General features: G+C 38.9%; 193 protein-coding genes and 2 tRNA genes (1 of these 195 cut by a window edge). 80 read left to right on the top strand and 115 right to left on the bottom strand.

The features are described from left to right. Positions 1–1173 carry the 5' end (the start) of a hypothetical protein gene (locus H1R81_RS00975; protein WP_181838801.1) on the bottom strand. The gene continues 1305 nt to the left of window position 1, outside the view, so only the first 1173 of its 2478 coding nucleotides appear in the window; its start codon is at positions 1171–1173; its stop codon lies beyond the left edge, outside the window. 688 nt (positions 1174–1861) lie between these two features. Here H1R81_RS00975 and H1R81_RS00970 point away from each other — a divergent pair. Next, on the top strand, positions 1862–2098 hold the full coding sequence (locus H1R81_RS00970) for a hypothetical protein (RefSeq protein WP_181838800.1): 237 nt from the start codon (positions 1862–1864) through the stop codon (positions 2096–2098). Positions 2099–2530: 432 nt separating this feature from the next. On the opposite strand, the gene H1R81_RS00965 is transcribed toward H1R81_RS00970, so the two are convergent. The 6 genes from H1R81_RS00965 to H1R81_RS00940 form a co-directional block, all read right to left on the bottom strand. Beyond that, complete coding sequence (locus H1R81_RS00965) at positions 2531–3052, bottom strand: DinB family protein (RefSeq protein WP_229251034.1); 522 nt, start codon at positions 3050–3052, stop codon at positions 2531–2533. Positions 3053–3120: 68 nt separating this feature from the next. Then, entirely contained in the window at positions 3121–4044 is a 924-nt protein-coding gene (locus H1R81_RS00960; RefSeq protein ID WP_181838799.1) for a GlxA family transcriptional regulator, read from the bottom strand. 81 nt (positions 4045–4125) lie between these two features. Continuing rightward, positions 4126–4821, bottom strand: coding sequence for a LytTR family DNA-binding domain-containing protein (locus H1R81_RS00955; protein ID WP_181838798.1), 696 nt, complete (start codon positions 4819–4821; stop codon positions 4126–4128). Further along, positions 4811–5872 (bottom strand): sensor histidine kinase, encoded by a 1062-nt coding sequence (locus H1R81_RS00950; RefSeq protein WP_181838797.1) that lies wholly within the window; start codon positions 5870–5872, stop codon positions 4811–4813. Before H1R81_RS00950 ends, H1R81_RS00955 begins: the two co-directional genes overlap by 11 nt. A gap of 1 nt (position 5873) precedes the next feature. Then, positions 5874–6653 (bottom strand): ABC transporter permease, encoded by a 780-nt coding sequence (locus H1R81_RS00945; RefSeq protein WP_181838796.1) that lies wholly within the window; start codon positions 6651–6653, stop codon positions 5874–5876. A 2-nt stretch (positions 6654–6655) separates the two neighbouring features. Then, entirely contained in the window at positions 6656–7561 is a 906-nt protein-coding gene (locus tag H1R81_RS00940; protein WP_181838795.1) for an ABC transporter ATP-binding protein, read from the bottom strand. Between the two features lie 278 nt (positions 7562–7839). Between H1R81_RS00940 and H1R81_RS00935 the strand changes: the two genes are divergently transcribed. Next, positions 7840–8352, top strand: coding sequence for a hypothetical protein (locus H1R81_RS00935; protein WP_181838794.1), 513 nt, complete (start codon positions 7840–7842; stop codon positions 8350–8352). 57 nt (positions 8353–8409) lie between these two features. Further along, complete coding sequence (locus tag H1R81_RS00930) at positions 8410–8829, top strand: lipocalin family protein (RefSeq protein WP_181838793.1); 420 nt, start codon at positions 8410–8412, stop codon at positions 8827–8829. 132 nt (positions 8830–8961) lie between these two features. Here H1R81_RS00930 and H1R81_RS00925 read toward each other — a convergent pair whose 3' ends face one another. Together H1R81_RS00925 and H1R81_RS00920 are read right to left on the bottom strand one after the other, a co-directional pair. Next, the gene (locus H1R81_RS00925; protein WP_181838792.1) at positions 8962–10089 is read right to left on the bottom strand and encodes a YncE family protein; all 1128 of its coding nucleotides are present in this window, start codon (positions 10087–10089) and stop codon (positions 8962–8964) included. Positions 10090–10117: 28 nt separating this feature from the next. After that, on the bottom strand, positions 10118–12247 hold the full coding sequence (locus H1R81_RS00920) for a PQQ-binding-like beta-propeller repeat protein (RefSeq protein WP_181838791.1): 2130 nt from the start codon (positions 12245–12247) through the stop codon (positions 10118–10120). Between the two features lie 562 nt (positions 12248–12809). Between H1R81_RS00920 and H1R81_RS00915 the strand changes: the two genes are divergently transcribed. The 3 genes from H1R81_RS00915 (at position 12810) to H1R81_RS00905 (ending at position 16283) form a co-directional block, all read left to right on the top strand. After that, on the top strand, positions 12810–13667 hold the full coding sequence (locus H1R81_RS00915; RefSeq protein ID WP_181838790.1) for an ROK family protein: 858 nt from the start codon (positions 12810–12812) through the stop codon (positions 13665–13667). Between the two features lie 122 nt (positions 13668–13789). Beyond that, complete coding sequence (locus H1R81_RS00910; RefSeq protein ID WP_181838789.1) at positions 13790–15043, top strand: MFS transporter; 1254 nt, start codon at positions 13790–13792, stop codon at positions 15041–15043. 76 nt (positions 15044–15119) lie between these two features. Next, complete coding sequence (locus H1R81_RS00905) at positions 15120–16283, top strand: DNA-binding transcriptional regulator (protein ID WP_181838788.1); 1164 nt, start codon at positions 15120–15122, stop codon at positions 16281–16283. Between the two features lie 4 nt (positions 16284–16287). Here the strand turns inward: H1R81_RS00905 and H1R81_RS00900 are convergent, their stop codons facing one another. Genes H1R81_RS00900 through H1R81_RS00890 form a run of 3 tightly spaced genes read right to left on the bottom strand, consistent with a single transcriptional unit; the run spans position 16288 to position 22220 of the window. Then, positions 16288–17187 carry a dihydrodipicolinate synthase family protein gene (locus H1R81_RS00900; RefSeq protein WP_181838787.1) on the bottom strand — a complete coding sequence of 300 codons (900 nt, stop codon included), beginning with the start codon at positions 17185–17187 and terminating at the stop codon, positions 16288–16290. 4 nt (positions 17188–17191) lie between these two features. Then, positions 17192–19540 carry a hypothetical protein gene (locus tag H1R81_RS00895; protein ID WP_181838786.1) on the bottom strand — a complete coding sequence of 783 codons (2349 nt, stop codon included), beginning with the start codon at positions 19538–19540 and terminating at the stop codon, positions 17192–17194. Positions 19541–19544: 4 nt separating this feature from the next. Next, positions 19545–22220 carry a glycosyl hydrolase 2 galactose-binding domain-containing protein gene (locus tag H1R81_RS00890; protein ID WP_181838785.1) on the bottom strand — a complete coding sequence of 892 codons (2676 nt, stop codon included), beginning with the start codon at positions 22218–22220 and terminating at the stop codon, positions 19545–19547. A gap of 318 nt (positions 22221–22538) precedes the next feature. On the opposite strand from H1R81_RS00890, the gene H1R81_RS00885 reads away from it, so the two are divergent. Both H1R81_RS00885 and H1R81_RS00880 read left to right on the top strand, forming a co-directional pair. After that, positions 22539–23849 (top strand): photosystem II biosynthesis protein, encoded by a 1311-nt coding sequence (locus tag H1R81_RS00885; RefSeq protein ID WP_181838784.1) that lies wholly within the window; start codon positions 22539–22541, stop codon positions 23847–23849. A 124-nt stretch (positions 23850–23973) separates the two neighbouring features. Further along, positions 23974–24372, top strand: a complete 399-nt coding sequence (locus tag H1R81_RS00880) for a hypothetical protein (protein ID WP_181838783.1) — start codon at positions 23974–23976, stop codon at positions 24370–24372. On the opposite strand, the gene H1R81_RS00875 is transcribed toward H1R81_RS00880, so the two are convergent. The 8 genes from H1R81_RS00875 to H1R81_RS00840 all read right to left on the bottom strand — a co-directional run bounded on the left by H1R81_RS00875 (position 24369) and on the right by H1R81_RS00840 (position 35878). After that, positions 24369–25229: a glycerophosphodiester phosphodiesterase family protein gene (locus H1R81_RS00875; protein ID WP_181838782.1), complete on the bottom strand. Its 861-nt coding sequence runs from the start codon at positions 25227–25229 to the stop codon at positions 24369–24371. The genes H1R81_RS00880 and H1R81_RS00875 overlap by 4 nt on opposite strands. An 8-nt stretch (positions 25230–25237) precedes the next feature. Then, a complete protein-coding gene (locus H1R81_RS00870) occupies positions 25238–25438 on the bottom strand; it encodes a hypothetical protein (protein ID WP_181838781.1) in 201 nt (66 codons plus the stop codon). A 139-nt stretch (positions 25439–25577) separates the two neighbouring features. Further along, positions 25578–26933, bottom strand: coding sequence for a PhoPQ-activated pathogenicity-related family protein (locus H1R81_RS00865; protein WP_181838780.1), 1356 nt, complete (start codon positions 26931–26933; stop codon positions 25578–25580). 43 nt (positions 26934–26976) lie between these two features. Further along, the gene (locus tag H1R81_RS00860; RefSeq protein ID WP_181838779.1) at positions 26977–28266 is read right to left on the bottom strand and encodes a hypothetical protein; all 1290 of its coding nucleotides are present in this window, start codon (positions 28264–28266) and stop codon (positions 26977–26979) included. A gap of 443 nt (positions 28267–28709) precedes the next feature. Then, positions 28710–30068 carry a metallophosphoesterase family protein gene (locus H1R81_RS00855; protein WP_181838778.1) on the bottom strand — a complete coding sequence of 453 codons (1359 nt, stop codon included), beginning with the start codon at positions 30066–30068 and terminating at the stop codon, positions 28710–28712. 86 nt (positions 30069–30154) lie between these two features. Continuing rightward, complete coding sequence (locus H1R81_RS00850) at positions 30155–31795, bottom strand: SusD/RagB family nutrient-binding outer membrane lipoprotein (protein WP_181838777.1); 1641 nt, start codon at positions 31793–31795, stop codon at positions 30155–30157. Positions 31796–31816: 21 nt separating this feature from the next. Beyond that, complete coding sequence (locus H1R81_RS00845; protein ID WP_181838776.1) at positions 31817–35203, bottom strand: SusC/RagA family TonB-linked outer membrane protein; 3387 nt, start codon at positions 35201–35203, stop codon at positions 31817–31819. A gap of 135 nt (positions 35204–35338) precedes the next feature. Further along, entirely contained in the window at positions 35339–35878 is a 540-nt protein-coding gene (locus H1R81_RS00840) for an RNA polymerase sigma factor (protein ID WP_181838775.1), read from the bottom strand. Between the two features lie 473 nt (positions 35879–36351). On the opposite strand from H1R81_RS00840, the gene H1R81_RS00835 reads away from it, so the two are divergent. Further along, on the top strand, positions 36352–37512 hold the full coding sequence (locus tag H1R81_RS00835; protein ID WP_181838774.1) for a P1 family peptidase: 1161 nt from the start codon (positions 36352–36354) through the stop codon (positions 37510–37512). Between the two features lie 101 nt (positions 37513–37613). On the opposite strand, the gene H1R81_RS00830 is transcribed toward H1R81_RS00835, so the two are convergent. After that, entirely contained in the window at positions 37614–38492 is an 879-nt protein-coding gene (locus H1R81_RS00830) for an alpha/beta hydrolase (RefSeq protein WP_181838773.1), read from the bottom strand. 213 nt (positions 38493–38705) lie between these two features. Between H1R81_RS00830 and H1R81_RS00825 the strand changes: the two genes are divergently transcribed. From H1R81_RS00825 to H1R81_RS00800, 6 genes are all read left to right on the top strand, one after another. Further along, positions 38706–41114, top strand: coding sequence for a GH92 family glycosyl hydrolase (locus H1R81_RS00825; RefSeq protein WP_181838772.1), 2409 nt, complete (start codon positions 38706–38708; stop codon positions 41112–41114). 94 nt (positions 41115–41208) lie between these two features. Next, positions 41209–43509 carry a regulator gene (locus H1R81_RS00820; protein WP_229251033.1) on the top strand — a complete coding sequence of 767 codons (2301 nt, stop codon included), beginning with the start codon at positions 41209–41211 and terminating at the stop codon, positions 43507–43509. A 15-nt stretch (positions 43510–43524) separates the two neighbouring features. Further along, positions 43525–44583 carry a polysaccharide deacetylase family protein gene (locus tag H1R81_RS00815; RefSeq protein WP_181838771.1) on the top strand — a complete coding sequence of 353 codons (1059 nt, stop codon included), beginning with the start codon at positions 43525–43527 and terminating at the stop codon, positions 44581–44583. An 18-nt stretch (positions 44584–44601) separates the two neighbouring features. Then, positions 44602–45780, top strand: a complete 1179-nt coding sequence (locus H1R81_RS00810; protein WP_181838770.1) for an exo-alpha-sialidase — start codon at positions 44602–44604, stop codon at positions 45778–45780. Between the two features lie 40 nt (positions 45781–45820). After that, entirely contained in the window at positions 45821–48043 is a 2223-nt protein-coding gene (locus tag H1R81_RS00805; protein ID WP_181838769.1) for a hypothetical protein, read from the top strand. Between the two features lie 26 nt (positions 48044–48069). Then, the gene (locus H1R81_RS00800) at positions 48070–49422 is read left to right on the top strand and encodes a DUF3748 domain-containing protein (RefSeq protein WP_181838768.1); all 1353 of its coding nucleotides are present in this window, start codon (positions 48070–48072) and stop codon (positions 49420–49422) included. Here the strand turns inward: H1R81_RS00800 and H1R81_RS00795 are convergent. From H1R81_RS00795 to H1R81_RS00780, 4 genes are all read right to left on the bottom strand, one after another. Next, a complete protein-coding gene (locus H1R81_RS00795; protein WP_181838767.1) occupies positions 49406–51868 on the bottom strand; it encodes an AsmA-like C-terminal region-containing protein in 2463 nt (820 codons plus the stop codon). The genes H1R81_RS00800 and H1R81_RS00795 overlap by 17 nt on opposite strands. Positions 51869–52096: 228 nt before the next feature. After that, positions 52097–53107: an LLM class flavin-dependent oxidoreductase gene (locus H1R81_RS00790; RefSeq protein WP_181838766.1), complete on the bottom strand. Its 1011-nt coding sequence runs from the start codon at positions 53105–53107 to the stop codon at positions 52097–52099. Positions 53108–53264: 157 nt separating this feature from the next. Then, positions 53265–54224 (bottom strand): dihydrodipicolinate synthase family protein, encoded by a 960-nt coding sequence (locus tag H1R81_RS00785; protein ID WP_181838765.1) that lies wholly within the window; start codon positions 54222–54224, stop codon positions 53265–53267. Positions 54225–54254: 30 nt separating this feature from the next. Beyond that, entirely contained in the window at positions 54255–55808 is a 1554-nt protein-coding gene (locus H1R81_RS00780; protein WP_181838764.1) for a sodium:solute symporter, read from the bottom strand. A gap of 207 nt (positions 55809–56015) precedes the next feature. On the opposite strand from H1R81_RS00780, the gene H1R81_RS00775 reads away from it, so the two are divergent. Further along, positions 56016–56900, top strand: a complete 885-nt coding sequence (locus H1R81_RS00775) for an AraC family transcriptional regulator (protein WP_181838763.1) — start codon at positions 56016–56018, stop codon at positions 56898–56900. A gap of 248 nt (positions 56901–57148) precedes the next feature. On the opposite strand, the gene H1R81_RS00770 is transcribed toward H1R81_RS00775, so the two are convergent. The 14 genes from H1R81_RS00770 to H1R81_RS00705 all read right to left on the bottom strand — a co-directional run bounded on the left by H1R81_RS00770 (position 57149) and on the right by H1R81_RS00705 (position 70629). Beyond that, on the bottom strand, positions 57149–57844 hold the full coding sequence (locus H1R81_RS00770) for a sulfite exporter TauE/SafE family protein (RefSeq protein ID WP_181838762.1): 696 nt from the start codon (positions 57842–57844) through the stop codon (positions 57149–57151). A gap of 1 nt (position 57845) precedes the next feature. Then, the gene (locus H1R81_RS00765; protein WP_181838761.1) at positions 57846–58283 is read right to left on the bottom strand and encodes a FixH family protein; all 438 of its coding nucleotides are present in this window, start codon (positions 58281–58283) and stop codon (positions 57846–57848) included. Between the two features lie 144 nt (positions 58284–58427). Then, complete coding sequence (ccoG, locus tag H1R81_RS00760; protein WP_181838760.1) at positions 58428–59843, bottom strand: cytochrome c oxidase accessory protein CcoG; 1416 nt, start codon at positions 59841–59843, stop codon at positions 58428–58430. A 69-nt stretch (positions 59844–59912) separates the two neighbouring features. Further along, positions 59913–60725 (bottom strand): cbb3-type cytochrome c oxidase N-terminal domain-containing protein, encoded by an 813-nt coding sequence (locus H1R81_RS00755; protein ID WP_181838759.1) that lies wholly within the window; start codon positions 60723–60725, stop codon positions 59913–59915. A 54-nt stretch (positions 60726–60779) separates the two neighbouring features. Then, positions 60780–60938, bottom strand: coding sequence for a CcoQ/FixQ family Cbb3-type cytochrome c oxidase assembly chaperone (locus H1R81_RS00750; RefSeq protein WP_181838758.1), 159 nt, complete (start codon positions 60936–60938; stop codon positions 60780–60782). Between the two features lie 36 nt (positions 60939–60974). Continuing rightward, entirely contained in the window at positions 60975–63116 is a 2142-nt protein-coding gene (gene ccoN / locus H1R81_RS00745; protein ID WP_181838757.1) for a cytochrome-c oxidase, cbb3-type subunit I, read from the bottom strand. Positions 63117–63241: 125 nt separating this feature from the next. Then, the gene (locus tag H1R81_RS00740) at positions 63242–63634 is read right to left on the bottom strand and encodes a hypothetical protein (protein WP_181838756.1); all 393 of its coding nucleotides are present in this window, start codon (positions 63632–63634) and stop codon (positions 63242–63244) included. Between the two features lie 29 nt (positions 63635–63663). Further along, positions 63664–64527: a universal stress protein gene (locus tag H1R81_RS00735; protein WP_181838755.1), complete on the bottom strand. Its 864-nt coding sequence runs from the start codon at positions 64525–64527 to the stop codon at positions 63664–63666. A 160-nt stretch (positions 64528–64687) separates the two neighbouring features. Continuing rightward, complete coding sequence (locus H1R81_RS00730) at positions 64688–65533, bottom strand: hypothetical protein (protein ID WP_181838754.1); 846 nt, start codon at positions 65531–65533, stop codon at positions 64688–64690. 62 nt (positions 65534–65595) lie between these two features. Continuing rightward, positions 65596–65763 (bottom strand): cbb3-type cytochrome oxidase assembly protein CcoS, encoded by a 168-nt coding sequence (gene ccoS / locus H1R81_RS00725; RefSeq protein ID WP_181838753.1) that lies wholly within the window; start codon positions 65761–65763, stop codon positions 65596–65598. A 2-nt stretch (positions 65764–65765) separates the two neighbouring features. Next, the gene (locus H1R81_RS00720; protein WP_181838752.1) at positions 65766–68171 is read right to left on the bottom strand and encodes a heavy metal translocating P-type ATPase metal-binding domain-containing protein; all 2406 of its coding nucleotides are present in this window, start codon (positions 68169–68171) and stop codon (positions 65766–65768) included. 19 nt (positions 68172–68190) lie between these two features. Next, positions 68191–68937: an acyl-CoA desaturase gene (locus H1R81_RS00715; protein ID WP_181838751.1), complete on the bottom strand. Its 747-nt coding sequence runs from the start codon at positions 68935–68937 to the stop codon at positions 68191–68193. A 507-nt stretch (positions 68938–69444) separates the two neighbouring features. Then, positions 69445–69792 (bottom strand): hypothetical protein, encoded by a 348-nt coding sequence (locus tag H1R81_RS00710; protein WP_181838750.1) that lies wholly within the window; start codon positions 69790–69792, stop codon positions 69445–69447. Between the two features lie 18 nt (positions 69793–69810). Further along, positions 69811–70629, bottom strand: a complete 819-nt coding sequence (locus H1R81_RS00705; protein WP_181838749.1) for a universal stress protein — start codon at positions 70627–70629, stop codon at positions 69811–69813. Between the two features lie 160 nt (positions 70630–70789). Between H1R81_RS00705 and H1R81_RS00700 the strand changes: the two genes are divergently transcribed. From H1R81_RS00700 to hemN, 3 genes are all read left to right on the top strand, one after another. Next, the gene (locus H1R81_RS00700) at positions 70790–72025 is read left to right on the top strand and encodes a PAS domain-containing sensor histidine kinase (RefSeq protein ID WP_181838748.1); all 1236 of its coding nucleotides are present in this window, start codon (positions 70790–70792) and stop codon (positions 72023–72025) included. A gap of 15 nt (positions 72026–72040) precedes the next feature. After that, on the top strand, positions 72041–73081 hold the full coding sequence (locus tag H1R81_RS00695) for a response regulator (protein ID WP_181838747.1): 1041 nt from the start codon (positions 72041–72043) through the stop codon (positions 73079–73081). Positions 73082–73146: 65 nt separating this feature from the next. Then, positions 73147–74496 carry an oxygen-independent coproporphyrinogen III oxidase gene (gene hemN, locus H1R81_RS00690; protein WP_181838746.1) on the top strand — a complete coding sequence of 450 codons (1350 nt, stop codon included), beginning with the start codon at positions 73147–73149 and terminating at the stop codon, positions 74494–74496. 88 nt (positions 74497–74584) lie between these two features. Here hemN and H1R81_RS00685 read toward each other — a convergent pair whose 3' ends face one another. From H1R81_RS00685 to H1R81_RS00650, 8 genes are all read right to left on the bottom strand, one after another. Further along, positions 74585–76807 carry a T9SS type A sorting domain-containing protein gene (locus H1R81_RS00685; protein WP_181838745.1) on the bottom strand — a complete coding sequence of 741 codons (2223 nt, stop codon included), beginning with the start codon at positions 76805–76807 and terminating at the stop codon, positions 74585–74587. Between the two features lie 207 nt (positions 76808–77014). Further along, positions 77015–77380, bottom strand: coding sequence for a Rid family detoxifying hydrolase (locus H1R81_RS00680; protein WP_181838744.1), 366 nt, complete (start codon positions 77378–77380; stop codon positions 77015–77017). Positions 77381–77397: 17 nt separating this feature from the next. Beyond that, positions 77398–78225 carry a S1 RNA-binding domain-containing protein gene (locus H1R81_RS00675; protein ID WP_181838743.1) on the bottom strand — a complete coding sequence of 276 codons (828 nt, stop codon included), beginning with the start codon at positions 78223–78225 and terminating at the stop codon, positions 77398–77400. Between the two features lie 167 nt (positions 78226–78392). Then, on the bottom strand, positions 78393–79088 hold the full coding sequence (locus H1R81_RS00670; protein ID WP_181838742.1) for a hypothetical protein: 696 nt from the start codon (positions 79086–79088) through the stop codon (positions 78393–78395). 3 nt (positions 79089–79091) lie between these two features. Next, on the bottom strand, positions 79092–79376 hold the full coding sequence (locus H1R81_RS00665; RefSeq protein ID WP_181838741.1) for a PH domain-containing protein: 285 nt from the start codon (positions 79374–79376) through the stop codon (positions 79092–79094). Positions 79377–79416: 40 nt separating this feature from the next. Next, positions 79417–80049 (bottom strand): 16S rRNA (guanine(527)-N(7))-methyltransferase RsmG, encoded by a 633-nt coding sequence (gene rsmG, locus H1R81_RS00660; protein WP_181838740.1) that lies wholly within the window; start codon positions 80047–80049, stop codon positions 79417–79419. 29 nt (positions 80050–80078) lie between these two features. Then, positions 80079–81224, bottom strand: a complete 1146-nt coding sequence (locus tag H1R81_RS00655) for a glycosyltransferase (protein ID WP_229251032.1) — start codon at positions 81222–81224, stop codon at positions 80079–80081. A 208-nt stretch (positions 81225–81432) separates the two neighbouring features. Next, positions 81433–83319 carry a putative porin gene (locus tag H1R81_RS00650; RefSeq protein WP_181838738.1) on the bottom strand — a complete coding sequence of 629 codons (1887 nt, stop codon included), beginning with the start codon at positions 83317–83319 and terminating at the stop codon, positions 81433–81435. A gap of 172 nt (positions 83320–83491) precedes the next feature. Here H1R81_RS00650 and H1R81_RS00645 point away from each other — a divergent pair, with 172 nt between their 5' ends. From H1R81_RS00645 to H1R81_RS00635, 3 genes are all read left to right on the top strand, one after another. Beyond that, entirely contained in the window at positions 83492–84595 is a 1104-nt protein-coding gene (locus H1R81_RS00645) for a VWA domain-containing protein (protein ID WP_181838737.1), read from the top strand. A 79-nt stretch (positions 84596–84674) separates the two neighbouring features. Further along, positions 84675–85334, top strand: a complete 660-nt coding sequence (nth, locus tag H1R81_RS00640; protein ID WP_181838736.1) for an endonuclease III — start codon at positions 84675–84677, stop codon at positions 85332–85334. Positions 85335–85362: 28 nt separating this feature from the next. Continuing rightward, complete coding sequence (locus H1R81_RS00635) at positions 85363–85842, top strand: MOSC domain-containing protein (RefSeq protein WP_181838735.1); 480 nt, start codon at positions 85363–85365, stop codon at positions 85840–85842. Positions 85843–85846: 4 nt separating this feature from the next. Here the strand turns inward: H1R81_RS00635 and H1R81_RS00630 are convergent, their stop codons facing one another. The 3 genes from H1R81_RS00630 to H1R81_RS00620 all read right to left on the bottom strand — a co-directional run bounded on the left by H1R81_RS00630 (position 85847) and on the right by H1R81_RS00620 (position 87622). Continuing rightward, positions 85847–86185 (bottom strand): translation initiation factor, encoded by a 339-nt coding sequence (locus H1R81_RS00630; RefSeq protein ID WP_181838734.1) that lies wholly within the window; start codon positions 86183–86185, stop codon positions 85847–85849. Then, positions 86182–87051 (bottom strand): diacylglycerol kinase family protein, encoded by an 870-nt coding sequence (locus H1R81_RS27700; RefSeq protein ID WP_181838733.1) that lies wholly within the window; start codon positions 87049–87051, stop codon positions 86182–86184. The genes H1R81_RS00630 and H1R81_RS27700 overlap by 4 nt, the downstream gene beginning before the upstream one ends. A 115-nt stretch (positions 87052–87166) precedes the next feature. After that, on the bottom strand, positions 87167–87622 hold the full coding sequence (locus H1R81_RS00620; protein ID WP_181838732.1) for a hypothetical protein: 456 nt from the start codon (positions 87620–87622) through the stop codon (positions 87167–87169). Positions 87623–87796: 174 nt separating this feature from the next. Between H1R81_RS00620 and H1R81_RS00615 the strand changes: the two genes are divergently transcribed. Further along, complete coding sequence (locus H1R81_RS00615; protein WP_181838731.1) at positions 87797–88228, top strand: DUF4440 domain-containing protein; 432 nt, start codon at positions 87797–87799, stop codon at positions 88226–88228. On the opposite strand, the gene H1R81_RS00610 is transcribed toward H1R81_RS00615, so the two are convergent. Together H1R81_RS00610 and H1R81_RS00605 are read right to left on the bottom strand one after the other, a co-directional pair. Further along, positions 88229–88579 (bottom strand): LytTR family DNA-binding domain-containing protein, encoded by a 351-nt coding sequence (locus tag H1R81_RS00610; protein WP_181838730.1) that lies wholly within the window; start codon positions 88577–88579, stop codon positions 88229–88231. A 98-nt stretch (positions 88580–88677) separates the two neighbouring features. Further along, positions 88678–91257, bottom strand: coding sequence for a penicillin-binding protein 1A (locus H1R81_RS00605; protein WP_181838729.1), 2580 nt, complete (start codon positions 91255–91257; stop codon positions 88678–88680). Positions 91258–91456: 199 nt separating this feature from the next. Between H1R81_RS00605 and H1R81_RS00600 the strand changes: the two genes are divergently transcribed. The 7 genes from H1R81_RS00600 (at position 91457) to H1R81_RS00570 (ending at position 102815) form a co-directional block, all read left to right on the top strand. After that, positions 91457–91885, top strand: coding sequence for a hypothetical protein (locus tag H1R81_RS00600; protein ID WP_181838728.1), 429 nt, complete (start codon positions 91457–91459; stop codon positions 91883–91885). A gap of 300 nt (positions 91886–92185) precedes the next feature. Next, positions 92186–93934, top strand: a complete 1749-nt coding sequence (locus H1R81_RS00595; protein WP_181838727.1) for a sensor histidine kinase — start codon at positions 92186–92188, stop codon at positions 93932–93934. 371 nt (positions 93935–94305) lie between these two features. Beyond that, entirely contained in the window at positions 94306–94950 is a 645-nt protein-coding gene (locus tag H1R81_RS00590) for a response regulator transcription factor (RefSeq protein WP_181838726.1), read from the top strand. A gap of 348 nt (positions 94951–95298) precedes the next feature. Continuing rightward, positions 95299–98517, top strand: a complete 3219-nt coding sequence (locus H1R81_RS00585; protein WP_181838725.1) for a TonB-dependent receptor — start codon at positions 95299–95301, stop codon at positions 98515–98517. A 33-nt stretch (positions 98518–98550) separates the two neighbouring features. Beyond that, positions 98551–100269 (top strand): RagB/SusD family nutrient uptake outer membrane protein, encoded by a 1719-nt coding sequence (locus H1R81_RS00580; RefSeq protein WP_181838724.1) that lies wholly within the window; start codon positions 98551–98553, stop codon positions 100267–100269. A 253-nt stretch (positions 100270–100522) separates the two neighbouring features. After that, complete coding sequence (locus H1R81_RS00575) at positions 100523–101437, top strand: ABC transporter ATP-binding protein (protein ID WP_181838723.1); 915 nt, start codon at positions 100523–100525, stop codon at positions 101435–101437. A gap of 40 nt (positions 101438–101477) precedes the next feature. Then, entirely contained in the window at positions 101478–102815 is a 1338-nt protein-coding gene (locus H1R81_RS00570) for an ABC transporter permease (RefSeq protein WP_181838722.1), read from the top strand. A gap of 59 nt (positions 102816–102874) precedes the next feature. On the opposite strand, the gene H1R81_RS00565 is transcribed toward H1R81_RS00570, so the two are convergent. Further along, complete coding sequence (locus H1R81_RS00565) at positions 102875–103501, bottom strand: peptidoglycan DD-metalloendopeptidase family protein (RefSeq protein ID WP_181838721.1); 627 nt, start codon at positions 103499–103501, stop codon at positions 102875–102877. A 152-nt stretch (positions 103502–103653) separates the two neighbouring features. On the opposite strand from H1R81_RS00565, the gene H1R81_RS00560 reads away from it, so the two are divergent. After that, a complete protein-coding gene (locus H1R81_RS00560) occupies positions 103654–105438 on the top strand; it encodes an ABC transporter ATP-binding protein (protein WP_181838720.1) in 1785 nt (594 codons plus the stop codon). 1 nt (position 105439) lies between these two features. Here the strand turns inward: H1R81_RS00560 and H1R81_RS00555 are convergent, their stop codons facing one another. The 6 genes from H1R81_RS00555 to H1R81_RS00530 form a co-directional block, all read right to left on the bottom strand. Beyond that, positions 105440–107254 carry a M56 family metallopeptidase gene (locus H1R81_RS00555; protein ID WP_181838719.1) on the bottom strand — a complete coding sequence of 605 codons (1815 nt, stop codon included), beginning with the start codon at positions 107252–107254 and terminating at the stop codon, positions 105440–105442. Then, positions 107254–107655 (bottom strand): energy transducer TonB, encoded by a 402-nt coding sequence (locus H1R81_RS00550; RefSeq protein ID WP_181838718.1) that lies wholly within the window; start codon positions 107653–107655, stop codon positions 107254–107256. Before H1R81_RS00550 ends, H1R81_RS00555 begins: the two co-directional genes overlap by 1 nt. Positions 107656–107685: 30 nt before the next feature. Next, positions 107686–109293, bottom strand: a complete 1608-nt coding sequence (locus H1R81_RS00545) for a M56 family metallopeptidase (protein ID WP_181838717.1) — start codon at positions 109291–109293, stop codon at positions 107686–107688. Positions 109294–109381: 88 nt separating this feature from the next. Beyond that, entirely contained in the window at positions 109382–109753 is a 372-nt protein-coding gene (locus H1R81_RS00540) for a BlaI/MecI/CopY family transcriptional regulator (protein ID WP_116981083.1), read from the bottom strand. Positions 109754–109909: 156 nt separating this feature from the next. Further along, positions 109910–110422, bottom strand: a complete 513-nt coding sequence (locus H1R81_RS00535; RefSeq protein WP_181838716.1) for a photosynthetic reaction center cytochrome c subunit family protein — start codon at positions 110420–110422, stop codon at positions 109910–109912. A 79-nt stretch (positions 110423–110501) separates the two neighbouring features. Then, entirely contained in the window at positions 110502–111383 is an 882-nt protein-coding gene (locus tag H1R81_RS00530; protein WP_181838715.1) for a dienelactone hydrolase family protein, read from the bottom strand. Between the two features lie 1320 nt (positions 111384–112703). On the opposite strand from H1R81_RS00530, the gene H1R81_RS00525 reads away from it, so the two are divergent. From H1R81_RS00525 to H1R81_RS00480, 10 genes are all read left to right on the top strand, one after another. Then, positions 112704–114182: a peptide MFS transporter gene (locus tag H1R81_RS00525; RefSeq protein WP_181838714.1), complete on the top strand. Its 1479-nt coding sequence runs from the start codon at positions 112704–112706 to the stop codon at positions 114180–114182. A gap of 101 nt (positions 114183–114283) precedes the next feature. Continuing rightward, the gene (locus H1R81_RS00520; protein WP_181838713.1) at positions 114284–115060 is read left to right on the top strand and encodes a PASTA domain-containing protein; all 777 of its coding nucleotides are present in this window, start codon (positions 114284–114286) and stop codon (positions 115058–115060) included. A 45-nt stretch (positions 115061–115105) separates the two neighbouring features. Continuing rightward, a complete protein-coding gene (locus H1R81_RS00515; protein ID WP_181838712.1) occupies positions 115106–116926 on the top strand; it encodes a T9SS type A sorting domain-containing protein in 1821 nt (606 codons plus the stop codon). 40 nt (positions 116927–116966) lie between these two features. Beyond that, positions 116967–117278: a rhodanese-like domain-containing protein gene (locus H1R81_RS00510; protein ID WP_181838711.1), complete on the top strand. Its 312-nt coding sequence runs from the start codon at positions 116967–116969 to the stop codon at positions 117276–117278. A 4-nt stretch (positions 117279–117282) separates the two neighbouring features. After that, complete coding sequence (locus H1R81_RS00505; protein ID WP_181838710.1) at positions 117283–117753, top strand: NADH-quinone oxidoreductase subunit A; 471 nt, start codon at positions 117283–117285, stop codon at positions 117751–117753. Beyond that, positions 117750–118259, top strand: a complete 510-nt coding sequence (locus H1R81_RS00500) for an NADH-quinone oxidoreductase subunit B (RefSeq protein WP_181838709.1) — start codon at positions 117750–117752, stop codon at positions 118257–118259. The genes H1R81_RS00505 and H1R81_RS00500 overlap by 4 nt, the downstream gene beginning before the upstream one ends. Before the next feature lie 141 nt (positions 118260–118400). Next, entirely contained in the window at positions 118401–119561 is a 1161-nt protein-coding gene (locus tag H1R81_RS00495) for a hypothetical protein (protein WP_181838708.1), read from the top strand. 81 nt (positions 119562–119642) lie between these two features. Beyond that, positions 119643–120731 carry a Gfo/Idh/MocA family protein gene (locus tag H1R81_RS00490; RefSeq protein ID WP_181838707.1) on the top strand — a complete coding sequence of 363 codons (1089 nt, stop codon included), beginning with the start codon at positions 119643–119645 and terminating at the stop codon, positions 120729–120731. A gap of 246 nt (positions 120732–120977) precedes the next feature. Then, positions 120978–123194, top strand: coding sequence for a TonB-dependent receptor (locus tag H1R81_RS00485; protein ID WP_181838706.1), 2217 nt, complete (start codon positions 120978–120980; stop codon positions 123192–123194). Between the two features lie 95 nt (positions 123195–123289). Further along, a complete protein-coding gene (locus tag H1R81_RS00480) occupies positions 123290–124165 on the top strand; it encodes a family 16 glycosylhydrolase (RefSeq protein WP_181838705.1) in 876 nt (291 codons plus the stop codon). A gap of 163 nt (positions 124166–124328) precedes the next feature. Here the strand turns inward: H1R81_RS00480 and rodA are convergent, their stop codons facing one another. Both rodA and H1R81_RS00470 read right to left on the bottom strand, forming a co-directional pair. Next, the gene (gene rodA, locus H1R81_RS00475; protein WP_181838704.1) at positions 124329–125603 is read right to left on the bottom strand and encodes a rod shape-determining protein RodA; all 1275 of its coding nucleotides are present in this window, start codon (positions 125601–125603) and stop codon (positions 124329–124331) included. A gap of 1 nt (position 125604) precedes the next feature. Continuing rightward, positions 125605–127584 (bottom strand): penicillin-binding transpeptidase domain-containing protein, encoded by a 1980-nt coding sequence (locus tag H1R81_RS00470; RefSeq protein ID WP_181838703.1) that lies wholly within the window; start codon positions 127582–127584, stop codon positions 125605–125607. A gap of 210 nt (positions 127585–127794) precedes the next feature. Here H1R81_RS00470 and tsaE point away from each other — a divergent pair, with 210 nt between their 5' ends. The 3 genes from tsaE to H1R81_RS00455 all read left to right on the top strand — a co-directional run bounded on the left by tsaE (position 127795) and on the right by H1R81_RS00455 (position 130011). Then, positions 127795–128199 carry a tRNA (adenosine(37)-N6)-threonylcarbamoyltransferase complex ATPase subunit type 1 TsaE gene (gene tsaE / locus H1R81_RS00465; protein ID WP_181838702.1) on the top strand — a complete coding sequence of 135 codons (405 nt, stop codon included), beginning with the start codon at positions 127795–127797 and terminating at the stop codon, positions 128197–128199. A 37-nt stretch (positions 128200–128236) separates the two neighbouring features. Further along, entirely contained in the window at positions 128237–129457 is a 1221-nt protein-coding gene (locus tag H1R81_RS00460; RefSeq protein ID WP_181838701.1) for an alanine dehydrogenase, read from the top strand. A 149-nt stretch (positions 129458–129606) separates the two neighbouring features. Continuing rightward, complete coding sequence (locus H1R81_RS00455; RefSeq protein ID WP_181838700.1) at positions 129607–130011, top strand: hypothetical protein; 405 nt, start codon at positions 129607–129609, stop codon at positions 130009–130011. A gap of 5 nt (positions 130012–130016) precedes the next feature. Here the strand turns inward: H1R81_RS00455 and panC are convergent, their stop codons facing one another. From panC to xerD, 8 genes are all read right to left on the bottom strand, one after another. Further along, positions 130017–130859, bottom strand: coding sequence for a pantoate--beta-alanine ligase (gene panC / locus H1R81_RS00450; RefSeq protein WP_181838699.1), 843 nt, complete (start codon positions 130857–130859; stop codon positions 130017–130019). Between the two features lie 68 nt (positions 130860–130927). Continuing rightward, the gene (locus tag H1R81_RS00445) at positions 130928–131329 is read right to left on the bottom strand and encodes a response regulator (protein WP_181838698.1); all 402 of its coding nucleotides are present in this window, start codon (positions 131327–131329) and stop codon (positions 130928–130930) included. Next, positions 131304–134849, bottom strand: coding sequence for a PAS domain S-box protein (locus tag H1R81_RS00440; RefSeq protein WP_181838697.1), 3546 nt, complete (start codon positions 134847–134849; stop codon positions 131304–131306). The genes H1R81_RS00445 and H1R81_RS00440 overlap by 26 nt, the downstream gene beginning before the upstream one ends. Further along, the gene (locus H1R81_RS00435; protein WP_181838696.1) at positions 134850–135287 is read right to left on the bottom strand and encodes a response regulator; all 438 of its coding nucleotides are present in this window, start codon (positions 135285–135287) and stop codon (positions 134850–134852) included. It lies immediately after the preceding gene. Positions 135288–135329: 42 nt separating this feature from the next. Beyond that, the gene (locus H1R81_RS00430; protein ID WP_181838695.1) at positions 135330–138041 is read right to left on the bottom strand and encodes a PAS domain-containing sensor histidine kinase; all 2712 of its coding nucleotides are present in this window, start codon (positions 138039–138041) and stop codon (positions 135330–135332) included. A 317-nt stretch (positions 138042–138358) separates the two neighbouring features. Next, the gene (locus H1R81_RS00425) at positions 138359–139105 is read right to left on the bottom strand and encodes a hypothetical protein (protein WP_181838694.1); all 747 of its coding nucleotides are present in this window, start codon (positions 139103–139105) and stop codon (positions 138359–138361) included. Continuing rightward, entirely contained in the window at positions 139074–140039 is a 966-nt protein-coding gene (locus H1R81_RS00420) for a 1-phosphofructokinase family hexose kinase (RefSeq protein WP_181838693.1), read from the bottom strand. Before H1R81_RS00420 ends, H1R81_RS00425 begins: the two co-directional genes overlap by 32 nt. 16 nt (positions 140040–140055) lie before the next feature. After that, on the bottom strand, positions 140056–140982 hold the full coding sequence (gene xerD / locus H1R81_RS00415) for a site-specific tyrosine recombinase XerD (RefSeq protein WP_181838692.1): 927 nt from the start codon (positions 140980–140982) through the stop codon (positions 140056–140058). An 83-nt stretch (positions 140983–141065) separates the two neighbouring features. On the opposite strand from xerD, the gene aroQ reads away from it, so the two are divergent. Continuing rightward, positions 141066–141491, top strand: coding sequence for a type II 3-dehydroquinate dehydratase (aroQ, locus tag H1R81_RS00410; protein ID WP_181838691.1), 426 nt, complete (start codon positions 141066–141068; stop codon positions 141489–141491). A gap of 18 nt (positions 141492–141509) precedes the next feature. Here the strand turns inward: aroQ and H1R81_RS00405 are convergent, their stop codons facing one another. Next, the gene (locus tag H1R81_RS00405; RefSeq protein ID WP_181838690.1) at positions 141510–141860 is read right to left on the bottom strand and encodes a LytTR family DNA-binding domain-containing protein; all 351 of its coding nucleotides are present in this window, start codon (positions 141858–141860) and stop codon (positions 141510–141512) included. 343 nt (positions 141861–142203) lie between these two features. Between H1R81_RS00405 and H1R81_RS00400 the strand changes: the two genes are divergently transcribed. The 3 genes from H1R81_RS00400 to H1R81_RS27695 all read left to right on the top strand — a co-directional run bounded on the left by H1R81_RS00400 (position 142204) and on the right by H1R81_RS27695 (position 147942). Then, positions 142204–143316 carry an efflux RND transporter periplasmic adaptor subunit gene (locus tag H1R81_RS00400; protein WP_181838689.1) on the top strand — a complete coding sequence of 371 codons (1113 nt, stop codon included), beginning with the start codon at positions 142204–142206 and terminating at the stop codon, positions 143314–143316. Positions 143317–143367: 51 nt separating this feature from the next. Then, entirely contained in the window at positions 143368–146472 is a 3105-nt protein-coding gene (locus H1R81_RS00395) for an efflux RND transporter permease subunit (RefSeq protein ID WP_181838688.1), read from the top strand. A 174-nt stretch (positions 146473–146646) separates the two neighbouring features. Beyond that, positions 146647–147942 (top strand): TolC family protein, encoded by a 1296-nt coding sequence (locus H1R81_RS27695; protein ID WP_181838687.1) that lies wholly within the window; start codon positions 146647–146649, stop codon positions 147940–147942. A gap of 69 nt (positions 147943–148011) precedes the next feature. On the opposite strand, the gene H1R81_RS00385 is transcribed toward H1R81_RS27695, so the two are convergent. Further along, complete coding sequence (locus H1R81_RS00385; RefSeq protein WP_181838686.1) at positions 148012–149334, bottom strand: Gfo/Idh/MocA family oxidoreductase; 1323 nt, start codon at positions 149332–149334, stop codon at positions 148012–148014. Between the two features lie 173 nt (positions 149335–149507). Between H1R81_RS00385 and H1R81_RS00380 the strand changes: the two genes are divergently transcribed. The 4 genes from H1R81_RS00380 (at position 149508) to H1R81_RS00365 (ending at position 152445) form a co-directional block, all read left to right on the top strand. Further along, the gene (locus H1R81_RS00380; protein ID WP_181838685.1) at positions 149508–150653 is read left to right on the top strand and encodes a redoxin family protein; all 1146 of its coding nucleotides are present in this window, start codon (positions 149508–149510) and stop codon (positions 150651–150653) included. A gap of 5 nt (positions 150654–150658) precedes the next feature. Further along, on the top strand, positions 150659–151144 hold the full coding sequence (locus H1R81_RS00375; protein ID WP_181838684.1) for a LuxR C-terminal-related transcriptional regulator: 486 nt from the start codon (positions 150659–150661) through the stop codon (positions 151142–151144). 113 nt (positions 151145–151257) lie between these two features. Then, the gene (locus H1R81_RS00370) at positions 151258–151785 is read left to right on the top strand and encodes a DUF4199 domain-containing protein (protein ID WP_181838683.1); all 528 of its coding nucleotides are present in this window, start codon (positions 151258–151260) and stop codon (positions 151783–151785) included. An 87-nt stretch (positions 151786–151872) separates the two neighbouring features. Then, entirely contained in the window at positions 151873–152445 is a 573-nt protein-coding gene (locus H1R81_RS00365; RefSeq protein WP_181838682.1) for a dihydrofolate reductase family protein, read from the top strand. A 58-nt stretch (positions 152446–152503) separates the two neighbouring features. Here H1R81_RS00365 and H1R81_RS00360 read toward each other — a convergent pair whose 3' ends face one another. The 8 genes from H1R81_RS00360 to H1R81_RS00325 form a co-directional block, all read right to left on the bottom strand. Next, complete coding sequence (locus tag H1R81_RS00360; protein WP_181838681.1) at positions 152504–153490, bottom strand: MBOAT family protein; 987 nt, start codon at positions 153488–153490, stop codon at positions 152504–152506. After that, complete coding sequence (locus H1R81_RS00355) at positions 153491–153910, bottom strand: hypothetical protein (protein WP_181838680.1); 420 nt, start codon at positions 153908–153910, stop codon at positions 153491–153493. 175 nt (positions 153911–154085) lie between these two features. After that, positions 154086–155063: a formylglycine-generating enzyme family protein gene (locus tag H1R81_RS00350; protein WP_181838679.1), complete on the bottom strand. Its 978-nt coding sequence runs from the start codon at positions 155061–155063 to the stop codon at positions 154086–154088. A 65-nt stretch (positions 155064–155128) separates the two neighbouring features. After that, complete coding sequence (locus H1R81_RS00345; protein ID WP_181838678.1) at positions 155129–157588, bottom strand: bifunctional UDP-N-acetylmuramoyl-tripeptide:D-alanyl-D-alanine ligase/alanine racemase; 2460 nt, start codon at positions 157586–157588, stop codon at positions 155129–155131. Positions 157589–157636: 48 nt separating this feature from the next. Further along, the gene (locus H1R81_RS00340) at positions 157637–158074 is read right to left on the bottom strand and encodes a hypothetical protein (protein WP_181838677.1); all 438 of its coding nucleotides are present in this window, start codon (positions 158072–158074) and stop codon (positions 157637–157639) included. A gap of 93 nt (positions 158075–158167) precedes the next feature. Continuing rightward, the gene (gene coaD / locus H1R81_RS00335) at positions 158168–158623 is read right to left on the bottom strand and encodes a pantetheine-phosphate adenylyltransferase (RefSeq protein WP_181838676.1); all 456 of its coding nucleotides are present in this window, start codon (positions 158621–158623) and stop codon (positions 158168–158170) included. 46 nt (positions 158624–158669) lie between these two features. Beyond that, complete coding sequence (locus H1R81_RS00330; protein WP_181838675.1) at positions 158670–159548, bottom strand: DUF3822 family protein; 879 nt, start codon at positions 159546–159548, stop codon at positions 158670–158672. 89 nt (positions 159549–159637) lie between these two features. Beyond that, positions 159638–160063: an NUDIX domain-containing protein gene (locus H1R81_RS00325; RefSeq protein WP_181838674.1), complete on the bottom strand. Its 426-nt coding sequence runs from the start codon at positions 160061–160063 to the stop codon at positions 159638–159640. A 306-nt stretch (positions 160064–160369) separates the two neighbouring features. Between H1R81_RS00325 and ligA the strand changes: the two genes are divergently transcribed. Beyond that, a complete protein-coding gene (gene ligA, locus H1R81_RS00320) occupies positions 160370–162448 on the top strand; it encodes an NAD-dependent DNA ligase LigA (RefSeq protein WP_181838673.1) in 2079 nt (692 codons plus the stop codon). Here ligA and H1R81_RS00315 read toward each other — a convergent pair. From H1R81_RS00315 to H1R81_RS00305, 3 genes are all read right to left on the bottom strand, one after another. Continuing rightward, positions 162445–163368, bottom strand: coding sequence for an arginase family protein (locus H1R81_RS00315; protein WP_181838672.1), 924 nt, complete (start codon positions 163366–163368; stop codon positions 162445–162447). The two genes, ligA and H1R81_RS00315, sit on opposite strands and share 4 nt — an antisense overlap. 21 nt (positions 163369–163389) lie before the next feature. Next, positions 163390–164343, bottom strand: a complete 954-nt coding sequence (locus H1R81_RS00310; protein WP_181838671.1) for a nitrilase family protein — start codon at positions 164341–164343, stop codon at positions 163390–163392. A gap of 148 nt (positions 164344–164491) precedes the next feature. Continuing rightward, positions 164492–166405: a M1 family metallopeptidase gene (locus tag H1R81_RS00305; RefSeq protein ID WP_181838670.1), complete on the bottom strand. Its 1914-nt coding sequence runs from the start codon at positions 166403–166405 to the stop codon at positions 164492–164494. Between the two features lie 288 nt (positions 166406–166693). Between H1R81_RS00305 and H1R81_RS00300 the strand changes: the two genes are divergently transcribed. The 4 genes from H1R81_RS00300 (at position 166694) to H1R81_RS00285 (ending at position 169490) form a co-directional block, all read left to right on the top strand. Further along, positions 166694–167329: a polysaccharide deacetylase family protein gene (locus H1R81_RS00300; RefSeq protein WP_181839965.1), complete on the top strand. Its 636-nt coding sequence runs from the start codon at positions 166694–166696 to the stop codon at positions 167327–167329. A 72-nt stretch (positions 167330–167401) separates the two neighbouring features. After that, the gene (locus H1R81_RS00295; RefSeq protein WP_181838669.1) at positions 167402–167941 is read left to right on the top strand and encodes a hypothetical protein; all 540 of its coding nucleotides are present in this window, start codon (positions 167402–167404) and stop codon (positions 167939–167941) included. A 4-nt stretch (positions 167942–167945) separates the two neighbouring features. Further along, on the top strand, positions 167946–168956 hold the full coding sequence (locus tag H1R81_RS00290) for a glycosyltransferase (RefSeq protein ID WP_181838668.1): 1011 nt from the start codon (positions 167946–167948) through the stop codon (positions 168954–168956). A 123-nt stretch (positions 168957–169079) separates the two neighbouring features. Beyond that, positions 169080–169490 (top strand): globin domain-containing protein, encoded by a 411-nt coding sequence (locus H1R81_RS00285; RefSeq protein ID WP_181838667.1) that lies wholly within the window; start codon positions 169080–169082, stop codon positions 169488–169490. Here H1R81_RS00285 and corA read toward each other — a convergent pair. The 7 genes from corA to dusB form a co-directional block, all read right to left on the bottom strand. After that, on the bottom strand, positions 169487–170569 hold the full coding sequence (gene corA, locus H1R81_RS00280) for a magnesium/cobalt transporter CorA (RefSeq protein WP_181838666.1): 1083 nt from the start codon (positions 170567–170569) through the stop codon (positions 169487–169489). The genes H1R81_RS00285 and corA overlap by 4 nt on opposite strands. Before the next feature lie 12 nt (positions 170570–170581). Further along, positions 170582–172003: an ATP-dependent RecD-like DNA helicase gene (locus tag H1R81_RS00275; protein WP_181838665.1), complete on the bottom strand. Its 1422-nt coding sequence runs from the start codon at positions 172001–172003 to the stop codon at positions 170582–170584. Between the two features lie 142 nt (positions 172004–172145). Next, complete coding sequence (gene frr, locus H1R81_RS00270; RefSeq protein WP_181838664.1) at positions 172146–172706, bottom strand: ribosome recycling factor; 561 nt, start codon at positions 172704–172706, stop codon at positions 172146–172148. Positions 172707–172880: 174 nt separating this feature from the next. Then, the gene (gene pyrH, locus H1R81_RS00265; protein ID WP_181838663.1) at positions 172881–173597 is read right to left on the bottom strand and encodes a UMP kinase; all 717 of its coding nucleotides are present in this window, start codon (positions 173595–173597) and stop codon (positions 172881–172883) included. Positions 173598–173684: 87 nt separating this feature from the next. Next, a complete protein-coding gene (locus H1R81_RS00260) occupies positions 173685–174185 on the bottom strand; it encodes an acetyl-CoA carboxylase biotin carboxyl carrier protein subunit (protein ID WP_181838662.1) in 501 nt (166 codons plus the stop codon). A gap of 11 nt (positions 174186–174196) precedes the next feature. After that, complete coding sequence (locus H1R81_RS00255; RefSeq protein WP_310588039.1) at positions 174197–175090, bottom strand: EamA family transporter; 894 nt, start codon at positions 175088–175090, stop codon at positions 174197–174199. Between the two features lie 18 nt (positions 175091–175108). Beyond that, complete coding sequence (dusB, locus tag H1R81_RS00250; protein WP_181838661.1) at positions 175109–176137, bottom strand: tRNA dihydrouridine synthase DusB; 1029 nt, start codon at positions 176135–176137, stop codon at positions 175109–175111. Between the two features lie 102 nt (positions 176138–176239). On the opposite strand from dusB, the gene H1R81_RS00245 reads away from it, so the two are divergent. From H1R81_RS00245 to H1R81_RS00235, 3 genes are all read left to right on the top strand, one after another. Beyond that, the gene (locus H1R81_RS00245; RefSeq protein WP_181838660.1) at positions 176240–177190 is read left to right on the top strand and encodes a CPBP family intramembrane glutamic endopeptidase; all 951 of its coding nucleotides are present in this window, start codon (positions 176240–176242) and stop codon (positions 177188–177190) included. Positions 177191–177194: 4 nt separating this feature from the next. Beyond that, positions 177195–177332, top strand: coding sequence for a hypothetical protein (locus tag H1R81_RS00240; protein WP_181838659.1), 138 nt, complete (start codon positions 177195–177197; stop codon positions 177330–177332). Positions 177333–177465: 133 nt separating this feature from the next. Further along, positions 177466–178395 carry a serine kinase gene (locus tag H1R81_RS00235; RefSeq protein ID WP_181838658.1) on the top strand — a complete coding sequence of 310 codons (930 nt, stop codon included), beginning with the start codon at positions 177466–177468 and terminating at the stop codon, positions 178393–178395. Between the two features lie 219 nt (positions 178396–178614). Here the strand turns inward: H1R81_RS00235 and H1R81_RS00230 are convergent, their stop codons facing one another. Further along, complete coding sequence (locus tag H1R81_RS00230; protein ID WP_181838657.1) at positions 178615–178899, bottom strand: PqqD family peptide modification chaperone; 285 nt, start codon at positions 178897–178899, stop codon at positions 178615–178617. 400 nt (positions 178900–179299) lie between these two features. Here H1R81_RS00230 and H1R81_RS00225 point away from each other — a divergent pair, with 400 nt between their 5' ends. From H1R81_RS00225 to tsaB, 5 genes are all read left to right on the top strand, one after another. Then, positions 179300–179449 (top strand): hypothetical protein, encoded by a 150-nt coding sequence (locus H1R81_RS00225; RefSeq protein ID WP_181838656.1) that lies wholly within the window; start codon positions 179300–179302, stop codon positions 179447–179449. Between the two features lie 183 nt (positions 179450–179632). After that, positions 179633–180043, top strand: a complete 411-nt coding sequence (locus tag H1R81_RS27745) for a nucleotidyltransferase family protein (protein ID WP_220275148.1) — start codon at positions 179633–179635, stop codon at positions 180041–180043. 30 nt (positions 180044–180073) lie between these two features. Beyond that, positions 180074–180748: a nucleotidyltransferase family protein gene (locus tag H1R81_RS27740; RefSeq protein WP_181838654.1), complete on the top strand. Its 675-nt coding sequence runs from the start codon at positions 180074–180076 to the stop codon at positions 180746–180748. Positions 180749–180884: 136 nt separating this feature from the next. Continuing rightward, complete coding sequence (locus tag H1R81_RS00210) at positions 180885–182132, top strand: ABC transporter permease (RefSeq protein WP_181838653.1); 1248 nt, start codon at positions 180885–180887, stop codon at positions 182130–182132. A gap of 70 nt (positions 182133–182202) precedes the next feature. Continuing rightward, positions 182203–182907, top strand: coding sequence for a tRNA (adenosine(37)-N6)-threonylcarbamoyltransferase complex dimerization subunit type 1 TsaB (gene tsaB / locus H1R81_RS00205; RefSeq protein ID WP_181838652.1), 705 nt, complete (start codon positions 182203–182205; stop codon positions 182905–182907). A gap of 161 nt (positions 182908–183068) precedes the next feature. On the opposite strand, the gene H1R81_RS00200 is transcribed toward tsaB, so the two are convergent. Next, positions 183069–184721, bottom strand: a complete 1653-nt coding sequence (locus H1R81_RS00200) for a S41 family peptidase (RefSeq protein ID WP_181838651.1) — start codon at positions 184719–184721, stop codon at positions 183069–183071. A gap of 121 nt (positions 184722–184842) precedes the next feature. Beyond that, on the bottom strand, positions 184843–185358 hold the full coding sequence (locus tag H1R81_RS00195; RefSeq protein ID WP_181838650.1) for a phosphoglycerate mutase family protein: 516 nt from the start codon (positions 185356–185358) through the stop codon (positions 184843–184845). 226 nt (positions 185359–185584) lie between these two features. Here H1R81_RS00195 and gyrB point away from each other — a divergent pair, with 226 nt between their 5' ends. Further along, positions 185585–187558: a DNA topoisomerase (ATP-hydrolyzing) subunit B gene (gene gyrB, locus H1R81_RS00190; RefSeq protein WP_181838649.1), complete on the top strand. Its 1974-nt coding sequence runs from the start codon at positions 185585–185587 to the stop codon at positions 187556–187558. Between the two features lie 79 nt (positions 187559–187637). On the opposite strand, the gene galK is transcribed toward gyrB, so the two are convergent. The 13 genes from galK to H1R81_RS00125 form a co-directional block, all read right to left on the bottom strand. Then, complete coding sequence (galK, locus tag H1R81_RS00185) at positions 187638–188798, bottom strand: galactokinase (protein ID WP_181838648.1); 1161 nt, start codon at positions 188796–188798, stop codon at positions 187638–187640. Positions 188799–188801: 3 nt separating this feature from the next. Further along, a complete protein-coding gene (ppk1, locus tag H1R81_RS00180; RefSeq protein WP_181838647.1) occupies positions 188802–191117 on the bottom strand; it encodes a polyphosphate kinase 1 in 2316 nt (771 codons plus the stop codon). Between the two features lie 91 nt (positions 191118–191208). Beyond that, entirely contained in the window at positions 191209–191619 is a 411-nt protein-coding gene (locus H1R81_RS00175; protein ID WP_181838646.1) for a LytTR family DNA-binding domain-containing protein, read from the bottom strand. A 182-nt stretch (positions 191620–191801) separates the two neighbouring features. Beyond that, entirely contained in the window at positions 191802–192518 is a 717-nt protein-coding gene (locus tag H1R81_RS00170) for a hypothetical protein (protein ID WP_181838645.1), read from the bottom strand. Then, positions 192515–193006 (bottom strand): hypothetical protein, encoded by a 492-nt coding sequence (locus H1R81_RS00165; protein ID WP_181838644.1) that lies wholly within the window; start codon positions 193004–193006, stop codon positions 192515–192517. The genes H1R81_RS00170 and H1R81_RS00165 overlap by 4 nt, the downstream gene beginning before the upstream one ends. A gap of 120 nt (positions 193007–193126) precedes the next feature. Continuing rightward, positions 193127–193762 (bottom strand): response regulator transcription factor, encoded by a 636-nt coding sequence (locus H1R81_RS00160; protein WP_181838643.1) that lies wholly within the window; start codon positions 193760–193762, stop codon positions 193127–193129. Between the two features lie 119 nt (positions 193763–193881). After that, positions 193882–194955: a sensor histidine kinase gene (locus H1R81_RS00155; protein WP_181838642.1), complete on the bottom strand. Its 1074-nt coding sequence runs from the start codon at positions 194953–194955 to the stop codon at positions 193882–193884. 137 nt (positions 194956–195092) lie between these two features. Continuing rightward, entirely contained in the window at positions 195093–196685 is a 1593-nt protein-coding gene (odhB, locus tag H1R81_RS00150; protein WP_181838641.1) for a 2-oxoglutarate dehydrogenase complex dihydrolipoyllysine-residue succinyltransferase, read from the bottom strand. Positions 196686–196744: 59 nt separating this feature from the next. Further along, the gene (locus tag H1R81_RS00145) at positions 196745–199555 is read right to left on the bottom strand and encodes a 2-oxoglutarate dehydrogenase E1 component (protein WP_181838640.1); all 2811 of its coding nucleotides are present in this window, start codon (positions 199553–199555) and stop codon (positions 196745–196747) included. 840 nt (positions 199556–200395) lie between these two features. Next, positions 200396–201292 (bottom strand): PorP/SprF family type IX secretion system membrane protein, encoded by an 897-nt coding sequence (locus H1R81_RS00140; protein ID WP_181838639.1) that lies wholly within the window; start codon positions 201290–201292, stop codon positions 200396–200398. Positions 201293–201340: 48 nt separating this feature from the next. Then, complete coding sequence (rbsK, locus tag H1R81_RS00135) at positions 201341–202261, bottom strand: ribokinase (protein WP_181838638.1); 921 nt, start codon at positions 202259–202261, stop codon at positions 201341–201343. Between the two features lie 32 nt (positions 202262–202293). Further along, positions 202294–203289: a GRP family sugar transporter gene (locus H1R81_RS00130; protein WP_181838637.1), complete on the bottom strand. Its 996-nt coding sequence runs from the start codon at positions 203287–203289 to the stop codon at positions 202294–202296. Between the two features lie 36 nt (positions 203290–203325). Then, positions 203326–204309: a nucleoside hydrolase gene (locus H1R81_RS00125; RefSeq protein ID WP_181838636.1), complete on the bottom strand. Its 984-nt coding sequence runs from the start codon at positions 204307–204309 to the stop codon at positions 203326–203328. Between the two features lie 410 nt (positions 204310–204719). On the opposite strand from H1R81_RS00125, the gene H1R81_RS00120 reads away from it, so the two are divergent. Both H1R81_RS00120 and H1R81_RS00115 read left to right on the top strand, forming a co-directional pair. Further along, positions 204720–205907: an alpha/beta hydrolase gene (locus H1R81_RS00120; protein WP_229251030.1), complete on the top strand. Its 1188-nt coding sequence runs from the start codon at positions 204720–204722 to the stop codon at positions 205905–205907. Between the two features lie 76 nt (positions 205908–205983). Further along, positions 205984–207360, top strand: coding sequence for a glycoside hydrolase family 30 beta sandwich domain-containing protein (locus tag H1R81_RS00115; RefSeq protein WP_181838635.1), 1377 nt, complete (start codon positions 205984–205986; stop codon positions 207358–207360). Positions 207361–207677: 317 nt separating this feature from the next. Here H1R81_RS00115 and H1R81_RS00110 read toward each other — a convergent pair whose 3' ends face one another. Then, the gene (locus tag H1R81_RS00110) at positions 207678–209189 is read right to left on the bottom strand and encodes a sulfatase (protein ID WP_181838634.1); all 1512 of its coding nucleotides are present in this window, start codon (positions 209187–209189) and stop codon (positions 207678–207680) included. 257 nt (positions 209190–209446) lie between these two features. Between H1R81_RS00110 and H1R81_RS00105 the strand changes: the two genes are divergently transcribed. The 4 genes from H1R81_RS00105 (at position 209447) to H1R81_RS00090 (ending at position 213460) form a co-directional block, all read left to right on the top strand. After that, positions 209447–209878, top strand: coding sequence for a hypothetical protein (locus tag H1R81_RS00105; RefSeq protein ID WP_181838633.1), 432 nt, complete (start codon positions 209447–209449; stop codon positions 209876–209878). A gap of 37 nt (positions 209879–209915) precedes the next feature. After that, positions 209916–211943: a glycoside hydrolase family 127 protein gene (locus H1R81_RS00100; protein WP_181838632.1), complete on the top strand. Its 2028-nt coding sequence runs from the start codon at positions 209916–209918 to the stop codon at positions 211941–211943. Positions 211944–212042: 99 nt separating this feature from the next. Further along, positions 212043–212660, top strand: coding sequence for a hypothetical protein (locus H1R81_RS00095; RefSeq protein WP_181838631.1), 618 nt, complete (start codon positions 212043–212045; stop codon positions 212658–212660). A 197-nt stretch (positions 212661–212857) separates the two neighbouring features. Then, positions 212858–213460, top strand: a complete 603-nt coding sequence (locus tag H1R81_RS00090) for a histidine kinase (RefSeq protein ID WP_181838630.1) — start codon at positions 212858–212860, stop codon at positions 213458–213460. A 39-nt stretch (positions 213461–213499) separates the two neighbouring features. Here the strand turns inward: H1R81_RS00090 and H1R81_RS00085 are convergent, their stop codons facing one another. From H1R81_RS00085 to H1R81_RS00075, 3 genes are read right to left on the bottom strand one after another with little or no spacing between them, the layout of a single operon-like run. After that, on the bottom strand, positions 213500–215083 hold the full coding sequence (locus H1R81_RS00085) for a ThuA domain-containing protein (RefSeq protein WP_181838629.1): 1584 nt from the start codon (positions 215081–215083) through the stop codon (positions 213500–213502). 50 nt (positions 215084–215133) lie between these two features. After that, complete coding sequence (gene miaA, locus H1R81_RS00080; RefSeq protein WP_181838628.1) at positions 215134–216069, bottom strand: tRNA (adenosine(37)-N6)-dimethylallyltransferase MiaA; 936 nt, start codon at positions 216067–216069, stop codon at positions 215134–215136. Then, positions 216070–216948: a hypothetical protein gene (locus H1R81_RS00075; protein WP_181838627.1), complete on the bottom strand. Its 879-nt coding sequence runs from the start codon at positions 216946–216948 to the stop codon at positions 216070–216072. 107 nt (positions 216949–217055) lie between these two features. Between H1R81_RS00075 and H1R81_RS00070 the strand changes: the two genes are divergently transcribed. Beyond that, positions 217056–217757 (top strand): hypothetical protein, encoded by a 702-nt coding sequence (locus H1R81_RS00070; RefSeq protein ID WP_181838626.1) that lies wholly within the window; start codon positions 217056–217058, stop codon positions 217755–217757. Positions 217758–217828: 71 nt separating this feature from the next. On the opposite strand, the gene H1R81_RS00065 is transcribed toward H1R81_RS00070, so the two are convergent. The 3 genes from H1R81_RS00065 to H1R81_RS00055 all read right to left on the bottom strand — a co-directional run bounded on the left by H1R81_RS00065 (position 217829) and on the right by H1R81_RS00055 (position 221393). Continuing rightward, complete coding sequence (locus tag H1R81_RS00065) at positions 217829–220609, bottom strand: glycoside hydrolase family 2 protein (RefSeq protein ID WP_181838625.1); 2781 nt, start codon at positions 220607–220609, stop codon at positions 217829–217831. Between the two features lie 65 nt (positions 220610–220674). Then, positions 220675–221250 carry a helix-turn-helix domain-containing protein gene (locus H1R81_RS00060; protein WP_181838624.1) on the bottom strand — a complete coding sequence of 192 codons (576 nt, stop codon included), beginning with the start codon at positions 221248–221250 and terminating at the stop codon, positions 220675–220677. Beyond that, positions 221232–221393 (bottom strand): hypothetical protein, encoded by a 162-nt coding sequence (locus tag H1R81_RS00055; protein ID WP_181838623.1) that lies wholly within the window; start codon positions 221391–221393, stop codon positions 221232–221234. The genes H1R81_RS00060 and H1R81_RS00055 overlap by 19 nt, the downstream gene beginning before the upstream one ends. Positions 221394–221905: 512 nt before the next feature. On the opposite strand from H1R81_RS00055, the gene H1R81_RS00050 reads away from it, so the two are divergent. From H1R81_RS00050 to H1R81_RS00040, 3 genes are all read left to right on the top strand, one after another. Further along, positions 221906–224350, top strand: a complete 2445-nt coding sequence (locus tag H1R81_RS00050; RefSeq protein WP_181838622.1) for a TonB-dependent receptor domain-containing protein — start codon at positions 221906–221908, stop codon at positions 224348–224350. Positions 224351–224529: 179 nt separating this feature from the next. After that, complete coding sequence (locus H1R81_RS00045; RefSeq protein ID WP_181838621.1) at positions 224530–225036, top strand: hypothetical protein; 507 nt, start codon at positions 224530–224532, stop codon at positions 225034–225036. A 67-nt stretch (positions 225037–225103) separates the two neighbouring features. Continuing rightward, complete coding sequence (locus tag H1R81_RS00040; protein ID WP_181838620.1) at positions 225104–225511, top strand: MaoC family dehydratase; 408 nt, start codon at positions 225104–225106, stop codon at positions 225509–225511. Between the two features lie 59 nt (positions 225512–225570). Here H1R81_RS00040 and H1R81_RS00035 read toward each other — a convergent pair whose 3' ends face one another. Both H1R81_RS00035 and H1R81_RS00030 read right to left on the bottom strand, forming a co-directional pair. Further along, positions 225571–225747: a histone H1 gene (locus H1R81_RS00035; protein ID WP_130023089.1), complete on the bottom strand. Its 177-nt coding sequence runs from the start codon at positions 225745–225747 to the stop codon at positions 225571–225573. A 233-nt stretch (positions 225748–225980) separates the two neighbouring features. Then, a complete protein-coding gene (locus tag H1R81_RS00030) occupies positions 225981–227243 on the bottom strand; it encodes a pyridoxal phosphate-dependent aminotransferase family protein (RefSeq protein WP_181838619.1) in 1263 nt (420 codons plus the stop codon). Between the two features lie 242 nt (positions 227244–227485). Here H1R81_RS00030 and accC point away from each other — a divergent pair, with 242 nt between their 5' ends. From accC to H1R81_RS00010, 4 genes are all read left to right on the top strand, one after another. After that, positions 227486–228994, top strand: a complete 1509-nt coding sequence (accC, locus tag H1R81_RS00025) for an acetyl-CoA carboxylase biotin carboxylase subunit (protein ID WP_181838618.1) — start codon at positions 227486–227488, stop codon at positions 228992–228994. A gap of 18 nt (positions 228995–229012) precedes the next feature. Continuing rightward, on the top strand, positions 229013–229759 hold the full coding sequence (locus H1R81_RS00020; RefSeq protein ID WP_181838617.1) for an energy transducer TonB: 747 nt from the start codon (positions 229013–229015) through the stop codon (positions 229757–229759). 88 nt (positions 229760–229847) lie between these two features. Next, positions 229848–229935: transfer RNA gene (locus tag H1R81_RS00015), tRNA-Ser, on the top strand. 89 nt (positions 229936–230024) lie between these two features. After that, positions 230025–230098: transfer RNA gene (locus H1R81_RS00010), tRNA-Pro, on the top strand. A gap of 239 nt (positions 230099–230337) precedes the next feature. On the opposite strand, the gene H1R81_RS00005 is transcribed toward H1R81_RS00010, so the two are convergent. Further along, on the bottom strand, positions 230338–230686 hold a 349-nt coding region (locus H1R81_RS00005; protein WP_181838616.1), incomplete at its 5' end, for a transposase.

Here is a 230686-nt window from a genome sequence, read left to right as displayed (position 1 = left end):
TGTCTGTTGCAACTTGTTGAAAATATCGTTAATGACCGCTTTTGTGTTGGCTACTTCATGAATACTATAAATATTCGGAACCAGAATTGTGAAACGTATATAGTTATTGCGGCTATCTTCATCTATAACATTCTGTAAGGTAGCCTCAATGAAAGATTTGAGAATAGTTGAATAAGCCTGGTTTTTCAGGTCATCTAAACTCAAGGAACGCACTCTTTCACCCTGAATCGACTGAAAATCCATAAACCGAAGAATCTCTCCGTGTTTATGAGCAAGTTTCAGATTTGAAAGCTGGTGAAACTGACTGGTGAGTGTACTGTTGAGTTCATTTTTCTGTACCAGATACTTCAATTCATCATCATTGTGAATAAATTTATCCTTCAGGCTGAAGTTAGAAAGTTTCTTTTTCAGGAAGAATATGGATTTTATGAAATCGGTGTTCGGTTCATGCTGAATAAAATCATGATTGCTTTCAGTCATTCCTTTAAAGTCTTTCACCATTTCAAACAAGTTTTTAGACTTTGTTTTCCTTTGATAATGATGCCCAATTGGCTGATAACTACTTACTTTCAATTGTGAAGACTCAGAGCCAAAGTCAAGACCGAAATGGTGGAAACAACTGCCGTGTGCTAAATAAAAGTGTAATTCACTCTGATATTCTTTATGGCTGGATTCAAACACAAACTGGCATCTGATCCAATCATTTTCTATTGATTCCTCTGGCACATGGTCTATATATGACCCAATAATATTAAATTCGGAAGCATTATCGAAGCAGGTATATTTTATTTGACCTGCAACAAAAGTGCTATGTTCCTGCGTTGCTTTTTTTTGGGTTTTTACCTGATTCTTAACCGGATTCTTCCAGTCGTTTTCCTCCTCTGAATCTTCTTTCGTTATAACTGAATCAACTGATGTTGATAATCTTATAATGAATCGAGAATCGGTTTCATCGAAAGATACTGAAAAATGAATATGATGAATTGGAATATCGCTGGCATGGCTGATAAGAGCCTGCATGGATTTGCTTTTATCGATTGAAAGAATTGTAAAAGGATTATCCATTTGTGGAAGTTCTATTACAAAAGACTCACATTCCTGTGATATTCTGTTCTTTAAATCGAGATAATTAGTTCGTCTTCTGTTAATTATCAGCGGAAGAATATATTTCATACAAAAGGGGTTATGACAATCTGATTAGTAAACGTAAATATCCGCTATAGGCAATTGATTTAAATTGAGGCGAACTTCCGATGATTCGTAAAAATATAGAATTTTAGCAAAGTCAGCCAATTTATTGAGATGGAAAGAATAGTTTTAATACGTTTTATTTCATAATGCTGTAATTACAAGCAATAACGAAAAACTTAAAGGATATTATAAAAAAGCCTGCTAATTATTTTGCTTCATTGTACCAAAATTTGCTTTGCCCCTGATTAAAATTAAGATTTATTCTGACTAAAGCTAATCAGGACAACATTTTTCTTTATAAGAAAATAAAAAATAGGCTTACACCTCTAAATACTACTGAATTAATTATTCAATGTTTGTAAAGTAATACAAAACTGTAATCTCTTATTTATTTCAACTATTACGATTGGTCCTGCAATGATAAACGATAAATTTATCTCAGGGAAAAACTATTTTTAAAGCCCAAAAAACAATTGCAACTTAAGCACACTTTGGAGTGAAATTTGCTGTAAATCAAGAAATATGGACCCAAAATAAGCAGAAATAGCCATTACCTTATGCTTTAAATCTGTTTTTAACGAGTAATTAAACCTTTATTTACAGCCAAACTCTTCTGACTTATGTATGGTAAGCCACTAAAACCTTTAATATAACTAAAAATAACTTTTGCGTGAGAACTACTATCCAAACCTCCAATCAGTCGTCTACTGACTTGACCCATGATCTACTCAAAGAGATAAGCCGGGTAAAAGATTTATTGAATCTTTATCATTCCTTACCGAACAACGTTGGGATTATTGCTTCCCAACGATTAAAAATCCATTTAGCTCATGCTGAAAAAGCTATTCAGGACAATGATATAATACAAATGTTACAGATGTATGGAATTTTGAAAGAATGTCAGTAGTGATAAATGCTGTGGATTGTTTAAACAAATCTATCTGTAATAATCGAAGCACTTAGTATTTGGCTTGATTTTGACGAAACCATTGTAGAATGTCTCTAATTGCTAATAGGTCAACTAAATTCTGATGTCATTGAGGTTGTAGAAAAATTTCAATTGGCAGGAGTTAAAGTAAAATTCAACCCGTGCTGTGTTGAATTTAATAATGGTATTTTTGAGAAATTCTTAGATCTCTTGAAAGAGGAATGAATTGTTTTGAAAGAATATTCCCTTCAAAGCTATACTCTACCATTTATTTTAAAACACATTTTATTGACGAAAGAAATGTTTTTTGATGATAAAGCAACAAATAGGCTTCTCTCGTTTTGTATGCAAACAAGCGAACCCATGGTTGACTGGTATTTTTGGGAAGATTATTTTTGAAAAGGGGATGGATTAGTTAACCAATCCCTCATATCTCTCCCTGATTATATTCAGGTGCCAACGTTGATGACCTGCAATAATGAAACCTATAGCCAATACAGAATATATTCCTTTAAAAGACAATCCGGTTCTCAATAGCATTTCATCTGTAAATGAATTATAAAGTGCTATGAAAGATGCCCGATTAGTTTTTAATTCATCTATCAGGTTTTCTAAAGTACGTTGGTTAGCATTGGTGTTTCTGCCATATTCTTCTTCATCAAAAGAAGGCATTCTTGAGGTTTCGCCTCTTGCAAAACACAAGGCCCGATAGGCAAAGATTCGTTCGGTATCTATCATATGTTGCAGAATATCCTTAATGGTCCATTTGCCCGGTTCATATACCTTATCACCTATGGTTTCCCATTGCTCTACAGGTAGATTATTCAATTCTTCTGCACTGATGTCTAAGGCTTTCTTTAATTCCACGTCATCCGCCAGATTAATATATCTGTCGAAATACTCTGGCATAGGATAAATGTCCGATTTTTTCATTAGCTTGATTAATTGATGAGTACTTGTTTATATCTGCAAACACATAAGTATAATTAGCTTTTCCGTAATTATAATTCTTTCAGTAATCTTATTATCTGTCTTTCGCTTTTCAATCCGCATTGATTGGCAATCTGACTTCTGGTTATATCCGGTTTTTTTATCAAGGCTTTTATTTTTTCTTTCCTGATCAAAGTCGTAAAATCATTGACTGAAATCCCTGTTTCTTTCTTAAAGACTCTTGTAAAATTCCGTGTACTCATACAAGCTATATCAGCCAAATCGGGTAAAGAAGATTTCCTGTGAATATTTTCCTTCAACCAGTCCTGCACCCTATGTACGCCTGAATGTATATGGTTACGATATTGCAGAAAAATACTCTGCTGAGATTGATTCCCATGTCTCCGTATATAAATAACTAATTCACGCGCTACTTTATACGAAAAGAAATCATCTTCTAACTGGCTCACTATATGCAAGGCCAAATCAATACCAGAGGTTACACCAGCACTTGTTAATATTCCTCCATCTTCCATAAAAAGAATATTCTCCACCACTTCTGTCTTGGGAAACAATGCCTGAAGCTGTGCTGTTCGCTTCCAATGTGTAGTACATTTCCGATTATTGAGCAATCCTGCCAAGGCTAAAACAAATGCACCTGTACAAACCGAACATAATATTACTTTCTGACTATACGCCATTTTGAGCCAATCAAATATTTCATATTTAGCCTTAAATTCATCTGATAATATATAAGAAGTTTCAGCCCCAGGGATAATCAGATAATCTCCTGCTTTAAAACTTACTTCATGTAAATCTTTTACCTTGCCTATAGGTAGTAAAGTTGAGGTTTTAATAGTATTTTCAAATGAACAATAATCAATTTCAATATCTGAGCCATAGCATTTGGCTTCGTAGAATACCTGATCGGCCCCTGCCAGATCAAGCAGTTGGATTTCTGGTAAAATCAGAAAAACGATTTTTGTGGTCGCCATTCATTATTCATTTGATGCTACAAAATTAGAAGAATTAATAAAATTGAAACAGACAAGATGCTGACATTTTAAGCCAACAATCTATTTTGTGGACTGGTTGATAATTTCATAAAATCCCTGTCGATAGCTATCCGAAATCGGAATGAGTATATTATTAATACGTATGCGATCTTTCTCTATCGAGTCAATTTTATCAATTGCCACCATAAACGATTTATGTACCCGACATACAATGGTAGTTGGAATTTCCTGTTCAAAGTCAGTAAAGGTCTGGAGTGTCATAATTTTCTTGGTGTGAGTGTGTATCCGCCTGTAATCTCCCTTTCCCTCAATAAATAGCATTTCATCAAATAATACTTTCTCTAACCTATATTCTGTTTTGACGAAAATAAATTTCTTGGGTTGTTGTATTTCTGTTTTAACAAAAAAATCCTGCACCCGGCCTACTGCCTGTACAAAGCGCTCGAATGTAAAGGGTTTCAGCAGATAATCATTTACTTTTAAATCAAACCCCTTTATAGCATATTCATGGTAGGCTGTTGTAAGTATAACCTGACTTTTAATATGAGCCGTTTCTAATAATTTAATCCCCGAAAAATCGCCTAAGTTTATATCTAAAAAAAGTAAATCAACCGACTGGGTTTTGAGAAAAACAAGGGCATCAATTGCATTGTCGAACATCATTACTAAATTCAGAAAAGGCAGCTTCTGTACATAGTTATGCAAGCGTTCTGCGGCTAATGGTTCGTCCTCTACAATTATACAGCTAATTTTCATGAATGCCAATCGCTAATTTTACACTATAAATATCAGCGTTTTTGCTGATTAATAATACATGATTCAACGGATAAAGTAGTTCCAGCCGTCGTTTTATTAATTCATTTCCCAAACCTCCAAATTCTTGTTGCATTTCTGATTTAGAATATTTATTCTCACATTCAAATATCAACTGTTCTTTTTCAACAGCCACCTCTATTCTGATAACATTTTCATTTTTTCTGTTATCGGCATGTTTAAAGGCATTTTCAACAAAAGGTAGTAGAATCATGGGTGAGACCAACACATTCACGGTATCACCTATTATTGTGAACTCGACAAAATTCGGATTGGCAGTTCTGATTTTCTGCAGGTCAATGTACTTCTCAATATAAGCTAATTCGTTAGCCAAAAGTATTTTTTCACCCTTTGTTTCGTATAGCATATACCGCATAATATCGGATAGTTTATTCAGATACAAAGATGCCTTTTCAGCATTCTTGGTGATGAGTACATCAATATTATTGAGCGTATTAAATAAAAAATGCGGGCTTGTCTGAGATTTTATCAAGGCAAGCTCCATTTCAAAATTTTTGCGCATGAGCTCTTCTTTCCATCTTAATTCGGCATACCACCTTATGAATCCCTTTGTTAGCAAGCCCATCCCACCATTCAATAAAGAGATAATGGAAATTACAATCAGAATAGTTATGACCGCATAAATATTTTCACCGAATACTCCGGGGCCGATTCCATAATAGTGAAGAACAGATATAACAGTACTGCTCAATAAACCAATAAATATAGAGGCAGAAATGCCAGATACAAATAAAAGAAATATATTACGCTGGAGTAAAAACTTATCAAAAAGAAAGCTATAAAAGGTATAAAAACCTAATATAGCTGGTAATAATGCAAAACAAGCAAAAAAAGTTTCGAATCGATAATCGAAGAAAAGTGGTTGCGCTTTCAGTTTTGTTCCTATCTGTAATAATAAAAGAATAATAAAAAGCAGGAATAAGTACAAAAACCAGTACCCAATATGCAACGAAACTACAACCATCTTTTTCATATTACCCCTTTTCTTTCTTATTAAGATATAAAAAATAGCCTAACAATGTAGCTCCAGCGAAATACCCAACTGCCCAGTAATGAAAATTAACTCCGGCCGGTACCATCTGTGGTTGTTTTGCCGAAAACATATTATAAGGACAATAAGTGTAGGGTACTATATAACCATATTTCCATTGCACGGCAATTAATGAGGCTAAAAGCAGGCCTATTCCGAAACTTAAAGGCACCAAAAAGTTTTTAAACTGCAGGCTGACCAAATATTGTAAAGCTACAATGGGCAGACAATCTACAAAATATAATCCTGCCATTTTCAAAATAGACTCAAATGGCACTGAACGCTCATAGAAGTCGGTACTGCCGTTAATAATAGCAGGTATCAGGGCAGATAGGTACATACCAATATGAAAGAGTATAAAAAACTGAAGGAGCATGACAATAATTACAGCGAATTTGCTCCAGAAAATTACCGATAAACTCTGCGGAGTTGTATTGAGTTGTTTCCATGTGTTATTTCTGAACTCAATCTGGGTAATAAGGCTGGTGGCTAAGGCCACTCCTAATGGCAAAAGCAGAATTGCCATAAACTGCCAGCTACGGCTTGTTAGTATGTCCCAGAACTGAGGACTTTTAGCTTCTGCCAAGAAATCTTTTGGATAGAAAATGCCTCTTGAAAGAAAAATAAGTGGGATAAAAAAACTACCGACAAATACCAGCCAGAAAGCCAATGTGCCTTTCTTTTTAAGCCATTCACTCTGGAAACTATGTATAAAGCTAATCATAATCAATTGTTGGTTAAATTCATAAAAATACTTTCGAGGTCATTTTCAATAGCTCTGATGCCATAAACTTCAATGCTATTGGCAACTAAATTCTGGTTGATCTGAGCAATTGTATGCTTTGATAACTGCGAAACCACAATACGCTCTTTCTCAATCTGCGCTGCAATTTTTTGTTGGTGCATCAATTGGAGTGCGGTTGCATTATCGTTGGTATCGAAATAAATAGTAGAAGCCTGATGCTGGCGATTCATTAAATCAGTAAGGGAGCTTTCAAAAAGCATTTTGCCTTTGTTAATGATACCTACATCAGTTACCAATTTTTCTATCTCGCCTAATAAATGGCTTGAAATAATGATAGTTATGCCATGCTGCTGATTTAATCGCTTTAATAGTTCTCTGATTTCTACAATACCGCTTGGGTCGAGTCCGTTAGTTGGTTCATCTAAAATCAATAGCGACGGATTGTGCAGTAATGCTACGGCAATCCCCAATCTTTGCTTCATTCCCAACGAAAACTGGCTGGCTTTTTTATTTTTCGTATGAGCTAACCCTACCAATTCCAGTACTTCGCCAATACGGTTATCAGGTGACTGGTAAATCTTTTGCCATACTTTCAGATTATTTATGGCCGTCAGATGCCCATAAATTGAAGGGCTTTCAATCAGAGAACCGATTTTATTGAGGATTTCAATTCGATGACTGTCAAAAGGTTTTCCGAAAATTTCAATTTTGCCTTTCTGTTTTTTCAGCAATCCTAAAATAAGGCGGAGGGTAGTGGTTTTCCCGGCACCATTGGGACCCAGAAAACCATAAATACTTCCCTCTCGCACATTCAAATTAATATTATCTAATACATATTCCTGATTAGAAAATTGATGGGATACATTACTTACCTGAATAGTTGTCATAATAGCTTTTTTATTTAATTCAAAAATAAAGACAAGCCATTCCCGAAGAAACTATAATAGGTCAACAGGTTCTATTTATCGGTTAAATGGGCAATATATCGGGTAAAAGTCCTGTAACAAGAAATGGTATTTTTGAATATTATAATCATGCTACTCTATTAAAGGCTGGTCACTGATTCAAATAATGTTAATCTTTCTTAAAAATTTCAGATTCGTTCCAACCATTTTTATATTCACGGCATCATAGTACCAAATAAACTATCAATCTATACATTTGTATGAAAAAGTTGATACTTGGCTGTAGCCTTTTCTCTCTACTAACTCTAAACGCTTGTAAAACTTCCGATCAGGATGTTCCTTCCCCAAACATGGTCAAAGCAGAATCCATTTTAGATTTCGACTGTCTTCGTAATTCTGCTAATGTATCTTTGAAAATAGCTGACGTAAAAAAAGAAATTTATGGAGAATGGCAATTAAAAGGTATGATTACAATGGTGCCACCGTCAGATGAAGTACCGAATGTAAAACTCATCATTTCAGAAAAAGCCGATGGTAAACAATTAGCCGAAATCTATGAAAATGACAAGTTGACAAAAATTATGACCTATGATTTAATACAGTCTGAATACGAACAAATATTTATGGTTGGAATAAATCCTGACAAGGAAAAATTTGATGATGGTTCTTATAATTTTATCAGAGGAAGTATCAGAATCTGTACGGGTGAATTAATGATTGATAATGGTATGGCGTTTGATGCCCCTGCTTATCTTTTCAGAAAGAATAAGTAATACTTGAAATCTGCTATCTATACAATTCTATATAATTTTTAAGAATCTGATATTACTATGTTGAGAAAAATACAATTCTTTATCTGGGCTACTTTATTAATAGCTTGTCAGGACAAAAAGAATATTAATCCTGCCGCTGATATTACAGGCAAATGGAGATTGATTTCTTATTGTTATCCATCAGGCGGGCTTTCTTCCGGATGCCAGCCGGTAATAGTGCCAGATAGTAAGGGTGTATATATTGAGTTCTCTTCAAAGGGTGCGTTTAATGAAACCTACAAAAACACAATACCTGCAGATTATGCGTTTATGGGGTGTGGGTCTGGGAGTTATGAGATTAGCGATAAAAATATTAGAATCAGAGCCATGTGTATGTCTTCTACGGAAGGGAAGTTAGTAGAAATCAGCTCTTTGAGTAATAAAAAACTTATACTAAAACCCTATACAGTTGGAGAATATGTTTTTGTAAAAGAGTAGACTTTCAGCCAAAATGTAATATCTCCAAATAGTTTTCGCTATCAGATGAACAAATGACTATAACTTGGGCTATCTCCCCACGGTTTTTGGCTGAAAGCTAAAGCTCTGTTTCAGTTCAATTCGATCACACAATCATTGACTCACCTTACCCATACCAAACTGATCTCCGGTTTTAATGGGTTTCTTACCATTGAAATGGATTTCTACCATTTTTTCACTTTGAACACTGTTATAATTCTGGTCTTCAAGACTTGCTATAATTTTGCGGGTTTTTACATCAATAATATCTCCTGTGGCAGAGAAAGCGTGTTTGCCATCTAAACTAAAACTAATCCAACCTGGCATATCTTTTACTATAATCGTGTTTACCTGTCTTGGAGGCATAACAGTATTATCAAAGATATGTAAACGGTTATTGGCTCCATCGCATATCCATATTTCTTTTTCATCGGGTGTTAAAGCAATCCCATGTGTCGGACAACCGTGCCGTTTTACTTCACCTTTATTAAAACCCTGAACTTCTATACGGTGTAATTTCTTACCGGTTTTTATATCTCCTATTTCAAACCCCAATAAACCATTGATATTTACATAGGCTAAAGTCTCTGCTCCATTAATCGTAAACGGACGAACCTCTGCATTGAATGGGCCTATCTGTTTGGCAATTGTATGTGTTTTAGCATCAGCAACCGTCAGGTATGGAGATTTTAACCCAGCGAGATACACATAATTACCTGATAAGCCATAAAGTGTATTGTGAGAGCCCGAATTGGTAACAATTTTTGTAATAATATCTCCTGTCCTGGCATCAATCACATTCCAGAATTCTCTTTCAAGCGATGGGAGATATATCGTTTTACCATCTGGTGAAACGGCCATTCTATCTGCGCCACCCTCAAATGATTTTTCCCATACCTGTTTTTCAGTTGTCAGGTCAATACATTGCAAACCTTCCAGCGTGCTGATGTAAATGCAATTGGTAGCCAGACTTACGCATACTCCTTTTACATTTGAAGGTGTTCCGTTCGGATGAAAACCAGAGGTTGGGATATACTTTACAAATTTGTATTTATTATCCATATCAAAAACCTGAATACCATGCCCACCATATCCTAAATAATCGCGCACACCAGGAGTAGCGACATACAGATACCGTTTAATTTTAGGGGTTTGACGGGTTTCTTCTACTGCAGGTTTCCACGCAGCTATCAGTACCATAACAAACAATACTGGCATAAGACTTTTGATGATACGTTTCATTGAATGTAAAATATAAAAGGTTGAATATTTAAGGCAAAGCAAAGGCAATATAGCGATCGCCTGATTTACTTCTCAGTTTACCTCCGCCGCAGGCAATAACTATATATTGTTTTCCATTTACAGCATAGACACTGGGTGAAGCGTATCCCGCAGCAGGTAATTTAAACTGCCAGACTATCTTACCTGTTTTGCGGTCAAAAGCCCTGAACTGCTCATCTTTTGAGGCAGCAATAAACAACAGACCTCCAGCCGTCACTGCCGCACTTCCATAATTATCTGTTCCAGTTGGTGAGATTCCTTTAGCTGTTAGTTCAGGATATTCTCCTAAAGGCACCTGCCACTGGCGTTTGCCTGTATTCATGTTTATAGCCGTAAGTGTCCCCCATGGCGGTGTGCTTACCGGGTAACCATTGGTGTCATACCAACGGTTATAACCTGTATGTGTATAAGCAACAGTTGATAGTTTTGATTTACCATCGGATTGTGTCGAGGTATTTTTACCTCCTAAAAAATCTATAATAGCTTGCTTATCCTGTGCTTTTATCTGAGTAAAAGCTGGCATCATGCCTCTACCTTTTACCATAATCTGTAGAATAGCAGTATTGTTATATTTAGCTGTTATATTAAGTAAGCCAGGTATGGTTCCATCATGATTACCCTCCCGGTCAGCACCATGACACGATGCACAATAAGTCTGATACAATTGTTTACCTGTCACCAAAGCTTTACTGGATTTGTAATTTGGGGCATCTATTAATGAACTAAACACAGGATTCTCTTTGGCAGGCACATACATTATAGAATTTTCATCGACGGCTGCTCCACCCCATTGCGCCCCACCATCGCTACCCGGAAAAAAGAGAGTACGCTCTCTACCCAAAGGTATAAACGGCCCTCCGGTTTTAGATTTTTTCAGTATCTCAATAATTTCCGCTTTATTAGAAGCAAAAGGATTTACGTCGTTTACAGTAAAACTCTGTCTGGTAAAAGGTTCTGGCATTAAAGGAATAGGTTGAGTTAAAGCAGCTTTCTCTCCCGGAATATCAGAAGCCGGAAAAGGCCGTTCTTCAATCGGGAATACAGGTTTGCCTGTTATTCTGTTAAAAACAAAAGTAAAGCCCTGTTTAGTTACTACAGATACTACATCAATCTTCTTTCCGTTTTGTGTAATAGTAAATAAATTAGGAGGCGCAGGAATATCTCTGTCCCATATATCATGATGCACTGTCTGAAAATGCCAGAGACGTTTACCTGTAGCAGCATCAAGGGCCAGCAGACAGTTGGCAAAAAGGTTATCTCCTTTACGGTTTCCTCCATAAAAATCAAAAGCCGCTGAGCCTGTAGGAACATACACTATCCCTCTTTGCCGGTCAATTGCCATACCCATCCAGCTATTTGCCCCTCCTGTATTCTGATAGTTCTGTTTCTCCCACGTGGTGTACCCATACTCGCCCGGTTTGGGAATTGTGTGAAAAACCCATATTTTTTTTCCGGTTTTTACATCATAAGCGCGAATATCGCCTAAAAGTGCCGATGCACTCTCTGAAACCCTTGTACCGACAATCAGCACATTCTTGAAAATAGTGGCCGGGGTGTTGCCTACTACGTATTCATCAGCCCCCGGACGAGTGATGCCATCTTTAAGATTTATCTTTCCGTTTGTTCCAAAACTCGTAACAGGTTTGCCGTCTTTGGCATTAAGCGCATACATCAAAGCTCCATAAGCAAAAAAAATCCGTGCTTCATTTCCATCTGTCCAATAGGTGACGCCCCTGCTCGTCATGTTAAAAGTGTCGTCATTCAATCGGGTTTTCCATATTTCTTTACCTGTTGCGGCATCTAAGGCAAATGCCTGTGAACCAGCCGAAACCCCATATAAGACTCCTCTAACAATAACAGGATTACATTGCATTTGAGTCGTATTCTTTACAGTATCAGCACCCCCTGAAGCATATTCCCATGCTGGTTTAAGGTCAGCAACATTATCTGTATTGATTTGTGTGAGGGCTGAAAAATGATTTTTGTCAGGTCCTCCATTGTATTCTGACCAGTCAGTATCAGGCAGATTCACATTTGTAGCACTTAAAATAATACAAGTGACGCTCACCAAGGCTATAAAGGGCTTTAGAGAAAAACGAAGTTGTTGGCCAGGTCTCATATTTAATTGGGGTAATGAAATACCGAACATGGTGAACGGTTGTCGAAACAGCCTTCAAACCATACGGTTGTTTTTAGATGAATAGAGTTCTCAAAATTAGTAAAAATTCAATCTGAAAGACAGTAAATAAATTCATTTAAATTAAGGAAAGAGTCTGTTTAGCAGTTTTTTGTAACTATTATAGCCTTAAAATATATTGATACTTAAAGAAATAATAGTGCCTTTTATCTTCAAGGTCTGGCATTTCAAGAGAAAGGATATTTTATAGTCTAATTATTCAATGAACAATTTGATAATTACATCAATAAACCTTTAGTCCACAATCAACAAAAATTTAAAATTCCCTGCTACACAATGGTATCTTTTCAGCCATTAACAGTATTGTAATTGTGAGTAGAAAAAAGCAATTCAATAGAGGGGAGTCGAATCAGAACACCCTTATGACTGCATTTTTTTGAGTAGAAATTAATCAATTACGCCATACAAAAACTATAATCTGTTGGACACGAACTTTATTGAAATATAAAGCCTGCTGACCAATAGGCAAACAAATCTAAATACTATGAATATAGGGGTTGACTTGGGAGGAACTAAAATTAAAGCGGGTGTCGAACTAAATGGCACTGTCATTAAGCAGGAAACTATTTTGCTGAAACAAAAAGATTCTCTATCATCTACACTACAACAATTAATCGAATTAATCAGGCCTTTAATGGCTTATTCAGTAAGTAGTATCGGTATTGGTGTGCCATCGGTAGTAGATACCGAAAAAGGTATTGTATATGATGTGGCCAATATCCCATCATGGGAACGAGTAGAATTGAAAGATATTCTACAAGAGCAGTTTGGGATTCCGGTTTTTGTCAATAATGATGTAAACTGCTTTGCTTTGGGAGAGTATCGTTTTGGAGTAGCTAAAGGCTTTCATTCAGTGGTAGGCGTAACAACAGGGACGGGATTAGGCTCTGGTATTATCATCGATGACGAATTATATGTGGGCAACAATTGTGGTGCAGGAGAGATTGGACTACTGCCCTATCTTGATAAAAACTTTGAGTATTATGCCAGTAATAATTTCTTTGAGGCAATTCATGGCATTACAGCCTTAGAAGCCAACCACGCTGCCATTGCCGGTGATAAACATGCCATAGCTCTGTGGCAAAAATTCGGTATTCACTTAGGCGCGGCCTTAAAAGCCATTCTATATGTGTATGACCCCGAGGCCATTGTATTGGGCGGTTCGTTAGCTAAAGCATACCCGTTTTTTGAAACTGGTATGTACCAGGAATTAAACGATTTCTCTTTTCCACAATCATTGAAAAGGCTTAAAATATTTCAGTCGAAAGATGAAAATATTGCACTCTTAGGAGCCGCTGCCTTAATTCCTCAGGAATTAAAAAATTATGCACTAAAAGATTAAAGAATTAAATCCGCACTATGTAAATCTTGTATTTGGGACTCTTGTCTATGTTGCAGAATTTTTGATTTTCCCGGCAAATCTGCTACCTTTAAAAACCTTAACCAAACAAACTCTGGCATTGTATGAAAAGCAATACTTTTATAGTTATTCTTATACTGTTTATCTTCTTTGTTATTTCTTTTCTGAGTAATATTCTCGGGCCAATTATCCCGGATATATCCAATAGTTTCAACCTAAGCCTTGGGTGGGCAGGTTTTCTGCCTTTTGCTTTTTTTGTTTCTTATGCAGTTGCCTCAATTCCATCTGGTATATTAGTTGAAAAGTATCGTGAGAAAAGGGTTTTATTATGGGCTTTTGGTTTAGCCTTTATTGGAGCTTTGTTATTTGCTATTACACCTACTTTTACTGTTGCCTTGATTTCATTATTTATTATTGGGTTAGGCATGGCCATGCTACAAGTAGTAATTAATCCTTTATTGAGAGTAGCTGGCGGAGAAGAGAACTTTGCGTTTAATTCGGTAATGGGGCAGCTGTTTTTTGGTGGTGCATCGTTCTTAAGCCCTATGCTATATAGCTATTTTGTGGCGAGTGTACATACTGATCCGAATCCGAATTTCATTATCTCCACATTAAATGGTTTAGTACCTGCCAACTTAAAGTGGGTATCTGTTTACTGGACATTTGCGATAATTGCCTTGTTGATGGTAGTTATTATATGGTTTGTTCGTTTCCCGGAAGTAGTTCTGAAAGATGATGAAAGAATTGATACTGGCAAGGCTTTTTCTGACTTATCAGGCAATAAATATGTTTGGTTATTCTTCTTAGGCATTTTCTGCTATGTGGGTACAGAGCAAGGTCTTGCTAACTGGATTTCGAAGTTTCTACAAATCTATCATAATGTTGACCCAGCTACGTTAGGTGCCTCTGTTATCTCCTATTTCTGGGGATTACTTACAATTGGTTGTTTCCTGGGCCTGGTATTATTGAAGTTTTTCGATAGTCGTCGGGTATTGATGATGTTTACAATCGGGGCTATTATTTCTCTTTTATCAGGTTTATTCGGGCCACTTAATATTGCATTGATTGCTTTCCCAGCGGCCGGATTTTTTGCTTCGGTTATGTGGTCAATCGTAGTTTCATTGGCACTTAATTCTGTTCCTTATCATCATGGCACATTCTCCGGTATTTTATGTACAGGTATCGCCGGAGGTGCTGTCGTACCGTTGATTATTGGCGGATTAGGTGAATTGTTTGAATTGCGTTTTGCTATGCTATTTTTACTGCTTACTTTAGGGTATATATTGAGTATAGGTATCTGGGCGAAACCTTTGGTAAACAATGCTACAGTAAATAGCTGGAAGGATTTGTTGAAATAGTGTGTGCATAATAAATACGAACTTAGAAGCAAGAAATGCTATGCCTTCGTTATAACAGAATAGCAGATGCTTAGATATGTATAAAATTATTCTTTTGATTGATTTTGCGGAAGAGTATAGTAAGGCTCTTTTGAAAGGTATTGCCAAATACTCGAAAGAACATGGCCCATGGATTTTCTGCAGGATGCCCTTGTTTCAGCGTGAAACGATTGGGATGGAGGGTATTCTTGAATGGGCTTTGGAATGGGGTGCCGACGGGATTATCGGGCAGTTGTATAATGACCCTGCCGTTGAGAAATTTGTAGAAGCGGGTATCCCTGTGATTGCTCAGGATTTTAAAGAAAGATTCAGGGATATTCCGAATATTACAGGTGCGCACAAAGAAGCCGGAGAAATGGGTGCAGAGTATTTTTTACGGAAAGGCTTCAAAAACTTTGCTTTTTATGGTTTCAGAGATATTGTTTGGTCTCGAGAACGTGCAGAGGGTTTTGAGGAACGTATTACCAAAGCAGGATACAAAGTGAATTATTTTGAGCATGCAATGGCTCGTTCGACAGAAATCTGGTATTATAAACCCAGTTCACTGAGCCAATGGCTTAAATCATTGCCAAAACCCATTGCTCTGATGGCTTGTGATGATAATCAAGGGCAACATATTACAGAAGCGTGTCGACATTCACAAATCCGTATTCCGGAAGAAGTGGCGGTGTTAGGTGTGGATAATGACGAAATGATTTGTGAGTTTTCTGACCCTCCTCTATCAAGCATCGGGCAAGATGCCGAAAAAGGGGGTTATGATGCTGCCAGATTGCTCGAACAGATGATTAAATATGGCACATCTGATTACTATGATATTGTTGTCAAACCTACTCAAGTTGTAACCAGGCATTCTACTGATATATATGCGACTAACGATGATTATATTGCTGCATCGCTTAAATATATCCATCAGAACATTGATAAGAACTTACAAGTAGATGATGTAGTAAAGCAAGTACCGCTTTCGAGACGTGCTCTGGAGAAACGCTTTCAGTACATTACCGGGCTACCTATCTACAAATATATTTTCAATCTACGTATTGAAAAGCTTACTCAAAAGCTGCGTGAAACAGATATGACAGTATTTGAGATTGCACTGGATATGGGTTTGACAGATAGCAAGAATATCGCGCGCCAGTTCAGACAGGTAAAAGGGTGTACACCTATTGAGTACCGGAACAGGTATCTGGCAGGTAAATAAAGTTCTATAATGACTCCTCCAGAGCAATTACCTTTTCTATCAATCTTTCTGAAATTCCTTCATGAATGGCATCAAACGGCAAAAGAGAGGCTCTTATATTCGGGGTTTTATAAATTCTCTGACGATGTAACAAGCGTTTGAAAAAATGAATGGAAATATCGAGGTGCTGGTTGGAAAAGGCTAATACCGGTAACAACTGATAAAATAACTGTTCGGCTTTTGTCAATTCACAGGCTTTAAAATGCTGATAAATAGCACAGTAAGTTTTGTGCATACCAGTAGGCATAAAAGCATGAATACCTCTTTTTAAACCCTCAATCATCTGGGTAACGGCCCACCCCCCACTCAAATGCAATCTTCCCTCTGTTAAAGATAATAACCGACTGTATTTTACTCCTGCCGGAACGGTTTCTACTTTCAGGCAACGAAAAGCTTCTACTTTATGAAAGAGTTCCAGAATCAAATCATCAGGTAAGCCATAGCCATTGGCACTCCAGTCCTGGAGCATAATGGTTTCTACGCCAAGATCAGCTAATTCATAAAACTCGCTTTTAAATTGTTCTTCATTCTCAAAGGGTATCTGAAACAGGATATTCCTGCAACCCATTGCCAGATACTTTTTTACTATATATTTGCGTCTATCCTTATCCGGCTCACCTGCTCCTGCAAATACCAGTACTTCCCCTGCCACTTCTTCTGTTACGGCTGCTACCATCTGCAAACGTTCTGCTATGCTCAGAGCTGCTACTTCTGAGGCTAAAGCAGGTACTAAAAACCCTGCTACTCCTGCTTGTATAGCATACTGCACATTCGTTCTGAGGGATGGCAAGTCAACATTCCCTTGAGTATCAAACGGAGTATTCAGCACTGTAACAATGCCAGATAAGGGGAAGAGTTGTTTCATGGCTTTATTGTTTCAATAACCATACATCAGAAACTTTTGAATGCTTACGCCAGTTCAGATGTGATTCCTCCGGCTCATCAAAGGTAACTTTTATTTGTCCATCCGTACTCAAATTCAATGGAACTATCCACTCTTTGAAAGTCTCATTTTCACGGTTATAGAGAATAGGGCTTAATCGCTTGCCATCTACCCTTAAAAGTGCTTCACCCATACCTGCAACTCTGATAATATAACGGGCATCTGCCTGTAAGTTATCATAAATTAATTCAGGATTATTCTGAAAAGTCTGGGTCGATAATCTTGCCCGGCTGAAACCATTCTCCCACCAAGCAATATCAGTGGCATCGTCCACGATGGATATCACTCTTGGTCCTTTGCTGATGCTTGATACATCATCATAAAAACTTCCTGCGCCAGGGTTCTCCCATGTACTGATAATTTTTAATCTTGCCATTACTTTAGCATTACTATCAGCCACTATTGGTTTAAGTTTTTTAAACTCATCTTCTAACCACCAACGGTTATTAAGCGGATAGTCGACAAAATCGAGCAAGCAACCACGCTCATAACCTCTCGCTTTGTGTTTAGGTACGCTTGTTTGTAATCCGATAGAATTATAAAGGGTCTGACATAATTGTTCAATTTTCTTTCTTAACTCATAACCGACTGGCATTTTCTCGGCTTTCTCTAAAACCTCCCAGGCTGATGTCATAGCCTTATCAGCACTCAGTTGAGGAGCTTTTGCTATAATGCTATTGGCTTGTTTTTCCAATTCTTGCTCATAGATTAATCTCCGGCGCGTATAGGTGTCATAGTAGGCTCTTAGTAACAGAATCTGCCAGCGCCAATTTTCATTCAACTGAGGTGAGGCCTTTGCTTCTATGCTTTTCCAGAAGGCAAAGGTAGCTTCTACACCTCCATTTTGTGCCAATGGGCCTTTCCAGTTGTTTTCAAGAGCCGCAATGCCATCAGCTATATTGTCTGCCAAATCTTTTCCAAAGAAAAAGTTACTGTAATCAACCAGTATTTCTCTTACATCAGTTTGGGTATCCCATGCCCGCATACTCCAGACTATCTTGTTAATATCATCATGACAGCCATCAGAATATGACACAAACCCATCAGTAAAAGGTGCATAAGTCTGGTGAATTGCTGCGAATTCATAAGGACGAGGGTTACAGGCTTCTCTTCCTAAAGTAAGGGCATAAGCCTGATCCCATTGGCGAACAGGAAACTCACATCTGACATTATGTGTAAGGTCAGGGTATTCTCTATGCTGATAATTCTTAGGCAAACGGTATCGGGTTTCAGCCATCGGAGGGCTGCCGGGACCGGATACTACGCCCTGCAACCATGTAGGTTGGTTTTCTTTGAGGTATTGATAGAAATAATCTACCTGCTCAACACTAAAACCCTGCAACGAAAGCCAGATTTTACCATTTGGGTGATATTTCACCAGACGATCATGCAATTCTTTCAAAAAAGGTAAAACTTCTCTTGGATGGTTATCGCCAGGGTCTCCACCCGGCACAAAAATATGGTCAAGACGCGGGCATTTTTTATAGAGGTCTTCATGCAGGTTTAATTCTGCTTTACGTTTCCGGGTATCCGTTAGCTCAAATGTAACGGGTGTCCATACCCAGTAATCCTGGTCATAAGCCTGACAAATCTCACTGATTTTCACGCGCATTTCGGCAGACGAAATTTTGAAATGCGGACTTGGATTTTCGTCTTCATGAAACGGAATACCTTCTACTGCATTGGAGCCGAAAATAGCCAGTTCTCTTATATACTGGTCGAATTGTGCCACCGTCCAGGCATCATACGAATTGGCTGTATGACGATACCCCAACTGATGCCCTCTGATGGCATACTCTGGTGAAGTAGCTATATTGGTTTTAGTATTCAACTGAATAGCCTTAGGCAATAAAGTAGCTTTGCGCAATACCCAACCTGCCCCGAATAATACGCCTCTTGCATCTGCTCCTATTATCCATAAAATACCACCTTTATCGGTGAGTTCTGATACAATCCTATATCCCTCTGCCTTAAACTCAGGCTCTGTTTTGTCTGTGCCGACCGGGATAGATTTACCTGCCAAATCTTTGTCGCCTGATAATACAAGGGCAATGGTGTACTCATTGCTTTTCGGTTGTCCTGTTGTAGATTTTAAAACAATAGAGGTTCGCTTCTGTATTTCTTCTGTCAGCATCTTCACCGTAGTTTCCTTTACAGGCGAAGGAATGGTATTAGAAGCAATAATATTAGCACTCTTTATAGTTATGGGTTGTGCTATGACTGCTACAAAACAGAACAATAACAGAGTAACGAGATGAATAGATTTTCTTAGCATTGGTTTATAAAGTAATCGATTTTAATAGATTATAGCCTTGTATTCTGATAACCGGCTTGCCACTTTTCAGGTCTTTCTTGAAGTATCTTACCTTGATTTTTTTCATGTCATTAGGAGGAATAGATATATAATTATCAGACCAGAATACCGGAGTAATGGCATCGCCATTTGCGCCATCGGCCAGTTCTGCTTCAATAAAGAAAGCCAGTTTATCGGAGGTATTTTTTAATATTAAACTTAGTTCATATTCATCTTTACCGATTTCCTTAATATTCTTTTCTGCTTTAATAGAAACTTTAGGCAAGGTATTCAAGCCACTAAAATCTGCATATTGTTTCTGAGGCGTGTAAAACCAGAAGTACTTAGACCAATCTAACTGGTCTTTTTGAGAAGACAGCCAATAGAAATTATCCGCAATCAAGTCGCCCTTAGCATTTTTTAATGTAAGCGATAAGAAATAGACCTCATTTTTTCCTTTTAATACAGGCACACTCAACCATTTTTTTGTCGTATTTTTTTTTAGTGCCTGGCTTTCTGTTTTTTCAAATATTTGCTTTGAGTTTTTATCGTAAAGCTTTATTTCTGCTTTTAGTCCTGATAGTGGCTGGCGTGTATCATTACTTAAATGAATGGCGTGGTTGTGGTAGTCATAAATGATGTTTACAGGTTGGGCCGCTTTTTTCGTACCATAATAAGCACCTGTCGGCATCAGGTAATAATCATATAGCTGCCAGTAAAACTCCGGCCAGGGCGAATTAAGCATCCATTGCACAACGCCAGTTGCCATAGGCCTGTTAATCACAAATGCTTCGAACATGGGGCGGATAGCCTCATAGTTCATCAGTTGTGATTTCAGAGCCAGTTCTTCCAGATTTTTTGGGGTTCCATAACGCTTGTTCATTGCATTGAGATAAACACCCATCGTATTGAAATCCTTACGACCTGAATGGTAATTCCAGACCTTATTGTCAGGTGGCCATAAGTCCGCTTCAGGAATCATTTTTTTGATGCTGCTGACAGGAGGTATCTGTGGCCCCGGCCCTGTTTCGCTATTAAAACCAAATGCTCCGCCTAATTTTTTATCTTCATACCAATACACGGGCGGCACATATTCATAAGGACCGTTCATTTTCATTCCCGATTTTCCGGTCAGCTCACTATTGAAATCTCCGGAGGAAATGAGAAACGGACGCGTGGGGTCATATTGTTTCAAAGTAGCCAGATACCGTTTTTCAAGAGAAGGTTTTGGCATGGCATCGCTTCCACCCGCCCATGTAAAGATGCTTGGGTGGTTGCGTAGCCACTTCACCTGATCTCTTAAATAATTCGATAGTAAGGACTCTTCTTCAGGTGTGAGTTTAACGGCATACAAATCTACTCCCTCATTAATCGGAAGGTTTTCGTCACCGGGTTTTATTTTTAGTTCCATTCCCAGATAATCAGGCCACTCCCACTGGCAGCTCCATCCGATCATGAGCAGGATTCCGTTTTCATCGCACAAATCATAGATATGATGGTTGTTACCCCATACCCCTTCAAATCTTAATGAATTAAGGTTCATTTCTTTTACATATCTAATCTGCGCTGCATCTTTTTCTGGCATATAACGGAGAAACAAATCATCTACCCACCCTGCGCTTTTGATTAACACCTCTCTGCCATTCACTTTATACCCTCTCACTCCCTTATCATTCAGATAAGTTTCAATTTTGCGGATACCAAATCGGGTGCTTTGTTTATCTGATAGACTCCCATTTTCTCTTACCTCAAGATTCAACGTGTACATTTCAGGGTTACCTAAACCATTTGGCCACCACAAACGTGGATTTTTAATCAATAGTTGTTTTGTATCAGCAGGTGTAAACTTTACTTCTTTACGCTCATGTGGTGCTAAAGTAAAGGATTTCGTGAATGTAAGGTTTTCAATTGTTCCTTTTAGTTCTACTGTTTTTGAAACATCACTATGGTTGGCCAGTTCTGTACTTATGGTCAGCCATGCCCGGGTCAGATCCTTTGGGTCAAGGTCAGGTGCAATAAAGGTTCCAACCATAATGGGAACCTTTCCTGAACGTTTTATCCGGATGTCACGATAGATACCCATGTAGTGGTCAGGCGGTGTGGGTGCCCAGTCAACAAAGCCCATATAAAAGTTGCGTACCTGTGGTGGAAACACCTCTACCAGCAATACATTCTCACCGCTTTTAGCGGCTTCGGTAATATCAATTTCAAACTGACGGAAAGCACCAAACAGGGTGTCCTGAGTAGCCACCTTTACCCCATTCAACCAGAAATCAGCACGATAGTTTATGCCGTCAATCAGCAAAGTCAGGTGCTCGTCTTTTATATTTAAATTTTCGATTTCGAATGTATTTCTAAACCACCAGGAGTTTTCAAATGGAGCACGGGGGATATTCTCGAGGTTTTTGCCCATAAACGGGTCTTTATATATGCCCGCTTCTACCAATGCCCCCAATACTGTGGTCGGCACGGTAGCCTTCACCCATTTTTCAGGGTTAATAAGTTGTATTGAAAGGGTTCTGGCATCTGCATTAACTTCTTTTGTAGAAGCAATTGTCCAGTTATTGCTCAAGGTCATTTCTTCCACTTTTACTTTTGAGCCGCAACTAATCAGAAAAAAACTACTGAGCAGACCTAAAAGTAAACACCATCTTTGATTCATATTTTTTGTGCTTGATTTATTGTTTTTAATGTAAGTTTATCGAGATTCAAACAATAAAGATTCTTTAATAAATGTCAGTTTGTCTGGTAAAAACACGACAATGCCCTATCTCTAAGCATAAGGATATTCCAATAATTTTAAGGAGACGGCCAGTCTATAATTATTTCGTAAAGATTCATAAACATACTCTTATTATTACTCTCAAAAATATATTCTGGACTATTGCCAAGCAAAATTTATGAGGTTTAATAGTCTTTTTAATCCTATGTGAAGTATAGTAATAAATTCTATAAGACCCTAATTATAATTCCTAAACAAATGAAAAACAGACAATTATATCTGAGTATACTGGTAGTAGCTCTGTCGCTCGGCACAGCATGGGCTATTCGCGGTCAGTTCGGGCATGAACATGGTGCCGCCTGGGCAGGTGGTATCGGATGCCTGAGCCTATTATTAGTAGCTAAAAGGGAAGACTGGTATGCCAGATTTTTCAGTATTACAATGGCCGGAGCATTAGGTTGGGGGCTTGGAGGTATTATGAGTTATGGAATAGTGGTGGGGTATGGCCGTGCAGATGATTTTGTGAATGCTTACTATGGGCTAATGATGTTGTTTGTAATTGGTGGTTTATATGGGTATGTTGGTGGAGGTTTGTTTGGGCTGGCACTGTCGAATACTGCTAAAAACCCGGTTAAATGGGCTAATCTAATTGTAGAAATGGTAGCAGGGGCCATTCTCTTCTATTATTTTATCATTACTGAGTTCGAATGGTTTATGACTCCCCCACGCTCTGAAGCCTGGGCGGCCTGTTTTGGCGCAGCAGTGGCCATGACCTGGTTTATGGTAAGGCATCAGCGAAATTCGGCTCTACGAGTAGCCGTATTCTCGGGCCTGGGTGGCGGTTTTGGTTTTGCATTTGGCAACTTCCTGCAGGTATTAGGGAGCGTGTCGGGTATCAAATTCAACTTCTGGAATGTAATGGAATATACTTTAGGTTTCTTCGGCGGTTTGGGTATGTCTTATGGCACACTCACTTCCTCATGGGAAGCATCAGAAAGTTCTCAGAAGAAAACTTCACAGTTATTTCCGTTACTAATGGTGGTCTTGCTTATTCCGTTTACTGTCTGGCAGCAAAACTTTGATACCAAGAGAATCTATGATATGCTAACCAAGATTAATGTTTTAGATGGCAGCCCTTTATTTGGCCTTACTGAATGGGGTGGCCTGGTTTTGATTCTACTCCTGACCATTATCTGGTTCTATAAATATTATATCAGTCAGCCAAATACTTTAACTTATAGCTATAAAGAAGTACACACATTTTTTGTAGGCCATTTAAGTTTATATATTGTTTTTAGTTATATCATTACAGGGGCCTTTATCAGTATTTATCGGCCGGAACAATACCTTTATACGCTTAATCTGATTGTAATTCTACTCTTAATTAATAAAACCCGACCTTCTTTTGCCAGCCATGATATTGGACTAAAGAAATGGTCTTTTAATATGGCAGCGGTTGCTATACTTATTGCGTTTTTGGCGATAATTGCTATTAATGCCCATGATGAGCTGAAAGGAGCTCAGAAAAGGTTCGGAGTTGAGGTTGTAGAAGAACAAGCGACCAGATAATTAATTTTAGTTTCTGCCGATCAAGAACAGGTAGAACCGGGTTTGTTTATAATCAGGCTGAAACCTGACGGTAGTCATAATCTATCATTAATAAAATCAGGTACTTTGTTAAAAGTACCTGATAATGAAATCTCTTCTTGGCTCTATTGCTTCTATACTCTTATTATTTAATGGTTTCGGTGCCTTGTATGGGGGCTGGAACCTGATTACTCACCCTGATGGCAGTAGCTTAGGTATGTCGGCTGATTTACTCGCTCACAGCCCCTTCTCTGATTTTCTGATTCCGGGTATTGTGTTATTTATCAGTAACGGAGCAGCCAGTATTGCCGCCTTTGCTGGTTTTCTGGTTAAACCTCGAAAACTGGCCTGGTTAATCTGGGCGCAAGGTGTTATTCTGCTTGTCTGGCTTTTAGTTCAGATTGTTATGATAGAAACCCTGCACCCACTCCAGTTTATTTTAGGGGCAGTAGGTATAGCCCTTATCTGGACAGGGCGAAATTTAGCCGATAAAAACAATCGTTAATTACCCTCTAAAAGTGTTTGATAAACCTTTCTGACATGATCTGTCTGAATCAGGTCAACGCCCATTTCAGCGGCTTTTTTGTAGTTGGCAGGCATATCTAAAAGGCCTAATACATCAGAAAAAACCTTTATATTATGTTTATGTATTTCAGTTACTAATTCCTTATTCAGGATTGTCCACCGAACATCAAAGGCATAGGGTTTTAGCCGTTCTACTTTATCTTCTATCTCTTGTGGTTTATTCAATGAAGGCATTAGCTTAGCTTTAGGATATACTTTTTTCAATGCCAGCAGAAAATTATCAGAACCGTAGAAAACGGCATTTTTCAGTAATTTATCTGCTTTGAGTTCTCTTACCAAAGGCTCTGGTGCTACATCTTTACAATCAACATAGAGATTTGTCTGGTGTTTGTGGGTTTTATTCCATTCTGCTACTAATCGGGTAGTTTCCTGTAAGGTTGGTATGCGTTCTGCTATAAACTTTTCATGATGACCCTTGCCTGCCGATAACTCTTTGAGTTCGGCCAGTGTAAAATTCTTCATCGGGCCTTCACCATTAGTTGTGCGGTTGAGCGAACCATCATGTAAAATAGCCAATTGCCCGTCTTTTGTTGTACGAACATCAATTTCTATATAATCTACCCCCATTGCTAATACTGTTTTAAACGTAGCAAGGGTGTTTTCGGGTGCTATGATTGAACTACCTCTATGAGCTGATATACTCAAATTATACTTTTCTTTTAAAGACTTCAAGGAATCTGCCCCCGTTTGTTTGGATTTGTTTAAAGTATGATTGGGGATAAAAGCACTTGCGTAAATAGTAATACTGATAAGCAGTAAAAACGTGAGAGATTTCATGGGTTGGTTTACTGGTCTTGTTCAGACACTGTATTTTTTTTCAGATGGGCTTCTGTTAAAAGCTGGTTAAAGTAATTTTCAAGAATGTTTGAGTATTCCGGCGACATTTCAGTTTCTCCTATACCAGCCAATAACTCTTCCAATTCGTCGCTGGAGAGTTTATTATCGATGAGTCTTTCTATTAAATAATCAGGACGTGAGCGTTCCATGTTTATTATAGGTTGAGTACTGAATATGCTTTTTTTTTAATTAATAGCGTTTTACCACAGAGTTCTGTACGGAGTTTCACAGCGTGAAAATATATATTATGACCTGCCTCTGTGAAACTCCGTGTTTTAATTATATTAATTACAAAACCTTATTGCCATCTGTCACAAATACTCTTGTGCTTACAGTGTAAGTGCCCCCATTAGGGTCTTTGTATTTTAAGTCTACGTAAAAAGCGGCATAGCCTTTTGTCGGATGCGGTATTGTAACCTTTACTACAGGGTCTTTAGTTAGTTTATGATTATAGCTTAACCATAAATTATTTCTAAAATCACGGTCTGATGAGGTGGTGTGCCAGATTGTAGCACCGACTAAATCAGTTTGCTGAGCATTGATAGCCAGTTCAACACCTTCTTTGGTACTGGTTGTTGTCCAGGTATTAGCCGGATACTCCTTATTCTGTAATGTTAAACCAAAGAATGCTGTCAGTGATTCAAATGCCTGTTTGCCACCAGCTAAATCATGCCCTGCATTCGGGGTGTAGTGTATCATATTTTTGCCCGGAATCTGGTCGTAATAATGTTTGATGGCATCGACGGTCCAATATTCGTCATTAGTACCAATAAAGATAATTTTCGGGATCGTCATTTTAGCTCTATACGAAAAAGGATCTATCATGGTTGTAAGCACACGCCCTTCTTTTGTATCGGTACTTTGCGGAATACCCAATTTAGTATAATCTTCAATCTGAATGCTGTATTCGCCATATGTTTTAAACTGGTAGTCGAGTGTAGCTGGCATATTAAGCATATCAATTACCATTGGCCCGATAGCTACTACACGTTTATCGTCTATGGCACTCGATAACCAGGTTGTCCAGCCACGTTTCGATGCACCTGAAATCACAAATCTGTTTACAATAAAATTATTGTTTTTCTTTGCAAATTCCTGTACAGCATCCATAGCTCTTACGGCCGACTTCACCATAGGAAATAGCAGAGGCCATGAGTAATCATTATCTTTTTTAAAGTTATGAAGTGTGTACGAAATAAGGGCGTCTTCTGTCAGATCGCCATATAAAGGCTGATTAGGTACTTGTTTAATCAGGGCAACAATGGCTTTTGTTTTTGCGGCCATACCTGCCAGCGAGGGCCAAAGTTTATCGTCTTTACTCCAGTTTGGTTGTTCGTCTTTGTTTGACCCCCCGGTTACGAATAACAGCGCGCCATCATACTGTTTATTATCAGGCACGAAGACAGTCAGTTGGTGTCTCCAGGTATATTGTCTCCATTTCTGCGATGTCAATACAAGATTATACATCGTTACATTATCTTTGGTTAATGAGTCTTTTATTTCCCATTTATAAGATTTATCGCCATTATTAATATAGCTTTTAAGGGCGGTTTCCGGGGTGATGGAATTTTGTGCGAAAATACAAACCGATGTAATAACAAAGGCTGTGCAAAGTGCAAGAAATCTGACTGAAGTACTTTTCATAGACAACGTTTTTAATCTGTTAATAAATAGATGAGGAAATAAACTATTGTGGTTTTGGACTATCTTTTACCAGTTTAAGGGCCTGGTCGATATAAATCTCTCCTGTCATCTCTCCTAAACTGGTTCGGCTGACATACTCGTATCTTTTGAAACTATTGAAATCTACTTTAGTGAGCATATAGCCAAAGGCATCGTTGGTAAGCCCGAACAGAAAAGGTAATCTGGTATTCATATTACGTTTGACATAATAGCCTATATTGGGCAATGCTTCACCGGGTATGGTCAGAATCTGTGCGGGGCCTATATTCAACAGATTTAATTGCGTGCTTACTACGTTCTCTTTACTTACCTGATGTTTTAAAGGCGAGTTTTTCAGAATGTACCTCATAATTTCTGAATCGACCGGGAAGTCGATTTTACGCGCTACACAATAGATGTCGGGATTTTGTAAGACAGGAGCTTTATCTATTATGCGTAGTGCTTCATCGGCTAATAATTCTCCGATTCTGATACATTCTTCCCATGTATTGGCTTCTTTTTGTCCGGCACCTTCTTTGACATATTCGAGACGGGTATCTGCTGTAACCATCCCTCCCTGTGCACCATTCATAAACAAAGCTATCCCTCCTGCTTTTGATTCGATGCGGTCATAGAGCGGGCCGCAAAGGTCAGGGCTTAAAATACCCCGCCCGGATCCTAACACTTCAGGGTGAACAGCATAGTTTACCAACGTGGCAATTGGTTTGCCTTGTTTGCTGCCGGTAGTAGCAATGGCCTGAATAACACCACAGCGAGGGTCGTATAAAGCAGGTGCATAATAATTATAGGCAATTTTACCTTTGGCCTCTTCAACAGCTATTTTCAGAGAGGCAGGTTCCAGTTTACTGATGGCTTCATTGACAGCATCAGCAATCTGCTGCACGCACCAGTCGAGGTATTTTAAATCGGCAGAAGATTTTCCGGTAGCATCGGGAAAAGCATAGGCATCAGGCCCGCTATGGGTATGGGTAGCTCCAATGAGAATATTTTCAGGTGGAATGCCTTTGATTAAAGCCCTTGATTTATTGCCAAGGATAGATGTCCACCCCAGATTATCTACATTTACGATGGCAATCCGTGTGCCTCCTTTTTCAAAAACCATTGCTCTGGCAAAAAGGTCTCCTTTCTTCTCGGTAGTAGGTTTCGGAGTTCCGATTCCGCCGGATGCAGGTAATAATGGATTCGGGGTAATAATTCTTAGGGCAGCCCCAACTTTCAGGTTTTGGGTGTATCCGATGGAAAGATTAAAAAGGCAGTAAATAAAGAGGGTAATTACAAAGGAATACTTTTTCATTTGTGTCATAGGTAGTTTAAATGCCCGGTTTGCGCTTGTATGGGCTAAATATCATACAATTATCTGAATTGCTTGTATTCCTTTATACTAATTGTTTAGGGGAATGGGCTATTGGCAGGAAAAGATTTTTTGGAAGGTACTAATACAATGAGTTAATCTAAGTGGGTCTATTTCGGCTAAAGCCAGAATTTGATTTTTTTCATCAAACCACGACCTAAAGGCCGTGGCAATTGATTAAAACTATTTCTATTAAATGAATTATTCTTAATGATAATAACTCATAAAATTGTAATGACCTTGGTGTCTATTGAATTGCCATGACCTTCAGGTCGTGGATTGGAAGAGCCTAAGCTATATCAGGCTTTAGCTAAATTGAGATACTTATCTGGCCAAAACCTATTGGATTTGGACTTTATGATTTTCCTAAATAAATCCAAACAAAATCAATTCTTCTCAGGTGTCTTAGGAATTTTGTTCACCAGAAGATTCGCCTTGCCCGCCTGTTTCTGTAGTTCAAAGGCATCATACAATTCTCCGGTAGCCGTAAAAGCCTTATACGATAAAACATTTCCCTTTACCGTCAGCAACTGAAATAACTGTGTATTACTTGCTTTGCGGCTCATCCAGGGGTCATCAGAAATATCATACATCTTTGGCCCTGATACTGAAACCACATATACTGTACCTGATGATTGATTTTTGTTTCCCTGAACGTTTACAGTATTGCTTACGATTCCACGGCCATAGGCGTGGTCGTGTCCTTGTAGTACAATATCAACTTTATGTTTATCAATGATGGGCTTGAATCGCTTACGCAGTTCTATATTATCGCGGTTGGGCTTGGTTGAATAAAATGGATAATGAAGTGTAATAGCGGTCCATTTACGAGGATTATGAGTCAATACCGAATCTAACCATCTGGCTTGTGCTGAAGCATAATGTTCTGACTCATCAATTTCTTCGGCGTTCAGCGAAATCACTTTTAAATCAGAATAGTTTACTTCATAACAGGTTTCTTCCAATCCTTTCGGGCCGTTAGTCGGTAATGTAAACTGTGGTCTCCACTGAGGTGACAATTTGCCTTTGCCATATTCATGATTGCCCGGTGTCATAACACTTGGAATAGTAGCATGAATGTAAGAACCTGCATGGAACCATTCACCCCACTCTACATCGTGGTCGTTACGATTAATGAGGTCTCCGGCATGAAGCATAAACGTTACTTCAGGCATGGTTTTGTAGGCCTCTCTGATAACTCTTGACCATAGCGATTTCACATCGTTTTGTGCGTCGCCGAAATACAGTAATGAAATCGGACGATTAAGGTCTTTTGAAGGCATACGAAACTGAAACCATTCGCTCCAGTGTTTGTCATAACCTACCCTATATACATATAAGCCACCCGGCTCTAAATTTTCTATTACACCAGAATGATACCAGGCTTTTACCTCTGGTTCTTCCTGATACTTAACTTTCAGGTATTCTGAGGCTGCATAAATGGTACGCACATTTTTCAGAAACTGGGTGCCATCTGTGGCTATTGCTACCTGTATTTCTCCTTTGGTAATAGTGGTATCTGTACGCCAGTTCACGCCTATGGAGGTTTCGGGCGTTGCTGTCAGATTTAGTATGATACGGTCTGGTGAAGCTGTTGGAAACAGAACTTTTACGTCCATGTGCAACGACACAGCATGATCGTGCGGATGTGAATGACTATCTGATTGAGAAAAAGCTGTGTGGAAACTACTACTACAAATAAAAAAACAAAGAATCTTGTATATTTTTTTTCTGATAAAATTCATAATTCAGGGATTTGTGTCTCTAAATAAATTAGAGGCGGCTACTATGCACCGCCCCTAATCTTTTCTTCAAAACAATCTACTACTTTTTACCAAGGTTTTCCGGTTCCTTGAATTACCCAAGGTTTCGACCAAGCACTGTTCTTTCCGTCAGCCTGAGAGAAATTCGTTACTTCAAGTTTGTCTAAGGCAGCGTTTGTATTTGCTTTATTAATATTCAATTCGTCCTGCATGTAATAGAATCTAACCGGCAGCGCCTGACGTTTTGCTGCTGGTCCGGCTTTTAGTGCAGGCAAGCCTGTTCTTCTGAAATCAAACCATGCCTCTGTTGCGGCTGTCCAGCTTGCTATCCATTTTTGCTCTATTACCTGTTTTAATGTACCTTCATACGCAACACCTGGTGTAGCTAAATAGGCATCGGCTTTGCTGCCAACCGTCCAGGTATTCAACGACGCCTTTACCCCTGCTTCGTAACGCGTTTTTGCATCGCCCGCTGCCCAACCCTTCAAAGCTGCTTCGGCTAAAATAAAGTTTACTTCCGCGGCCGAAATTAAACGTGCTTTTAACAATGAGCCTGTTGCTGCTTTGTAAATATCGTTCAGAAACGAAACATGAGGATTGAAAGATGTCTGGCCAGGCGTTGGGTTCAGGTTATATGCCGACGGTAAAGCTGAGAAACTGGTAGGAATACCTACATACTCAGGGTCGGTATCAACTACAGTGTTACCCACTTTATCTGGTGATAAATATCTTTTACCCCCTTCAATTTTGTCTGTACCTGCAGGAAGCGAGGCATCAACTACCAAAGGAATCTCTACTTTATTTGCCCATATTGGTAAGCGTGGGTCTTTTAATGCTTGCAAAGCCTCTACAAAAGTCCCTGCCATTTTAATACGACGATAGTTGCTACCGCTTGCGTCATATACGGCATTGGCAGGCCATGAAGTTCCATCGCTTGTGCCAGGGAAACTCATCGTAGCATCTTCAGAGTTAACTGTCATGATCGGGTATTGTGCGGCATTAGCTACAATTTTCTCGATACCAGCTTTAGCAACATCAGCTTTTTTGGCTGAAATACGCATATAATAGCGTAATGCTAAGGAGTTGGCCATTTTTCTCCATTTTGCCGGATCGCCACCAAAATATACATCCACGTTATCAACAATACTTGAGTATTCAGCTTTTGATTTCGACAAGAGGGTATTTGCTTTTTCAAGATCGGCCAGGATACCTGTATAGATAACCTCCTGGCTATCAAACGCAGGAAGAATATCTTCAGTTTTGCCTAACTCACCTTTTAAAGCGGTTGTATAGGGTGCATCTCCCCAAAGGTCTGTAATAAGACCGAACATGAACGATTTCATAACCAAAGATACCCCCTGATGAAACTCCAGGTTCAGGGCTACGGCTCTGTCGTACACCAATTGATTGTTACGCAGAATATCGTAGTAACTACTCCAACTCTGGTTGCCGCCCCAGTCATAATCATTATGACCAGACGACCACGCATCTTTCTGTGTATGTTGTACTACACCTGCTATATCCTGATAGCCAAGATTTACGTAGGCTTTTGCCGCTTCTGTCAATACTGTTGGCAATACGAGGTTAGGATTCACGAGTTCAGGCTGTATCCCGTTCGGGTTATTATTCACTTCCGTCAGGTCTTTACAAGAGAAAAGTCCCGTAAACAGAAAGACTAATGCGATAATTTTTTTATAATTCCTTTTCATTGATTTCAATGTTTAAGATTTTTAGAATGTTAAACCAAGTTTAAATCCAACAGGAATCACCCAAGGAGTAACGTTATATCTTTCGATACCTTGTTTGAACTGAGTACCTGCCTGAGTACCTGCCTGTGGCTGGAAAGCCATTTCTGGGTCGATACCGATTTTTGCGGCTGTCCAAACCATGATGTTACGGCTATATACCGAGAAGTTGGCACTTTGCATACCTAATCTTTTTACGAAAGAACCTGGTATTTCATAGCCTAATGAAATCTCTCTTAGCTTGATATATGATGCATCAAACAAAGCAGCTCTTGTGAAATCCCAAGGATAGTTATCGCCGTAAGGGATAATTTTGGTGCCAGCACCGCCTAAGTTTTCTGTATAACCGATGATTTGTCCGTTTTCGTTATACTGAGCAATTACACCCGGATTAAACACACCATACATATATGTATTGCCGCCGTATTCGAAAGGATAGCCACCATATGCAGCAGTAGGACCACCCACAATATTGAATTTATTTCCGGTTACTCTTACCAAATCGTTGTCGATCAGATAGTTGCGAAGTGCGTCTCCTGTTAAACCATTCGGGTTAATCAGGTTATCGAGGAAGCGTTGCGATTTCAGATCGGACTCACCATAACGATAGGTCTGAGAAACGAAATCACCGCCTTGTCTCCAGTCGAATGTAGCATTCAGGCTGAAATTCTTATACGTTAAAGAAGCCTGGAAGCCCAAGATAAAATCAGGGTTGAAGTTGCCGATTTTATTACGTGTGTTGCTGGCACTAACTGCCTGCCAAGAACCATTTTCATCCAATATCGGATAGCCATAGTAAGGTGAATTAGGGTCTTTAACTGTTACTAATTCTGCATCATAAATATCGCCTATGGTTTCGCCGACGTAAGTCCAGGCACCACCTTTTGCATCGGTCCATAATGTATAGAAATCAAGACCCGGGCTCAACTCTTTGATAACTGTTCTGTTTCTGTAGAAGTTAGCGGTCAGATCAAGTCTCCAGCCGTTTTTCTCAAATGGTGTACCACCCACTGTAATTTCTGTTCCTTTGCTTACCAACAATCCGGCGTTGATGTTTTTAGAAGTAAATCCGGTTGATGGAGGTAATTTGGTTGGGATAATCTGGTTTCTGTTTTCAACCATGTAGTAAGTACCAGAAACTCTCAATTTATTTTTGAACATTGTTAAATCAGCCCCAACTTCATAAGAAGTAGAAATTTCAGGTTTCAAATCCGGTAATAGAATCGTACCTGATTTTGACAAACGGGTTAGTCCTCCCCATGCTTCGTTATTCGCCAAGGTGTTGATTAACGCATAAGGGTTGGTATCATTACCTACCTGTGCTACACCTGCTCTTAGTTTCAGCATATTAAGGTTCGGCGATGAAGTAGCAAACATTTCGTTTACGAGCACGCTTAATGAAGCTGAAGGGTAGAAGTAAGAACGATTGGCCGCTGGCAAAGTACTTGACCAGTCGTTTCTGGCTGTGAGGTCTAAGAATACCATGTCTTTATACCCTAAGTTTGCCATTCCATAGGCACTATAAACCACTTTTCTTGAAAGTGTACTGATATACTCAAGGTTAGCAGGTGCAATATTCTGTAATGTAAATAAACCCGGAATAATCAACCCTGTACCGTTGCGGCTTCTATTGGTTACATCACTATATTGTGTGTTACGCGCATTAGCTCCTGCAGATACAGAAACAGAGAAATCTTTCAGATTTTTGTTATAAGTAGCCAATACATCCGCATTGCTTTCAAAGCGTTTCAGGTTGATGATCCCATAAGCACCCCGAGGTTCTGCCGTATAACTGTTACCCACCTTGGTTTCACGTTTTTCACCATAAGTATCTACAGAGTATCTACCCATCAGACTTAGCTCTGGTGTAATCTGATAGTCGGCTTTGATATTACCAAACAAACGATTTCTTTCAAAAGCGTTTCTAACTTCATAAGCCAGGAACCACGGGTTGTTGTAGTTTTTGGCTGATTGCGATAATTGTTGGAGACCTTCCTGACCCGGAACCCAGTAGTTTCTTAATTCATTGATATCGATATGTGGTGATACTGCGTAAGCCCATTGTAATGGGTTAGCACCTCTTTCACCAGCCGGGCGGTTATTAGAGTTGTTGCGGCTTAAATCAATATTTGTACTTACTCTTAACTTATTGCTTAGCTTCAATGAAGTAGCAACAGCCAATGAGTTTTTAAACAAATCAGAACCAGGAATAATACCACGGTTGGTCATGTTTGAGTAAGCCACACGGTAGTTTACAAAATCATTGCTGTTTGCAATAGAGAGACCATTGGTAGTAGTGATACCTGTCTGAACAAAATCTCTGACGTTGTTAGGGTGAGAAATCAATTCTGTCGGGATCTGTTTGCCACTGGCATCTTTAGGGCTGTTCCATTGAATCGCTTTATAGCCTTTATCCAATTCAGGGCCTACGCCACCTGCTGAACCTTCATCAATAATCAGCGTACCACCCGGATACGGGTTGTTGTCAGGAGTGAACGGAAGGATACCTGTAGCAAATTTTGAGTGCATATCCAGAAAACGGTAGGGATTATCAAAAACTGTATTGGTGGTCAGGTTTACAGTCATTTTCTTTGATTTCGAACCATTTTTGGTCGTGATGATTACTACCCCGTTACCGGCTCTTGAACCATACAGGGCAGCCGCACTTGGCCCTTTCAGAATAGAGATACTTTCAACGTTTTCAGGGTTTAAATCTGAAATAGCATTCCCATAGTCAACACGGTTATCACCACCAATCTGGCTAATGTTGTTTAACGTATTAATAATCGGTACACCGTCTATTACAAACAATGGCTGGTTATCGTTACTCAATGATTTAGCACCACGGATAACCATACTTACTGACGAACCCGTTGACCCTGTTGAATTAATAGCCACACCGGCAACTTTACCAGACATGGCATTCAATACGTTTTCATTTGAGATACGGCTCAGGTCTTTGCCATCTACCTTGCCGACTGAGTACCCTAATGATTTTTCTTCACGTTTGATACCCAAGGCTGTTACTACTACTTCTTTCAGGCTTTCTGCACTTAAATCCATTGCCAAATCAATAGTGCTTCTGTTGCCAACCGGAACTTCGGTTGCTTCATAGCCCACAAAAGAAAAAACCAAAACCGGATTGCTGCCACTTACCTCGAGCGAGTAATTACCGGTAGCATTGGTACTTGTTCCTTTTTGAGTACCTTTCAATAAAATGTTTACGCCGGGCATGGCTGCACCATCCTCTTTGGAGGTTACTTTACCTGTTATAGTCCGGGTTTGTGCCCAAACCGTAGGAGCAGCTCCTAACAGGATTCCGAAAAAAACCAGCCCCCTAAGCATGCTTCGGAGAGTAAAGTTTAACTTCATAATATGTGTTTTTAAAGTGAAGATTGAATTGTAACTCAAGTTTTTCTTTGAATTTTACTGAATTACTCTTTAAGTGGTAAAATGTACTACTGGGTTTATATAATGATTATATAAAATTTAAATTAAGGAAGATTTTCAGAGAGCTAAAGCCATATCTACACTGCCGCGCAGGTATTGTTTTGCCTTAACCAGCTGATTTTTAACGGTATTTTTGGAGATTCGCATCATTTCAGCAATTTCCTGATAAGATTTACCATCTTCTACATTTAGCTTTAATATCATCTTACGTTTTGCCGGAAGGCTATTCATGGCATTGCGTAGCAAAACTATTTTTGCCTCCTCGGCATCTGAATTGCTATGGTGGTCGTCTTCCATCATTTGTAGATACTGATGCTGAAGCGTCTGATTTCTTTCCATTTTTTTCAGGTAATCGAAAGCCAGATTACGCAAACATGTAAAGATGTAAGAGTTGAAGTTCAGTTCAGGGTTAATCTGTTCTCTGCGGTTCCAGATTTTAATAAAAACTTCATGCAGCATATTCTCCGCTTCCTCCTCATCTTTCACAATAGCCATTGAAAATCGGATACCCGGTTCTTTGTAGTGGTTGTATAATTTAGTAAAAGCCGAACTGTCTCCCTTGGCGACTTTCATAATTATGTGGTCGAGTGCTTCCATGAGTAAGCTGAATTAAGGATAGGTGTTAAAATTATATTGATAAAAAGAGTGTTCGGGTTAACGTAAATAAGTACAAAATATTCCTACTATAATACTAAATCAATTCAACCATAATTTTTTCATTGCATTAAATGCGAAACTTCTAAAAGGCTATAAAACACAATGATTATTTATAAAGAGACACGTTAAAATTGGTAGTTGAAACTCCGTTTCTGGCTTTAATAAACTAAGGCTGAATAATTATGATATAAATATACAAGGATTTTCATAGACCATATTCGCATATTACGTAAAATAATCCTCAAAATACGCACAGCCTTTAATAATTAACTTTTAGCTAAAACTGGAGGGTATTTTAATAATAGTTTAATAAAATTAAAGTCTTCCTGACCTGGGTTTTCACTTTTTTTCCGGGCTAAAAACATTTCCTTTATCTTTAATACAGAATCTAAAAAACTGTCTCTCAACGAACTATGAAAAAACTGTTTTTACCTCCTTTATTAATCTCTATACTCTCTTTACAACTACTGGCTCAGAAACCCCGGGCCAGAGATTTAGGCATACCATTTGATGGAACAACTGGCACCAATAATGCCATTACCGATGTATCTGGAGTTGAGGTAGGCTACAAAACATTAATCAGCGGCTCGGGAGAATTAAAGGTAGGCAAAGGCCCCGTAAGAACCGGAGTAACTGTGATACTACCCAAAGGCAAAACGGATGCGAGTTATCCGGCTGCCTGGTTTTCGCTCAATGGCGATGGTGAACTGACTGGCCTACCTTATATTGATGATTTCGGCACAGGGTATGGTGCCATTGGCATTACCAATACCAATAGCGTGGGAATTGTGAAAGATGCCATCGGTGAATGGAGTTTCAAAAAGTTCTCAACAGGGGATTTCGTCGACTTCTCTTTCGGACTTCCAACCGTTGGCGAAACCTGGGATGGTGTATTGAACGACATCAATGGTCTTCATATAAAAAAAGAACACGTATTTGAAGCCTTAGACAAAGCCAAGGGTGGAAAAATAGACGAAGGCAATGTAGGTGGTGGTACTGGTATGGCGCTCTATAGTTTTAAAGGTGGTAGCGGAACAGCCTCAAGAGTATTTAAAATTGATTCTGTGGAATATACTTTGGGCGTATTTGTACAGGCTAACTTTGGCCGTAGAGATGAACTTACAATTGCTGGTGTACCTGTAGGTAAAGAAATTCAGGATCTACAGCCCATTGTCAATCGGGAGAAACGGAAGGATGGGTCTATCATAGCTATTGTCGGAACTGATGCACCACTCTTGCCCAATCAATTGAAACTGATAGCCAAAAGAGTGACGCATGGTATTGCCCGCACAGGTACTTTCTCGCATAATGGTTCAGGTGAAATTTTCCTGGCTTTTTCTACAGCCTCGCCTATATATAATAAGGATAAAACCGAGACCTGGAAAGCACTACCCAAGTGGGAACTTGACCCTGCTTTTAAAGCAACAGTCGAAGCCACAGAAGAAGCCATCATCAATGCCCTGGTAGCTGCTGAAGATATGGAGGGTATCAATGGCAATAAATATTTCAGTATTCCGCATGATAGGCTGAAGGGTGTTATGAAAAAGTATAATAGACTGGAGGAGAAGAAATAAACAAAGACCCCTGAGAAACTCTGTGTTACTCGGTGGTAAATAAAATTTTTAATCACGGAGGTACTCGGAGTTTTGCATGGAGTTACACCGAGGAATTTAATCTATTTAGCAGGATAAACTTTCTGCAACCAAACGCCTAATCTGGTATAAATACTAAACAGGCTTTTCCGCATTTCATGTGTTTCACCCGGGTATAATTCCAATTGTGATTGAATGCCCAATAATTGCAATTTTTTATACAACTCCTTTGATTGATTCACATTTACCAATTCATCACTTTCCCCATGAAAGATGATGGTGGGTACACCTGTTTCCTTTTTCAGATGATAAATCGGACTGGCCTCAATCGCGATGGCCGCCTGTGGATTAGCATTACCCAGAAACTGATTGATAATAGCACTGGCCGAAGGATTATCTCTAAAAACCTTATCTGTCAGATCAGTAGGGCCCACTATATCTATGACAGTTCTTACCTGTTTCTGGGCATCATGTTTATAAGTATATAATAAAGATAAATGTGCCCCGGCGCTAACACCCAATAAAGCAAATTCTTTTCCATTATAGCCATAAGCATTAGCTTTGGCCGTCAGGAAAGCGATGGCATTTTTTATGTCTTCAATTTGGGCAGGGAAGCGGTTGTTTCCCTCTCTGAGCAAACGATAATTAATAGTGGCCACACCATAGCCTTTTGCTGTAAGTGTGCTAATCAGTATTTCAGGAAAATCGTTCTTACTCCCCCACTTCCACGAACCCCCGTGTACATAAACTATCAACTTTGTATCAGTGGTATTATTCCTGGGCAAATAAAGGTCAAGCAGATTGCCATTTCCTTCGGCTGGCCCATATTTCAGATTCAGATATCGGGTGTAAGAAGTATCCTGCCTGAAAAAATTCTCAAAGTTTTTGCCGCATACCAATGTAGAACCTAAAACTACCACAGCAAGACTCAAAAGGGTTTGATGAATCAATTTAATAATCATAGCTAAAATTTCAAATTAGAAAAGAATCAATAGTAAAAGGATCTTTAAGAATTAAATAAAAAGCAATTCAAATTAAATCACCCACCATTTAATCACCTCTTACAAACTCAAAAAAAGCCGAAAATATTGTTTTTTTTTGTTCAGCCAATAGTCTTGAATCGCTGGATTGAAGTAATTATTCTATATTAATCAACCTTAGCATTGTTGCTTTGTATGAACACCAGCCTATATACATATTCAAGCCTAAAAAAAACATACCACCTGTGGTTATCAATTATTTTAATTGCTATTACACTATTAATTCAATCCTGCATCTGTGATAATGATAAAGAAACCGTAGACTACGTAGACCCTTTTATAGGCACGGATTATTTCGGGCATACGTTCCCGGGAGCCGTTGTACCATTTGGAATGATACAGCTTAGCCCCGACCACGATACAAAAGGCTGGACATATAGCAGTGGCTATAGTTATGCCGATAGCTCTATTATGGGGTTCAGTCATACGCATTTCAGTGGGGTTGGTATGACTTCCGGTGGAGATATTCTGCTTATGCCAACTGTAGCTGATAAAATACAGACAAATCCTGGTTCTAAAGAAAATCCGGACTCCGGTTATCGTTCAAGATATGACAAGGCTGACGAAAGTGCCACGCCCGGGTATTATAGCGTGTTGCTGAAAGATGACCATATCAAAGCCGAGCTTACAACCACGAGGCGTGTTGGTATGCACCGTTACACCTTTCCGAAAGCCCGACGCTCCAATATTCTTTTAGACTTAGGGCATGAAATTGGCAACAATGAAAAGAGTGGCTACTCAATGCTTAAAATTGCAGGAGATTCGACTATTGAAGGCTATAAAGATGCTAACGGAACAATGGTTTATTTTGTGGCTAAATTCAGTAAGCCATTTGACTATTATGGAACCTGGGACTCGGAATATAAGACCCCTGAGTCGGCAGAGGGTTTCTGGCCTTATAAAGATGAAGAGAAAGGATTGAATGTAGGTGCTTTTGTCAGTTATGCCACCAAAGAAGATGAACAGATATTAGTTAAAGTAGCGATTTCTTTTGTAAGTATTGAGGGAGCGAAAAAGAACTTACAGGAAGAATTGCCAGGCTGGGATTTTGATAAAGTAAAAGACAATGCACGCAAGGCATGGAACGAAGAATTAAAAAGAGTTCAGATTACTACTGATAACGAAGCACAAAAGCAGATTTTTTATACGGCGGTTTACAGAAGCCTTCTGGCACAATACATAGGGCAGGATACTGATGGGCAATATATGGGTATGGATAACAAAGTGCATACAGCCAAAGGATACAATTTTACTCCAAACTTTTCTTGTTGGGATACTTACCGAAGCCAACACCCTTTGCTGACGATTATCGCCCCGAATCATGTCAACGACCTTGTTAAATCTATTTCAGCTAAAACTACAGAATATGGATGGTTACCCGCTCAGCACTTCAGGAATGTTTTCGGACAAGGTATGGTTGGAGACCATCTTGTGCCTGTGATTGTTGATGCTTATATAAAAGGATACAGAGACTGGGATATTGAGGGCTTATACAATGCCATGAAACGCAAAGCTTCAGAGCTTCCAACAGCTCCCTTGCCTGCGTCAGCAGGACGTTCGGGCTTGACAGACTATCTGAACTTAGGCTATGCACCCTGCGATGTTGTTACTGAGTCTGTACCCAATACTTTAGAATTAGCTTATAATGACTGGTGTATTGCCCGCCTGGCGGAGGCGTTAGGCAAAAAAGACGATGCCGCCCTATTTTACAAACGAGCCCGGAACTACAGAAATGTTTTTGATTCAACCGCTATGTTCATGCGTCCACGTCTGAAAAACGGTACATGGCTACCTGAAAAAGGAAATCATGAACAAGATACTGTTTTTGTGGGCAATCATCGCTATTATCAATATTTCGATCCTCTTTTAGTGGGTCGTCGCCCTATGCGTCACTATACAGAATCAAACGCCTGGCAATACCTGTGGTCGGTTCAGCATGATGCCCAAGGTCTGGTAAATCTTTTAGGTGGAGAAGAAGCCTTCCATAAACGATTGGATACTTTTTTTGAAATGGACGCCTCTATTAGTGAACCCAAGTATGTAGGCGTGGTAGGTACTATCGGGCAATATGTGCATGGCAACCAACCCTCACACCATGTCGCCTATCTATATAACTATGCTTCTGCCCCCTGGAAAACCCAGATGCGTACCCGCCAAATTATACAGAAGTTTTATCGTACTGGTGCCGGTGGACTTTGTGGTAATGAAGATATGGGTTCGTTATCATCATGGTTTGTATTGAGTAGCATGGGTATCTATCCCGTTACACCGGGCAGTAGCCAGTATGCCATCGGTAGTCCTCTGTTTGAAGAAGTAGAAATCAAAGTAAAAGACAATCAGACGTTCCGTATTATTGCCAGAAATAACAACCCTAAAAATATATATATTCAATCGGCCACTATAAATGGCAAGCCATTCAATCGTTGTTATATTGACCAATCGGAGATTATGGCAGGAGGAGAATTGGTTTTTGAAATGGGAGCAACGCCAAATAAAGCCTGGGGTGTAGGGAAATCGGCTTTGCCTTATTCATTGAGTGAATAACGATTGATGAATGAATAATATGGTGATTTTATATTCAATAATGCTGGGTTACGCGGTAGTTAAACATTAATTTTATAAGCTTGCAATTAAGAATATGATACAAATTTCTCTGAATAATCTTTGTAAAAAAACTATCCTTTACTTTATTATAAGTATAGGAATGGCTTTTTTTATGTATGCGTGTAAATCATCAGAGAAACAAAATACCGAAACAAGCTACAAAGACGAACCATTCTGGCAAGAGTACCATGAAGCGTATCCGGTAAGTACTATTGCCGAAGAAAATGAGGTAAGAAATATATCTATTGATAAAGCACAGAATGTATGGATAGCTACAGCTTCGGGAATCTTTATGAAAAAGCCGGATGAAAACAGATGGACAGTTATCCAGTCTGAAGAAGACAAAGGCCCGGCGTATTGGGTAGAAACCGATGCTGAATCAAATGTATGGATTGGCACATGGAATGGCATCTATCGGTACAAAAATGCACAGTTAGAAAAAATCTCAGGTGTGAAAGCTCCCATTTCGGCTATCTGTATTGCTAAAGAAGGGGTATATGCTTTAGGGCCAAATGGCATCTGGTTATTTGATGGTAAAGTATTTAAAACACCTCAATCGAGTAAAAAAGGTTATCAATTGCCTCGTTCTATCAGAGATGTTATTTCAGATAATCAGGGAGGGCTATGGATTGCAAGCGATGTGGGTCTCTACCATACGTCTGCCAGAGAAACCAGGTATTACCGCAATAAAGAAGAGGTAATCAGCGGCTATATAAAGGGTATAGCTTTAGACAGCAATGAGCACCTATGGGCTGGCGGTTTAGGCGGAGTTAGTATCATTCAGCATGAAACGAAAGTCAGAGAAATCACACCACGCCAAGGCTTGCCTACCGTTTTTGTGACTTGTGTGGACAATGCACCGGACGGCACAATGTGGGTTGGAACTGAACAAGGATTGATACGCTACAAACCATATAGTGATAAATTTGATAGTACCTACTCTATGCTTTTCAGCCGGAGATGGCTATTAGACGACCATGTAAACGATATAGCATTTGATGCCAGTGGTAATGCCTGGGTGGCTACAGAGAAAGGTGTGAGTGCTATTAAAAGAAAGCAAATGACGCTGGCACAAAAAAATGATTTCTTTATGGACGTGCTGATGAAAAGACATATCCGTGATCCCTGGATTGCAGGTCAATGCCATTTACAGATACCAGGTGATACTACCTCATGGCAACCGGAAGATGATGACAATGACGGTGAATATACTGGCAATTATCTTGCAATGGAAGCATTCAGATATGCTGCTACCAGAAACCAGGAAGCCAGAGAAAATGCACGTAAGGCATTTGGTTTCTTGAAACTTTTACAGGAAGTAACCGATACAGAAGGTTTTTTTGCCCGCACGATTGTCCCCTCATTATGGAGTTCTGTACATGATGGCAACCGTACTTTTACCCCACATCAGTTAGCAGAGGAACTTGTGAAAGAACCCCGTTTCAAACCTGTAGAAGTGCGCTGGCGAAAATCAAAAGACGGTAAATGGCTCTGGAAAGGCGATACCAGCAGTGACGAAATGTGCGGGCATATGTTTGGCTATTTCTTTTATTATGAGCTCGTAGCCGATGAGGCCGAAAAGGTTATTATCAGAAGGCACGTAGCTCGAATCGTTGACTACTTAATTAAACATAATTTCAATTTTATCGATATTGATGGCAAGCCAACCCGTTGGTCGGTGTGGTCGCCTGATCAGTTGAACCGCGACCCTGAATGGGCCCCAGACAAAGCACAGAACTCAATGGAAATGCTGGCTTTTCTGAAATTTGCTCATTACATCACTCAAGATGAAAAATATCAGCAGTACTACCTGAAGTTAATTAATGAAGCGCATTATCTGGAGAATATGGCAGAAGTACCCAACCAGAACAGGGCCTGGTTTATATATTTCGATACCATTCTACAGGCTTACCTCTACCCTATTCTGCTGAAAAGCGAAACAGACCCTGAACGTTTGGCTTTCTACAAAAAACATATGGACGAGTGGTTTGAAAGACGTAAAGCCGACCATAATCCACTCATTAATTTTATCTATTGTTATTCACGTAATAAACAAACCGAAGTTGCCAACTCTGTCGATTTTCTAAAAGATACCCCTCTTGATCTGGTAGACTGGCATATAGACCATACCAAACGGGAAGATATACAACTTGTACACAGTATCGTCTTAGATGAATTGCAGGTATCAAAACTTCCTCCTGCCAGCATCAGGAAAACCGTTCGGTGGGATAAAAACCCTTGGGATGCGAAAGGAGGAGACCCGCAGGTTGAAAGAGAGCCGGTTTTCTGGCTATTGCCCTACTGGATGGGAAGGTATTTACATATGATTCAATAAACAAACCTTATAATTATGTTAAAGTTTAGCTTACAATTATTATGCTGTTTTCTGTTTGCATCGGGCATAGTTGCCCAAGGGCAGCAAACCTACGCCGAGAAGTTAGGTTTTCCGAAAGGCAAGAAAGTAGTTATATTTCATGTTGATGATTGCGGTATGTCTTACTCATCCAATCAGGGAGCTATTAAATCAATCGAAAAAGGAGTAGCTACTTCATGTAGTATTATGATGCCTTGTGGCTGGGCGCCCAGTTTTATTAAAAATTATATTCAGAAAAGTAACCCTAATTTAGATGCGGGGCTTCATCTCACACTTACCTCAGAATGGAAAGATTATCGCTGGGCTCCGGTAGCCGGCTTTCAGCAAGCACCCGGTCTGGTAGATGAAGAAGCCTGTATGTGGCACACAGTAGAACAGGTGATAAAACATGCCTCTGCCGATGAAGTAGAAAAAGAAATCAGAGCCCAGGTAGAAAGAGCTTTGAAAATCGGTCTGAAACCTACACATCTTGATTCCCATATGGGTACGCTCTTTGCCAGTCAGGCTTTTTTAGAAAGGTACATCAAAGTAGGTGTTGAATATGGGATTCCGGTAATGTTTCCGGGGGGTAATAATAAATTGTTGATTGAATGCCAGAATGCGCCACTAATCAAAAGTCTGAAAGCTAAAGGTCAATGGAAAGAAGGTATGCAGCTACCTGTACCACCGATGCTTAAACAAACCAAATCGGTTGGTGAAATGATCTGGAAGGCAGGCTTGCCAGTATTAGATGACCTGCATACTATTAGTGGTGACTGGAAACCTGAAGGTGAAGTTGCGCCTTATGAATGGGGTAAATACAAAGCACAGAAATTTATTGAAACCCTTAAAAATATGCAGCCTGGCGTAGCCATGATGATTGTGCATAGTAGTGATATAACCGATGAATTTAAACACATCAGTGCATCAGGAGGCTCAAGACTTGCCGATATGCTGGCAATGACTAACCCTGAATTAAAGGCCTATATTGACTCTGAAGGTATTATTCTGACTACTTTCCGTGAATTGATGGAGAGACGTAAGAATGTGAAATAATTTTTTCCATAAATTTTAATGAAAAAACCAATCTCATTTATTCTATTTATATTCCTTACAGCTCAGCAACTATGGGCACAAAGCCCTGCCATTATCAATTCCACACTGATTTTCCCGACACAGGAAAAGCACGTGCATGGGAGCAGTATTGTTAATTTACCAAATGGAGATTTTCTTACGGTCTGGTTTCAGGGAAGTGGTGAACGTACTGCCGACGATGTAAGAATCATGGGGGCAAGATTAAAGAAAGGAGAAAAAGTATGGAGTGAACCGTTCCTGATGGCTGATACACCCAATATTCCCGACTGTAACCCTGTTCTGTTTCTTAATCAGGAAAATAAACTCTTTTTAGTCTGGATTGCCGTGCAAGCCAATAAATGGGAGCAGTCAATTCTGCGCTTTAAAACATCGGTTGATTATACGCAAAGTGGTGCACCAATCTGGAACTGGCAGGACAATATTTTATTAAAACCGGGTGATGCTTTTGCCAAAGAAGTTTCTACAAAGCTCAGAAGCCTGCCCGACACTCATCATGGCTGGGCAGGTTATGCCCCAGAATATGATGAAATGATTATTAATGCCAGTAATGATGCCACCAAACGCAGTATTGGATGGATGACGAGAATTAAACCATTATTGATGCCCAACGGCCGTATTGTCCTCCCTTTATATTCAGATGGCTTTAATCTATCAATGATGGCTATTTCTGAGGATAATGGTACAACCTGGCGGCCAGGTCTACCTTTGGTAGGCCGAGGACCCATACAACCTACGGTAGTACAAAAGAAAAACGGAAATCTGGTAGCTTATATGCGTGACAGTGGTGATAGTCCTCCACGGGTTCATTATAGCGAATCGACTGATAAGGGTGAAAGCTGGTCAGCCTCTGTTAAAATGGATATTCCTAATACAGCCAGTGTAGAGCTATTGGTGATGAATGATGGCCGATGGGCATTCTTAGGCAATGATATTTACGATGGCCGATACCAGTTAAGTTTGTATTTGTCAGACGATGAGGGTAAAACATGGAAATGGAAAATCAGGTTGGAAGACCATGACCCGAAGAAAGGTGGGTTTTCGTATCCATCTCTGATTCAGACTAAAGATGGACTTTTACACATGACCTATTCGTATCATTTAGAAAAAGACAAAAAATCGATTAAATATGCTGTGGTTGACCCACAGAAAATCAGATAGTCCTGTTAACGCACACATTAATCAATTACTTTACATACTTATGAAGTTATCTTCTTACATTTTCGTTGGATTATCGTTGATTGGAGTTGCCTCCCATGCACAAAAGCCGACACTCAAAACACAACCCGTGTATCATGATAAACCCTTCTTACAGGATTATAGCATAAAGTATTATGTTAAATCGAATAATACCCGATTAATTGAAGCGGCCAGTGACAGAAATGGTGCTATCAAAATCTTTTCATCTGAAGGGCTTCTGCAACCCCACGACGGCCAATTCTTATACCCTGGTGCCATTGTTCCAGACAAGACCTACCGCACCATCGGCGATAAAAAAATACAGGGTCTTGGAAGTTATCAGAATCAGTTTGTATTACTTGATGATAAAACCGTTTTAAGCAATGCCTGGGCTGGTAAACTATTCAGCAAGCACGATTTATCGGGGGCTAAAATCTTTACAGGTGGCAAAGACTTTGCATTTCTGGTATCAGATGGTAAAGCTTTACAATTGATTAAAGATGCCAATACGCTTTGGAAAGGGTCTTTAGAGAATGATGAAGTAATCAGCATTCGCTACCAGGCCGGGTCTGATATTTTCTGGATTTTAGGAAAAAAATCTTTGTCTACCCTATCGGGTTCAAAACTCACCAAAGTTTTTGAGGGTACAGGCTTTACGGCATTTGATACCGACGACAAAAAACTTATTATCGGTTCAAACGATGGTATTATTACGCTCGATGCCGCTACTAAAAAACAAATTGGCAGCAAAAATCAGAAATTGCCTGCAACAGAAATCACAGCCGTAAAAGCCATTGGTGATAAATTCTGGTTCGGGTCAGTCAATGGGGCATTTGCACTACGAGCCGATGGAAAATTTGATTACTATAATGGCGAGCGCTGGCTACCGGGCAATGTGGTAACTAACATATCAGAAGGGCCTGAAAACTCGGTATTGATACTTACTTCGGAGGGTTTAGGACAGATTTGCTTCAAGAAAATGACCCTACATGATAAAGCTATGTTCTACGATAAACAAGTTCGTAGCCGCCATATCCGTAATGGTTTCAATGCTTCTCTTAGCCGTATGGAAAAGGGGAATCTTGCTACGGGTTATTTGTCTGACTCTGACAATGATGGTTTGTGGACATCAATGTATTTAGGGGGTGAGATATTCAGATATGCTGTTACTAAGAATCCTGAGGCATTGCAAAATTGCGCTGAGTCTTTAGACGCAATGGAGCGATTATATACGATTAATCCCATTCCTGGTTTCCCGTCACGCTCTTTTGAAAGAAAAGGATATATCAACCAATTGTCTGACCCGGATCGCTGGCAACACTCTCCCGACCCTGAATGGGACTGGAAAGCAACAACCAGTAGCGATGAAGTAATCGGGCATATTTTTGCTTTTGGTGCCATGGCTGAATTAATACAGGAACCAACTATTAAAAAACGTGCGGTTTTTCTGATAGATACTTTAATGAGTCATATCATCAAAAACAATATGTATATGATTGATTACAACGGCAAACCTACGCAATGGGGTCGTTGGAACCCTGAATATGTAAATGCTTTCCCGATTAATGTGGGTGATAGAAAACTCAATTCATCGAATATTGTGGCCATGCTTCAAACGGCCTACCATTTCACCAAAAAGGAGAAATACAAACAAAAGGCGTTTGAATTGATGAAAAAACATGGCTACTACGAAAATCTGATGCGCCCGATGAGTATCATTGGCAGAGCAGCAGAAGATGCCGACGACCATAGCAAGCATATGTCAGATGGTTGGAATCACTCTGATGATGAAATGTATTTTGTTGGTTACTGGGGTTTGTATCGTTATGCCTTTAATGATACTCTGAAAGCGGCTTATAAAAGAGCCATTATAGACCACTGGCAGGCCGAACGACCTGAAAAAGAAGGTGCATGGAATATCTTTACGGCATTGACAGGCACAAAAGATTTTGATCTGAACGAAGCCGCCTGGTATCTGAGAGAATATCCATTAGATTTAGTAGATTGGGTTATCATCAATAGCAACCGCAAAGATATTGAGAAAATAGCCCCTAATTTCCGCAATCAGACTATTAAAGAGGTTTTACCGCCTGATGAGAGTCCGATTCAACGCCATAATGGCAATACGTTTAATCTTGACCGCAAAGGTGGCAATGGCACATCTGAACACAGTGCCGGAGACATCTGGATTTTACCTTACTGGTTGGGCAGGTACTTAGGCGTGATTAGTGCACCGGAGAAGTAATTCAATGAAATTTGAAGAATACACCCATGAAATATTTACTTTTAAGCCTTATTTTTTCATTACCGGCTTGCAGCACAAAACAGGATTATATGACAGAGAAGCAGATTACCAACGACACAACCTACCATCATGATTTAGATAATAATGATAATTTCTCACCTGATAATGAGTGGCTGGTCTATGATACCCGGACTGATGAAGGAGGCATTGCGGCATCTGGCCGTATTGAAAAAGTAAATATTTCAACGGGTGAAAAGAAAGTTGTTTACGAAATTCCGAACAATCAGGCGTGGGGGCCGGGTGCGGGGGCAGTAAGTTACTCTCCCATTGAAAATGCAGTCGTTTTTATTCATGGCTTACCAAGTGTTACAGAAGCCAATCCTTACCAGCAATGGCGGCGCACGGGCGTAATTATTAATGAAAATCTGGCTGGCAAACGTATCTTTATGGATGCCCGCGACATTACCCCACCCTATACCAAAGGTGCGTTACGCGGAGGCACACACCGCCACGAATGGAGCGGAGACGGCCAGTGGATCGGCTATACTTATAACGATGCCGAGATGAAAGCCCTTGAAGACTCAACAGGAGAGAAACATAATCTGCGCACCATAGGCGTTTCCAAAAAAATCAATCCTGTAGTATTAGAAAAAGATGCTAATGGAGAAAACATATCGGGCGAATGGTATAGCGTGTTAGTGGTGAGAGTAACCCCAACACCCACAGCCGGCTCAGATGAAATCAGCCATGCGGCAGGTGATAGTTGGGTAGGAACAAAAGGATATACTAAACCTGACGGCACCAGACAAATGGCACGGGCTTTTATAGGAACAATAAAAGATAAAAACGGTAAAAATGTAGATGAAGTTTTTATTGTAGATATTCCTGAGGAGATTGATGTAGCAGGTGAATCAGGGCCATTAGAAGGTACTGCTACTACAATGCCAATGCCGCCTAAAGGTACTGTTCAGCGCAGGCTTACATATACAGCTGACGGTGGTCAGCCTGGATGCGTGGGGATAGTACGAAGCTCACCTGATGGACAATCTTTAGCTTTTTTAGCAAAAGATAATAAAGGTATTTTGCAAATCTTTACGATTAACCCGGAAGGCAAAAACCTGACACAAGTTACTTATCATACAAGCAAGTTAGAAGGATTTTTTCGTTGGCATCCATCAGGAAGAACAATTTATTATGTCTGGAATGGAAGCATTATGAGTTGTGAGACTAGCCATGAGGCATTTGAAAAACGCTTCAGAATATTAACCCGACCTACTGTGCCGTCACCATCAAACCTTGTAATTTCGCATGATGGCAAAACCATTGCCTTTAACAGGCTGATTGGTGAAGTAAAGCAGATTTTTATCGGAAAGCTCTGAAAGGTATCTTTCGGGCTTTCTTTTTCATTACATATTTGATATTTACTTTGCCGTTTTCATCTACTGCCCGCAAAAAAATATTTGAACCGATACTATCAGGATCATAATCTCTGAATTGATACGTTGAATCTCTTTTACGAAGATTACTCAAAGGAATCTGAATATTAAGGTCGGTTTTATCGCCCAGACTGTAAATACCATCTAAAAAGAAGGTCATGACATTGCTTTCTATCTGCATTTTTTTTACTTCTACCTCTTTACCTTTAATCACAAATTCATGCACAATAGGCGCAAACTGTACGTGTTCTAACGGCCGTTTTCTGAATATCAGTTTTTTCATTTTCAGAAAAGGATCAAAGTCTATAATCTCGGCGTCTCTTAAATCGACTTTCAATATGCCATCAACTGAGTTCTGTACCAGCGATACATCATTTTTTAACTCTGCGCTGAATCTAAATGTACTATTGAGTTTTCCCTGAAGATTTCTGTCAGTAATGGTATATTGGCCGAAATTATTAAAGGACGAAAAAACAGATTTCACATCGGTATTCATCAACCTGGCATTAACATTTAACTGGATTGGTCTTCCCGAACGCAACTGATTTACATCTCCTGCAATCTGAAATGTACCGCCAAAAGCATTCATTGAAAAATTATGTAAATGTATCTTGTCTGTACTGAGGGTCATGCGTCCTTTAAGATTCTGTGCTGTTAACCGGTTATACCTGAATCTTTCGGCTTCCAATGTGGCGTCTACTTTAATATTATCAATTGCTTTGTCGAGCAAAGCAGAAAGTGTAAATTTTGAATTTCCGCTTCTTTTAGGCCTTGCATGGTCAAGATTCAGTAGTACTTTCAGCCAGTTTAATTCCCAATCAGGAATTTTTATATTTACAGTTGCCTTCAGAGGACTATTATCAGTATAAAGATAGGGAATAAGGCCGGCAATATGGCCATTGATGTAAAGCCTATTGATACCATCAAATAGCTGAATACTGGGTATCCGAACCTCCTCGCCTGTAAAAGCCATATCTGCTCTTATCTGCTCAATCTTAACATTTTGTGGCAGATACGTAACAGCGATATCCTGCAAGGAAACATTGCCATACAACAAGCCGTTGAGTTTTCTGGTTTCAGAATTAAAAAACGATTTGATATTACCTTTGTAGGTAAGTTTCATAATGGCCTTGCCCTTATTAACCTTGTAGCGTTCAGGGTCCAACAAATCGTTCAGAGAAGCAGGGCTGGCATCTAAGGTACAATCAATATCGGCCAAGGCATTGTCCAAATCGTTTACCACTATTTTTCCATGAATCGGAATAGTTTCAAACAATCCCTGTATATTATTGCCTACAATACGGGTATTTTTATCGCCCGTCAGTTGTGTACTATCTACATGGTTAGTAAAAGTACCCTGAGTACTCAGGTCTTTCAATAACCCAACTCTGAGTCTATACTGAAATGCCCGGGCATCAAAGTTAATATCCACTTTGGGTATGCGCTCTCCAAACTTTCCATTCAGATGCACCTGTGCCGTTACAACCGGATCAATCTTTACCCTGGTCAGCACGTCTGATAAATGTTGGGTTAGCAGTTTCCGGGCACTGGCCAACCGAATTTCTTTAACGATAAAATCCAGTTTGATACTTTTTACATCTTCATTAAAATCAAACGCTCCTGATAATTGTATTTTATCCTGGGTTGCTACAATCAGTTCAGACGGTTTGACTATGAGCATTTTTTCCTTTTCGTTATAAGCAACAGCAATATTCAGATTGGTTTCCTGGTTGGTTAAAAAGCCTCCTTTATCAGGGTTAAAAATTAATCCTTTAAAAAACACATCACCTTTGGCTTTAACCTGCCATAAAGCATCTGCATAACTAACTTTATTGTTTAACTGATGAAAATCTGCTGCATAGAATTTCTCTTTCAATGAATCGGCATACTGAACCTGAAAATCTGTAAAAGAAACATCTTCAAGATTTTTCAATACACCAGTATCTGCTTTTTTTGAAGTTACTGTTGAGTCTTTTCCGCGAGAATTAAAAATAGAAAGATTAGTAAAACCGTCTTTACGTTTGAAGATATTCAGTTTGCCATTAGCAAATTTCAGGCTATGTATCAACACTTTGCCTGTAAACAAAGCCTGTGTTTCTAATGTAACATTGATTGAAGCGGCATCAACCAGATAAGTCTGATGCTGACTGAAGTATTTATCCTTGAGCTTTACCCCCATTAATGAAAAAGTAAAACCCACCCCATTCTGAAAAGGTGTAAACTTAAAATCCTTAACTTCTAAATTTCCATCAATTCTTTCGTTCACTAATTCTTTTAATCGTGTAAAAAGGCTTCCCTGATTATAATATATCCAGAATCCTACCCCTGCCAGGAGCAAAAGAAAACTACCAGAAATAATTAATGCTACTCTGAAGAATTTAGAATTCATAACAGGAAATTTAACGAATGTGTGAATCTGGGTAATTCACAGGCAAAAGCACGTTTATTAATTGAATTTAACTACGAATTTTGGTTTGATTATTACCATTTATCATTTTTAATTAAAAACTAATTTAAAATCAAGTATTCATTAAACGAACACTTATAACGCTTTTTACCTGCCTTTATTTTAAGACAGCCAAACCCATTGCAACCCCTACCCAATACACGAAAAAAACTATGCCAGTGGTTTTAACTCAAAGGCTTCAGCCAGTAATTCGAAAGAACGTTTACGGTTCAGCGAATTATTTGCCATCGTTGCTACAATGACTTCGTCTACGTCAAAATCGTTGGTAAGAGCTATTAATTTTTCTTTTACCTCCTCTTTTGTACCCGATATTACCCTACCCCTATTCCGATGAATCCGCTCCTGCTCAGCCAGTGAAAACTGGTATTTCTGAATAAATGCTTCGTCGCCAAAATTATCGAACCTCCCTTGTTCAAACTGTACCAATACATAGTCTAAAAACTTGCGCATTTTCCGGGCTTCTTCTTCAGTTTCGGCACATAATACAGAAATTGACATAAGCGCATGAGGCTTTAAGAATTGCGTTGAAGCTTCAAAATTCTTTCTATAAGTTTCTACGATATCAGGTTGGGCAAATCCATTGATAAATCGGGCAATGGCTAAGCCCATACCAAACTTTGCTGCAATCTTACTACTACCTCCGCTCGAGCTCAGTATCCACTGGGTAGGAATGGTAGGAGATTGCGGAATAGCCAGAATAGGCCCATATTTAGTGGCGGCTGTATCTCTGAAAAAATGTTGCAGGTATTCTAATTGCTGAAGATAACTTTCTTCGCTGAAATCATTGGATGGATTCAACAAAGCGGCTGTAATTCTGTCTCCACCCGGTGCTCTGCCAATTCCTAAATCAATTCGTCCGGGAAAAAGCGTTTCTAACATTCTGAAATTTTCGGCTACTTTCAAAGCACTATGGTTGGGTAGCATAATACCCCCAGACCCTATTCTGATACGTTTGGTTTCATCGGCTAATTTCACCATCAGTACCTCTGGTGTAGAGCCAGCAATAAAAGAAGAATTATGATGCTCGGATACCCAAAAACGACTGTATCCTAATTTTTCAGCTAATTTTACAGTAGCAATTGTTTCTTCTACAGCTTGAATTGCTGTTTTTCCGTGGGTTACTATAGATTGGTCAAGTATGCCTAATTTCAGTTTACTCATTTTACGTTCTGTATTTTGCTTAGTAACACAAATCCGGCTTAATTAGTTACCTGTTCAGTACTATACTAAAATATAGTAATAAAAAATCTCCGGAAGGTATCTACCGGAGATTCGACTAAGAAACAAAACTTATATAAAAGAGGAAGGTGATACAAAACTATGAAACCAAAACTGGTGAATGCCGATAAACAGGTTTAACTCCTAATTCATCATGTAAATTGTCTATTGTAACCATCAGTTCATCCATTCTGGTTTTCAGGTCATCTGTTAATGGTTCAACTTTTCTACGTGTATATGTCGAAATGGGGAAACCTCTTTTCATTAAACTATATTTGGCAATAGTCGGGTAGGCTGAATGTACAATCTCCATTGAATCATTGAAAAACTGTTGCACTTTTTGCGATTCGGCAGAATTATCATTAAAATGCTCACAAATCCAGACGATTAATTCAGGGTAAATATTTCCCTGAATACATGATAACCCTGATGCACCTGCTTTTAATGATGAAGTGGCATTAACCATATAAGCATCATACAAACCAAAGTTATAACCTTGTGCTACTGCAAGCCTACGTTCCACCTCTGCCGAATCCAGACAGGTATCTTTATGATAGATCAATCTTTTAGACGGTAATAGTTTTGCTAATACATCGGCATTAATCAATCTTTTATAAGGAACGGGGCATTCATAAAATCCTAATGGAATACCGGGTGTCAGGTGCATGAGTTCTTCCATTCGCTCAATAAACACAGCATCAGATTCATCAGCCTGAGCAATCTGGCTTGAGATTACAATGACTGCCTGGACACCTGTATCATAAATTCGTTTCACAAAATCTGCCTGTTCGGCTATTGTTCCACCTAATGTACCAGTGGATACTACCGGAATTTGCCCTGCTGCCCGGTCAACTACCTGTCTGGTGATAGCCACACGCTCTTCATTGCTTAATTCATACATTTCGCTCGACAGACAGTTGGCAAACAATCCGGCCGAACCCGCCTGCATATAGTAATCTGTTAAAACAGATAGCCCTGCGTAATCAATAGCCCCATTGTCTGTAAAGGGTGTGAGCATAACAGGTATAAAACCCTGTGGTAATGAATTGGTGGAAGCCATAATTTTATATTTTATAGGTTCTGAGGATTCTTATTTTGTTTTTAATCTGGTTAATAACACTCCTGTCAGGAAAATACTTAGTGTACCTATTACCATAATCATATTCTGATGGAAAGGGCTACGCAAAGCGGCATATTCATCGGGTATCTGCTTCGAGAAAGTCATCCAGCATATAACGAGAATGCCAATTATTGTTGCAATGACGGCTTCTGCATTTTTTGCTTTTCTGGCAATCATACCCAAGAGGAATAAGCCTAACATACCTCCTGCAAAGATTCCGGAGAGCATCCACCAGATATCCAGGACACTCTTGACCCCGATCATGGCTACACCTGTAAACATACCCAGTAAACCAAACACGGTAGTTGCAATGTATAAGAGGCGTAATGTTTGCTTTGAGGTTAGTCCTGATTTGATATAACGTTGGTAAATGTCTACCGAAAAAACTGTGGCGGAGGCATTCATGCCAGAACTGATAGTACTCATGGCAGCAGACATAATAGCGGCCACAATAAGCCCAACCAAACCTGCCGGAATCTTATTGACCATGAAATGCGGCATTACCTTATCGCCAATATCGGCAGCGGTGAGTGTTGATGCCAGCTGATTGATAGCATCAAGGCTGCCCCCGGGTAATCGCTCAGTAGCCACCTGCATTCGTACTTCGTTCAATAATTCGGGATTGGTTTGATAATAGGCGTAAAGGCATGAGCCAATTACAAAAAATATCAAAGAAACCGGCAAATAAAGGTAGACACAAAGCCAGATTGAACGGGTAGCTTCTTTGACAGAAGTAGTAGTATGGTACCTCTGCACGTAATTCTGGTCCATGCCGAAATTATTAAGGTTCATAAAGAAACCATATAATAATACTACCCAGAATGTGGATTGAGTAAAGTCGGGAATAAGGCTGCCCAGGCTGAATTTATCGTCTGCCTGACCGATTTCTATGATACGACTGATGCCCCCGGGCATACCCTGCACAACGAGTATCAGTATAATTAAAGCACCGAGAGTTTTTATTACCCCCTGTACCACTTCCGTCCAGATGACGGCCTCCATGCCTCCCAATACGGTATATATAATGATACATATACCCACAACAATCATGATGCTTTCCATCGAATAGCCTGTCAATGCTTGCAAGCTCAGGGCGATGCCGAAGAAAATGGAACCCATACGAGCCAATTGCGTGAGCAGAAAGCAGACTACGGCATAGGTTCTTGCCCAGGCTCCAAAGCGATGCTCAAGGTGTGTATAGGCCGATACCTCGCCGGTGTTCCGGTAAAAAGGCACAAAGTAACGAGACGCCACCCAAGCTGCCAGAGGCATTGAAAGACTGAACACAAACGAATTCCAGTTGCTGCCAAATGCTTTACCTGGTACTCCTAAAAAGGTATTACTGCTCAGGAAAGTAGCATAAATAGACAACCCGATTGCCCAGCCTGGAATCTTACCCGAAGCTGTGGTAAACTGGTCGGCGTTTTTGTTCTTTCTCGAAAAATAAACTCCTATTATTACCATTCCGGCCAGATAGGCAAAAATGATAGATAAATCAATAACAGGGAGTGTCGTTAAGTTCATGTGTCAGGTTTCAAAAGATTCAATAGGACAAATAAGCTGTTGGGGAGTATTATGCTAAAAACATACATTACTTTTCGGTAGAATGTGTATTTTTTATAATCCGGCAAACATTTTATTTAACTTTACAAAGATAGAGGATAAAAATGCAAGCTTTTTATAGACAATTTTCCAATCATTGTACGATATTATCATAAATATTTTTCATTCATGAAACCGCATTTTCATAAAGTACCAGGCAGTACAGGGCAGTCGTTTAGTATCAGACATGATATTAAACCGAATTTTGGTACAATATGGCATTATCATCCCGAATTAGAATTACACTATGTTCTGAAAGGCGAAGGCGTACGCTTTATAGGGGATAATGTAAGCAATTTTACTTCAGGAGAAGTATTGCTTTTGGGTGAGAATTTACCTCATACCTGGCGTTGTAATCAAGAGTACTTTCAGGGAAATTCAGACTTGCAAATTGAGGCCATAGTGATGCAATTCCGTACTGATTGTTTAGGTAATGAGTTTCTGAATCTCAATGAATCCTACGCTATCAGAAAATTGTATGAAAAAGCAAAAAAGGGTTTAATTATTAAAGGCGAAACAGCCCAACAATTAAAAAACCTTATGCATTCGGCACTTATAGCAAGCCCACTACAACGTTTGATTATCCTGCTGTCTATTCTGGATGTACTGACTGAATCTGATGAAATGGAGATGATTACTGATGTTAATGCCTTCTATCAATCAAACGAAATGGAGACCGTACGACTGAATAATGTTTGCAGTTATACTTTAGCCAATTATGCCAAAGACATCAGGTTAGAAGACATTGCAGCTATTGCGAATCTAAGCACGACTTCTTTCTGCCGATATTTTAAATTAATGACTCACAAAACCTATAATGATTTTCTAACCGAAATACGGGTGAGCCATGCGTGCAGAGCCTTAGTTGAAAATAAGTTAAGTATTGAAATTGTCTGCTTTGAAAGCGGCTTTAATAATCTATCTAATTTTTACCGACATTTTAAGCATGTGAAGGGGGTAACACCTTTAGAGTATAAGAGGCAGTATTTGACCAGTAGTACTCCTAACCCTTAAAGGGGAAATCTGAATTAAGACTTCTAAAACCATGCATCAAAATATTCATTAAATTGTATAGACGTATATGTATTGATTTAGAATTAGGGGATAATCCTCTGGCTATTGCCGGATAGGCAAAAAAATTTAATTTACCTCCGGCTAAAACTGAAGGCAATTGAATCTATAATCCTGTGGGAAGTTTGGGAGTATGTCGAAATAACTATCGGGAGAAGTTTGAACCTAAGTCTAAAAGTGTGAAATTCGTTTCACTTTCCGTGACAAACTGTTATACCATTGACATCACGTTCAGAAAATTGATTGGCTGGTAAATTAATCCCTTTAAAGATAAGCCAGAAAGCTAAAATAATATAAGAGAAGGTATAAACAACTTTCGGTTGAAATCTAATCAGTTTGCGGATACTATTGCCTAAAAAAGCAAAGCCTAACATCATCGGTAATGTGCCCAAACCGAATAAAGCCATGAATAAGGCACTTTCCCATGCCTCACTCATCAGAAAAGCGCCACTTAATGCGGCATAAACTAATCCACAAGGTAAAAGGCCATTCAGCACGCCAAAAACGAGTTGCGCGAATAGCGTATGTTTTTTGTAGAAAACAGATAATGCCGATTTAATGAAACTGGTGAATCGGCTTGTATAAGGCAATACATCTAACGATTGTCGCCATCGGGCAGGTAAAATGAAAGCCAGTAATATTAAACTTCCAACAATAATAAAAAGCACTTTCTGAGAAGTAAACAGGGCAATCTGCTCTCCTACTAACCCAATCAAAAGCCCTAACAAACTATAAGTAAAAATCCGGCCAAGATTATAGATTATCCGGCCCAAAATATATCTCCCTCTTTTGCTTTTATCAGCCGGCAGGAGCATAGAAACAGGCCCGCACATACCCATGCAGTGCAAACTACCCGCCAAACCTATCATAAAAGCTGAGTATAACATCTTAAAGCACGATTTTTTCTTCTTTCAAATAAGCCTTTCCGGCATTTTCCCATTCAATTTTTATTACCCATAAGCCTTTAGTCAGTTGGTTTACAGGTATCTCCTGGGTCCTGTTTTGCTGTAAGACCAGCTCTATGGTAAAATCTTTTTTAGCATCAGAAGGCCGATAAAATTGTACCTTACCTCTTGCGTCCTTCTGGTCTTCCGGGAAAACCACACTTATTTGTTGTTTTTCGCCCGCATAGGTTACTATTACAGATTGAATTAATTGCGCTGCATTTTGTTGCTTTTCAATTTCTGCCTGATAGGCTATTTCTTTTTTGTAATAATCGTTGCTAACTAAAGAAATATCCTTTTGTTTCACGCAGAGTGTTACGAGTGTAATCATAAAGATGACAAACAGCCCGTAAAATATCCCGATTTTATGCCCGAAGTTCATGTTCTTAAATATTTATGTCTTGAACTGTAATTTAACTGATTAAATGCTTTAAATGAACATTCTTCTGATTGGAACCGTCTGATTCAGGCCACAATAAATTAATGAGTTTAAATGACTGCAATCAGCTAAATCACAGTAAAAAAATCATTCCCTAAATCCTAAAAAGGTTGTCTTAATTGTCTCCAGTTTATCTTCACCTTGCCACACTTCAATTTTGAGGTTTGTTTTTATTTTTTTAATGGCGGCTTTATCCATTTCCAGAAAAAATACTACATCAGCTTTTCCTCCTTTCAAAACTTTTATTTTCTTTTTTCCATCAATCAAGCGGATAATGCCGTGATTATCAGCTACTTTCAGAGACACCTCCATATCCTGATTGCTTTTGTTTACAATCTGGGCATTGTACAGGTTACTGATCTGATTATTGGGCTGCTCCTGATACATTTGTCCTGGCACACGCATAACAGTTGTTTCTATGGCAGAACGGCTCAACAATAAAAATGCCTCAACGCCTATTAATAATAATAAAACCACAGAATAAGCATAGGCTCTTGGCGAAAGTTTAAACGGCACACGTTTCTCTATGCTTTCTACAGAACCAAATTTTATCAGACCAGTTGGCTTGTTGATTTTAATCATAACATCGTCACAGGCGTCAATACAGGCGGTACAATTGGTGCATTCGAGTTGTGAGCCATTGCGTATATCAATTCCTGTGGGGCATACCTGTACACATAATTTACAATCTATACAATCTCCTTTGGGTGCCGAAATGACTGCGGGTTCATGCTTATTTATTTTGCCTCGTGGTTCGCCCCTTACCCAGTCATAAATGATATTAATGGTATTACGGCCCATCAATACACCTTGTAAGCGGCCATACGGGCAGATAGAAGTACATACCTGCTCACGAAGCACAGTAAAAACATAATAGAAAATACCTGTAAAAGCTACTAATCCGATAAAGCCTGGCAGGTGTTCGGCAGGTGAATGGGTAATGATTTTTTTCGTTGCCTCAATACCTATGAGATAAGCCATAGTAGTATGGGCAATCAGAATAGAAATAAGAAGAAACACCAACCTTTTACCCCCTTTCTTTACTATTTTCCGGGCTGTCCAGGGAGCATTATTGAGTGCTATCTGTTGTTTGCGGTCTCCTTCAATCCAGTATTCAATCTTACGGAAAACCATTTCCATAAATACTGTTTGCGGACAAGCCCAGCCACACCAGAACCGTCCATACACCACTGTAAACAGCGTAATGAAAATAAAGAACGTAATAAGCCCTAAACTAAAAATAACAGAGTCTTGTGGTAAAAATAGCTGACCAAATAAAACGAACTTTCGTTCGAATATATTTATCATTAAGAGCGGGTGTCCGTTAATTTTAATGAATGGTCCTAAAAAGAATAACCCTAAAAAAATGATGGTAGCAATGATACGATAATTATGATAGCGCCCACCTGGTTTTTTCGGGTACACCCATATCCTCTTTCCTTCACTGTCTACCGTGGCTATACTGTCACGATAGGCTTCATCTATAAAATCTAAATTACTCACTTGGCTCTGCTTTTAGGTTCTTCTTATTTCTATCTGACTTGCCTCTGATCAGCAGTCAACGAGATGGTTTTATAATTTTGCTACAGGCTTGATAGCAGTTGAGTCTGCACTTACTGTAGATTTTTCTCCTTGCGGAGCTTTGGCATTAGCAGGGTTTGACCCCTGGATTGACAAAATATAATTGCTTACACTTTGAATTTCATTAGGTTTCAGTGTTGCCTGCCAGGCAATCATGCCCTTTTCAGGTACACCATACTTCACAGTTTTGAAAATATCATTAATACTTCCACCATGAAGCCAGTACTCATCTGTCAGGTTAGGCCCTACTCCGCCTTCTCCGGCTTGCCCGTGACACGCAGCACATTTACCTACAAAAATATCTTTCCCGTTACTCAGCGTCTTATTGTCGTCCACTAATAGTTTCACTGTTTTTTCATCAATAGTATTAGCCATTTTTGACTGATACAATTCTACTTCTTTTTTACCCTCTTCCATTGCTATCTGGTATTCTTCTTCCTGCAAAGGGGTAATATTCCATACATGGTATAAACCCAGATAAATGACTGAAAACACAATAGTTGCGTAAAACATTTTTACCCACCAGGGTGGTAAGTGGTTGTCTAATTCCTGAATACCATCATAATTATGGTTCATCAAGATAGTTTCCTCTTTCTCAACCGGAATTGTTGTTCCGGCCTCTTTCTGCCACCATTTTTTAAAGCTGAAACCCTCTACCGTTCTACCCTCTTTTTCAGCTATAATTTTATGAATGACATTGTACATATTCAGCACCACAAATAGCAGTATGATAGCTGTTAAAATCAATATAATAAGTATCAGTAGCTGAATGAGTTCATCGCCTGATTTGATAAATGTTCCCATAAATGAATAAGTTTTTAAAAATTTCTTGAAAGCGTTCTATCAGACCCTAAGATTCTACTCATCTAATGGCAAGTTCTCAATATGTTGTTGTTTCTTTTTATCAAATCTGAACACATGCCAACCCAAACCTAAAAAGAAGAAAAAGAAAACCAGGAGTGAGAAAATCGGGTAAATACTTACCCCGTCCATTTGCTCGAAATAGTGTTTAAACATGGTTGTAAGTTTTATTGAAAGTAGGCCTTTACAGGCCTACTTTGTAGTTTTAATATCAGTTCCTAATCGTTGCAAGTAAGCAATCAAGGCTATGATTTCTTTATCGCTACTTGTCTTGATTTTTGCATCTGCCAGACTTCTGGTAATCTCCTGAGCCTGTTTTTCTGCCTCTGCTACTGCTATGTCTTCGTAGCCTTCAGGATATGGTACACCCAATGTACGCATCGCTTTAATTTTGGCCGGGAGTAACTCTTTATCGTAATTATTTTCTAATAACCAGGGATAAGGAGGCATAATTGAGCCAGGAGACATGGTAGTAGGATCCATCATGTGGTTGTAATGCCAGCTATCAGGATACTTCTTACCTACCCGATGCAAATCAGGCCCTGTTCGTTTTGAACCCCATAAAAACGGGTGGTCATAGACAAATTCTCCGGCTTTTGAGTATTCGCCATAACGTTCAGTTTCAGAACGGAACGGACGGATCATCTGTGAGTGGCAACCTACACATCCCTCTTTTATATATAAATCACGACCGGTCAGCTCAAGAGGGGTGTAAGGTTTTACAGCATCAATCGTCGGAATATTAGATTCAATGAGTGCAGTAGGTACAAATTCTATTACACCGCCTATCACCACGGCTATGAGTGCCAAACCTGTAAAAATCACAGGCTTACGTTCTAGAACCGAGTGCCATGTTCCACCTGTTACTTTTACGTGTTTTTCAAGTGCAGGTGCTTCGGCATACTCTGCAGGAACAAATGAACCCTGATTAGCCGTTTTAATAAGGTTATATATCATGATTAAGGTGCCTATCAGGTACATTGTACCCCCCACTGCTCTTAGCATATACAAAGGTACGATCTGCGTAACTGTTTCAAGGAAGTTCGGATAAGCCAGAAAACCATCTTGTGTAAACTCTTTCCACATTAAACTTTGCGTAAAACCAGCCCAGTACATTGGCAAAGCATAGAAGATAATCCCTAATGTACCCAACCAGAAGTGCGTATTTGTGAGACCTTTAGAGTAAAGTCTGGTCTGATACATACGTGGTATCAGGTAGTATAAGATACCAAATATCATGAATCCGTTCCAGCCTAAAGCCCCTACGTGTACGTGAGCGATTGTCCAGTCTGTAAAATGTGAGATGGCATTAACGTTTTTCAAAGAGAGCATCGGGCCTTCAAAGGTTGCCATACCGTAAGCAGTTACAGCTACTACGAAGAATTTCAGCACCGGGTCTTCGCGTACTTTGTCCCAGGCACCACGCAAAGTTAAAAGGCCATTCAGCATGCCTCCCCATGAGGGTGCAATTAACATAATAGAGAATACTGTACCTAAACTTTGCGCCCAGTCGGGTAATGAGCTGTAAAGCAAATGGTGTGGCCCAGCCCAGATATAAATGAATATGAGCGACCAGAAGTGTATAATTGATAACTTATATGAATATACGGGTCGATTAGCTGCTTTTGGCAAAAAGTAATACATCAGCCCCAGATAAGGAGTAGTTAGAAAGAAGGCCACGGCATTGTGCCCATACCACCATTGCACCAGAGCATCCTGCACACCTGCATAGAGGGAGTAGCTTTTTGTTAAGGAAACGGGTAATTCAAAAGAGTTAACAATATGTAGCAAAGCTACTGTAACCACCGTACCGATATAAAACCAGATTGCCACATACATATGGCGTTCACGGCGTTTAATAATTGTTCCAAACATATTAATGGCAAATACTACCCAAACCAACGCAATGGCAATATCGATAGGCCATTCGAGTTCGGCATATTCTTTACTTGTGGTAATGCCTAAAGGTAAGGTAATTGCAGCAGCAAGTATAATTAATTGCCACCCCCAGAAGTGAATCCAGGAGAGAGTTTTATTAAACATGGGAGTTTTGAGGAGCCTCGGCAGGGAATAGTAAATACCTGCAAACATGGCATTGCCCACGAAAGCAAAAATAATGGCATTGGTATGTAAAGGTCTTAAACGCCCGAATGTTACATGTGGGCTTTCAAAATTGGCTCCAGGCCAGAAAAGCTGGACAGCGAGGGTTAGTCCGGCTAACATACCAACTAAACCAAAAATGACTGTTACAATCAGAAAGGCTTTGACGATTTTATTATCGTATTCAAATCGTTCTAATGTCCCGACTGATTCAGGCTGCGTAATATACTGCATAAGAAAATGAGTTTTAAAAACTTTGATGGCGTAAAATTACTGTCGGTCAATTGCGCAAAACATGAGCATAGTTTGCTGGAAATATGACATTCGTCATAATTTCTCAGGCAGACGTAATGCTATTATTAATCAATTCCGATAGTTTCTGAATTAGCGATAAATGTTCTGAATTTCGTCTTGACAGATCGATAGTCCTGCTCAAAATAATCCATCTCTTCTTTCAGATACTGATGGTCCAGCCTTTGCTCTTTGTCTAAGATTCTATCATGTAGCACACCCTCTGCCAGGCCTTTCTCTACGCTGCTTAATTCGCCTTTTAATTGCTTGATTAATCTCTGGAAATGATGAAACTGATTGATAAACCAGTTTTGCTCAGTTTTTGCGGCGTTATCTTCCAGGCTGGCTATCTCCTCTATTACACTCAAAAAGAAATCAGTTTCCTGCTGCATCAACTCTAATTCATTTCGCCATATCCTATACTGAAAATGTGTACGGTTCAATTGTGAAAACTTGTTCATTGCTTATAATTTTAGATTGACAAAATCAGTTAAAAAGTAACTACTTCGTGCTCAGGTACTTCAATATTTGCCTCATCATAAATACTTAGTAAAGGAATAGTAGCATTGAAGGCAAACGTGCGTGTAAGTGAGCGATTAAACAATACATCGAAAAACGAATGGTGGCGAGTAAGCATTACCAACATATCAGCTTCATGCGTGCTTAAAAAATCCACAATTCCTTCTTCTACATTTTCTGCATGAATCTGATAATCGACGATATTGATACCTTTGAAATAATCGTGGTATTCAAATTTCATTAAACCATCTAATTCGGTTTGGGATTTCCCGTCTTTAATGACTGTCAGTAAAGTAAGAGTCGCATTTTTTTGCAATAAGAGCTGCTTTAGCCCATCAAACTCTTTGAAAGAATTAATGGGTTGATAATCTACTGCCAATACAATATTCTTTACAGGTGTAGCCTCAGCTTTTACGGGAACTATAAGTGAATTAGCATCAACATTTCTTACTACGTCAGTGGCGGTACTTCCAAACAGGATGTCACTCCCCCTGCCTGTGGCACCAACTACTACAAAATCATAATCATGACTTTGATTAAGAATCTGTATAGCACTTGCAGGGGAACCCGAAACCAGTTCGACCTTGAAAGTATGGATTTGCCTGGTATCCAGTTTCTTTATTACGATGAGATATTCTGCTATCTCTTTTTTAGCAACTTTAAACATTTCATCAATAAGAGCGTAGGCTATTTCGGGTGACCCACCTGCCGGGAAAGTATCATACGCATGCATGAGTGTAAACTCGCATGGGGTATCGCCCAATAATTTGATTGAATATTGTATGGCATTTTCAGATGCCTTTGAGAAGTCGGTTGTCAGGAGTACCTTTTTCATATTGAGGAGTGGTTTAATTTTCAATACAAAATTAAGCTACTCATCATAAGCAATTTATGAGAAGGCATACATGAAAACATGATATATATCAGAAAAAAAAGACAGGTAATACCTGTCTTTTTCCGACTTTACGAACCTAAATATTTCTACCTAAGAAATGTCAGTTTTTTAATAAATGATGCCCGATAATGGGTTGATTAAACTCTTCGCAAGCTCTGTTTTTCAAACGATTGGCAAAACATGGCACAAGCAGGCTTTGAACTTCATCTATTCTGAATCGTACTATAACTCCCTTGCTATTATTCAGCATATCATTATTCAGATAAACAATCAATTGATTATTATCTAAACCGATCTGGCGTGTATAGATTTTCCAGTCATTCACTAAATTCCATTTTTGTTTTTTCACTTTGCTTTCAATCAGCGTAAAAAACTTCTCCTGAGATTTATTATCCTGCAAAAGTATATCTCCCTCCTGTAAAAATCGTTTCCCTCTCAAATCATATATCTCCCAATCCTGGTTCTCCAGGCAATAAGTCTTTTCATCTTTACAATTTCCTTCATGTAAGTAAAACCCTAATAAATCGTTTTGCAGATGAGTTACTCTTGTAGCTTTGTAGTAATAATGATACGATTGAAAATCATAACACTCTTTATCACCCTCGCAATTGCCAAAGTAGGTCATACCCGACAGCCAGTCATTCAGGAACTCCTGTGTTTTGGTATCTAACATACCGCTAATCTGTGCATGAGAGGTCTTCCAGGTACAATCTAACTCTTCGTCCCGCTGCACTAAGCCTATATTCTTTACCATTATTGAGGCTTTATTGTTAATAAACTTTTCATTCGCAGGTATTTTAGAGAAATCAACCTGTGCCTGACAGTTACGAGCCACAAAAAAAAGGATTACTAATACAATAAGACCTACCAAAGCTCCGGTTTCAAGTACAAAACTGATAGATTTCTGAATATAGTTATAGATGTTCTTATGGAATTTTGACTTCATAGCATTCGATTGATTGAATGTACAAAGCTATACTACTTTATCTATTTAAAATCTATTGCAACTCATGAAACCTTATGATTTTCGGCAGGTTTTTCATCGTCAAACAAAATCCTTACAGATGGGGTAAAAGTATCGTCAAACTGGCCGTCATTAGTGGCCCAGAAGAAAGAAGCTAAGAAACCTGCAGCTACCAAAAGAGCCGCTACTACTAAAAGAATAATGACTGCCATAGCTAAATCAATTTTTTAAGTTTGGCAAAAAGGTAAGTTGTACCTACTGCAAATAATACCACTGATAACGAACTCAAAGGCATAAAAATAGCGGCCATTACAGGCGATAACTGCCCCGATACAGCCCAGCCTATACCTATAAAATTATAGACTAAAGATAATATGAAGCTCGCTTTTACGATATTAAGGGCTGTTTTACTGAATCGTAGGAAATCTGTCAGGCGGCTGAAATTTGATGCATCCAGGATAGCATCACAGGCAGGCGAGAATGCCTGTACGTCTTCGCTCAGGGCAATACCTACATTGCTTTGGCGCAAAGCCCCTGCATCATTCAGCCCATCACCAATCATCAGTACATGATGCCCCGCTTCCTGCTCTTTCTTAATGAAATTCAGTTTATCCTGTGGTTTCTGATTAAACAATAATCTGTTTTCATGAAAGTAGCGATTCAGGCGATTCTTTTCTTCATCATTATCGCCTGATAACAGAGCCATTTTAAAACCGGCCTGCAATTGTTCTAAAACATCTTTCCAGTTTTTGCGATACTCTGATTTTATGGTAAAATATCCTTTATATTCCCGGTTTATTTCAACATTTACCTGACTGGCAATCGTACCTGTTGCAGGTAGTCCGATAAACTCAGCATTTCCTAATCTGATGAAATTCCCATCTATTACTCCTTCAATCCCCATTCCTTTTATTTCATTAAAATAGCTTATATTACCTTTACCTATTCCTAAGTGTTGGTATATCATTTTGCTTAGGGGGTGCATTGATTGTGCCGCCAACTGGCCTATCCAACTTTTTTCCTGTTCATTCAGATATCCGTCTGCAAAATGTAACTGCCCGTTTTTGTTTTCGGTGAGAGTTCCGGTTTTATCAAATACAACTTCATCTATCTCAGTCATTAACTGGACTACCATCTGATTTTTCACAAAAAATTTATTTCTACCAAAAATACCCATTGCCGTGTTCATGGTAAAAGGCATAGAGAGTGTAAGTGCACAAGGGCAGGCTACCATTAATACAGCGGTTACGCTTGTCCAGACCAAGTCAGGTTGATGAAAATACCAGTATATACCTGTTACTGAAGCAATCAGAAGGGTGGTATAAGTAAAGTATTTACTGAAAGCATTGGCTAAATCTATGGCAGGTGTTTTTTTCTCTTTCTTGAAGGCATCGTTGTTCCACAATTCTGTCAGATAGCTCTGTGAAACTTGTTTCTGTACTGTGAGATGCACTTTTTCGCCGATCAGCCTGCCTCCAGCATATATCAACTCTCCCTTTTCTTTTTTGATTGGTTCCGATTCGCCGGTTACGAAGCTGTAATCAATATAGGCTCTATCTGATAGCAGCAAAGAATCAGCTGGAATCAGCTCCTGATGATGTATGTCTATGATGTCACCTTTTTGTAATTCAGAAACATTTTTGAAAGCATTTTTTACTTTTACGGCTAAAGGGAAATACGATTTATAGTTACGCTCAAAAGACAGATAATTGTAAGTAACCTGCTGCACCCATTTACCTGTTAATAAGAAGAAAACCAATCCAGCGAGGCTATCCCAATACCCTGCTGAATGATTCACAAAAGTTTCAAAGCTACTTCTGACAAACAGAGCAGTAATGCCTAAAGCTATCGGAATATCTACACTAAGTATCGTAGTCTTATTGCGCAGGTTTTCTTTAATAGAAATGATAGCGCCTTTGAGGTAATCAGAAGCTCCGAAAAAAAAGACCGGTAGTGACAGCAAAAAGTTAAGATATAAGAAAAACCGCTGATAGGTGGCATCTACTATATTATTGAGGTCTAATTTAAAATACTCAGGAAAACTCAGGAGCATGACATTACCCATGCAAAACCCTACTACGCCTATCTGAAGTATGAGGCGTCTTTGAACTTTGTTTTGTTTAGGCTGATGCTCAACACTTTGCAGGTTAATGAGCGGTTCATACCCTAAAGTAGCCAAGAGTTCTACAATAATCTGTAAATTTACTTTGCTTGGGTCATAACTTAGTGATAATTCTTTTCTGAGGAAATTAAGCCTTGCCGTAAAGATGCCTGTCTGAATCTTATTGAAGTTTTCGAGCAACCACACGCATGAACTACAGTGAATTGCGGGAATAAACAAGGTCACTTTATTAATGCCTACACTCTGAAAGTCGAGCAACTGGGTTTGTATTTTTTCATCAGCCAGATAATCAAACCTGCCATTAAAACTGGCGGCTTTCAGGCTAATACCTGCATTCTGGTTCAGGTCGTAGTATGAACAGAGGTTATTGTCTTGCAGAATCTCATAAACAGTCTTACAGCCATGACAACAAAAGTGTTTATCATCCAGCACAATCGGGCTGTCGGCACAATCGTCTCCGCAGTGGTAGCATGCTATTCTGGTATCATTGAGTGTCATAGCTGTAGTATTCAGGAGGTTACATATAGTTCAAATCGTTATTTAGTTTGAGCTTTATAATGTGTAGTTTATTGAGCAATAAAATGATTGGGTACGTAGGGTCAAACTCATGCCATTTAATGCCGAAATTTGCCCTACCCCCCAATTTATGATGGTTGTTGTGATAAGATTCTCCCATCATCAGGAAATCGAACGGGAGCAGGTTTTTTGCTGTATCGTTTACTTTAAAGTTGGTATAACCATATTTATGTGCAAACCAGTTGATGATCACCCCATGTACTGGTCCCATCAGGTAATGAATCGGCAATAGGAGATATTCCCACGCATTAGTAGCAAAATAGATATAAAACAAAGTATAAAGCACACCCCATGCTACCCTTACTGTCCACTTATCACCCAGGCGTTCCATAAACATCCAGTTGGGTACGCCCTTTTTAAACTTCGGCTCTATATTGGCCTTATCGTTCAGTATATCATTATAATAATTCTTCGTTTTCCACATCATATGAAAGAGGTTATCAGAATAACTCGGTGAGTGTGGGTCTTTTTCAGTATCAGCATACGCATGGTGTAACCGGTGCATGATACCGTAGGCTTTAGGGCTTAAAAATGATGAGCCTTGTGTGATGAAAGTGAAAACATAAAAAAATTTCTCCCATCCTTTCGACATTGTGAACATCTGGTGAGCCGCATAGCGGTGCAGGAAGAAAGTCTGTGAAAATAAGGATAAGTACCAGTGAGCCAGAAAAAAGATTAAAATTGCCATTAAGAACGTGTGTTAATTGAAAACCCAAAATTAGGGTTTAACTAAAGGCTCAATTATGATTAAACTCCAACTGAAAAACTGATATTTATCATATTTCAGGAATTACTGGTAAATGATACGGTTATAAGGAGTAATCACTTGCGGTTATTCTAACAAGTTCATTCCTAAGAGCTCTGGCTATCCGGGCTTATTTTAAGATATATCCACGCTGGATAGTATAAGATTCTGAATACCAGGAAAGCCAATCACTGAAACCCATAAAAATGAATCTTAAAACTTGCATTAATCAAAAAAAAGACCGACTATGACTACCCTGAATAAAACGAGATCAATTTTATTCTAACCAACCAGACCGGATTATTAAAAAAACTATGTTTTATATGCTGTACCCTGAATTATAGCTGTAGATGCTTAAGGTAAAATTATCACAACAAAAGTTCTTTAGAGTAACTTAGAGGCGTGCTAATCAATTAAAAGCGTTGCATGAGTATTTATTTAATAGAATACTCATGCAATTGCCCCGAAGATATTCATCCCCGTTCGGTTCTGTCTCTCAAGCGTCCAGTCGTTGGTGAAAGAGGTATGTATCCAAGAATTACCAACTTTTCTGAAAACTGCTACCTGCAGACCCAATTCTTCCCAGAAATAAGTTTCGATTTCATGAATAGTCATCGTAGGTGAAATGATAAATATTGATGGTTTTTTCACATTTGCAATCTCCCCTAATGTATTAAAACTATCATTACTTACTTCATTGCCTTTACAATACAGCTCAATTTTAAGGAAAGGATAAACTTCGTTGAACGCTCTTCCTAATTGACTAACGGTCATTTCTTTATCAACGACAATTTTCATAAATAATAGTTTTTTAATTTAATGAATAGCCAATACAGGTACTTCTGCATCAAACACCAAGCGACGGGTGTTACCCTGTAAGAAAACTCTCTCAAAAAAAGTATGATGCTGCGGAAATGTGATCAGCAATTGTGCTTTTCTTTTTTTCACAAAAGCATTCATTTCATCCACTTGCCTGGTGCCAATTATTGTCTGAAAAGTATGAGGCACATTTTTCAATAATTCTCTAAGCCCTAAAACCGCATCTTTTGTCTCTTCACTATTAGCTTCTGCTTCGTTTTTAGCTACATATAGCACATCTACGATCGCACCTAAATCCCTGAGGAAATAAATGCTTTTCTCAAAAACGATCGCATCAATGGGCTTCTTCAGGTCAATAGCCATTACGGCGTTTTCAATATAAGTGAGTTTATATCCGGGTGGTAGTATTAGCATAGGAACTTTCAGTTTACCTAACATTTCAGTAGCAATACTTCCAAAATATCCTGCCCCCAAAGGAGCATCCCCTACACTACTCATTATTATCAAATCCACATTATATTCAGCTATTGCTTCCTTTATAGTATCCATCACAAAGCCATGTCTATTACACAAGATAATTTCAAGAGGCTGTTCACTTTTTTCAAGAATCCGTCTTTTCAGATAGTTTAATTTCTTTGTACTAATCTTTTTTACTTCATCAATCGGATACCCATAGTTATCATCGTAAGTATTTAAAAACCGATACGAATGAAATAGTATCAGACGGGCTTGTTGTTTAATAGCGATTTGAGTAGCGATATATATTGCCTTGTTGGCAGCTTTTGAAAAATCGGTGGCTAATAAAATGGTTTTCATATATATAGTTTTTCAATACAACAAAATTCAGAATTTCATCTCCTAATGAATATGAGCATTATCATATTAGAATATGATAATTCAATTAATTTTGTCAATACTATTTCAGAAACCTGATTTTTGTCATATTTTTAGGTGCTAAAACTTCTCTCCTTTGCTGATGAAAAAGAAAACTGGCAGCCCGCCAACAATAGAGGAAATGGATATATTACACCAATCAGAGGCGATTTTTCTCTTTGCTACTGAAGGGATTTTGATAGCAGACAAACAAGGCAAAATTGTACGTGTAAACCCCAGCGGTGCTGAGATGTTTGGGTATGAGCCTGAAGAACTGGCTGATCTGATGATAGAAGATTTAATTCCGAATCGCTTTCGTCAGATGCATACTGCCCACAGAATGAATTTCAATGAGCATCCGCATGCAAGGTCTATGGGGAGTGGTATGGATTTATATGCCAAGCGTAAAGATGGCTCTGAGTTTCCGGTAGAAATCAGCCTGAGTCCTTATCAAAACAGCAAAGGAGCCTATGTAATTGCCTTTGTGATTGACATTTCGATCAGGAAGATTGCTGAAAACAAGCTGGTAAGTTATAAAAATGAACTGGAAGTTGAAGTAGAAGAGCGCACATTGGTACTGAAAGAGGCAATTCAGAAATTAGAGAAAACCAAAGATGAATTAGACAGAGCCTTGAAACGTGAACAAGAAGTAAATCTGATGAAATCAAGGTTTATTACCATTGCTTCACATGAGTTTCGTACACCTCTGGCAACAGTTCTTTCTTCCCTGTCGCTGGTTGAAAAATATGGAGATTTAGATGAAAACGAAAAGCGGGACAAGCATATTCACCGGATCAAATCATCAGTAAGAAATCTGACAGAAATACTTAACGATTTTTTATCGCTCAATAAACTTGAAGAAGGGAAGGTTGTGGTAACTCCCGAGTCTTTTGCCATTAATGAACTGGTAGACGAAATAGGTCAGCAGATGCAGGGGATTGCTAAAAAAGGGCAAAGAATTGATTGTATTTGTGAAGCCCTGAACGACTCATATGAAGTAAGACTTGATGCCAAGCTTATTAAAAACATTGTCATTAATCTTATTTCTAATGCAATCAAGTTTTCGCCGGAAAATTCCTCTATTCAGATAAAAGGGCTATTGACAGACAGCCAAGTAATTATCAGTATAAAAGATGAAGGCATTGGCATACCTGAGGCTGAAAAAAAACACGTTTTCGAAAGATTTTACCGTATGAGTAATGCTGAGGCCATTCAGGGAACAGGCTTAGGGCTAAGTATTGTGAATCAATACGTATTACTTCTGAAAGGTAAAATCGATTTTACAAGTGAGGTAAACAAAGGCACAGAATTTATTATTACACTACCACGATACTTATAAGTAGCGCACCATATTATGAAAAAAATCCTCTTGATTGAAGATAATGCAGAAATCAGAGAAAATACCTCTGAAATTTTAGAATTAGACGGTTATGAAGTTCTGTTAGCTGAAAACGGAAAAGTAGGCGTAGATTTAGCTTTAAAAGAAATACCTGACCTGATTATCTGTGATATAATGATGCCAGTATTAGATGGATACGGTGTTTTGCACCTTCTTTCAAAACAGGAAAAAACAGCGACTATTCCATTTATTTTTTTATCTGCTAAAGCAGAACGTACTGATCTCAGAAAAGGAATGGATATGGGAGCTGATGATTATATTACAAAACCCTTTGATGATGTTGAATTATTAAGTGCTATTGAAAGCCGCCTCCGCAAAAAAGAAGTATCAAAAAAGCACTACTCGCAGGATATTGCCGGGCTTGACCAGTTAATTGCAGATGCCAATGGTGAACAGGAACTAAAAAAACTGACAGAAAACAGGGAGGTCAGATATTTTAAGAAAAAAACTGAGATTTATAGAGAGGGGGATTTTCCGTTATATCTGTATTATATACAAAAAGGGAAAATAAAAGCATTTAAAACTAATGATGACGGGAAGGAATTTATAGTTAATCTCTATAACGCCGGAGATTTTGTAGGGTATGTAGACCTGATTCAGGAAACTAACTTTACAGACACTACCGAAACATTAGAAGAAACAGAAATCTGTCTGATTCCTAAAAAAGATTTTTACGTACTTCTGCATCAGAATCCACAGGTGGCTCAGAAATTCATTCAGCTACTTTCCAAAAATATCAAAGCCAATGAAGAGAACCTGCTGAAATTGGCCTATAACTCTGTAAGAAAAAGGGTATCTGAAGCATTACTTCGTTTCTATCAGGACAATCTATCTTCCATGAAAATAAGCAGAGAAGACTTAGCAAGTGCCGCAGGTACTTCTCTCGAAACAGCAATCCGTACATTATCAGATTTCAGAGATGAAAAATTAATAGAAGTAGAGTCGGGAAGAATTACTATTTTAAATATTGAAAAACTAAAAAGGCTAAGAAATTAGCAAATATGATTTTCATCATATTTCTTTTTTTATCTCAATACTACTTTTGAATAAAAAAAGAGGAGATGACACAATCAGCACTTATTGAGAAGTATAATACTTCTGCACCAAGATATACCAGTTATCCAACAGTACCGTATTGGGATAATGATAACTTTACAGAAGCTCAATGGAAAGAAAGTTTCATTAAGACCTATAAAAACCAAAAGAAACTAAGTCTTTATATTCATCTCCCCTTTTGCGAGAGTCTTTGCACATTCTGCGCCTGCCATAAACGTATCACAGTTAACCATCAATTTGAAGTACCTTATATAGAAGCCGTACTCAGAGAATGGCAGATGTACAGAAATTTATTAAGAGAAGCCCCTGTGATTGAAGAAATACATTTAGGAGGTGGTACACCCAGTTTCTTCTCGCCCGAAAACCTCAAAGAATTAATAGAGGGCATTTTGTCTGGCTCAAAGGTAAGCGCAACTCATGAGTTTAGTTTTGAAGGTCATCCTAATAACACCACAGAGGCGCATTTAAGGACACTCTACAATTTAGGATTTCGCAGGGTAAGTTTCGGTGTTCAGGACTATGACCACACAGTACAGGTAGCTATCAACAGGCTTCAGCCCTTTGAAAACGTAAAAAAAGTAACTGAACTGGCACGTGAGATTGGCTATACTTCTATCAGCCATGATTTAGTTTTCGGATTGCCATTTCAGAATACAGAACAATTTGAAAAAACCATCAGAAAGACTATAGAATTGTCTCCTGACAGGCTTTCTCTTTATTCTTATGCGCATGTACCCTGGCTAAAAGGAAACGGACAGCGCGGCTTTGATGAGAATAACTTACCCAGTGCTGAAGCCAAAAGACAATTATATGAGTTAGGCAGAACGATATTCGAGGAAAACGGCTATACAGAAATAGGTATGGATCACTTTGCCATTCCTTCGGATACACTCTTCAAAGCAAGCCAGAATGGTACACTCAACCGAAATTTTATGGGCTATACCAACTCGCAGTCTAAGTGTATGCTTGGGTTAGGGGTATCGGCTATTAGTGATTCCTGGACGGCTTTATCTCAGAATACAAAGAGTTTAGATGAATACATAGACCTTACCAAAAATCATATCTTCCCTATTCTGCGAGGGCATATACAATCAGAAGAAGATATGATATGGAGAAACTATATACAGAATCTGATGTGCCGATTTGAGACTGATTTCTCGTTGAATGACCTCAGTCAGCAACAAATAAAGCAATTGCTGGCCCTACAGGAAGATGGCATTATTCAGTTCAAAGATAATATGGTAAAGGTTACAGCAGATGGACGTGCATTTATCAGAAACGTATGTATTGTTTTCGACAAGTACATTCGCCAGACAGGCAGTGTGATACAAAATACTTTTTCAAAGGCTATTTGATAAGTATTTTAATTTAGCAAAAGTTGTGAAAATAAAAGAAGCGTCTCTTTGAGACGCTTCTTTATTATTTATGTATTCATTGTTTCAATTAATACTTATATACTCTCTTCGAGATTTGCTGAGAACCTGTACGGATGCTGATGGTATAAGTTCCTTCTGAGAAGTTGCTCAGATCAAAGCGGTATTCTGTCTGATTTGAGTTCAATTTGGATTTGATAACTTCTCTGTTCATTCTATCAATAATTGTTACAACACCTGCCTGATTCTGCATGCTTTCAGGTAGTGTAACGCGTACTGCATCAGCAGTAGGGTTTGGATAAACCACCCAGGCATCATTTGTAATATGGTCAGCGCCGCCTACAAGACCATTTGCAGCAGCAGGTGTAGATACTACTACTACATTAGAATAGTCTGAACTACCTTTTGGATTGACAGCTCTTACACGATACCAGTATTTAGTATTGGCAGCTACCGTATTATCAACATAAGAGATAACATTCATAGCAGTAGTTGTTACTTTACCCCAGTTTGTACCATCAGTAGAGCGTTCAATTTCAAATCCTGCTTCTTTGTTTGAATCATCACCCCATGTCAAAGTTACAGCACTTGTGGTGGCAGTAGCTTTTAAAGCATAAGGTTTGTTCGGAACAGCAGTATAGAATGAAGTAACACTTGTCCAGTCTGTGTAAGGAGAAGACCCGTGTACGTTGACGGCTCTGATACGGAAGAAGTAAGTAACACCTTCATCAAACGGAATGCTGGTAGCCGATGTATAATTTTTTAATAAGTTAGCCGTAAGCAGATTCTGAGTGAAGTTTACGTCTGTTGCACGGTCTAATACAAAGTAATCTTCATCATCAGATGCATCTGTCCAGTGTACTACTAAAATATCATTACCCAAGCTGTCTTTTGTTGATACAACCTGCAAATCAGTTGGTGTGCTTGGTGGACCTAAAGTAGTAGCCGATGCTATATTTGAATAGGCTGATTGCCCGAAAGTATTAGCCGACAATAATTTGTACCAGTATTTTGTTTTAGGTTTACCAGTGGTATCACTGTAAGTATATTGTTCAGGAGAAAGAATAGCTATCTGCACAAAACCGTCGGTTGCACTTACTGATGAACGATAGATTTCTGTAGACAATGGCACATCGTATTCACCAAAAATCTGATTCGACCAGTTCAGGTCAATTCTATAAGGTGAAATGGTTTTGGCTGCTAAATCATAAGGTGCAGGCGGTGGTACTCTTTTCTTTGTAGAAGCCTTAAGCACATTTGAAGGTTCGCTACGGCCTCCTTTATTTACTGCAAGAACTCTGTAATAAAATGTCTGTCCTTCACTCACGTTTTCATCTTCAAAGAAATTGATATACGGAAACCAGCTATCTGTCAGGTCATACCAACCATTACCGTCAGATGAGCGTTGAATAACAAAAGCAGTCTGATTGGTTGAATTGATTGTCCATTCAAGACGAATTTTATTCAGGGTAGTCCAGGGAGATATCAATTCTGAAGGTGCCTGTGGGCGATAAGGCAATGTTTCAAACTGTCTTGATGCAACCACAGTTGAAAGACCGCTCACATTATATGCAGCTATTTGATATACATGATAGGAAGCGTCAGGTAAAGTATTATCAATATAGGTACGCTGACCAGTACCAGGCATCGCCGGCAAAGTTACAACAGGCACCCAGGGGCCTCCGTTGGTAGAACGTGAAATATAGAACCCTTGCTCGTTGGTTGAATTGTCATTAAAATACAATTTTGCTGTTGTCTGTGTTGTTTCGTTGTCAAGAATAACAACATTTGAAGGGGCAGTAGGAACAGTTGGATTAGTTGATATAGTGACGATATCGCTCCAGCATGAATACAGGTCAGCAATGTTATCAGTCGGGCCTGTAATACTAACAGTACAGCCAGAAAATGTTGTTGGCCCTGCACTGGTTTTTACGGCTCTAACCGCAATCTTATAGGTTGTACCTGGTGTTAAACCTGGAAGTGTTCCACTTGCAATTGCACTTAAATTAGGCCCTGCGTTATTAACACTATAAGTTGCACCGCCATCACTTGAAACGGCAATCTGGAATCCTGTTTCCTGAGAAACACCAGAAGAATTATCATTCCAAAACAAATTGATCTGGGTTCCAACTCCGCCTATAGATTGTCCGTCAAGACCCGTTGGTTTTGGTAATGGTGCAACCATTGCGGTGGAAGTAGGCGCGGTTTCTTTTGAGATTTCTCTCTCTTTAGCCTCAACATTCCAAAAAGCACTCATCAACAATAATAGAGATAGAAAATAATTTTTTCTCATAGCTAAACTATTTAGTTTTAGTTACAAATGGGAGGAATTTCTTTTTTTGTAAATATATAAGATTTTCTTTATTAAAGATACATTCTTAACAATGAAAATTATTTTACGGTAAGGATTTATTTTATTTGGAAGAATAATCCTTTTTGCAAACACCTGATAATCAAGTTCAAGACTTTCATATTAAATTTTCTGGTATGAGATTAAAATTTAGTTAACGGCAATTACTGAAATTTCAACGTTTACATCTTTAGGTAGCCGCGCTACCTGAACTGTTTCTCTTGCCGGGGGGTCTGAGGGAAAATAGCTCCCGTACACTTCGTTTATAAGGGCAAAATCATCCATATTTTTTAGAAAAATACTTGATTTCACAATGTTTGGATAATCCATTCCAGCCTCTGCTAATATATGCCCGATGTTCTCCATAATTTTCTTTGCCTCAGCCTTTATATCACCAGAAGCAGCCAGTTCCAAGGCTATCTGCCCCGATACATAGAGTGTGTTTCCTGCCAGCACTGCCTGGCTATATGGACCTATGGCAGCAGGTGCTTTTTCTGTAAAGATAATTTGTTTCATATTTGCTTTTTTTGTTGTCAGATTAAATAAATACCGTCATCTTCAATTCGAATCAAACGCTGTTTATATAAGCCTCCGATGGCCTTTTTAAAGGTTTTTTTACTCATTTCTAACTGGTACATCACATAATTGGCATCACTTTTATCTGTAATATCCAGAAAGCCCTCGTTAGCTTTAAGCTTCTCTAATATTTTATGTGCATTGGGCTCAATATTGGCATACCCCTGCTTTTGCAGGCTCACATCAATCCGGTTATCTTCTCTGATAAGCTTAATATACCCCTTTGTCCGGCTACCTAACTTTATGCGTTGAAAAATCTCGTTTTCATAAATCAAGCCCTTAAACTTATTATTAATAACTACATTGAGTCCTAAATTTGTTTCTTCGAAAATCAACAGATCTACCTCATCGCCCTCTTTGAGATCAATATTTTCTTTTTCAAAAAACCTGTTCACTTTGCATGAGCCCACAAGCCGGTCAGTTTCTTCATCAAGATACACATATACCGCACACCAATCGCCAGTTGCCAATTTTTTATTCTGTTCTTTAAATGGCACAAACAGGTCTTTTTCCAGCCCCCAATCCAAAAAAGCCCCAACGCCCGTAACGGCCATTACCTGTAAGTAGGCAAACTGATTGAGTTCAACTTTAGGCTCAAGAGTTGTAGCAATAATACGATCTTCTGAATCTCTGTAAATAAACACTTCAATATCATTGCCAACTATTAAATCATCGGGGATGTACTTCTTAGGGAGCAAAACATCATTACCTTCCTTATCGCCTAAGTACATTCCTACGCTTGTTCCACGAAGTACCCTTAAAATATTTTTAACACCTAAATCCATTAGTTTTTTTGATTATCCTGGAATGTAATTATTGATTTCGCTGATGAGTTAATAATTTTTTAAAGAAACTACCCATATAAATAAGCTACCTTAATAGGGTTTTGTCTTTCAGTCATATAGAATCAGTATTATCACCCAAATCAGGCAAATAGAAGTTCAGGACTATATTACACAATGAAGTAGTACGGATTTCCGACTTCATCATATACCAGATTGCTGAGTATGCCCAAATTGAGTGTCCCCTCTTCAGAAAAAACCTGGCCGGCAAATATCATCTCTATCTCTTCAGCGCATACTTTTCTGTAAATCGGTTTCATTGTTCCACCAAATTCTCCCGCAATTACTGCAGGGTTCCATTGGAATCTGGATCTGACCAATGTTCCTCTGGGAGCCATTATAGGTGGCGGCAATTCTCTGTCTCTTAAATCAACATCAGCGGGGTGGTCAAGCCCTAATGAATGACCAAATTCGTGTGCAGCAGTGGTGGATTCACCTAAATTATCACTAATAAGCCAGTGGCCTACATTACCGCCCAATGTATTACCCATAAATGAGCGTTTCAGGAAATTATCCTGCTCGATTCTGATATAATTATTCCGGTAATCGGTATTGCTCTGTACCAGATTAAATACTTCATCTACCGATACTGTAGCAGACTCTATGTCAAATCTGACAGAATAGGGAGATTGATTACCATTAGCTTCCCTTATCAGGATTCTGCCTTGTGCTTCATTGTACTGGTTATTGATTTCATCCACAATTTTACCTGCCAGATCTGGTGTTGCAAAACTTCCATAAAACCAGAGTTTTGCTGAAACAACCACCTCATTAAGGTCGGATCTGATGAAGGCTACAGCAGACATATCTTAATGAAAAGCGCGCTCAAGTATCAGTTCTTTTACTTTCCGGGCATCTCCTTTTGTAAAATTCTTAATCACAATTTCATGCTCTCTTGCCCTGGCTTTGATGCGTATGGTTGAGAAAAATATACCTGAATCAATTTCTACACCCGCAATGTCGTTATAAAAAACAAAGTTTTCAGAGCTACTAAAAATTTTTCTTGCCCTGAAGGTAACGCCTTTTTCGCTGAAAATGACTTCATCCGGCATAACAGGATTTTTAAGTGTACTTGCTGAAAATCGTTCGTTCATTGTATTGGTTATTTATGGGTTAGTCAAACATCTATGTGCATCAGAACGGCACATACACTACCTTTTTAGTTTCAAAAAACTCCTCTTCAAAGTAACCTGAAAGATTGTAGAGCTTATACTTTTTGCCAAACTCCTGCAATTCTTCATCCAGATCTCCACCTTTCAGATACAGGATTCCATTTCTCAGCTCATTAAACTGATTTCGTGTAACTTTATGTTGCACCCAACCATAAAACGGTTTAAGTCTGGTTACGGCTCTACTCACTATAAAATCAAAATCGCTTGCTACATTTTCTGCTCTTTCATGCTGAGCCGTCAGGTTTTTTAAACCTATTGCCTGAGCTACTTCTGTTACTACTTTAATTTTCTTGCCAATTGAATCTACCAGATGAAAATGACACTCAGGAAACATGACTGCTAATGGAATACCCGGAAAACCTCCACCAGTACCCACATCTAAAATCTCTGTACCATGTTTAAAGTTAAGCACTTTAGCTATACCTAAAGAGTGCAGCACGTGTTTTTCGTAGAGATTCTCAATATCCTGCCTTGAAATGACATTAATCTGGTTATTCCAGAAACTGTAAAGTTCCTGCAATTGTTCAAATTGCTCACGTTGCTTATCGGTGAGTTTCGGAAAATATTTTGTCAGTATATCTATATTAGCGGACATAATCAGCACACAAAAGAGTAAAATTTATCTTATCTCCACTTAATTTTTTTAGGGTTTGAGAAAATGGTAATCAAACCAAAAATTAAATAATAGCAAGCATACAGAAAATCGTAATAAGGGATTCTGAATGAGCGTATGGTATAATTTAATTTCTTATTGGCATTTGCCAGTATTATCCATCTGATAAACAACCAACCAAGAAATACACCTGTAACTAACCGCATCCAGTCATTATAAGGATAAAAATCCTGTAAATTATTATCGTCAAGCCATTCTGTCGGAATTCTTGACCATTCAGGAGCTTCAAACCAATCAGGTTTAATAAAGAACGTTGGTAATAATATAAACCAGCATAATAGCTGGCTTGTTGCAAGACTACCTAACAAAAACTTATCTCGGAACTTATACCGCTTGCCCACTGAAAGGTGGCGACGCTTCTGGGTAATCCATTCACCCCAGGTTTTCTTAGGCTCGGATACCATATGTGCTTCTTCACCGATACAAATGGCCACATTGCTTTTGTTGGAGACTTCATTCACAAATAAATCGTCGTCACCTCCTAATAATCCATGATGGCTCGAAAAACCATTGCTTACCCAGAATAAATCCCGGCGATACATCAGATTGCGGCCAACACCCATGTATGGAATATTGGCTTTTGCAAAAGACATATATTGTAATGCGGTCTGAAAAGTTTCGTAACGAATCAGGGAATTAAGACGTGAATCCTCAAAACTATAAGGCGAAAAACCCAGAACAATGTCTTTATCTTTATCAAGCTGAGCCACCATCGTATCAATCCAGTATTCGCTGGTTGGGCGACAATCGGCATCGGTCAACAAAATAATGTCTTTAGTAGCTTTTTTGATACCCATCGTTACAGCAAATTTCTTGGCTGTAAAGTGGGCGGGTAATGACTCAATTCTGACAAAATTAACTTTTGAATAACCTCCCTCATTAAATAAGAGATAATCGTAAGTACCATCATGTGAGCGATCGTCTGCGACAACTATCTCAAAGTCAGGATATTGTTGTGCCTCTAAAACAGGCAACAATTCTTTCAGATTTTCAAGTTCGTTCCAGGCTGCAATAACAACCGAAACTCCGGGCTTCTGACTCGAAATGGTATCACGTTCGGCATCCTGATGCGATAATAACCCTGGAAAAATACCCAAAATGAAAATGAGTTGAACAAAGACAGCAGTAAAAAAAAGAATCGGTAGTAAATAGTGCCAAAACACCATGTATCAAGAGTTTAGGTTTAAAAGTGTGCAAAGATACAAATTCTTTATTTGAACAATTTCTACAAACCTAAATAATTAAATTGATAAAATTACGTTAGGAGATATTTTGCCATTATTTTAATGAAAATTTTATTATTTTTTAATCAAACAATGGCCAGTTGGCTCCCAGGAAGAATGTACGACGCAAACCAGGATATACCGAACTCACAAAATATCCACTGGCTGGAAAGCCCTGATTAATATGGGCAAATTTCAGAAAAAACCTCACTTTACTGATTTTCATATTAGTAAATACATCTACTACGGGGTACCCCCAGGCCTTTTTATCGTTCTGCAAATAAAATTGTCTGGTAAGCGGCATATAATTATCTGCATAATAGGCAGAACGATAGTAGATTTCGGCTCCTGCATTAATGTGCAATCTCTTAGCATAGGTAAATTCGTAAGCAATTGTAGTGTTGTTTGTAATAGCTGGCATTCTGATAATATCTTTCTCGGAATTTCCGGCAATATACACCTGATTGGCTAAAAGAAATTTTTTCCAGCGGTACTCAATCCCTAAACCAGCCCGGAAAATACTTATCGGAACAGACGATTGCTGTACCTGTGCCTTTGTGTCGTAATAAATATAATTATCAATGAGCGAATAATGTGCTTCCGGTAAAAACCTGAACCTGCCTGACTGAATGGTGGTAGAGGCATATATATTATTGGAAAACTGATTTTTAAGGCTGCTATTCCAGTTATAAGCATCACTCATAAAATGTTCATCTAATATATATGCTGGTGTAGAAAGTTGGGTAAAACCTGCGTTTAGCCAAGGACTTATATACTCTGCCTTAAGTTTATAATTCAGATTAGTACCTATTTCAAACTCTGCATAGGCCCTTTTGAGGCTATCGGGAAAATAATAATTAGCCCATGCCCCGGCCAGAACTTCATTCTGAAATCTTAGTCTGAAATCGTCACCGAAATCAGATGTCAGATTATAAAAGCGATGACGCAGATGAAGCCTGTAGGCAAAACCTCTGTAAATACCTTTTATACCGAATTTATTTTCAATCAACCGATACCTTAGAGCTAAAGAAAGTGAGTCGGGAATGAGATTCAGGAGAGCGGTATCTTTTGGTGTTTGTATGCCATAATAATTTATACCTTCTGCGGTAGTATCAGCCTTAAAACGATTGTCATGGTAGTAGTCAATACGTCTTTGATAATCAAGAATATGATAGACCTGAAAGCCATTCGATAACTGATACTGCTGGTAAATATGAAATTCGTTGCGCCAGTCCCGCGAAGAAGCATTACTTAATCTTGACAGGAAATTCTTATAATTACCAAGATCAGTTGTTTCTACAAACTTAGCCCCATCATCTAAAGGTTTTATCCCCCCCTGCTCAACAGGTGCATGGTTGAAGTGATTGTAAGTACCTAAAATAGTGTACTTCCCATCTTTGGATTCATAATTAGAGGATGTTATTAATGCCCAGCTATCCACCAATCTTTCTTCTCTGGTTTGCGGAGCACCATATTGTTTAGCCGAGGTTAATCTTCTTACGTCAAAAGTGATATTCCAGCGGGGTTTAATATTCTGCGAATGGGTAAAATCAAGGTATAACATTCCTCCACCAGACTGCACATAGTACATATTGGTATAAGGCGATTTAGTATTATAATATTTGGATTTTCTGGCATCAAAAGCATAAAACCCATAAGTTGTGAAACCTAATTGCTTACTTACTTCTTCGTTTGGCTGAAAAAACAGGGGTTTTACAGCGGTGCCTATCAAACCTAAGTCCTGATACAACCAGCCACTTTTAAGATTTCTGTCGAACAGGTGAAACCCATCTAAGGTAGAATCAGGGTTATAGTAAGTTTTGCGGTTATTCAGAATGTCGTCTTCAAGAATATAACGGGTAGTTTTGAGTCCGTAAACTTGTTTGGTAGAATCATCAAGAATTTGAGCGTGGCATAAACCGAAAAGAAAAGACAATAAAAGAGTGAAAAATATTTTTTTTATGCTCATGATCCGCCAATTACTATAAAAACGTTGCAATTTACGGCAAATCTTCGGATTTTAGACAAGCCAGCTCTTAATAGTTCTTAAAAAGTATGTATTGTTTATAAGACCAAACTTTAAGCGAACAAAAAGCGTTAATATTAACAGAGAGATAATAAATGCTAAATCACTGATTGTCATGTTTGGTTTTCGTTTTTCAGAATTTAAGCCCGAAATGAAGGGCAACACCCGATTTGAGCAATTGCTCAATATTTTTCAGCAATTATTGTTGATTACAGCCGGAGACGTAGGTCAGGCACTAAGCTATATGAGCGACCTTGATCGCCAGTATCAGCTCACTGACGATAATTATGGTATGGCTGACTTTATAGAAGATTTGAAAAGAAAGGGTTATATAACCGAAGAAAATCAGGAAGGGCAGCAATATCGCATCACGGCTAAAAGTGAGCAGAGCATCAGAAAACAATCTTTAGAGGAAATCTTTGGTAAACTGAAACGTACAAAGTCGAGCGGTAGCCATCATACACCTTATACCGGGGTTGGTGATGAATTAAGCAGTGATGTACGTGCCTTTCAGTTTGGTGATTCTTTAGAACAGATTTCTATGACAGAATCATTGAAAAATGCTCAGATTAATAGTGGGATTGATGATTTTATGCTATTAGAAAGTGATTTGGAGGTAGTTGATCGTGAATCAAAAATACAGACTTCAACCGTATTGATGATTGATATTTCTCACTCCATGATTCTATATGGTGAAGACCGTATTACTCCTGCCAAAAAAGTGGCTTTAGCTCTGGCAGAATTAATACGTACCAAATATCCGAAAGATACGCTTGATATTCTGGTTTTTGGTAACGATGCCTGGCAAATTCAACTCAAAGATATACCTTATCTGGAAGTTGGGCCTTACCATACCAATACGGTGGCCGGATTAGAACTGGCAATGGACTTATTGCGCCGTAGGAAAACTAAAAACAAGCAAGTGTTTATGATTACTGATGGTAAGCCAACCTGTTTGAAAGAGGGTATCAAATATTATAAAAACAGCTTTGGTCTCGACCGCAAAATTGTAAATAAAACCCTGACGATTGCTGCACAGGCGCGCCGCTTAGAGATTCCGATTACAACCTTCATGATTGCCTCAGACCCTTATCTGAAACAATTTGTGCAGCAGTTTACGCAGGTAAATAATGGGCGTGCTTATTATAGTAATCTTAATGGTTTAGGGGGATTTGTGCTGGAAGATTTCCAACGTAACAGACGTAAGAATATCAAGTAGGTGACTCCTGAAGTACAGTTTTGCTTTCAACCATTAGTTTTTGCTAATTTGGGAGATGCTTTAAAATTTACCACAGACAATGAATAAAAAAGATCGCTATAAAGCTTTAGTTACTTATTTTACCGAACATTATCCTCAAGCCGAAACCGAACTTCATTATACTAATCCCTATGAATTATTAGTGGCTGTGATACTTTCAGCCCAATGCACAGATAAACGGGTAAATCTTATAACACCTAAATTATTTGAGCGTTATCCCACTGCTGAAAGTCTGGCCGACTCGACAGCCGATGAAGTATTTGAATATATAAGGAGTGTAAGTTACCCTAACAACAAAAGCAAACATCTGGTGGGCATGGCTCGTATTTTAGTGAGTGATTTTCAATCAGAAGTACCAAACACTATAGAAGAACTGCAAAAAATGCCTGGTGTGGGTCGAAAAACCGCCAATGTGATTGTATCAGTTATTTATAACCAACCTGCAATGGCTGTTGATACGCACGTGTTCCGTGTTTCGCATCGTTTAGGCTTAGTTCCTAAAACAGCTAAAAATCCATTTCTGGTAGAAAAAGAATTAATAAAGTATCTGCCTAAAGATAAAATTTCAGTGGCACACCATTGGCTCATTCTGCACGGCAGATATATTTGCACCGCCCGTACGCCCAAATGCCCTGAGTGTGAACTAAAAAGTTTCTGCCTTGCCTACGAAACCAAAGATTTTAAAACACCTTCCCTCTGAAATAGTTATTAATGAAAAAGTTGAATTAATGGAGATTAAACAATTAATGAAAAACTTTGCCTTTAATGGTAAGGTAGAGTGGTTGAGCTATAGACCAGGCCCTACTTCAAGAGGGTCAATAAAGATTGTGGATATTATTGACGTGACCGAGCAAAAAGGTATAGTTGGGGATCGTTACAGAGGTACTGCACGCAACAGACAAGTAACCCTTATTCAGGCCGAGCATATTGAAGCTATGGCTAAAATGCTTCATCAAGAAAGTATTGACCCTGCTTTGTTGCGGCGCAATATTGTAGTTTCCGGCATCAATTTATTGGCTTTTCATGATACTATTTTTCAGATTGGTGAAGTAGTATTGAAAGGAACCGGCTATTGCCACCCGTGTAGCCGTATGGAAGAAAACTTAGGTTCTGGCGGATACAATGCCATGCGCGGACACGGAGGTATCACGTGCATGGTAATGAAAGGTGGTAAAATAAGAATTGGCGATGAAGTATCTTCAGTTTAAAGGTTTATCCTCCGGCTTTCTTAGTTTTATAACCTTCTTTCAATAAAAAGACCAGTATTTTATCGCGATGATCTCCCTGTATCAGTATTTCGCCGTCTTTGGCTGTGCCGCCACTTCCACAAAGGTTCTGAAGTTTTTTTCTTAGATTCTGTAAATCCTCATCTTTTGCAATCATGCCATCTATCCTACTCACAACTTTATTGCCCCCTTTTCTATCGAGCCATATTTTCAGGCTTTGCTGCTGTGGCGTCAGCGTTTCAATCTCTTCTTCTTCGCCAAAGTTAAATTCAAAATCTGGGTTGGTCGAATATACCACTCCCTCCCGGTGTTTCTTATTTTTCATATTATTATATGCAAGCTTTTTTCTTTAATACTTATGGTCAATTCATCAGTATCTAATCTTAATGGTTCTCCATCATAATGAATCAACAGATTTTCCTGACCTTTTATCTTAAATTTTGCTCCACGATATGCTTCCGCGTAAGATGACTCATGAATGGTTTTATTGAATAATTTAGTAACAATGCCCGGAATCACCCACACAGGCAAAGGATTCAGCAAGGTACAATCAATAAAGCCATCATCTATTTTTGCTATCGGTGTAATGTAAGCATTATTACCGAATTGCCGGGCATTACCAAAAGTAATACTGAATACTTTATAATCAATTCCTCCGAAATTGCATGGCAAGGGTTGATAAGCCCAGAACTCCTGAAAACCGGCTTTTACGTAGTTCAGCAAACCACGCCCTTTCATTCTTGAAAAAACATCGGCACAATGGGCATCAAAACCTACGCCTGCAGTACAGAAAAAAGGAATATCGTTTACAAAACAAGCATCAATAGGCTTTATGATTGCTTTGTTCAATCTCTCAATTACTTTTTCAGGTTTCATCGGAATCCCCAATTCCCTTGCCAGACCATTGCCAGAGCCCAAAGGCATGATACCTAAAGCAGTTTTACTGCCAATCAATGCCTTGGCTGTTTCATTCACCGTACCATCGCCCCCCATTGCTACAATATAAGGCACTTGTTTTTCAGAAGCTTCATACGCCAGTTCGGTGGCATGTCCGGCAGCTTTGGTTGGAATAATTTTGGCCTGATATTTTTTCTTATCTAATTGATTCTCAATGAGACTGATAATTGCCTGATGGTTTTTCTTTCTACCTGAAAAAGGATTAACTACAAACCAGATTTCTTGCTTGTTCACAAATATTGAAATAAACTACAACTGAATAATTCTCCAAAAATAGTTGATTGAAATAAACTTTCTGAATACAAGGCAGGAAAATAACAGACTATTTTATTGAGAAGATAAGGCTTGATTACCAGGTTCTTGAAGGATCAAAACGGGAATAGTGAAACCTGAGTGTATCAGCCTGGGCAGGGGTATTATATAAAAAATCGCTCATAACAAGGCCAGTAAGACTGCCATCCTGACCAGGGATTATTTCTATTTTTACTAACTTAATACCCATATTTACTTCAAAATAGATTTTACCTTTTTTGTCAATTTCATTGCTGGTCCGGCCAAAAGAATAGGTATTTTCCAGTTTTTTATCCTTAAAAACATGGAAATAATTAGTACTTCCATTAGGTTCTATCTGAACCAGTTGTTCGTACCCAAGTTCATCAGCAAGGGTAATTCGGGAAGGGCTCAAAATTTTTTCCAGTTTCCATACGCCGAATGAAGTAACGACCAGAGGTGCATTTCGTCCATAATAGGGCTTTTCACACGAAATCAATACCAGGCAGAATAAGAAGGAAACAACTCTCTTCATGTTTGTATCTTTTAAAAATGTGATTCTTTTCTGATATTTGGTTAAAACTGACAAAAGAAATTTCTAAAACCCGAAAATTACCATACATTTATTATCAGAAAATAAGTTCAATCCAAAATTACAAAATCAAAGATACCACAAATCAGAATTGATACACTTTCATTAAACAATAATATGAGAACCGTAGTCATTACTCTATTTTGCCTTTCATTTTTTACTCAGGTTTTTGCCCAGAATTCTAAAGACCGTCAGGAGGTATTAAAAGTTCTGAACCGCCAGAATGAAAACTGGAACAAAGGAGATATCAAGGCATTTATGGAGGATTACTGGAAATCTGATTCGCTGATGTTTATAGGCAAAACCGGAGTGATTTACGGTTGGAAAGCCACTTTAGAGAGGTATCTGAAAACATACCCTGATGTTGCTACTATGGGTACGCTTAAATTTGATATTCAGAAAACCGATTTTCATTCCCCTTCCACTTGTTGGGTATTAGGAAAATGGCACTTAACTCGTCCTGAAATAGGAGATGCTGGAGGATTCTTTACACTTGTATTAAAAAAGATTGGTGGCAAATGGCTCATAGTCTCTGACCACACAAGCTGATTAGCTTGCTCTCAAGTATTTAGACATAGTATCTAAAAAAACCTCTTTCCTGCGGCGTGAAAGACTCAGATGGTGTGCATCCTGTACTTTTACCAATAATCCTTCATGAATCTGATACCCTGTTACATATTTCAGATTAACCATATATGATTTATGTGTACGAAAGAAGTTGTAATTAATGAATCGCTTTTCCAATTCTTTCAGTGTTTTTGAAACGATGAATCTTTCGCCATCTTGAAGAAAAATTTCTGTGTAATTTACATCTGCTTTCAAAAAAAGTACTTCCGCAGGATTTACCTTCTTTTTCCCTGCTAATTTAATTGTTCCGGTTATGTATAGTTTTGTGTCCATTTGAATGGGAGTTTACGTTCTTCAAAAGCATTGACTCCCATTCATCAATAATAGTTGTAATGATTAACTATTTTTTAATAAAATTTTTGCAGATATATTTAGCGGTTATTTTTTGTGGTATCTCTTGCTGGTTGCTCTCTTGGAGGGAAGGTAATTACCTCTTGTTGAACAGTATTAGACGAATCTAAGGATATTGCCGTTGTATCCGCAGCCATAATTCCTCCGATGTCTCCACCACACCCCTGATACGTTTTCCTGATAGGTACACCCGGTTTAGGAAATGGTCCTGATTTATACCCCAATGTTTTATCTGTATATACACTTTGCATAAACTTGCCAAAAATCGGTAAAGCTGAACGAGACCCCTCTCCCATTCTGGTGCGGAAGTGAATACTTCGGTCGTCGCCCCCGACCCATACACCACAGACTAAATCTTTAGTAAAACCCATATACCAGGCATCTGAATAATTGGAGGTGGTACCTGTTTTCCCTCCTGCTTGCCCACCATTGCCAAATAAGGCACTAGCATATTCCCACAGACCCTGCGAAGTACCTCCAGCCTCTTCTACCCCTCCACGCAACATATACTGCATCAAAAAGGCAGATTCCGGGCTAATAGCCTGTCTCTTTTTAGTTTCGGCTTCATAGATAATTTTTCCCTGCACATCTTCGATCTTTGATACCAACACCGGTTCTACGTGCTCTCCACCATTGGCAAATACAGCATATGCTCCTATTAATTCATAAAGAGATACATCAGACGACCCCAACCCTATTGATAATACCGGGTCAAGAGGTGTGGTAATTCCTAATTTACGGGCATATTCAACCGTGACTCGTGGTTTTACCTCATCAGACAATTGTGCCGCGATAGAATTGATAGAACGAGCCATAGCCCGACGGAGTGTCATGCTTGCATAGGTAAAAACCCCATCGGCATTTTTGGGTTCCCATACTTTGGCCTGACCGTTTTCCATCCATTCTTTCTTAAATGGTTCATCGGTGCGTCTATCGCAAGGCGAGAGATTCAATGGTCCATCAATAGCAGCACAATATAAAATGGGCTTAAAAGTTGACCCCGGCTGACGGCGTCCCTGCCGCACGTGGTCATATTTAAAATATTCATGATCTATCCCTCCTACCCAGGCTTTGATATATCCGTTGTAAGGATCCATAGCCATCATGCCTGTTTGCAGAATTTTTTTGTAATGGATAATGGAATCAATCGGGCTCATCAGCATTTCCTGCGATGAAGCCCCATCTTTACCCCATACGAATACTCTGGTCATTTTCTTTTTCTCATACATATAATAATGTATAGAATCGGTGTTATTCTTAAACTTCTGAACCAATCGCTTATAGACAGATGTCCGTTTAGCTACCGTATCAATGTAGCCTATTATTTCCTGTCCGTTCTCATATATCCATGGGTTTCTGCCTTTCCATTCCTGGTCAAAAATCTTTTGCAGGCGCCGCATATGGCTCGATACAGCCTTATCGGCATAATCCTGCATTTTGTAGTCGATTGTAGTATAGATTTTTAATCCATCTTTATAAAGGTCTATATCTACCTCATTGGTTTCTGCCCATTTTTCAATAAAACGAGCCAAAGCGGTTTTGAAATAAGTGCCTTTATTATCTTCGTCAACTTCTGTATTGACATCCAGTTTTATTTCAGTTTTACTTAATTCATCTGCTTGTTGTTGTGAAAGGTCTCCATTATTAGCCATCAGTTGTAAAACCGTATTACGGCGTTTAAGAGCATTCTTAGGGTTTCTGATGGGGTTATACAAGGTTGTTCCTTTTTGCAAGCCTACCAATACAGCAGCTTCTTCAGCGGTCAGTTTATCTGGCTCTTTGCTGAAATACGTTTGAGAAGCCGTTCGGATACCATAAGCATTATTGCCATAATCTACTGTATTGAGATACATCGTCAGAATCTCTCCTTTTGTGAAACGTTGCTCCAGACGGATGGCGGTAAGCCATTCTTTGGTTTTATAAACAATCGTACTTATTACTGGTATATAATACAGTAAACCGCGCATTTCGCTGCGCCGTGTATTATACAGGTTTTTAGCTAATTGCTGAGAAATGGTGCTTCCACCACCACGGTCTCCACCGGTAAAGATGCCGACAGCTACACCTGCCATCGACCGCAGATCTATACCCGAATGTTCAAAAAAACGTTTGTCTTCAGTAGAAATAAGTGCCTTAAATAACCAGGGAGACATTTGGGCACTATCAATCGTTTGTCGGTTTTCGGTGAAGAACTTACCTAACTCTACTCCGTCATTGGAATAGATTGTAGAAGATTGCGCAATTTTAGGATTGGTTAACTGCTCGATGCTGGGCATACCACCGCAAAGCCATAAAAAATTGGTTTCGATACAGAACCAATAAAAGAAAATAAAAATAAAAACCCTTATCGCAACCCTGTAAATGCCCCTGATAAAAGGGAAATAATGTCCGTCTGTATCAAATTTAGAGCGAAAGGTACTGGTTATTTTATCGATGATCTTGTAGAAAGATATAAATATGAGTTCTACCCTTTTTACTCCGAATAACTTTGTTAAAATCAGGTATATCCGGTCTAAAAACCACCCCCATGATTCGCTTATCTTATTAGTAGCGTTTTTTAAAATTTGCTTGATAGAACCTGTTCTGTTATTTTCTTCCATAAATAAAGATTTCGCCGAAAACCCAACAAATAACTTGATTCTAAGCCAAATAATCAAAAAAGTTGAAAGGTTTTTTAGCGCATCAACCATTTGCTAAAAAACTTAGCCCAAATATTAAATAAAACTTCAAAAATTTGCAGTGAAGTAGTATCTTTAAGTTAAAACTTTTACTCACGTTCCCAAACTCTGTACTTTAATTATGGATTTTATACCTGCCGACAAACCCTTAGAAAAAGAGATACTTCCTCTATTTACTAAAACTATCCCTTTCCAGCTACCTGTTGAATGGAAAGAATTTATTGTTAAAGTAACTCCCTGGGTTATGGTTTTGTTAGTGCCTCTGCATATTTTTGTCATAGGTCTTTCTGCATTTGCCAGTCTTTTTACCGCTTTTTTTGACCACCCGTTGTGGTCAGTTGGTATGCTTGTTTCTGCCGCAGGCTTAATTTGTAGTTTACTTTCTATCAAAGGCTTGTTCGACCGCAAACGAGAAGGTTGGGTATGGGCATATTATGCCTTTTTGCTTTTTTTATTAAGCGATATTCTTTACTTAAGATTCATTGACGCAATCATCACCTTTCTTATATCCGGCTATTTTCTTTTCCAGATCAGAGAATATTATAAATAACCGAAATACATGCTTTTAAGGATGCATCTCTTAATTTCAAGAAGGGGGTTAAAATTTCAACCTCCTTCTTGAAATTAATTTACTCTGATTTCAACTACTTATAAATCATTTCTGCCAAAATCATACTTCCTGTTTCTATCTAATACTGGTTTTAAGAAAAATATTTCATTAAACCCCAATATCCGGACAATCAGACTTTTATTTTTTACTGAATTTTCGGTAACTTAGTCAATGATTCTATAGAATTATGGCTTATCGGCAGGAAATTCCTTAGAAACACTCTATTCAACTTCTTAACGTATGAACAGCCTTTATTACCTTAAAGCAATTGCTTTGAGCCTGGTTTTATCTTTTTTCTGTTTTTACGGCTATGGGCAACCTACTGATGAAAAAGAGCATAAAGACATTGTCAGTATAAAAAAAGCAATTGAAGAAAATATTAAAAGTCCTGCTCAGTTAGGGCTATTGTACAAACGTCTGGGAGATACTTATCAGAGTCTTTATGGTTTTAATATCTATAGCCTGGAGGCTTATCAGACGAGTCTGGGCTATTTTAAAGAGGCTGGCGATTCTGCTAATTATTACAGTGCCAAAATGGATGTTGGCTGGATGTATTATTTTGATAATTACACCCGGAAATATGCCATTGAAAACTATGAATCAGCTTTAGGCTATTATAAAAGAACCCACCAGTTACAAAAAGAAATTCATACAGAATTAGCGATTATTGATGCTAAAAAACACCAACCACCGTTCGACTACTCGCTTATCAGGCAATTATTAATTATTGAAAAGCGATGCAAGGCCAATAATTTTTTCTTCGACCTTGGCTATGCCCATAATTTGCTTGCTATTTGTTATATAAATCATAAACATCTGATTCTTGCCAGAAAATATCTTGATTTGAGCCAGAAATATGCAATAAAGGCAAACATTAACTGGATGATTTCTGTCAATAATTTCTTCCTGGGACGGATAGAGGCACTTTCAGACAATTATGAGACTGCTATTGAGTATTATCTTAATGCTTATGAAAGTAGCGGGAAAGCCAAAGATGTTGCTTATGCCAAAGACATCTGCAATCATCTTTCGATAGCCTACACTAAAACCGGAGACTATCAGAAAGCCAACGAGTTTTATCAGCAGACACTTTTGTATTCGAATCAATATTATGAGTCAGAGCAGACTATGACTATACGATTAGAAGAACTTAATAGTCAGTATAAAAATCTTCAATTACAAAATCAGCTGACCGAACAGGAAAACCGCCAGGCACGTTTACAGAATATATTATTAATAGTGTTTATTATCTTCCTGATTCTGGCTGTCATAGCTCTTTATATTGGTCGAAAACAGCAGAATACTATTACCCGGCAAAAAGACATTATTCTTACTCAGAAAATTAAAAACCTTGAACTGAAATCTTTAGAAGCCTTGATTCAGGGACAAGAAAACGAACGCGCACGTATTGCACGTGATCTGCACGATAGTTTAGGGATCCAGCTAACACAAATCAAGTTCTTTGTTGAATCCCGTCATAAACCTTTTACAACCAAAGAGAGAGCTACTCTGAATCAGATTATTGATGATGCCTGTAAGGAAATCCGGCTTATTTCACATAATTTACACCCGACTGCGCTTTCAAAATATGGGCTTGAAATTGCCCTTGAAGACCTGATAAATAAGTTACCCAGCACTAAAAAAATAAAAATATGTCTTGAAAAATATGGGTCACTACCCCGATTAAGTCAAGAAGCTATTGCTTTGATATACAGGGTCATACAGGAGCTAATCAACAATGCTATGAAACATGCCAACGCCTGCAAAATCAGTGTTCAGTTATTGGCAAATCAGGAAAATCTGCTTATTAGTGTAGAAGATGATGGGATTGGTTTTAATATAGATCTACAACCCCGGGGAAGCGGTATTTCTAATGTTACTTCACGAATAGAATATCTGAGCGGCCAGGTCTTATGGCAAAATCATATGCCGGCAAGTACCGGAACCTCAGTAATGATCTCAATACCTATGGTAAAAATAGCCAGCTAAATTCTATACTTACCGTTGAAAAATAGGGTTTCCCCTAATAGATTAACAGTTAAGGCATATTACTTTTGTACATCCAATAAAATTATCCGACAGATCCCCAAAATAATTAATGCTGATTAGCCTTAACTCAATACTCACTGTTTCTCTATACAGTTGAGTATATACATTTTATGTATTATAGCATACTGCTATTACCTTAACCTAAACGACAAAGATTTTATTTATAAAAAAGTAAAAACTAAATTGTTAGAGAGATGGTTTTTAGCCATCTCATCTTTTATATTTGGCAAATCTTTATTATTTTAAATATACACCTATTATTTATTAAGCATTTTTATAACTTATGCTGTTTTTGCTTATACTAACTGGCCATGATTAATCTGATAATCGCCGACGACCACAATGTATTTGTGGAAGGTATTGAATCGTTATTATCCCGTAACGATGATTTAAAAGTGGTTGGGAGATGTTATACTGTTGAGGCAGTTAAAGATTGCCTGCTGCAATTTCCTGCAGATATTATCCTGCTTGATATTTCGTTTCCGAGAGTAGAAGATGGCTTGTTGTTGTATGATTATATTTTGCATCAACATCAATCACTAAAAGTTATTTTTCTGACTATGCACGATGAGCTAAGTATTGTTAAGCGCGTGATGAGAAAGGGAGGACAGGGATACTTACTAAAAAATACTTCAAAAGCCGAATTAGTTCAGGCAATTCAGGCTGTTTATGATGGTAAAAAATACATCAATGCTTTTATCAGAAAACTGATGGAAACTCATGATAAAAAAGCCCGCAAATCTGCATTCATTCCTATTGATGAAATCCGTTTATCTCCACGTGAAAAAGAAGTGCTTTTCCTGATTTCAGAGGGTTACACTACACAACAAATGGCAACTAAGCTTTTTGTTACACTCAAAGCCATTGAATTTCACCGCAGCAGTTTATTAGTCAAGTTTGATGTTCCCAACACGGCATTGCTAATAAAAACTGCATTGGAGATGAATTATCTGTGAGTATTCCTTGATTCTGCTACTTTAATTTTTCTTCTTTAAAAGAACAGGAAAATCTGCCAAGAAATAGCTTGATTTTATATCCTGCAAATACGTAAAAGGTCTGGGTAGAGACAATTTATCTCTGCAATACCCTTACCTGACCAACTCTGATTGGGGCAGCGTTTCATCTCCTAATAAGCCTTATCTGCTCTGAATTAAAATCCTTCATACCCAAGCTAAATATAGGGTTTTCCCTAATAAAATGTTATCACAATCAACTTACTTTTGTAAATGACATTTTTTATTGGAATAGTGCTAAACCACTTTTCCAGTAAAATCAAATAACTAAAACAAACATTCTACTCATTAATGAAACACATTTACTCTACCTACACGCGGGGTATCAAACTCTGCCTGTTACTCTGTTTTTCAACAATTCTTACTTATGCGCAAACAAATATCAGCGGAAAAGTAACCGACAAGACCGGTTCGGGGATACCGGGTGTAAGTGTTGTAGTTCAGGGAACGACCACTGGTTCTGTTACAGACGCTAACGGAAACTATCAGATAGCTGCCAAAGCCGGAGCTAAAAGTCTGACTTTTTCGTCTATTGGTTTTATTCTGAAAACAGTAGAGATTGGTTCTAAAACGGTTATTGATGTAACCCTTGAAGAAGATGTGAACTCACTTGACGAAATTGTTGTAACGGGTTATACCTCTGAAAAAAAGAAAGACATTATTGGCTCGGTAGCAGTGGTTAATACCAAAACCACCTTACAGCAACCCTCTTCTAACCTTGGTAGTATGCTACAAGGTAGAGCACCAGGTGTAACCGTAAGTGGTACAGGAGCACCAGGAGCACCTGCCAAAGTACGTATAAGGGGTTTTACTTCATTTGGCAATAACGATCCGCTGTATATCATTGATGGTGTACCAACAGACAATTCAAACTCCCTTAACCCACAGGATATTGAATCGGTACAGGTATTGAAAGATCCTGTATCAGCTTCAATTTATGGTTCTCGTGCAGCAAATGGAGTAATAGTTGTGACAACCAAACAGGGAACATCAGGTAAAACTACCATTTCGTATGATGGCTATTATGGGGTTCAATCATTGCCAAACAGGGTTTTCCCGAGCATGATGAATACCCAGCAATATTACGAATATCTGCAAGCTGCAGCAGCTGGAGCCGGTATTCCATTCAAAAGCAATGTATTCCAGAATGGTATTCCTAAATATCTGGTTACAAATACAAACGTGAATGCAAATCCGACTGACGCCACTAACCCTGATTTAAGCAAATATAACTATGACCCATATAGCTATGACCGCACCTATCAGATTGCTGAAACAAGCATGGGCACTAACTGGCTAAAAGAAGCTACACAAAGTGCCCCTGTACAGAGCCATCAGATTACTGCCACAGGGGGTACAGATAAAGGTACTTACTCATTGGGGGTAAACTATTTTGGTACGGAGGGGATATTCAAACATACAGCACTGAATCGTGTTACTGTTCGTGCCAATACCCGTTTTAAACCTACTAAATGGTTGACCATAGGCGAAAACCTTCAAGTGGCCTTTACTAATCAAAAAGGTGCCAGTGGTAACCCATTCAATTCAGGTGATGGCCTGGATTTTAATAATGAAGCTAGCCCTTGGTATCTCGCATTACGTACAGTACCATTCTTACCTGTTTATGACATCAAAGGCAATTATGCTGGTACATCCTTAGGAGAAGCGGGTAGTACACCGGTGCCATCTGTTACGCTCGACCGCAACAAAGACAACAGATTTTCAGGTATTAACTTATTCGGAAACCTGTATGCCCAGATTGAAGTCTACAAAGATATCATTCTTTCATCTTCATTCGGTATTGATCAGAGCATGACCAATGGCTATAATTTCGTATTTATTACTCCTGAAAAAGCCGAACCGACCCGTAACAATGCTTTTAACGAGTATTTTGGCCGAGGTATCTCATGGACCTGGACAAACAGTATCCAATACAAAAAAGACTTCAATAAAGATCATTCACTAAAACTTTTTGCTGCTACAGAATCTATCTTCAGCCAGTTCAGAGGTATTTCTGGTAGCAGAACTGACTACGATTTCAATGATCCTGATTTCTGGTCGTTGAATACAGGTAAAAACCTGCCACAAAATAGTGGTTCACCCGGAACACCACGTACCCTCTATTCATTAATGGGTAAAGCTGAATACCAGTTGATGGACAGATACTTATTCAGTGCGACTGTTCGCCGTGATGCCTCGTCAGTATTCGGTCCTGAAAGCCGCGTAGGTGTTTTTCCAGCCTTTGGTGTTGGTTGGAGGCTTTCGGAAGAAGCATTCATGAAATCAATTCCGTTTGTAACAGACCTGAAGCTCAGAGCAGGTTGGGGACAGATGGGTAGCCAACGTAACGTAGGATCAGCCAATGCTTATTCGTTCTTCTCAGCAGGTTTGAACAATACTGCTTATGATATTACGGGAGGAAATGGATTACCTGTTATAGGCTATCGTCCGAACGTTGTAGGTAACCCTGCTACCAAATGGGAAGCAGCCGAAATGACGAACGTAGGTCTTGACGGTACACTCTGGAATGGTAAGTTAGATTTCAGTATTGAATATTTTAATAATACTACCAAGGACCTTTTGGTTGACAGACAACCAAACGGACTTGAACCAACAGTTGGCCAGCCTAAAATAAATGTCGGAACGATGGTGAACAAAGGTATTGATATTGCGGTCAGCACTAAAGGCAAGTTCACTCCTGATCTCGGTTACAGCATTGGAGCAACGTTTACACACTATAAAAACGAAGCTGTGAAGATTGATGCTGAAGGAAGTTCTGCCCTTTTGTTTGGTGCAGGTCGTTTAGGCAATATCCAGCGTGTAGAGGGAGGTCGCCCGCTGGCATCTTTCTGGGGATGGGTTGTAGAAGGCAATTTCCAGAATCAGGCAGAAGTTGATGCCCATGCAGCTATGCCTTATAAAAGAGTTGGTTCATGGAAAATCAAGGATATTAACGGTGACAATGTAATTGACGGTAACGACCAGACTTATATTGGTAATCCGATTCCTAAATTTCAGATTGGTACAGATATTTCTCTTACCTATAAAAATTTCGACTTCCAGACATTTCTTTTCTGGAACTACGGTAATGATATTTATAACTACACCAAATGGGCGACTCACCTGAGGGGTTTTGTGGGTGGATATAATACAGAGGTATTGACTGACTCATGGACACCACAGAATCCGAATGGCAGATTACCAATTCTGAATGCCAATGATACTTATTCAGGATCAATTTCAACCTCTTATTATGTAGAAAGTGGTTCTTTCTTACGTGCGCGTCAGGCACAGTTGGGCTTTACAATGCCAAACAAATGGATCAGCAAAGCAGGTATGAGCAGAGCAAGAATTTATGTACAGGTTCAGAATTTATTCACCATTACCAAATACTCTGGCTCAGACCCTGACATCGGAATATTAGGTAATAGTGAATTACAAATGGGAGTTGACCAGTTCAGAACTCCTGCACCAAGAACGGTGCTTTTAGGTGTGAACATCGGACTATAATTCTTGACATTCATTTAAAAACTCTTTAAAAAGATGAAAAAATATATTTTAATTTTCTCAACTTCAATTATGCTCTCGCTGATGGTGGTGGTCTCGTGTAAAGACGAGTTCCTTGACCGCCCACCACTTGGAGCTATTTCTGAAGAAGCTATTACCAACGAAAATGGGGTGAACGGGGCTCTTATTGTAGCTTATCGGGCACTTACGGGAAATCAGATTGCGGCCTGGTATGTAAGCGCCAGCAACTGGCTGTGGGGAAGTATCCGCTCTGAAGATTCTTACAAAGGGTCTGAGTCTCTTGACCAGGCTACCGAAATTAACCCTACCGAACGTTTTGAGGTATTGCCAAGTAATCCATCTGTAACCAACAAATGGAAAGCTATTTATGATGGTATTGGTATGGCAAACATTGTATTACGCATTGTAGAAAAAGTGCCCGGGCTTACTGAAACCAATAAAAAGAATATCATTGCTGAAGCCCGTTTCCTGAGAGGATTCAATCACTTTGAGGCAAAGAGAAACTTCAATAATGTGCCTTACGTGGATGAAAAAATTACCTCTACTGACCAGTACAAGGCCCTTACCAATGAGGCCAGCATCTGGCCTCAGATTGAGGCTGACCTGAAATTTGCTTATGATAACCTTCCTGTTACCCAGCCACAGATTGGCCGTGCAAACAAATGGGCTGCCGGAGCTTATTATGCGAAAGCATTGCTTTATCAAAGCAAATACGCCGACGCCAAAGCTGTATTTGATGCCATCATTGCCAATGGTGTAACAACTAAAGGCGAGAAATATGGGCTACAAGGGGATTTCAAAGATGTGTTCAGAGGAGATTATGAAAATGGTAAAGAAGTAATATTTGGGATTCAATATACTGTAGGTGACGGTACTGGTGGCGCAAATAGTGATAAAGAAGGCGAACTGACAAACCCTCATAACGATGGCCCCGGCGGTTGCTGTGGTTTCCATCAACCATCACAGACATTGGTTAATGCTTTCAGAACACAAGGAGGTTTGCCTTTAATTGGCACATTTAATAATGTTCCTGTGAAAAGCCAGGAATCGGACCCGAACGATTACCCTGACAGAGGGCAATTAGATACACGTCTTGACTATACAGTAGGCCGTATTGGAGTTCCTTACAAGGATTTTGGACCGGCCAAAGCTACCTGGATCCGACAGTTGGCAAATGGTGGTCCATGGTTACCAAACAAACATATTCAATGGCAAGATGAAGTGGGCAAATATTATGTACCAGGCTCCTGGGGACAAACTCAATTAGGAAAAAATGTTTTATTACTTCGTTATGCTGATCTTTTATTGATGGCCGCCGAATGTGAAGTTGAAGTAGGAAGCCTTACCAAAGCACAGGAATATGTAAATATGATTCGTGACCGTGCCGTGAAGTCGACTCAGGTGATGGACGGGGACAAGCCTGCCGCAAACTATCAGGTTTCTGTATATTCGGCTCCGTGGACAGATAAAAATGCAGCAAGAGATGCTGTTAGATTTGAGCGTTTCATTGAATTAGCAATGGAAGGCCATCGTTTTTATGATTTGGTAAGATGGGGAGTTGCTGATGTGGTTATCAACGATTTTATTAAAAGAGAATCACCTATCAGAACGAGTCTGGCTGGTGTAGTGTTCAAAAAAGGTAAGGATGAATATCTACCGATTCCAGAATTTGCCATCAACCAAAGCAAGACATCAGACGGCAAGCAAGGTTTAAAACAAAATAACGGGTATTAACGTATTAAAAATCAAAGTACGCTTTGTTTCAAGAGTAGGGATAAGAGAGACGGTTTCTGACCGTCTCTTTCTTTTTATGGTTGCCACAAATTTAGAATCAATTGTCTGTAAACGGCCTCAACAAATCTAATTATGAGAATATGAGTTTTGATTTTTAAGCCTTTCATGAAAGAATAAAGCCTTTTATACAGATTTCTTTACTACATTTGATAAGAGCTTTATATTTGAGCCACTAAACCAAATAAGAACTACTGTGAATAACATTTTAGAAGTGCACAATGTTGTGAAACGCTATGCCCAACATACGGCTCTCAACAATGTAAGTATCAATGTTCCAAAGGGCCTGATCTTTGGTCTATTAGGGCCAAACGGCGCAGGAAAAACATCTCTCATTCGTATTATTAACCAGATTACTGGTCCAGACGAAGGCCATATTTTATTTGATGGACAAAAATTACATCCTGAACACATTAAGGAGATAGGGTATCTGCCAGAAGAACGCGGGCTTTATAAAAAAATGAAAGTCGGCGAGCAATTGCTTTATCTGGCACAATTGAAAGGTTTGTCTGAAAAACAGGCAATGGAAAAACTGAAAGCGTGGTTTATCAAGTTTGATATTAAAACCTGGTGGACTAAAAACGTAGAAGATTTGTCGAAGGGTATGCAACAGAAGATCCAGTTTGTGGCTACTGTTCTGCACGAACCCCAGTTGATTATCTTAGACGAACCCTTCTCTGGTTTCGACCCTATTAATGCCAACCTGATTAAAGATGAGATTTTAGAGTTAAAGAAAAAGGGAACGACGATCATTTTTTCGACCCACCGTATGGAATCGGTAGAAGAATTGTGCGATCACGTAGCACTTATTAATAAATCTCATAAAATATTAGATGGCCCAAAAAAACAGATTAAAGAGCAGTTTAAAACGCATACCTATAGTGTAGAGTATCTCGGAGATTTAAGTAATGAATTTGAAGATTTTGATATAATAAGTACCAATGCTATAGAAGACAATTATAAAAAATCGACTATAAAGTTAAAACCTGAAGTGCCTGTAAACCGATTGGTGCGACAGTTAATTGATAAGGTAGAGATCCGTACTTTTGGAGAGAATATTCCGAGTATGAATGATATATTCATTGCAGCAGTCAATGAAATACCTCAATAAAACAGCAATTGACTCATTCTTCAAAAAAGCTTATATTATCATGAAAAACATATTCCTTGTTCTAAAAAGAGAATACCTTACAAGAGTGCGCAAAAAGTCATTTATTGTAATGACGATCCTCGGCCCACTACTGATTGGTGCTTTTTACGGTTTTATTGGCTGGACAGCCATGTCGTCTATCAGTCTTAAAAAAGTAGAAGTAATAGACGAAAGTAATTTATTTAAAGGGAAATTCAAAAATACTGAAGAGCTGGATTACAGCTATTCGTCACAATCCTTAGATAATGCCAAGAAAGACTTTGCCAAAAGTAATTATGATGCCCTGGTGTTTATTCCAAAAGACATCATGGATAATCCTAAAGGTGTCAAGATTTTTTCAGAGAAAAGCCTTTCTATTGAATTACAAAATGGCATAGAAAAAACCATAGAAAACGAGATTGAGACTATTAAACTTACAGAAGCAGGCATCACTCAGAAGGTATTGGAAGATGCCAAAATGAATATAAACAGCGAAACAATCAGCCTGAGCGAAGAAGGAGAGAAAAGCAATAGCTCGGTAGCTGCTACTATTATAGGTTATGTTTGTGCATTTCTTATTTACATTACTGTATTCATTTTTGGGGTACAGGTAATGAGAAGCGTGATGGAAGAAAAAACAAGCCGTATAGTAGAAGTTATTATTTCTTCTATTAAACCATTTGAATTGATGATGGGTAAAATTATTGGTGTAGCTTTGGTAGGTCTAACTCAGTTTACGCTCTGGATTTTACTGTCTCTTGCCGTTACTACGGCTGCCACTTCGATGTTCGGCGAAAAATTTGCAGGCTCTCCTGAACAACGCATGGAGCAGGTAAAAAATATGCCACAGGCGCAAGAAATAGAAAAACAAGTAAAGAAAGAGGCAAAAGGAGGAGGAGGCATTTATGGTAAAGCGATGAAAGCTGTGCAAACCTTACCTTGGGTAACTATACTGGTTTGTTTTATTTTCTATTTCCTGGGGGGTTATCTACTATATAGTGCCTTATTTGGTGCGGTAGGCTCGGCAGTAGATAGTGAAACTGATGTTCAACAATTTATGCTGCCGATTACAATGCCTATTATTTTTGCAATTGCTATTGCCCAGTTTGTAATCAGGGAACCTGATGGTAATCTGGCTTTCTGGACTTCGATGATTCCGTTTACCTCTCCTATAATTATGATGGTTCGTATTCCATTTGGTGTGCCAGCCTGGCAAATCATTCTGTCAATGGTGCTTCTTACCGGAGGTTTTATCGGCACAACCTGGTTAGCTGCCCGTATATACCGTGTAGGTATCCTGATGTTCGGTAAAAAACCAACTTTTAAAGAAATAGGTAAGTGGATTTTCTATAAAGGATAAAATCAATCTGTGGCGCAAATCAGAAGCTGTCTTTGCTTGATTTGCGCCACAGATTGATTCTATAAACCCAATAAAAAGTCAGGGTTCAGACATATCTTCTCAAATTGCTCTTTATCTCCTTCGGTACATACTCCCGGAAAATCTCCATACATACCCAATAAATCAGTCATCACCTGAAAATGCAGATGTGGAGGCCAGTCGCCATTAACAGGGTAATTGCCTATTTCTGCTATTTTCTCTCCTGTCTGTATGGATTTGCCTTCAAAAAGCCCATCTAATGATGCTAAAGACAAATGCCCGTAAAGTGTATAAAGAGGCTTGCCTGCATAGGTATGCTCTAAAATAATAGTTGGGCCATAATCGCCAAAATTGGCATTATTTTTAAAACTATGTACTTTACCCATAAGTGGAGAAAAGATTGTCGTACCTGCCTCTGCCCATAAATCAATACCTAAATGGATATTCCTTTGTATTTCGTCTTCAGTTGAAAAATGTTCGCTTCTTCTATAAATCACACGGGGTTCCATATATCCACCTATTCCCATCTTCGCTCCTGCAGTGTAAATTTTATCAAATACATAGTTTGAGAATTTTGCTGTATCTACTAAATCTACCTCTGCTAACTCATGATTATTGGCTGTAAAATCAAGCAGGATATAATTATCAATATTGATGACCTTATGCATAGTATATCAGGGATTTGTCAATTAAAATGCAATGATAGCACTAAATTATTATTTAAGATTTACCAGCCGCATTCAATACAATAATAATGAAGTTATTCTCAATAAAATATGCCAAAAAATATCGTCCTTTGTAACCATTTACGTAGTAACCCATGAATAACCCCTATATTTCTCTACTCCGCACAGCCTGGAAATACGCCCGCCAAGAGAAAAACAAGTATGTATTTATCTATGGACTTTTTATTATGGCTAACATTGTAGCCGCACTTAATCCGCTTTTATATGGCTGGTTTGTAGATAGTATCCAGAGGGATAGTTCTAAAATATGGGATAATACTTTACTGTATGCAGGCTTGTTTTTGTTCCTGAAGCTCATGGAGTGGAGTTTTCATGGCCCTGCCCGCGTGATGGAACGCAACCTGGCCTTTAATCTTAGCCGTAACTTCCTCGATGAATTATATCATCAGACCCTTCATTTACCCATTCGCTGGCATCAGGATAATCATAGTGGTTCAACTATCAACCGTATCCGTAAGGCTTACGAAGCCTTGAAGCACTTCTTTCAGGATGGTTTCATGTTTTTACATGCAATCTTCAAATTTATATTTTCTTTTGGAGCAATGCTTTATTTTTCTCCTTTATTTGGTGGTATCGGTATTCTGATGGGTATGCTTACAATCTGGGTGATTTTCAGGTTCGATAAGCCGTTTATTAAAGCTTTAGATGAAACCAACGAAAAAGAACACGTTGTCTCTTCTACTCTTTTTGATAGTCTCTCGAATATCATAACCGTTATAACTTTGCGGTTGGAGAAAAGAATGGAATCAAGCCTGATGCAGAAGGTGAAAGAAGTGCTACCCCCATTCCGGAGAAATGTGCATTTGAATGAATGGAAATGGTTTGTGGCAGATACATTGGTTACACTTATTTATTGTGTTATTGCTATTGGTTATGTTTATCAACACTGGGAACCAGGCAAACCCTTTTATATCGGTGGTCTGGTGACACTTCTGGGTTATGTAATCCAGTTTACAAGTGTGTTTCATGATGTGGCCTGGCAATATACCAATATTGTGCAATACAATACGGATGTGCAGACCGTAAGAAATATTGGAGAATCTTATGCACAGCACCACCGCCCTGATACTGTTCAGGAATTACCCAAAGACTGGAAGAAGATTGCTATTTCAGGACTTAATTTTTCACATAATGATACTTATGAAGAAGACAAAACGGCTCATAGCCTGCATAACCTGAGCATTCTGATTGAAAAGGGTAAAAAGATCGCTTTTATTGGCGAAAGTGGCAGTGGTAAAAGTACATTATTAGCACTATTAAGAGGATTGTATGATGCCCAACCAGAAGTAAAAGTTTCGATTGATGGCATAATGTATGATTCATTAGATATTATTTCTGAAACAATCACACTTTTCCCGCAGGAGCCTGAAATCTTTGAGAATACGATTGCTTATAACATAACCTTAGGTTTGCCTTTTGAAGAAGAAGACATCATGAATGTAAGTGAAACCGCTCATTTTAAAGAAGTAATTCACCATTTACCAAAAGGGTTAGAGTCAAATATCCAGGAGAAAGGGGTTAATCTTTCTGGTGGACAAAAACAAAGGCTGGCACTGGCAAGAGGTGTACTGGCAGCCCGCATGAGCGAAATCGTCTTACTCGACGAGCCAACCAGTAGCGTCGACCCCAAAACAGAAGTGCAGATTTATAACAAACTATTCAAGGAATTTAAAGACAAGGCTGTACTTTCCTCATTACACCGCTTGCACCTATTGACCAAATTTGACTATGTGTATATTCTGCAAGACGGCCGGCTTGTAGATGAAGGCACATTCAAGCATTTGAAAGAATATAGTGCCGTATTTCAGGAACTATGGAAGCATCAGGAGCATTTGCAAGCTAAAGAAGACAAAGTGTAAACTATTTCTTTGTTTCTGTACCTTCTGCTTTTGTACTCAGAATTATCACTCCATCTTTTCCTTTTGCGCCATAGACTTTAGTTGATGCTTCGTCTCTAAGAACGGTAATAGTTTGAATATTCTTGGTATCTAATTTCTTTAGTTCTTCTTCTTTTATCTCCTTTCCATCAAGAATAAAAAGAGGATTCTTATCATTCATACCCCTAATTCTAATAGCTGTATCAGTGTCCGGTGTAACAATTTCCATAGTACTCTTATCCGCATCTATTACGAAATTAATCGGCATCGTAAACATGACATTTACAAGTTTGCCATTTTGTTTGCCGGGCTTCCAACGGGGTAGTTGCGAAATCACTCTTACGGCTTCTTCATCACAACCATAACCGATACCTTTCAGAATCTTTAAATCGCTGATACTCCCATCTTTTCTGACAACGAATTTTACGAATACTTTTCCGGTAATATTATTCTGTGCTGCTTCAATCGGGTACCTTAAATTATTGTTGATAAAAGTATATAGTTGCTTTACACCACCCGGGTATTCAGGATTCTCCTCTACCGAATCAAAAACCTCACTATCGTTCTCTACAGTCTTTTTGCCGACTTTTATCTCTACTTGCTCTAGTGAAGACTCAGTCGGTTGCTTTAATTTGAGCGACACAATCATTGCCGTTTTATCACCTACTGTTATATCTGTAGTTTCAAAACCATTAAAACTAAAGCGTAATTTGTCAGTATCCGAAACATTAATTTTAAAATCTCCGTCGGTATTGGTTGTTGTACCTCTGTTTTTGTTTACTACTTCAACATTCACGCCCGGTAAAGGCTTACCATCATCAGCAGAAATTACCTTGCCTGTAATAACTTTATCGTTAGCCTCTTCCAATAGGATATCTTTTTTAGCACTCGCATTAGCAGGAGTTTCAAAACCTACGCTACTTTCTTTGAGTCCAGAGAGTTTCACCTCTACCAGATCAAGTACCTGATTGGTCACAACTGTAGCCGAGGAAAGCACCAGCATTAATACAAACAAGGGTACTGCTAAACCATATTTCATTAACATAATATTACGAGAGCGTGGTTTACTTAGCATCTGGATACGGCGTTTAAGGGTTGAATGTGTAAAAAACCGATTGGTTAGCTGGTCGGGCTGTAACCCGAATTCCTGTGTAAAGAGCAACATGGCGTAATCGGCCTTTGAGCTTTCGTTTTGGGCCGCAATGTCATCGGCAATAAATTCATGGATATGCTTGATGTCTTTTTTATACTGATACACTACCGGATTAAACCAGTTCAGTATAGCAATCACCTCGAAAATCATTACATCGGCAGAATGCAGTTGTTGTATATGCACGTGCTCATGTGCCAGAATTGTATCCCGTTTCTTTAAGGTTTCGTCAACAAAACTGTAGCCGAAAAAAGAAAAGGCTGTGAACTTCTCAAAATCCTTGTTTTTTAGTACTACAATCAACTGGAGTAGAGTAATAACCAGACGAATGGTAAAAATACTGATACCTACGATGTATAGTCCTTCTAAAATATTCGCCCAGGTAAAACTGACTCCTTTCGTTGGTCGTATCAGAATCATTGAGGGGTCATAAAGCGTATAAAACACCTCGTTGATTTCTTTGGTGATAAACCATGATTGCACATACTCGGAATACCAGAGTGGAATACCGAACGATAACAATGCTGATACGATTAAATAAGCCCGGTTGAGGTGGTGAAAGGTTTCACCGAAAAGTACGAGCCGATAAAACGAGTAAAACAGTATTAAGTACAGATTTACCTGAACGAGATAAAATAAAAAGTCCATTATTTTGATGATTTTCCTTCTAATGCGAACATAATTGGTAATACCATTGACGTCCGCACCAGTTCGTTGTCTTTTTTGCCGGGTACCCATTTAGGCATGGCTTTCACAACACGGGTTACCTCTTCGTCGCAACCATAGCCCAGACTCTGCGTGATGACAGTTTCGCTGATACTTCCGTCTTCTTCAATAATTAATTTAATCATTACCTTACCCTGAATTTTGTTTTTTTGAGCCTCCTTAGGGTATTTCAGGTTTTTACCTATGAATTCGAACATGGCAGGCATCCCACCCGGATACTCAGGGGTTTGGTCTACCTGTTCGAACACAGGTTTGTTTTTTTGAGCAAAAGCAATAGTCACAGAAAACATAGTCATTGTCAGAATGCAAATTAGCTTTTTCATAAATTTTTTGAGATTGATATAAGTTGAACATTAATAATTGTCAGTAATAATAATTGCTCCGTTTTTGGCTTTCTCGCCATATTTTTTTGTTGCCTCTATTGGTGATAAGATGTCGACCGTTGTATCGTCTACATTAAAACTTGAGGCTGAGTTTTCTATCAGTTTTTCCTCGTCATTGTGGATAACAAGCATTAACTTATCTGTCATCCATAAATCAACTCCAAATCTGGCTTGTTTGCCATAGGTATCAATCAGTTTCTGATTTTCTCCTGTTAGCCTTAGTGTAGCGGTTATTTTATCCTTCAACGTTTTTGTGTTTTCTAAAATCCGGTAATAATCTTCCCGATAAAGTTTCTGGTCGGTATTGATTATTTTCCCATCAACTACAAGTACGCCTTTAAAGGCAGGGTCAATATCACTCTGATTAGCGATAATACCATAAGGTTTGCCTACGGTAATTCTAAGAAAAACTCTTGATTCAACAGGTTTTTTTCTTCTTTCGGCTGGAGTCCAGTAAGGCATTGACCCTAATACTTCTGCTACTCTTCCGTTATAATCTGCCCGTAATCCCTTATCAATAGTCAGTTCTGTTAACTCCCCATATTTATTGACCATAAACGAAGCGTAGATGTCGCCTGCTAATATTTTCCCTTCGGGATATTTGAAGTTTTTGGCAAAATAAGTCTCAAAAGCGCGTATCCCTCCCTTAAATTCTGCCGGAAGTAAATCGACAGGTTTCACTCTCCTGACATCCTGTGCTACTACGAAATAACCCATACATACAACCAAAGGTAATATGAATATGTATTTGCTAATCACCCAGAGAGGTGTACGATTTTTCATCATCATTTTAATCCTCTCTTTCAGCAATGAGTCTTTAAAGAAATCATTGCCTAAAGGGCTGGCATTCATTCTGAAATTATAGGCAAACAAAAACTGTGCATAAGGCACTTTTTCATCTCCTTCAACGATACTGTCGGCAATAAACTCATGCAATCTTGTCAGGGCGGTTTTGTAGGATATTAGTAGCGGATTAAACCAACAAAAAATATGAGCAATCTCGATGAAAAATATATCCCAGCTATGCCCCTGACTGATGTGTACCTCCTCGTGGTCGGTAATGATATTCCGGTTATAGAATATATCTTCTTTATTCAGAATCAGAAAATTGAAAAAAGAATACGATGAAAACGCCTTATTGGTACGCAACAACCAGTATTCTCTCCCACTCCGCGTTTCTGACATATCTATCGGCTCACTATCTCGTAACAGGAAATATATCTTCACCAGGGCAATGATGAATCTTAAGCTGAAAACAATTACTCCGGCCAGATAAATAGCTGAAACTATATCCATCCAGTTAAACACATAATTGTAGTTATCTTCTAAAACAGGCTGATAAATAACCGATTTGATTGATTCGGTTGATACTTCATTCAGAGTTACAGGAAGCGGCTGTGAGAAGGTATAATTATGCCGGATTTTGATAAACGGCATCAGAAACGATACTACCACAGACAGCAACAAATACAAACGGTTGGTTTGAAAGAAGGTGTTTTTGCGCAAGAACACCCAGTAAAAAGCATAGAAGGCAATCAATATCAGATTGACTTTCAGAAGGTAGATCAGTACACTCATATTATCACAGTCGTTTAATTTTTTCGAGAATAATACTTAATATAACTTACCTGTAATATGTAATTTCCGGCTATGCAATGGCCAAAAATTATTGCTTTTTCATTTTCTCGATGAGTTTCAGTATCTCATCTGCTTCCTGTACATCAATCTTCTTTTCTCTGACAAAAAATGAGAACATTTCTTCAACCGAATTTTCAAAATACCCTTCCATTAATTTTCCTGTCGCAAAAGACTTGTATTCTTCCTTACTCACCAGCGAAAAGTATTCATGAGTTTTGCCATAGGCTTTATGACCAATAAAACCTTTCTGCTCTAAAATGCGGACAATTGTTGAAACAGTATTGTAGGCAGGGCGTGGCTCAGGAAACTCTTCCAGTATATCTTTTACAAAAGCGGGTTCACGAGTCCATAATATCTGCATTACTTCCTCTTCCGCACGGGTCAATTCTCTGAGTTCCATTGTTTTTACCGATTAAATGAATTTATAAAAAGGCCTAAGTATGAAACAAATGTATAACTAAATTTTTAGTTTCAAAACTATTTGTGTAGTTTTTTTTCGGGTTTGAAAAAAAAGTGGCATGGTTTTAATCATGCCACTTTCATCATTTACTTAATCTTAATTTCTTGGTCGAGGTCTTGCGCCATTCCCTTGTACTCTTGGGCCATCATGCGGTGGCTCTTTCATTTCGTTATGGCAAGAGATACACCCCATTACTACCGGCTGACGGAAAGTTTTCAGATTTGCCAGTATTTCTCTGTTCAGCTGGTTTGTCATATCAAACATTTCACGGGTTTGCAAGTAATGCCGGGGCTTTTCAGAAGCGAAGTCGTTTACATCATGGCAGAACTTACAGGTTACACCCAGCGCATGGCCCCAGCTATTCATGATACTCAATACCTGCTCTGCTGATTTTCCTTTTAATACCTTAATATTTTTGAAAACCGAATCAGCCGCCATACTTTCTTTACCTCTGATAGAATCTTTATATAGCTTGATATACTTCTCACGGTCCGCCATCAAGGTATCTTTCCAAACAATGGCTTCATTATCTTTTCTGGAAGTAGAGCTGATAGAAACGAATGAAGAAATGCCAATAATAATAAATAAAACAGGAATCAGTAATTTCATAAATGCAAATAATATTTAGAGTCGTAGTTTAAGAATAATTCAAATTAATTAAAAATCTCAGACTTATCCGATGTTTCGATTAAAATTTCTTTTTCAAATAGTCTAAAGACATGGCATAGGCTTCTTTAGCCCCTTCCTCATCATATTTCGGATTGCTCGGGTTGGCAAAGCCGTGCACTCCCGGAAAAATCTTGTAAGTAAGTTTTTTTCCGGCGGCTTTCATATTGGCATCAAACTCTTCAATTACTTCTTTTGAAATACGGGTTTCTGTAGCAAACAAGCCTAATACATCGCCATTCAGTTTTTTCAACTGTTCTACATCCCTTACGGGCATCCCATAATACATGATGGTTCCAATTGTCTGAGAGCCACCCAATAAACCTGACCGAAGTGACCAGCCACCACCAAAACACCAGCCTACGTTGGCAATTTTAGCGTTTTTGCCTGCATACTCTACCCCACCCTTTACAATGTTTTCGAGACGGGTTTCGTTTACGCCTGATACGAGTTTGCCAGCTTCTTGTGGCGTAGTTGCTACTTTGCCATCATACATATCCAATGCCAATACGTTTACATCTTCGCCTAAATCTTTATAAAAAGTATCTGACTGGCGTTTGATGTAATCGTTCAGCCCCCACCATTCCTGATAGACAAATAGCCATTTGTTGCTATTGCCTTTAGCTTTGATAAAATAGCCTCTGGCATCTGTGCCATCGGGTGTTTTGAAAGTAATGTCTTTTCCTATGGCATCATAATGTATTGGCAACGGTGCAAGGTGTAAAGCCTGAAAGGCAGGATCAAGGGCGAATTGTTTCATGCCATCAATTTCCGGGGTTGATCCGGGGGTAGAATGACAGATAGTGATTGTTGAGGCAGGAATTGCTTCATCTCTTTTAATTACCGAAAACAATGCCCAGATACTCAAAAAGAGTGCCTGAAGCGTAATAATTGATTTAATCATTTCTTGAATTATGGTTAAGATTTAAATTACTTTATAATAACAATTGAGACAGTTTTTTGTTGGGTATAAAACATTGAACTTGCCTAACATTCTAAAATGACGGTGAAAATCTTTCGTCGTTACTTAGGTAGCCTGTCAGTCATTACTGCCATTGGTCAAAAAGGTTCCCACCATATTGGTAACCTTTTATAACCCCTATTGATTGCCTTTCATAGTCAGATATATAACTCGTTTATGCTTTTCCGACTACATTGACTTTCTTTTTCTTTTCCTCTATGCCAATTTTGTTGGTTGGATGGTTATCCTATAAATTTCGGGTTTAGAATTTTGTTTTCAAAGTATCTGGATGGGTCTTGAGTATAATTGAACTGTTGTCTTATTTTCTGCGGTGGCTTAACGCCTTTATTGATTTACAATGCTATCAGACAAGTTCTAATCATTCCTGGGTTATTCTCCTCAAAAATGCCATCGTCTTCTACTTCATTTTCAAAGATTACCTACCTGCTTTCACTTCTATCATAAAAATTGTATTGGTTCCATTCAGTCGGGATAAATCCGAGTTCAGCTACTTTCTGTTACAACTAATACTCTTTTCAAGGTTTGTAAATCCATTTCTATTCTTTTGATCAAATTCACCTCTACCTGGTAAATCTACTATTCCGGGCCACTTTTCATTAAAAGAAAAATAGCCCGAAATGACAATCATGTATCATAAATTAAAAATTCTATTTAGTCTTACGTAAGCATCTATTACAGATAAAACATACCAATATACGAAAGCACTGAAACTTTTTCTGAAAGGACGTAAATAAGTAGACAATTAGCCCTTCTAAGCAGACAATTTGAGAAATCCTGATATAAATCTAAAAAACAAGCCCCACTATAAGCGGGGCCTTTCTATTTTTATTCTAAGCAAAATTAAACCTTAAAACATACTATTATACTCAACATAGAACCATGTGCCTGACAACATAGCTGCTGTCTTTGTGAATCTCTTACCTTTTAAAGCTAATAGGATCAGGGGGGTCTAATGAGTGATACAAAAATATGAATAATACAAATGCGAAACAAGTAATATCAGCGAAATTTCGCTAATTTTTTTTGATTGCTCTAAGAATGAATTTTCTCTGTAATTTCTACTGAATTTTACCCATTTCTTCCCCTGAATTTTTTCGCTTTTTTGAGCTGAAATGTCGGCACAATTGAAGTTTTTTGCTCTTAATTAGATGAATTTTTCTAAATTGTTCGTTACTTACGGTAAATTTCCGATTATTAAAGTCAAAATTCCCTTATTACGATTCATCTTTAACTCTAAACCTAATGAGCGACAAAACATTATTTGGACACCCACGGGGGCTGTTTGTATTATCTTTTACGGAAATGTGGGAGCGTTTTTCCTATTATGGGATGCGCGCTATTCTACTACTTTTTTTATTAGACAAGACCAATGGTGGTCTGGGTTTGAATGAAGGTGAAGGCGGTGCTACTTATGGTTTATATACATTTTCGGTTTATTTATTAGCATTACCCGGTGGCTGGCTGGCCGATAATGTTCTGGGGCAACGAAAAGCAATATGGTATGGTGGTATAACTATTATGCTCGGGCATATAGTTTTAGCTTTTCCGTCGTCACAACCTGTTTTCTTCTTAGGTCTGGGTCTGGTTGCCATAGGCACTGGCTTATTAAAGCCCAATATCAGTTCTGTTGTCAGTGAATTTTATCCAGAAGGAGGAGCCGTACGTGATGCTGCTTTCTCTATATTTTATATGGGAATTAACCTCGGCTCTTTTTTAGGTATCACTATAGTTGGGTATCTCGGCCAGAAAGTTGGCTGGCACTATGGTTTTGGTGCAGCAGCAGTAGCCATGTTTTTAGGCTTGATCAATTACCGTTTTTTTGCCTCTAAATATCTGCAGGAAAAAGGACTATATCCTAAAGTAAACAAGGTAACAAGTGCTGAAGGCAACTCTGCTAAAGTTCAACCACTTACCTGGATTCTTCTGGCAGCTTTAATCATATTCTTTGCAGTTATGCAGTTTAACGGCACTTTTGCCTGGGATAGTAAGAAAGGAGTGGCTACCTCAATGGGTATTATCTGCATAGCAGTCGTACTCATTTATTTTGCCAATCTTCTGTTTGCCTCTGGGTTATCGAAAATCGAAATGAAAAGAGTGGTTATCCTCTTCATTCTTTTCTGGGGTGCAGTATTGTTCTGGGCAGGTTTTGAGCAGCAGGGTTCTTCCTTACAAATCTTTGCCGACCGCCATTCTGAACTTCCTTTTAATATGCCGTCAAGCTGGTTTCAGAATTTCAATGCCTTCTTTATTCTGCTTTTTGCACCTATGGTAGGTGGTATATGGGTATTTCTTGAAAGACGGAAGATGAATCCGCCTTTGCTTGTAAAATTTGCCATTGGTTTGTTTTTAGTAGCTTTAGGGTATTATATTATGGTAATGGGTGCAAAAGTGGCGGTTCAGGGTTTAAAAGCCTCTGCATTTGTGCTTACTTTTACTTATATTTTCCATACGCTGGGTGAACTTTGCTTAAGCCCTGTCGGATTAAGCGCATATACCAAATTAGCACCAAAACAGTTTTTGAGCCAGCTGATGGGTATATGGTTTGTAGCAACTGCTTTGGGTAATCTGGTTGCTGGTTTGTTTGCCGGAGGCTTCAATGAAGAACGAGTACAAAAAATGCCTGATATGTTTATGAGTATTGTATGGTTCTGCCTTATTGTAGGTGGTATTATTCTGTTGCTTCAAAAGCTATTGAAAAACTGGACAGGAGGCATAAAATAAAAAGTCTTTGTAATTTCCAATAAATCCTTTTTTTTTGCATTGATTCTATAATGAAGCAGGTGTTTGTCTCCATTATAGAATCCTGATGCAAACCTATACAAATGGCAAAATTTAGTACAAATTCAAGAGCAGATATTTTCACGCATATTGGTATCATTATAGCCATATTTTTGATACTTTTTTTTAGTTTTTTCTTTTTGTATCTCCCCTGGAGTACTAATCATGGTCAATCTATTACGGTTCCTGAACTGAAAGGCATGAGCCTTGAGGAGATGGAAAAAGCATTAGATGACCGTGATCTGGACTATGAAGTGAGCGATTGTACATTTGTAGCAGGTGCAAGGCCGCTTTCTATTCTTACACAGTTCCCGAAGGCGGGCTCGAGTGTAAAAGAAGGACGTAAGGTATATCTGACTATTGTATCAGAAACGGCTCCTATGGTAAAAGTACCTGATATTATCGGACGCTCGATTACAAGTGCGAAAAATCAATTATTGAGCAATGGACTGGTAGCCGGAAATCCTGAATATATTGCAGCTCTGGAAGAGAACTCTGTTCTGAAAATAAAAGTTGACGGGCGTGAAGTCAGCCCGGGGTCTTTAGTGCCCAAAGGTTCAAAAATAACTCTGGTAGTAGGTGATGGTTTGGGGGATCAACTGATTGAGGTACCTAACCTTGTAGGAATGGCCGCCGATGAAGCTGAGATACTGACTTCGGGACAAAACCTTTCTATTAGTATTCATTATGTAGGTGCAGTAGAAGGCTCAGTTGATGGAACTGTGGTTCGTCAAAGACCGGCCGCACAGGGAAATAAAATTCGCGTTGGAGACGTTATCGATATAGATGTGGCAGGCACAGACCCTAATGAGCCTAACTGATATGAACTAAAGAATCCAAACAACGTGCAAAAGATTTACTTTTATATGAATTTCTTTTCAGACAACAGACCTGTAAGCATTTGCAGGTCTGTTATTTTATTGCTGCTGATTTCTCTACAAACTGCTTTATGTCAGACAGTTCAACTTCCTTTTTTTGATGATTTCTCTGCTACTAACGGAGCAAGTCCTGATGCTAAATTCTGGATAAACGGGGGTATTACTATCAATAACTCTTTTCCGATTAACCAGCCCAGCAAAAACGTAGCCACATTTGACGGTAGAAATGCTACAGGATTGCCTTATGATTATACTAACCAGCTGGCTTATGGACGCACTGATACGCTGACCTCAAGACCAATCAATTTATCGACCTACAAGCCTGCTGACTCACTTTATCTGAGTTTTTTCTGGGAAGCCAAAGGCATTGGAGAGTTACCAGATGATGACGACACGCTCATGGTTTCGTTTCTGAATAAACGTAATGTCTGGATACCTGTCTGGAAACAGCATGGCGGTATCAGGAGTGATAATTTTAAGCAGGAACTCATTGCCATTAAGGATACAACCTATTTACACGCTGGTTTTCAGTTCAGGTTTGAAACCAAAGGACGGCAATCAGGGGCTTTTGATACCTGGCATATTGATTACGTTTATCTGAACAAAAACCGGAATTTCAAAGATATTTATACAAAAGATATAGCAGGTACCAAGTTTACTTCCTCCTACCTCAAACGTTATTCGGCAATGCCTATGCGGCAATACCTGGTGAATCCGGCTGCTGAGGTAAATGATACACTTAAGGCAGAGATGTTTAATTTAAAAGCTGACGGTGATTATGTAGAATTTGGCTGGAGAATAGAAGATATTGTATCAAAGAGGGTTTATTATGATGCTCCCGGTACTGCTTTCGGGAATCTCCCTCCCAGAATTACTGGTACGCGGCAATTGGTTTATCAACCTGTTAAGGATTTTACTTCAAACAAAGCTATCCTGAAATTTCAGTTTAAAGTCAATACCTCTGACGATAACCAACCTGATTTACCCGGCTATAATCTTGCTTTAAACGATTCTATTTCAACCTATGCCATTTTAGACGACTTTTATGCCTATGATGATGGTACTGCCGAAATTGGTGCAGATTTTGACCAGAGTTTAGGTAAGGTGGCTATCCAGTATGTATTAAGCAAACCTGATAGTATAGGAGCCGTGAGGTTCAATTTCAGCCCTTATTTCAGTAATCCGTATTTAAAGGATACATCTGAATCGGGTGGGCAATATTTCTTACTGCAAATTCTGGAAAGTGATAAGGGAAAACCCGGGAAACCGATTCATCAGGTTTCAGTTCGTGCCACCTATGGCAAACAAGTAAATAATTTTACTGAATACGACCTTAAACGTAACATTGCTATAAAAGATACTTTTTATGTAGCCTGGACCAAAATAACACAAGAGGTGATTGCTGTGGGTGTAGATAAAAATACGCCGCAGTTTGCCGATAAGATATTTTATAATGATGGCACCAACTGGACACGGAATATATCATTGAAAGGTAGCCTGATGGTTCGACCTGTGATAGCAACCAAACCTGCAGGTGGCAACACCGGAGGGCCAGGAAGTATTACCGCAATAGAAGAGCCTTTCGGAGAGCCATTAGTGGTATATCCGAATCCTACTACTGGTGTACTCAGATGGAATGTAACTGGCATAAAGCATATCAGAATTTTTGATGTGGGGGGCCGAGAAGTATTAGCACGAAATATAGAGGGACAAGAACTGAATGTCGGTAATCTGCCAGCTAATACCTATCTTGTGAACTTTTCTGATGGCAAAAAGAATTTAATTCGTAAGATTGTGGTTTTAGATTAAACACATTTTTGACTATATATTTGCAAAAACTACTATACTAATGGACAAGAATTTTGATATTACCGCCGGGCAACTGAAAGAAATGCTTGACAGCGAGCAACCAATTAACTTAATTGATGTACGAGAAGATTATGAATATGAAGAAGATAATCTTGGCGGACAATTGATTCCATTGGGTGAGATTCCTGACAGATTGGAGGAATTAGAGGAATTAAAAGGGCAGCCAATTTATATTCATTGCCGTAGTGGTGCACGAAGCGGCAGAGCTAAAGAATTTCTTATCTCGAATGGTTTTGATGATGTGCACAATGTTTTAGGGGGTATTCTTGCCTACCGTGAATTAGAAAAATAATCGTATGTTATCAGACTTTGGCATAGTCTTACTGGCACTTATTTTTGCGGCATTAGCTTTGATGTTAGTGTTTGGCATTTCATGGCTATTGCGTCCTAAAAAACCGACTGTAGAGAAATTAACCACCTACGAGTCTGGCGAAGACCCCATTGGCAATGCCAATATCAGGTTCAATATCAGATTTTATGTAGTTGCCCTTATCTTTATACTGTTCGATGTCGAATTGGTTTTCCTGTTTCCGTGGGCTACAGTATTCGGTAATAAAGACTTCATAGAACAGACCAACCGACAATGGGGCTGGTTTACTCTGGTGGAAATGGTGATCTTTATTGCAGTTCTGGCTTTAGGATTAGCCTATGTTTGGGCAAAGGGGCACTTGGAATGGGTAAAACCGGAAGTGAAAGGGCCTAAATTCAAAAGTAAGATTCCGATGAGCATGTATGAGAATGTGAATAAAAAGTACGAAGAAAAATGAATTTCGACTCGCTTGAAAAAGACGCACATATAAAGACGGGTGAAAGTGAAGTGATTCTTACCTCACTCGACGAACTCGCTAACTGGGCAAGAGCCAATTCGATCTGGCCTATGGGCTTTGGGCTGGCTTGTTGTGCCATTGAAATGATGGCAACGTTTGCGTCATCTTATGACCTGGAGCGTTTCGGGGTTTTTCCGAGAAACTCTCCCCGTCAGTCAGACCTTATGATTATATCGGGTACAGTTACGTTTAAAATGGCAGATAGGATCAGCCGTTTGTATGAGCAAATGCCCGACCCGAAATATGTTATCTCGATGGGTAGTTGCTCTAACTGTGGTGGCCCATACTGGGAACATGGTTATCATGTAGTAAAGGGAGTAGATAGAATCATTCCGGTTGATGTGTACGTACCCGGCTGCCCTCCCCGACCGGAGGCATTGATTGGCGGTATCTTGAAATTGCAGGAAAAAATCAAGACCCAGAAACTTGCAGATCTGAAAAACTAAAAGCAAAACAAATAGGCTGAAGCGTGAGGTATTAATTTTACCTCACGCTTTTGTTTTGTACGGCACCCTACTAAAACATTAATAAAAATAGTATATTGCGAAGCAGTTTTATTATTGTCCAATCAATCATCTGTTTACTTCATGAGAACTATTATTTATACATTTACTATCTGCGCTTTTTTTACTTTTAATTCCTGTTCAAAAAGCGGTACTAAAGCCCTTGAAAAAGGCAATTTTTATGAGGCGGTTTTACAGTCTACCGAAAAACTTGCTAAAGATTCAGATAATAGTAAATCTTCTGCTGTTTTGCCTGAAGCATACCGCAATGCCCGTAATGAATTTTTGAGAGACATTGAGCGCGCCAGAAATGCCAATCAGCAGTTCAGGTGGGAGGCAGTTTTAGATTATTACTCAAAGCTCAATACTATGCAAAGAGCCATTGATAAATGTACTGCCTGCCGTAGATTAGTTACCCCACAAAGCTATTTCAGAGAAGAAGATGAAGCCCGTGAAAATGCTGCCGCCGAACGTTATGCTGTGGGTGTTGATCTGATGAAGTCACGGACAGGCTCAATACCAAGCCGGGAATCGGCAAGGGCGGCTTATGACCATTTTGAACGTATTGCTTCGTTTGCACCTACTTACAGGGATGTGCAAAGCCGGATTGAGGACGCACTGAATATAGGGTCTTTTCATGTAGTACTTGAACAACCTAAAATCAATTCCCGTCTGTTTCAATACAGTAATGAGTACTTTCAAGGGAAAATCGACGAATTTCTACGCACTAACCGACGCATGAATAAATTTATAAGATTCTATTCTCCGCAAGAAGCGAAATCAGCAAAACTGAATCCTGACCAGGTTGTAAGGCTTGAATTTGTGGATTTTGTAGTAGGTGAAACCAATGTAACCAACGACCGCCTGACTGTGGTAAGCAAAGATAGTGTAAAAACAGGAGAAGCGACAGTAAATGGCAAAAAAGTGCCTGTATATGGAAAGGTAAAGGCCAATCTTATCCGCTCGCATAAAGCTGTTCGTTCAAGAGGCATTCTATCTTTAGAGATATACGATTATCAGACAAACAAGGTGCTTTCGAGAGAGGAAATTCCGGGAGAGTTTACTTGGGTAAATGACTGGGCTACTTACAATGGCGATGAAAGAGCATTAAGCCCTGCTGATAAGACCCTTGCACAGCGTCGTGAAGAACTACCCCCTTCGCCTCAACAACTGTTTATAGAATTTACCAAGCCGATTTATGATCAGGTTACCAGCCGGATTAAACGTTTTTATGACCGGTATTAAAAATAGCATTACTGCAATCTTTGTATTTACACTTCTCCAATTGATTTAAAAGTTTTAGTATTCATCTTAACGCTTAAAACTATGTTTACCCGTCGTGATGCCATTAAATCTTTAGCACTCGGAAGTGCCGCTACTTTATTTTCGCCTGATACCCTTCTGGCAGGTACCGCCAGAAAGAAAGATAAATTAGGTATAGCTCTGGTTGGGTTGGGCTATTATAGTACTGATTTGCTTGCTCCGGCTCTACAAATGACAAGCAACTGCTATTTAGCAGGTATTGTAACAGGTACACCTGCCAAAGCCGAAAAATGGAAAAAACAATATAATATTCCTGAGAAGAATATTTACAATTATCAGAATTTTGACTCTATTGCCAATAACCCCGATATTGATGTAGTCTATGTGGTTTTGCCACCCTCTATGCACCGTGAATATGTGGTTAGGGCAGCTAAAGCGGGTAAACACGTTTTCTGTGAGAAGCCAATGGCTATTACTGTGAGCGATTGTAATGCCATGATAAAAGCCTGTAAAGAAAATAAAGTAGGATTAGCCATTGGCTACCGATGCCAGCATGACCCTAATACGCAGGAATTTATGCGTATTGGCAGAGAGAAAATCTATGGTAAACCCATGATGATTGCCTGTGGAGCCGGATATGTTGATGGCCGTACTACCCACTGGAAACAGAATAAAGCACTGGGGGGTGGTTGTATGCCTGATATGGGGGTTTATGCCCTGCAAGGAGCCAGATTAGCCACTGGCGAAGAGCCCGTGAGTGTAACTGCACAGGCGCATGTAATCAGGCCGGAGATATATAAAGAAGTAGAAGAAACGATGATGTTTCAACTGAAATTTCCGAGTGGTGCTGTGGCGGCCTGTCATACAAGTTTTGGTATTCAGATGAATTACCTGCAAGTAAATTATGAAAAAGGCTGGTTGAAAATGGAGCCCTTCTCTTCTTATAGTGGAAACAAAGGAAGCCATTCGGGGGGGATAATTGATTTTCCTATTAAAAACCAGCAAGCCAAACAATTAGACGAGGACTGCCTTGCCTTAATGAATGGAACCCAACTGATTGCTCCGGGCGAAGAAGGGCTAAAAGATATAAGAGTAGTTGAAGCCATTTATCAGGCAGCCAAGAGTGGAGGTACTGTGAAAATTGCATCCTAAAGGTTGTGTTCAAAAGGTTGTGCCCATAGTACTTCAGTTTTTAAGCAAAAGCCTCCCAAAACATGGGTGGCTTTTTTTGTTTATCACTCTTTTAGTATCAATTTTTAGTGAGATTTCTGAATTTCATTTTTGCAACAATGTAACATATTTAGTTTTACCTAAAAATATATTTAGAAATAATTTGAAAATTAATTTTATTATTCTAATTTTGAATCGCCCACACGAAGAATTAAAAATTAGACTGATATGCAGAAACTATATATTACTATTATTTATATAACTATTTATGGTTTTTTACCTGCTTTTGCAGGAGAAATACGAGGTACTGTTGTATCTAAAGATAAACCTGTAAGCTTTGCAAGTGTGGTAGTTATGAATACCACTATAGGTACTCAGGCCAATGAAGAAGGGAAATTTATTATTACCAACGCCCCTAACGGTCAGCAGACTATTCAGGTTTCAAGTGTGGGTTATAAAACCAGAACGATTAATGTAAATGTGTCGGCTGAAAAATCTAATAATCTGCTGATTGAAATAGAAGAAGAAAATGCACAGTTGAATGAAGTGGTAGTAACAGGCACTATGAAAGAAACGACGATCAATGAATCGCCAGCTCCCATTCAGATATTAAATCCGACATTTTTCAGGAAGAACCCTACACCTAATCTTTTTGAATCCCTCTCAATGGTAAATGGTGTGCGGCCGCAATTGAATTGTAATGTATGCAGCACAGGCGATATTCATATCAATGGTATGGAAGGCCCTTATACGATGGTATTGATTGATGGTATGCCCATTGTTTCGGCCCTTTCAACCGTTTATGGATTAAGTGGCATTCCAAATTCTATGGTTGAACGCATTGAGGTAATGAAGGGCCCAGCCTCAACCTTATATGGATCTGAAGCCGTGGGGGGGTTGATTAATGTGATTACCAAAAATCCGGGTAAAGCTCCTAAATTCAATTTCGACTGGAATACAACTTCGTATCTTGAAAATAACTTCGACGCCAGCGTAAAAGCCAAAATAGGCAATGCCAATGCTTTATTTTCAGGCAATTACTTTATGTTTGGTAACAGGGTAGATTTTAATCAGGACAATTTTACAGATGTGACCTTGCAAAACAGGGTTTCTATATTCAATAAATGGACTTTTCAACGCCCGCAAAACCGTGCTTTTAACCTGGCCGCCCGCTATGTTTATGAAGACCGATTTGGCGGTGAAATGCAATGGAAGAGAAATAACAGAGGTGGGAACGAGGTGTATGGCGAATCTATCTTTACCAAGCGTTGGGAGTTACTGGGTAATTACCAGCTACCTATTGCAAATGAAAAAGTTATTTTCAATTTCTCGGTTAATCAGCATGACCAGAACTCTGTCTATGGCATTACCCGTTATTTAGCTGTGCAACGCATTGCTTTCGGGCAATTGCTCTGGGATAAGAAATTAGCTAAAAACCACGATGCCCTCTTTGGCGCAACCATCCGCAACACCTATTATGATGACAATACAGTAATTACGCAAACGACCGACTTAAAAAATACCCCAGACCGTATCTGGCTGCCGGGAATATTTATACAAGATGAAATTACTGCTGGGAGCAAAAACAAAGTTCTACTTGGCTTACGCTACGATTATAATTCTAAACACGGAGGGTTATTCTCACCAAGATTGAACTGGAAGTTTTCGCCTGATAAAGACAATATCTTTCGTTTCAGTGTGGGTAACGGGTATCGGGTAGTAAATCTTTTTTCAGAAGACCATGCCGCTCTTACTGGCTCACGTAAAGTAGTGATTAAGAATGCGCTAAAACCTGAGCGTTCGTACAATGCCAATCTTGATTATCAGAAGTTTATTACACTTGGTGGTAAAGGCTATGGTAATATTCAGTTCAATGCTTTTTATACCTACTTCTCGAATAAAATTATTGCCGATTACGATCAGGACCCTGAGTTGGTAGTCTATGATAATCTGAAAGGCTATGGTATTTCTAAAGGTATAGCTTTTAACGGGGAATTTGCTTTTACTTCCGGCTTAAAAGCGTTTATTGGCGGTACTTTGATGGAAGTGTATCGGGTAGAGAGCAATGAATTGAAAATTAACCAGATACAAACACCCAATTTTACAGGTAACTACGCTATCAGCTATGGTTTTGAAAAAGTATCTTTAAGTTTCGATTTAACAGGTAATGTTTATAGCCCTATGCGATTGCCCGTAGTACGGGAATATGGCGATACCCGCCCCGAATATTCACCGTGGTTCGGGATTCATAACATTCAGGCTACCAAACGCTTTAAAAATGGTCTTCAGATTTATGGGGGGCTTAAAAACTTCACTAATTTTCTTCCGAAATATCCGATTTTCAGAGCTGATGCGCCTTTTAGTGAACAGTTTGACCCAAGCTATAATTATGCGCCTATGCAACGCCTCAGAGGCTTTATTGGGGCAAGGATCAATATTTTCTAAAGCCGAGTTTTACGCTATCCATATTATTTATAAGTAGAATTGTTTTTTCTGAATAAAAGGTGAGAACTTTACCCGGAACTCACCTTTCAGTCTCTATGAAAAAACTCACCGCAGCATTAATTCTTTTACTCTCCTGCCAGCCAGTAATGGCTCAGCAATCTAACCCTTTTGAACCTGATTTTTCTGAACCTGAAGAAATAACGGGTATGAAACTGGTCTGGAACGATGAGTTTAATACAAACGGCAAACCAGACCCGCAATACTGGCGTTATGAAAAAGGTTTTGTACGGAATCAGGAAACACAATGGTATCAACAAGATAATGCTACTATCAAAGATGGTGTATTATTAATTGAGGGAAGAAAAGAAGCCATAAAAAATCCAAACTATGAAGCCGGAAGCAATGATTGGCGTAAAAATCGTGAATATTCAGAATATACCTCGTCCAGTATCCAGACAAGGGGGTTTAAACAATTCTGGTTTGGACGTGTGGAAGTGAGAGCCCGTATTGATACGGCAATGGGTTCATGGCCTGCCATCTGGACCTTGGGAGTAAGCAAGCCCTGGCCCTCGAATGGTGAGATTGACATCATGGAATTTTACAGAGTAAAAGGTGTACCGACTATTTTGGCCAATACAGCATGGGGTACTGAAACGCCCTACAAAGCCAGATGGGACGACCAGAAAATACCTTTGACACATTTTACAGCCAAAGATAAAGACTGGGTAAAGAAATTCCATATCTGGCGGATGGATTGGGACAAAGATAAAATCAATCTGTATTTAGATGATGAATTATTAAATACTACTTTGCTAAGTGAAACCATCAACGCCGATGGCAGCAATGGATTTTTACAAGAACACTATCTGCTATTGAATCTGGCAATTGGCGGTGTTAATGGTGGGAAAGCCGTAAATAATCAGATAAAATATGAAGTAGATTATGTGAGGGTATATCAAAAGGCAGATTAGTTTATTCATCTATATTTTGATATACCTATTATTTATTCTGCCACAATGTACACTAAGTAACACGATGTTATACTATAAAAGACGAATCGTGAAACATTGTGCATTTGTGTACCTTGAGGCAATTTTATTTTTCTGTTCTGCGTTGTCCTTTCTCCAACTCCGGTTATACCTTATAACTTCTATGCGCGTCTAATTTAAGGAAGATAAATAGCAGGATAGTAAACGACCATAAAGATGAACCACCGTAGCTTAGAAATGGCAAAGGAATACCAATCACTGGCATCAGGCCGATGGTCATACCAATATTAACCAGTAGGTGAAAAAACAGAATGGAGGCTACACAATAGCCATAGATACGGGCAAATTTGCTCCGCTGTTTTTCGGCCAGATTAATAATACGGTTTAATAAAGCGGCAAAAATCAATATCACAATCAGGCTACCCAAAAAACCCCACTCTTCGCCTACTGTACAGAAAATAAAGTCTGTTGATTGCTCTGGTACAAAGTCAAATTTGGTTTGGGTTCCTTGCAGATAACCTTTGCCGATGACACCGCCGGAGCTGATGGCAATTCTTGACTGAGTTACATTCCAGCCCGCACCTAATGGGTCAGAATCGGGGTTTACTAATACCTGAATACGTTTTTGCTGATGTGGCTGTAATACTTTATTAATGAAGAAATCGGTACCAAATACAAATACAGAGGCAATGACAAACACTGCGATGAGCCTGAACATATTCTGTTGGGTTCGTTCGTAGCGTTTCAGGAAGAAATACCAGAACAAGCCACAAAGCACCAAAATGCCAACAATTATATAAAGTTTAGGAAAAAAGAGTGTAAACACAAACAAGATAGCTAAGGCAATACCTAAAGCAGGATATATACCTGGCAGCCCTTCACGATAAAATACAGCGATAAAAGCCGCAAAAGTAAGGGCAGAACCCGTTTCTTTCTGAAGAATAATAATAATGGGCGGCAAAAACACCATTACACCTGCAACGAAGGCATCACGGAATTTAGAGATATTTACATTCTGCGTACTTAAATACCTGGCTAAAGCAAGTGCAGTAAATACTTTGGAAAACTCGGCAGGCTGAAACGAGAATGTTCCAATCTTAATCCATGAGCGGGAGCCTTTAATTTCAGTGGCAACAAAGATTGTTCCTATTAGTACTACTACAATGAGCCCATAAAATATATAGGCAAAAGAGTCATAAACTTTATAATCGACAAACAGGATAATCAGAATCAGTAAAAATGAGGCGCAAATAAATATTAACTGCCTGCCAGCATTATGCGAAAGAGAAACAATCTCTATCGGATTCTCAGGGTTGTATATTGCTGCATATATATTCAGCCAGCCAAAAAATACGAGGGCACCGTAAAGCCATACGGTTGTCCAGTCAATTCCTTCTCTAATATCAATGTCACGTGCCATATTACTTTGTACTTTTTGCTGCGATGAGTTTTTCTTTTGGTGTTATAAATTCTACTTTTACGGATTTCTGAGATTCTTTTTGTGGATTTCCGGGCGTTTTTGCTGGTTTGTTAAGCGCAGTTGGTTTATTAACCGGAGGTTCATAACCTTTGGCGGCCATCGCTTCTACTGTTTTGATGCTTGTATTCATTATTCTTTCTTTCAATGCCAGCCGCTCTACTTTGCGTTTCAGGTATTTCTCAATCATCAAGGTAGCAATCGGTGCAGCGTAAGATCCGCCAAATCCTGCATTCTGAACCATTACTGCGATGGCAATTTTAGGGTTCTCTCTTGGGGCAAAAGCAATAAATATCGAATTATCTTTCCCTTTCTTGTTCTGAGAAGTACCCGTTTTTCCACAAATTGCAATCCCTTCAACAATTCCGGCTCCGCCGCTTACTGTTCCTCGCTCTACGGCATCCTGCATACCCCCAATAATTGACTCATAATGTACGCGGTCAATAGCCGTCTGATGCACCTCTTTCAATGAAGCATCAACTCCCTTCGAGTTTTGTCCGACACCTTTTACCAGATGTGGGGTTATCCAGTAGCCTCTGTTTGCGATAGTTGCAGCGAGGTTGGCCATTTTAAGCATATTAATTGAAACTTCGCCTTCACCGATACTCAACGAGTAAATATTAGAAAACTTCCATTGATGTTTGCCATAGCGTTTATCATAATATTTCACACTTGGTAATAACCCTGCTGATTCTGAGGGCAAGTCGATTCCGAGTTTTTGTCCGTAACCAAACCTGGCGGTCATGTCATGCCATTTGGTGAGCATGACAGGTGCTTCTTTGAATGGGTTGGTTTCAGTACCCATTGACATGGTTTTGCGGAAAACATTATAAAAATACGGATTACACGAGAATCGCACTGCATTATGCAGGTCGTTTGGTGAACCCGAGTGAGGGTGGCATTTGACTGGTGCTCCTCCCAATGGGAAAGCAGTGGATGGATCAATTGCACCTAATTGCAACGCAACCAGTGCCTGTACTAACTTAAATGTAGAGCCTGGCCGGAAAAAGCCTGTGGCAACCCGATCGTTAAGAGGTTTATCAGGGTTTCTGTAAAGTTCTTTAAAGTTTCTGGCAAATTGTTTACCAGATAACATATTGGGGTCATAATACGGATACGACCCCATAGCTAAAATCTCTCCTGTGTTTGGCTCAATGGCAACGGCGCATCCGGTTTTACCCTGAAAAAGGCTATCAGCGAGCTGCTGTACTTCTACATCAACGGTTGTAAACAAGTTTTTACCTATTACGGCCAGTGTGTCGTATTCTCCGTTGGCGTAAGCGCCTTTATCTTCTCCTTTTACGTTCATCATTGTAAACCTCACTCCTCTCCTGCCACGCAACTCGGTTTCATATTGTTTTTCGAGACCTGTAATACCAATATAATCTCCACTCCGGTAATACTCAACTTCCTGGTCTTCGAAGGCTTTTTTACTGATTTCTCCAATATACCCCAGAGCATTAGCCATTGTTCGGGCTGGGTAAGTACGGAAAAACGATAACTCAAAAGAAAAGCCGGGGAAATGCACCATCGCGTCAGAAATTCTTGCGTAGTCTTCTTCCGATAATTGTCTTAAAAACAAAGAAGCTCTATTGCGCGAATAGGTTTTGGCTATAGTCATGGTACTGTCAAAATAGCCTTTTGTAATACCAAATAAACTGCAAAACATGGTAGTATCTATGTTTTTTACTTTATTGGGTATTACATACATATCGTAAACATCAACATTGGCAACTAAAAGTCTGCCATTGCGGTCATAAATCTGCCCTCTTAAGGGTACCTGAACTTCTTTTTTGATGGCGTTGGTAGAGCCTAATGTCTGATACTTATTATCGATCACTTGCAGATACAGCAATCTGAAGAGATAAACCCCACAAACAATAAAGAAAAAGCTTAGGATAATCTGTTTACGGTCCTGGAACATACATTAGGAATAGACAAAATAGATAACACGAAAGTTGATTTTACAGCACTGACTTTCGTTTAACAAAGTTCTTGAAAAAACAAGACAAAAACATATTTATTGTCAAGAAAAAGAGGATTTTTTTTACGAAATTTATTTATTGGATTGAGATTGGAAATATTCTAAGGATTTATGCGATTTTTGCAATAGAATCAGAAAAATCGAAGGAAAATGATTTATAATATCGCAGATTTAGAAGAGATTGCAAAGAAAATTATCAGGTCGGCCGGTGATAAAACTATCTGGATATTTGAGGGAGAAATGGGTGCAGGCAAAACAACCCTGATTAAAGCGATATGCAAAGAATTAGGTGTGGAAAGTGCCGTGCAAAGCCCCACTTTTTCTATTGTAAATGAGTATATTACAGAAAGAGGAGCCCCTGTTTATCACTTCGATTTTTATCGGCTGAAACGTGAATCAGAAGCCCTCGACTTTGGTGTTGAAGAATATTTTGATTCAGGCAATATCTGTCTGCTTGAATGGGCTGAAAAAATAGAATCACTTTTGCCCGAAAATTGTTATACTGTTCAGATAGAAGTTATTGACGAAAATAGCCGAAATTTGCAATTAAATTAATCCAGCATTAAGCAATTAACATAAATGTAACTAACCTATGACAGGTCAATCTGTTTCTGAATTAGCTCATAGCCAATCTGTACTTTATCCGCAAGAATCTCCGGCAATGGTAAAAAAAGGCAAAAAGAGTCTTTTTATCGGTCTTCCAAAAGAAGTTTCCTTGCAGGAAAGCCGGATTGCCCTGACACCCGAAGCCGTAAGTTTACTGGTAAAAAACGGGCATGAAGTGGTGCTTGAAAAAGGTGCAGGTGAGGCCGCTAAGTTTTCAGACAATGATTATAGCGAAGCTGGAGCGAAGATTGTCTATACTCCCGAAGAGGTTTTTCAGTCGGACTTAATTCTGAAAATTGAGCCATTAACTGAAAAAGAAATCACTTACCTCAAAAGTGACCAGACGGTTATTTCTACTTTAAACATACCAAACCTTGACCGGAAATATTTTGAACGGCTGAATGAAAAGAAGATTACGGGTATTGGTTTTGAGTTAATACAGGATAAAGTAGGTGGGTTGCCGATTATCAGGGCCATGAGCGAAATAGCGGGCAATACTGTAATGCTGATAGCTGCCGAATTACTGAGTAGCGTACATAACGGAAGAGGCATTATTTTAGGAGGCATTACTGGTGTTCCGCCAACTAAAGTAGTTATTTTAGGTTCTGGTACAGTTGGTGAGTATGCTGCCAGAGCGGCTCATGCCCTGGGTGCAGAAATAAAGGTGTTTGACCAGCATATTTATCGTCTACAACGTATCAAATATACGATAGGCCAACAGATTTATACTTCTATAATTGATTCTGAAACCCTGACAAACGAATTGGCAAGGGCAGATGTAGTGATTGGTGCCATGCGTGCTGAAGACGGACTGGCGCCAATGGTAGTGACGGAAGAGATGGTTTCGCGCATGAAAAAAAATTCTATTATTATAGATGTTTCCATTGATCAGGGAGGTTGTTTTGAAACCTCTGAAATGACGACCCATAAACAGCCTACTTTTCAGAAATATGGAGTAACACACTATTGTGTACCGAACATTGCTTCTCGTGTGGCTCATACAGCGAGTATTGCGCTGAGCAATGTATTTACACCTTTTTTATTAAAAACAGGAACAATCGGGGGCATTGAAGAAATGATTTTTGCCAAACAATGGTTTACTAAAGGAGTATATTGCTATAAAGGTAGTTTAACCAACCTACCGATTGCTCAAAGATTTAATTTGCGTTATAAAGACTTAGGACTGCTGATTGCAGCGAGGCTTTGATAGCAATTTAGTGATTTAGTGATTAATCGTGAATTAGTGAATAATTTAATTATAAATCAGTTTTTATTCACTAATTCACCATTTGCTAATTCGCAATTATTAACAGTCACTTATTCACTAAATCACACGATCACAAATTCTTAATAGATATGATTAATCATTCAAACGAAAATACAATTTTAGACGATGCTAATTCTCCTGAATTAGACAAGAAGATAATGGGTCGGGTTTCGGAAGATTTTGTCATTGTTGCCGACCACCTGAAAGAAGCCTCTTACCAGATAAGAAAACGGGGTTTTTCTGAGAATCCTATTTTTGTGGTAACCAAAGGTCCGGTTGAAGTTGGCCAGCTTTTATTCAGAAGTGCCGACTTTCAGACCAAGTTTGACTATAAAGCTTCTTTTCTTGATGAATTTGTGCAACGAAAACTTGTGGGTGAAGAATCAATAGAGTTGTTTAAAGAAAACTATAAAAACCCAGAAGAATACTGCTGCCTTTTTGTGATTGAAAACGATTTTGCCGGATTTGTATTTGTACCATATCCGGAAGATTAGTCATCTCAGAAAACGATATTATCAATTAGGCGTACTCCCCCTAAAAATGCTGCCATACAAATTGCTGTTTTACCGGGTACATTGACCTGACTTATAGGCTCTAAAGTATCAAAGTCTGCTATTTCGAGGTATTCTAACTCAAACTCCGGATATTTTCTGAAATAATCTTCTGCAAATGCCTGTGTATGTGCTGAAGACTCTCTGTTTAATAGTTTATCTTTGGCTAATTCTAAAAGCTGATGAATATGAGGAGCCAAAGCACGGGCTTCGGCAGACAGACGCATATTACGTGAAGACATCGCCAATCCGTCTGCTTCGCGTAAAGTCGGGCAGGGAACAATGGTTAAATCAAAACTCAGATCTGATACCATCTGGCGGATAACCGCCACTTGCTGTAAATCTTTTAAGCCGAAATAGGCTTTATCAGGCTTTACTATATGAAAAAGCTTTGATACCACAATACCGACCCCGTTAAAATGACCCGGGCGGAATTTACCTTCCATGACCGTTTCTAAAGTACCAAAATCGAATTTGAGTTTGGGTAAGGCAGGATACATTTCTTCGGCAGTGGGAGCAAATACGACATCGCATTGGGCAGCTTCCAGCAACTCACAATCTTTTTCGAGTGTACGGGGATACTTCTTTAAATCTTCGGGATTATTGAACTGGGTTGGGTTGACAAAAATACTGCAAACAGTTAAATCATTATCTTTTCGTGAAGATTCAATCAAAGAGATATGACCGGCATGTAAAGCCCCCATGGTTGGCACAAAACCAATGGTTTTTCCGGCTTTCTGCTGGGTTTTAAGGTATTCCTGCGCTTCGGCAATGGCATAAAAAATCTGCATCTGACTTATTAAATTACCCGAACACCGGCAGCGTTCGGCTTAAGAGTGCCAAATTTAGTAAATTCGGTTTATTTCTTTACCAACATCTTCAATAAGTCGGCGGTAATTGGTTTTGAGATATACCCGATGATAATATCATACTGTTTGGCCTTTTCTTTATCAACCGGATTGGCCGATGACGAAAGAACGACCACCTTGGTTGCAGGAAACTGAGGCAAGAGGGTATTGACAAATTCATCTAAAAATTCCCATCCGCCCATGACAGGCATATTGAGATCAAGAAAAATCAATTGCGGGTAATCCGCCCTCTTATCAGCCGGTTCTTTTAATAAATTGTGGTAGAATTCCAATGCTTCTTTGCCATTCATAGCTGTTACTACTTCTTTGGCAAAGGAAGCCTTTTCTATTACCATTTTAATTAGCATTAATGTGGTTGTATCATCATCAATGCAAAGTAGTTTTTTTATCATTTTGCTGTTTAAATTTTAAAATAAACCTGGTTCCGACATCAACTTTACTTTCAACATCTATACTGCCACCAAGACTTTCTAACTGAGATTTAATCAGATATAAACCCATGCCTTTACTATTGGGTCTGTCATGGAATTTCTGGTATAACCCAAACATTTTTTCTTTATGCTTCTCTAAATCCACTCCTATTCCGTTGTCTTCAAATGTCAGTACCACAAAACCTGCCTGATGTTCTGTAGTTACCTGTACTTTCAATGGTCTATTATAGGCTCGGTATTTAATGGCATTAGTCAGCAAATTTAGCAGGATACTCTCCAGATAAGTTTCGTTAAAGATAACTGAAGGGGCACTTTTAAAATCTGTTTCAATTTTTGCTCCTGATTCAACAATCAGGTTCTCTACTTGTGTCATTACCTGATTCATGATTTTTGTAAAAGAGATATTCTTTTGCTCGAATGAATCAGTATCTCTGATAATGAGGATTTTTATCAAATCATTAATTGTATCGTTCAATAAATGCGTAGATACTTTAAACCCCTGAATAATCTGACTTAGCATCTGATTCTCAATAGGTATTTCATCAATAATGTTCAAAAATCCAATCAGATTTGATAAAGGGGCTTTGAAATTGTGAGAGGTGATATAAGAAAAATGTCGGAGGTCTTCGTTGCTGTTGTTCAACTCTTTAATGAGTTGCTCTCTTTCTATTTCTCTGTTTTTCCGCTCGGTTACATCTCTCTGGATGGCGATCCAATGGGTGTATAATCCGGTGCTATCGGCCATAGGTGCAATTGATATATTTACCCAGAACTCCTCACCATTCTTTTTATAATTTATCAATTCCATTTCATGGCTTTCCCGGTTAAGCAATGCACTTTTCAGTTTTTGCAGTTCATGTTTATCTGTGTTTTCTCCCTGCAAAAAGCGTGGATTTTTACCGATTACTTCTTCTCTGCTATAGCCTGTCATTTTTGTAAAGGCATCATTTACATAAACAATTACAGGGCCGGGTTCTTCTATCAGATTAGCTTCTGTAATTAAAACAGCATCGGTTGCATTTGTAATAACCGATTCTAATAGCCTTAACCGGTTTTCTTCCTCTTTCTTACGCGTAATATCCTGCATGGCTCCGATAATCCTGATTGGATTATGGTCGTTATCTACTACAATAAATCCTCTGTCTAATACATATTTGTAAGACCCGTCAGCACAACGGAACCGATACTCAATCTGGATTTTAGATTGTCTTTTTTCAAAAACATCATTGAGTTTATCGCCTACTTTCCCTAAATCTTCGGGATGTATGCTTTTTTTCCACCATTCCTGTACATTTTCAATCTCAAGGTGATCTAAGGAATATCCAAAAATTCTGCTTATGCCTTTATTGTAGGTGATTCTGTCTTTGATAATGTCCAGATCCCAGATGGTGTCGCTGGTTGCTTTCATCACAATGTCATATCTCTCCTTCGACTGCTTTATTTTTTCACTGGCTTCTCTGTTTTCCAGCAACACCCCTACTAAATTGGCAGCCCGCTCTATAAAACTTGTTTCATGGGGCTTTGGTGATTTGTTGGTATGGTAATAAGTCGCAAAACTACCTATTACCTCCCCATCACTTTTTTTAATCGGAATAGACCAACAGGCATTAAGGTTATGCTCGTGAGCAATATCCCGGTAATTTCTCCAGAGGTAATCCTTGTTAATATCTGTAACAATAACAGGTTCCCCCAAAAACATGGCAGTGCCGCATGACCCGGCAGTTGGCCCGATAGTTAAACCCTCAATAGCCATAATATAAGCTTCAGGAATAGCATTCCCGGCAATATGATGTAAGGTTTTCCCATCTTTTAGCCGAACAATAGAGCAAATTGAATGCGGAATTAAATCTTCAATATCATCAATAAGTTTTTCTAAAATGTCATCTAATGATATGCCCTCTGTAGCATTAAGGGCATAAATCTCTTTTTCGATAGCTAAAATGCTCTCCTGATATTTACGGGTTGTAATATCCTGCATCGCCCCTAAGGCTCTGACAGGTTTATTGTTTTCATAAATAATAAAAGCTCTGTCGTGTACATAGGCATATTCTCCGTCAGCTTTCAGAAAACGATATTCTGACGAGCATTGTGTTCTTGAATTTACCAGCGCATCAGCAAGGATACCAGTTGCTCTTTCTTTGTCATCAGGGTGCAGATGGTCTTCCCAGAAATTCATATCGAGATATTCATTTACAAATGCATATCCAAAAAGTTTCTGATAGCCATTACCAGTTATAAATGTCTTTTTTGTTCTCAAATCACAATCCCATATGGCATCGCTGGTGGCCTGGGCTACTGCTTCGTAGCGCTCGTTGGTTTGTCTGAGTTTTCTTTCATATTCAATTCTTTTGCCTATATCTCTGGAGTTGGAGACTATCCCCTGAATAGCAGAATCGTTCAGCAGGTTAGTGATGGTTGTTTCTAACCATACCCAGCTACCATTTGCGTGCTTAAACCTATAAGGGGCAATACTAACACTCTTATGCAAATTAAGACTGTTAGTAGTTTCCAGCATTCGCTTTATATCATCTTTATGTACAAATTCATATACTTTTTTATATAGTAAGTCTACTGGCTCATAACCTACAATAGTGGCATGATTGGGACTTACATATCTGAACCTCGCATCACGGTCAATAATCGTCATCAGGTCGGCTCCATCCTGCACCAATACCTTAAACCGTTGTTCACTTATTTTAAGAGCATTTTCTACTTCTAATTTTTCTGTAATGTCTGTTGCTAATATCAGGCGTGCTTTTTTGCCTACAAAATCAATGAGATTTCCTTCAATCTCAACATACATCAGCTCACCATTTTTTTTCAGGTGCCGCCAGATTTTTTTGACGCTCTTCCCATAATTCTTGATTTCGTGTATGGTCTCTATTACCTCGGGGATACTCTCTTTGGGGCGAATCTGTAAAATATTCATTTTCAGGAACTCTTCCTTCGAATAACCATAGTGCGCAATTGCAGCCTGATTTACATCTAAAAACTGTAAGGTGTTTATTTCATAGACCCACATAGGTACTGGGTTCAGATGAAACAACTCTTTATATCTTTTTTCTGACTCACGCAGAGAGATATTTATTTTGCGCCGCTCTATGCTATAGAGTGTACTCTTTGTCAGTAATGAGGCATTTAGTTCATCTTTCAGGAGATAGTCGGCTATCCCCCACGATAAACTCCTGACACCAAAATCTTTATCGGCGTAGCCTGTCAGAACAATAACAGGTATTTCATGAGCAATGGCTAACACTTCTCTGACGAGTGCTTCACCACTGCCATCGGGTAAAGAGAGGTCGAGCAGGATAATGTCAAACAAAGTATTAGTCAATAACTTAGCTTTGAGTTCTACTAAAGTTCTTACATGAAAGATATTACCGGGCAATCTCTCATCTGAAAGATATTCTTCTATCAGAAAATAATCACCCGGGTTATCTTCTACTACGAGAATATTTAGTTGTTTGACAAAAACTGACATTTAATGACTTGGAACTTTAGGTAATGTAACTATGGAAATCCAGAAATTTTCGATTGAAGTAACTACTTTCAGAAAATCGCCGGCATCAATGGGCTTGGTAATATAACAGTTGACATAGTTTTTATAAGATTGATAAATATCTTTTTCTGACGAAGAAGTAGTAAGCATAATTACAGGGATATGTTTAAGGCTTTCATTAGATTTAATAGCTATCAACACTTCATGGCCATTCATCTTTGGCAAATTCACATCTAATACTATTAAATCAGGCATTTTTACCTGCCCATACCCTGCTTTCTTTTCTAAAAACTGCATAGCTTCCCAGCCATCTCTCACAGTACTTAACTGATTTGCTATTTTACTTTCGTTCAATGCTTCTGTTGTCAGAAAAATATCACCTTCGTTGTCTTCAACTAATAAAATATGTACCGGTTCCATAGATTTATAGAGTTAAGGGACTGTATATTCATATTTCAGAAATTACTTATTAATGATGAAATGAAATGTACTACCACTACCATACTCTGACTCTACCCATATTCTGCCGTTATGATTATCAATAATTTTCTTACAAATAGCTAATCCTATACCTGTGCCAGAGTATTCTTCTTTATGATGAAGCCTTTGGAAAAGGATAAAAATCTTATCAAAAAACTGCTTTTCTATTCCTATGCCATTATCAGCTACCGAAAACTGCCAATGCTTATGGTTATCTATGGCTGTGATATTTATCTTGGGGATTTCGTTCGGCTTCCTGTATTTAATGGCATTAGATATAAGGTTTTGCATTAGCTGATACAAAGGTAGTTTTGCTCCGTAGATAGAAGGCAAATCTTCCCATTCTATTATGGCTCCCTCCTGTTGCCAGATATTTTTCTGTACTACCTCCTGCACAAGTTCGTTCATATTCACCCAGTCAAGCTCATATTCTTTTCTACCTATTTTTGAATACTCCAACAGGTCTAAAATAATCGTCCTCATGCGGCTTGCTCCGTCTACCGCAAAATTTATATATTGTTTCGCTCTGTCGTCAAGCTGTTCTTTATATTTTTTGTCTAATTGGGTCAGGAAACCCGTAATCATTCTCAAGGGTTCTTGCAAATCATGTGAAGCCACATAGGCAAACTGTTCCAATTCGGCATTACTGGCACTCAATTGCTCTGCCCGCTGGTTCAGATTCAGGTTCAGCGCTAACAGGTGTAATTCGTCTCTTTTTCGTTGCGTAATATCATTAATCTGCGAAACAAAGTGAAGTGGCTCGCCATATTTATGCCTTACCAACGAGATAGCAAGGTGTATCCATACTATGTGCTTATGCTTATGTATGTACCTTTTTTCTATCTGATAGGCTTCATTCTTCCCATTTATAAGCTCTTTAAAGAATTTTTCATCTTTCTCGTAGTCATCAGGATGTGTAATGTCTCTGTAAGTAAGGGTTTTCATCTCTTCTGCACTATAACCAGTTATCTTACAAAGGCTGTCATTTACGGCCAGAAACCTACCATCTAACCCTACAATTGCCATGCCAATAGCTGAAAACTGAAAGGCTGCCCTGAATTTTTCTTCGCTTTCAACCAGATTTTCCTGTAACTCTTTTTGTTTCGTAATATCTCTTGAATAGCAAGCTAAACCGATAATTCCGGTTCGGTCCTGAATAGGATTGATACTTACTTCAATCCAGAGGTTTTCGCCGCCGAGTAACCCTGCAATAAATGCTTCTTCTTTAACAGATTCTCCGCTTAACCCTCTTGAATACAGCGTTCGCCAGAACTCTATAAATCTGCGATCAAAATAATCACTCATTAATAAAAAGTCACCCGGCACAACTATTACTCCGGTCGTTTTCCGCATTGACTCTATAAAGGCTCTGTTGCCTGCTATGAGTCTGAAGTCTTTGCTCACACTCCATATCAGGTCTTCTGTATTATTAATGAGGGCTTCTTTATCTCTCCTTTCAAATTCCTTTTCCTGTTCGGCCAGTATTTTGTTAGTTACATCTCTGAAATTATTCACAATACCTTCAATGCCCGGCTCATGCAACATATTAATCAATGTACCCTCAATCCATCGCCAGTTTCCGTCTTTATGTCTGATTCTTGCAACTTCACCCAAAACGGGCACACCCGGTTTAGACAACATCTCCATCCAGGCTGTCTGCACATAAATCATATCATCCGGATGAGTGGCTGAAAACAAATCCAGTGTAATAGATTCTTCAACTGTATAACCCAAAACTTTTTCGATTGATGGAGAAATGTAGATAGGAATGCCCCCAGTCGACAGAATGGCCACTCCATCAGCCCCATGCTCTACTAATGAAGAAAAACGCTTTTCTCTTAATATAGCCTCTTTCTCTGCTCTCTTTCTTTCTGAAATATCACTGATAAAAGTGCTGATTCTTCCGTCATTTTTTCCGTTGCTTCCACCATAGAATACTGTTGAAAACTCACACGGGAAATGTCTGCCGCTTTTATGTACACATGTTAACTCTCCTCTTACCTTACCATTTAAGTCTCTTTCTTCTCTGTACTTATTAATAATTTCAGGATCATAAAGTATGATATCATGCCACTTCAGTTTTCTGAACTCCTCTACTGTGTAGCCAAATATCTGGCAGGAGGTCTTATTTGCGTCCAGAATTGTGCCATCTCTTTCGCTAAAGATAAACCCATCTAAAGCGTTTTCAACAATATAATGGTATTTTTCTTCACTCTGGCGAAGAGCCATCTCTGTTTTTTTATTGGCAGTAATATCATATGATGAAACAAAAGCACCTATGATTATGCGGCTTGTATCGTAGATTGGCTTAAACTTATTCAGAAAAAAACAAACTGAACCATCAGGTGCAAGTACCTGAATTTCTGTTTCAAGGGGTTCTCCTCCTAATACTCTGGTATATAGCTGCCTTAGAATTTCGACACGTTCGGGTTGGGTATAAGAAAGAACACTTGTACCTTTTATAATTTTTACTCCAAAATAAATACTATATAATTCTTCAAACTTAAGATTACAGGTAATAATATCCAAGTTAGTATCTACTACCAGAAGACACTCATCGGTATTAACCATCAAGAGATTTAACCTTTCTTCTAATTCCTGTAAACTCTGATGTTTACCTGTAAAACCAGAAGATGTCTTTTTTTCAAGGTTCCCCTTACTTTTGTTTTCATTTTGGGCTATTTTGGTACTCATCAGCGTTTTTTTGTTTCATTCCATAGCAAGTGGCATTAACTAACCAATAGCTAATGAATAAATAAGTATGGATACGAAAAACCTTCCTGCGGTATTTCGCATCAATCAAAATTCTTTATTCACTCAAGGCCTTGCCAGTCTTTTAGCTGTTGTATGAATGATGAACTCAAAAAGGAAAACGATAACTCATCAATTTTAATAAAATTGACAATCTACCTATTATATTACGATAGAGACAATCAGCCAGCAAAAAGTAACGCTATTATCTATATGTAATTATTTGAAAAAATACTGATTACAAGGTAGTAAACTTAATTTTATTTATCAACAAATTTTTTCAATAAGTCTAAATCATCGGTACCAATAAAATCGACATCCAGTTTTTTAAGGGTCTCAAAGCCAAGGGTTGTATTGGGTGTTCCCCAGATTCTTACCCTTTTGCCCTTTGCATGATTTGACATCACGAATGCCCTTATATTCTGGTAGGTTTCTTCGGGCAGTTCCTGTTTTCCGGGCCAGTATTTGCCAAAATCCAGGAAGCTGGCACTTACCATATCTACTCTTTTATAGGCATCATCAGAGTACTGTGTATTTCTTCTGCCATCAAAGAAAAAGAGTTTATCGTATTGCTCAAACTCTTCTGGTTTGGGCATATCACCACTAATGGTAATGTGCACATGCTGTAAATCTTTTTTGTGGTGTTTAATCAGTTTTTCGAGTTCTGCCATTATCAGCTTGCCATCTTTTTTCAAATCAAGCAAGAGGTATAATTCTTTCTTATCGGGATAGGCATACCCTTTATTAGTTCTGATTTTAGCCAGAAGGGGTTTCCAGTATAAAGCCTTGAAGGTTCGTTTCCGGGTTATGTTCTTCCAGTCGTGTGCCACATATAATTTACCATTTTTGATATATAAATCGGCTTCGATAGAGTCAAAGCCCAGATTGTAGGCAGCATAAAAAGGCTCTTTCTGCTCGTAGTCATTGTGCGAATGAATGAGCTGGGCAAAAGCCTGATTACTCAGGACTACTAAACTAAAGATTATGAATCTGATATTTTTCTCCATAAGTATTTAACCATTTAAAGAGTTTATGTGCATCTTGTTTTGTAAATAATTGTGTACCCTCGTTCATTGTAGCTGCCGACCCACAAGCTACACCCCAACGAAGCATTTCATGGTAATCTTTGCCTTCTGATAAGGCCCATACCATTCCACCCACCATACTGTCGCCTGCGCCTACGGTACTTTTCTTCTGCACAGGCGGAGCCGGGATATGTTCGCATATATCTTTTGTCACCAAAACTGCTCCTTGTGGCCCCAACGAAACCACCACGACTTCGCACTTGCCGTGGCTGATTATTTCTCTGGCGGCATCATCTACTTCATTGATTTCCAAAGACTCGGCTTTTACAAGTCTGGCTAATTCGCCTACATTTGGTTTAAGAAGAAAAACGCCTTCATTAACAGCTTTTTCTAAGGCAGCACCTGACGTATCGACAATCAGTTTTGTACCAACTTTGCGAGAAACAGCTGCAACCTTTTCATAAAAATCATCGCCTAAACCAGGGGCTAAACTACCACTGGCAACCAGAAAACCGGGCTTTGCTTCTTCTACAGTTTTCAGTATTTCTTTTGCTTCCATATCTGTAATAGCCGGCCCTGGCATACCAAAGCGATACTGCGCATTGGTGATGGTATCAACGGCTATGAAGCTTTCCCGCGTCCAGCTTTCAGTTCTGATGGCCTGAAAGTCAACGCCTTCTTTCTTTACCAAGTCCTGCAATAGCTCACCTGTTGCTCCACCAACTGTAAAAACAGCCAATGAATTGCCACCTAAGCGGGCAATGGCCTTGGAAACATTGATTCCTCCGCCGCCTGCATCAAAATGAGGGGTTTCGCATCTGATTTTCTGTTCAGCCACCAGACCTGCAAATTTAGTACTCTTATCAACAGCCGGACTGACCGTCAAGGTAACAATCTTATTGTTATGTTTTTTCATAGCCTATCAGATTTAATTATTTCTTTATCTGTTTCATCTTAATATTTTCTCTTGGGTGATAACTTCTGAGCGTTTCCTGCAAAAACGTTCTGTCTAAATGGGTATATATTTCGGTGGTGGTGATAGACTCATGCCCCAGCATTTCCTGCACTGCTCTTAAATCGGCTCCGCCTTCTATGAGGTGTGTTGCAAATGAATGACGGAAGGTATGGGGCGAAATATTTTTATGAATACCTGCGCGCTCGACCAATTCTTTAATAATCAGAAAAATCATTACCCTTGTCAAAGGCTTGCCTCTCCGGTTCAAAAATACAATATCTTCTGCCTCGGGTTTTATATCCAAATGATTTCTGATGTTTTCAAGGTAAATTTTGGTGTATCTGACAGCGTCTCTGCCAATCGGCACTAACCTCATTTTATTACCTTTACCCACTACTCTGATAAACCCGATATCGAAGTAACAGTTTGTTAGTTTTAAGTCGACCAGTTCGGAAACCCGGACACCGCAACTATATAATACCTCCAGAATTGCGCGGTTACGGGTGCCTTCGGCGGTTGATAGATCAATTAATTCTAATAGCTGTTCAATTTCAGGAAAGGAAAGTGTATCGGGCAATTTTCTACCTGTTCTGGGGGCTTCAATGAGTTGAGTCGGGTCTATCTGGATTATATTTTCTAATGCGAGGTACTTATAAAAAGCTTTGATACCTGACAGGATACGGGCTTGTGAGGCAGTTGTAAGCCCGAACTGGTTGATGTATTCAAGAAAATCTGAGATATCTCTTTCAGTAATAGTTTCGGGAGCGGGATTGCGTTCAGCTATCGCTGCAAACTGGCTCAATTTTTCAACATCTCTCAGATAGGCTTCAATAGAGTTTTCAGACATGGACCGCTCAAGCCGAAGATAGTTTTTAAAATGTTGAATATAGATAGGCCAATTCAAAACGGTAAATTTTATCAGTAAACACAAATCGTTTTTGTAACTTGCCGTAAAAATACTGAATCATTCAATCAATAGCCTTTCTGATGAAAAAAATTATTATTATCAATGGTCCTAACTTAAATCTGCTTGGAAGAAGAGAGCCGCACATTTACGGAAGTCAGACTTTTGAAGATTATCTGGCTGAATTGAAAGAAATGTTTTCAACAATTGATTTGCATTACTACCAATCGAACCATGAGGGTGGTATTATTGATAAAATACATGAAATAGGTTATGGAAGTGTAGAGTTTGATGGGTTGATAATTAATGCAGGGGCTTATACACATACTTCTATTGCCATTGCAGATGCCCTTTCGGCTATCAAAACTCCGGCAATAGAAGTACATATTTCTAATATTCATGCCCGTGAGGCTTTCCGTCATCATTCTTATCTGACAAGCCGATGCAAAGGCATGATTTGTGGATTAGGTATGAAGGGTTACGAAATGGCTATCCGCTATTTTATTTAATCAACTTATAAAAATATTTTAAACTGCCATTTTCAGACAGGCCAGTTTCTGAACCAGTGCTTCTTTTCGGCGGCGGGCAACCAGTACAGTTTTGTTGTTAGCCAACTGGACTGTATCTTCGCCACAGGTATTAACGTGATTGAGATTAATGATAAACGAGCGGTGTGAACGAAAAAATGAAACATTGGTGGCTAATCTTTCTTCTAATTTTTTCAGATTAGTGGCTACATAAACTATTTTACCCGAATTAAGGTGAACTTTGGTATAGTTAATGTCGGCTTCCATTAAAACTATAATAGACGGGTTAAACCTTTTGTGTCCGCCTACTCTTACAAGATTGTCATTTTTGATATTCAGATTTGCTTTCATGGCATTAATTTTAAGGTAGCTATTGAATTCTTTACCAAAATTAGATAACCCCTCCGAACACTCCTATCCAAAATAAGTATATGGCCGATTTAGCTTTTTAAACGGTGGATTCAGCTTCAAATCTGGTTATTTCTGCTCATAATACGTTTTTTAATAAATAGTCGTCAAAAACGACTAATTTGTCGTTTATTTATAGTTACAATTACTAAAATCACTTACTTTCGTAAAAAAAAATCTTTTTTTTACGTTTCTATTAATAAATTATTAATCGTATAAATTTTATTGAATTTACACTTATTCCTAAATTACTCACCCTATAATTAAAATCAAGACAAAATTTAAGATGCGTACCATACTAACTATTATTGCAGTTGTTGTTGTGCTTGTGCTGGGCAAAATTTTCTTTTTTAACAAACCGGCAGACAAATCCGGTGGTCCGGGCGGTGGAGCAGCAGCTGGCGGAAGAGGAGGAGAAAAAGGTAAAGGCGGTGGCCCGGGTGGCGCCGGAGGTGGCCAGCCTATTGCGGTAAATATATTTGTTACGAGTTATGCAACGCTTGATAACGCGGTTACTTCGCCTGGTACTGTTTTCCCGAATGAGGAAGTTCAGTTGATGTCGGAGGCTGCAGGGCGAATCGTTGCGTTGAATATTAAAGAAGGTAGCAGAGTGGCTGCCGGGCAGGTAATTGCCAAAATTAAAGACACTGATTTGCAGGCACAATTGAAAAAAATCAATTATCAGATTGAACTCGCCAAACAAACCGATGCCCGCCAGAAGAAACTATTGGAAATTAATGCTATTAGCAGAGAAGAGTACGAAATTACTTCTAATACACTGAATACGCTTGATGCAGATAAAGAGTTTTTAGAAACAAGCATTGAAAAAACAGTTTTGAAGGCTCCGTTCTCAGGAAAAATAAGTTTTAAAAATGTAAGTCAGGGAGCTTATGTCTCGCCGTCTACATCGCTGGCAACATTGGTACAGACTAATCCTGTAAAAATTGACTTTACAATTCCTGAGAAATATTCAACACAAATAAAATTAGGTAGTGGTGTAAAGTTTGAAGTAGAAGGCCAAAGCACCAGCTATTCGGCTACAATTGTGGCGATAGACCCAAAAATTGACCCAAATTTACGCACATTGAAAGTAAGAGCATTGGCTCAGAATCCGAACGACAGGTTAATTCCTGGTATGTTCGTGAAAGTAACGGTTGATCTTGATATTTCGCAGGCAATCATGGTACCTACAGAAGCTATTATTCCGGTATTGAAAGGGAAGAAAGTTTATGTAATGCAAAACGGAAAAGTAGCCGAAAAAATGGTAGAAACCGGCTTGCGTAATGAAAAAAATATTCAGATTACAAGTGGACTTGCGTCTGGTGACTCTTTAATTATAAGTGGCATTATGTCAATTAAGAAAGAGGCTCCTGTGAAAGTAAAACAGGTTGTGAAATAAGATACTTAATCATGCTTTGTGGCATGAGTTAACAAAGAAACTTGCAAAATTATGTCTATATCAACCATTTCCATCAAACGCCCGGTATTAGCCATCGTGATGAACCTTATCATCATTTTGTTTGGTGTTATCGGCTACACATTTCTGGGTGTACGGGAATACCCGTCTATTGACCCCCCTGTAGTGTCAGTGCGTACTGCTTATGCCGGTGCTAATGCCGATATTATTGAATCTCAGATTACTGAGCCACTCGAAAAAAACCTTAATAGTGTTGAAGGTGTAAAATCTATCAGTTCGTCTTCAAATGTTGGTACAAGCCAGATTACTATTGAGTTTGAACTGGGGGTTGATATGGAACGGGCGGCAAACGATGTGCGTGATAAAGTATCAGGTGCGGTGCGCCAGTTACCGCAGGATATTGATGCCCCACCAACCGTATCTAAGGCTGATGCTAACTCTGACCCTATCATGAGTATGTTGCTTCAGAGCGAAGCACGTTCTCACCTCGAAATCAGCGATATGGCTGAAAACGTGGTTGCCCAACGCTTACAGACTATTCAGGGTGTAAGCTCGGTAATGATCTGGGGACAGAAAAAATATGCCATGCGCTTATGGATGGATCCGACCCGAATGGCAGCTCAGGGTGTAACTACCCAAGATGTAAAGCAGGCACTTGACCGGGAGAATGTAGAGTTGCCAAGTGGGAAATTAGCCGGAGATAACACCGAGCTAACCGTAAAAACGGTTGGCCGTTTTAAAAACGAAACAGACTTTGAAAACCTGATAGTGAAAACCATTGGTGATAAAATCATTCGTTTTAAGGATATAGGTATTATTCAGCTTGGCCCTGAAAACGAAGAAACCATTCTACGCTTAAACGGGATTCCGATGATTGGCCTGGCTATTGTACCTCAACCCGGCACAAACTATCTCGAAATTTCTAAGGAGATTAAAAAACGTTTGGCTGAAATCAAGCGTGATTTGCCGAAAGATTATAAGATGGATGTGTTGCTCGACAACACGGTTTTTATTCAGAACTCAGTAGAAGAGGTAGGTGAAACATTATTGATTGCTATTGGTCTGGTGGTTATTATTATCTTCTTGTTCTTCCGCGACTGGATTATTGCCGTAAGACCACTGATTGATATTCCGGTTTCCTTAATCGGTACTTTCTTTGTGATGTACGTGTTGGGTTTCTCGGTGAATGTACTAACCCTCTTAGCGATTGTTCTGGCAACTGGTCTTGTAGTTGACGACGGTATTGTTGTAACTGAAAATATTTATAAAAAGATAGAAGAGGGAATGAAACCTATAGAAGCTGCCATAAAAGGAGCTAACGAGATTATATTTGCGGTAATTTCTACTTCAATAACTCTGGCATCGGTTTTCCTGCCTGTAATCTTCATGCAAGGCTTTGTAGGTAAGTTATTCCGGGAGTTTGGTATTGTCCTGGCATCTGCCGTACTGATTTCGGCCTTCGTATCTCTGACACTTACACCCATGCTCAATGCCTACTTAGTCAGAAAAACAAATAAGCGCTCGTGGTTCTACGAAAAAACAGAGCCCTTTTTTGAGAGGATTATCAATGGTTATCGTGACCGCCTGACAAGCTTCATGAAAATGCGCTGGCTGGCAGTACCGATTCTGTTTTTAACTCTGGGTATTATCTGGTTTTTCGGTAGAGATATTCAGCAAGAAATTGCTCCTTTAGATGACCGTAACTGGTTTCGGGTTTCGGTTACTGCACCAGAAGGCTCTTCTTTTGAGTATATGGACAACTATGTGTTAAAAATGAGTAAGATGTTAGAGGATTCGATACCAGAAGCGAAGGGTATTATGACCGTAACAGCTCCAGGATTCTCTGGTTCCGGCTCACCTAATACTGCATTTGCCCGTATTGCCCTGAAAGACAAAAAAGAACGTAAGCGTTCTCAACAGGAAATTGTTGATATGGCCACCCGAAAACTGAAAGGAATGCCTGATGCCCGTTCGATCGTAATACAGCAGCAGACTATTGCTGTGGATGCTCGGGGAGGTTTACCGGTGCAATATGTAATTCAGGCACCTGATTTTGAGAAGCTACGAGAGTATATGCCTAAGTTTATGGATGAAGTTTCTAAAGACCCTACTTTTGTGGTGTCTGATATGAACCTGAAATTTAACAAACCGGAGCTGGAAATATCTATTGATCGTGAGAAAGCAAAGAGCATGGGTATTTCTGTGGCTGATGTAGCACAAAACATGCAATTGGCTTTTGCCGGACAGCGTTTTGGATATTTTACGATGAATGGCCGCCAGTATCAGGTTATTGGCCAGTTTGACCGTGCAAACAGAGATGAGCCACTGGATTTGAAAAGTACGTTCGTAAAAAATAATCAGGGCGAATTAGTACAGTTAGATAATATTATAAAAGCAGAAGAACAGAGCAGTCCGCCACAGTTGTATCACTTCAACCGCTATATGAGTGCTACTGTATCTGCCGGGCTGGCACCGGGTAAAACCATCGGTGATGGGATTAAGGCAATGGATGCCATCAGAGACAAGCTGCATGATGAGTCTATCAGAACAGCCTTATCGGGTTCTTCACGCGATTTTGCCGAGAGTTCTTCAAATACTTTATTTACTTTCATATTAGCCCTTGTATTGGTTTATCTGATTCTTGCAGCGCAGTTTGAGAGTTTCGTAGACCCATTCATTATTATGCTTACTGTACCTTTGGCGGTAGCTGGTGCGGTGTTCTCATTGTGGTACTTCAATCAGACGTTGAATATTTTCAGCCAGATTGGTATGATTATGCTGATTGGTCTTGTAACAAAAAATGGTATCCTGATTGTAGAGTTTGCCAATCAGCTACGAGAAAAAGGTATGTCAATTAAGGAGGCGGCTATTGAAGCGGCAGCTATGCGTTTCCGTCCTATCTTAATGACCAGTTTTGCTACTGTATTAGGTGCGGCTCCTATTGCATTCGCATTAGGTTCGGCCGGAAAAAGCCGTATGTCGATGGGTATTGTAATTATGGGAGGTTTATTGTTTTCATTGGTTTTAACCTTATATGTTATTCCGGCTATCTACTCTTTCTTGTCGCGTAATAAAGATTTTGAACGCATGAAACAGATTGAGAAAATTGCACACGAGTCAGAACATGAAATGGTATAATATATTCAGGGAGATGCAAAATAGCATCTCCCTGTTCTTAAAACTGATTATTTTCTCTATTATTGACACCATTGCCCGATTGACACTCTGGCAAACCAATAAAAAAATTGAAGCATCATTCTAATAGTTTCATGAACAGAAGTTTTCTATGAAACTAAGTTAAAATACAACGACGTGAAAAATTATTTTATTCTTCTATTATTCATTGCCCAAACATCCATTGCCCAAGAAATACTAACCCTCGAGAATGCTGTCAGTATTGCACTTGAAAAAAATTATGATGTAAAAATTGCCCAGTTGCAACAAACAGTTGCTGAAACACAAGTTTTTAAAGGAAATGCTGGTATGTTGCCACGCGTTGATCTCAACTCTAATGCCGGAACAGCTTTTAATGAAGTAAAGCAGGTATTAGCAAACGGTAATGAAACCAACCGTTTCGGTACAAATCTGACGCCTTCGGCAAACGTGGCCTTTACCTGGACACTCTATGATGGCAAACGTATGTATGCTGTTTATGACCGATTGAAAAACCAAAGCCAGTTAAGCCAGATTCAGACCCGTATAGCCATGGAGAATACAATGGCTAATGTAATGGCAGCATATTATGAAATAATGCGTCAGAAACAGACTGTCAGATTTCTCGAAACTATTATTAAATATTATGAGGAACGACTGAACATTACAGACCAACGCTGGCAGTTCGGAAAGGGCTCTAAATTAGACTATCTGCAATCAAAAACAGATTTAGGTACTCAAACCAGTTTATTGGTACAGGCAAAAACTGATTTCCGGAATGCTAAAGTTACATTGAATAACCTGTTGGCAAGAGAGCCTAATATGGACTTTGACGTGCAGGAAGTGGTAGCTCTGAGTTTTGACCCCTCACAGGAAGATTTAAGAAACAGAGCCAGAACAGCTAATAAAACCCTTCAGGCTCTTAGAAAAGCTACCGATATTACCCTGATTCAGCAAAGAGAGGCAGAAGCCCTTAAATTGCCGAGAGTAACCCTTAACTCGTCTTTGGGATATTCGTTGAGTAAAACCAATGCCGGACTCTTCTTATACAACCAGAACTATGGTTTGAATACGGGCATAGGATTAACCTGGAATATTTTTAATGGACAAATTACCCGCAGACAGATTCAGACTACGAAAATCAATACTGAAATTGCCAGAACGCAGGAGCAGGACTGGATTACACAGATGGAAAATGATTTGGTAAGAGCTTACAATCAGTACCAGACTGATAAGGAGATTCTGAAATTAGAGGAAGAATACAACCAGGTAGCTGACGAAAACATGAGAATTTCGTTAGAGAAATTCAGATTAGGAGGTTCAACTATTCTGGAGATTAACGAAGCTCAACGTAGCCTCAACACTTCATTGAACCGCCTGACGAATGCGCGTTATAATATCAAGATTTCAGAATTGCAGTTATTGCGTCTGAGTGGCGAATTAGTGAAGCAATAATCAAAGCCTGAAGAGGTAAACAAAAAACCTGCAATGAGAATTGCAGGTTTTTTGTTGTTTATCCCGAATTTAAACGGCTTTGGTTTTGCCTGGCTGTGGAATCTGATACCAGCCATCTTTATCAGGTAAAGTTTTTGGCAGGGTATCCCAGGTATATTTATCAGGCATCAAATTAATTTCAGAGTTTAGTGCGTCTTCCCATTTCACACGTTTGCCCGAATAACTTGCCATACGGCCCATGATAGCTGTCAGAGTGCTATGTGCCCCTCTTTCAGCATCATTGATAGGCTTATTGTTTACAATACAATCAAATAATACATCGTGTTCTACCTGATAAGGGTTTTTGTCTCCTTCGCCTTTATGTCTCCAGATACTGTTACCTTTCAGATCAAATATTTTACCTTCAGTGGCGCGTCCTTTGGTACCTACCAGATGCTCTGACACATCAGAAACTGTACCTGGCTGGTGGCGGCAATAGCTTGCTAAGACCATACCATCGGCATACTTATATTCTACACAGTGGTGGTCATAAATTTCACCGAATTTCTTATCTGTTCTCACCTGGCGTCCGCCCATCGCTACGGCTTCAACCGGATACCCGCCTTTGAACCAATTGATTACGTCGATATTATGAATATGTTGTTCGTTTATATGGTCACCGCAAAGCCATACAAAATAGTACCAGTTACGCATCTGGTATTCCATTTCGGTTTGTCCGGGCTGACGTTCGTTTACCCAAACACCATCATTGTTCCAGTAACAACGAGCAGCTACTATATCGCCAATTGCCCCTTCGTCAATTACCTTTTTATAGGTTTCAAGATATGATTTCTGATAATGGCGTTGCAAACCTACCACTACTTTCAGATTTTTCTTTTTAGATTCTTCGGCGGCGGCCAATACACGGCGGATACCGGGGGCATCAGTAGCGACAGGTTTTTCCATAAAAACGTGTTTACCCTGACGCACAGCTTCTTCAAAATGAATAGGGCGAAAACCCGGAGGGGTTGTCAGAATCACTACATCAGCCAGTGCAATGGCTTGTTTGTAGCCATCGAAGCCAACAAACTTATGGTCTTCGGGCACATCAACACGGCTTTTTACACTTTTGCTTTTACTATTTTCTTTTTCGGTAGTAAGGTTTTTATAACAAGAGTCAACTCTGTCGCGGAAAGCATCAGCCATTGCTACTAATTTTACATTTTCTTTTACAGAAAGTGCCTGCATAGCAGCACCAGTACCACGACCACCGCAACCAATTAACGCTACCTTGATGGTATCATCAACCGATGAGTTAGCGTGAGAATCAAATGGCAGGCTTGTTACCGACAGGCCGCCTGCAACTACCGCAGAAGCCTTTACAAAATCCCGGCGAGAAAAGTTTGAGTTCATGTATTTGTGAGGTTATACGAGTTGAAATGTTTAAGAAAACAAATTTAGGGCATTTATTGAAATTATAACGTTTTTTAGAAGAAAATCTGAGACTCTCAGGTTTAATAATTTTGAAAACCAATCAATTTATTGGTAAATTTGGTTAACAATTCTACCTATCTACTATTACATCTATGAAAACATTTTTTGCTATCTTATTGATAATTACTGGTAGTCTGTCTTCTGCACAGACTGCCTTTGTAGCCGATCCACAAGCTGTTCCGAAACAACCGACACCTACTTTAGCCATAGGTTCAAAAGCCCCTGATTTCAGCTTACCCGCCGCTGACGGCAAGTATTATTCTTTGAAGGATTTTGCGTCTGCCAAAGTATTGGTCATTATTTTTACCTGTACGCACTGCCCTACAGCACAAGCCTATGAAGACCGTATAAAAGCCATTGTAACTGATTATAGAAGCAAGGGAGTATCGGTAGTGGCCATCTCTCCTAACAGCCCAATTTCATTATTGTTTGAAGAATTAGGTTATACTGACCTGAATGATGATTACGAGAATATGGCGATAAGAGCCAAAGACAAAGGCTTTAATTTTCCTTATTTATACGATGGTGATACAGAAGCTACATCTATTAAATACGGGCCTGTGGCAACACCTCATGCTTTTGTGTTTGATAGCCAGAGAATATTGAAATACAACGGACGCCTGGATGGCATTGAAAAACCAGGCCAGGCCAATGCAGAAGATTTAAGAGCGGCCATTGATGCAACTCTGGCAGGTAAAGAAGTGGCTACTCCGACAACCAAGACTTTCGGCTGCTCGGTAAAATGGGCGTGGAATACTGAATATAAAGCCAAAAATGAGAAAAACTGGGAGTCAAGGCCAGTAAATTTAGAGGAATTAGATACTGATGGTATAAAAAAATTAGTGTCTAATGATTCTGATAAATTAAGGCTGATTAATGTATGGGCAACCTGGTGTGGGCCTTGCATTTTAGAATATCCGGATTTTCTGGAGTTACAAAGAATGTATGGTGCCCGAGATTTTGAGTTTGTTTCTCTTTCGGCTGACAAAACAGATAAAAAAGATAAAGCCCTTAAATTTCTGCAAAGCAAACATTCGGGCGTTAAAAACTATATTTTCAAAGAAGATGATACCTATAAACTTATAGAAGCCTTAGACCCTAAATGGAATGGAGCTTTGCCCTATACGCTACTGGTTGAACCCGGTGGTAAAATAATTTATTCTTTACAAGGTAGTATTGAGAGTCAGAAACTTAAAAAACTGATTGTTGAGCACCCTAAAATCGGAAGATATTTTTAAAACAGATGCTTCTAAATTTCCTGATACGCAACAAGCATGTTATTATTTATGGTATTTCGTTGGCAATACTATTATTTGTTATGCGGTGGCTACAATTACGACTGATTATTTTCAATCATGCCTTTGAAATATATATAGCAGTCATTGCACTTATTTTTACAGGTTTGGGTATATGGCTTGCTCTTAAATTAACCAAACCCAAAGTAGAAATCAAGGTTGTAGAACAGGTTGTGGAAAGAGTGCATCAGGTTGAGAACACCAGTGAATTTAAGCTAAACGAAACTGCCCTTATAGAATCAGGCTTAAGCAAACGTGAATTAGAAGTACTGGAACTAATGGCCACGGGCTTGAGTAATCAGGAAATTGCTCTGAAACTTTTTGTATCTCTTAATACCATCAAAACGCATTCATCAAAGGTTTTTGAGAAATTAGATGTAAAGCGGAGAACTCAGGCTGTTGAAAAAGCCAAAAGGCTGAGCCTGATACCTTGATATACCTCATGCTTTAGTGTGAAATTTATTATTTTTTTGTAAAATCACCCGAAAGTATGAGTAAAAACCGGGTAGAAGATTTCAGTTTTGTGCCATAAACAAATTCAAATCTCATGCAGAAAATCGTTCTCACTTTTGGATTGATAGCAGGGCTTATCGTATCCACATTTATGGTATGTTCTATTGGTTATTGCTATAGTTCGGGCAATTTCGATGGCAATATAGTTGTTGGATATGCCGCTATGTTATTAGCGTTTTCACTGGTTTTTGTGGGTGTCAAAAATTACAGAGACAAATATAATAACGGAAGTATCTCTTTTGGCAAAGCGTTCAGGATTGGTCTGTATATAAGTCTGATTGCCTCAACTATTTATGTACTTGTATGGCTGGTTGATTATTATATGTTTGTACCGGATTTTATGGAAAAATATACTACACATGTAATACAGGATGCCAAAGAGAACGGTGCCAGTACGGCCGAAATTAAGGAGCAAATTAAAATGATGGAAGAATCTGCTAAACTCTATGAGACTCCGATCGGTGTAATTTTACTGACTTATATGGAAATCTTACCCATTGGCCTTGCCGTAACATTAATCAGTGCCCTGATACTGAAACGGAAGCATACCGCAATGGCATAAAGACTCGTGAATTAGCGAATGAATATGTATTATGAAAAGAAAGTAGTACCCTATAAACAACGATAGAAAACAGTAAAATAGAACTATATGAGAAAACTCATTTCATTTATGCACATATCGCTCGACGGTTTTGTTGCAGGGCCAAACGGAGAACTCAACTGGGCAAAAGTTGATGAGGAACTTTTTGATTATGTAGGTAAGCGGATAAGCAAAGGTGACACTGCATTATATGGAAGAGTAACCTATCAGATGATGGAAAGCTACTGGCCTACCGCAGGAGATGCACCAAACGCAAGCAAGCATGATATTGACCATTCAAAATGGTATAGTAAAGTTCATAAAATTGTTTTATCAAACACATTGGAAGAAGCGGATTTAAGTAATACAACCATTATCAGCGACAACGTTTCGGATAGAATCAATGAAATAAAGCAACAGGATGGGGAAGATATTCTGCTTTTTGGCAGCCCGACAGCGACTCATGCACTTATTGAACAGGGTTTGATTGATGGCTACTGGCTGTTTCTTAATCCGACTATTCTTGGAGAGGGTATTCCGTTGTTTACTAATGTGGCAGATAAAACAAAACTGAAATTATTGAATACCCGACAATTTGATTCAGGGGTTGTGGAATTGAATTATGTGGTCGATAAAGATTAGCATAAAATGGCTAAAGGTTATAATAGACAGTAGGGGCAGAATTCATAAGTCCCTACTTTTATTCAAAAATAATGACTACAAAATCGAAACCTCTATAGGCCAGTAAATCTACTAAAGGCATAACAATCCAACTAATAAACATCTGATGAAATAAGATTGGCATTGGCACAAAAAGACAGAGTAGCAGCCATAATAACCTTTTGAATTTCCCGGTATCAGGGTTAATGACATATTTCTCTACGCCCAGAATCAAGCCCGCCTGAATGATAAAATAAAGGAATGGTTTTCCATAACCATGATTTACTGGTAAACTGATGGCCAATTCATGCAATAGTCCTGAAAAAATATACGAAGTCCAGAAGGCAACTTTTTGCCCGTATCGCTTTTTCAATGGGCGTAAGACTGCAATGGTTGTTAACTCTATAAATGCCAGATTCCATCGCCTGCTCCAGAACTCCTGTAAGGTTTTTGATTTAATGGGTTTATTAAACAATGTACTCACGTTGACGCCTGCCATTCTTAATAATCCGGTATTGATATTCAATATTCCAAAATGTAGAATCAGGCTCAGGCTTATGAGATAGCAGATATTTACAAAATAATTGTTCGCAACACTCCACTCAGTATTAAAATAGTACAGACGAGCAGATGTAATCAGGACTAAGCCCATAATAATTCTTGAAATCCCTTTGAGGATATGAGCCATGTAATCAGGAAAGGGTTTGCCTGGAAAGGATTTAAAAGGTGCAGGATTCATGCCAAACCATCCATAACTGAATACAAGCCATTGGATAAATGTCAGCCGATTTGCCTTGCCTAAATGGTTATTTGTCACTACCAGTTTCATTGACCAGAAAGTGCTTACTATGTATAAAAACATTGCTGTCAGAGGGTTTGCCGGTACAAAAAAGTATTTCAGACCAATGAAACCTATTGCCATAAGCCAGCCACAAAGTGTAGGGCTAACTCTGGTATTTAACAGAATCAGATACCCCCATAATGGAATAGTGAAAATGAGGAAGTATATTATGTAAGTGAGAGCCATTTAATGGAAGTTTAGATAAGAAACCCAACCATAGACCCCAGTCAGAAATACGAATAAAGCCACTAAGCCAATTTCACCAAGTGTATAGATTAATCCTTTAGGGGCAGACTTAGTATCGAAATAGAAAAACTGAATGATGATTCTGACCAACCAATACATAAAAATAAAGATGGTGATTGATTTAGTTAGGAAACTCTTATCCAACAAAGCCTCTGCTCCCCAAAATGAAATCAATCCGAAGAACAGATTAAACGAAAGGATGTATCCGGCATAAGTCCAGAAAATCTGTTTTATCAGGTTTGAGACTTTAGTTAATTCACTTTTCCAGTCAAGCAGATATGGAATAGCCAAGCTACCGATACAAAGAATAATTTGCAGGAATCCGGCAGTTTTTAAGAAAAAAATGGGTTCGGTACTCATATTAGTTCACAGAAAAACCAAAGGTAAGCACAAAGTATATAGGTTGATAGAGGAACAAAATAAAATTTCTATAAAGATCAATATATGTAAAAAAAGAGACAAGGCAATGCCTTGTCTCTACCTTGTGCTTTATTAAAAACCTATATTTTGGGAATATTAATAAATAATTGCCCTATCAAGGAATATCTTTTGGTGGGCGAGCGAAATAGGCTTCTATTTCTTCTTTTGACGGTTCTTTTAATGGTCTTACCACTCTGAACCCTAAGAATGGTGCGTCGGTCAACCACCAGTCTGATTTTGGAATCTGTGGGTCACGTTGTTTCAAATCAGGTGTTGAAGTTCGACGGGCTGCACTACGTAGCTTATCGGGATCATCGTCCCAGTGACCTCCACGAATGACATGCGGATAATGGTTGCTTGGTTTTATATAAGGGTTATCAGCCGCTTCAGGTTTTCCATAAAAATCAGCTACATATAAATCGGAAGTCCATTCGGCCACATTGCCATACATATCATATAAGCCCCAGGCATTTGGTTTCTTCTGCCCTACTTTCTTATACGAACCATCTGAATTATCATAGAACCAGGCATACTCTTTCAGTTGCGAGGCATCATTACCAAAATAAAATGTTGTAGTAGAACCTGCACGAGCGGCATATTCCCATTCGGCTTCGGTTGGCAGGCGATAGAAATGTCCTGTTTTGGCATATAACCATTTACAAAACGCTCTTGCGGCAAACTGGGTTACGTTGCATACCGGAAAACCACTTTCTTTGCCCTGACCGAACGACATTTCTACATAAGGTTGTGTCGGGCGGGCCACCACATCTACACGTCCTTTTACTTCTGCTGTATTTTTATCATCGGCTACTTCTAATTCTTTATTAAAAAAGGTCTCGTACATCTCCCATGAGGTTTCATACTTAGCCATCCAGAAAGCATCAATTTTCACTTTATGCTGAGGACCTTCATCGTCTTTGCGGTCTTTTTCATTGGCCGGGCTGCCCATTGTAAATTCTCCGGCAGGGATTGGCATCATGTCGAGCCCATGCCCAAGGCCGGGTATGTGTTCGGTATAAGGTTTTAAATCTTCGCTACGAAAAGCTGTGAAGAACAGGAAAGTTGCGAGAACAATTAAAGATACTTTTTTCACTTAGGTTGAAATGTTTGGTTTTACAAATATAGTTACGTCTCGGACTGTTTTACAAACCCTATTGCTTATTCCTTATAAAATACCCGTTTTACCCGCTCGCTGACACCCGTCAGAATTTCATAAGGAATTGTGCTGATAGAAGAAGCCAATTCATGAATTGGCAGGTCTTTACCAAAAATTATTACTTCGTCTCCTTCTTCGCATCTGGCTTCGGTTACGTCAATCATGGTCATATCCATACACACATTACCTATCACAGGGCATTTTGTTCCGTTTACCAAAACTACTCCTACTCCTTTGCTAAAGCCCCGGTCGAAACCGTCGGCATAGCCAATGGCAATAGTGGCAATACGTGAGTCTTTCTCTAAGATGCCTTTACGGCTATAACCAATTGTCTCTCCTTTTTTCAGATGTTTAATCTGAGAAATAATTGTTTTCAGGGTTCCTACTGTCTGCAAAGATTTTTGTTCTGTTCCTGTTGCTTCAACCCCATACAAACCGATGCCTAACCTGACCATATCGAATCGGGCTTCCGGAAAACGGATAATTCCGGCTGAATTACAGATATGTCGAAGCGGTGCTTCTCCAGAAGGTAGCGCCTGGATGATTTTATCAGACATACGTTTGAAACGCTCTATCTGTGATCTGGAAAAATCGTTATGCTCACTTTCATCCGCCCCAACCAAATGGCTGAATATGGAGGCTATTTTAATAGCCGGGTTGTGTTTGAGCAATTCAATCAGTTTATCAATATCCTGCTCTTCAAAACCAAGGCGATGCATACCGGTATCCAACTTGATATGAATCTTGAAAGTAACCTCAGGAAATGACCGGATGAAATCCTGAAAACGTTTAAACAACTGAAAACTGTAAATCTCAGGCTCTAAATCATACTCAATTAGTTTGCTGAAAGTTTCAGGCTGTGAGTTAAGTACCATAACAGGCAATTTTATACCATTCTGGCGCAAAGCTACTCCCTCGTCCGGGTAGGCTACTCCTAAATAATCTACACGATGGTATTCAAGCAAACTGGCTACTTCTGCGCTGCCGCTTCCATAGGCATAGGCTTTTACCATTACCATTATTCTGGTATCGCTCCCTATTTTTCCACGATAAAAATTCAGGTTATGTGTCAGCGCATCTAAATTTATCTCAAATACGGTTCCATGTACTTTCTGAATGAGTCTTTCAACAATTTTTTCAAAGGCAAATTTTCTTGCTCCTTTTACTAAAATCAGGCTATCGTGAAACTGGTTTATAGGGTATTCTTCTAAAAAATTTTCAGTTGATCTGAAGAATATAGCATCAATATCAAAATACCTGGCATTTCTTGAAATATCCTCACCGATACCTATTAACTGATCTATTTCTTTCCCTTTTACCAGATCGGCAATACTCTTGTATAAATCTATCTCTTTCAAACCTGATTGCAGTAAATCGCTGATGATTAATATCTTATGATCTTTGGTGTGATGCTGGCTCATGAAGTTTAATGCCATGTTCAAACCTGCATAATCATTATTGTAGGTATCGTCAATGAGGTAACAGTCATTAATCCCCTGTTTTAACTCCAGGCGCATGGCAATAGGTTTCAAAGCCATTAGGGCTTCTGACGTTATACTTAAATCCTGTCCTTTGGGGGTTAACAGCAATTTGGCAAAAACACAATGTGTCGCATTTTCGATAGAAGCATCATCCGTAAAGGGAATCCTGAATTCATATTCTTCGGCATTCCAGTTGATGGCTAAAGTGGTATAAGTAGCCGATTTAGTAAAAGTGACATTAATCGGGCTTTCCTGATGTTTCGACCAACCGATAAGTTCAATTCTTGGATTAACTGCCCTCAATAAAAGCTTGATTTCTTCATCTATTTCTTCATAATCTTTGCAATAGATAAGTGTTTTGCTCCGGCGGAATAAACGCAGTTTTTCAGTAACTTTTTGTTTGCGGCTTCTGAAGCCCTCATCATGTGCAGAGCCTATATTGGTAAATATCCCAATGTTCGGGCTGATAATGGGCTCAAGGTTTTCCATTTCACCTGACTTTGAAATACCTGCCTCAAAAATACCCAGCGTATGACTTTCGTTCATTTGCCATACCGATAAACCCACCCCGATTTGTGAATTATAGCTCCTTGGGCTTTTGATAATCGTATAGTCTTTAGCTAATAAAGTACTTAACCACTCTTTCACAATGGTTTTGCCATTACTCCCGGTAATACCTATCACGGGAATAGTGTACTTTCTCCGATGTTCGGCCGCCAGATTCTGCAAGGCTCTGATGCCGTTCTCGACCAACCAGAATTTAGCCTCTGCAAAACGCTCATTAAGATCCGGGCTTGCAGCTTTTTTTTCAACAACAAATTCACGGACTCCCTTTTCATAAAGTTCTTCAATAAAATTATGTCCGTCGTGGCGTTCTCCTTTAATGGCAAAGAAAATACTCTGCTGGGGTTGAGAAACAAAACGGCTATCGGTCAACAAAACCGTAGCCCCCGTAATAATAGGTTCAGAAAAGAAATTCACTGTGTATGTTGTAGAAAAATAGCTAACAAAAACAAAAGTAAAGTAACCTTATAAAGAAGGCACCAACTCTAAATTGACAGTACTAGAAGCCTTAATAAAGCTATTATTTTCGGCTTGCAAAATGAGTTTATTATTCGATAATTCGATTATTTTAAATTCACCACCGAAACCAATAATCTGAATATCTAATATCTTATTATCATTTTTCAGATACCAGCTTCCGGCATTTTTAATCTGTTTTGAAGCTTTATCTCTACCACGAGTTACGTTATCTGAGCGAAACTCAAACTCCAAGTCGAAAATAGCCTGAGCCTGAGAACTTAGTTCATTTTGCCCTAAAGTTTTACCAGTTGGATCAGTAAAACGATCTAACTTCCAGAAATTAGCCGTAAGAATTTTAGCGGAAGCATTTACGGGCTCTTCTTTTTTGTCTTTACAGGCAAAAACAAATGAGACTATGGCAAGAACAACAAATAGTTTTTTCATTGTGAGTGGAGCGTACAAGCACGCCTGATTTAAAAATGAATCTACAAAATTAGCATTTTAAGCTTAGAACTAAAAACGCTTCGGACAAGCATTTTATTCCAAGTTGTAAGGCAAATAATCATTTACCTTCGCGCCAAACTTGTGTAATTCTCTCACAATGGTTGAGCTGATAGGCGCTAATTCAGGAGAAGTAATCAGGAAAACGGTCTCTAAGTCGGCTATCAGATGCCTGTTTACCTGCGAAATTGTATTTTCATATTCAAAGTCGGTGGTGTTTCTTAGACCCCTCAGTAGAAACCTTGCTCCGTACTTCTGGGCAATACTGGCGGTCAGGCCATCATAAGAAATAATACTGATATTATCTGCCTTATCAAATGCTTCCTTAATTTTTACTGTCATCAATTCAAGCGGAAAATAGCGGCTCTTCTGCGTATTAGTACCAATGCCAATTATCACTTCATCAAAAAGCTTTAATCCGCGCTTAACAATATCTGCATGGCCTTTGGTGAACGGATCGAATGACCCGGGGAAAAAAGCTGTTTTTTTCATGAAATGCGTGTTTGGGTTAGAGATAAATAAGCTTTTATTGTTGTACTTAATACAAATAATAAGAACAGAATAATGTATAATAGCGGTGCTCGGGAATTTGCTCAAAGTACTGGCTGAATCTTATTTTTGTAGGATTTTTTGCAAATTCAATATTTTTAAGTGTTTTGTTCAATAAGGTATAACCTTCAGAAAAAGAGGTGATTTCACCATAAAATACCACCGGCATTTCGGTTTCAAGCCCTAACTCGTTCATAATAAACAGCACATGATACACCATATCAGGAGCTGTTCGATATTGGAAACGATTACAGAAATGCAGTTTATCATCCTGAAAGTAAATCAGTGAAACATAGTTTTCTTCAAAATACAGATGCAGTCCACGATTGGTTTTATCCTTTACGATTCCTTCTATTAAAGTACTTATAACAGGTATCGGCGTAATTTTCTTTGCCGGGTACATCTCCTTTATCCAGTTTACCAATTCCTTTTCTACACTGAAAACATTCATAATACCAAAATGTGTATGCTTAAACTCAAATATCTGCTCCTGGTCGGTCAGATTCTTTCCTGCGGCAAAATTGAGGTATCGCACCACTTCGTCGGATTGATAATATTCTTCAGGAATCAACGTAAAATGATTGGAATTTACTGTCAGCCTGATAGTTTTCCAATAATTGGCAGATAAAAACTGGTGATTCTGATAGATACGCTTGACGGTACTTAATAATTGATTATGGGTCAATAATGAAAATACATGGTAATCTTCCAGCCACATTATTACATGATGAATAGAGCTATAGACGGTGAAGCGAAAACGGTCATGCCCCACTTCAATCATCAGATGGCTATCAGCTATCTGACCTACGTCAAAGCGGTCGTCTTTTATTTCAAAGCTTGGTGAAATATGGGTAATTGTGGCCTCCAAGTTTATTGTTGGATTTGGTTGTTCCTAAACAAATTGTTGTTTCCCTGACAATTTTAATAAAATTTATACGATTTCCTAAGAATTTATCGCTAAATATACATCTTCTGTAAAAAATCCCTGTTTTGCACAGGTATGAATCTTACCTCTTTTATTAGCTGGGCATCTGCATTTATCTCCGGGTCTGTTCCTTTGATTAATTCTCCTGAAAGAATTCTGACATTAAAATAAAGCTCGATTGCGTGTAGGGGCACATGAATAAACTCTCTTTTATATAAAAAGTTTTCTACCTCAATCTCAAAACCCGTTTCTTCCAGAAACTCTCTTCTCAATGCTTGTTTAACCGTTTCCCCTTCTTCCATACCTCCTCCGGGTGGTAACCATACGTCTTTGTCATTTATTACACCCTTATGACACACCATAAGCACCTGATTGTTTTCGATACAAATACCGCAAACCCGTATCCGTATCCGGTTGCCATAAAATTTTTTAGCTATTTCCTGTGTGTTGTCAATCATCAGGCATCATACAAAATTTTGCAAAGATACAGATTGGCAGCTATGTGAATGAATATGAGGTTTAAAAAATATTATCAGTACATTTCACTGATAATTTCATTAAAGGAAATGGTTCGCCCTGTATCGGTTACTAAAATAATTATTTTATTTTCATTTATGGGGTCTTAAGCCTGGAGATTCGTTAAATATCTCTCGGGTTATCAAAGGCCGGGAATTTATTCGCCGACACTTTAATTTCCTTGAATATTTCTTCTAAATTTGAACAATCAATCAAACCTTATTTCTACTCATATACCCACATACAAAATGAATCCGGCCGACAGAATTATTGAACTAACTGAAAAGCTTAATTATTATAATGAACGCTACTATATAGATAGTGTTTCAGAGATTTCTGATCAGGAATTTGATTTCCTTTTAAAAGAATTAGAAAGCCTTGAAGCTGAATATCCTGATTTAAAACAACCCGATTCGCCAACACACCGGGTAGGTGGTGCCATTACCAAAAGCTTTGCAAGCGTTGCCCACAGATACCCGATGCTTTCATTGGCAAATACTTACAGCGAACAGGAACTGATTGATTTCGATGAGCGCGTAAGGAAGGGGCTTAACGGAGAAAACTATGAGTATATTTGTGAGCAGAAGTTTGATGGAATATCTCTTTCTATGACGTTTGAAAACGGGATTTTTGTGAGAGGAGTAACCAGAGGCGACGGTGTGAGAGGAGATGATATTACGACTAATGTTAAAACGCTCAGAAGCCTGCCTTTGAAAGTAAACCCGAAAGAAGGGATTGCGCTCCCAGCTATTTTTGAAGTGCGTGGTGAGGGATTTCTGCCTTTTGCTTCGTTCGAGAAAATGAATAAAGATGCTGAAGAAGCCGGTGAAGAAAGCTATGCCAATCCGCGGAATGCAGCATCAGGGACGTTCAAATTGCAGGACTCTAAAGAAGTAGCCCGTAGAGGTTTAGATGCTTATATTTATCAGTTTCTGGCCGATCAGGAGATTTTTGCCACACATGAAGAAAGCCTGATAGCTTTAAAAAAATTAGGTTTTAATGTATCGCAAACATGGCGCAGATGCTCCACCATTACGGATGTAATGGCTTATATTAAAGAATGGGAAGAAAAACGTTACTCTTTGCCGTTGGCGACTGATGGCATTGTAATAAAACTTAATTCTTTTGCCCAAAGAGAGGAACTGGGTTATACAGCGAAAAGTCCACGATGGGCGATTGCCTATAAATATAAGGCGGAGTCGAAACTGGCTATTTTACGTGGAGTAGTTTATCAGGTAGGCCGCACAGGAGCTATTACACCCGTAGCAGAATTAGACAACGAAAAACTGAATAATAAAGGCATTCATTTATCAGGTACTACAGTAAAAAGAGCTTCATTACACAATGCAAATGAAATTGAGCGATTGGACTTAAGAATTGGTGACACTGTTTTTGTAGAAAAAGGCGGAGAGATTATTCCAAAGGTAACAGGTGTTGACCTTGCCAGAAGAGGTATGTTTGACACACAAAAGATTGAATACCCGACTAACTGTCCTGAATGCGGTGCTGAACTATATAGAAAAGAGGGAGAGGCTAATCATTACTGCCCGAATGAAAAGGGATGTCCGCCACAAATCAGAGGCAGAATAGAGCATTTTATCCACCGGAAGGCGATGAATATTGATAGCCTGGGCGAAGGGAAAATAGAATTGCTTTATGAAAAAGGTCTTATAAACGATGCCGCAGATTTATATAGCCTTACCTACGAACAGCTATTTGGCCTGGAAAAAGTAATTGAAGATAAGGAAACAGGCAAGGTCAAGAAAATCGGGTTTAAAGAGAAGACCGTGCAGAATATATTAGATGGTATTGCGAAATCGAAAGAAATGCCATTTAAGCAAGTGCTTTTTGCCATTGGAATCCGCTATGTAGGGGCAACCGTTGCTGAAAAACTGGCAAGTTTTTTCAAGAATATTGATGCCATAAAAAATGCGCCCTACGAAGAACTCAGAACTGCCCCTGAAATAGGCGATAAAATTGCCCTGAGTGTATTAGAGTACTTTCAGAATGAAGATAACCTTCAGTTCATAGAACGACTACGCGCAGCAGGGCTACAACTCACCGCACAAAACGAAGTAAAAGAGATAGAAGGCGATGCCCTTACCGGCAAGACATTTCTATATACCGGAACATTCGAGAATTTTGAGCGGGAAGCATTGGAAATTAAAATTGAAGCCAATGGCGGTAAAGTAGTAAGTGGTGTATCAGGCAAGTTAGATTATCTGATTGTTGGCGATAAACCGGGTTCTTCCAAACTCGAAAAAGCCAAGAAACTGAATGTGAAAATGATTTCAGAAGCTGAATTTCTTGCGATGTTAGAAGGTTAAATCTGACTGAACAAGTTTACCAGTTCATCAACCAGTCTTTTTCCGATACTCATGTCAGAGTCCAGGTCAGGATCATAAATGGTTAACTGAAACCCTGTTACGAGCCCTGACTGTAGAAAGGTTTTCAGTAGGGTTTTCAGTTCAGTATAAGATAAACCATCTTCTTGCGGGGAATCAACCGAAGGCATAATTTCGCTATCCAATACATCTGCATCGACGTGCAGCCAGACTCCCTCTACATTATTTTTCTGTAGTTTTTTGATAAATTCAGTGGCAGTCTGAATAATTCCTTTTTGGCGGAGTAAAGGCAAATCAGCACTGAAAATATCTGTATTATAAAAATTACCATTAAAAGTTTTATCATAGCAGCGGTTAGCGAACTGGGCAGTATTGACTTCGGTTACATAAGGTTTCAGGTTATCTATATTTGTAATGGCGTTATCTCCTATGCCTGTAACAATCGCCAAGTCCATGCCTGCTGCTCCACCAGTTGATGAACTGATTTTAGCAATGGCATAATCGGTATGCCCATCTATATGTAACAAACCATAATTACCAGCCTTTTTTAGTGCCAGCATACTTCCAATCAGAATACTGCAATCGCCGCCAATCACAATCGGAAATTGATTATTCTCTACGATTTCTTTAATCATCTCAGCCAGTTGCCTGCTATAATTAATCAAATCTGGCAGATTTCTTATACCTGTTTCAGCGTCAATTTTACCTATATAAACCGGAGGAACGATTGTATATGACTGGCTGATATTGAGTCTTTCTCTGAATAAAAGTTTCTCGAAAACCAAGGTTGCTTTTCTTGCACCCGGCCCATCTTTATCGGCATAAGGCATGCACTTAAGCCCCAGATTAGAGGGAGCTGAAACGTAGACTACTTCTTTGTTATGAATGTGTCTGGGTTGCATACAGGAATCATTCATTATGTTCTATTTATCCATATTCAACCAGACAACTTTCTGTTCTGAAAGGTGTTGCTGTCCGATAATGTCTCTGTATAAATCAGGTCTACGGGCTTTTTTATAACGGTATCCACCAGCTTGTGTCAGTTTTTCAGGTGTAAGTGTTGCTGTTACAAAATCATCGCCTAAAGTTCTGCATTCGGCTATTATATCACCAAAAGGGTCTACTATCATCGAACAGCCGTTTTTCAGCTGGTCGGCATCCATACCAATCGGGTTTGAGAAAATAGCATAGATAGCATTGTCATAAGCTCGGGCTGGTAACCATTTCATCAGCCAGCCTCTTCCCTTCATGCCATCAAATTCCAGCCGTAACGAAGTCGGGTCTATCTCTCTGTTCTCCCACAGCTTAGGATCAACAAATCCTGCCCCCGGACGGGTAGATGGCGTACACATGGTTACGTGTGGCATAAAAATAATATCGGCACCTAATAGTGTAGTAGCTCTTACATTCTCAATCACGTTGTTGTCATAGCAAATCAGAATACCGCATTTCCAGCCATGAATTTCAAATATACAGTATTCATTGCCTGGTGTGATATGTGCATTGATAAAAGGGTGTAGCTTACGGTATCTGGCTATGAGCCCATGCTTATCTACACATACATAGGCTTTAAACAGGTTATCTTCATTGTCTTTTTCAAAAAGGCCTGCTAACACTACAATATCATGTTTCCTGGCAATGGCTATCAATTGCTGAATACTCTCACCATCAGGAATCAGCTCAGCAATTGATAGCATCTGCGGTTTGGTAAAGGGCATAGCAAAGGTGTAGCCCGTAACTGAACATTCATGAAAAGCAATAACCTGTGAACCCTCACGAGATGCTTTTCCGGCTAACTTATCGATAACAGACAGGTTGTAGGCTTTATCGCCGCTTTTGTTTTCAAACTGAGCGGTTGATACTTTCAAATTATTCATTAATCATCAGGTTGGGGTGAATATATTGAGTGATTGTGTGAGTGAGTGATTGAGTGGGCAAAATGTTGAGACTGCTATTATTCGCTAATTCACTATTCACTAATTCATCATTAAAATAATCACTCAATCACTAATTCACTCAATCCCTCTACGCCATGCTTGCCATCCACTGCATCATATTCTGTATCCAGAACATGATTTTCATGGCATACTTTTTAAATGCCAGCGTAGATGGCTCGATGGCTTTGCTGTTATTGTTAAAATTCAGGTCTAATAAGAGTTTATTCTGTGGGTCAACTTTTACTGCACTAATGGCTTTATCAAATTTATAAGTCTTTGATTTTTCCTTACCATTCCATGGTATTATTTCCTGCTTACCATCAGCAAACCAGACTGAAATTTCAGTTGGCAATATCATATCACCCAAACGTTCTACTGTAAACTGCCCCATAACCGAGCTGCCATTTTCAGCATTACTCAATGATTTCAAGGCATAGTCAAGCACAGGAGCTTTATAGAGCACTTGCTCAAAATACCAGTTCATATCATCTCCAAACCTGTTTCCAGTTCGCTCAGGTACTATTTCGTTAACGACATTAATAAAATCTCTGACGCAGGGGTGTTTGAAACGCCACCTGATAAAATAGGTTTGCATTACTTCGTCCATAGTGCTACGGCCTATCATATTCTCTAAAGTTCTAAGCCAGGTAGCTGTTTTGGTATAGGTCATAATACTATAAGTACCTTTAGGATATTGCCATGCATTACGAAATATCTCTGTAATTTTAGGGTTTTTCATAGTAGTATAGCTGATCCTTGAGGTCTCCATATCATTGATAGTAAAGCCTAAAAAATTGACCTGGGCACCTGGTGTATAGTTTTCATCCATTATTCTACCCTCATAATATTGATTGAAGCCTTCATCTAAAAACGATTCTTCAAACTCGTTGGTAGCCAACATTCCCTGAAAATACTGATGCCCAAACTCATGAACCGTTACAATTTCTGGAAATCTCAACCCTTCAGGTAGGCCCCATGATGTACCGCAGGTAATAAAGGTAGGATACTCCATACCCCCTGAACCTGCCCCATTTATAGGCGGGTCAATCAGACTTAAAACCTTATGGGGATATTTACCAAGGTTTTTCTCGAAATAGGTTAAGGCCGTAATAGCCGCCTGAAAGTAGCGTTCGGTAGAACCTGAATGCTCCGGTTGCATTACCGCCTTTATCTTCACGTGTTTCCATTGCCGCTCGCTGATAACAAATCTTGGCGAAGCTGTCCATGCAAAATCATGTACATCTTCTGCCATATAGGTAATTGTTTTGGTGTTATTGGTATGAGGTACTTCGCTCTGAAAAACACCTGTTGCAGCTACCTGAAAATCTTCTGGGACAGTCATGCTAACTTTGTATGTACCGAAATCGGCATAAAACTCAGTGTGTGCATGAAACTGATGGCAGTTCCATTGGCCTTTGATAGCATAGCGTACTCCGGCAGGCTCGTAGACACCAATTTTAGGAAACCACTGCCCAACTAAAAAATAATTATCGGCAAAACCTGTGCGGGCAAATATCTGGGGTAGTTTGGCAGTAAAGTTTATATCTAATGTAATGCTTTCAGCAGGCTTTAAAGGTTTGCTGAGTGGTACACTGATAACGGTTTTGTCATTTTCATTGAGGTCGTCGGTTTGTATAAATCTGATCTTTTTTGTCAGGGTTTCGCCATTGTGTACCTGCATAGATTCAATAGAAATTGCCCCAAAATTAATAGATTCAGAGGCATCAATCATATCGCCACGCAATTGCCCCCCTGACTCTTTCATAAACGTTGAATTCTTGTCTTTGAAGGCATTGAGGTATAGATGAAATTGCAGCTCTGAAATATTATCAGTCGAAGTATTTTTCCAAACCAGTATTTCTTTTCCTTTCAGTGTTTTTTTATCGGCATCTAATACAACGTCAATCGTATAATTGGCAATCCGGTTACTGAGAGGTTTGTTTTGTGCGCTTGCATGAGCAGCCATACAAACAAGTAGACATATACGCAGAAAATGATTCATACAATTGTTTATTAGTGGACTATAAAAAATGACCAGCAGTAGTAAGAATCCGGCTATTTTATTGTTTGCAATTTAGGGAAATTTGGGAAAACTTATTTAAAATTTTCATTCTAAATTAGAAAATCTGAGAGACAGCGAATAAATTCGCTGTTGTAAGATAACAAAGATAGCGTTTATATAATACCGACCTAAGTCGGCAAAATATAGTGCATTCCTATGGTATTTTATCCAACTATCACCGAAGGACTGATTTATCAGGCGAAAACACTTTTTAGTAGAAATCACCCAATGATTCTTCACAAAACAAACTTTCTTATGCGGGCTTTGTATCCTGATTTTGTCTGGAGAAAAGACAGACAGGAGAAGACCATTTATCTGACCTTTGACGATGGTCCGGTTCCTGAAATAACAGAGTTTGTTCTGGAAACTTTAGGCAGGTTCAATGCCAAAGCTACCTTTTTCTGTATTGGCGATAATATCAGGAAACACCCATTTATTTTTGAAAAAGTTATTAACGAAGGGCATACAGTCGGCAACCATACTTTTAATCATCTGAAAGGCTGGGATACCAGAAACGAGGAATATTTATCTAATATAAAACAATGTGATACAGAAATTAGTAATAAAATAATACAAGCACAAAACAGCAAAAAGCTTTTCAGACCACCTTATGGCCGGATTAAACGTAGTCAGGTCAGGGACTTGCTACCTGAATATGACATTATTATGTGGGATGTGCTGACTGCCGACTATGATGCCCATTTATTGCCGGAGACCGTCTTAACAAAAGCCTTAAAATATACAGAGAACGGTTCAATTGTAGTTTTTCATGATAGTATCAAGGCAAACAAAAACATGAGTTTTGTTTTGCCAAGATTTCTTGAATACTTTTCTGAAAGAGAATTTCGTTTTCAATCAATTTAAATGCCTTTTGCACAATAATTGAGCAAAACATTTATACTGTATATTCATTTAGAACCATAAACAGCTTTTATCATGAAAATAACAAAAGAGGTTTTAATAACGTTGTTATCAATCATAACCACATTTCAGGCGTATAGCCAGACTAAATTCACAGAACAAAAAGCAGGTCATATCTATCATGTGTCAGTACCTGATTATATGACAAAATCGGTAACACTAAATGATGTAGCTACAATGCAATACATCAATTCTGCCAAAAATGCCTATCTTGTTATCATCGACGACTCCAAAGAAGAATTAGAAATGAAAGGAATCAAGTTTGCTTCCTTAAAAGATTTTCATGACGACAACATCAAACACCTGAAAGGTGAAGAAAATGACCCTGTAGAGTCTAAAGCCACGGAGTTTGAAATAAATGGCAATAAATTTTATCAGTCTGAACTCAGTGTAAACTTTAAAGAAAAAGATGACCTTGAAGTTAAAATTACCTACCTGATAACATATGTAGAAACCAAAGGCTATTATTACCAGATTTTGTGCTGGTCGTTGAGTTCGGAATACAAAAATTTATTGGCCGATTTTAAAAAGATTTCTGCCAGTATCAGAGATTAAATGCATGAATGCACCAAAAGTAAGTATCCTGATTGCAGCCCGCAATGAAGAAAACAACATACCTGATTTATTACGCTCGCTCAGTTGCCTGAGCTACCCTAAGGAAAAAACACAGATATTAATCGGGAACGATGGTTCGACTGATAAAACTGCTGAATTAACTGAGGATTTTATAGCTGCTTTGAGTGAGCTTGAAAAAAGTATGTTTAAGGTACTGACTATTGAAAAAAGTATAGCTGGATTAAGAGGTAAAGCCAATGTATTGGCCCAATTGGCGCATCATGCCACAGGAGAATACTTTGCGCTGACAGATGCTGATGTAGAAGTACCCCCGGATTGGCTTGAAAAAATGCTTGCGCTCATACATACCCCCGGATCGAATAAAAAAGCAGGTGTGGCCACAGGGCTTACTTTAGTAAAGAATGATAACTGGTTTGAAGCATGCCAGGCTATTGAATGGTTATTTGCTCTTAAATTAATGAAAACCATGACCGAGTATCGTTTACCCTCTACAGGTATGGGTAATAATATGATGGTTACAAAAGATGCCTATTGGGCTGTAGGTGGTTATGAAACCATCGGGTTTTCGATAGTAGAAGATTATGCCCTGTACAAAGCGATTATTGACAAAGGTTTTGATTTTAAACAGGGGTTTGACGCTTCTGTTATGACAGTTACCAAACCCCCGCCCAACTATTTTGAACAGCGCAAAAGATGGGTAGCCGGAGGGATTTCTACCGGGTCAATTCTGATTTATCCGGCCTTATTGCAGGGTTTTGCGCTACCCATCTTAATTACTGTCAGCTTTTTTGTATGGCAGATTCCATTCATCGTTGTTGGATTTAATTTACTGGTTAACGTCTTATTAGGCTATCAGATTTTTGTCCGATTGGGTCAACTGCGTTTATTCAGATATATTCCTGTTTATACTGCTTATATGTACGTGTTCTGGTTTCTGCAACTGATGGGTTATTTTCTACCTACCCGATTGGTATGGAAAGGCCGGAATTATTGAAAGGAGACCTTTACGATTTATCTCTCTATCGCTACCTTTCGACCCATTTTTTCGCTGGTTCAATAAGTTTGATTAGGATTAAAGACTGAAAATCTTAAACTTTAGGCAAAAAATTTGTGGTGTATGACAAACGAGCAAGTAAGAATGATTAAAAGTACCTGGAGGAGTTTACAGGGAGTTGACCCTACCTTGTTAGGAGATGTATTTTATAGCCGTTTGTTTTTGAAAGAACCCTCATTGCGTAAAATGTTTCAGGTTCCGAAAGAAGTACAGGCTAAGAAATTAATCGATATGCTCGATTTGATTGTAAGCAGGCTGGACCGATTAGATGAGGTAAGCGAAGATATCAGGCAATTAGCTGAAAGACATATAGGCTATGGTGTAAAACCCAAACATTATGAAGATGTAGGCAAAGCCTTATTGTGGACCATCAGTAAAGGTTTGGGTAAAGACTGGAATAAGGAGGTAGAGACTGCCTGGACTGCGTGTTATGCTTTACTAACAGGTGCCATGTTAGATGCAGTTAGTGACTAAACGTATTTCTTCCATTTAAAATATACCCAAAGTACAATGGTTATCATCACCATCAGGCCTAATGTATAAAAATAGCCATGCTGATGATGTAGCTCAGGCATATTGTCGAAATTCATTCCGTAGATACCTACAATAAAAGTAAGCGGCATAAAGATAGCCGTGAAAACCGTAAGCGTTTTCATGACAGAATTCATTTTATTGCTAAGGCTTGTCAGGTAAATATTCTGGATATTCTCAATCATTTCCCTGTAGGTTTCAATAGTATCCAATATTTGCAGAACGTGGTCGTACACATCTCTCAGATATACATTGGTGCTTGCCTGAATGAGTGGAGAATCTTCTCTGATAAGTGTACCAAACATATCTCTCAGGGGTAAGACGGCTTTACGAACTGTCATTAACTCTCTTTTAAAACGATACAGGAGTGTCTGGTCTGTAGTTTCAGGTTTATCAATAATTTTCACCTCAAGTTCTTCCAGTTTTTCTCCGAATTTCTCTAATACCACAAAATAGTTGTCGACAATCAAATCACAGAACGAGTAGAAAAGATAATCCGCTTTACCTTTACGGGTTTTCCCTATAGATGCCTTTAATCTTACAAAAACTGGAGCAAATACATCTGTTTTATGAATTTCCTGAAAACTGATCACAAAGCTTTCACCAAGAATAAGTCCAACGTGTTCTGATTCAATCTGGTTTAATACCGGATTAAACTGTAACATTTTCAGAATCGTAAACAGGTGTTTATCACCAAAGTGTTCTAATTTTGGTTTCTGTTCTGTATTCAATACGTCTTCCTGCAATAGTGGATGCAACTGATAATGCTTGCCTATGGCTTCAACTGCCGGCACTTCATGTATTCCATCGACATCGAGCCAGGTCACTTTAGTATCTTTTAGCGCAGGTTTACAATCATTAAGAACCTTGATAATTTTTTCCTGATAAAACTCTTCATTAAATTCAACCAATTTAATAACTGTATCTTCGGCTACTTCTTTGCCAACATAAACGAGTGTTCCAGGCGAGGTAAAAGCCTTTTTATCTTTATAATTGCCGTGTTTTTTATGATTTCTACCCATAGTTATCAACAATTACTCAAAAAAATCTTTATTAAAATTAACCAGAAAAACCTGCTTTACGCTCCTGGTAATAGCCGTATAAAGCCACCGTATAAAGTCATTATCAATCTGTGTCTCAGGTAAGTATCCCTGGTCTACAAATACGGCATCCCATTGCCCCCCTTGTGATTTATGACAGGTGAGTGCGTAGGCAAACTTTACCTGCAAGGCATTCAGATAAGGGTCGGCTTTCAGCATTTCCTGCCGTTCCCGCTTCGATTTTACCCAGAAATAATCTTTCATTACACTTTCATACAAAGCCTTGTTTTCTTCTGGTGTGAGGGTTGGGGCATTGGAATAAAGCGTATTCAGAATGAGTTTTGAATCAAATTCAGGTTCATCAGGATAGTCTACCAAGCGTAAGGTGGCATTGACAAACCTGAAACCGTGCATCTCTTCTTCTTTTCGTAGTTTCACTACCTCTACAAAATCACCATTGGCAAGAAACCCTGCTTTTGAATCCTCTCCTAAAATGGTATAGTTATTCCGAACCACCATCAGCATATCGCCGTTTTCTATCTCGTTTTCGGAATAATTAATGGTATTTCTGATATAACGATTATACTGCACAGCCGTTTTATTAGAGCGGGTTATAATTGTTGTATTTTCACGGCCATATTTATCATAGGCATAACGAAGGCCATCTTCCAGCCTGTCGCCACTCATTTTATAAAAGTCGCTAAAGCCTCCGGTTGATAAACGGATAGCGGGATTTTCAACGTCTAACAATTTCCTGAGTTCGGTAGCATTGAATAATATACCCGACTGCTGTTCCTGGCGCATGACTTCGGTGAGGCAATGCTCGGTTAAATCTGTATGATAGCGGTTTTTCAGGTGGTCGGCATTCAGGGCAGGGCTTACTGCCATTTTTACGGGTGGAAGCTGGGCTTCATCACCAATGAGCAGGAGCTTGTTGGTATCCTGTTCAAACACATAATCTAACAGATCATGTAGCAGGCTATTTGTACCAAAATCTCTTTCGTCAGAAATCATCGAGGCTTCATCAACAATATACACTGTTCCCTCACTATTGTTTTTCATACGTTCAAAAACAAGCGTGCCTGTATAAGTATTTTCAACTTGCCGATAGATTTTTTTGTGGATTGTAAAGGCGTTCTTTTTGGCATAGCCCGACATCACTTTAGCGGCCCGCCCGGTTGGAGCCATCAACACCGATTTATAACCAAACTCTCTTAAAACCTTGATTAAGGTATTGATAAACGTAGTTTTTCCGGTACCTGCATAGCCTTTCAGCAAGAATACATCTCTGAATTTTTCTTCATTCAGAATAAATTCATTCATCAATTCAAACAATTTCGCTTGTCCGGGTGTGGGTGTAAAAGGGAATTTTTTAAATAATCTTTCAGAGGGCTTTATTTCCGGATCGAGATTCATTGACAAAGACACGTTAATTTTATGCAAAGTAAACAGATGAAATTGGGTAATGGTATTTTTGGGGGGATAAATTCTATAGACCTCAAACAAAAAAGCCTACCAATGGCAGGCTTCCTGTTTATTGGAATAACATAATTTCTGATTACACACTCATAATATCTCTTTCTTTTTCAGCCATTAACTGTTCAGCTTTCTGAATATAGCTGTCAGTCAGTTTTTGTACTCTTTCTTCTGCTTTTTTCACCTCATCTTCTGAGCCACCGTCCTTTTGAATTTTCTTTAATTCTTCGTTCGCTTCCTGACGTACCTTACGGATATTTACACGAGCTACCTCAATTTCAGACTTTACTCTTTTTACTAAATCACGGCGACGCTCTTCTGTTAATGGCGGGATATTCAAACGGATAACTTCACCATCATTGGCCGGTGATAAACCCAGGTTTGAGTTAATAATGGCACGCTCTAAATCACCGATTAATTTTCTTTCAAAGGGCTTGATAGAAATGGTGCGTGCATCAGGGGTGCTTACTGACGAAACCTGGTTCAAAGGTGTAGGCACACCATAATATTCAACCATGATACCATCGAGCATGGTTGTACTGGCTCTTCCGGCTCTGATTTTTGATAGTTCAATCTGGGTATGCTTCAAGGCACGTTCCATCGTGTCTTTCGACATATCAATTACAAGATCTATTTCTTCCATATTATGTTTAAATTGAGTGATTGTTCTGAACGCTAATTTGACTGATTAACCTGATTATACTAATTCTTAAAGGATAGATATTTTTAATTATTTAATCAGGTTCTTAAAATTTAAATAATCAAAGCAGTTATTAAATCAGGTAAATTAGAGTTCAATACATTTATTCAATGATTATTATTCGCTTACTAAGGTTCCGATATCTCCGCCTGTTACTACTTTCATCAGATTTCCTGCCTGGTTCATGTCAAAAACTACAATTGGCATTTTGTTTTCTTTACAAAGGGCAAAGGCTGTCAGGTCCATTATTTTCAGGTTTTTATTAATGGCCTCATCATAGCTTATCTGCTTATAACGGGTAGCTGACGAATCTTTGCGTGGGTCGGCTGTGTAAACCCCATCTACACTTGTGCCTTTTAATAATAAATCTACCCCTAATTCATTGGCTCTTAAAGCACCGCCCGAATCGGTAGAGAAATATGGGTTACCTGTACCTGCTCCCAAAATCACTACTCTTCCTTTTTCGAGATGGCGAATAGCTCTGCGACGGATAAACGGCTCTGCTACCTGCTCTACCTTGATAGCCGAAAGTAATCGGGTTACTAATCCGATTGACTCTAAAGCACTTTGAATAGCCATCCCGTTAATTACGGTAGCCATCATTCCCATGTAGTCGCCCTGCTCACGTTCAATACCTGAATTGGCGCTTGCGCCACGAAAAATGTTTCCACCGCCTATCACAATTGCTACCTGACAGCCTGCATCGACAACGGCTTTAATTTCCTTTGCATACTGTGCAAGGATGTCTGTATTAATAATCTGGCTTTTATCTCCGCCATTCAAGGCTTCGCCGCTCAATTTTAAGAGGATTCTTTTGTATTTCAGTTGGTTCATAGTTTATGATTTGGGCGTAAAATTAAATATTTGTCTCAATCAATCAAAAAAATACCCTCTTTGTCTAAAGAGGGTAGATAATAAATATCATTCAAATTCCATAATAACCTGATTCTTCTCAACGGTCTCACCCGTCTTTACTTTAATACTCTTCACTGTACCATCACCTGTTGCCTTAATGGCATTTTCCATCTTCATGGCTACCAATATCAATAAAATATCTCCTTTTTTCACTTCGTCATTTACCTGTACTTTCATTTCATAAATCAAGCCGGGCATTGGTGCTTTCAGGTCATTCAATTTTGCTGATTTAGTATTACTCATCCCCATTTTTTCCAGGAGCAAATCAGTTCGGTCTTTCAGATTTACGGAATGAATCCTATCACCAAGCTTCAGCCGGAAAGTTTTTTCGGCATAGTTTGCTTCAACTACCTCTACATTGTAAGACTTACTATCTTTCAGAATATGAAAATCCTTGTCGGAAATCGTCTTCAAATCCCATTCAAAAGGTTCATTATTCAACAATATAGTACCTTTTTCTTCTGAAATCTCAAATGTTTCCTTATCGTTGATGATAGCTTTTAGCATAGGTCAGAAGTTTATTTTTTATTGATCAGATATACTCCCACTAAAATAATACTCATTCCGAAATAATGGTTTAGAGAAATCGGCTCGCCATCCAGAAAACCCATCATTGTTGCCACTACAGGAATCAGGTAGGTAACAGAAGAGGCAAAAACCGGAGACGCAATTTGCAAAATATAATTAAAAATAATAGCAGCAACGCCCGAATTTATTGCACCTAACAAAATAACCAAAAACAAAGGATTAATAGCATGAGTATTGATTCTTGACAAAAAATCTGTAGAAAAGAGTGTAATGCCTGCTAAAACAGCTACGCCGCAGAGTGTCCAGGCACTCAAAAGAACCGGATTAATGGTGCTCAGGTACTTGCCCGTAATATTTACATTGAAGCCGTACATCAAGGCAGATAAAATTACCAGCAAAGCATAAGGATTATTGAATGACAGCCCATCTTTACTGACTGAAAGAATGAGGATAATGCTCCCAACAAATCCTAAAATCAGGCCAAACACCTGCGATCGTCTGATAATCTGCTGAAAGAAAAGTGCGCCGACAATTAATACAAATAAAGGTGTAGCCGAATTGAGTGTACCGATTAATGAGCTATTGACTTTAGTGCCTGCCAGAGCGAATAAAAAAGCGGGTAACAGATACCCAAGGAAGCCCGAAGCCACAAAATATCTGGTTTTTTCTTTAGGGTACTCTTTCCGGCGACTGATGATCAAGGGTAAAAAAACCAAACCTGCCGACATAATTCTTAATGCCCCTATCTGCACAGGTGTGAAAGTAGGAAGGGCTTTTTTCATGATTAAGAAAGAAGATCCCCACATAGTAGCCAACAGGCAAAGCAGTAGCCAGGCAATAATGGTTTTGTTCTGGGTAGTAGTAGTTGTTGATGTTGAGTTCACTTATAAAGTGGTAATATATTAGTCTACACCTGCGTATTCTACTTTAATGAACTGTTTCTCTACGATGAATCCGGCAAAAATAACCGGAATTTCGTTGAGAATATCCATGATTTCGTTGATGTCTAATGATTGCACCAAGCGCATTCTGTGTTCTTTGAAATTTGGTAATCCTTTGAAATAATTGCTGTAATGGCGGCGCATTTCTAATATACCTAATCGCTCGCCTTTCCATTTAATAGAGAAAGTAAGGTGTTTTCTGGCTGCCTCAACTCTTTGTTCAATAGATGGAGCAGAAAGTTTTTCGCCAGTAGCAAAATAATGTTTGATTTCGTTGAAAATCCAGGGATAACCAATTGCGGCACGGCCAATCATGATACCATCTATCCCGAAACGATTTCGGTATTCTAAGGCTTTTTCAGGTGAATCAATGTCTCCATTACCAAAAACAGGGATTTTTATACGAGGATTCTCCTTGATTCTGGCAATCAATGTCCAGTCGGCTTCACCTTTATACATCTGTGCGCGGGTACGGCCATGCACGGTCAAAGCCTGAATCCCAACATCTTGCAGGCGTTCGGCTACTTCTTCTACATTTTTAGTTTCTTCGTTCCAGCCCAATCGGGTTTTCACGGTTACAGGTAAATGCGTAGCTTTTACTACTGCGGCAGTCATTTCAGTCATTTTAGGGATATCCTGCAATAATGCTGCTCCTGCTCCTCTACAAGCTACGTTTTTTACAGGGCATCCATAATTAATGTCAATCAGATCGGGGTGCGCATTGGTAGCAATTCTGGCACATTCGCCCATTGTTTCTACATCACTGCCAAATAACTGAATGCCTATTGGGCGTTCGTACTCAAAAATATCCAGTTTCTGTACACTTTTGGCGGCATGACGAATGAGTCCTTCTGACGAAATAAATTCAGTGTACATCAAATCGGCTCCGTTTTCTTTGCAGACTAATCTGAACGGAGGGTCACTGACATCTTCCATTGGTGCCAGTAAAAGCGGAAATTCTCCTAATGATATATTACCTATTTTAACCAAAATCTAAAATTGAATTAGTGAATTCACAAATAAGTGAATAATTTTACTGCAAATTTATCGAATTTTGCGCAAACTCTGCTATATTCAAAATAAACAGTAATTATGAAAAATAATTCCACGATGTATTTTACAAGTAAGGAAAACGCTGCTGCACCATCAATTCTGATTCTATTAGGTCTTTTTTTAGTGAATTTCATCGTAGCTGGAACTATACTTCAGTTTGGTGTTATGACAGCTTTTGGAGGCTCTTTCGAGGATATAATGAAGGTCAGCGGAGGAGATTATCAGCATTTCCCGAATGCATGGTTAAGCATGGTATTAGGTCAGGGTTTGGGTTCGTTTGTGGGTTTTATCGGAACATCTTGGTTTTATTGGAGAATAATCGAAAAAAAACAATGGAGTGGTTTAAACTTCAGACCTTTACCCAATATCAGGATATTCTTAATGATTATACTCATTGAGGTAGTTTTTATGGGCTTTAATGGCTGGTTGCAGGAACTGAACCAGAACTTTGTTTTTCCTGAATCTATGAAAGGGTTGGAAACAGTGCTCAAAAGTATGGAAGAGCAATTAGCCAAAGCAACCAGGTTTTTTACCACTTTCACCTCTTTTTGGCAATTTATTCTGGCCTTTATCGTAATTGCTGTCATAGCAGGCGTTGGAGAAGAATTATTGTTCAGAGGTTTGCTGATGCGCAAATTGTTATTAGGTACTAAGAATATCCATGTGGCTATCTGGCTGGCCGGATTCATTTTTGCATTTATTCACTTTCAATTTTATGGTATCTTGCCCCGGATGATGTTAGGGGTTTTATTTGGGTATTTGTATTACTGGACAGGAAATATCTGGGTACCTATCATTGCCCACATTTTCAATAATGGTCTGGCTATTGTTGTTATGTATCTGTATAATTTAGGAATAGTAAAAACCGACCTCGAAAGTATAGACCATGTACCTATGCCTATTGTTCTTTTTTCTTTGGTGGCAACTATTGGTCTGTTGTTTTTGTTCAGAAATTATGTAGAATCAAAAACTATTGAATCTCAATCATAACAACATGGAAAACCAAAACCAAAGTAAATTTAAAGTCTGGTTCAAAAGGCTGGGATGGGCAGGTTTTTTCTTTTTTTTGATTAAGGGTTTACTCTGGCTGATTATCCCCTACCTGATAGCCAAAGGTTTTCTGAGTAAATAACAATTTTCTAATTACTACCAAACAGATACTTCTACCTGATAAATGATCAGCTTTGATGAGAAAACTTAGATTATTTGCTTTTAGCTTTTATCTTTGTCAAGTATATAATACGCCTACCTCTTTATAATACACCATGAATTATTATTTTGCTTATGGACTAAGTATAGCCACTGACATTAGTTTCCCGGAATTGTTTGTGATACCCTTTACTGCTGCTCCTGATGTAAGTGTTTCTATTGGAAAAGTCCCTGCTCACCTGCTCGAAAAAACTAAAGACCACCCCTTAAATATTTTTATTTCTCCGACCGAATACTTATTACCTTTAGGTACTATTGCTCATTATTATGCTGCTAATGGTAATGAGGTAATTATAGAGCCTTTGCCTGATGCTGACGAAAAAAGTATCAGACTTTTTTTTCTTTCCAATGCTATGGCTGCAATTTTATATCAGCGCAGACTTGTTCCTATGCATGCCTCGGCTATTTATACTAACGACGGTATTGTTTTGTTCATGGGCGACTCTGGTGTTGGCAAGTCAACCACTGTGGCTACATTGCAGGCCAAGGGGCATCGTATTTTTTCGGATGATATTTGTGTGCCAGTGCAAGAAGATGGTATTTTAAAAGCGTTTGCGGCTTATCCTATGATGAAATTATGGAAAGATACTTTTGAAAAAGTTGATTTAGGGAATTATAATGAAGAAAACAGAATAAGACCAGAGTTAGAGAAATATCACAAGTCTTTTGCCGAATCATTTGATATACAGTCCCAACCAATCAAATGCATTTTTATTATAGAGAAAGATTCTTCTTTGAATACTGATTTAGTCCGTTTTGTTTCTATTCAAGGAATAGAAGCATTTAAACATCTGCAATACTATGCATACCGGTTATTTTATATTGAGGAGATGGGTTTAAAAAAACTATATTTTGAATTACTAAGTAAGCTTTCCGGTCAGATTCCCGTCGTATTAGTCAGTAGACCTGCTGATAATACTACCTTTTATAATTTAACTGATACTATTGAATCACTCATAGATAAACTTAGTATCGAATCTAATTAGCTCATTTATTAATTAAAAAATATATAACTCTGAAACCCCTGAACCCGTAATGGCTTGTTTTGAAATAATTCTGACCTATAAACCAGGTGTGTACTCCTATCAGATAAGACTTGCTCACCTGAAACATTGAGGTTGATATTACCTAAATCATAAAAATAACCTTATTAAAACTATAATAATTGCCCAAATCAAGCACCAACTAAAAACACAATATATTCTTTAATTTTCTACAATCTTAATCATTTTTTCACCAATCATTTTATTAATATAGGGCAAGGTTTCATCAATACATTGTTTCTCAGCTACTTCATAAATATCCATCAATTTTTTTACTAATGCCTCAAAGCTAATGGGTTCTTGTAACAAATGCCAGATTTCGGTTCCTACAGTATTTAATCCTATAAAATCGCCATTCGTTACATTCATCATCACTGCTTCTTCGCCCAGATTATTTACGGTGTATTGTTCTTCGTTCCGTCTTAACTTTGTTGCTAAATCAATCATTTTATTCTGTGATTTTAATATCCAATATGACCCTTGTAATATGTGAGTTCCTACTCTGGCAATATGATAAATTTTCAGCATTTAACTATCAACCAATAGATAAAAAATTCAAATACTATTGTTTCTTACGTTAGAAAACTGTAAGATTATACCCTGAAATATTTTACCTTACATTATCAAATATTACTATTTTGAAAACTGCCAATTTAACACTGCCACTTAACACTAATACCTTAAAAAAGGTTTGGCAACCCCCTCAATTTGAGTTGATTGAGATAAAATCAACACCAGAAAAGATGCTTTTAAAAGATTTTATCCGCCTTGATCCTCATGCATCTTAATCGTATGTAACTTAAACCATTTTATTAAAATCATTTTTTAACCTAATCATTTTATCATTTTGACAACTCCTCGTTTCTCTCAAAAACCAGCCACCTCAAAAAAAATGTGGATTGCTCCATCGTTGGAGATTATTGAAATAAAATCAAAAACTGCTTCTAAACTTATACCTGGAGCTAATTATCTCGACCCTCATGGAACAGCATCTTAAGATGTAAGTTTTAGTTAACCATAGCTTACAGTATTAAAAACAGGCATTGCTATAGATGAATTTTTAAAATGGCAATGCCTATTATCACAAATACTTCAATTAAAATATTTTTCTTCTCTGATTTACCGGAAAATGCTTTCTTTCGAACTCCAGCTTTTATTAGAATGTTGCAAAGTAAGTTTATTGCAAAAATCGGACAGTAATCTTTCAGCACTCCTTAAGACCCAGAAAATTAACTGGAAAAGAGTACAGAAAATGCTTGAGTTTCATAGCATAAAACCTACTGTTTATCTTGCTTTGAAAAATGCTTCTGCAGAAAAAATCGATGCCGATTTTTTTGGTCAGCTTAATAGAGAAGTCAAAGTAAAAAGTGCCCATAATATATTTATGGTTGCTGAGATTGAGAGAATTAAAGCGCTTTTTAACAAGCATCAGATTCAAGCAATTCCTTACAAAGGGCTAACCTGGAGCAAGGAATTATACAAGAAGATATTCAGAGAAGGCAATGACATGGATTTTCTGATTGATAAAAATAAAGTTTTTGATGCTCTGAAATTGCTAAAAGAAGATGGGTATCGGCTTCGTCATTTATAGGAATATTCAAAAAAATATACTGATGAAGATTTGCTTAGGGCATTAATTGAAACTGAAAGGGTTGAAATACCTTTGATTAAAGAAAATGCATATAAATATCTTTTCAGATTTGATTTTCACTGGGAATTACTGATGAAACCCTTTGCTTACGGCTTTGATAGCTCCGAATTATTTACTGACAAATTCGGTGAACAAGAAAAGCTTTTACTGATGATTGTTGTGCATAATGGTAAAAAAGAGGTCTGGACAAAACTGAAATATATTTGTGATTTATTACTCTTTGTGCATCAGTATGGTCAGAATTTTGATTGGGATTCATTTTTTACCAAGCTTAATAATCAATCAATTGAAAAGAGTTTGTTAAAAGGCCTGGCCTTAGTTAATTTTTTTGAACCCCTGCAAAACTTAACTACTATTAACCGTGAAATATCTGAAGCCACCACACTAAATATTTCGTTTTGGGAAAAAGCCGTGCCCTATGAAATAAGTAAAAAAGCAAGATTTGATTTTTACAGATTAAAATTTATTTATCATAAAAACATTAAAGAGTCTTATTCGTGCCTAACGGAGTTTATCAAGTACTTATCTTATCCGAATCCGCATGGTAACAGGCTGATAGTGTTTCCTAAATCTTACAAGTTATTAAATCTGTCGAGTACTGTATTAAGTTATCTGTATTTTAATACATTTAAGAGAAAAAACTAAGCCATATATCCTCATTTTTTACCGTTAGTTGAGTAAATGCTGCTAATCAGCCTTTTTTATTTTTTTTATCCTCAGAAGAATTTTACTTTCGTTTGTCGAAATCTACTCCTTTACGCAATCATTCAATCTTAGATTCATGATAAAGTTTTTCTTTTTAGCATTTGAGAGTTTCCGATTTGCCGGACAGGCACTCCGTGAGAATCTGCTTCGTACAATATTATCACTTCTGGGTGTAACTGTAGGTATTTTTTCTATTATAGGGGTATATACTATGGTAGACTCACTTGAAGCAAATATCAAGAACAGCCTTAACTCAATTGGTACAAATGTAATCTATGTACAGAAATGGCCCTGGTTATTTACGAATGGGGATTATCCGTGGTGGAAATACTTCATGCGCCCCGAGCCTAAATATGATGAGTTCAAATATCTGAGGGATAATCTTGAAAATGCACAGGCGGGTGCCATGATGGATTTTGCAGGAGACGTAACCTGTCGTAAAAACAGCAATAGCATCAATGCTTTATGCCAGGGTATTACCTATGAGTTTAATGAGATTACAGAAGTACCTATTATTGACGGTCGTTATTTTGCGCCGCAGGAAATTGAATCAGGCAAAAATGTGGCTATACTGGGTGCTACAATTTCAGAGGCGTTGTTTCCTGATTCTGACCCTATCGGGCAGACATTTAAAATGAAAGGGCAAAATCTGACAGTGATTGGGGTACAGGAGAAAAAAGGGGCACAGATAGCCGATTTTGGCGGTGCACCTGACGAGAAGGTGATTATTCCATTTCTGGCCCATAAAAGAATTTTTTCGTCAGGAGAACTAACAGGTGATATTGTTTTTAAAGGTTATGAAGAGGATGAAGGGCTCTATGAGCTTGAGGGAGAGATAACAGGTCTATTACGAACCAAAAGGGGTTTAAAACCATCTCAGGAAGACAGTTTCGCTCTAAATCGCCCGGAAGCAGCAGCACAGGCTCTTGGCCAACTGTTTGGCACATTACGGGCAAGTGGGTTTATTATAGGTTTATTTTCACTCCTAATAGGTGGGTTTGGTATAGCCAATATCATGTTTGTATCGGTTAAAGAACGTACCAATATTATTGGCATTCAAAAATCTCTGGGAGCAAAAAACTACTTTATCCTGTTTCAATTTTTATTTGAGTCTATATTTCTATGCATTCTTGGTGGTCTGGGTGGAATATTGCTTGTATATTTATTAAGTTTCTTGCCTTTAGGTTCATTAGATATTGTGTTGAGCTACAGCAACATTGTTTTTGGGCTCTTTATTGCCAGTAGTATTGGTATCATTTCGGGGGTCATTCCAGCCTGGCAGGCCGCCCGAATGGATCCTGTAATTGCTATCAGAAGTAAATAAATCTTAAAATATGAATGCCTTATGGCACGATTGAGTAATTTTGCATTTCAAAAAATTGCTCAATCGTGTAATGGCTATTATCCTTAGTATTGAAACTTCTACCAAAGGCTGCTCGGCGGCTATCCATCAGGATACTCAATTAGTCGCTTTGAGCGAGTTATTCCATGAAAAATCTTCTTCTGGAATGCTTACCTCTTTAATTCAGCATGTTGCGAAAGTTTCAGGCCTTGATTTTCAAGCCATTGATGCCGTTGCCGTTGCTAAAGGCCCTGGCTCTTACACAGGTTTGCGCATAGGTGTTTCAACGGCCAAGGGCTTGTGTTTCACGCTGGATAAGCCCTTACTTGCCGTAAATACGCTACGGGGTTTAGCATGGCAGGTTCATAAGATAGCACAATTGGTCAGTGGTAATGAAATACCTTTGCTTTGTCCTATGCTTGATGCCCGCCGTATGGAAGTCTATTGTGCTTTGTACCGAGCAGATACATTGGAACAGGTATCATCAACCGAAGCCAGAATCATTGATGAAAACGCGTTTGAAGAGATATTAGAAACGCAGAAAATAATTTTCTTTGGTGATGGAGCAGCCAAGTGTAAAGATGTTTTAGGGAAATATTCAAATGCTGTTTTCTTAGAGCAAACTATCAATCCATCAGCGAGAAGTATTGGGGTATTGGCTCATGAAGCCTACCAGCAAAGTCAATTTGAGAATGTTGCTGATTTTGAGCCTTACTATCTGAAAGAGTTTATGACTACAACCCCTAAGAAGAATTAGTACGGCAATCTTACACTCGCAAGAATACAGGTTTACCACGCTTAAACATTCAGAAATCCATCTACTGAATTTGTAAACAGGGTAAGACTTATATATCAAAAATAAGCGTGCCACGCCCTTTCTCTTCAGAGTGGAGCGTGGCACGCTGGCTATTAAACATTTTACTTTCCGCCTTTCAGAATAGACTGATACTTAGGCATATCCTTAAATAACTTCAAGGCTTCCTGCACTTCTTTATCATGCTCGAATGAAACAAATTTCATGGCTTTCTGATAATAGTAACGGCTAAGAATTTCTGCCTCTAATTGCTCTTTAATATCTGCTTTGTTTTTTACCAGATCCTGTTGTTTGCTTTGGTTGATTTTGTCTCTCAGAGACTTGAGATTCTCCTGAACAGCATCAAAGCTATTTTCTTTTTTTGCTGAAGCTTCGAGGTTATCAAGGCTTTTCTCCATAGAGGTTGAATAAGTAAAGTTTCTGGTTTTCAACCAGTTGGCAAAATCCTGATAGGCAGCATCGGTCAAAGAAAACTTTTCTTGTGGTTTTTCGTTGGCATGTTCAAAATAATACTTGGTGGCGTAGTCGAAAATCACATTTTTTGCCAGCAGATTTGCGGTAACTGATGCCATAACAGGCACTTCGGTTTTAATATCAGGGTCAATACCGCCACCATCATATACTGTACGTCCATTTTTAGTTTTAAAGGCAGTTTTCAGCGAGTCTGGCACTTTGCCTACACTGCCATCAGCATTTCTATGGCTATAATCCAAAGCCTGAATACAGCGTCCGCTTGGAATATAATATTTAGCTGTGGTGATCTTCATTTTGGTATTATAGGTCAGATCACGGGTGGTTTGTACCAGTCCTTTACCAAACGACCGCTGGCCGATGATTACGGCACGGTCATAGTCCTGCAAAGTACCACTTACAATCTCTGCTGCTGAGGCACTCATGCTGTTTACTAAAACCACAATCGGAATTTCGGTATCCATCGGGTTTTCCAATGAAGTAAATTTCTTATTCCAGTCGGCAACTTTCCCTCTGGTTTCAACAATCAGCTGGTCTTTTGGCAGAAATACATTACAGATTTCAACCGACATATTCAGTAAGCCACCAGGGTTTCCTCTCAGGTCAAAAATCAATTTTTTCATTCCAGAGGCTTTCAACTCGCTGAATGCCGATTTCACTTCTTTGGCAGCGGTAGCTGTAAAGTCATTGAGTTGAATATAGCCTACTTCATCGTTAATCATACCAGAGTGAGGCACATTCAGGGTTTTGACAATATCACGGCCAACGGTTAGTTCCATCGGTGAATTTTGTCCATAGCGTTTAATCTGCATTTTCACTGTTGTTCCCGTTTGTCCTTTCAACAAACGGCTCATATCTATTCCTTTACGGGCTACTACATCAACACCATCTATTTTTAATATTTCATCACCGATTTTCATTCCGGCTTTATCGGCTGGTGAGCCTTCATAAATCATCACAACCAAATGCTTGTTGTTCTGGTGCGATACGGTTGCTCCAATACCGTTGTATTTACCTGTAGCCATTGTCATGTAATCTTCAATGTCATCTTCAGGGTAGAAATTCGTATAAGGATCCAGCTGTTTCAGCATCGACTCAATACTCTGCCTCATGGCTTTGTTGGGGTTGATTTCGTCTACATAATAAGCGTTAAGTTCCTTGAACATCGTAGCAAAAATATCAAGGTTCTTGGCTATCTCGAAATAGCGGTCATCGTATTTAAACGCCACAAACGGAATAGTGAGGACAATGAGAATAACGATGGAAAATTGACGGATACGTTTCATTTCTTTTCTATTTAATATAAAATTTAATCACATTGAGAGTGTATAAGACCTTAGAAAACGAACTATTACAAATTAACGCAAAAACTTGTCCAAAAGGTATCTGATTGTGATAAAAGGTAAATCATGGCGTTGGTTTTCCATAAGTTTTTGCCTCAAAACTGACTTTCTTCTTTGGTAAAGTTTGTCTTTTTACAATGTACAGATTATCAAAATCGCTTTCCTGTAAATCTTTGGTAAGGGTATCTTTTTCATATAATCCATTTACAATATGTCGTACAGTATTGCTATGCCCAACAACGAGTATGTTTTTGCCTTCTATTTTCTTAAGATCTTCAATAAAAGGTTTCTGGTTTCTTGGGTCATAGTTCTGAACATTTAACTGCATGGCATCTGCCAAGGGTTTACCAGTGTGGGTTGTTCTTACATATTTAGTAGTGTAAACAGCTGTGACTTTCTTATCTGCCAATAGTTTTTTCAGTGTTTCAGCTCTCTCCATTCCAGCTGCACTTAATTCAGGGTCGGCAGAGGTAGTATCCACTTTTTCGCCATGACGTACAATATAGTAAGTAGAAGAAACAGAGCGGCTGCACGCACATAAACACAAGCCAGAAAGTAATAGATAAAGGTAGTTTTTCATAAAATAATTCAAGGATTGGACAGGTGAAAAAACAGGTTGTTTTTAAGATAAAAAAAAGCGTTAAAATATATGTATTATGCTAATAATCATTAGGTTGTAAATTTCGATTTGTAGAGAAAAAATCGTAACTTTACAACTAAATTATGTTAATTATTGATGAATATCAAAAATCCTTATAAAGATGCATTTAATTCATTGATAATCAAGTGTTTACAAAAAACAAATTATGACAGAAAATCAAGAAATCAAAGAGCCACAAAACTCAAAAGCGAATTACGGAGCGGATAACATTCAGGTACTCGAAGGATTAGAGGCAGTACGCAAACGCCCAGCCATGTACATAGGTGATATTGGAGTGAAAGGTCTTCACCATTTAATCTGGGAGGTTGTAGATAATTCGATAGATGAAGCACTTGCAGGACATTGTGATACGATTCAGGTAACTATTAATGAAGATAATTCAGTAACAGTAAAAGATAACGGTCGTGGGATTCCGACCGGAATTAACACAAAGGAGCAAAAGTCGGCCTTGGAGATAGTAATGACCGTACTACACGCTGGTGGTAAATTTGATAAAGATACCTATAAAGTTTCCGGGGGGTTGCACGGTGTGGGGGTATCCTGCGTTAATGCGCTTTCTACCCGCCTTCATGTAGAGGTACACCGTGAAGGTAAAATTTTTGAGCAAGAATATACTATTGGTAAGCCTTTATATTCGGTTCGTGAAGTTGGAGTTGCTGAAGATACTGGTACAATTGTTACTTTTAAACCAGATAGCAGTATTTTTACGACTACCGAATACAAATACGAAACGGTTGCTAACCGTCTACGTGAATTATCTTTCCTGAATAAAGGAATTTCAATTATTCTGACTGATTTGAGAGAAAAAGACGAAAATGGAAATTATAAGAGCGATACTTTCTTTTCAGAAGGTGGCCTTTCGGAGTTTGTTTCTTATATTGATTCTGGTCGTGAAAGATTAATTCCAGAGCCCATGTTTATGGAAGGTAACAAAGATGGGATTCCGGTTGATGTGGCTATGCTTTATAATACCAGTTATAGTGAAAACGTTTCGTCTTTTGTTAATAATATTAATACTCATGAGGGTGGTACACACGTATCGGGGTTTCGTATGGCTCTGACACGTACCTTGAAAAGTTATGCAGAAAAGACAGGTATATTAGCGAAAGAAAAAATAGAGATCAGTGGTGATGATTTCAGAGAAGGTCTTACGGCTGTAATTTCGGTAAAAGTAGCTGAACCCCAGTTTGAAGGACAAACAAAAACCAAATTAGGTAATAGTGAAGTTACTTCGGCTGTAAGTTCTTGTGTAGCTGAAATGCTTGAAAATTATCTGGAGGAACATCCGAAAGAAGCCCGCATTATTGTAGATAAGGTTGTTTTAGCTGCCAAAGCACGTATTGCGGCACGTAAAGCCCGTGAAATGGTGCAACGTAAAAACGTATTAATTGGCACAGGCTTACCTGGTAAACTGGCCGATTGCTCAGAGTCGGACCCGTCGGTTTGTGAAGTGTATCTGGTTGAGGGTGATAGTGCCGGTGGTAGTGCCAAGCAAGGAAGAAACCGTGCGTTTCAGGCAATTCTACCATTAAGAGGCAAGATTCTGAATGTAGAAAAAGCACAGGAATATCGAATTTATGAAAACGAAGAGATAAAAAATATCTTTACAGCTCTGGGTGTACAGATTGGAAAAGATGGTGATGAGAGAGCTTTGAATACCGATAAGTTGCGCTATCATAAAATTATTATTATGACCGATGCCGATATTGATGGTAGCCATATCAGGACTCTGATTCTGACTTTCTTCTACCGATACATGAAAGAACTGATTGAAAACGGTTATATCTATATTGCACAACCTCCATTATACCTGGTAAAGAAAGGGAAAGAAGAAGTGTATTGCTGGTCTGAAGAGCAGCGTGAGCGTGAAGTAAAACGTTTAGCAGGTGGTGGGCGTGAAGATAGCGTTGGAATACAGCGTTATAAAGGTTTAGGAGAGATGAACCCGGAGCAGTTATGGGAAACCACCATGCGCCCTGACAAACGCACGCTGAAGCAGGTTTCTATAGATTCGGCAGCAGAAGCAGATCATTTATTCTCGATGCTGATGGGTGATGAAGTAGCCCCACGACGTGATTTCATAGAAAGAAATGCAAAGTATGCAAGGGTTGATATTTAAAAATATGATGATTGAGTGATTTAGCGATCAGACGACAAACTACCTGATTCAGAATCACTCAATCACTCAATAAATTTAATCATTCAGTTATTTCCTCTACCCCATTGGTAATAGCTACTTTATAAGACTCTAATTTCTGGTTGAATTTAGTTTCATAAGCCTTGCCTATTTCTGCCAGGAAATCATGTACTGATTCTTTTTTTACAAGATTGATTGTACAACCACCAAAACCTCCGCCCATCATTCTTGCACCTGCTACGGCTTCGTTATTGATGGTTTGCTCTACTAAAAAATCTAATTCAGGGCAACTTACTTCGTATAAATCACTCAACCCTTCATGGGTTTCATACATCTTTTGTCCGAATGCTATAAAATCATCATCTAATAAGTCTTTACAGGCTAATTCTACCCGATTTATTTCTTCTACTACATATCGGCAACGGTTAAATACTACCTGTGGGAGTTTATCAGACTGGGCACGTAGCATAGGAATTGTTGCATCTCTCAGACTGTTTACCTGAGGAAAAGCCTCTTGCAAAATACTGATCCCTTCTTCACATTCAGCTCTGCGCTTGTTGTATTCTGAATCACCGAGATTATGCTTTACACCTGAATTGCATAAAACAATAGTGTATTCAGTCGTATTAAACGGAAAATATTCATAACTCAAATCACGGCAGTCTAATTTAATAACAGATTTGGTTTTGCCATGAATAGAAGCAAACATATCCATAATACCACATTTCACCCCTGCAAAGTTATGCTCAGCCTGTTGAGCTGTTAATGCCAGATTGATGCCTGAAAGCTCAAAGCCATATAATTGATTAAGGGTAAAACCAATTCCACTTTCAACTGCTGCCGATGAAGACAGCCCAGCCCCTAAAGGTACATCACCACCAAAAACCGCATTAAACCCGTTGGTTAGTTTATCACTATTTCTGGTCATTTCAGCTACCATACCGATCAAAAAATTAGCCCAGCCTTTATCTGATCTGGTAAGGTTGTCTAATGAAAACTCATAGGAATCATCTAAATCGAATGCAAAAAGCTTAATGGCTTTGTCGTTTCTCTTAGAAACGGCAAAATAGATGGCTTTATCGATTGCTGCCGGAAGCACAAAACCATCATTGTAGTCGGTATGTTCGCCTATCAGATTGATGCGTCCCGGGGCGCGTACAATAATATCCGGATTCTGATTAAAGATTTCTGAGAACTTCTGTTTGATATTTTCTGGATACATCTACTATTTTTTTTCTTCTTCTATTGGTGTTTCTTCTATTGAGCCAGATTCCTGTTGTATTTCTATTTTTTCTTCCGGAAATAGATTTATGTCTTCCATTTCATTTTCTTCAATCTCATAAAACATTTTATGAATATCAATAGGCTGGTTGTCCTGGCTTAATGAACAAATTATTTTTGAGTATGACCCATCTTCCTGCAACTCATAAGCGTTTACATTGTCTCGAAGATTATAGTCCAAAATATGAATAGCATGTTTCTTTACTTCATCATCTACCAATTCAAACAATGATTCAATGCGTTTATCAAAACTGCGTACCATAATATCAGCACTACCCCCGTAAAGTTTAGGCTCGTTGTTATTATGAAAATAGAAAATGCGGGCGTGTTCAAGAAATAGCCCTACGATAGAGCGGACCGTAATATTTTCGCTCAGATTCTGACGTCCTGGCCGCAAGCAACAGATACCTCTCACGATCAGCTTGATTTTTACGCCAGCCTGCGAAGCCTTATATAGCTCATCAATAATATAGCGGTCTTCAAGAGAGTTCAACTTAATACATATACCACTTGGCAGTCCATTCTTCGCATTTTCAGACTCATTTCTGATTAACTCAATCAGACGTTTTCTCATATCTCGTGGGGAGGTAATGAGATACTGATAATTTGCAGGTTGAGAGTGCCCTGTAATAACATTGAAAAACTCTGAAATATCTTTGGTATAAGTCGGGTTGGTAGTTAATAAACCAATATCTGTATATAGCCTTGCGGTGTCTTCATTATAATTTCCACTGGCCAGATGAGCATACTGTATTACCCTATTTCCTTCTTTGCGTACTATCAGCATTAGTTTGGTATGGGTTTTATACCAGCCAATACCATAGATTACGAAACAACCTGCACGCTGCAATCTTTCGGCTTCTCTGATATTATTTTCTTCGTCGAAACGGGCTTTGATTTCGAATAAAACGGAAACGTGTTTGCCGTTTTCTGCGGCCTTTAATAATGCCTGGGTTACACGAGACCTTTTGGCTAAACGATAAATAGTAAGTTTAATAGCTAATACATCCGGGTCTTCTGCGGCCTTTTCAAGTAATTGCAAAACAGGCTCAAAATTGTTATATGGGTGGTGTAATAACAGGTCTTTCTCACGGATTACTTCAAAAATATCTATATTTTTCTCTTTCAGTCTTAATGGTGGGACGGGCGGATGAACAGGCTCTAATTCTTCCTGAAAATCGGGGTGACGGATAATCTGCCACAAGCAGGTATAATCAATCAGGCACTCATCAACAAAAATATTGTATTTATCAATCTCCCACCGTTTTTGCAGAATAGTGACCATCCATTCATTGGCATTGGGTTCTATTTCTACATACACTACCCTTCCCAAGCGACGGCTCTTGATTTTCTGCTTTATTTCATCAACAAAGTCCGATTCGATATCATCAGATTCTTCTAAAGTGAAATCACCATTTCTTACAATTCTGAAAAGGTTAATTGCCTGAATCTCAACATTCCGATAGAGCTTTTTCATTTCATGGCGCACAATCTCTTCTATAGGCAAGAATAAGATTTCATCTCCTCTTTCAATGGTAAAAAACCTTGGCAGGTTGCCTGGTATCTGAACAAAAGACATTTTTTTGGTTTCGCTATCTTCTGAAAAAAGCGTTGAGCGGCTTGAATCAGTAACCACACCAAAAATAAGCGTTTTGGGAATTAATACAGGAAACGCATGGGTGTGATCATAGAGCATCGGTGTAAGCATTGGATAGATTGTATAATCAAAATAATCTATCGCTTCGCCTAATTCGCTCTGGCTTAGGTCTCCAATCTTAATAACCTGAAATTTATAATCTTTAAACTGTGGTTTCAACTCCTCGTTAAAAACTCTATCCTGCTCCTGACAGAATTGTCTGACTGCAGATAACAATGCCTTTCGAAAGGGGATTTCGCGCAAGCCCGAATAATCGATGCGCTCTTTATCATAATCGAGATAATTGTATAAGCTCCCTAAACGTACGGTGAAGAACTCATCGAGGTTTGAAGAAGTAATAGCCAGAAACTTTAAACGCTCAAAAATATTCAGGTTTTTCTCACGTGCCTGATCTAATACACGCTCGTTGAATTTAAGCCAGCTTAAATCTCGGCTGATATAATTTGATTGCCCGATGCTATCGGCATAACGGCTTATTTTTGATTCGGGCATTGGCGTGTTTTTTTCTTCATTTTTAGAGGAACCTACCAACCCATTTAAAAATGAAAAAAGGCTACCTTTCGAGCCTTTTTCATTAGATATATCTTTCTTATTTTCATCCATTGCTCGATAACAAATTGTGTTTTGCGAAGTACGGCAATTATGGCTGAAAATTCAAGTATTTAACAATAATTTAATAGATTAGTGCAATTTTTCAGGTTTCTGATCTACTATTTAGACAGCATCTATCGTTTATTTTTTTATATAGAATTTCCTTCACCCCGCTTGCTTTTCGTCTTGAAATTGTAAGACGTTCACCATTAATCAGACGTGCTTCTTTATATGCTTTTTTCCATCTTAAATCTTGCAGGTAATTAACATTGAGAATATAAGATTTGTTAATTCTAATAAAATCGGAATGTTCTTTAAGTGCCGCATCAAAAAACTTCAAATGGAATGCAGTGATGAATTTACTGTGGCGCGTGTGAAAGATGGTATAATTAATATCAGCTTCCAGATAGATAATATCCTGCGGCTGAATAGCTTTACGATTACCATTTACCAGAATGAATAAATTCTGTGTTACCTGATTTGTTCTTGATAGATACGGGTTAAACTGTTTCATAAAATAATGGTTTTTATGAAACAAAATTCAGTATATACGTATAAGCAGAAAATCCCCAATTATGGGGATGAATGGGCTTGTAATTCCTAATAATTAATCAATAGGCAAATAAATGTAAAAACAGGTAGGGCTCAAAAATACTCTGAAACGGATCGTATAAAAATTGAGCAAGAATAAATGCACTATTTACCTTTTATTCTGACAAAGTATATACCAATGGTAAATAAAATAAAGGCAAGAATCATGAAACAGTTCTTTATTATATGTACAATATAAAAAACTGTAGATACTTCTTTAAACATATAATTCGACAAAAAATCTATCAATCCGGCAAATGCTCCTATAGTAATAATTGCCGAAGCAAACCAATAATGTGGAATTTTCCATAATTTCTTAGCTGGAAGTTTGCTGAATATCCAGTAATAAATAATTCCCCCAATAAAAATTTTGAAGGCATTATCAACTGAACTACCAATAGCCTGATAAACCTTATAAGTTTCACCCCAAAAGGAGTTCAGAACCGTAAATAAAATGCCAGTAGCAGAAATGATTAATATGGTATCTTTTAAAGATTTTTTTTCTACTAAAGCATAGGCATAAAGACCCATAAAAATAAAATTCCGGATAAAGTAGACAGGGTCAACAAAGAATGTATCATCTATTTCATATTTGGTTAGAATATGAGCAATCTCTTCGTAGTGTTTTCCTGAATATTCTACGAATACGCTTACGCTCCAATTTAACAAGGCTCCTGTAGCAAAATAAAGAGACAAATAGATATAAGGCTTGCTTCTGAAAGCCTGTATTTTAATCAGAGAAAAAATTAAGGGTAGAAAAGAGACATAGGTCGCAATTTTACCCATTAATACTAATAGTGTTTGAGCATCTATTCGATTCATTTTCCGGGAGGTATGCTTGTTGGCGTAAGGTTATCACCAACTAAAGGAAAAAAGGGACGAATGATTACTATTTCCCCACTTACCTTGTTTTTGATATACAATTCTAATAATAAAAACTCTTCTGTGTCATCTTTACCGATGGTTAATGCAATACCATCAATGAATTTAGGACCAAACTCTGTGAGAAAAGATTTTGTCCGAAGTTTTAATATTAATTCGGATGCAAGACGGCCATAAGTTATCTCACTATTAGAATCATTTTTAATCAATGCCAGTTCAATAGTCACTTGTTGAGGGTAATCTATATGATTTATTACAATATCTATTTCATTACCTTCAGGGATTACTTTTGGAATATCTCCACTTAAATCGAAATAAAACCATCTGACACATTCTTTGTCAAAGTATTTTTTAGTAAAGACTTTTAGATTGTCTTCGGTCATTCCATTACCTTTCACGAACTCTTTTAATCGTTTTGTATTTTCCATTTTTATAAGTGATTAATATGAGTTAAATTACTTTTTCTTGATAATTATAGTTATCATAGGAAGGAAAACCATTGTAGTTATTCCTAAAGATACTTCTTTTGTTAATTTTAATTACATTCGTTAAACCAACCGCATCTCCAGAGCTTTTACAACCGCCTCAGGAGCTGAGTTGACATGTAGTTTTTCGTAAATGTTCTTTATATGGCTGTGTACTGTGCTAAAACTTATGTTGCAGGCGTCAGCAATCATCTTATAACTCATGCCCTTAACCATGCACTGCAATACCTCTTTTTCGCGTGGTGTAAGTGATACATAGGTTTGCTCTTTCATCACAAACTGGCTCTGAAACATGGCTAATACCTTGGCTGCAATGCTTGGGCTTAAATGTGACCCCCCATTATATACGTCGGTAATTGCCTGTACATAATTTTCGGGTTTTGGGGTCTTAATGATATAGCCATTTGCCCCTGCACAAATTGCGGCAAAGACCTTGTCGTCGTTCTCAAAAACTGTCTGAATCAGTACCTTTACTTCGCTATTTACTTTTTTAATGGCTCTCATGGCTTCAATTCCTGAAATACCCGGCATCTGAATATCCATCAGCACTACGTCAGGCTGGTATTTACGCACCAGTTTCACGGCATCTGTTGCGTTTGCATAAGCACCCGAAAGCCACAGCCCATCTGTACCTGCCAGATACAGGGAAAGGCTTTCTCTGAGGTTCTTGTTGTCTTCAAAAAGTAGTATCCTTATCATTATCTCACCAAATTAACCTCTATCTCCGTTAAATAATTTTCTTTATGGCTATTTTTATTATACGGTCAAAATTACGGCAGATTTATTCATCAGGAAATCCCCAATTATGGGGAGGAAAGCTAAACAGTAATTTCAATCAATATTTCTGTACCCTTTTGCAAACCAGAATTGATATATACTCTTAAGTCATCTTCCTGGCTTCGTCGTTTGAAGTTCTTAAGGCCATTTCCTTCAAAAGTTTCATTATTGTTGAACCCCCTGCCATTATCTATAATACTTATTTTTATAATACCCTGATAACCTGCTACCTTGCATGAGGCTTGTGTAGCGAATGAGTGCTTTGAAATATTATTGATGGCTTCTTTGAAAATCAGGTAGACATTCCGTCTTTGCTCCATTGAAAAGGCATCTTTTTTTAACTCAAGCAACGATTCAAACTGAAATGCTATCCCTTTGGCCGATAGGATTTCGACACCAAATGAACGCATCCTTTCAAAGAGTTTTTCAATAGAATCATTCTCGGGATTAATTGCCCAAACAGTATCTCTCATTAATAAAACTGTTTCTTCCGAATTATCGGTAATTTTATCAAGAATGGGCAACAACTCCGGTTTTTCTATCATTACTTTTTTGCGGAGTAACTCTACGAAAATGGCTATTGAGTTAAGGTTAGAGCCTACTTCATCGTGTAAATCAGAAGCAATCTGGTTACGGACGTGCTGTATCTTGAGTTTTTGCCGTAGGTCGTAAATAAAAAACAGATAGAATCCTACCCCGAAAATTAACAAGATATAAATAACTATTGAGGGCCAGAACCACCATCGTTGCCAGAAGGCCTGGTTTTTAATAACGGGCACATCTATGGATGCAATTGTTCTGCTGTGCTTTTCGGCCTTTATCTGCAAAATGTAACTCCCCCCTGATAAGTTCTGATAATGAATGGATGGATAGTTGCTCCAGAACCATTTCTCGTTCAGAGTCGGTATTCTATACAAATATCTTACTGAATCACCACTGACCGGGGTTAGTTCAATTACAAGACTTTCGTCGGTCGCTAAAATGGCAATAGCAGAATCTTTCTTATAGGGGTAAGTTTTCCCATTTATCAAAACCTGTCTGATAGAAAGCTGGGCATAGGAAGATATACTTAGCAACAGCATGATAGATACTGAATACAGATACTTTTTTAGCAAGATAGGGCAATTAGGTTACCCAAATATCAAAAAAAAGGGGGGTATTCCAAACAATTCGGCAGGTTTATTTATCCGGATTAAAAAACAATAGCAGTCATCAGATTATATCGGACGACTGCTATTGTATATCATCATTATTAAATACCCAATAAAATTCTTGAAGGGTCTTCTAATAATTGTTTTACTCTTACGAGGAAGCTCACTGAATCCTTACCGTCAATGATGCGATGGTCATAACTAAGGGCTACATACATAATCGGACGGATTACGATTTCACCATTTACTACCACTGGTCGCTCAACGATATTGTGCATACCTAAGATAGCCGATTGCGGCGCATTGATGATTGGCGTTGAGAGCATTGAGCCGAAGATACCTCCATTGGTGATTGTGAAAGTGCCTCCGGTCATTTCTTCTATTGTCAGTTTATTATCTCTTGCTTTACCTGCCAGACGAACCACTTCTGCTTCTATGCCTGCAAAGCTTAATTTCTCGGCATTTCTGATAACCGGAACTACCAAGCCACGAGGGGCGGAAACGGCAATGGCAATATCGGCGTAGTCGTTATATACTATTTCATCGCCATCTATATACGCATTTACTACCGGGAAGTCTTTTAAAGCAATGGCACAAGCTTTTGTAAAGAACGACATAAAGCCTAAACCAACTCCATGTGTTTCTTTGAATTTATCTTTATACTTGGCTCTCAAATCCATAATTGGCTTCATATCTACCTCATTGAAAGTCGTCAACATTGCTGTTTCCTGTTTCACAGCTACGAGACGTCTGGCAATGGTTTTACGTAGGGAAGTCATTTTTTCTCTACGGGTTATTCTGCCTTCGGTTCCAGCAGTAACAGGGGTGTTTACAGGAGCTTTTGGCTCTGACGCATTTGATGCCTGTGGTTGAGGTGTAGCTGGTGCGGCAGGCGTTGGAGTAGCTTTCAAAGCATCTTCTTTCATAATGCGGCCACCAACACCTGTGCCTTGTACGGTTGCGGGGTCAATGCCTTTTTCGGCCAATACCTTTGCAGCTACCGGAGACGGGTGTCCTGCAGCATAGCTATTTCCTGATGCCGGGGTAGAAGTTTCTTGTGTGGCAGGTTTTTCTGTGTTTGCTGCCGGTGCAGTACTTGCACCACCCAAAGCTATTCTGGCTACCACACCGCCAATCGGCACAACCTGGCCTGCCTGTGCAACAATAGTAATTATTCCAGTTTCTGGTGATGGTAGTTCAAAAGTAGCTTTATCAGATTCCAATTCGCAAATTACCTCATCCATTTTTACACTGTCTCCATCTTTCTTAGACCATGAGGCAATGGTGACTTCTGAGATAGACTCTCCTACTGCCGGAACTACTACTTCAATCGTTTTATTTTCAGCGGATGCGGGAGGAGTAGCGGCCTCGGGAGCTGGTGTTGATTCAGCCTCGGGAGCTTTTGGCTCCGATTCAGAAGCGGGTTCAGGTGTAGGAGTTACAGCCTGTGATTTATCGTTGGTTGTTTCAATTTTACAAATCAAAGCTCCGATAGGTAGAGTTGTGCCTTCAGCAGCTACAATTTTTAAAATACCGTCGGCTTCTGCAGGCAGTTCAAAGGTGGCTTTATCAGACTCTAATTCGCAGATTACTTCGTCCATTTTTACGGTATCACCATCTTTTTTTATCCAGGATGCGATCGTTACCTCGCTTACTGATTCGCCCACCGAAGGGACTTTCATTTCTATTGCCATAACTTGTTTATTGCTAAGTTATTGATATCGATATATTTTATTAATTCTCTGTTGGTTTCTTAATTATCAAAAGCTCTGTCTACAATATCTGCCTGCTCTTTTGCGTGAATTTTGGTGTAACCAGTTGCGGGAGAGGCACTTGATTTACGTGCAATTACGTTTGCTAAACCGATTTGAGGAAATTCCCTCCACACAAACGCACGATACCCCATGTTTTCAGGTTCTTCCTGAACCCATTTCACCTCCGGTTTTTTATATTTGGCCAGATGTGCTTCTATTTGTTTGGCAGGGAATGGGTGTAATTGTTCTACCCGGATAATTGCGATGTCGGTACGCTTGTCTTTTTGTTGCTTGTCTAACAAATCGTAATATACTTTTCCGCTACATAACAATACTCGTTTCACTTTTTTAGGGTCGGCGTAATCATCGCCAATGGTTTCCTGAAAACGTGTTCCTTCTGTAAAATCTTCAAGTTTAGATACTGCTAATGGATGCCTTAACATTGATTTTGGCGACATATGAATACATGGCTTACGGAATGGCAAGGCCAACTGGCGACGCAACATATGGAAGATATTGGCGGGTGTTGTACACACACAAACATACATATTATATTCTGCGGCCAACTGCAAGAAACGCTCCGGACGAGCATTTGAGTGCTCAGGCCCCTGACCTTCATAGCCATGTGGCAATAATAATACCAGTGCATTCATGTTATTCCACTTAGATTCTGACGCAGCAATGAACTGGTCAATCATGATTTGTGCGCCATTCGAGAAGTCGCCGAATTGTGCTTCCCATATTACCAAGGCATTAGGGTTGGCCATTGAATAGCCATACTCAAAGCCCATTACTCCATATTCGGCCAACAGTGAGTTATAAATCTCAAATTTACCCTGGTTTTCGTCAATGTGTGCTAAATTGGTATATAAGTGATTGGTATCAGCGTCGTGCAGAACAGCATGACGGTGAGTAAAAGTACCCCGTTGAACGTCCTGCCCGGTAATACGAACCACTTTGCCTTCATCTAAAACGCCACCATAAGCCAATAACTCTCCCACAGACCAGTTGAAGGGCTTCTCCTGTGCAAAAATGGCACGTCTTTCTTCTAACACCTTTTCAATCTGTTTCAAAGGTCTGAAGCCTTTCGGTACTGTTGAAAGCGCTTTGCCTATCTTCTCAATAGTAGCTACCGGAATGCCTGTTACAGGCGACTGCTCAAAATCTTCAGGGACCGATCGGCGCAGTTTTTCCCATTCTTCCTCCAGTTTCGGTTTCTGATAAGGCAATTGTTTTTGTTTTACTTTTGCCAGTAAATCCTGTAGTTCGCCTTCAAATTCTTTTTTGAGTTCTTCTGAGAATTTCGCATCTGCGTCACCACGTTCCATCAATTCCTGCAAATATATCTCACGCGTATTCGGGTGTGTATCAATCACCTTATACATGGTTGGTTGGGTCATACGTGGCTCGTCTGACTCATTATGCCCATATTTACGGTAACAAATCATGTTCACGAATACATCCCGGTTAAATTCCTGGCGGAATTCGGTTGCTATTTTCATGGCATAAACCACTGCCTCGGGGTCATCACCATTGACGTGGAAGATAGGTGCATCTATAATTTTAGCAATATCAGTACAATAAATAGACGAACGTGCATCTTCAAAATCGGTAGTAAAACCTACCTGATTGTTAATCACAAAATGCAGTGTACCCCCGGTATAATAGCCCGGCAGGTTTGACATTTGTGTTACTTCATATACAATGCCCTGCCCTGCTATAGCGGCATCGCCATGAATAACTATTGGCAGGATTTTGTCATAAATATCGTCCCGGTCGTTAGGTTTTACTGCGGCTTTCTCATAGTGTGCATCGGCTCTGGCACGTGCATATCCTACAACCACCGGATTAACGGCTTCGAGGTGAGATGGGTTTGCCATCAGTTTCAGGCTTACTCTTTTACCTTCGGGAGTTTCTACCTGGCTCGAATACCCCATGTGGTATTTCACATCTCCATCGGTGTAGGCATCTAACTGTACATTTTCTTCAAATTCATTAAAAACCTGCTCGTATGGCTTTTGAAGAATGTTAGTCAGGATATTAAGACGACCACGATGCGCCATACCGATTACCACCTCTTCAACGCCTAATTCAGCACCACGATTAATGGCTATATCTAAAGCCGGAATGGTTGACTCGCCCCCTTCTAATGAAAAGCGTTTTTTGCCTAAAAACTTTGTATGCAGGAAATTCTCAAAATTAACTGCCTCATTTAGTTTCTCAAAAATGCGCAATTTTTGTTCACGCGTAGGATCAAAATACAGATACTCCTGTTCGATTTTCTTTCTTAACCAACTCTTTGCCTGACGGTCTCTGATAAACAAATATTCAAAACCTATTTTGCCTAAATAAACCTTTGTCAATGCCTCTACTATTTTGCGAAGTGTGGCTGCTTCTCCGAAAAGTTCTACGCCTGCCTCAAAAACTGTATCCAGATCTGCATCTGACAAGTTAAAATCGCTCAGCTCAAGCATTGGCTTGCGGTCTTTTCTTGGGCCAATCGGGTTTATTTTTGAAAGTAAGTGTCCGCGTGAGCGATACCCTCTTATTAAATGAACCACTTCCATTTCTTTACGGGTATGTTCGGCACTTGCAGGAATTTTAGCAGATGGGGCAGGTGTTGCTACTACATTATTTACTGCTCCGTTAGATCCGTTTGTATGTCCGTTGTTATAAGTCTGGCTAAACTCAAAACCTCTGAAGAAATTCTGCCAGCTTTCATCAACTGACGTCGGGTCTTGTTTGTATTGTTGGTAAATGGCGTCCAATGCGGCAACGTCTGCATTGGCGATGTACGAGAATTGATCCATTGAAAATTTAAAAATTATTGATGTTCGTTTCGGGAAACGATACTATTTTGTCGTAAAACCTTGATAACCTGCTCTATTTTAAAAAAAATCAACAAGTATTCTGCCTTGGCAAACCCCCATTTGCGAAAACGTTGCAAAGTTACAGTAAGGTATTTAATAAAATAACAATTTTTTCACTAAAATGATTATCAATTGACTGAAAGAAAACAGAAAGTTGGGGTTTAACCGGAAAATCTTTTTCTGTTTATGATTTTTATATGGAATTTGTTCAAACTTTTGATTTTCCTTAGATACTATATGAGAAAAAATCTGTGATTTGCAGTGAAAAGAAATAAATTTAGCTCATTGGGTTAAATACTTTAATATTGCTCTCCTACGAGGCTCTGCTTTTAAAAATTACTGATTTTCTTCCTATATAGTATATCTTCGGGGTATTTTTCAAGTTCTGAGGTATGAACCACCTGCTGTTTGCTTCACCAAAATTCATTTTTCGCCTGAATATTTGATTCCTTATTCAAAAAGGTTCCCACCATATTGGTAACCTTTTCCGGGCTTTTTTTAGTAACTGTACCTGAGCAGACTCTGAAATAAACCGCTGATAACTACAGCCTGTTGATATTTAAATATGGCTACCTCTGTTTAACTTCGTTTTCTCTTTGTTCATAAATTTGCTTAGTCTACTTCAGGAATGGGCGTTCTCTAAATTTCTGTCTTTAAGTCTGGTTTTCAAAGTATTGGGGCAGGTTTCTGGTAAAATCAAACTGCTGTGGAATAAATTCAGACATTGGACATCAGACCCCTGAACAAACAAAAAATCCCTCTGGAAAGAGGGATTCGGATTTAATAATATTTCATACGGCTATTACTGCTATCGTCACGTAAAAATTCGTATCGCAGGTAAAGCTGGAATATCCCTCTCTGTTGAAAAGAAGGTGCCGACGATGAGGTTGGATAAGCCAATGGCTTGAAATCATAGGAGCCGCCAACCCGAAAACTATCTCCTAACTGAAATTCTACCATCGGAACAACTTTATTTACTTTTTGTCCGAACTGGGATTCTGAACGATACAAAATACCAAAACCTGCCTTTTGTTTAAACCAGGCTTTAGCTGTTAAAAAGAAATTAGCCTTTGTATCTTTATTTGATTCTAACAAACCACTCACATTGAACATGATATTTTCCGTTTCACCCAACGAAAAGCCAATCATTGTATAAAGTGGCTTTTTACTATTGAATAATCCTTCACTAATAAACAGAACAGGTTTTGAAACACTCACAAAAAACTGTTCGGTTGAGAACAAACCGCCTAATCCGGCATAGGGGAACATCTGTTTTATGCCCTGGCCTGTTACGATAGTAGGCTGATAGATGAATCCGGCATCTGCACCAAGGGCTACACTAAAAACATCACCGAATTTCTGACGGTAAGCATAAGAAATTTTGGCTCCGGCATTATTGAATCCGGCAATATTACTATTATAGGCCTGCAATCCAAGACCACCTCTACCCTCCTGAATAGGGCCATCCATTGAGAATAACTGATAGATTTGTTGCGGGCGTAATGTGCCATTAAACTGGTTACCAAACATCCCATTCAAGCTGAAAGTCTCACGCGTACCTGTCAGGGCGGGGTTCAGTGCCAGAAAATTAAACTGAAACTGGTCTTCTAAAATTGTTTGTGCCTTAACCACCGTAGCAATGGGTAAGAGTAGTAGTAATAAGTATTTTCTCATCATCAGTATCCTTATAATTTCTATTGAAAGCAACAAAAATAAAACCAATTATTAGAAATAGAAGTTAGATGACGATGAAATTTCGCTTAAAAATGGAGCTGAGGCTTGTGCCCCCATCCGGGTTACTGAAATAGAAGCCGCTTTACAAGCCAGTTCAATGGCCGATTTCCAGTCTGTTTTATGCGCCAATGCTACTGCCAGCGTACCATTAAAAATATCTCCGGCGGCGGTAGTGTCTATTGCTTCTACCGCTGGGGCATCAATAAAAAACGACTGGTATTCGTTCTGAAAATAGGCTCCTCTGGCTCCCAGAGTGATAATTACATTTCTTACGCCTTTGTCTAATAAAACCTGTGCCGCTTTCTTAACTGATTCATCGTCTTTTACGTCTATCCCTGTCAATAAGGTGGCTTCGGTTTCGTTAGGTGTAATCAGATACAGGTTTGAGTAAATTTCTGCCGGAAGCTCCTGTGCCGGGGCAGGATTCAGAATCACTTTACTTTCTGTCTGCAATCCAAGCGCCGCTGCAAAAACCACACTGTCAATCGGAATCTCCAGTTGCATCAACAGCACTTCGGCTTCTTCTATTTCTTTAGCTGCTTTCAGAATATCATTCTGTGATAGCGTATCGTTTGAGCCGGGAGCTACCACTATCTTGTTTTCGCCGGCTTGGTTCACGATAATCAGTGCTGTGCCCGAGGCTTTTTCATGGTCTGTACAGATATATGCTGTATTAATTTTCTCTTTCTGAAATCCTTCAATGGCTTGCTTGCCGAAAATATCGCTACCAACTTTACTAATCAGCAATACATCTCCACCCATACGGGCGGCTGCTACAGCCTGATTTGCCCCTTTGCCACCGGCAAACATGAAAAATGTACCACCTAAGATGGTTTCGCCGGGATTTGGGAAACGACTGGTCTTCACCACCATATCGGTGTTTGAACTACCTATGACTACGATTTTCGACATACTATTTTATAGTTTTGTGGATATAAAGGTATTTATCTTGCCGCTATAATTAACCCAAGCCCTATGATATAGAGCAATAGCATAGCGTTTAAAATCATTGATGTGCCTTTTGGTGCATTTCTGAACTCTTTCCAGATAAAAATTCCCCAGATGGCGGCTACAACCGTTGCACCCTGCCCCAGACCGTACGAAATAGCAGTTCCGGCTTTATCTGAAGCAATAATACTGAATGCCATGCCCACACACCAGATAGCTCCTCCTAAAATTCCGGTCAGATGGTTTTTAAGACTCCCGCTGAAATAACTGCTATAGCCTACAGGTGTACCTACAAACGGACGGAACATCAGGAATGTATTAAACAAGAAATTGCTTAAAAAGATGCCAATAGAGAAAAAGAACACGGCTGTATAAGGGCTTAGTTTCCCTGCTTCAGGCACTAAAAAGTTCGGAAACATGGCTTGTGCTACATATTTATAAAAGTAGCCCATCAGTACTCCTGCCACTACCGACAGAATGAGCCCTTTTGAAGAAATACTTCCGGTATTTGAAGCCATGCGCTTATATGCATAAGCATTTAACAGAATAGCGGCGGCCACTAAACCAACACCTAAAAAAATCATCGATGAATCTCCGATTGGATTATCGAGATAGTTCACAATTACACCAATCACCAGAGCCAAACCAATACCCACCGGAAAAGCCACTGCCATACCTGCAATCGCAATTGCTGCACCTAAGAGAATATTGGCGGCATTAAAAACTATTCCACCTAAAATTGCCGACCCGATATTTGAGGAATCAGCCTGTTTAATATCTGCCATAAAGCTGCGTCCTCCCTCACCTGTACTGCCTAATGTAATAGCAAAAAGCGTAGCTAACAGCACAATACCAATGACATAGTCCCAGTAGAAAAGTTCAAATCTCCACGAAGATGCGGCTAATTTCTGGGTATTAGCCCAAGAACCCCAGCATAGCATAGTAATGATGCAGAAGAAAACTGCAAGCGGATAGGTTTCAATAATAAACATAGTTTTGTAAAGGTTATAGGTATAAGGCGAATAGTATTACTTCTTCTCAGGCTGATGCATCATTAAATCTTCAATAATGGTGGACACCTCTGCTGTTGGCATTTTTTCTGTCAGATAGGTAATTTTCTCTCCCGGAACCAATACATTCGTACCATCATCTTTTATTTCAAAACTCAGGTTTCTTGTTGAGAAATAAGGGTCTATTCCTCTTACTGCTACCAATACAGCTGTTTGATCCCAACTATTACGCCCAATCGTATTTTTATCTTTAGTCAATGCTACCTGAAAGGCATCTTTCACGGGGCTGTTTTGAATATTTTCATTATTAATCAGCCGAATACCTGTTCTTACTTTCTCCCCTATCTCGAAACCACTCAAGATCATTGGGGTATTCCATTCCGTAAAAACCTTTTGAGAGGCCTTGGTATCGATATGCACGTTAAACTCATGTCCTTTATTTTCTTTGTTCAACCCTGCTGCCATAGATACCAGAAGTTTCACTTTCTTCTTTATGAGGTCTTTACCTGAAAGTTTTGAAAATTCATCAGGTTGCGAGGCTAATAAATCGGCTAAATTGGTAAAGAATCCTACTGTGATGATAGTTACCGACAGGTCTGGCTGTTTGGCTAAAATCTTTCTGTATAGCTTGGTTGCTTCCATAGCCTCAGCATTTGACATTACTTTATGCGGATATTTGTCTATGATATACTCTGCCCATTTCTGTGAGCAACTCATATCAGGCTTTTCTCTTTTGGTAATGCCAATGGGGATATTCGGGCGACCGAAGTAATCGTTTAACAAACTGATGGTAGGCACTGTTGTTTCAAATGCGTTGCATGAGATAGTTGCCAGAATTTTTGCTTCTCCGGCATCAGCAAAAGCGTGGAGTAATGCCATTGCGCCTACATCGTCATAGTCGGGGGCAATATCGGTATCGAAAATAACAGAGGCTGGTTGTTTTTTCTGAGCAAAAACAGACAAGCTTAGCACACAAAGTATGATTATAAGAAACTTTGGCATTTGAACAGATGGTTAGTGCATGTTTAAAAATTATTGTTCAACCTACAAAGGCATCTTTTTTTGCTATACTTTGTTGCATTTTGCAGATGTAGCTGCTGGCTACATCTGCAAAATGCGCCCGCAGCGGCGGACCGCTCGTCTATCAAAAAAATCTGTCCTTTTCGGTCAGAAAAACAAAATTTCAATATGCTCTTATAGGCTGAATTAAGTTTGTCAAAAATAGGAAATAAATATTAAAAAAGAAATAGTGATTCTTTCCTATAAAATGCCTTTTCTCAACCGATCTATTCAGTTAAAGATGGCTTTGTTTTGTACTTCTTAAGTACAATCTTAGTTGAGAATCATTTACCCATTTTGTTCTTGCTTTTGGTTTATATAGATTTGTATAAACACATTTCAAGAGACCACCTATGATGAAGAAACTTAAGTTTTGCCTGGTTATGCTTTTTTTAATGATAAAAGGCTATGGACAAAATGAAGATGCGAAAATATCACCCTATACGCTGCCAGAGGTTTTAAAAACACTTGATGGAAAAACGGTAAACAAAATATCGGATTGGGAGAAAAAAAGAAGACCTGAACTATTGACCTTGTTTGAAAACAATATTTACGGGCAAATGCCGAAAAGCTATGACCATATCAGCTATAAAGTGGTGAATGAGGCAGCTAATGCTATGGACGGGAAGGCTCACCTGAAAGAAGTGGATATTATGGTAGAAAGAGCCGATAAATCCGTTACGATTCATCTGATACTATTTACGCCTAATGCCTCTAAAAAAAGCTCCCCTGTATTTTTATTGATTAATAATCGGGGGAAAGAGAATACAGACCCTACCAGAAAGGTAAAGAGCGAGTTCTGGCCTGCTGAAATGGTCATAGAGGGGGGTTATGCCATTGCTGCTTTTCATGTAAGCGATGCTGCTCCAGACAATAAAGAAACTTATCAGAATGGTGTTTTGCAGCTATATCCTGAACAATTAACAGTTGATAACGGGATGAAAGCTATTGGTGCCTGGGCATGGGCTGCCAGTCGGGTGATGGATTATTTTAAAACTGATGCAGCAATAGATTTCGGTAAGGTAAGTATAGTTGGTCATTCTCGTGGCGGAAAGGCTGCTTTATGGGCAGGTGCGCAGGATCAGCGTTTTGCTATGGTGTTTTCCAATTGTTCGGGTAATACAGGGGCTGCTTTAGCAAGAAGACAATATAAACCTGCCGAAACAATCAAGGCTATCAATACTACTTTCCCTCACTGGTTCAACAACAACTATAAGCAATTCAATGACAATGTTAATGCCTTACCTGTAGACCAGCATATGCTGATTTCGTTAATTGCTCCAAGACCTGTCTACACTACTTCCGCCACAGAAGATTTATGGGCTGACCCAGTGGGGTCGTATCTATCCATTAGTGAAGCGCAAAAGGTCTATACTTTGTATGGAAAAAAATCAGGACTAAGCCCTGACCCTCCGCCTGCAAATACACCCATTATCCGCTCAATTTCAGGTTATCATAACAGAGAAGGTATTCATAACATGACTGCCTACGACTGGGGCAATTTTATTCGTTTTGCTGATTTCCATTATTTTCATCATTAGAAATGAGTAGGAATAAATGCCTTTCTCAAAATTAAAATATACATTATCTTGCCAACCCAATACAAAACCTCAATCTATGAAAAAAACTTTAACCTTTCTGCTCTGCTTTGTGGCTACACTTGTAAAAGCGCAACAGGCAGAACTATGGCTTACCAATGCCGATAAATCGGCTTTATTACAAAAGCAAAATGAGTCGTTGCGTTTCGGCAATGAAAAGACTGACGGCCCCACTATCTTTGTGGATGATACCAAACGTTTTCAGACTATGGATGGCTTTGGCTTTACGCTTACAGGTGGTAGTGCCACATTGATTAATCAGCTAAAGGCTGCTGAAAAAGCGGAGCTATTAAAAGAATTATTTGCTACTGACCAGAACAATATCGGTGTCAGTTATTTAAGAGTGAGTATCGGTGCCTCGGATCTGAGCGACCATGTATTCACTTATAATGACCTTGCCAATGGTGAAACTGACCCGAATATGCAGAAATTCAGCCTGATAGAAGAACAAAAAGACCTGATACCTGTATTGAAACAAATTCTGAAAATTAATCCGGCAATCAAAATCTTAGGCTCACCCTGGACACCCCCGGTCTGGATGAAAACCAATGGTAATTCTAAAGGTGGTAGTCTGAAACCGGAATTTTATCAGGCTTATGCTAAATATCTGGTCAGGTATATTCAGGATATGCAAAAAGAGGGGATTCGTATTGATGCTATTACGATTCAGAATGAGCCTTTGCACCCAGGCAATAATCCAAGCCTGTTGATGCTACCAAGTGAGCAAGCCGCATTTATCAAAACAAACCTCGGCCCGGCTTTCAAAGCGGCAGCCATCAAAACCAAAATTATTTTATATGACCACAATGCAGACCGCCCGGATTATCCTATCCGTGTATTGAATGATGCGGAAGCACGTAAATATATAGATGGTTCGGCCTTTCATTTGTACGGGGGTAGTATTGAAGCCCTAACGGAAGTTCATGAGGCACACCCTGATAAAAACCTCTATTTTACCGAACAATGGATTGGTGCACCGGGCAATTTTGCCGGAGATTTGAAATGGCATGTAAAAAACCTGATTATTGGCGCGCCACGAAACTGGTCTAAGAACGTATTGGAATGGAATTTAGCTGCCGACCCTAAACAAAACCCGCATACTGATGGTGGTTGTACCGAATGTCTGGGAGCGATAACTATTGGTAACTCTATTATCAGGAATCCGGCTTATTATATTGTAGCTCACGCATCTAAATTTGCTCGTCCGGGTTCGGTTCGTATTTCTTCAAACACTACGCTAAGTCTGGCGAATGTGGCTTTTAAAACACCAGCCGGAAAAACTGTACTGATTGTGCTAAACGAATCTAACAAGCCTCAAGTATTTACTATATCGAGTAAAGGTAAAACATTGAGCCAATCGCTTAATGGTGGTTCTGTTGCTACTTATATCTGGTAATTATTGCCAGACAATGAAGGGAGTGTCTAAAAAGGTTTTTACGCCAAATAATATTTGGAAAAGACCCCATCCCAACCCTTCCCCAACAATGGGGAAGGGCTAAAAAGTCCCTCTCCCCACAGTTGGGGAGAGGGATTTAGGGTGTGGGCGGACGCCGCGCGGGTTGAGATTAGCCAAATAATATTTTGCGACTCTGGACTTTTTAGACACCCCCTTTTATTATGGTACATACAGTAGTCTTGCAGAGAATCTGAATGTACGTTATACCCTAATCCAAGGTTAAATAATTTAATTATGTCTTTAACAAACACATAAAATCAATAAGTTCCTCTATATATATGGTCTCCTCTTTTGTTAGAAATACGTTTCAACGGGATCTGCATACCTTTGGTATCTTCTAACCAACTCCAAACCTCTTCTCTTAAATTTTTAGCTATCGTCTGGTGTTCAGGGCTTCTGATAAGGTTATTCACTTCTAACGGGTCGTTTTTCAAATCATATAATTCGTTAGCATCCCAGACTCCATGATTAAAAATATATTTGTAGCGGTCGGTTCTGACAGCAAACATGGTCGGTGTCTGCGGGAAATCATACTCCCAGTAATACTCATAAAAGGCTTTGTCTTTCCAGTCTATTTTCTGTCCTTTCAGAATCGGCAGGAACGATTTCCCCTGCATCTGTACGGGTGTAGGTATGCCTGCGTAATTCAGGATGGTAGGTGCAATATCTATGTTCTGAATCACTTCTGACACCTTTGAATTGGCCTTAATAATATCGGGGCAACGAATAATTAATGGTACCCGCATAGATTCTTCGTAGGCATGGCGTTTGTCTATCAGACCATGTTCGCCAAAACTGAAGCCATTATCACCCATATAAATCACTAAAGTATTTTCGGCTTGTCCATTATCTTCCAGCCACTTTAAAATTCTGCCAATGCTATCATCCACTCCTCTGAGGGTTTCGGCATACTGCCGATAGAAATCATTGAACTGGATTTGTCCATGATACAGATAATCAACCCCATGCCAGCTGTATCGCTGGTTTTTTACCCATTGAGGCATATCTTTCATATTCGGGTTCATGGGTGGTTGGGTGGGGTTGTGTGCAGGCATTGCACCAAAAATCTTACTGGTATCAGACTTTGTCAGATACATTGATTCAGGATAAACCAAGGCATCTTTAAAAGTGCCTTTGTGCCGTTTGGCAGGTTTAAATTCAGCATGAACGCCTTTATGTGACAGATACATGCAAAAAGGCTTGTTTTTATCTAAAGAGTTAAGCCATTGTTCGGCATAATCAGTCAACAAATCTGATATATAACTGCTGTCTTTATGAGCGACCTGCTTGCCATTAATATTGAAAGTAGGGTTATAATATACTCCTTGCCCTTTGAAACTTAACCAATAATTGAAACCCGGCTGAGGGGCATCATCGGTATTTCCCATGTGCCATTTACCCAGAAAAGCAGTACTATACCCGGCTTTTTGCAAGTATTGCGGAAAGAATTTTAACCCCTTTGGCAAAGGAGCCTGATTGTCGACTATTGTGTGTGTATGTGCATACTGCCCAGTGAGAATACTGGCTCTACTCGGTGAACAAAGCGATGTGCTCACAAAGGCGTTCTGAATATGTGCTCCTTCATGGGCAATCCTATCCATATTAGGCGTTTGCAGACCCGGTACTTTATTCATAAAGCCCATGAAATCATAACGATGGTCGTCAGACAAAATAAAAATGATATTTTTTGGTTTTGCCGCAGGTGGGTTTTTGCCTTTCCAGCCGCATAAAAACAGTACAAAGGCGAAGAGTAAAAGTTTTATTTTCATTGGATCAAAGGTTGAATGTTGTAGCTACAAATATTCAGAAAAAACGGCATCTTGCCAAACAAGGCTCAGTGTAATTGTTCTTTTAGCAGATATTCCGGCTTTTATTGCTGATATTTGGTTATCTTTAGTGGCTGAACATCTGGTTCATTTGCAGGTTATATTTTAAGGGTGACTAAACGGGGGTTCAATTCCCGGCGAGGTCACTTGTGAACGGGTTTAAATAAAAACCTCAAAAAATAAAGCTATCTCCTACAACTATGAAAACAAAATTGTTAATCTTATTATCGGTGTTTGCGATTTCAACTGCTTCGGGACAGAGTTCGCAACAAAACTCTGAAAAAGAATCTGAGAAAATGAAAATTCCGGCCTGTACAGTTTCAGGAGTGAATTTTTCGAGGGGTGATACGATCACTATCGGGCAGCCCTCAACTGCGAATCAAAAATTCTCTTTCATACACAGACGTTTTGGAGTTTTTGAGGGAATACGTGAATTGGAAAAATTCAGATTGAGTGTTGAATGGTCGAATAGACTGGTGCTTATCAACGAAACCTATATTCTAACAGAAGGGCTTAATAAAGTTTGTTATGCAGAGTTTAAGGTCGGAAATGATTTTCGTGGCTGGATAACTTTAGACAATGCTATCAAAACAAAAGAAATAGTAAGACTAAATAGTACAGACCTTAATTAAAACCTAATTCAACTATCCTAAACTATCAGTATTTTTTATGAAAAGCACCCTAATTACCATCATCCTTAGTTTTACCTTTATTCTGTCGATTGCGCAGTTTCAGAAAGATTATCCTTATAGTGGTGTGCCATTTACGAAAGTAAAACTAAATGATAATTTCTGGTTGCCTAAACTCGAAATCAACCGAACAGTTACTATTCCGTGGTCGTTTCAGAAATCAAAAGAGACAGGACGAATTAAAAACTTTGAACAGGCTGTTGCACATACAGGTAAGTTATGTACGACTTATCCTTTTGATGATTCTGATGTTTATAAAATTATTGAAGGTGCGGCTTATTCGCTTCATGTAAAATACGATGCTAAATTAGATAGCTATCTTGATTCATTGATTACGCTCATTGGTAAGGCGCAAGAGCCTGATGGCTATTTATACACTACGCGCACTATGGGTGATACAGGCCACCCCTGGATTGGCAAAGAACGCTACGAAAAGGAACATGAGCTAAGCCATGAATTATATAATATGGGGCATTTCTACGAGGCGGCATCAGCCCACTATTTGGCCACAGGTAAAAAGAATATGCTCAATATTGCGCTCAAAAATGCTGACCACTTGCTGACAGTTTTCGGACCGGGCAAAAAGGCTGTTGCTCCGGGGCATCAGGTGATAGAAATCGGTCTTGTGAAGTTGTACAGAATCACAGGAAAGAAAGAATATCTTGATTTATCGAAATTCTTTATTGATTGCCGTGGGAAACGTACCTATGAAAAGAAAACAGGCGATAAAGAAGCGACAGTATGGCAAACAGGTGCTTACTGGCAAGATAATATTCCGGTTGTACAACAAACCGAAGCCGTAGGGCACTCTGTAAGGGCGGGATACCTGTATGCCGGAATGGCTGATGTGGCTTCTCTCACCAATAATTTAGCGTACCTGAATGCCATTACCAAAATATGGGATAATGCCTTTACAAAGAAAACCTATATAACAGGCGGGCTTGGACAAGCAGGTAACTGGGAAGGCTTCGGGCCAGACTATGAACTATCAAATCATAGTGCCTATTGTGAAACCTGTGCCGCTATTGCCAGTGTTTACTGGAACCACCGTATGTTTATGATGTATGGAGACTCTAAATACATTGATATTTTAGAACGCACGCTTTATAATGGTTTGATTAGCGGAATTGGCCTTGATGGCAAGAGTTTCAACTATGAAAACCCAATGGAATATACTGTTAAAAATGGCAAACTGACTGGAGAGAATAAACGCTCACCCTGGTTTACCTGTTCGTGTTGCCCTACAAATATCTGTCGTTTTATGCCTTCTATACCTGGCTATATTTATGCGCAAAACGACAATCGGGTTTATGTCAATCTCTTTATAAGTAATACCACTACTCTTGAAGTTGCTCCTAAAGAAAATGTAACGATTACCCAAGCGACTAATTATCCGTGGGAGGGCAATATCAAAATCAATGTTGAGCCACAGAACAAAAAAGGCTTGCAATATGCGATGTATGTGCGTATTCCAGGTTGGGCAAAGAATCAGGCATTCCCAACGGATTTATATGCTTATAAAGGCTTATTGGTAAAAGAGGTTTCAGTAAAAGTAAACGGTCAGCCTTTAGAAATGAAATTAGATAATGGCTACGTAGCCATTGACCGCCTATGGAAAAAAGGCGATGTAATAGAATTAGATTTACCGATGGAGGTTCGCCAGACCATTGCCAACGCCAAAGTAAGAGACGATATAGGCAAAATTGCTATTGAATACGGCCCGATTGTGTACTGCGCCGAATTTGCGGATAACAACGACCGTACCTCAAACCTGATAGTACCCGAAAAGCAGCAGTTTCAGACCAGTTTCCAACCTGATTTACTGAATGGGGTAATGACTCTGAAAGGTACTGCCAATGCTATTAATATTTTAGATGATTTTTCGGTTAATACCACTACTCAACCTTTGGTACTTATTCCCTACTATGCCCGCTCGAATCGTGGGCAGGGAGAAATGCGGGTGTGGTTTCCGACTAAAATCAAGAATCTGGAGATTTTGACGGAGTGATTTGTCTTATGCAGAGACGTAATGGTTCGCGCAGCAAACTGTTATGTCTCTACCAGTACCGAACGGAATTGCTTATGACTAATCAAAAAAAACACTTCTATGAAAATAACTTTCTCTCTTTTGCTGCTGATACTTCTCAGCTTAAATTCTTATAGCCAGACTGAACTAAAAAACACCATTGGTCTATCAGGAGGTTTTACTTTATTCGGTACAGGAGATATAAAAGGCTATCATTTCACACCGAAATATGAACGGCAATTAACTAATCGGATAGCGTTTCAGTCGCAATTAAGTTTTGCCAGTGCACAAAAGCAAAGTAGTGCTCAAGATTTTGGTGTAGCCAATAATCCCTATACCATATCTTTTCTGCAAAGTAGTTCGCAAAAGCTTAATGTGGGGTTTCTGGTTGGCATTTTTAAACGTGAATCACATTTCTGGGGTATCAATGCATCTGTAGGGTCGGTTAGAGCCACTCAGTTCAGATATGGAGGATTCAGGATTAATCCTATGAAAAATCCACCTGTCGGATTAGAGTATATCCCAGACCCTCCATACTTCCGAAGAAGTCTTTCGATGGGTTTTAGTGGAGGGCTCGAATACCGATATAGTATTTCAAAACACTTTAAATTAGGTATGGAAGCAGCCTATCAGCAATATTACAGAGATACTGAAGCCAGAGTTAATTTTGGAGCTTATTATAGTTTTCATCGGTTTTGAGTAACAATATCTATTTTAAGCTTTTAGCTATCAATCCAGTTTAGCTGACTGATAGCTATTTTTTTAAAATCTCACGCCTCCCCCAAATACCTGCCAAAAACTACCAGATACAGGATGAAATCCCCCAAATACTAAATGTCCCTTTACACCGTATGGCCATTTGAATAGTTTTGTGTAAAGCCGAAACAACCATCGCTATGATTTTTTTTTATCCCACTCTTTTGTTAGTGCTCATGAATGTGTTTTTGTATGTAGCAATGGGGTTGTTGTTGCTGGTTAGTTTCTTGTGGAGTCTGACAAATTATCTGAAACAAAAAAGAGAGTCGCACATTGTAGCCAAGATACGGGAATTAGAGAATGTTATGGGGAATCCGCAGTTTTTATACAGCAATCTTAATTCGATCAAGCAGTATGTATTATTGCATAGCCCGATGGAAGCAGCCCAGTACCTGACAGAATTCAGTAATTTACTGAGGTCTATCTCTACTAATTCCAAACAAAAGAATATCTCTCTTGCACAGGAAATAGAAACTGTTATTCTATTTCTTGAATTAGAGAAGAAACGTTTAGGAGAGCGAATGGAGTTTTTTCAGGAAATAGAAACCAATCTTAATACAGAAACCATACAGGTTAAACCTTTATTTGTATTCAAACAGATTGAGGAGCTGATACAACGACAAAGTGATTATGCAAGCATGAAGATTCACTTGCTGGTGAAAAATGTAGGTGAAAAACTGAATTGCCGTACCGAAGGTGCAATGCCCAATACAACTTTTATTATTGAGATTCCAACTAAATAGCCGTGAACCAATCACCCTTTCTTCTGCTGGGGAGGGTGATTATCTTTTTCTGCCCTTTACAGGCGGTTTTATAACCTGAATTTCCAATCCGGTTTCTGTTGTTTCTCCGTTGGTATCACTTACTTTCAGTTTCACCTGATAAGTTCCGGATTTAGAAAAAGTAAATTCAGGATTGGCTTCTGTTGACTGATTCACCCCGTCAAAATTCCATTCAAAACTGATTTTATCATTTTTATCAAAATCAACCGAGCCTTCTGAAGAAAACTTCACTTTCAAAGGGGCATTCCCGGTCAGTACATCAGCTGATGCAATGGCAATAGGCTTACGGTTTCCTTCTGCGTAATCTACTTTTTTCAGCTGATTATCTTCCAAGAAATACAGGTTACCATCCGGCCCAAAAGCTAAATCCCTGATAAAATCAAACCTCATATCTGTCAGAAATGGCTCAATATTTTTCACATTTCCATCTTCATCAAGGGTTTCCAATATCATCCCTTGCTCATTATCATATCTGAAAGTTTTTTTATCGAAGTACTTTGGTAATCGATACGGGCTTCTGGTATAACGCTCAAAATCATATATGGCATTTTTTGCTAATGGGTTGGTCGACTGACTTGTAAAATCTGTCATTGCAATGGTGGTATCTCCTACCAGTTGCATCCTGCCTATTTTATAGCCTTCGGGTGCTGTTTCAGCAAAAGTATAGATGTAGCCATTCTGATAAAACTCGGGATCAAGCCTGATGGCCTGTAGTCCGGGTACTTCTATTTTTCCGATCAGCCGGGTTTTTCTCTTTTGCACTTCATACATTTTTACATTTCCCTCTTCTTCTACTACCAATACATTCTCGTTTCGCATAGTTGCCAATGCAACGGGTTTCTGTAGATTGTCTGCCAGTATAATCTTTAAGAAATTCTTTTCGTCAGGCAGGGTTGTGCCAGCAATTCTCACATAGTCTGGTAGTGTCTTTGCCGATACCTCTTCTATACCTGACCAGAGATGATTAATAAAATCAGGGTTTTTGTAGGCAGAAGGCTCACAACCGAGAGCGGTATAAAATAATTTCCCTCCTTCGTCTGTGGTATAATACCATGCCCAGGTTTTGCCCGTAACATCTAATAATACAGGCTTGCAACGAATTGGCAGGCTATTAAAAACCAAAGGTTTATCGCTCATTTTCCAGAGTGGCGGAAGTGCCGTTTTACCTATGCTTGCATTTGTTATAAGACTTAACTGAACAGGATTTTCTAATTGGGTTTTGGCTAAGCTCCCGCCTAAAATATTTTCATACCACAACCATTTATAAGAAGCGTCAGCAGCTTTCCCATTTCCTACAAAGCCGCCTCCGGCCTGAATAAATCTTTGCAGTTCGGCTGCCTGTCTGAAGCTCAAACGGTTGGCTGAGGTATTCAGAAAGACAATGGCATTATAGTTTTTAAGGGTATTTTCATTGAATCGGGCCGGATTGGAAGTAGTGTCTATACCTATTTTTTTTGTGGAGGCTGTTTCGAGTAATTCGTTTAATTCTGTTTTATCAGATACATCATAAAATACCAGTACCTTTTGCCCGAAAGTAAAGCAGGACATTAAACAAAGTAATGGTATGGCTATCAGTTTTTTCATCAGTATCCAAATTGTTTATTCTACAAAAATAACCAAGAATCTGTGTTTTTCTATACATTTTCACCGGCAATCTGGCGGTTTATCTTACTAATAAGGTTTTCTGGGCTATCCATACCATCAAGCCAGTGAATTATCAGGTCTTTTTTTTCCATGCTTCTGAAAAAGGTCATCTGGCGTTTGGCAAACTGATGAATAGCTACTTCTAATCTTTTTACCATTTCATCATGGGTTAATTGACCTAACAGGTACTCTGTAATAAACTTATATTCCAAACCGTAAAAAATCAGTTTTTCAGGGCTGATTCCTTGGTTCAGAAGTGCTTGTACTTCTTCAATCATGCCTTCTTTCAGGCGTTTATTCAAGCGTCCGGTGATTCTCTCTCTACGAATTTCTGTTGGAATAGCTATACCAAAAATCAAAGCTTTGTAAGGGTCTGTTACCTGATAAGCCTGCGGATTATCCTTCATAAACCGGGCAATTTCAATAGCTCTTATTAACCGCTTTCTGGTGGAAGTATCAGCTTCTGGATAAAATGAATGGTATTGCTGTTGAAACTGATTTAGCAATTCTTCATACGATTTTTCTTTTATAGTTTCTCTTAAAACAGCATCAACCGGTATCTGGGTATGCTGATAATTTTTTAGCACTGCCTCAATGTACATACCTGTTCCCCCGCATAAAATGGGTATTTTACCCCTGTTTATTATATTCTGATAAGCCTGTTTAAAATCTCTCTGAAAACGGGCTACATGGTATTCGTCTCCTGCTTCTACTATATCAATTAAATGATACGGAATTTTTTGTCCTGAAACGTGTTCATACTCTTCGTAATCCTTACCCGTTCCGATATTCATTCCTTTATACACCTGGCGGCTATCAGCACTTATTATTTCTCCTCCGATTTCTGTGGCTAATGCAACAGCCAGTTTTGTTTTGCCGGATGCCGTTGGGCCGAGTATCACTATCAGCGTTTGTTGTTCTTCCATTTAACTTTGCTTTAACTTCAACAGATACTTCCAACTGCCTGCGTTCCATACCTGTTTATCAATCCTTTCGCCTTCCTGTCCTTTCCAGATTCTTTCAAAATGGGTATTTAAACTGAATGATTGAGGGGGTGTGAGTTCTACACGCTCAAAGCCTAATTTTTCATAGCTTGCACCATCTGACCAATCGGCATCGGCATAAGTCATAATATCATCGGGGGTTTGTTCTCTGATAAAAGCCTGTAACAATTTATCCAAACCACCCACCACTGTAAAGCCTTTCAGGTTTGCAAAACGAATCAACTCGAAACTTCTGTAAGAAATACCTTGCCGAATGAATGTTCTGGCGGTACTGAAAGAGGCTACTGCCATAAGCATTTCTTCACTTTGTTCAAGTTGTTCACTTAATGCTTTTGTGAAGGTGTTCTTCTCATTGGTTATCACTCTGAAATACCGCTTTGGTAGATACAACCCATATTTGAACTTCGCGCCAGCCAGAACCTGTAAGTGGTTTTCTGTCATAAACTTATTTAAGGTGGGTTTATCAATCCGTCTGCTTTGGGTAAGCCTTGCCGGGATAGTAGCAGATTTACCTAAAACAGATAGTAATCTTGATTTAACTATGGCCTGATTTGTAAGCCAGGTATCTTCCCACAAATGAATAATCCGAATGCCTATCCGGGTAAATGCCAAACTCAAATCCTGAAAAAATGTTCCGTTTTTTATCTCAGATTCTAACGAGATGCAATGAAATACTGTCTTTTTGTCAGCCACATAAATATACGTAAACGGAGATTTCGGAAAGGCATCAAAATTGTATAGGAATGTAATATTACTATATTGTTGAATAAAGGTTGATATTTCGTTGATAAATCGTTTCAAAAAATTAATTAATTTTTAACGGTTTCTTTCAATTTTTTTGTTATTGTTGACGTTTATTTAGTATAATCAATATTAAAAACCGCTAAGAACTATAAAACTGTTTTCTTATGAAGACTATGCGTTTTTTTATCTGGATGTTCGGATTTGTTTCACTCTCACTTTCAGCTTTTAGTCAAACATCCCGTGCATATCTGTTACAAGAGGCCGATGAATATTTTAAAGCCGGTCGTTATTGGGACGCATTTTTCCGTTACCGTGAATGTGCGAAATTACCTGAATTTGAGTCAGAAAGCAAAATTTCTGAACAGGTCACTAATTCGTCTCATGCGATGTACCTTACGCAAAAATTCAAGGATTATAACGCCATGCGTAAGTATGAGCCTGCGAAAACCAATCTGATTGAGCTCATCAGTATGAACCCTAATGACCCTAATCGTGGCGAGTTGCCCAAGATTACATTGGCGCAAGGAGCTGAATTACAACGTTTAGCCTGGAGACAAAATACACCACAGGCTACGGCAGATATGCTTAAAAGAGCGATTATGTTCTACCATCAGGCTATCAGAGAGGGTTTGATGGACGAATCGATTGCTGTAACTATCAAGCAATGTGAGGCTTCTATTAAAGATACCGGTGTACCTGACAATGCCCCTATAATGGCATCAGACCCGGCACAGAACAGCAAAACTACTGTTACCTCTGCACAAAGTCTGGCTCCGGTGGCAAGCCCAAGAAAAGCCTCTGCTACTCCTCCGACGGTGATTATTTTACCAAGTGAGCAGGGTAGTTCAACTACAAAAGAGAATTAATCCGCTTAGTATATAAAGTAAAAGAAACGGGCATGCAAACACTCCGGTGCATGCCCGTTTTTATTTTATACCTATTTCAATACAAATGCCAGAGTCGGGTTTAGGGGATAACGCCCGAATTTATCTCCGTAGATGGCCAGGCCGCCATTCATGCTTTCGGGCACTTCCAGTCTTACGATTATCTCACCTGTTTTCTTTGCTTGTTCGATGGCTTTCTGAGGGATATTCACTCCTAACCGATAGCCGTACGAACCTGCTTCACGTAGTTTTTTATCTTTCAGCTGGTTGTGCCAAGATAATACACCCCGGTGGTCTGATGGGTCGTCTTGTAAATCGTAGCGTCCGGCAAAAGTACCATTTACACTCACTGAAACCGAACTTGGGAATTTCTTTGTGTCAGTCATGGCGTAGGCATTCGGGTTTTGTACCGGGTCTGCAATTGCACCAAGCATATAGTTTTCGTTGCCTTTCAGTTTTTTATCCATGTCTTTGGCAAAAAGTTGCTTTGCCCCTGCTTCTACTACAAAAGCTATGTTCTCTACATTATTTAAGTCAATTCCTGATGGCACTTTAAACGCATATTCAAAATAGCCATTGCCTGCTCCGTTTACTTTCAGTCCATCCAGTACATTCCATTGTTTGGCCGACCATTTAGCACTTTTGAAGTTTTTGGCATCGACACTCACCAGTTTAGCCTTTTTGCCTGATAGCATGACAATCTCGGTTGGTGCCGGTGCGTCTACAATAAAGTTCATTACATTGTGGTGTAGCTCATTACCTGCGTTGTCGACCAGCACTAATGACATCGTTACCACAGCTTTCTCATTAGGCATCTTTACCTCCAACGACGGTAACTCTTTTTGTAACCAGGGTTGGTAATCAATGATACGCTCTGTGCTGCTCCAGGTTTTTTCCTGCCCTAAAGCGTCATAACCGTAAAGATTTACTTTCAGTGTCAGTTTTTTACCGACATCGGTTCTGTCGGTCATAAACGACGCATAAAGCGGTACAGTAACGACCTCGTCCGGCACGACAGTTTTTGAAATCTCGTTGCCTGTTGAGATATAAAATGGTGCATGAAAATCTTTGAGGCTCATGCCTTTTACCATATCCTGCACGCCGAGGTCTTTTTCACTCCGGTCGAAACGTACATAGCCGTTCCACTCGTTGATTACATCGTGGTGCTCTGTATATAACCAACCGGCAATTTTCGGGTATTTTCTGAAAGTGTTAATCATGCGGTGATAATCCCAGCTCCAGTCGCAGTCGCCTGTGCTACCTTCGTAGCCCCACACGTTTCCACATTCAGAGTTGATATTGGGTACATCGGTTTGTTTATAGCCCTTTTCGTAATGGAAATCACTGCCCACAAAGGTTTTCTCGTCAATCATTTTCAGGTGGTTTTCCCATTCCCACCCGGGCAGGTACTCATGCCATGAGTTAATATCGGTTTCGGTATGCCCTGCCCCGCAACAAATAGAGTTATCTTCTACCAGACGTGTAGCATCTAATGATTTCGCCAACCGATACACCGAAGCTACCCATTTTTGTGTTTCCGGTGTATAGATATTTTCAACCTTGCCGTTTACCTCTTTTTTGGTACGTAACCCCCAGGTTTCGTTAAAGGTAATCCATGAGAAAATTGCCGGGTGGTTATAATCTCGCTTGATCATTTCTTTCAGCGTATATTCTGATTCCTGCTGCGCATTTTTATCAGGCTCTCCCCAGCTGTTCGGCAGATCTGACATCACCAGTACACCCAGTTTATCAGCCCAGTATAATTTACGGGGTACATCTACTTTAATGTGCGTACGGATACCATTCAGACCAATGTTGCGGGCTATCAGAATCTCATTCTTCATGAACTCATCAGTCGGGAAAGTATAGAATCCCTCCGGATGATACGACTGGTCAAGTGCCAATTGCATATACACAGGCTTGTTGTTCAGGGCTATGTATTTATAATTAGTACCAGGCAGATTCACAGTCGAAATCTTGCGCATGCCGAAATAGGATTTTACCTCGTCATCTCCCACAATAACAGTTGCATTATAAAGATGTGGGTCTTCTAAAGTCCATAAGCGAGCAGAAGGAATATCTTGAGTAAACGAATATTCAGTTTGCCCTTTAGGGAAAGTCATTGAAATAGCTGTACTATCAGGACTTTCAAAATAAAACCCCATATCAATATCTTTTGGCGCGGGTTTGGCCAGATAAACTGTCACTTTCACTTCCGATTTATCAATATCAGGTGTAAAATGAACCGCATCGATATAGTTTTGTCCGCGAGCTTCCAGATAAATCGTTTGCCATAAACCACGGGCATTGCCGTAGCCTTGTTTGCCATATAAAGTAAAATCGCGGCGTTTGTCGTCTACTCTGATTACCAGATTTTGTTTTGCTCCATATTTTAAATTGGTCAGTTCAAATGAAAACGGTGTATAACCCCCTTTGTGGCTGCCTAAGAGTTTTCCATCCAGCCATACGGTTGTTTCCCAATCGGAAGCACCAATGGTGACAAATATTCTTTTACCTTTCCATGCCGGATTTACTGTGATTGTTTTCTTATACCAGGCTATATCGGCTTCATCTTTTACGCCCGATAACGGCGAACCCCACGGGAATGGCACACTGATGGTTTTAGTGAAAGGCTTGGCGGAAGAATGCCATTTCTGGGTGATACCCACATCTTTTTTATCAAATTCAAAATCCCAGTTGCCATTCAGATTCTGCCAGTCGGCTCTTTCAAAATCAGGACGTGGATGCTCGGGTAAAGGAATTGTTTCCTGTGCCGAGAGATTAAAAATCAGGAGATAACAGAGTAGGTAAACTAATTTTTTCGAATGGGTCATATGGTGCATACAATTTACAGGTGAATAGTTTTGAAGGGCTAAGATAGTGAACTTGTTTAATTTTATCAATCGTTGCGCCCATCGTTGGGTAACTCAAATATGGTAACTACGTTTAGTTTTTCACCTCCTGAGGTGTGATCGACATCCCGTTTGTCGCGCCACAGTTCGGGCTGACGGTTTTTGAGCCAGAATATCTGCGCCTTTGTGTCTGGTATAATTTCCTTTGTTGTTACTCTGATTTTCTGATAACCATCGTTATCCTGATTCAAAAAGGTTCCCACCATATTGGTAACCTTTTCTGAACTGGTAACCTTTTCGGATTCCGTATTAGTAGCTGATGCTCTGACAGACTCTGATACTACCTGCTGGCAAGTATAGCCAATTGCTCTTTTGAACAGGCTGCCGGCTACCTGTACATCGGCCAGTTCTTTTCCTCTTCTGACAGATTCCTGAAAACCCGGATACTTCTTCATCCATTTTTTTACGGTAGTAGACGATACCCCGAAAAACCGGGCGAGGGTTTGGTTGGTTGCCCCTAACAGGCAGTAGTTGTAGGCTTGCTCGTCGTAGTCGGGTGTATAGTCGGTGATACCCCTACCCCCTTTGTTGTGTTGAAGCTCATTCATTCTTTCTTCGTCCATTGCTGTAGTTGTTGTGTGAATCCGGTAAATTTCAGGCTTTGGGTTGGGTTTTCAAAGCGTTTCAGGAGGTTTTTCGTAGAATCGAACTGTTGGTGGATAAGAGGATTATTTTCTGGCAGGGACGCAATGCATTGCTTCTCCACCAAAAACGGGTACTGGTTAATGTCTTGCCAATTCCTTACTATAAATAAGGTTTCGACCCATTATACTTTTCTTAGTTTAATGGTTTATTTTATTATTTATTTCTTTGTTTAATTATACTGGCAATGCTTTGTATTGTGCTTTGCCATTGCTTTGATTAGTGCTTTAACCTTGCTTCGATTAGTGCTTTCGCCTTGCTTCGACTGGTGCTTTAGCAATTTCTGATAGAGCACTTCTTATAAATAAAGAATTGCCTTGTAACTTTTTTTCATTGAGGGCATCTAATGGCTTGTATTCGGTATCAAATTATACAAGAAAATAATTTACATATTACCTTGCATTACAAAGTACCTTTTTATATATTTGCGCTGTCGTAGATTAAAATCACTATACCGTATCACTTATAAAGGTTTCTTCACTGCATGAATTAAAAGGTCATGCGTGAAAAATTTTAAGGGCATTTTGCCCTGATGGAAAACTATTGCTTTTTAAATACAAAAAAGAATAAAAACACATGAAAAAGCTCTTACTTTCTTGTATGCTTGCTTTGGCAGGCTTGCTGCTCTCCGCTTATGCTCACGCGCAATCAGCCGTAAAAGGCCAGCAGATTATTGGCGTTCTTGTCGATTCGGTATCACAGAAAAATCCTGATTTTATTACTGTTGCGCTCATGAAAGACAAAAATGTATCTGTAAAAGTAGATTATTCTAAAGCGGACGGCTCATTCAGATTTGTCGGATTGAAACCTTATAAATATTATCTTGTGATATCGGGAGTAGGATTTAAGGGAAAAACATTGGTAGCTGATTTGTCTGATTCAACCAAAACTACGCTTGATTTAGGTAAAATTTTGATTACTGAAGAAGCCCTTGGATTGAAAGAAGTAAAAGTGAGTGCCACCAAACAAATTGTAAAACAAGAGGTTGACCGTATTTCTTACGATACTCAGGCCGACCCCGAAAGCAAGGTATTCAGTGTGCTGGATATGATGAGAAAAGTACCGTATCTTTCGCTCGATGCCGAAGATAATATACAACTGAAAGGCAATACTGACTTCAGGATATTGATTAATGGCAAGCCCTCAAGCATGGTTGAACGGAGCTATAAAGATATATTGAGAAGTATGCCTGCATCCTCTATCCAACGGATTGAGGTTATCACGACGCCACCATCCAAATATGATGCTGAAGGACTCTCAGGTATTATTAATATTATTACCAACAAGAATGTGACTAATGGCTATAATGGCAGTTTAAATCTGAGTGAACGTTTTCCTGTAGGCGGGCCTGGTATCGGGGGGTCGCTTTCTGCTAAAATAGGCAAATGGGGGCTTTCGGCTTTTGGTGGGGGTAATATCTATAATAATCCTCAGACTGCTACCATTATCACCCGGAATACTTTTGGTGAATATTCAACCCTACTCGACCAGCGCGGCTTCAACCAATCAGAAAGTAAAAGTGGCTATCTGGGATTGGAGCTTAGTTATGAAGTGGATAGTCTGAACCTGATTTCCGGGCAATTTAACGTTAACGGAAACAGGAACGATGCTACCAGCAGCCAGAGTTCAGACCTGACAAAAGGAAGTGAAATCCTGCAACGCTATTACCTTAATAATAGAGGCAATGGTAACGGTAAGGGCTTTGATGCCGCCCTGAATTATCAGTTGGGTTTCAGGGCAGATAAAAACCGTTTGCTGACATTTTCTTACAGATACTATGGCTTTGACAACGGACAAGATAATGTGATTGGCATTTCGGAGCGTATCAACTATGATTTGCCTGATTACCGCCAGCTCAATGACCAACTGTTTTCAGAACATACCATACAGGTCGATTATGTGCATCCTGTCAAAAAACTGATGATAGAAGCCGGGATGAAAGGTATCCTGAGAGACAATAAGAGTAATTTTGAATATCGCACCTATAATTCTGATACAGATGCTTATCAGATTTTAGACGAGCTCAGCAATAAATTTTCTAATACGCAGAATATATACGGCATCTATAATACCTATCAATATAATTTCAAGAAATGGGGTGTAAAAGCGGGTGTCAGAGTGGAGCAAACCGTGCTGGATGCCGACTTTGCTACGACTAATACCAAAGTAAGCCAGAATTATTTTAATGTGATTCCTACGATTTCAATCAACCGGAAATTTAAAAAATCGGGTCTGAATTTTGGTTATACGCAGCGTATCAGAAGACCTGGTATTTATCAGCTCAATCCGTTTGTTGACCGCTCTAATCCAAGTTTTGAACGCACAGGTAACCCGAATCTGAAACCTTCTATTATGAATGATATTAATATAGGCTACAACTGGTCAGGTAAAAGTTCTTTCAGCCTTGGTGTAGGCCATATGTTTATTAAAGATATGTTTTTCCCTGTTATTGTGTATGACCCGGCTACCAAAATTACACGCTCGTCCTTTGGCAATGTGGGCAAGGCTAAATTATTACCTATGGTTATTGTCAATTTCAACTATCCGATTACAAAAAAATGGAACCTAAGCATCAACTCAAGAACGGCCTATGCCATGACAGAGGGCATTATTAATGATAAACTCATCAAAAATAAGGGGCTTATGTATGGGGCAAATCTTTCGTCGGGCTATAGATTAGAGAAAAACTGGCGTGTAAATGTGAATATCAATTATAATGGCCCGAATATTAATATTCAGGAAAAAACCAATCACTTTCTGGGCTACTCGGCCAGTGTGAATAAAGATGTAGTAAAAGATAAGTTATCGTTTTCGGCGTCTTTCAATAATCCCTTTAATAAATTCAGAAGAAATATCAGAAACTCTTTTGGCCCTGATTTTCTGCAATTCAGCGAGCAGAGAAATTATTTCAGATCATTCAACTTCAGCCTGAATTATAAATTTGGTAAACTCAAAGAATCAATCAAAAAGAACAAACGCGGTATCAGAAATGATGATGTACAAGGCGGAGAAAATAATTAGTCGTTAAACATACTATGAGGCGAACCAGAAACTACAAACTGGTTCGCCTTTTTTATTCAGGTAACTATATACCACTTGTGATAAAGTAAAATCAAGAAACATTCTGAATAATTAGAATGTTTTTTTGTTGTAAAGGGATTAATAACTATTTTTCGGGTGTAACCTTAATTAACTCCCCAATGAAAAAACTTTTTATTGCCATTCTATTTTCCTTTTTAAGCATTTTCGCCATGGCTCAACAGCAAATACCCAAAGGACAGCCTTTGCTTAAAGGGAATTATCAAACAACTGCTTATATAGATTCATCAAGCAAAACATTTGATGAAGTTTGGAGTAAAGTAGTTGACGTATTATCAGAAAATGGTATTTCAATAAAGATAATTGACAAAACAAGTGGAATTATTACTTCTGAAAATCATTCTTTTATAAACGTCTTTACTCTTGAAAAGGATGGAGCTCCAAAAGACCCTAATGCCTGGATAGTTGTCAGAGATGAAGGCATGGGAAGGATACAAACTGTATCAGGTAATTTTAATATAAGGATAAAAACAGTAAACGATAAGACCGTAATTAGTATCAAGCTAAATAACATTGAAGCTTTAAAATTCGGTGGAGGTATGAGGGTACCTTTTCCTGCTCAATCTACGGGTGTGTTTGAAAAGAAAATAGCCGAATTAGTGAAATAACAACTGTAGAAGATTTAAGTAGACTAATTCCTATATTTGCAAATCATTCCTTACAAAACCCATTCTTATGCTTTTAGAAATTGGAGATACCTACAAATACGAATTCCGCTTTTCGCAGGAAGATGTACAGAAATTTGCCGAAGTAACCGGAGATAAAAACCCTTTACATTTAGACCCTGAATATGCCGCTAAAACCCGTTTTAAACGTCCCATTATTCATGGACACCTGAGCAGTAGTGTTTTTACACGCATCCTCGGTATGGAGTTTCCGGGCGAAGGATCTGTCTATATGAAACAGGAGACTGAATATTTGTTCCCAATGTTTGTGGATACTGATTATGAAGTGGTGTTTACGGTAATGACTGTTGACCGTGAAAAACACATTGCCCAGATAACAGGCGAGGTGTTTATCAAGGGTACTTCACGCCGTACGATCAGAGGATTGGCGACGTTGATGCACCCCGAAAAAATATAGAGAGATAAGCTCGGAAACAGAGCTTATCTCTCTATAGCTAATCATAAACAAAAGTGGTTTTATTGACCATTTTTTATGGACTGTACTTCGGCTCTTGTTGCTTTAGCCCAGGCAGCCAGTTGTGCCATTCCGGCTCTAACTCTTGTGCCAGCAGCTTTGTTGCCTTTGTCATAAAATTTGTCAAAATCTCCTGCTAAAGAAGCAACAAGGTCACTGAGTTCTTTGTACTTGTTCATAGTAATTGTAACGGATTTGGTTAATGAATGAAATTATCTACTTAAATACGAAATAAACTACTTGCAAGTTAGACATATTGACAAAAATTACAAATTTTTCTACAAAAAATACCATCAAAAAACGCTGTTTTTTGTAAAAAAATGCAAAAAGTCAGGTTTATGCCTGACTTTTTAACGCCTATCTGTACTGAATGTTGTCTACAGCCCTTAAAAATGGCTTTTTTTGCTATAAATCAAGCTACTATCAACGGAGCGTATTCGCCTGCCTGCAACTTCGCCTGTACCTTCTCAAAGCAATCCATTGTGTATTCTACATCTTCTAATGTATGCGAAGCTGTAGGGATAATGCGTAGCATAATAACGCCCTTTGGTACTACCGGATAAATGATTACAGAGCAGAAAATACCCATGTTTTCTCTCAGGTCACGAATCAGATTTGTAACCGTTGGCAGGTCATAATTTCCGTGTAATAAAACCGGTGTAACAGGCGAAGTGGTATCACCGATATCAAACCCGCGCCTGCGGAAACCGTCTTGTAAAGCATGAACGATCGTCCACAATTGCTCTCTATATTCGGGGTGATTTCTGATGAGTTCCAGACGTTTCATGCCACCTAAAACATACGGCATTGGTAACGCCTTGGCATAGGTTTGTGAACGCATATTGTATTTCAGGAACATCACCACATCAGGGTCAGCGGCAATGAATGCCCCGATAGCCGCCATTGATTTGGCAAATGTACAGAAATGTAAATCTACTTCATCCTGCACACCAAAGTGCTCGGGAACACCTGCACCTGTAGCGCCCATCGTTCCGAAACCATGTGCATCATCTACCAGTAAACGGAAGCTATATTTTTTCTTTAATTCAACAATTTTATCCAGACTACCCACCTTGCCCGACATCCCGAATACGCCTTCGGTAATTACGAGTATTCCACCGCCTCTTTCTTCGGCCAGTTTGGTAGCTCTTATGAGGTTTTTCTCAAGGCTGTCCATATCATTATGCACATACTTGTAGTATTCACCTCCTTTGGCTTTGTGCAAACGGATACCATCTATGAGGCAGGCGTGGCTTTCGGCATCGTAGACAATCACGTCCCGACGGTCGACAATACACTCAATCACTGACATTACGCCCTGATAGCCATAATTTAATAAGAAAGAGTCTTTTTTGCCTACATAAGCTGCCAGTTCCTTTTCAAACGCCTCGTGGATTTCGGTATTACCTGTCATCATTCTCGCGCCCATCGGGTAGGCCAAACCGTATTGAGCGGTTGCTTCTGTATCTGCCTGACGTACTTCGGGGTGATTGGCCAGACCTAAATAGTTATTCAACGACCAGTTCAATACACGTTTGCCGTTAAATTCCATATAAGGCCCTAATTCGCCTGTGAGTCTTGGAAATGAGTAGTAGTGGTGAGAGTTAAGCAGTTTTGCTTGTGTACCGATATGCCCTAAATCGCTAATTGTTTTATCAAAAATATCTTTCGCCATTATGGTAAGAGGAAATGAAGGAACTTGTATTGTTCGTTGCCTGATTAATTAACAATAAAATGATGAAGAAATCTTCATTTTTTCAACAAAAGTATCAATATTTTGGATGGATAACAAGCAGTCAATAGCCGTGCCAGCCTATTTTATGAAAAATGTCCAAGATTTTTAATTAAATATTCAAAATTGAATCAGATTTTAATGTTACTTCGTAATCTGAAACAAACACCAGATAGCGTTTTTATATGCCGACCATCAAAAAAATTCTTGTAGCCAATAGGGGTGAAATTGCGCTTCGTGTGATGCGAACCGCCCGTGAAATGGGAATCAGTACAGTAGCCGTTTTTTCGGAAGCCGACCGGAATGCGCCGCACGTAAAATATGCCGACGAAGCCGTGTGCATTGGTCCGCCCCCCTCTAAAGAATCTTATCTGTTAGGCGATAAAATCATAGCAGTAGCGCAAAGTCTGGGCGTTGACGCCATTCATCCTGGGTATGGATTCCTTTCTGAGAATGCTGGTTTTTCAAAGGCAGTAAAAGAGGCGGGGCTAATCTTTATCGGCCCATCACCTGAATCGATTGAAATTATGGGCGATAAATTGTCGTCTAAACATGCCGTAGCTTCTTATAATATACCAATGGTACCTGGCACGCCTGATGCCATTACCGACCGTGTGGCAGCTAAAGCGAAAGCAGCCGAAATCGGCTATCCGATTCTGATAAAAGCCAGTGCCGGAGGAGGTGGAAAAGGGATGCGCGTAGTAGAAAGAGAAGAAGAGTTTGACGAACAAATGGACAGAGCCGTGGGTGAGGCTATCTCGGCCTTTGGCAATGGCTCGTGTTTCATTGAAAAATATATTACCAAGCCCAAGCATATAGAAATACAGGTAATGGGCGACCAGCACGGCAATGTGGTCTATCTCTTCGAGCGTGAATGTTCTATCCAGCGCCGCCACCAGAAGGTAATTGAGGAAGCGCCGTCGTCAGTCTTAACCCCGGCAATCAGAGAAGCGATGGGGATTTGCGCCGTAAATGTGGCAAAGGCTTGTAATTATTATGGAGCCGGAACAGTAGAGTTTATTGTAGACGAAAATCTGGATTTTTATTTTCTGGAAATGAATACCCGCTTGCAGGTAGAGCACCCCGTGACGGAATTAATTACAGGAGTTGATTTAGTGAAAGAAATGATTCATGTGGCAGAGGGTAAGCCTTTGAGTATGAAACAGGAGGATTTACAGATCAAAGGTCACTCGATTGAAGTGCGTGTCTGTGCTGAAGACCCTGCCAATAATTTCCTGCCTAATGTGGGCACATTACAAACTTATGTGCGCCCGCAAGGGAATGGGGTGCGTGTAGACGATGGGATTGAAGAGGGCATGGAGATTCCGATTTATTATGACCCGATGATAGCCAAGCTCATCAGCTATGGCGATACCCGCACAGAGGCCATAGAAAAGATGATTCGTGCCATTGATGAATTCAAGATAACGGGCGTAGCTACTACGCTGCCCTTCTGCAAATTTGCGCTACGACACGAAGCCTTTGTGAGTGGTAATTTTGATACGCGTTTTGTAAGTCTTTATTTTACACCGGAAGTATTAGAAGAAGAGGCTGATAAAACCGAACTGGAAATAGTAGCCGTATTAGCTGCTGAATTAATGAAGCATAAAAACAAACCTAAAGTGGCTGATAATGGTAGTGCTTTGGTGAATAATGTTAGTCAGTGGCGGAAGAATAGAGCGAAATTGAGATAATGAAATAAGTATGTGACTATGAAAAGATTGATTACTGTTGCGCTGATGCTTGGCGCATTGACTGCTGTAGGACAGGAATTAAAGAAAGTGGTTAAAAAGCATTCGTCTAACCCCTTTACAAACGAAAGAGAAGAATACGAGGTATTATCGGATGATAAAAAGGTGAGGCATGGATTATATAAAAAATGGGTAAATGATAAATTGACAGAGGAGGGTTATTATAAAAATAACAAGAAAGACAGTATCTGGACACGCTACTCCGGTCAAACCATTCTGAATATCGGAAATTATGCCAATGACGAGAAAGTGGGTATATGGGAGTATTATATAAACGCTATTGAACTCGAACAGGAATATGACTTTACTAAGAAAGCCCTTGTGTCTTTTAAACCTCCGAGGAAAAACATCATTTATCAGATAATCAACGATAAGGATACCCTATTTGCTCCACTTAGCCGTCCACCTTTGATTATCGGCGGTCAATATGCATATCTGGAAAAAGTTGCCAAAAATCTCCGGTATCCTATTGAAGCCATGAGAAATAATATCAGTGGTACTGTATTTGTTCGTTTTATGATTGATGAAACTGGTAAAACCTCAGATTTTAAGGTAGTCAATACACGAAACAAGAGTCTGGATAGGGAAGCTCTAAGAGTTGTAAAATTAATTGATGACTGGTTACCTGCAATCAAGGATGGTAAGCCTGTAAAAGTGATTCATGTAGTGCCTATTATATTTGCAAAAGATGGAATTGTGAATCGTTGAAAGAATTTAGAAAAAAAATCAAGAAAAAACGGGTCGCTTTTTTGATAAAACAAAATGAGCCTTTATATTTGCAGTCCCAAACGGGAAAGGAGAGGTGCCTGAGTGGCCGAAAGGAGCAGTTTGCTAAACTGTCGTACGTCTAAAGCGTACCGCGGGTTCGAATCCCGCCCTCTCCGCGAGATGTGTAGAATTTTTTAAAAATAAATTTTTGATTTAGAAATAAAATTTTCTACCTTTGCACTCTCAAATTTTTAGATACCGCCCTCGGGGTGTAGCGTAGCCCGGTATCGCGTCTGCTTTGGGAGCAGAAGGTCGTCAGTTCGAATCTGGCCACCCCGACACAAAGACCCTCTTAGAAGTAATTCTGAGAGGGTTTTTGGCTTTTATAATGAAAAAATATTGCTATCGCGTCTGCTTTGAGAGCGGAAGGTCGTCAACGGTCGGCCGCCCTGTTCGAATCTGGCTACCCCGACTAAAAAGCCCTCTTGAAGAAATTCGGGAGGGCTTTTTTGGCTGATTAATGGGTCAATTTTGTTAGTAATTTTGGATCAAGTCTAAAACCTGTGGGGTAGGTATATCTAAGCATAGATTTGCGTAAGTCTATATAAAAAGAAAGGGATATTCTTCACACCTCTGAATTGACTTCTAAATGCTTTAATCTTAGCATTAAAAGATTCAGCCGAAGCATTGGTACTTCTGTTCTCAAAGAAGTTGACAATCGTTCTATAATGATTCTGGATTGACCTGGCTACTGTATTGAACGATTTAAAACCTGCCTGCCTTACTTTCTCATGCCATTTAGCCAGCCTTGTTAAGCCATACAGTTTGTCATTGGTATTTTCAAAGATATAGGAAAGACTCATTGTTAAGTCATAAGCCTGCTTAATATCTGGATATAATTCGAATAGTAACGTAGCTCTTTGCTTC

This window comes from Emticicia sp. BO119 (assembly GCF_013912375.1).
Taxonomy (GTDB): domain Bacteria; phylum Bacteroidota; class Bacteroidia; order Cytophagales; family Spirosomataceae; genus Emticicia.
Note: the sequence above shows the minus strand (reverse complement) of the source record. Positions and strands in the feature narration are given on the sequence as shown.

Bases quoted from the DNA above. Each gene is read 5' to 3' on its own strand.
- pyrH (WP_181838663.1), bottom strand. From the start codon at position 173,597: ATGAACCAACTGAAATACAAAAGAATCCTCTTAAAATTGAGCGGCGAA.
- H1R81_RS00105 (WP_181838633.1), top strand. From the start codon at position 209,447: ATGAAAACAAAATTGTTAATCTTATTATCGGTGTTTGCGATTTCAACT.
- tsaB (WP_181838652.1), top strand. From the start codon at position 182,203: ATGGCTATTATCCTTAGTATTGAAACTTCTACCAAAGGCTGCTCGGCG.
- H1R81_RS00510 (WP_181838711.1), top strand. From the start codon at position 116,967: ATGGACAAGAATTTTGATATTACCGCCGGGCAACTGAAAGAAATGCTT.
- H1R81_RS00750 (WP_181838758.1), bottom strand. From the start codon at position 60,938: ATGTTTAAACACTATTTCGAGCAAATGGACGGGGTAAGTATTTACCCG.
- ppk1 (WP_181838647.1), bottom strand. From the start codon at position 191,117: ATGGATGAAAATAAGAAAGATATATCTAATGAAAAAGGCTCGAAAGGT.
- H1R81_RS00925 (WP_181838792.1), bottom strand. From the start codon at position 10,089: ATGAAACGTATCATCAAAAGTCTTATGCCAGTATTGTTTGTTATGGTA.
- H1R81_RS00050 (WP_181838622.1), top strand. From the start codon at position 221,906: ATGAAAAAGCTCTTACTTTCTTGTATGCTTGCTTTGGCAGGCTTGCTG.
- H1R81_RS00825 (WP_181838772.1), top strand. From the start codon at position 38,706: ATGAACACCAGCCTATATACATATTCAAGCCTAAAAAAAACATACCAC.
- H1R81_RS00020 (WP_181838617.1), top strand. From the start codon at position 229,013: ATGAAAAGATTGATTACTGTTGCGCTGATGCTTGGCGCATTGACTGCT.
- nth (WP_181838736.1), top strand. From the start codon at position 84,675: ATGAATAAAAAAGATCGCTATAAAGCTTTAGTTACTTATTTTACCGAA.
- H1R81_RS00665 (WP_181838741.1), bottom strand. From the start codon at position 79,376: ATGAACGAACGATTTTCAGCAAGTACACTTAAAAATCCTGTTATGCCG.
- H1R81_RS00675 (WP_181838743.1), bottom strand. From the start codon at position 78,225: ATGGATTTAGGTGTTAAAAATATTTTAAGGGTACTTCGTGGAACAAGC.
- H1R81_RS00790 (WP_181838766.1), bottom strand. From the start codon at position 53,107: ATGAGTAAACTGAAATTAGGCATACTTGACCAATCTATAGTAACCCAC.
- H1R81_RS00070 (WP_181838626.1), top strand. From the start codon at position 217,056: ATGAAGACTATGCGTTTTTTTATCTGGATGTTCGGATTTGTTTCACTC.
- H1R81_RS00490 (WP_181838707.1), top strand. From the start codon at position 119,643: ATGTTTACCCGTCGTGATGCCATTAAATCTTTAGCACTCGGAAGTGCC.
- H1R81_RS00030 (WP_181838619.1), bottom strand. From the start codon at position 227,243: ATGGCGAAAGATATTTTTGATAAAACAATTAGCGATTTAGGGCATATC.
- H1R81_RS00145 (WP_181838640.1), bottom strand. From the start codon at position 199,555: ATGGATCAATTCTCGTACATCGCCAATGCAGACGTTGCCGCATTGGAC.
- H1R81_RS00615 (WP_181838731.1), top strand. From the start codon at position 87,797: ATGAGAACCGTAGTCATTACTCTATTTTGCCTTTCATTTTTTACTCAG.
- H1R81_RS00275 (WP_181838665.1), bottom strand. From the start codon at position 172,003: ATGAATCTCGATCCGGAAATAAAGCCCTCTGAAAGATTATTTAAAAAA.
- odhB (WP_181838641.1), bottom strand. From the start codon at position 196,685: ATGGCAATAGAAATGAAAGTCCCTTCGGTGGGCGAATCAGTAAGCGAG.
- H1R81_RS00440 (WP_181838697.1), bottom strand. From the start codon at position 134,849: ATGTCAGTTTTTGTCAAACAACTAAATATTCTCGTAGTAGAAGATAAC.
- H1R81_RS00610 (WP_181838730.1), bottom strand. From the start codon at position 88,579: ATGGACACAAAACTATACATAACCGGAACAATTAAATTAGCAGGGAAA.
- H1R81_RS00645 (WP_181838737.1), top strand. From the start codon at position 83,492: ATGTTTGGTTTTCGTTTTTCAGAATTTAAGCCCGAAATGAAGGGCAAC.
- H1R81_RS00445 (WP_181838698.1), bottom strand. From the start codon at position 131,329: ATGATAAAAAAACTACTTTGCATTGATGATGATACAACCACATTAATG.
- H1R81_RS00670 (WP_181838742.1), bottom strand. From the start codon at position 79,088: ATGTCTGCTGTAGCCTTCATCAGATCCGACCTTAATGAGGTGGTTGTT.
- H1R81_RS00470 (WP_181838703.1), bottom strand. From the start codon at position 127,584: ATGTTCCAGGACCGTAAACAGATTATCCTAAGCTTTTTCTTTATTGTT.
- H1R81_RS00815 (WP_181838771.1), top strand. From the start codon at position 43,525: ATGTTAAAGTTTAGCTTACAATTATTATGCTGTTTTCTGTTTGCATCG.
- tsaE (WP_181838702.1), top strand. From the start codon at position 127,795: ATGATTTATAATATCGCAGATTTAGAAGAGATTGCAAAGAAAATTATC.
- H1R81_RS00435 (WP_181838696.1), bottom strand. From the start codon at position 135,287: ATGGAACCGGTACATATTTTATTAGTTGAAGACAACGAAGGTGATATT.
- H1R81_RS00780 (WP_181838764.1), bottom strand. From the start codon at position 55,808: ATGAACTTAACGACACTCCCTGTTATTGATTTATCTATCATTTTTGCC.
- H1R81_RS00040 (WP_181838620.1), top strand. From the start codon at position 225,104: ATGCTTTTAGAAATTGGAGATACCTACAAATACGAATTCCGCTTTTCG.
- H1R81_RS00710 (WP_181838750.1), bottom strand. From the start codon at position 69,792: ATGAAAATTGTCGTTGATAAAGAAATGACCGTTAGTCAATTAGGAAGA.
- H1R81_RS00360 (WP_181838681.1), bottom strand. From the start codon at position 153,490: ATGGCTCTCACTTACATAATATACTTCCTCATTTTCACTATTCCATTA.
- H1R81_RS00430 (WP_181838695.1), bottom strand. From the start codon at position 138,041: ATGAGTACCAAAATAGCCCAAAATGAAAACAAAAGTAAGGGGAACCTT.
- H1R81_RS00120 (WP_229251030.1), top strand. From the start codon at position 204,720: ATGATGAAGAAACTTAAGTTTTGCCTGGTTATGCTTTTTTTAATGATA.
- H1R81_RS00735 (WP_181838755.1), bottom strand. From the start codon at position 64,527: ATGAAAAAGGTACTCCTGACAACCGACTTCTCAAAGGCATCTGAAAAT.
- H1R81_RS00140 (WP_181838639.1), bottom strand. From the start codon at position 201,292: ATGATGAGAAAATACTTATTACTACTACTCTTACCCATTGCTACGGTG.
- coaD (WP_181838676.1), bottom strand. From the start codon at position 158,623: ATGAAAAAAACAGCTTTTTTCCCCGGGTCATTCGATCCGTTCACCAAA.
- H1R81_RS00195 (WP_181838650.1), bottom strand. From the start codon at position 185,358: ATGAAAAACTACCTTTATCTATTACTTTCTGGCTTGTGTTTATGTGCG.
- H1R81_RS00035 (WP_130023089.1), bottom strand. From the start codon at position 225,747: ATGAACAAGTACAAAGAACTCAGTGACCTTGTTGCTTCTTTAGCAGGA.
- H1R81_RS00850 (WP_181838777.1), bottom strand. From the start codon at position 31,795: ATGAAAAGGAATTATAAAAAAATTATCGCATTAGTCTTTCTGTTTACG.
- H1R81_RS00835 (WP_181838774.1), top strand. From the start codon at position 36,352: ATGAAAAAACTGTTTTTACCTCCTTTATTAATCTCTATACTCTCTTTA.
- H1R81_RS00370 (WP_181838683.1), top strand. From the start codon at position 151,258: ATGCAGAAAATCGTTCTCACTTTTGGATTGATAGCAGGGCTTATCGTA.
- H1R81_RS00090 (WP_181838630.1), top strand. From the start codon at position 212,858: ATGATTTTTTTTTATCCCACTCTTTTGTTAGTGCTCATGAATGTGTTT.
- H1R81_RS00740 (WP_181838756.1), bottom strand. From the start codon at position 63,634: ATGAACAAGTTTTCACAATTGAACCGTACACATTTTCAGTATAGGATA.
- H1R81_RS00425 (WP_181838694.1), bottom strand. From the start codon at position 139,105: ATGGAGAAAAATATCAGATTCATAATCTTTAGTTTAGTAGTCCTGAGT.
- H1R81_RS00630 (WP_181838734.1), bottom strand. From the start codon at position 86,185: ATGAAAAATAAGAAACACCGGGAGGGAGTGGTATATTCGACCAACCCA.
- H1R81_RS00785 (WP_181838765.1), bottom strand. From the start codon at position 54,224: ATGGCTTCCACCAATTCATTACCACAGGGTTTTATACCTGTTATGCTC.
- H1R81_RS00065 (WP_181838625.1), bottom strand. From the start codon at position 220,609: ATGACCCATTCGAAAAAATTAGTTTACCTACTCTGTTATCTCCTGATT.
- H1R81_RS00245 (WP_181838660.1), top strand. From the start codon at position 176,240: ATGAAAAATAATTCCACGATGTATTTTACAAGTAAGGAAAACGCTGCT.
- H1R81_RS00315 (WP_181838672.1), bottom strand. From the start codon at position 163,368: ATGCAACCCAGACACATTCATAACAAAGAAGTAGTCTACGTTTCAGCT.
- H1R81_RS00545 (WP_181838717.1), bottom strand. From the start codon at position 109,293: ATGAGTGTACTGATCTACCTTCTGAAAGTCAATCTGATATTGATTGCC.
- H1R81_RS00900 (WP_181838787.1), bottom strand. From the start codon at position 17,187: ATGAAACAACTCTTCCCCTTATCTGGCATTGTTACAGTGCTGAATACT.
- H1R81_RS00895 (WP_181838786.1), bottom strand. From the start codon at position 19,540: ATGCTAAGAAAATCTATTCATCTCGTTACTCTGTTATTGTTCTGTTTT.
- H1R81_RS00240 (WP_181838659.1), top strand. From the start codon at position 177,195: ATGGAAAACCAAAACCAAAGTAAATTTAAAGTCTGGTTCAAAAGGCTG.
- H1R81_RS00455 (WP_181838700.1), top strand. From the start codon at position 129,607: ATGATTAATCATTCAAACGAAAATACAATTTTAGACGATGCTAATTCT.
- H1R81_RS00365 (WP_181838682.1), top strand. From the start codon at position 151,873: ATGAGAAAACTCATTTCATTTATGCACATATCGCTCGACGGTTTTGTT.
- H1R81_RS00295 (WP_181838669.1), top strand. From the start codon at position 167,402: ATGAAAATAACAAAAGAGGTTTTAATAACGTTGTTATCAATCATAACC.
- H1R81_RS00795 (WP_181838767.1), bottom strand. From the start codon at position 51,868: ATGAATTCTAAATTCTTCAGAGTAGCATTAATTATTTCTGGTAGTTTT.
- H1R81_RS00200 (WP_181838651.1), bottom strand. From the start codon at position 184,721: ATGAAACGTATCCGTCAATTTTCCATCGTTATTCTCATTGTCCTCACT.
- H1R81_RS00605 (WP_181838729.1), bottom strand. From the start codon at position 91,257: ATGGAAGAAAATAACAGAACAGGTTCTATCAAGCAAATTTTAAAAAAC.
- H1R81_RS00940 (WP_181838795.1), bottom strand. From the start codon at position 7,561: ATGACAACTATTCAGGTAAGTAATGTATCCCATCAATTTTCTAATCAG.
- H1R81_RS00890 (WP_181838785.1), bottom strand. From the start codon at position 22,220: ATGAATCAAAGATGGTGTTTACTTTTAGGTCTGCTCAGTAGTTTTTTT.
- H1R81_RS00915 (WP_181838790.1), top strand. From the start codon at position 12,810: ATGAATATAGGGGTTGACTTGGGAGGAACTAAAATTAAAGCGGGTGTC.
- H1R81_RS00525 (WP_181838714.1), top strand. From the start codon at position 112,704: ATGAGCGACAAAACATTATTTGGACACCCACGGGGGCTGTTTGTATTA.
- H1R81_RS00960 (WP_181838799.1), bottom strand. From the start codon at position 4,044: ATGGCGACCACAAAAATCGTTTTTCTGATTTTACCAGAAATCCAACTG.
- frr (WP_181838664.1), bottom strand. From the start codon at position 172,706: ATGGAAGAAATAGATCTTGTAATTGATATGTCGAAAGACACGATGGAA.
- miaA (WP_181838628.1), bottom strand. From the start codon at position 216,069: ATGGAAGAACAACAAACGCTGATAGTGATACTCGGCCCAACGGCATCC.
- H1R81_RS00700 (WP_181838748.1), top strand. From the start codon at position 70,790: ATGAAAAAGAAAACTGGCAGCCCGCCAACAATAGAGGAAATGGATATA.
- H1R81_RS00635 (WP_181838735.1), top strand. From the start codon at position 85,363: ATGGAGATTAAACAATTAATGAAAAACTTTGCCTTTAATGGTAAGGTA.
- H1R81_RS00930 (WP_181838793.1), top strand. From the start codon at position 8,410: ATGTTGAGAAAAATACAATTCTTTATCTGGGCTACTTTATTAATAGCT.
- H1R81_RS00325 (WP_181838674.1), bottom strand. From the start codon at position 160,063: ATGATTGACAACACACAGGAAATAGCTAAAAAATTTTATGGCAACCGG.
- gyrB (WP_181838649.1), top strand. From the start codon at position 185,585: ATGACAGAAAATCAAGAAATCAAAGAGCCACAAAACTCAAAAGCGAAT.
- H1R81_RS00820 (WP_229251033.1), top strand. From the start codon at position 41,209: ATGATACAAATTTCTCTGAATAATCTTTGTAAAAAAACTATCCTTTAC.
- accC (WP_181838618.1), top strand. From the start codon at position 227,486: ATGCCGACCATCAAAAAAATTCTTGTAGCCAATAGGGGTGAAATTGCG.
- H1R81_RS00085 (WP_181838629.1), bottom strand. From the start codon at position 215,083: ATGAAAAAACTGATAGCCATACCATTACTTTGTTTAATGTCCTGCTTT.
- H1R81_RS00875 (WP_181838782.1), bottom strand. From the start codon at position 25,229: ATGAAATCTCTCACGTTTTTACTGCTTATCAGTATTACTATTTACGCA.
- H1R81_RS00405 (WP_181838690.1), bottom strand. From the start codon at position 141,860: ATGAAAGCAAATCTGAATATCAAAAATGACAATCTTGTAAGAGTAGGC.
- H1R81_RS00955 (WP_181838798.1), bottom strand. From the start codon at position 4,821: ATGAAAATTAGCTGTATAATTGTAGAGGACGAACCATTAGCCGCAGAA.
- H1R81_RS00965 (WP_229251034.1), bottom strand. From the start codon at position 3,052: ATGAAAAAATCGGACATTTATCCTATGCCAGAGTATTTCGACAGATAT.
- H1R81_RS00830 (WP_181838773.1), bottom strand. From the start codon at position 38,492: ATGATTATTAAATTGATTCATCAAACCCTTTTGAGTCTTGCTGTGGTA.
- H1R81_RS00480 (WP_181838705.1), top strand. From the start codon at position 123,290: ATGAAAAAACTCACCGCAGCATTAATTCTTTTACTCTCCTGCCAGCCA.
- H1R81_RS00865 (WP_181838780.1), bottom strand. From the start codon at position 26,933: ATGAAAAGTACTTCAGTCAGATTTCTTGCACTTTGCACAGCCTTTGTT.
- galK (WP_181838648.1), bottom strand. From the start codon at position 188,798: ATGTATCCAGAAAATATCAAACAGAAGTTCTCAGAAATCTTTAATCAG.
- H1R81_RS00885 (WP_181838784.1), top strand. From the start codon at position 22,539: ATGAAAAACAGACAATTATATCTGAGTATACTGGTAGTAGCTCTGTCG.
- H1R81_RS00950 (WP_181838797.1), bottom strand. From the start codon at position 5,872: ATGAAAAAGATGGTTGTAGTTTCGTTGCATATTGGGTACTGGTTTTTG.
- H1R81_RS00570 (WP_181838722.1), top strand. From the start codon at position 101,478: ATGAAAAACATATTCCTTGTTCTAAAAAGAGAATACCTTACAAGAGTG.
- H1R81_RS00765 (WP_181838761.1), bottom strand. From the start codon at position 58,283: ATGAACTTCGGGCATAAAATCGGGATATTTTACGGGCTGTTTGTCATC.
- H1R81_RS00175 (WP_181838646.1), bottom strand. From the start codon at position 191,619: ATGAAACAGTTTAACCCGTATCTATCAAGAACAAATCAGGTAACACAG.
- H1R81_RS00115 (WP_181838635.1), top strand. From the start codon at position 205,984: ATGAAAAAAACTTTAACCTTTCTGCTCTGCTTTGTGGCTACACTTGTA.
- H1R81_RS00905 (WP_181838788.1), top strand. From the start codon at position 15,120: ATGTATAAAATTATTCTTTTGATTGATTTTGCGGAAGAGTATAGTAAG.
- H1R81_RS00935 (WP_181838794.1), top strand. From the start codon at position 7,840: ATGAAAAAGTTGATACTTGGCTGTAGCCTTTTCTCTCTACTAACTCTA.
- H1R81_RS00770 (WP_181838762.1), bottom strand. From the start codon at position 57,844: ATGTTATACTCAGCTTTTATGATAGGTTTGGCGGGTAGTTTGCACTGC.
- H1R81_RS00720 (WP_181838752.1), bottom strand. From the start codon at position 68,171: ATGACACTCAATGATACCAGAATAGCATGCTACCACTGCGGAGACGAT.
- H1R81_RS00910 (WP_181838789.1), top strand. From the start codon at position 13,790: ATGAAAAGCAATACTTTTATAGTTATTCTTATACTGTTTATCTTCTTT.
- H1R81_RS00805 (WP_181838769.1), top strand. From the start codon at position 45,821: ATGAAGTTATCTTCTTACATTTTCGTTGGATTATCGTTGATTGGAGTT.
- H1R81_RS00715 (WP_181838751.1), bottom strand. From the start codon at position 68,937: ATGGCAATTTTAATCTTTTTTCTGGCTCACTGGTACTTATCCTTATTT.
- H1R81_RS00110 (WP_181838634.1), bottom strand. From the start codon at position 209,189: ATGAAAATAAAACTTTTACTCTTCGCCTTTGTACTGTTTTTATGCGGC.
- H1R81_RS00810 (WP_181838770.1), top strand. From the start codon at position 44,602: ATGAAAAAACCAATCTCATTTATTCTATTTATATTCCTTACAGCTCAG.
- H1R81_RS00355 (WP_181838680.1), bottom strand. From the start codon at position 153,910: ATGAGTACCGAACCCATTTTTTTCTTAAAAACTGCCGGATTCCTGCAA.
- H1R81_RS00515 (WP_181838712.1), top strand. From the start codon at position 115,106: ATGAATTTCTTTTCAGACAACAGACCTGTAAGCATTTGCAGGTCTGTT.
- H1R81_RS00680 (WP_181838744.1), bottom strand. From the start codon at position 77,380: ATGAAACAAATTATCTTTACAGAAAAAGCACCTGCTGCCATAGGTCCA.
- H1R81_RS00800 (WP_181838768.1), top strand. From the start codon at position 48,070: ATGAAATATTTACTTTTAAGCCTTATTTTTTCATTACCGGCTTGCAGC.
- ccoS (WP_181838753.1), bottom strand. From the start codon at position 65,763: ATGGCAGTCATTATTCTTTTAGTAGTAGCGGCTCTTTTGGTAGCTGCA.
- H1R81_RS00945 (WP_181838796.1), bottom strand. From the start codon at position 6,653: ATGATTAGCTTTATACATAGTTTCCAGAGTGAATGGCTTAAAAAGAAA.
- H1R81_RS00650 (WP_181838738.1), bottom strand. From the start codon at position 83,319: ATGAGCATAAAAAAAATATTTTTCACTCTTTTATTGTCTTTTCTTTTC.
- corA (WP_181838666.1), bottom strand. From the start codon at position 170,569: ATGGGTAGAAATCATAAAAAACACGGCAATTATAAAGATAAAAAGGCT.
- rbsK (WP_181838638.1), bottom strand. From the start codon at position 202,261: ATGTCGAAAATCGTAGTCATAGGTAGTTCAAACACCGATATGGTGGTG.
- H1R81_RS00230 (WP_181838657.1), bottom strand. From the start codon at position 178,899: ATGATTGATTTAGCAACAAAGTTAAGACGGAACGAAGAACAATACACC.
- H1R81_RS00260 (WP_181838662.1), bottom strand. From the start codon at position 174,185: ATGCTAAAAGCTATCATCAACGATAAGGAAACATTTGAGATTTCAGAA.
- H1R81_RS00730 (WP_181838754.1), bottom strand. From the start codon at position 65,533: ATGAAGTCAAAATTCCATAAGAACATCTATAACTATATTCAGAAATCT.
- H1R81_RS00520 (WP_181838713.1), top strand. From the start codon at position 114,284: ATGGCAAAATTTAGTACAAATTCAAGAGCAGATATTTTCACGCATATT.
- H1R81_RS00165 (WP_181838644.1), bottom strand. From the start codon at position 193,006: ATGGAAAATACAAAACGATTAAAAGAGTTCGTGAAAGGTAATGGAATG.
- H1R81_RS00340 (WP_181838677.1), bottom strand. From the start codon at position 158,074: ATGAAAAAACTATTTGTTGTTCTTGCCATAGTCTCATTTGTTTTTGCC.
- H1R81_RS00500 (WP_181838709.1), top strand. From the start codon at position 117,750: ATGAATTTCGACTCGCTTGAAAAAGACGCACATATAAAGACGGGTGAA.
- H1R81_RS00870 (WP_181838781.1), bottom strand. From the start codon at position 25,438: ATGGAACGCTCACGTCCTGATTATTTAATAGAAAGACTCATCGATAAT.
- H1R81_RS00920 (WP_181838791.1), bottom strand. From the start codon at position 12,247: ATGAGACCTGGCCAACAACTTCGTTTTTCTCTAAAGCCCTTTATAGCC.
- H1R81_RS00505 (WP_181838710.1), top strand. From the start codon at position 117,283: ATGTTATCAGACTTTGGCATAGTCTTACTGGCACTTATTTTTGCGGCA.
- H1R81_RS00555 (WP_181838719.1), bottom strand. From the start codon at position 107,254: ATGGACTTTTTATTTTATCTCGTTCAGGTAAATCTGTACTTAATACTG.
- H1R81_RS00310 (WP_181838671.1), bottom strand. From the start codon at position 164,343: ATGAATAATTTGAAAGTATCAACCGCTCAGTTTGAAAACAAAAGCGGC.
- H1R81_RS00600 (WP_181838728.1), top strand. From the start codon at position 91,457: ATGGATTTTATACCTGCCGACAAACCCTTAGAAAAAGAGATACTTCCT.
- H1R81_RS00125 (WP_181838636.1), bottom strand. From the start codon at position 204,309: ATGCCAAAGTTTCTTATAATCATACTTTGTGTGCTAAGCTTGTCTGTT.
- H1R81_RS00705 (WP_181838749.1), bottom strand. From the start codon at position 70,629: ATGAAAACCATTTTATTAGCCACCGATTTTTCAAAAGCTGCCAACAAG.
- H1R81_RS00290 (WP_181838668.1), top strand. From the start codon at position 167,946: ATGAATGCACCAAAAGTAAGTATCCTGATTGCAGCCCGCAATGAAGAA.
- panC (WP_181838699.1), bottom strand. From the start codon at position 130,859: ATGCAGATTTTTTATGCCATTGCCGAAGCGCAGGAATACCTTAAAACC.
- H1R81_RS00160 (WP_181838643.1), bottom strand. From the start codon at position 193,762: ATGATAAGGATACTACTTTTTGAAGACAACAAGAACCTCAGAGAAAGC.
- H1R81_RS00170 (WP_181838645.1), bottom strand. From the start codon at position 192,518: ATGAATCGAATAGATGCTCAAACACTATTAGTATTAATGGGTAAAATT.
- rodA (WP_181838704.1), bottom strand. From the start codon at position 125,603: ATGGCACGTGACATTGATATTAGAGAAGGAATTGACTGGACAACCGTA.
- H1R81_RS00840 (WP_181838775.1), bottom strand. From the start codon at position 35,878: ATGGAAGCACTCGACCACATAATTATGAAAGTCGCCAAGGGAGACAGT.
- H1R81_RS00620 (WP_181838732.1), bottom strand. From the start codon at position 87,622: ATGAAGAGAGTTGTTTCCTTCTTATTCTGCCTGGTATTGATTTCGTGT.
- H1R81_RS00130 (WP_181838637.1), bottom strand. From the start codon at position 203,289: ATGTTTATTATTGAAACCTATCCGCTTGCAGTTTTCTTCTGCATCATT.
- H1R81_RS00460 (WP_181838701.1), top strand. From the start codon at position 128,237: ATGACAGGTCAATCTGTTTCTGAATTAGCTCATAGCCAATCTGTACTT.
- H1R81_RS00285 (WP_181838667.1), top strand. From the start codon at position 169,080: ATGACAAACGAGCAAGTAAGAATGATTAAAAGTACCTGGAGGAGTTTA.
- H1R81_RS00580 (WP_181838724.1), top strand. From the start codon at position 98,551: ATGAAAAAATATATTTTAATTTTCTCAACTTCAATTATGCTCTCGCTG.
- H1R81_RS00880 (WP_181838783.1), top strand. From the start codon at position 23,974: ATGAAATCTCTTCTTGGCTCTATTGCTTCTATACTCTTATTATTTAAT.
- H1R81_RS00530 (WP_181838715.1), bottom strand. From the start codon at position 111,383: ATGATTAAATCAATTATTACGCTTCAGGCACTCTTTTTGAGTATCTGG.
- H1R81_RS00855 (WP_181838778.1), bottom strand. From the start codon at position 30,068: ATGAATTTTATCAGAAAAAAAATATACAAGATTCTTTGTTTTTTTATT.
- H1R81_RS00590 (WP_181838726.1), top strand. From the start codon at position 94,306: ATGATTAATCTGATAATCGCCGACGACCACAATGTATTTGTGGAAGGT.
- H1R81_RS00695 (WP_181838747.1), top strand. From the start codon at position 72,041: ATGAAAAAAATCCTCTTGATTGAAGATAATGCAGAAATCAGAGAAAAT.
- H1R81_RS00535 (WP_181838716.1), bottom strand. From the start codon at position 110,422: ATGAAATTACTGATTCCTGTTTTATTTATTATTATTGGCATTTCTTCA.
- H1R81_RS00565 (WP_181838721.1), bottom strand. From the start codon at position 103,501: ATGCATAAGGTCATCAATATTGATAATTATATCCTGCTTGATTTTACA.
- H1R81_RS00845 (WP_181838776.1), bottom strand. From the start codon at position 35,203: ATGAAGTTAAACTTTACTCTCCGAAGCATGCTTAGGGGGCTGGTTTTT.
- H1R81_RS00495 (WP_181838708.1), top strand. From the start codon at position 118,401: ATGAGAACTATTATTTATACATTTACTATCTGCGCTTTTTTTACTTTT.
- H1R81_RS00395 (WP_181838688.1), top strand. From the start codon at position 143,368: ATGTCTATATCAACCATTTCCATCAAACGCCCGGTATTAGCCATCGTG.
- H1R81_RS00060 (WP_181838624.1), bottom strand. From the start codon at position 221,250: ATGGACGAAGAAAGAATGAATGAGCTTCAACACAACAAAGGGGGTAGG.
- H1R81_RS00585 (WP_181838725.1), top strand. From the start codon at position 95,299: ATGAAACACATTTACTCTACCTACACGCGGGGTATCAAACTCTGCCTG.
- H1R81_RS00300 (WP_181839965.1), top strand. From the start codon at position 166,694: ATGATTCTTCACAAAACAAACTTTCTTATGCGGGCTTTGTATCCTGAT.
- H1R81_RS00235 (WP_181838658.1), top strand. From the start codon at position 177,466: ATGAATTATTATTTTGCTTATGGACTAAGTATAGCCACTGACATTAGT.
- H1R81_RS00560 (WP_181838720.1), top strand. From the start codon at position 103,654: ATGAATAACCCCTATATTTCTCTACTCCGCACAGCCTGGAAATACGCC.
- H1R81_RS00385 (WP_181838686.1), bottom strand. From the start codon at position 149,334: ATGAACTCAAACTTTTCTCGCCGGGATTTTGTAAAGGCTTCTGCGGTA.
- H1R81_RS00375 (WP_181838684.1), top strand. From the start codon at position 150,659: ATGCTTCTAAATTTCCTGATACGCAACAAGCATGTTATTATTTATGGT.
- hemN (WP_181838746.1), top strand. From the start codon at position 73,147: ATGACACAATCAGCACTTATTGAGAAGTATAATACTTCTGCACCAAGA.
- H1R81_RS00550 (WP_181838718.1), bottom strand. From the start codon at position 107,655: ATGAAAAAGCTAATTTGCATTCTGACAATGACTATGTTTTCTGTGACT.
- rsmG (WP_181838740.1), bottom strand. From the start codon at position 80,049: ATGTCCGCTAATATAGATATACTGACAAAATATTTTCCGAAACTCACC.
- H1R81_RS00540 (WP_116981083.1), bottom strand. From the start codon at position 109,753: ATGGAACTCAGAGAATTGACCCGTGCGGAAGAGGAAGTAATGCAGATA.
- aroQ (WP_181838691.1), top strand. From the start codon at position 141,066: ATGAAAAAAATTATTATTATCAATGGTCCTAACTTAAATCTGCTTGGA.
- H1R81_RS00380 (WP_181838685.1), top strand. From the start codon at position 149,508: ATGAAAACATTTTTTGCTATCTTATTGATAATTACTGGTAGTCTGTCT.
- H1R81_RS00685 (WP_181838745.1), bottom strand. From the start codon at position 76,807: ATGAGAAAAAATTATTTTCTATCTCTATTATTGTTGATGAGTGCTTTT.
- ccoN (WP_181838757.1), bottom strand. From the start codon at position 63,116: ATGCAGTATATTACGCAGCCTGAATCAGTCGGGACATTAGAACGATTT.
- H1R81_RS00100 (WP_181838632.1), top strand. From the start codon at position 209,916: ATGAAAAGCACCCTAATTACCATCATCCTTAGTTTTACCTTTATTCTG.
- H1R81_RS00755 (WP_181838759.1), bottom strand. From the start codon at position 60,725: ATGGGAACATTTATCAAATCAGGCGATGAACTCATTCAGCTACTGATA.
- H1R81_RS00595 (WP_181838727.1), top strand. From the start codon at position 92,186: ATGAACAGCCTTTATTACCTTAAAGCAATTGCTTTGAGCCTGGTTTTA.
- H1R81_RS00775 (WP_181838763.1), top strand. From the start codon at position 56,016: ATGAAACCGCATTTTCATAAAGTACCAGGCAGTACAGGGCAGTCGTTT.
- H1R81_RS00045 (WP_181838621.1), top strand. From the start codon at position 224,530: ATGAAAAAACTTTTTATTGCCATTCTATTTTCCTTTTTAAGCATTTTC.
- H1R81_RS00095 (WP_181838631.1), top strand. From the start codon at position 212,043: ATGAAAATAACTTTCTCTCTTTTGCTGCTGATACTTCTCAGCTTAAAT.
- H1R81_RS00860 (WP_181838779.1), bottom strand. From the start codon at position 28,266: ATGAAAAAGTATTCCTTTGTAATTACCCTCTTTATTTACTGCCTTTTT.
- H1R81_RS00485 (WP_181838706.1), top strand. From the start codon at position 120,978: ATGCAGAAACTATATATTACTATTATTTATATAACTATTTATGGTTTT.
- H1R81_RS00210 (WP_181838653.1), top strand. From the start codon at position 180,885: ATGATAAAGTTTTTCTTTTTAGCATTTGAGAGTTTCCGATTTGCCGGA.
- H1R81_RS00305 (WP_181838670.1), bottom strand. From the start codon at position 166,405: ATGAATCATTTTCTGCGTATATGTCTACTTGTTTGTATGGCTGCTCAT.
- ligA (WP_181838673.1), top strand. From the start codon at position 160,370: ATGAATCCGGCCGACAGAATTATTGAACTAACTGAAAAGCTTAATTAT.
- H1R81_RS00420 (WP_181838693.1), bottom strand. From the start codon at position 140,039: ATGAAAAAACATAACAATAAGATTGTTACCTTGACGGTCAGTCCGGCT.
- H1R81_RS00400 (WP_181838689.1), top strand. From the start codon at position 142,204: ATGCGTACCATACTAACTATTATTGCAGTTGTTGTTGTGCTTGTGCTG.